This window comes from Mesorhizobium sp. WSM2240 (assembly GCF_040438645.1).
In the GTDB taxonomy this organism is placed as follows: Bacteria; Pseudomonadota; Alphaproteobacteria; order Rhizobiales; family Rhizobiaceae; genus Allomesorhizobium.
Map to the genome: position 1 here is coordinate 3160866 of NZ_CP159253.1, position 222701 is coordinate 3383566.

219 protein-coding genes, 1 tRNA gene, 1 other RNA gene and 4 pseudogenes (2 of these 225 cut by a window edge) are annotated in these 222701 nt (G+C 62.9%); 105 read left to right on the forward strand and 120 right to left on the reverse strand.

The genetic code is table 11. The features are described from left to right. A protein-coding gene (locus tag ABVK50_RS15735) for a helix-turn-helix domain-containing protein (RefSeq protein WP_353645695.1) crosses the window boundary here: on the forward strand, window positions 1-119 show its final stretch. 217 nt of this gene lie to the left of the window's left edge; the window shows 119 of its 336 coding nt (coding positions 218-336); its start codon lies off the left edge, out of view; it ends in the stop codon at window positions 117-119. Here ABVK50_RS15735 and ABVK50_RS15740 read toward each other — a convergent pair. Then, complete coding sequence (locus ABVK50_RS15740) at window positions 56-598, reverse strand: hypothetical protein (protein ID WP_353647055.1); 543 nt, start codon at window positions 596-598, stop codon at window positions 56-58. The genes ABVK50_RS15735 and ABVK50_RS15740 overlap by 64 nt on opposite strands. Between ABVK50_RS15740 and ABVK50_RS15745 the strand changes: the two genes are divergently transcribed. Further along, entirely contained in the window at window positions 503-1105 is a 603-nt protein-coding gene (locus ABVK50_RS15745) for a site-specific integrase (protein ID WP_353645923.1), read from the forward strand. The genes ABVK50_RS15740 and ABVK50_RS15745 overlap by 96 nt on opposite strands. A 1-nt stretch (window position 1106) precedes the next feature. Here the strand turns inward: ABVK50_RS15745 and ABVK50_RS15750 are convergent. Next, window positions 1107-1517: pseudogene (locus tag ABVK50_RS15750) on the reverse strand (AEC family transporter); the annotation flags it as partial. A gap of 125 nt (window positions 1518-1642) precedes the next feature. Here ABVK50_RS15750 and hspQ point away from each other — a divergent pair. Further along, the gene (gene hspQ, locus ABVK50_RS15755; protein ID WP_040586384.1) at window positions 1643-1966 is read left to right on the forward strand and encodes a heat shock protein HspQ; all 324 of its coding nucleotides are present in this window, start codon (window positions 1643-1645) and stop codon (window positions 1964-1966) included. 66 nt (window positions 1967-2032) lie between these two features. On the opposite strand, the gene ABVK50_RS15760 is transcribed toward hspQ, so the two are convergent. Further along, window positions 2033-2662: an invasion associated locus B family protein gene (locus tag ABVK50_RS15760; RefSeq protein WP_353645694.1), complete on the reverse strand. Its 630-nt coding sequence runs from the start codon at window positions 2660-2662 to the stop codon at window positions 2033-2035. A 237-nt stretch (window positions 2663-2899) separates the two neighbouring features. On the opposite strand from ABVK50_RS15760, the gene ABVK50_RS15765 reads away from it, so the two are divergent. Then, window positions 2900-4735 (forward strand): extracellular solute-binding protein, encoded by a 1836-nt coding sequence (locus ABVK50_RS15765; RefSeq protein WP_353645693.1) that lies wholly within the window; start codon window positions 2900-2902, stop codon window positions 4733-4735. A 21-nt stretch (window positions 4736-4756) separates the two neighbouring features. After that, window positions 4757-5436, forward strand: a pseudogene (locus ABVK50_RS15770) (DsbA family protein). 91 nt (window positions 5437-5527) lie between these two features. On the opposite strand, the gene phaP reads toward ABVK50_RS15770, so the two are convergent. After that, entirely contained in the window at window positions 5528-5959 is a 432-nt protein-coding gene (phaP, locus tag ABVK50_RS15775; protein WP_353645691.1) for a TIGR01841 family phasin, read from the reverse strand. 59 nt (window positions 5960-6018) lie between these two features. Further along, a complete protein-coding gene (locus ABVK50_RS15780; RefSeq protein WP_353645690.1) occupies window positions 6019-7323 on the reverse strand; it encodes a DUF445 domain-containing protein in 1305 nt (434 codons plus the stop codon). A gap of 262 nt (window positions 7324-7585) precedes the next feature. Here ABVK50_RS15780 and ABVK50_RS15785 point away from each other — a divergent pair, with 262 nt between their 5' ends. The 3 genes from ABVK50_RS15785 (at window position 7586) to ABVK50_RS15795 (ending at window position 10626) form a co-directional block, all read left to right on the forward strand. Beyond that, window positions 7586-8560: a tripartite tricarboxylate transporter substrate-binding protein gene (locus ABVK50_RS15785; protein ID WP_353645689.1), complete on the forward strand. Its 975-nt coding sequence runs from the start codon at window positions 7586-7588 to the stop codon at window positions 8558-8560. Between the two features lie 86 nt (window positions 8561-8646). Further along, window positions 8647-9111, forward strand: coding sequence for a tripartite tricarboxylate transporter TctB family protein (locus ABVK50_RS15790; protein ID WP_353645688.1), 465 nt, complete (start codon window positions 8647-8649; stop codon window positions 9109-9111). A 9-nt stretch (window positions 9112-9120) separates the two neighbouring features. After that, window positions 9121-10626 carry a tripartite tricarboxylate transporter permease gene (locus ABVK50_RS15795; protein WP_353645687.1) on the forward strand — a complete coding sequence of 502 codons (1506 nt, stop codon included), beginning with the start codon at window positions 9121-9123 and terminating at the stop codon, window positions 10624-10626. 20 nt (window positions 10627-10646) lie between these two features. Here the strand turns inward: ABVK50_RS15795 and ABVK50_RS15800 are convergent, their stop codons facing one another. Continuing rightward, on the reverse strand, window positions 10647-11192 hold the full coding sequence (locus ABVK50_RS15800) for a GNAT family N-acetyltransferase (RefSeq protein ID WP_353645686.1): 546 nt from the start codon (window positions 11190-11192) through the stop codon (window positions 10647-10649). 249 nt (window positions 11193-11441) lie between these two features. On the opposite strand from ABVK50_RS15800, the gene rirA reads away from it, so the two are divergent. Then, a complete protein-coding gene (gene rirA, locus ABVK50_RS15805; protein ID WP_353645685.1) occupies window positions 11442-11912 on the forward strand; it encodes an iron-responsive transcriptional regulator RirA in 471 nt (156 codons plus the stop codon). Between the two features lies 1 nt (window position 11913). On the opposite strand, the gene ABVK50_RS15810 is transcribed toward rirA, so the two are convergent. The 5 genes from ABVK50_RS15810 to hemP are packed head-to-tail and all read right to left on the reverse strand — an operon-like array spanning window position 11914 to window position 16016. Beyond that, window positions 11914-12705, reverse strand: coding sequence for a heme ABC transporter ATP-binding protein (locus ABVK50_RS15810; protein ID WP_353645684.1), 792 nt, complete (start codon window positions 12703-12705; stop codon window positions 11914-11916). A gap of 9 nt (window positions 12706-12714) precedes the next feature. Continuing rightward, complete coding sequence (locus tag ABVK50_RS15815) at window positions 12715-13785, reverse strand: iron ABC transporter permease (protein WP_353645922.1); 1071 nt, start codon at window positions 13783-13785, stop codon at window positions 12715-12717. A 47-nt stretch (window positions 13786-13832) separates the two neighbouring features. Next, on the reverse strand, window positions 13833-14726 hold the full coding sequence (locus ABVK50_RS15820; protein WP_353645683.1) for a hemin ABC transporter substrate-binding protein: 894 nt from the start codon (window positions 14724-14726) through the stop codon (window positions 13833-13835). 10 nt (window positions 14727-14736) lie between these two features. Further along, entirely contained in the window at window positions 14737-15795 is a 1059-nt protein-coding gene (locus tag ABVK50_RS15825; protein ID WP_353645682.1) for a hemin-degrading factor, read from the reverse strand. Between the two features lie 11 nt (window positions 15796-15806). Beyond that, window positions 15807-16016 carry a hemin uptake protein HemP gene (gene hemP, locus ABVK50_RS15830; protein WP_353645681.1) on the reverse strand — a complete coding sequence of 70 codons (210 nt, stop codon included), beginning with the start codon at window positions 16014-16016 and terminating at the stop codon, window positions 15807-15809. 198 nt (window positions 16017-16214) lie between these two features. On the opposite strand from hemP, the gene ABVK50_RS15835 reads away from it, so the two are divergent. Genes ABVK50_RS15835 through ABVK50_RS15855 form a run of 5 tightly spaced genes read left to right on the forward strand, consistent with a single transcriptional unit; the run spans window position 16215 to window position 20918 of the window. Further along, a complete protein-coding gene (locus ABVK50_RS15835; protein WP_353645680.1) occupies window positions 16215-18443 on the forward strand; it encodes a TonB-dependent hemoglobin/transferrin/lactoferrin family receptor in 2229 nt (742 codons plus the stop codon). A 6-nt stretch (window positions 18444-18449) separates the two neighbouring features. Further along, entirely contained in the window at window positions 18450-18902 is a 453-nt protein-coding gene (locus ABVK50_RS15840) for a hypothetical protein (protein ID WP_353645679.1), read from the forward strand. Window positions 18903-18912: 10 nt separating this feature from the next. Further along, the gene (locus ABVK50_RS15845; RefSeq protein WP_353645678.1) at window positions 18913-20304 is read left to right on the forward strand and encodes a TonB family protein; all 1392 of its coding nucleotides are present in this window, start codon (window positions 18913-18915) and stop codon (window positions 20302-20304) included. Window positions 20305-20325: 21 nt separating this feature from the next. After that, complete coding sequence (locus ABVK50_RS15850; RefSeq protein ID WP_353645677.1) at window positions 20326-20592, forward strand: hypothetical protein; 267 nt, start codon at window positions 20326-20328, stop codon at window positions 20590-20592. An 11-nt stretch (window positions 20593-20603) separates the two neighbouring features. After that, entirely contained in the window at window positions 20604-20918 is a 315-nt protein-coding gene (locus ABVK50_RS15855) for an antibiotic biosynthesis monooxygenase (RefSeq protein WP_353645676.1), read from the forward strand. Window positions 20919-20936: 18 nt separating this feature from the next. On the opposite strand, the gene putA is transcribed toward ABVK50_RS15855, so the two are convergent. Then, window positions 20937-24557, reverse strand: a complete 3621-nt coding sequence (gene putA, locus ABVK50_RS15860) for a bifunctional proline dehydrogenase/L-glutamate gamma-semialdehyde dehydrogenase PutA (RefSeq protein WP_353645675.1) — start codon at window positions 24555-24557, stop codon at window positions 20937-20939. A 148-nt stretch (window positions 24558-24705) separates the two neighbouring features. Between putA and ABVK50_RS15865 the strand changes: the two genes are divergently transcribed. After that, the gene (locus tag ABVK50_RS15865; protein ID WP_353645674.1) at window positions 24706-25158 is read left to right on the forward strand and encodes an Lrp/AsnC ligand binding domain-containing protein; all 453 of its coding nucleotides are present in this window, start codon (window positions 24706-24708) and stop codon (window positions 25156-25158) included. Between the two features lie 542 nt (window positions 25159-25700). Here ABVK50_RS15865 and ABVK50_RS15870 read toward each other — a convergent pair. The 3 genes and pseudogenes from ABVK50_RS15870 to ABVK50_RS15880 form a co-directional block, all read right to left on the reverse strand. Further along, window positions 25701-25986 (reverse strand): annotated as a pseudogene (locus ABVK50_RS15870) (GIY-YIG nuclease family protein). Between the two features lie 460 nt (window positions 25987-26446). After that, a complete protein-coding gene (locus ABVK50_RS15875; protein WP_353645673.1) occupies window positions 26447-27652 on the reverse strand; it encodes a cytochrome c peroxidase in 1206 nt (401 codons plus the stop codon). A gap of 6 nt (window positions 27653-27658) precedes the next feature. Next, window positions 27659-28102: a FixH family protein gene (locus ABVK50_RS15880; protein ID WP_353645672.1), complete on the reverse strand. Its 444-nt coding sequence runs from the start codon at window positions 28100-28102 to the stop codon at window positions 27659-27661. A gap of 160 nt (window positions 28103-28262) precedes the next feature. Between ABVK50_RS15880 and ABVK50_RS15885 the strand changes: the two genes are divergently transcribed. Continuing rightward, window positions 28263-29183 (forward strand): sugar kinase, encoded by a 921-nt coding sequence (locus ABVK50_RS15885; RefSeq protein WP_353645671.1) that lies wholly within the window; start codon window positions 28263-28265, stop codon window positions 29181-29183. A 10-nt stretch (window positions 29184-29193) separates the two neighbouring features. On the opposite strand, the gene ABVK50_RS15890 is transcribed toward ABVK50_RS15885, so the two are convergent. Both ABVK50_RS15890 and ABVK50_RS15895 read right to left on the reverse strand, forming a co-directional pair. After that, on the reverse strand, window positions 29194-30213 hold the full coding sequence (locus tag ABVK50_RS15890; RefSeq protein ID WP_353645670.1) for an aldose epimerase family protein: 1020 nt from the start codon (window positions 30211-30213) through the stop codon (window positions 29194-29196). Between the two features lie 38 nt (window positions 30214-30251). Continuing rightward, window positions 30252-31709: an NAD-dependent succinate-semialdehyde dehydrogenase gene (locus tag ABVK50_RS15895; protein WP_353645669.1), complete on the reverse strand. Its 1458-nt coding sequence runs from the start codon at window positions 31707-31709 to the stop codon at window positions 30252-30254. A 300-nt stretch (window positions 31710-32009) separates the two neighbouring features. On the opposite strand from ABVK50_RS15895, the gene ABVK50_RS15900 reads away from it, so the two are divergent. Beyond that, window positions 32010-32309 (forward strand): hypothetical protein, encoded by a 300-nt coding sequence (locus ABVK50_RS15900; RefSeq protein ID WP_353646953.1) that lies wholly within the window; start codon window positions 32010-32012, stop codon window positions 32307-32309. Window positions 32310-32324: 15 nt separating this feature from the next. Here ABVK50_RS15900 and ABVK50_RS15905 read toward each other — a convergent pair whose 3' ends face one another. After that, window positions 32325-33269 carry an AEC family transporter gene (locus tag ABVK50_RS15905; protein ID WP_353645667.1) on the reverse strand — a complete coding sequence of 315 codons (945 nt, stop codon included), beginning with the start codon at window positions 33267-33269 and terminating at the stop codon, window positions 32325-32327. Between the two features lie 103 nt (window positions 33270-33372). Here ABVK50_RS15905 and ABVK50_RS15910 point away from each other — a divergent pair, with 103 nt between their 5' ends. From ABVK50_RS15910 to ABVK50_RS15940, 7 genes are all read left to right on the forward strand, one after another. After that, window positions 33373-33927, forward strand: coding sequence for a histidine phosphatase family protein (locus tag ABVK50_RS15910; protein WP_353645666.1), 555 nt, complete (start codon window positions 33373-33375; stop codon window positions 33925-33927). Between the two features lie 110 nt (window positions 33928-34037). Next, on the forward strand, window positions 34038-34322 hold the full coding sequence (locus ABVK50_RS15915) for an acyl carrier protein (RefSeq protein WP_353645665.1): 285 nt from the start codon (window positions 34038-34040) through the stop codon (window positions 34320-34322). Window positions 34323-34365: 43 nt separating this feature from the next. Beyond that, entirely contained in the window at window positions 34366-35550 is a 1185-nt protein-coding gene (locus ABVK50_RS15920; RefSeq protein WP_353645664.1) for a beta-ketoacyl-ACP synthase, read from the forward strand. Between the two features lie 17 nt (window positions 35551-35567). Further along, window positions 35568-36839, forward strand: a complete 1272-nt coding sequence (locus ABVK50_RS15925; protein ID WP_353645663.1) for a beta-ketoacyl-ACP synthase — start codon at window positions 35568-35570, stop codon at window positions 36837-36839. Between the two features lie 150 nt (window positions 36840-36989). Beyond that, window positions 36990-38018, forward strand: a complete 1029-nt coding sequence (locus ABVK50_RS15930) for a zinc-binding dehydrogenase (protein ID WP_353645662.1) — start codon at window positions 36990-36992, stop codon at window positions 38016-38018. A gap of 6 nt (window positions 38019-38024) precedes the next feature. Continuing rightward, window positions 38025-38996 (forward strand): lipid A biosynthesis lauroyl acyltransferase, encoded by a 972-nt coding sequence (locus tag ABVK50_RS15935; RefSeq protein WP_353645661.1) that lies wholly within the window; start codon window positions 38025-38027, stop codon window positions 38994-38996. Window positions 38997-39096: 100 nt separating this feature from the next. After that, on the forward strand, window positions 39097-39285 hold the full coding sequence (locus tag ABVK50_RS15940; RefSeq protein ID WP_353645660.1) for a hypothetical protein: 189 nt from the start codon (window positions 39097-39099) through the stop codon (window positions 39283-39285). 4 nt (window positions 39286-39289) lie between these two features. Here the strand turns inward: ABVK50_RS15940 and ABVK50_RS15945 are convergent, their stop codons facing one another. The 4 genes from ABVK50_RS15945 to ABVK50_RS15960 form a co-directional block, all read right to left on the reverse strand. Then, window positions 39290-40216, reverse strand: coding sequence for a DmsC/YnfH family molybdoenzyme membrane anchor subunit (locus ABVK50_RS15945; RefSeq protein WP_353645659.1), 927 nt, complete (start codon window positions 40214-40216; stop codon window positions 39290-39292). Between the two features lie 3 nt (window positions 40217-40219). After that, the gene (locus ABVK50_RS15950) at window positions 40220-40984 is read right to left on the reverse strand and encodes a 4Fe-4S dicluster domain-containing protein (protein WP_353645658.1); all 765 of its coding nucleotides are present in this window, start codon (window positions 40982-40984) and stop codon (window positions 40220-40222) included. Then, window positions 40981-43830: a molybdopterin oxidoreductase family protein gene (locus ABVK50_RS15955; RefSeq protein ID WP_353645657.1), complete on the reverse strand. Its 2850-nt coding sequence runs from the start codon at window positions 43828-43830 to the stop codon at window positions 40981-40983. The genes ABVK50_RS15950 and ABVK50_RS15955 overlap by 4 nt, the downstream gene beginning before the upstream one ends. A gap of 136 nt (window positions 43831-43966) precedes the next feature. Beyond that, entirely contained in the window at window positions 43967-44398 is a 432-nt protein-coding gene (locus tag ABVK50_RS15960; RefSeq protein ID WP_353645656.1) for a L,D-transpeptidase, read from the reverse strand. Between the two features lie 274 nt (window positions 44399-44672). Here ABVK50_RS15960 and ABVK50_RS15965 point away from each other — a divergent pair, with 274 nt between their 5' ends. The 8 genes from ABVK50_RS15965 to ABVK50_RS16000 all read left to right on the forward strand — a co-directional run bounded on the left by ABVK50_RS15965 (window position 44673) and on the right by ABVK50_RS16000 (window position 53835). After that, the gene (locus ABVK50_RS15965; RefSeq protein WP_353645655.1) at window positions 44673-46274 is read left to right on the forward strand and encodes a flavin monoamine oxidase family protein; all 1602 of its coding nucleotides are present in this window, start codon (window positions 44673-44675) and stop codon (window positions 46272-46274) included. 46 nt (window positions 46275-46320) lie between these two features. Beyond that, window positions 46321-46773, forward strand: coding sequence for a cytochrome c (locus ABVK50_RS15970; protein ID WP_353645654.1), 453 nt, complete (start codon window positions 46321-46323; stop codon window positions 46771-46773). 74 nt (window positions 46774-46847) lie between these two features. Next, on the forward strand, window positions 46848-47345 hold the full coding sequence (locus tag ABVK50_RS15975; protein WP_353645653.1) for a RidA family protein: 498 nt from the start codon (window positions 46848-46850) through the stop codon (window positions 47343-47345). 115 nt (window positions 47346-47460) lie between these two features. After that, window positions 47461-48741, forward strand: a complete 1281-nt coding sequence (locus ABVK50_RS15980) for an acetylornithine deacetylase/succinyl-diaminopimelate desuccinylase family protein (protein ID WP_353645652.1) — start codon at window positions 47461-47463, stop codon at window positions 48739-48741. 127 nt (window positions 48742-48868) lie between these two features. Continuing rightward, complete coding sequence (locus ABVK50_RS15985; RefSeq protein ID WP_353645651.1) at window positions 48869-50347, forward strand: ABC transporter substrate-binding protein; 1479 nt, start codon at window positions 48869-48871, stop codon at window positions 50345-50347. A gap of 49 nt (window positions 50348-50396) precedes the next feature. After that, window positions 50397-51344, forward strand: coding sequence for an ABC transporter permease (locus ABVK50_RS15990; protein ID WP_353645650.1), 948 nt, complete (start codon window positions 50397-50399; stop codon window positions 51342-51344). After that, complete coding sequence (locus ABVK50_RS15995; protein ID WP_353645649.1) at window positions 51341-52213, forward strand: ABC transporter permease; 873 nt, start codon at window positions 51341-51343, stop codon at window positions 52211-52213. Before ABVK50_RS15990 ends, ABVK50_RS15995 begins: the two co-directional genes overlap by 4 nt. Continuing rightward, window positions 52210-53835 (forward strand): dipeptide ABC transporter ATP-binding protein, encoded by a 1626-nt coding sequence (locus ABVK50_RS16000; protein ID WP_353645648.1) that lies wholly within the window; start codon window positions 52210-52212, stop codon window positions 53833-53835. The genes ABVK50_RS15995 and ABVK50_RS16000 overlap by 4 nt, the downstream gene beginning before the upstream one ends. Here the strand turns inward: ABVK50_RS16000 and ABVK50_RS16005 are convergent. Next, window positions 53832-54263: a TerB family tellurite resistance protein gene (locus ABVK50_RS16005; RefSeq protein WP_353645647.1), complete on the reverse strand. Its 432-nt coding sequence runs from the start codon at window positions 54261-54263 to the stop codon at window positions 53832-53834. The two genes, ABVK50_RS16000 and ABVK50_RS16005, sit on opposite strands and share 4 nt — an antisense overlap. 124 nt (window positions 54264-54387) lie before the next feature. Here ABVK50_RS16005 and ABVK50_RS16010 point away from each other — a divergent pair, with 124 nt between their 5' ends. The 4 genes from ABVK50_RS16010 (at window position 54388) to ABVK50_RS16025 (ending at window position 56974) form a co-directional block, all read left to right on the forward strand. Then, window positions 54388-55173: a TSUP family transporter gene (locus ABVK50_RS16010; protein WP_353645646.1), complete on the forward strand. Its 786-nt coding sequence runs from the start codon at window positions 54388-54390 to the stop codon at window positions 55171-55173. Window positions 55174-55219: 46 nt separating this feature from the next. Then, a complete protein-coding gene (locus ABVK50_RS16015; RefSeq protein ID WP_353645645.1) occupies window positions 55220-56056 on the forward strand; it encodes an AraC family transcriptional regulator in 837 nt (278 codons plus the stop codon). A gap of 83 nt (window positions 56057-56139) precedes the next feature. Next, a complete protein-coding gene (locus ABVK50_RS16020) occupies window positions 56140-56565 on the forward strand; it encodes a VOC family protein (RefSeq protein WP_353645644.1) in 426 nt (141 codons plus the stop codon). A gap of 76 nt (window positions 56566-56641) precedes the next feature. Beyond that, entirely contained in the window at window positions 56642-56974 is a 333-nt protein-coding gene (locus tag ABVK50_RS16025) for a cupin domain-containing protein (protein WP_353645643.1), read from the forward strand. A 12-nt stretch (window positions 56975-56986) separates the two neighbouring features. Here ABVK50_RS16025 and ABVK50_RS16030 read toward each other — a convergent pair whose 3' ends face one another. Both ABVK50_RS16030 and ABVK50_RS16035 read right to left on the reverse strand, forming a co-directional pair. Then, window positions 56987-58459 (reverse strand): cobyric acid synthase, encoded by a 1473-nt coding sequence (locus tag ABVK50_RS16030; RefSeq protein WP_353645642.1) that lies wholly within the window; start codon window positions 58457-58459, stop codon window positions 56987-56989. Between the two features lie 2 nt (window positions 58460-58461). After that, window positions 58462-59076: a dimethylsulfonioproprionate lyase family protein gene (locus ABVK50_RS16035; RefSeq protein ID WP_353645641.1), complete on the reverse strand. Its 615-nt coding sequence runs from the start codon at window positions 59074-59076 to the stop codon at window positions 58462-58464. A 117-nt stretch (window positions 59077-59193) separates the two neighbouring features. Here ABVK50_RS16035 and ABVK50_RS16040 point away from each other — a divergent pair, with 117 nt between their 5' ends. Both ABVK50_RS16040 and mmsB read left to right on the forward strand, forming a co-directional pair. Next, window positions 59194-60372, forward strand: coding sequence for an isobutyryl-CoA dehydrogenase (locus tag ABVK50_RS16040; protein WP_353645640.1), 1179 nt, complete (start codon window positions 59194-59196; stop codon window positions 60370-60372). A 116-nt stretch (window positions 60373-60488) separates the two neighbouring features. After that, window positions 60489-61373 (forward strand): 3-hydroxyisobutyrate dehydrogenase, encoded by an 885-nt coding sequence (gene mmsB / locus ABVK50_RS16045; RefSeq protein ID WP_353645639.1) that lies wholly within the window; start codon window positions 60489-60491, stop codon window positions 61371-61373. 292 nt (window positions 61374-61665) lie between these two features. Here mmsB and ABVK50_RS16050 read toward each other — a convergent pair whose 3' ends face one another. The 7 genes from ABVK50_RS16050 to solA all read right to left on the reverse strand — a co-directional run bounded on the left by ABVK50_RS16050 (window position 61666) and on the right by solA (window position 67696). Further along, a complete protein-coding gene (locus ABVK50_RS16050) occupies window positions 61666-62310 on the reverse strand; it encodes a cytochrome c oxidase assembly factor Coa1 family protein (RefSeq protein WP_353645638.1) in 645 nt (214 codons plus the stop codon). Window positions 62311-62405: 95 nt separating this feature from the next. Beyond that, on the reverse strand, window positions 62406-62816 hold the full coding sequence (locus tag ABVK50_RS16055) for a carboxymuconolactone decarboxylase family protein (protein ID WP_353645637.1): 411 nt from the start codon (window positions 62814-62816) through the stop codon (window positions 62406-62408). A gap of 73 nt (window positions 62817-62889) precedes the next feature. Further along, a complete protein-coding gene (locus ABVK50_RS16060; protein WP_353645636.1) occupies window positions 62890-64272 on the reverse strand; it encodes an aspartate aminotransferase family protein in 1383 nt (460 codons plus the stop codon). Window positions 64273-64321: 49 nt separating this feature from the next. Continuing rightward, window positions 64322-64435, reverse strand: coding sequence for a capsid protein (locus tag ABVK50_RS16065; RefSeq protein WP_353645635.1), 114 nt, complete (start codon window positions 64433-64435; stop codon window positions 64322-64324). A gap of 44 nt (window positions 64436-64479) precedes the next feature. Continuing rightward, window positions 64480-65643 (reverse strand): MFS transporter, encoded by a 1164-nt coding sequence (locus tag ABVK50_RS16070; RefSeq protein WP_353645634.1) that lies wholly within the window; start codon window positions 65641-65643, stop codon window positions 64480-64482. Window positions 65644-65761: 118 nt separating this feature from the next. Next, window positions 65762-66526, reverse strand: coding sequence for a DUF72 domain-containing protein (locus ABVK50_RS16075; protein ID WP_353645633.1), 765 nt, complete (start codon window positions 66524-66526; stop codon window positions 65762-65764). Between the two features lie 39 nt (window positions 66527-66565). Continuing rightward, window positions 66566-67696 (reverse strand): N-methyl-L-tryptophan oxidase, encoded by a 1131-nt coding sequence (gene solA, locus ABVK50_RS16080; RefSeq protein ID WP_353645632.1) that lies wholly within the window; start codon window positions 67694-67696, stop codon window positions 66566-66568. Window positions 67697-67812: 116 nt separating this feature from the next. Between solA and ABVK50_RS16085 the strand changes: the two genes are divergently transcribed. Genes ABVK50_RS16085 through ABVK50_RS16100 form a run of 4 tightly spaced genes read left to right on the forward strand, consistent with a single transcriptional unit; the run spans window position 67813 to window position 73783 of the window. After that, window positions 67813-69387 carry a trimethylamine methyltransferase family protein gene (locus ABVK50_RS16085; protein ID WP_353645631.1) on the forward strand — a complete coding sequence of 525 codons (1575 nt, stop codon included), beginning with the start codon at window positions 67813-67815 and terminating at the stop codon, window positions 69385-69387. An 8-nt stretch (window positions 69388-69395) separates the two neighbouring features. Beyond that, the gene (locus ABVK50_RS16090) at window positions 69396-69779 is read left to right on the forward strand and encodes a RidA family protein (RefSeq protein WP_353645630.1); all 384 of its coding nucleotides are present in this window, start codon (window positions 69396-69398) and stop codon (window positions 69777-69779) included. A 47-nt stretch (window positions 69780-69826) separates the two neighbouring features. After that, window positions 69827-72403, forward strand: a complete 2577-nt coding sequence (locus ABVK50_RS16095) for an FAD-dependent oxidoreductase (RefSeq protein ID WP_353645629.1) — start codon at window positions 69827-69829, stop codon at window positions 72401-72403. Between the two features lie 9 nt (window positions 72404-72412). Continuing rightward, the gene (locus tag ABVK50_RS16100) at window positions 72413-73783 is read left to right on the forward strand and encodes a Xaa-Pro peptidase family protein (RefSeq protein ID WP_353645628.1); all 1371 of its coding nucleotides are present in this window, start codon (window positions 72413-72415) and stop codon (window positions 73781-73783) included. Here the strand turns inward: ABVK50_RS16100 and ABVK50_RS16105 are convergent. Beyond that, window positions 73750-74583 (reverse strand): PhnD/SsuA/transferrin family substrate-binding protein, encoded by an 834-nt coding sequence (locus ABVK50_RS16105; RefSeq protein WP_353645627.1) that lies wholly within the window; start codon window positions 74581-74583, stop codon window positions 73750-73752. The genes ABVK50_RS16100 and ABVK50_RS16105 overlap by 34 nt on opposite strands. 46 nt (window positions 74584-74629) lie before the next feature. Further along, a complete protein-coding gene (locus ABVK50_RS16110; protein ID WP_353645626.1) occupies window positions 74630-75643 on the reverse strand; it encodes a fatty acid desaturase in 1014 nt (337 codons plus the stop codon). Between the two features lie 221 nt (window positions 75644-75864). Here ABVK50_RS16110 and ABVK50_RS16115 point away from each other — a divergent pair, with 221 nt between their 5' ends. Together ABVK50_RS16115 and bmt are read left to right on the forward strand one after the other, a co-directional pair. Continuing rightward, entirely contained in the window at window positions 75865-76716 is an 852-nt protein-coding gene (locus ABVK50_RS16115) for a helix-turn-helix transcriptional regulator (RefSeq protein ID WP_353645625.1), read from the forward strand. Window positions 76717-76809: 93 nt separating this feature from the next. Further along, the gene (bmt, locus tag ABVK50_RS16120) at window positions 76810-77832 is read left to right on the forward strand and encodes a betaine--homocysteine S-methyltransferase (protein ID WP_353645624.1); all 1023 of its coding nucleotides are present in this window, start codon (window positions 76810-76812) and stop codon (window positions 77830-77832) included. Window positions 77833-77860: 28 nt separating this feature from the next. Here the strand turns inward: bmt and ABVK50_RS16125 are convergent, their stop codons facing one another. From ABVK50_RS16125 to ABVK50_RS16150, 6 genes are all read right to left on the reverse strand, one after another. Next, window positions 77861-78301, reverse strand: a complete 441-nt coding sequence (locus tag ABVK50_RS16125) for a hypothetical protein (RefSeq protein ID WP_353645623.1) — start codon at window positions 78299-78301, stop codon at window positions 77861-77863. Beyond that, on the reverse strand, window positions 78288-79037 hold the full coding sequence (locus ABVK50_RS16130; protein ID WP_353645622.1) for a glutamine amidotransferase: 750 nt from the start codon (window positions 79035-79037) through the stop codon (window positions 78288-78290). The genes ABVK50_RS16125 and ABVK50_RS16130 overlap by 14 nt, the downstream gene beginning before the upstream one ends. Window positions 79038-79198: 161 nt before the next feature. Continuing rightward, window positions 79199-81226, reverse strand: a complete 2028-nt coding sequence (locus tag ABVK50_RS16135; protein WP_353645621.1) for a VWA domain-containing protein — start codon at window positions 81224-81226, stop codon at window positions 79199-79201. A 2-nt stretch (window positions 81227-81228) separates the two neighbouring features. After that, window positions 81229-81792 carry an RNA polymerase sigma factor gene (locus ABVK50_RS16140; RefSeq protein ID WP_353645620.1) on the reverse strand — a complete coding sequence of 188 codons (564 nt, stop codon included), beginning with the start codon at window positions 81790-81792 and terminating at the stop codon, window positions 81229-81231. Window positions 81793-82493: 701 nt separating this feature from the next. Continuing rightward, window positions 82494-83183: a hypothetical protein gene (locus tag ABVK50_RS16145; protein WP_353645619.1), complete on the reverse strand. Its 690-nt coding sequence runs from the start codon at window positions 83181-83183 to the stop codon at window positions 82494-82496. A gap of 321 nt (window positions 83184-83504) precedes the next feature. Continuing rightward, window positions 83505-85079, reverse strand: coding sequence for a trimethylamine methyltransferase family protein (locus ABVK50_RS16150; protein ID WP_353645618.1), 1575 nt, complete (start codon window positions 85077-85079; stop codon window positions 83505-83507). Window positions 85080-85337: 258 nt separating this feature from the next. Here ABVK50_RS16150 and ABVK50_RS16155 point away from each other — a divergent pair, with 258 nt between their 5' ends. Then, window positions 85338-86033 carry a B12-binding domain-containing protein gene (locus ABVK50_RS16155; protein ID WP_353645617.1) on the forward strand — a complete coding sequence of 232 codons (696 nt, stop codon included), beginning with the start codon at window positions 85338-85340 and terminating at the stop codon, window positions 86031-86033. Between the two features lie 31 nt (window positions 86034-86064). On the opposite strand, the gene ABVK50_RS16160 is transcribed toward ABVK50_RS16155, so the two are convergent. After that, window positions 86065-86211 carry an EncA/B family entericidin gene (locus ABVK50_RS16160; protein ID WP_353645616.1) on the reverse strand — a complete coding sequence of 49 codons (147 nt, stop codon included), beginning with the start codon at window positions 86209-86211 and terminating at the stop codon, window positions 86065-86067. Between the two features lie 65 nt (window positions 86212-86276). Here ABVK50_RS16160 and ABVK50_RS16165 point away from each other — a divergent pair, with 65 nt between their 5' ends. The 12 genes from ABVK50_RS16165 (at window position 86277) to ABVK50_RS16220 (ending at window position 95816) form a co-directional block, all read left to right on the forward strand. Further along, the gene (locus ABVK50_RS16165) at window positions 86277-86918 is read left to right on the forward strand and encodes a DUF1638 domain-containing protein (protein ID WP_353645615.1); all 642 of its coding nucleotides are present in this window, start codon (window positions 86277-86279) and stop codon (window positions 86916-86918) included. Continuing rightward, a complete protein-coding gene (locus ABVK50_RS16170; RefSeq protein WP_353645614.1) occupies window positions 86915-87265 on the forward strand; it encodes a VOC family protein in 351 nt (116 codons plus the stop codon). Before ABVK50_RS16165 ends, ABVK50_RS16170 begins: the two co-directional genes overlap by 4 nt. A 61-nt stretch (window positions 87266-87326) precedes the next feature. Next, window positions 87327-87905 (forward strand): DUF4893 domain-containing protein, encoded by a 579-nt coding sequence (locus ABVK50_RS16175; protein WP_353645613.1) that lies wholly within the window; start codon window positions 87327-87329, stop codon window positions 87903-87905. A 151-nt stretch (window positions 87906-88056) separates the two neighbouring features. Next, window positions 88057-88704, forward strand: a complete 648-nt coding sequence (locus ABVK50_RS16180) for an exopolysaccharide biosynthesis protein (protein ID WP_353645612.1) — start codon at window positions 88057-88059, stop codon at window positions 88702-88704. 79 nt (window positions 88705-88783) lie between these two features. Continuing rightward, the gene (locus tag ABVK50_RS16185) at window positions 88784-89563 is read left to right on the forward strand and encodes a formyl transferase (RefSeq protein WP_353645611.1); all 780 of its coding nucleotides are present in this window, start codon (window positions 88784-88786) and stop codon (window positions 89561-89563) included. A gap of 232 nt (window positions 89564-89795) precedes the next feature. Continuing rightward, window positions 89796-90098, forward strand: a complete 303-nt coding sequence (locus ABVK50_RS16190) for a virulence factor (protein WP_353645610.1) — start codon at window positions 89796-89798, stop codon at window positions 90096-90098. Beyond that, complete coding sequence (locus ABVK50_RS16195; RefSeq protein ID WP_353645609.1) at window positions 90091-90741, forward strand: methylenetetrahydrofolate reductase C-terminal domain-containing protein; 651 nt, start codon at window positions 90091-90093, stop codon at window positions 90739-90741. The genes ABVK50_RS16190 and ABVK50_RS16195 overlap by 8 nt, the downstream gene beginning before the upstream one ends. Continuing rightward, window positions 90738-91829, forward strand: coding sequence for a methylenetetrahydrofolate reductase (locus ABVK50_RS16200; RefSeq protein ID WP_353645608.1), 1092 nt, complete (start codon window positions 90738-90740; stop codon window positions 91827-91829). The genes ABVK50_RS16195 and ABVK50_RS16200 overlap by 4 nt, the downstream gene beginning before the upstream one ends. An 80-nt stretch (window positions 91830-91909) precedes the next feature. After that, window positions 91910-92884: a methyltetrahydrofolate cobalamin methyltransferase gene (locus tag ABVK50_RS16205; RefSeq protein ID WP_353645607.1), complete on the forward strand. Its 975-nt coding sequence runs from the start codon at window positions 91910-91912 to the stop codon at window positions 92882-92884. Window positions 92885-92950: 66 nt separating this feature from the next. Further along, window positions 92951-95050 (forward strand): ASKHA domain-containing protein, encoded by a 2100-nt coding sequence (locus tag ABVK50_RS16210; RefSeq protein ID WP_353645606.1) that lies wholly within the window; start codon window positions 92951-92953, stop codon window positions 95048-95050. A 213-nt stretch (window positions 95051-95263) separates the two neighbouring features. After that, complete coding sequence (locus tag ABVK50_RS16215) at window positions 95264-95449, forward strand: DUF1127 domain-containing protein (protein WP_353645605.1); 186 nt, start codon at window positions 95264-95266, stop codon at window positions 95447-95449. Between the two features lie 181 nt (window positions 95450-95630). After that, window positions 95631-95816 carry a hypothetical protein gene (locus ABVK50_RS16220; protein ID WP_353645604.1) on the forward strand — a complete coding sequence of 62 codons (186 nt, stop codon included), beginning with the start codon at window positions 95631-95633 and terminating at the stop codon, window positions 95814-95816. 37 nt (window positions 95817-95853) lie between these two features. Here ABVK50_RS16220 and ABVK50_RS16225 read toward each other — a convergent pair whose 3' ends face one another. After that, complete coding sequence (locus ABVK50_RS16225) at window positions 95854-96753, reverse strand: LysR substrate-binding domain-containing protein (protein WP_353645603.1); 900 nt, start codon at window positions 96751-96753, stop codon at window positions 95854-95856. Between the two features lie 135 nt (window positions 96754-96888). Here ABVK50_RS16225 and ABVK50_RS16230 point away from each other — a divergent pair, with 135 nt between their 5' ends. The 3 genes from ABVK50_RS16230 (at window position 96889) to ABVK50_RS16240 (ending at window position 98818) form a co-directional block, all read left to right on the forward strand. Next, entirely contained in the window at window positions 96889-97074 is a 186-nt protein-coding gene (locus ABVK50_RS16230; RefSeq protein WP_353645602.1) for a hypothetical protein, read from the forward strand. A gap of 350 nt (window positions 97075-97424) precedes the next feature. Next, window positions 97425-97562, forward strand: coding sequence for a hypothetical protein (locus tag ABVK50_RS16235; protein WP_353645601.1), 138 nt, complete (start codon window positions 97425-97427; stop codon window positions 97560-97562). Between the two features lie 317 nt (window positions 97563-97879). Then, window positions 97880-98818 carry a GlxA family transcriptional regulator gene (locus tag ABVK50_RS16240; protein WP_353645921.1) on the forward strand — a complete coding sequence of 313 codons (939 nt, stop codon included), beginning with the start codon at window positions 97880-97882 and terminating at the stop codon, window positions 98816-98818. A 140-nt stretch (window positions 98819-98958) separates the two neighbouring features. Here the strand turns inward: ABVK50_RS16240 and ABVK50_RS16245 are convergent, their stop codons facing one another. The 5 genes from ABVK50_RS16245 to ABVK50_RS16265 all read right to left on the reverse strand — a co-directional run bounded on the left by ABVK50_RS16245 (window position 98959) and on the right by ABVK50_RS16265 (window position 105161). After that, a complete protein-coding gene (locus tag ABVK50_RS16245; RefSeq protein ID WP_353645600.1) occupies window positions 98959-99744 on the reverse strand; it encodes an ABC transporter ATP-binding protein in 786 nt (261 codons plus the stop codon). After that, window positions 99741-100517: an ABC transporter permease gene (locus ABVK50_RS16250; RefSeq protein WP_353645599.1), complete on the reverse strand. Its 777-nt coding sequence runs from the start codon at window positions 100515-100517 to the stop codon at window positions 99741-99743. Before ABVK50_RS16250 ends, ABVK50_RS16245 begins: the two co-directional genes overlap by 4 nt. Before the next feature lie 83 nt (window positions 100518-100600). Continuing rightward, window positions 100601-101554 carry an ABC transporter substrate-binding protein gene (locus tag ABVK50_RS16255; RefSeq protein ID WP_353645598.1) on the reverse strand — a complete coding sequence of 318 codons (954 nt, stop codon included), beginning with the start codon at window positions 101552-101554 and terminating at the stop codon, window positions 100601-100603. 104 nt (window positions 101555-101658) lie between these two features. Next, window positions 101659-102501 (reverse strand): DUF1194 domain-containing protein, encoded by an 843-nt coding sequence (locus tag ABVK50_RS16260; protein WP_353645597.1) that lies wholly within the window; start codon window positions 102499-102501, stop codon window positions 101659-101661. Between the two features lie 98 nt (window positions 102502-102599). Next, window positions 102600-105161, reverse strand: a complete 2562-nt coding sequence (locus ABVK50_RS16265) for an FAD-dependent oxidoreductase (protein ID WP_353645596.1) — start codon at window positions 105159-105161, stop codon at window positions 102600-102602. 208 nt (window positions 105162-105369) lie between these two features. Here ABVK50_RS16265 and ABVK50_RS16270 point away from each other — a divergent pair, with 208 nt between their 5' ends. Further along, window positions 105370-107103, forward strand: coding sequence for a hypothetical protein (locus tag ABVK50_RS16270; protein ID WP_353645595.1), 1734 nt, complete (start codon window positions 105370-105372; stop codon window positions 107101-107103). 102 nt (window positions 107104-107205) lie between these two features. Here the strand turns inward: ABVK50_RS16270 and ABVK50_RS16275 are convergent, their stop codons facing one another. The 7 genes from ABVK50_RS16275 to ABVK50_RS16305 form a co-directional block, all read right to left on the reverse strand. Next, complete coding sequence (locus ABVK50_RS16275) at window positions 107206-108678, reverse strand: aspartate aminotransferase family protein (protein WP_353645594.1); 1473 nt, start codon at window positions 108676-108678, stop codon at window positions 107206-107208. A 9-nt stretch (window positions 108679-108687) separates the two neighbouring features. Beyond that, window positions 108688-109695 (reverse strand): NAD(P)-dependent oxidoreductase, encoded by a 1008-nt coding sequence (locus tag ABVK50_RS16280; protein ID WP_353645593.1) that lies wholly within the window; start codon window positions 109693-109695, stop codon window positions 108688-108690. Next, complete coding sequence (locus ABVK50_RS16285) at window positions 109692-110123, reverse strand: transporter (protein WP_353645592.1); 432 nt, start codon at window positions 110121-110123, stop codon at window positions 109692-109694. The genes ABVK50_RS16280 and ABVK50_RS16285 overlap by 4 nt, the downstream gene beginning before the upstream one ends. A 68-nt stretch (window positions 110124-110191) precedes the next feature. Further along, a complete protein-coding gene (locus tag ABVK50_RS16290; protein WP_353645591.1) occupies window positions 110192-111547 on the reverse strand; it encodes an FAD-binding oxidoreductase in 1356 nt (451 codons plus the stop codon). Then, the gene (locus ABVK50_RS16295) at window positions 111544-112980 is read right to left on the reverse strand and encodes a UbiA family prenyltransferase (RefSeq protein WP_353645590.1); all 1437 of its coding nucleotides are present in this window, start codon (window positions 112978-112980) and stop codon (window positions 111544-111546) included. Before ABVK50_RS16295 ends, ABVK50_RS16290 begins: the two co-directional genes overlap by 4 nt. A 206-nt stretch (window positions 112981-113186) precedes the next feature. Then, window positions 113187-113450, reverse strand: a complete 264-nt coding sequence (locus ABVK50_RS16300) for a hypothetical protein (RefSeq protein ID WP_353645589.1) — start codon at window positions 113448-113450, stop codon at window positions 113187-113189. Between the two features lie 129 nt (window positions 113451-113579). After that, complete coding sequence (locus ABVK50_RS16305; RefSeq protein WP_353645588.1) at window positions 113580-116066, reverse strand: mechanosensitive ion channel family protein; 2487 nt, start codon at window positions 116064-116066, stop codon at window positions 113580-113582. 197 nt (window positions 116067-116263) lie between these two features. On the opposite strand from ABVK50_RS16305, the gene ABVK50_RS16310 reads away from it, so the two are divergent. The 5 genes from ABVK50_RS16310 to ABVK50_RS16330 all read left to right on the forward strand — a co-directional run bounded on the left by ABVK50_RS16310 (window position 116264) and on the right by ABVK50_RS16330 (window position 122109). After that, the gene (locus tag ABVK50_RS16310) at window positions 116264-117523 is read left to right on the forward strand and encodes a sarcosine oxidase subunit beta family protein (RefSeq protein ID WP_353645587.1); all 1260 of its coding nucleotides are present in this window, start codon (window positions 116264-116266) and stop codon (window positions 117521-117523) included. 12 nt (window positions 117524-117535) lie between these two features. Continuing rightward, the gene (locus tag ABVK50_RS16315; RefSeq protein WP_353645586.1) at window positions 117536-117838 is read left to right on the forward strand and encodes a sarcosine oxidase subunit delta family protein; all 303 of its coding nucleotides are present in this window, start codon (window positions 117536-117538) and stop codon (window positions 117836-117838) included. After that, complete coding sequence (locus ABVK50_RS16320) at window positions 117835-120828, forward strand: sarcosine oxidase subunit alpha family protein (RefSeq protein ID WP_353645585.1); 2994 nt, start codon at window positions 117835-117837, stop codon at window positions 120826-120828. The genes ABVK50_RS16315 and ABVK50_RS16320 overlap by 4 nt, the downstream gene beginning before the upstream one ends. Then, window positions 120821-121408, forward strand: coding sequence for a sarcosine oxidase subunit gamma (locus tag ABVK50_RS16325; RefSeq protein ID WP_353645584.1), 588 nt, complete (start codon window positions 120821-120823; stop codon window positions 121406-121408). Before ABVK50_RS16320 ends, ABVK50_RS16325 begins: the two co-directional genes overlap by 8 nt. 173 nt (window positions 121409-121581) lie before the next feature. Continuing rightward, window positions 121582-122109, forward strand: coding sequence for a DUF3280 domain-containing protein (locus tag ABVK50_RS16330; protein WP_353645583.1), 528 nt, complete (start codon window positions 121582-121584; stop codon window positions 122107-122109). Between the two features lie 31 nt (window positions 122110-122140). On the opposite strand, the gene ABVK50_RS16335 is transcribed toward ABVK50_RS16330, so the two are convergent. After that, window positions 122141-122851, reverse strand: coding sequence for a nitroreductase (locus ABVK50_RS16335; RefSeq protein WP_353645582.1), 711 nt, complete (start codon window positions 122849-122851; stop codon window positions 122141-122143). A 216-nt stretch (window positions 122852-123067) separates the two neighbouring features. Between ABVK50_RS16335 and ABVK50_RS16340 the strand changes: the two genes are divergently transcribed. The 5 genes from ABVK50_RS16340 to ABVK50_RS16360 are packed head-to-tail and all read left to right on the forward strand — an operon-like array spanning window position 123068 to window position 130599. Then, the gene (locus tag ABVK50_RS16340) at window positions 123068-123610 is read left to right on the forward strand and encodes an XRE family transcriptional regulator (protein WP_353645920.1); all 543 of its coding nucleotides are present in this window, start codon (window positions 123068-123070) and stop codon (window positions 123608-123610) included. A 21-nt stretch (window positions 123611-123631) separates the two neighbouring features. Beyond that, window positions 123632-126082: an FAD-dependent oxidoreductase gene (locus tag ABVK50_RS16345; protein WP_353645581.1), complete on the forward strand. Its 2451-nt coding sequence runs from the start codon at window positions 123632-123634 to the stop codon at window positions 126080-126082. Further along, window positions 126079-126984, forward strand: coding sequence for a homocysteine S-methyltransferase family protein (locus ABVK50_RS16350; protein ID WP_353645580.1), 906 nt, complete (start codon window positions 126079-126081; stop codon window positions 126982-126984). The genes ABVK50_RS16345 and ABVK50_RS16350 overlap by 4 nt, the downstream gene beginning before the upstream one ends. Continuing rightward, complete coding sequence (locus tag ABVK50_RS16355) at window positions 126977-128158, forward strand: pyridoxal phosphate-dependent aminotransferase (protein WP_353645579.1); 1182 nt, start codon at window positions 126977-126979, stop codon at window positions 128156-128158. Before ABVK50_RS16350 ends, ABVK50_RS16355 begins: the two co-directional genes overlap by 8 nt. After that, entirely contained in the window at window positions 128155-130599 is a 2445-nt protein-coding gene (locus ABVK50_RS16360) for an FAD-dependent oxidoreductase (protein WP_353645578.1), read from the forward strand. Before ABVK50_RS16355 ends, ABVK50_RS16360 begins: the two co-directional genes overlap by 4 nt. Window positions 130600-130635: 36 nt before the next feature. Here ABVK50_RS16360 and ABVK50_RS16365 read toward each other — a convergent pair whose 3' ends face one another. From ABVK50_RS16365 to ABVK50_RS16395, 7 genes are all read right to left on the reverse strand, one after another. Beyond that, window positions 130636-131223, reverse strand: coding sequence for an NAD(P)H-dependent oxidoreductase (locus tag ABVK50_RS16365; protein ID WP_353645577.1), 588 nt, complete (start codon window positions 131221-131223; stop codon window positions 130636-130638). Beyond that, the gene (locus ABVK50_RS16370) at window positions 131223-131804 is read right to left on the reverse strand and encodes an NAD(P)H-dependent oxidoreductase (RefSeq protein WP_353645576.1); all 582 of its coding nucleotides are present in this window, start codon (window positions 131802-131804) and stop codon (window positions 131223-131225) included. Before ABVK50_RS16370 ends, ABVK50_RS16365 begins: the two co-directional genes overlap by 1 nt. Window positions 131805-131807: 3 nt before the next feature. Beyond that, on the reverse strand, window positions 131808-133211 hold the full coding sequence (locus ABVK50_RS16375; RefSeq protein ID WP_353645575.1) for an FAD-binding oxidoreductase: 1404 nt from the start codon (window positions 133209-133211) through the stop codon (window positions 131808-131810). Next, window positions 133211-134521: a cytosine deaminase gene (locus tag ABVK50_RS16380; protein WP_353645574.1), complete on the reverse strand. Its 1311-nt coding sequence runs from the start codon at window positions 134519-134521 to the stop codon at window positions 133211-133213. The genes ABVK50_RS16375 and ABVK50_RS16380 overlap by 1 nt, the downstream gene beginning before the upstream one ends. Before the next feature lie 137 nt (window positions 134522-134658). Next, window positions 134659-135510, reverse strand: coding sequence for an ABC transporter permease (locus ABVK50_RS16385; RefSeq protein WP_353645573.1), 852 nt, complete (start codon window positions 135508-135510; stop codon window positions 134659-134661). Continuing rightward, window positions 135497-136315 carry an ABC transporter ATP-binding protein gene (locus ABVK50_RS16390; RefSeq protein ID WP_353645919.1) on the reverse strand — a complete coding sequence of 273 codons (819 nt, stop codon included), beginning with the start codon at window positions 136313-136315 and terminating at the stop codon, window positions 135497-135499. The genes ABVK50_RS16385 and ABVK50_RS16390 overlap by 14 nt, the downstream gene beginning before the upstream one ends. 14 nt (window positions 136316-136329) lie before the next feature. After that, entirely contained in the window at window positions 136330-137334 is a 1005-nt protein-coding gene (locus ABVK50_RS16395; protein WP_353645572.1) for an ABC transporter substrate-binding protein, read from the reverse strand. Between the two features lie 262 nt (window positions 137335-137596). Here ABVK50_RS16395 and ABVK50_RS16400 point away from each other — a divergent pair, with 262 nt between their 5' ends. Next, the gene (locus ABVK50_RS16400; RefSeq protein WP_353645571.1) at window positions 137597-137980 is read left to right on the forward strand and encodes a RidA family protein; all 384 of its coding nucleotides are present in this window, start codon (window positions 137597-137599) and stop codon (window positions 137978-137980) included. Here ABVK50_RS16400 and ABVK50_RS16405 read toward each other — a convergent pair. Continuing rightward, a complete protein-coding gene (locus ABVK50_RS16405) occupies window positions 137977-138210 on the reverse strand; it encodes a hypothetical protein (protein ID WP_353645570.1) in 234 nt (77 codons plus the stop codon). The genes ABVK50_RS16400 and ABVK50_RS16405 overlap by 4 nt on opposite strands. Before the next feature lie 144 nt (window positions 138211-138354). On the opposite strand from ABVK50_RS16405, the gene ABVK50_RS16410 reads away from it, so the two are divergent. After that, window positions 138355-139158: a creatininase family protein gene (locus ABVK50_RS16410; RefSeq protein WP_353645569.1), complete on the forward strand. Its 804-nt coding sequence runs from the start codon at window positions 138355-138357 to the stop codon at window positions 139156-139158. A gap of 15 nt (window positions 139159-139173) precedes the next feature. Here the strand turns inward: ABVK50_RS16410 and ABVK50_RS16415 are convergent, their stop codons facing one another. Both ABVK50_RS16415 and cobD read right to left on the reverse strand, forming a co-directional pair. Then, on the reverse strand, window positions 139174-139683 hold the full coding sequence (locus tag ABVK50_RS16415) for a tyrosine phosphatase family protein (RefSeq protein ID WP_353645568.1): 510 nt from the start codon (window positions 139681-139683) through the stop codon (window positions 139174-139176). Then, window positions 139680-140741, reverse strand: a complete 1062-nt coding sequence (cobD, locus tag ABVK50_RS16420) for a threonine-phosphate decarboxylase CobD (RefSeq protein WP_353645567.1) — start codon at window positions 140739-140741, stop codon at window positions 139680-139682. Before cobD ends, ABVK50_RS16415 begins: the two co-directional genes overlap by 4 nt. Here cobD and cbiB point away from each other — a divergent pair. The 3 genes from cbiB to ABVK50_RS16435 all read left to right on the forward strand — a co-directional run bounded on the left by cbiB (window position 140740) and on the right by ABVK50_RS16435 (window position 143727). Further along, entirely contained in the window at window positions 140740-141711 is a 972-nt protein-coding gene (gene cbiB, locus ABVK50_RS16425) for an adenosylcobinamide-phosphate synthase CbiB (RefSeq protein WP_353645566.1), read from the forward strand. The two genes, cobD and cbiB, sit on opposite strands and share 2 nt — an antisense overlap. 100 nt (window positions 141712-141811) lie before the next feature. Then, complete coding sequence (locus ABVK50_RS16430) at window positions 141812-142309, forward strand: class I SAM-dependent methyltransferase (protein WP_353645565.1); 498 nt, start codon at window positions 141812-141814, stop codon at window positions 142307-142309. A gap of 209 nt (window positions 142310-142518) precedes the next feature. Beyond that, the gene (locus ABVK50_RS16435) at window positions 142519-143727 is read left to right on the forward strand and encodes an MFS transporter (RefSeq protein ID WP_353645564.1); all 1209 of its coding nucleotides are present in this window, start codon (window positions 142519-142521) and stop codon (window positions 143725-143727) included. Between the two features lie 52 nt (window positions 143728-143779). Here ABVK50_RS16435 and ABVK50_RS16440 read toward each other — a convergent pair whose 3' ends face one another. The 6 genes from ABVK50_RS16440 to ABVK50_RS16465 all read right to left on the reverse strand — a co-directional run bounded on the left by ABVK50_RS16440 (window position 143780) and on the right by ABVK50_RS16465 (window position 152867). Then, window positions 143780-145153, reverse strand: coding sequence for an alpha-glucosidase/alpha-galactosidase (locus ABVK50_RS16440; protein WP_353645563.1), 1374 nt, complete (start codon window positions 145151-145153; stop codon window positions 143780-143782). Between the two features lie 22 nt (window positions 145154-145175). Then, complete coding sequence (locus ABVK50_RS16445) at window positions 145176-146846, reverse strand: ABC transporter ATP-binding protein (protein ID WP_353645562.1); 1671 nt, start codon at window positions 146844-146846, stop codon at window positions 145176-145178. A 13-nt stretch (window positions 146847-146859) separates the two neighbouring features. Next, entirely contained in the window at window positions 146860-147987 is a 1128-nt protein-coding gene (locus tag ABVK50_RS16450; protein WP_353645561.1) for an ABC transporter permease, read from the reverse strand. After that, window positions 147984-148997, reverse strand: a complete 1014-nt coding sequence (locus ABVK50_RS16455; RefSeq protein ID WP_353645560.1) for an ABC transporter permease — start codon at window positions 148995-148997, stop codon at window positions 147984-147986. The genes ABVK50_RS16450 and ABVK50_RS16455 overlap by 4 nt, the downstream gene beginning before the upstream one ends. Window positions 148998-149120: 123 nt before the next feature. Further along, complete coding sequence (locus tag ABVK50_RS16460; RefSeq protein ID WP_353645559.1) at window positions 149121-151205, reverse strand: ABC transporter substrate-binding protein; 2085 nt, start codon at window positions 151203-151205, stop codon at window positions 149121-149123. Between the two features lie 189 nt (window positions 151206-151394). Beyond that, complete coding sequence (locus ABVK50_RS16465) at window positions 151395-152867, reverse strand: alpha-glucosidase/alpha-galactosidase (RefSeq protein WP_353645558.1); 1473 nt, start codon at window positions 152865-152867, stop codon at window positions 151395-151397. Window positions 152868-153106: 239 nt separating this feature from the next. Between ABVK50_RS16465 and ABVK50_RS16470 the strand changes: the two genes are divergently transcribed. Next, a complete protein-coding gene (locus tag ABVK50_RS16470; protein ID WP_353645918.1) occupies window positions 153107-153955 on the forward strand; it encodes an AraC family transcriptional regulator in 849 nt (282 codons plus the stop codon). 69 nt (window positions 153956-154024) lie between these two features. On the opposite strand, the gene ABVK50_RS16475 is transcribed toward ABVK50_RS16470, so the two are convergent. Then, complete coding sequence (locus ABVK50_RS16475; protein WP_353645557.1) at window positions 154025-154891, reverse strand: helix-turn-helix domain-containing protein; 867 nt, start codon at window positions 154889-154891, stop codon at window positions 154025-154027. Between the two features lie 103 nt (window positions 154892-154994). Between ABVK50_RS16475 and ABVK50_RS16480 the strand changes: the two genes are divergently transcribed. From ABVK50_RS16480 to ABVK50_RS16500, 5 genes are all read left to right on the forward strand, one after another. Beyond that, the gene (locus tag ABVK50_RS16480; protein ID WP_353645556.1) at window positions 154995-156266 is read left to right on the forward strand and encodes an ABC transporter substrate-binding protein; all 1272 of its coding nucleotides are present in this window, start codon (window positions 154995-154997) and stop codon (window positions 156264-156266) included. 66 nt (window positions 156267-156332) lie between these two features. Beyond that, window positions 156333-157190, forward strand: a complete 858-nt coding sequence (locus tag ABVK50_RS16485; protein ID WP_353645555.1) for a sugar ABC transporter permease — start codon at window positions 156333-156335, stop codon at window positions 157188-157190. After that, window positions 157187-158023: a carbohydrate ABC transporter permease gene (locus ABVK50_RS16490; protein WP_353645554.1), complete on the forward strand. Its 837-nt coding sequence runs from the start codon at window positions 157187-157189 to the stop codon at window positions 158021-158023. Before ABVK50_RS16485 ends, ABVK50_RS16490 begins: the two co-directional genes overlap by 4 nt. A gap of 10 nt (window positions 158024-158033) precedes the next feature. Then, complete coding sequence (gene ugpC / locus ABVK50_RS16495; RefSeq protein ID WP_353645552.1) at window positions 158034-159113, forward strand: sn-glycerol-3-phosphate ABC transporter ATP-binding protein UgpC; 1080 nt, start codon at window positions 158034-158036, stop codon at window positions 159111-159113. A gap of 65 nt (window positions 159114-159178) precedes the next feature. Beyond that, window positions 159179-161203, forward strand: a complete 2025-nt coding sequence (locus tag ABVK50_RS16500) for an aldo/keto reductase (RefSeq protein ID WP_353645551.1) — start codon at window positions 159179-159181, stop codon at window positions 161201-161203. Between the two features lie 94 nt (window positions 161204-161297). Here the strand turns inward: ABVK50_RS16500 and ABVK50_RS16505 are convergent, their stop codons facing one another. From ABVK50_RS16505 to ABVK50_RS16530, 6 genes are all read right to left on the reverse strand, one after another. After that, complete coding sequence (locus tag ABVK50_RS16505) at window positions 161298-162149, reverse strand: NAD(P)-dependent oxidoreductase (protein WP_353645550.1); 852 nt, start codon at window positions 162147-162149, stop codon at window positions 161298-161300. An 89-nt stretch (window positions 162150-162238) separates the two neighbouring features. Further along, window positions 162239-162952 carry an ABC transporter ATP-binding protein gene (locus ABVK50_RS16510; RefSeq protein WP_353645549.1) on the reverse strand — a complete coding sequence of 238 codons (714 nt, stop codon included), beginning with the start codon at window positions 162950-162952 and terminating at the stop codon, window positions 162239-162241. After that, the gene (locus ABVK50_RS16515) at window positions 162945-163706 is read right to left on the reverse strand and encodes an ABC transporter ATP-binding protein (RefSeq protein ID WP_353645548.1); all 762 of its coding nucleotides are present in this window, start codon (window positions 163704-163706) and stop codon (window positions 162945-162947) included. The genes ABVK50_RS16510 and ABVK50_RS16515 overlap by 8 nt, the downstream gene beginning before the upstream one ends. After that, window positions 163706-164692: a branched-chain amino acid ABC transporter permease gene (locus tag ABVK50_RS16520; RefSeq protein WP_353645547.1), complete on the reverse strand. Its 987-nt coding sequence runs from the start codon at window positions 164690-164692 to the stop codon at window positions 163706-163708. Before ABVK50_RS16520 ends, ABVK50_RS16515 begins: the two co-directional genes overlap by 1 nt. A 7-nt stretch (window positions 164693-164699) precedes the next feature. Continuing rightward, complete coding sequence (locus ABVK50_RS16525; RefSeq protein ID WP_353645546.1) at window positions 164700-165563, reverse strand: branched-chain amino acid ABC transporter permease; 864 nt, start codon at window positions 165561-165563, stop codon at window positions 164700-164702. 24 nt (window positions 165564-165587) lie between these two features. Then, entirely contained in the window at window positions 165588-166766 is a 1179-nt protein-coding gene (locus tag ABVK50_RS16530; protein ID WP_353645545.1) for an ABC transporter substrate-binding protein, read from the reverse strand. A 425-nt stretch (window positions 166767-167191) separates the two neighbouring features. Here ABVK50_RS16530 and ABVK50_RS16535 point away from each other — a divergent pair, with 425 nt between their 5' ends. The 4 genes from ABVK50_RS16535 (at window position 167192) to ABVK50_RS16550 (ending at window position 171364) form a co-directional block, all read left to right on the forward strand. Next, window positions 167192-167959 carry a GntR family transcriptional regulator gene (locus ABVK50_RS16535; RefSeq protein ID WP_353645544.1) on the forward strand — a complete coding sequence of 256 codons (768 nt, stop codon included), beginning with the start codon at window positions 167192-167194 and terminating at the stop codon, window positions 167957-167959. A gap of 2 nt (window positions 167960-167961) precedes the next feature. After that, window positions 167962-168876: a methylenetetrahydrofolate reductase gene (locus ABVK50_RS16540; RefSeq protein WP_353645543.1), complete on the forward strand. Its 915-nt coding sequence runs from the start codon at window positions 167962-167964 to the stop codon at window positions 168874-168876. A gap of 22 nt (window positions 168877-168898) precedes the next feature. After that, window positions 168899-170302, forward strand: coding sequence for an aminomethyltransferase family protein (locus ABVK50_RS16545; protein ID WP_353645542.1), 1404 nt, complete (start codon window positions 168899-168901; stop codon window positions 170300-170302). Window positions 170303-170401: 99 nt separating this feature from the next. After that, entirely contained in the window at window positions 170402-171364 is a 963-nt protein-coding gene (locus ABVK50_RS16550; RefSeq protein WP_353645541.1) for a catechol 2,3-dioxygenase, read from the forward strand. A gap of 51 nt (window positions 171365-171415) precedes the next feature. Here ABVK50_RS16550 and ABVK50_RS16555 read toward each other — a convergent pair whose 3' ends face one another. From ABVK50_RS16555 to ABVK50_RS16575, 5 genes are read right to left on the reverse strand one after another with little or no spacing between them, the layout of a single operon-like run. Beyond that, a complete protein-coding gene (locus ABVK50_RS16555) occupies window positions 171416-172702 on the reverse strand; it encodes a TRAP transporter large permease (protein ID WP_353645540.1) in 1287 nt (428 codons plus the stop codon). Next, window positions 172699-173196, reverse strand: a complete 498-nt coding sequence (locus ABVK50_RS16560; protein ID WP_353645539.1) for a TRAP transporter small permease — start codon at window positions 173194-173196, stop codon at window positions 172699-172701. Before ABVK50_RS16560 ends, ABVK50_RS16555 begins: the two co-directional genes overlap by 4 nt. 51 nt (window positions 173197-173247) lie before the next feature. After that, window positions 173248-174240 carry a sialic acid TRAP transporter substrate-binding protein SiaP gene (locus ABVK50_RS16565; RefSeq protein ID WP_353645538.1) on the reverse strand — a complete coding sequence of 331 codons (993 nt, stop codon included), beginning with the start codon at window positions 174238-174240 and terminating at the stop codon, window positions 173248-173250. Between the two features lie 48 nt (window positions 174241-174288). Then, window positions 174289-174954, reverse strand: a complete 666-nt coding sequence (locus ABVK50_RS16570) for a GntR family transcriptional regulator (protein ID WP_353645537.1) — start codon at window positions 174952-174954, stop codon at window positions 174289-174291. Continuing rightward, entirely contained in the window at window positions 174951-175853 is a 903-nt protein-coding gene (locus ABVK50_RS16575) for a dihydrodipicolinate synthase family protein (RefSeq protein WP_353645536.1), read from the reverse strand. Before ABVK50_RS16575 ends, ABVK50_RS16570 begins: the two co-directional genes overlap by 4 nt. A 141-nt stretch (window positions 175854-175994) precedes the next feature. Between ABVK50_RS16575 and ABVK50_RS16580 the strand changes: the two are divergent. The 4 genes and pseudogenes from ABVK50_RS16580 to ABVK50_RS16595 form a co-directional block, all read left to right on the forward strand. Then, a pseudogene (locus tag ABVK50_RS16580) lies at window positions 175995-176435 on the forward strand (C4-dicarboxylate ABC transporter); the annotation flags it as partial. A 67-nt stretch (window positions 176436-176502) separates the two neighbouring features. Further along, window positions 176503-176994, forward strand: coding sequence for a TRAP transporter substrate-binding protein DctP (dctP, locus tag ABVK50_RS16585; RefSeq protein WP_353645535.1), 492 nt, complete (start codon window positions 176503-176505; stop codon window positions 176992-176994). Between the two features lie 15 nt (window positions 176995-177009). Next, window positions 177010-177510: a TRAP transporter small permease subunit gene (locus ABVK50_RS16590; protein WP_353645534.1), complete on the forward strand. Its 501-nt coding sequence runs from the start codon at window positions 177010-177012 to the stop codon at window positions 177508-177510. Beyond that, the gene (locus ABVK50_RS16595; RefSeq protein WP_353645533.1) at window positions 177507-178802 is read left to right on the forward strand and encodes a TRAP transporter large permease; all 1296 of its coding nucleotides are present in this window, start codon (window positions 177507-177509) and stop codon (window positions 178800-178802) included. The genes ABVK50_RS16590 and ABVK50_RS16595 overlap by 4 nt, the downstream gene beginning before the upstream one ends. A gap of 23 nt (window positions 178803-178825) precedes the next feature. On the opposite strand, the gene ABVK50_RS16600 is transcribed toward ABVK50_RS16595, so the two are convergent. The 4 genes from ABVK50_RS16600 to ABVK50_RS16615 are packed head-to-tail and all read right to left on the reverse strand — an operon-like array spanning window position 178826 to window position 182232. Beyond that, window positions 178826-179890: a 4-oxalomesaconate tautomerase gene (locus tag ABVK50_RS16600; RefSeq protein ID WP_353645532.1), complete on the reverse strand. Its 1065-nt coding sequence runs from the start codon at window positions 179888-179890 to the stop codon at window positions 178826-178828. A gap of 10 nt (window positions 179891-179900) precedes the next feature. Continuing rightward, a complete protein-coding gene (locus ABVK50_RS16605) occupies window positions 179901-180782 on the reverse strand; it encodes a DUF1932 domain-containing protein (RefSeq protein ID WP_353645531.1) in 882 nt (293 codons plus the stop codon). A 44-nt stretch (window positions 180783-180826) separates the two neighbouring features. After that, window positions 180827-181501: a 4-carboxy-4-hydroxy-2-oxoadipate aldolase/oxaloacetate decarboxylase gene (locus ABVK50_RS16610; protein WP_353645530.1), complete on the reverse strand. Its 675-nt coding sequence runs from the start codon at window positions 181499-181501 to the stop codon at window positions 180827-180829. Beyond that, on the reverse strand, window positions 181498-182232 hold the full coding sequence (locus ABVK50_RS16615) for a PIG-L deacetylase family protein (RefSeq protein WP_353645529.1): 735 nt from the start codon (window positions 182230-182232) through the stop codon (window positions 181498-181500). Before ABVK50_RS16615 ends, ABVK50_RS16610 begins: the two co-directional genes overlap by 4 nt. Window positions 182233-182345: 113 nt before the next feature. Here ABVK50_RS16615 and ABVK50_RS16620 point away from each other — a divergent pair, with 113 nt between their 5' ends. Next, window positions 182346-183578: a LysR family transcriptional regulator gene (locus tag ABVK50_RS16620; RefSeq protein ID WP_353645917.1), complete on the forward strand. Its 1233-nt coding sequence runs from the start codon at window positions 182346-182348 to the stop codon at window positions 183576-183578. 8 nt (window positions 183579-183586) lie between these two features. Here ABVK50_RS16620 and ABVK50_RS16625 read toward each other — a convergent pair whose 3' ends face one another. The 5 genes from ABVK50_RS16625 to ABVK50_RS16645 all read right to left on the reverse strand — a co-directional run bounded on the left by ABVK50_RS16625 (window position 183587) and on the right by ABVK50_RS16645 (window position 187541). Further along, window positions 183587-184321 carry a transporter substrate-binding domain-containing protein gene (locus tag ABVK50_RS16625; RefSeq protein ID WP_353645528.1) on the reverse strand — a complete coding sequence of 245 codons (735 nt, stop codon included), beginning with the start codon at window positions 184319-184321 and terminating at the stop codon, window positions 183587-183589. A gap of 100 nt (window positions 184322-184421) precedes the next feature. After that, window positions 184422-184497, reverse strand: a tRNA-Lys gene (locus ABVK50_RS16630). Window positions 184498-184599: 102 nt separating this feature from the next. After that, entirely contained in the window at window positions 184600-185508 is a 909-nt protein-coding gene (locus ABVK50_RS16635) for a PhzF family phenazine biosynthesis protein (RefSeq protein ID WP_353645527.1), read from the reverse strand. A 188-nt stretch (window positions 185509-185696) separates the two neighbouring features. Beyond that, entirely contained in the window at window positions 185697-186413 is a 717-nt protein-coding gene (locus tag ABVK50_RS16640) for a hypothetical protein (protein ID WP_353645526.1), read from the reverse strand. A 12-nt stretch (window positions 186414-186425) separates the two neighbouring features. Further along, window positions 186426-187541, reverse strand: a complete 1116-nt coding sequence (locus ABVK50_RS16645) for an endonuclease/exonuclease/phosphatase family protein (RefSeq protein WP_353645525.1) — start codon at window positions 187539-187541, stop codon at window positions 186426-186428. Between the two features lie 164 nt (window positions 187542-187705). On the opposite strand from ABVK50_RS16645, the gene ABVK50_RS16650 reads away from it, so the two are divergent. Next, entirely contained in the window at window positions 187706-188218 is a 513-nt protein-coding gene (locus ABVK50_RS16650) for a BA14K family protein (protein ID WP_353645524.1), read from the forward strand. A gap of 57 nt (window positions 188219-188275) precedes the next feature. Here ABVK50_RS16650 and ABVK50_RS16655 read toward each other — a convergent pair whose 3' ends face one another. From ABVK50_RS16655 to ABVK50_RS16675, 5 genes are all read right to left on the reverse strand, one after another. Continuing rightward, complete coding sequence (locus ABVK50_RS16655; protein WP_353645523.1) at window positions 188276-188566, reverse strand: PilZ domain-containing protein; 291 nt, start codon at window positions 188564-188566, stop codon at window positions 188276-188278. Between the two features lie 164 nt (window positions 188567-188730). Next, window positions 188731-189750 carry a ketol-acid reductoisomerase gene (ilvC, locus tag ABVK50_RS16660; protein ID WP_353645522.1) on the reverse strand — a complete coding sequence of 340 codons (1020 nt, stop codon included), beginning with the start codon at window positions 189748-189750 and terminating at the stop codon, window positions 188731-188733. Between the two features lie 23 nt (window positions 189751-189773). Then, complete coding sequence (locus ABVK50_RS16665) at window positions 189774-190430, reverse strand: TetR/AcrR family transcriptional regulator (RefSeq protein ID WP_353645521.1); 657 nt, start codon at window positions 190428-190430, stop codon at window positions 189774-189776. Window positions 190431-190522: 92 nt separating this feature from the next. Then, on the reverse strand, window positions 190523-190900 hold the full coding sequence (locus tag ABVK50_RS16670) for a VOC family protein (RefSeq protein ID WP_353645520.1): 378 nt from the start codon (window positions 190898-190900) through the stop codon (window positions 190523-190525). A 187-nt stretch (window positions 190901-191087) separates the two neighbouring features. After that, window positions 191088-191828 carry a pyridoxine 5'-phosphate synthase gene (locus tag ABVK50_RS16675; RefSeq protein WP_353645519.1) on the reverse strand — a complete coding sequence of 247 codons (741 nt, stop codon included), beginning with the start codon at window positions 191826-191828 and terminating at the stop codon, window positions 191088-191090. Window positions 191829-191933: 105 nt separating this feature from the next. Between ABVK50_RS16675 and ABVK50_RS16680 the strand changes: the two genes are divergently transcribed. Further along, window positions 191934-192338, forward strand: coding sequence for an STAS/SEC14 domain-containing protein (locus tag ABVK50_RS16680; RefSeq protein WP_353645518.1), 405 nt, complete (start codon window positions 191934-191936; stop codon window positions 192336-192338). On the opposite strand, the gene ABVK50_RS16685 is transcribed toward ABVK50_RS16680, so the two are convergent. The 10 genes from ABVK50_RS16685 to ABVK50_RS16730 all read right to left on the reverse strand — a co-directional run bounded on the left by ABVK50_RS16685 (window position 192339) and on the right by ABVK50_RS16730 (window position 200166). Further along, window positions 192339-193466: an ATP-dependent RecD-like DNA helicase gene (locus tag ABVK50_RS16685; protein WP_353645517.1), complete on the reverse strand. Its 1128-nt coding sequence runs from the start codon at window positions 193464-193466 to the stop codon at window positions 192339-192341. Window positions 193467-193540: 74 nt separating this feature from the next. Further along, a complete protein-coding gene (locus tag ABVK50_RS16690) occupies window positions 193541-193816 on the reverse strand; it encodes a nitrile hydratase accessory protein (protein ID WP_353645916.1) in 276 nt (91 codons plus the stop codon). A gap of 103 nt (window positions 193817-193919) precedes the next feature. After that, window positions 193920-194579, reverse strand: coding sequence for a nitrile hydratase subunit beta (gene nthB / locus ABVK50_RS16695; RefSeq protein WP_353646954.1), 660 nt, complete (start codon window positions 194577-194579; stop codon window positions 193920-193922). Next, window positions 194576-195193 carry a nitrile hydratase subunit alpha gene (gene nthA, locus ABVK50_RS16700; RefSeq protein ID WP_353645515.1) on the reverse strand — a complete coding sequence of 206 codons (618 nt, stop codon included), beginning with the start codon at window positions 195191-195193 and terminating at the stop codon, window positions 194576-194578. Before nthA ends, nthB begins: the two co-directional genes overlap by 4 nt. Before the next feature lie 47 nt (window positions 195194-195240). Then, on the reverse strand, window positions 195241-195837 hold the full coding sequence (locus tag ABVK50_RS16705; protein ID WP_353645514.1) for a LysE family translocator: 597 nt from the start codon (window positions 195835-195837) through the stop codon (window positions 195241-195243). Between the two features lie 73 nt (window positions 195838-195910). Beyond that, entirely contained in the window at window positions 195911-196249 is a 339-nt protein-coding gene (locus ABVK50_RS16710; RefSeq protein ID WP_353645513.1) for a type II toxin-antitoxin system PemK/MazF family toxin, read from the reverse strand. Then, window positions 196227-196535, reverse strand: coding sequence for an AbrB/MazE/SpoVT family DNA-binding domain-containing protein (locus ABVK50_RS16715; protein ID WP_353645512.1), 309 nt, complete (start codon window positions 196533-196535; stop codon window positions 196227-196229). The genes ABVK50_RS16710 and ABVK50_RS16715 overlap by 23 nt, the downstream gene beginning before the upstream one ends. Before the next feature lie 66 nt (window positions 196536-196601). Further along, the gene (gene ilvN / locus ABVK50_RS16720; RefSeq protein WP_353645511.1) at window positions 196602-197174 is read right to left on the reverse strand and encodes an acetolactate synthase small subunit; all 573 of its coding nucleotides are present in this window, start codon (window positions 197172-197174) and stop codon (window positions 196602-196604) included. A 67-nt stretch (window positions 197175-197241) separates the two neighbouring features. Continuing rightward, window positions 197242-199029, reverse strand: a complete 1788-nt coding sequence (locus tag ABVK50_RS16725; RefSeq protein WP_353645510.1) for an acetolactate synthase 3 large subunit — start codon at window positions 199027-199029, stop codon at window positions 197242-197244. A gap of 237 nt (window positions 199030-199266) precedes the next feature. After that, window positions 199267-200166 (reverse strand): alpha/beta hydrolase, encoded by a 900-nt coding sequence (locus tag ABVK50_RS16730; protein WP_353645509.1) that lies wholly within the window; start codon window positions 200164-200166, stop codon window positions 199267-199269. Window positions 200167-200258: 92 nt separating this feature from the next. Here ABVK50_RS16730 and ABVK50_RS16735 point away from each other — a divergent pair, with 92 nt between their 5' ends. Then, entirely contained in the window at window positions 200259-200417 is a 159-nt protein-coding gene (locus ABVK50_RS16735; protein ID WP_353645508.1) for a hypothetical protein, read from the forward strand. A 12-nt stretch (window positions 200418-200429) separates the two neighbouring features. On the opposite strand, the gene ABVK50_RS16740 is transcribed toward ABVK50_RS16735, so the two are convergent. Beyond that, a complete protein-coding gene (locus ABVK50_RS16740) occupies window positions 200430-200729 on the reverse strand; it encodes a hypothetical protein (RefSeq protein WP_353645507.1) in 300 nt (99 codons plus the stop codon). Further along, the gene (locus ABVK50_RS16745; RefSeq protein ID WP_353645506.1) at window positions 200726-201298 is read right to left on the reverse strand and encodes an XRE family transcriptional regulator; all 573 of its coding nucleotides are present in this window, start codon (window positions 201296-201298) and stop codon (window positions 200726-200728) included. The genes ABVK50_RS16740 and ABVK50_RS16745 overlap by 4 nt, the downstream gene beginning before the upstream one ends. Window positions 201299-201459: 161 nt before the next feature. On the opposite strand from ABVK50_RS16745, the gene ABVK50_RS16750 reads away from it, so the two are divergent. Next, the gene (locus ABVK50_RS16750) at window positions 201460-203295 is read left to right on the forward strand and encodes an ATP-binding protein (RefSeq protein WP_353645505.1); all 1836 of its coding nucleotides are present in this window, start codon (window positions 201460-201462) and stop codon (window positions 203293-203295) included. Between the two features lie 298 nt (window positions 203296-203593). Here ABVK50_RS16750 and ABVK50_RS16755 read toward each other — a convergent pair whose 3' ends face one another. Both ABVK50_RS16755 and miaA read right to left on the reverse strand, forming a co-directional pair. Next, window positions 203594-204385 (reverse strand): GGDEF domain-containing protein, encoded by a 792-nt coding sequence (locus ABVK50_RS16755; protein WP_353645504.1) that lies wholly within the window; start codon window positions 204383-204385, stop codon window positions 203594-203596. 146 nt (window positions 204386-204531) lie between these two features. Continuing rightward, window positions 204532-205464 (reverse strand): tRNA (adenosine(37)-N6)-dimethylallyltransferase MiaA, encoded by a 933-nt coding sequence (miaA, locus tag ABVK50_RS16760; RefSeq protein WP_353645503.1) that lies wholly within the window; start codon window positions 205462-205464, stop codon window positions 204532-204534. Between miaA and serB the strand changes: the two genes are divergently transcribed. Both serB and ABVK50_RS16770 read left to right on the forward strand, forming a co-directional pair. Continuing rightward, window positions 205442-206332 carry a phosphoserine phosphatase SerB gene (gene serB, locus ABVK50_RS16765; protein ID WP_353645502.1) on the forward strand — a complete coding sequence of 297 codons (891 nt, stop codon included), beginning with the start codon at window positions 205442-205444 and terminating at the stop codon, window positions 206330-206332. The two genes, miaA and serB, sit on opposite strands and share 23 nt — an antisense overlap. After that, window positions 206329-206898, forward strand: coding sequence for a GNAT family N-acetyltransferase (locus tag ABVK50_RS16770; protein ID WP_353645501.1), 570 nt, complete (start codon window positions 206329-206331; stop codon window positions 206896-206898). Before serB ends, ABVK50_RS16770 begins: the two co-directional genes overlap by 4 nt. Before the next feature lie 45 nt (window positions 206899-206943). Here the strand turns inward: ABVK50_RS16770 and ABVK50_RS16775 are convergent, their stop codons facing one another. From ABVK50_RS16775 to ABVK50_RS16800, 6 genes are all read right to left on the reverse strand, one after another. After that, the gene (locus tag ABVK50_RS16775; RefSeq protein WP_353645500.1) at window positions 206944-208524 is read right to left on the reverse strand and encodes a DegQ family serine endoprotease; all 1581 of its coding nucleotides are present in this window, start codon (window positions 208522-208524) and stop codon (window positions 206944-206946) included. Window positions 208525-208637: 113 nt separating this feature from the next. Next, complete coding sequence (locus ABVK50_RS16780) at window positions 208638-208823, reverse strand: DUF2065 family protein (protein WP_165033314.1); 186 nt, start codon at window positions 208821-208823, stop codon at window positions 208638-208640. A 6-nt stretch (window positions 208824-208829) separates the two neighbouring features. Beyond that, window positions 208830-209831: a protease modulator HflC gene (locus ABVK50_RS16785; protein ID WP_353645499.1), complete on the reverse strand. Its 1002-nt coding sequence runs from the start codon at window positions 209829-209831 to the stop codon at window positions 208830-208832. Continuing rightward, complete coding sequence (hflK, locus tag ABVK50_RS16790) at window positions 209831-210943, reverse strand: FtsH protease activity modulator HflK (RefSeq protein ID WP_353645498.1); 1113 nt, start codon at window positions 210941-210943, stop codon at window positions 209831-209833. Before hflK ends, ABVK50_RS16785 begins: the two co-directional genes overlap by 1 nt. A 146-nt stretch (window positions 210944-211089) precedes the next feature. Further along, window positions 211090-211611, reverse strand: coding sequence for a dihydrofolate reductase (locus tag ABVK50_RS16795; RefSeq protein ID WP_353645915.1), 522 nt, complete (start codon window positions 211609-211611; stop codon window positions 211090-211092). Between the two features lie 2 nt (window positions 211612-211613). Next, complete coding sequence (locus ABVK50_RS16800) at window positions 211614-212408, reverse strand: thymidylate synthase (RefSeq protein WP_353645497.1); 795 nt, start codon at window positions 212406-212408, stop codon at window positions 211614-211616. A gap of 85 nt (window positions 212409-212493) precedes the next feature. Between ABVK50_RS16800 and ssrA the strand changes: the two genes are divergently transcribed. Together ssrA and ABVK50_RS16810 are read left to right on the forward strand one after the other, a co-directional pair. Beyond that, window positions 212494-212850, forward strand: a transfer-messenger RNA (tmRNA) gene (gene ssrA / locus ABVK50_RS16805). 108 nt (window positions 212851-212958) lie between these two features. Then, window positions 212959-213516: an AAA family ATPase gene (locus ABVK50_RS16810; protein WP_353645495.1), complete on the forward strand. Its 558-nt coding sequence runs from the start codon at window positions 212959-212961 to the stop codon at window positions 213514-213516. Between the two features lie 53 nt (window positions 213517-213569). On the opposite strand, the gene ABVK50_RS16815 is transcribed toward ABVK50_RS16810, so the two are convergent. Further along, window positions 213570-214772 (reverse strand): multidrug effflux MFS transporter, encoded by a 1203-nt coding sequence (locus tag ABVK50_RS16815; RefSeq protein ID WP_353645494.1) that lies wholly within the window; start codon window positions 214770-214772, stop codon window positions 213570-213572. A 274-nt stretch (window positions 214773-215046) separates the two neighbouring features. On the opposite strand from ABVK50_RS16815, the gene ABVK50_RS16820 reads away from it, so the two are divergent. The 4 genes from ABVK50_RS16820 to ABVK50_RS16835 all read left to right on the forward strand — a co-directional run bounded on the left by ABVK50_RS16820 (window position 215047) and on the right by ABVK50_RS16835 (window position 216840). After that, a complete protein-coding gene (locus tag ABVK50_RS16820) occupies window positions 215047-215721 on the forward strand; it encodes a TetR/AcrR family transcriptional regulator (protein WP_353645493.1) in 675 nt (224 codons plus the stop codon). 128 nt (window positions 215722-215849) lie between these two features. Next, window positions 215850-216401, forward strand: coding sequence for an SspB family protein (locus ABVK50_RS16825; protein ID WP_353645492.1), 552 nt, complete (start codon window positions 215850-215852; stop codon window positions 216399-216401). A 2-nt stretch (window positions 216402-216403) separates the two neighbouring features. Continuing rightward, on the forward strand, window positions 216404-216601 hold the full coding sequence (locus tag ABVK50_RS16830) for a DUF4169 family protein (RefSeq protein ID WP_353645491.1): 198 nt from the start codon (window positions 216404-216406) through the stop codon (window positions 216599-216601). Then, window positions 216598-216840: a ribbon-helix-helix domain-containing protein gene (locus ABVK50_RS16835; protein ID WP_353645489.1), complete on the forward strand. Its 243-nt coding sequence runs from the start codon at window positions 216598-216600 to the stop codon at window positions 216838-216840. The genes ABVK50_RS16830 and ABVK50_RS16835 overlap by 4 nt, the downstream gene beginning before the upstream one ends. 72 nt (window positions 216841-216912) lie before the next feature. Here ABVK50_RS16835 and ABVK50_RS16840 read toward each other — a convergent pair whose 3' ends face one another. After that, entirely contained in the window at window positions 216913-217407 is a 495-nt protein-coding gene (locus ABVK50_RS16840; protein ID WP_353645488.1) for an Hsp20/alpha crystallin family protein, read from the reverse strand. A 137-nt stretch (window positions 217408-217544) separates the two neighbouring features. Continuing rightward, window positions 217545-221486, reverse strand: coding sequence for an AsmA-like C-terminal region-containing protein (locus ABVK50_RS16845; protein WP_353645914.1), 3942 nt, complete (start codon window positions 221484-221486; stop codon window positions 217545-217547). 230 nt (window positions 221487-221716) lie between these two features. On the opposite strand from ABVK50_RS16845, the gene ABVK50_RS16850 reads away from it, so the two are divergent. Continuing rightward, window positions 221717-222283 carry a hypothetical protein gene (locus tag ABVK50_RS16850; RefSeq protein ID WP_353645487.1) on the forward strand — a complete coding sequence of 189 codons (567 nt, stop codon included), beginning with the start codon at window positions 221717-221719 and terminating at the stop codon, window positions 222281-222283. A gap of 125 nt (window positions 222284-222408) precedes the next feature. Further along, a protein-coding gene (locus ABVK50_RS16855) for a DUF1326 domain-containing protein (protein WP_353645486.1) crosses the window boundary here: on the forward strand, window positions 222409-222701 show its beginning. 340 nt of this gene lie beyond the right edge of the window; the window shows 293 of its 633 coding nt (coding positions 1-293); the start codon lies at window positions 222409-222411; its stop codon lies beyond the right edge, outside the window.

The following is a 222701-nucleotide window of genomic DNA, read 5'->3' on the forward strand; positions in this document are numbered from 1 at the left end:
ACGATCAACCGTCTATCAAGCCCGCCTCAAAGTTGGCGGCGAAACCGTTAGAAGATCAACTGGACATCACTGTGCAACGGCTGCTCAAAAAGAGGCAGATGCGCTCGAAGAGCGCTTGAACAAGGAATTGTTGCTGGAGAGCGACATCCTTCTTCACGAAGGTGCCAAGCGGATGTTCAAGCAACCGCAACGACGCCGGCCGTTTTCCGAGAACACGATCAGGACGTACAGCTGCAGCCTGGTCAATCTCCTCGAAACCCTCGGCAATTTTCCGCTGCGGACCCTGGATGAAGCGATGGTCAAACGCTATATCAAGGAGAGGCTCCAGACGGGCAAAACTGTTCAGTTGCGGCGCGATCTCACATTCCTGTCCAGTCTCATGAGACATGCGCGGAACTGGGATTGTGGCGTGACTACCAATCCACTTCGGGAAATCGATAAGAGCTACATCCCGGATGCCGAAAAGCGAAAGGTCCACACCGAGTACCATGAGTTCGAGAAGGTGCTGGCAGCAGCCGGCGACAAACTCGAGCATCGCCGCTTCATCCTGCTGGCCGTCTTCACCGGCATGCGCCACCAGGAGATCATGAAGCTGCACTGGGATGAGGTCGACATGGACCGGAAGGTTATACAACTTTCAGGTGAGCGAACAAAAAACAACAGTCCTCGGAAAATTCCGATGCACGAGCTTGTGTTCGACACACTTTCAGACACACCCTCGACACACCGTGAGGGGTTCGTTTTCAAGACCAGAGTTCGGAAGAACAGGAAGGATGGTGAGGCACCAGCACAGTGGAATTTTACCAGGCGGTGGGAGAAGATCCGAGAGCGAGCAGGCATGCCAACCCTACGGATACATGACCTTCGCCATACGTTCGCGAGCTGGCTGAAGCAGTCGGACGTGGCAGAGAGCACGATCATGGAACTGATGGGTCACAAGACCCGGTCCATGACGGAACGCTACTCACACGACAGCACCAAGTCACTTCGTCGAGCCGTGGCCAAGATCGATCGGAACACACTCTCCGACACACTGCATGATGATTTTCGTGACCGATTGAAATGTGATAGGCTTTCCAGGCACTTAGCTGGATGCAAAATTTAGGCATGATGCTTTCGAAGCAGAAGATCAGTGCGACGGGAACCGCGGCCTCAGGCCCGAAGGCGAGCAGCGCCAGCCCCGGTCCCATATAGCCGATATTGCCGTAGGCGGCGGCCAGCCCTTTGATGGTGGATTGCGCGATCTCGCCGCGCGACAGCACCACCGACGCGACGAACATGACGGAAAAGACCGTATAGGTCGAAAACACCGCGCCGAAAATGTAGCTCCACTCGGTCAGCCGCTCGATCGGGGTCTTGGCGAGCAGTTGAAAGAAAAGGGCGGGCAGCGCGACGTAGATGACGAATGTGTTCATCCAGCCCAGCGCTTCGAGTGGCTGGCGCGTTATCCGCGCCACCAGAAAGCCCATGAAGATCAGACCGAAGAACGGCAGGACGAGGCCGATGACGTCAGACATATGCTCCCCGCCGCGAAACCGGCTTCCGCGCTAACGCGTTGTTCCTCAACGCGTCAAGGGCGTATAGGATTGAATTCGGCACGGCGTTGCGCCACATAGGCGGAAAAGACTTTCACGTGGAAGAAATGAAGACAGCTAAATTCGCGATTGGCCAGGTGGTGCGGCATCGGTTGTTTCCGTTCCGCGGCGTGATCTACGATGTGGATCCGCAATTCGCCAATACGGAAGAATGGTACGAAGCCATTCCCGCCGAGGTGCGGCCGCGCAAGGACCAGCCCTTCTATCACCTGCTCGCAGAAAACGCCGAGACCGAGTACATCGCCTATGTCTCGGAACAGAACCTGCTCGAGGACCAGTCCGGCGAGCCGGTGCGGCATCCGCAAATTGGCGAGATCTTTGACAAGACCGCCGACGGCCGGTACCGGCCGAAGAGCCATCTAAGCCATTGAAGCCGGCATTGCGGGCACAAAAAAAGCGGGGCTGAAACCCCGCTTTCTGTGTCTTGCTGGATGCGGTCAGTTGGCCGCCTTCGCCTTGTCCTGCTCTTCCTTGAGCTTCTTGGCGAAATCTTCATTGTTCTTGTTGACGAATTCCTGCAGCTTCTTCTGCCGGTCCTCGATATCAGCCTGCTGCAGCGGCGGTCCGTCGAAGGCGCCGGTGAAGCCCTTCAGCGAAACCTTGACCGGGTTCGGCTGGTTCTGGAAATTGACCGAGGTAAGGGTCAGTTCCTGGCCCTTCTTGAAGGACGATACGATCTGGTCGGAAAGCGCCACTTCGGCCACGCAGCGATCCGGGAAGCAGATCATGTAGTCCAGCTTCTGCGCCTTGCCGCCATCGATCTGCAGGCCGATGCCGGGAGGCACGAGACGGCCGGTCGGGACCGTGACCTGGAATACCTTGCGGTTGATCTTGCCCTTGAGCTCGATCAGGCTGATGCCGGTGACGAGCTGTCCGCTGGCTGCGGTGGTGATGTTCTGCACGTTGCAGATGTCCACGTCCTGCTGCTTGGAGCAGGCCTTGAACCAGCCCTGCGGAATCTGCGGCTGCTGTTGAGCCGCGGCCGGCGAAAGACCGGCGGCGAGCAGCCCGACCACGCCTGCGGCCAAGACCGAAAGGCGGGAGAAGTCGGTTTTCAGGCTCGTCATCTTGTCGATATCCTCTCAAACGATCTCGGATCGGCCACTTTCGGCCGAAAGTCACCGCGTACCTGTTGGCCAAATGAGGCAACAGCATGACTGTCGCGGGCGTGTTACACCGCGCGGCATCATGAATCCAGACGCCGCTTTCGATTATTTGGCCGGATGCCGAGCTAATCTCACAATGGCGCCATCGTGATAGGGTGAAACTCGAATCATCCGAAGAACCGACGACAGGACGTTCCAATGCGCCGCCTTCTTCTTGCCCTTTGCGCCGCGATGGCCTTGTCGCCGCTCGCGAGCAGAACGGCAAGCGCCGAACCGAGACACGCGATCGCCATGCAGGGCGAACCGGCGCTGCCTCCGGACTACCGGCATTTCACCTATGTCAATCCGGACGCGCCGAAGGGCGGCAGCATCACCTATTGCGTCATCGGCAGCTTCGACAATCTGAACCCGTTCATCGTCAAGAGCCTGCGCACGACGGCGCGCGGGGTGATCGACGTGATATTCGGCAATCTGGTGTTCGAATCGCTGATGACGCGCAACGCCGACGAGGCGTTTTCGCTCTATGGCCTGCTCGCCGAAACGATCGACATCACGCCGGACCGCAAGACCGTCGAGTTCAACCTCAATCCCAAGGCGAAATGGTCGGACGGCAAGCCGGTCACGCCGGAGGACGTGCTGTTTACCTACGAGGTTTATACCGAGAAAGGCCGCCCGCCCTACAGCGACCGCATGGCCAAGGTCGCAAAGCTGGAAAAGACCGGCGAACATTCCGTCCGCTTCACCTTCAACGAAAACGCCGACCGCGAGTTTCCGCTGATCATCGCCATGACGCCGATCCTGCCGAAGCACGCCTTCGACAAGGAAACGTTCGATCAGACGACGCTGAAGCCGGTGACCGGCAGCGGCCCGTACAGGATCGCAAAAGTCGAGCCCGGCGAGCGCGTCACCTTCGAGCGAAACCCCGACTATTGGGGCAAGGACCTTCCCGCCAAGCGCGGCTTCGACAATTACGATCGCATCACCATCGAATATTTCCTGAACGCCAATTCGCAGTTCGAGGCCTTCAAGAAGGGCATTTGCTCGGCCTATGCCGGACCGATCTACACGGGGCTCGACCCGAACCAGGTCGCGCGCGATTTCGACTTTCCCGCGTTCAAGGCCGGCGATGTGATCGTTGAATCCTTCGAACGAAATCTGCCGCCGGTCGTCACCGGATTCCTGTTCAACACGCGGCTGCCGAAATTTTCGGATGCAAGAGTGCGGCGAGCGCTTGCGATGCTCTACGATTTCGAATGGGCCAACAAGAATATATTCGACGGCAAATTCGAACGCACGGCGAGCTACTGGCAGAATTCCGAGCTCTCCGCCCTGGGCCGGCCGGCAAACGAAAAGGAGAAGGCGCTGCTGGCGCCCTTCCCCGGCTCGGTCCTTCCCGAGGTGATGGACGGCACCTGGCGGCCGGCGACGACGGACGGCTCGGGCCGCGACCGCTCCGCCCTGAGGTCGGCGTTCGAGCTTCTGAAGAGCGCAGGCTTTTCGATGAACGATGGCGCATTGATCGGGCCGGACGGCCAACCCTTTGGCTTCGAGATATTGACCGCTTCGCAGAGCGAAGAGCGCCTCGCCTCGATCTACCAGCGCACGCTGCAGAAACTCGGTATCGCAGTCTCCATCCGCAGCGTAGACGACGCGCAGATCCAGCAGCGCAAGCAGCGCTTCGATTTCGATGTGGTGATCGGCTCGACCGGCTTTTCAGGCACGCTTTCGCCGGGGATCGAACTGATCGGGCGCTGGGGCTCGGAAGCCCGCGATGCGGAGGGCTCTTTCAATCTGGCAGGCGTTGCCGATCCAGCGGTGGACGCGATGATCGACGCGATGCTCAACGCCCGCGACAAGGAAGACTACGTCGCCGCGGTGCGCGCGCTCGACCGGCTGCTGATATCCGGCGCCTATATGGTTCCGATGCAGCACAATACCGAGCAGTCCGTCGCCTACTGGGCTTATCTGGCACATCCGGACAAGACGCCTATATTCGGCGTTCAACTCCCGACCTGGTGGCGTAAGCCGCAATAGCCCGGCTCAAAGGAAAGACCCATGACTGAACGGACGGCAATCACCATAGACGTCGTGTCCGATGTCGTCTGTCCCTGGTGCTTCATCGGCCAGAAACGGCTCGGCAGGGCGCTGGAAGCGGTTCCCGAGATCGACGTCGACGTTCGGTGGCGGCCTTATCAGCTGGACCCGACCATTCCGCCCGAAGGCAAAGACCGCAAGGCGTACATGCTGGCGAAATTCGGCAGCGAGGAGCGGCTGCGCGAAATACACGCCCGCATCGAACCGCTGGGCGCGGACGAAGGCATCGCCTTCGATTTCGCCGCGATCAAGGTTTCCCCCAATACGCTCGACGCCCACCGCGTGCTGCGCTGGGCGGCGGCTGCCGGAGGCAATGTGCAGGACCGCTTGGCGAAGCGGCTGTTCCAGCTCTATTTCGAAGAAGGGGAAAACGTCGGCGACCATGCTGTTCTGATCGACGCTGCGCGAGAGGTCGGCATGGACGCGGCGGTCGTCGAAACCTTTTGCCGACCGACGCGGATCGCGACGCGGTGGCGACCGAAGTCGCAACCGCCTCCCGGATGGGCATAACCGGCGTTCCCTGCTTCCTGCTCGAAGGCAAATATGCGGTCATGGGCGCGCAGGATGCCGAAACGCTCGCCGACGCGATCAGGCAGGTAGCGGCCGCCAAGGCCCGCGGCGAATTGGAACAGGCGACCTGAAGCAGGGCGTTCGGGCTCCGCTGATGCCGGAAACGCAAATCTCCGTCTGGCGCGCGGCTCGTTCGCCGAAGTAGCAGCGATGCCCTGCCGGCTACCTGTTCTTCTCGTAGCCCTGGCGGATTTCTTCCATCGTCTCGCGGATACGCTCGCGCAGTATGTCGACCGATTCGGTTCCGGATTTCTTGATGATTTCCGCGGCTTCGCTGGCGTTCTTGACAGCGGTCTCGAAGGAACGCCGGGCGAATTCGGACTGCTTGGCCATCATCTCCTGCGGATTGCCCGGCGCGCGGTAGCTCTGCGCCATATCGGTGATTTCGCTCATCGTTTCCTGCAGGATCTGGCGCTGCTTGGCCATCAGATTCTGCGCGCCCGACGCCGACGCCGAGGCCGATTTCTGCAGCGCTTCCAGGTTCTTGCGGTGGTGGTTGAGGATGGCCTCGACATCCATGCTCGGCATCTTCAGGTCGCGGCCGAAATTGCTGAACATATCCATGAAGGATTCGGATTCGGACTTCTTGGCCATGGCTCTCTCCCTTGCCGCGCGGGCGTTACGAAACGAGAATAGAGCTTTGCCCTGCGGGGTCAATTCGCGAGGAAAAGCAGCTCGCCGACATAGAGCATCAGCCCGGCCATGCCGCCGATCAGCATGCCGTTGAAGCGGATATATTGCAGGTCGCGCCCGATATTCATTTCGATCAACCGCGTGAGCTGAGCCAGATCCCAGCGCTTGACCTGATCGGCGATGAAACCCGAAACGCCGCTCTTCTGGCTCTCGACGAAGGACGCCAGCGCCACGACAAAGCCCTGGTTCATGTCGGCGCGGATTTTTCGGTCGCTCGCCAGGTGCCGTCCCACCTCGACGAACATGCCGGCCAGATGTTCGCGGATCATCGATTTTGGCGCACGGGCATCATGCTCGATGATGGAGCGCAGGCTCTCCCACGTATCCTGCGCAAGCTCGCGGAATTCGGGCCGCGCCAGGAAATCGCGCTTCAGCTTCTCGGCGCGTTTAGCGTAGTCCTTTGAAGTGCGCAGCTTTTCGAGGAAATTGAGCACGAAACGGTCGAATTCCAGCCGCATCGGATGGTGCGGATCGGCCCGGACCTCCTCCAGCAGCGAGCCGGACGAAGCCACGATCTTCTTCAGGAGATAGGCATCGGCGCGAAACAGATTGAACACGGTAGGCAGTTCTTCGCGGATTTTCTCGCGCATTGCGGCGAGCGCCTCGTCGTCGGCGAGAAATCTTCCGACGACCTTGGTGAACTCGTCGAACAGTTTCTGATGGCGTCGGTCGTCGGTGAAGGCGGACAGCAGTTCCGCGGCCAGCGGCGCGACCGGCACCTTCTCTACTTGTTCGACAATTCTTTGCGTGACGAAATCGCGCAGGCCGGATCGTTCGACGGCCGACAGCGTCTGCGGGACCAGCCGCGCGACGAAGCGCGACAGGCCGGCCGCGCGCTCCCGATCTGACAGCCAGTCAGCCACGAGCGCCGCGAAATCGACCTCGTTCAGCTTTTCGCGGACCGGGCCGGGCGCCAGGAAATTGACCTCGATGAAGCGGCCGAGATTGTCGGCGATGCGGTTCTGGTTTTCCGGGATGATTGCCGTGTGCGGGATCGGCAGGCCGAGCGGCCGTTTGAACAGCGCCACGACGGCGTACCAATCCGCAAGGCCGCCGATTGTGGCTGCCTCGGCGAAGGCCGCGACGAAACCCAGCCAGGGCATGCGTGGTTCGAAGTATTTGGCGACCGCAAACACCGCGACGCAGAGCGCGAGTGCTGCGGTGGCGATGAACTTGGTGCGCCGTAGCGCGGCGAGCTTGGCGGCGTCGTCGGCGCTGAAGCCGATCGCCGCTTCGATGGGCGCATCATATCCGGTCGAAGACATCCGCTGAACTCTCCTGCTAAGCTCCACCGTCAACCTAGTGTTCTCGCCGGACATTTACACGCCGAGGTCGAGCAAGGAGATCGCGCAGAGGCTTGAGCAGCTTCTTCGGGCATCCGCGCGGATAAATGTCTCGGCCTTTCGTAGGGGATTGCGGCTTGGCCCGTTGCAATCTGCCGGGACGGCCTATTTTATGCAGCATTCATGTTCGGCGATGCGAGCAGATTCCCGCGCCGGGCGGAATGATAGTTTGGGAGGAGTTCCGATGAAAAAGCTCGTCACGACATTCGCGGCCGCCGCGGCTGTGCTGATGTTTCCACTCGCGGCAGGAGCGCAGACTTATCCTGACCGCGCCATCACCATTGTCGTCCCCTTCTCGGCCGGCGGGCCGACCGATACAGTGACGCGCTTGATCGCAGAGCCGATGGGCGCAGCGCTCGGCCAGCCGATCGTCGTCCAGAACGTAACCGGCGCCGGCGGCACGGTCGCGGCGGGCCAGGTCGCCCAGGCCGAACCCGACGGCTACACCGTGCTGATGCACCACATAGGCATGTCTACAGCGCCGACGCTTTACAAGAACCTGCCCTACAACCCGCTCGAGGATTTCGCGACCGTCGGTCTCGTCACGGAAGTCCCGATGACGATCATCGGACGTAAGGATTTCGAGCCCAATACGCTGCAGGAACTCGTCGATTACGCCAAGGCGAACAAGGACAAAGTGACCTATGCCAATGCCGGGATCGGCGCGGCGTCGCACCTTTGCGGCATGCTGTTCATGGAAGCGATCGACACCCAGTTGACCACGGTTCCCTATCAGGGCACGGGCCCTGCCCTGACCGATCTCGTCGGCGGCCAGGTCGATTTCATGTGCGACCAGACCACCAACACGACCGGCCAGATCAAAGGCGGCCAGGTGAAGGCCTATGCCGTCACCACCGGAGAGCGCCTGGCGAGCCTGCCTGACCTGCCGACGACCACGGAAGCCGGCCTCGACATGCAAGTCAGCGTCTGGCATGGCCTCTACGTGCCGGCCGGCACGCCCGACGACGTGGTTCAGAAGCTGACCGCGGCGCTTCAGACCGCCCTGAAAGACCAGAACGTCATCGACCGCTTCGCCGAACTCGGCACAACGCCCGTCGCGCAGGACCGGGCGACGCCCGAAGCGCATACCGAGACGCTGTCGTCGCAGATCGAATTGTGGAAACCCATCATCGAGGCAGCTGGCGTATCGGCCAACTGATCGGGACGGCATCGACGACATGGGACGGGACGGCGGATCGCCGTCCCGTCCTGCTCTCAATTGTCATCGTTCGGGACAGGCGCGCCATGACCAGTCAGAAATCCATGAAAGACCTGCTTGCAGGGTTGATCTTCATCGGCTTCGGCCTCGCCTTCGGCTATGCTTCGCTCACCTACGAAATTGGCACGGCACTGCGGATGGGACCTGGCTATTTCCCGCTGATCCTGTCGGGCGTGATTTTGCTGCTCGGTGTCGTCATCTTCGTGCAATCCCTCGCTGCCGGCCCCGACAAAATTCCGCTTGAGCGTGTTCCCTGGCTTGGCCTCATCCTTTTGACCGGCGGGCTGATCTTCTTCGGGGTCACAGTGCGCGGTCTCGGCCTTGCGCCATCGCTCTTCGTCGCCACTTTCATGAGCGCCTTCGCCAGCGAGCGCACCGGCGTTGTCGGCGCGTTCCTCCTCTCCGCAGCGCTGACGGCCGTCTGCATGCTGATCTTCGTCTGGGCGCTTGGCCTGCCGTTGGCCGTGATCGGTCCCTGGTTGAGATTCTGAGGATCGAACATGGATCTGCTTGCCAATCTCGGTCTCGGTTTCGACACCGCCTTCACCTTCACCAACGTTTTCTATTGCTTCGTCGGCGTTCTGCTCGGCACCCTGGTCGGCGTGCTGCCTGGCATCGGCCCGACCGGAGCCGTCGCCATCCTGCTGCCGATCACCTTCACCTTTGAACCGGTGACTGCGCTGATCATGCTGGCCGGCATCTATTACGGCGCGCAGTACGGCGGCTCCACGACGGCGATCCTGATCAATCTGCCCGGCGAATCGTCGTCCGCGGTCACCGCCATCGACGGCTACGAAATGGCGAAGCAAGGCCGCGCGGGGCCGGCGCTCGCCACCGCCGCAATCGGTTCGTTCTTCGCTGGATCGGTCGCCACGCTGCTGCTGGCGGTCGCCGCCCCGCCGCTGGTCAGCATCGCTCTCAAATTCGGCTCGGCGGAGTATTTCTCGCTGATTGTGCTCGGCCTCATTGCGTCGGTCGCGCTGGCGCACGGCTCGATCATCAAGGCGCTCGCCATGATCGTGCTCGGGCTCTTGCTGGGCATGGTCGGTCAGGACCTCTATTCCGGCCAGCCGCGCTTCACTTTCGGATTCTTCGAACTCTATAACGGCATCAACTTTGTCTCAGTGGCCGTCGGTGTCTTTGGCATCGCCGAGATCCTGCGCAATCTCGAAAGCGAATCCACCCGCACTGTCTTGGTCAGCAAGGTCAAGAATCTCTGGCTGACGAAGGACGATTTCCGGCGGATCACCAGTCCGATCCTGCGCGGTACGGGACTCGGCTCCATCCTCGGCGTGCTGCCGGGCGGCGGTCACGTGCTCGCCGCCTTCGCCTCCTACTCACTCGAAAAGAAGCTGTCGCGCAACGAAGCGGAATTCGGCAAGGGTGCGATCGAGGGTGTCGCCGGCCCCGAATCGGCCAATAATGCCGCCGCGCAGACGTCCTTCATCCCGCTTCTGACGTTGGGCATTCCGGCTCATCCGGTGATGGCGCTGATGATCGGAGCCTTCATCATCCACGGCATAACGCCTGGGCCGAATGTGCTGACCGATGAGCCGGCGCTGTTCTGGGGACTGATCGCGTCGATGTGGATCGGCAATTTCCTGCTGGTGGTGCTCAACCTGCCGCTGATCGGCATCTGGGTGAAGATGCTGACGATCCCCTATCGGATGCTGTTCCCGGCTATCGTCGCCTTCGCCTGCATCGGAACCTATTCCATTGGGCTGAACGCCTTCGATGTCTATGCGATCGTGGTGCTTGCGATCATCGGATACGTGCTGATCAAGCTCGACTGCGAGCCGGCGCCGCTGCTGCTCGGCTTTGTGCTCGGCCCGCTGCTCGAGGAGCATTTGCGGCGCGCCATGATCATTTCGCGCGGCGACCCGATGACATTTATAGAGCGGCCGATCAGCGCCGGCCTGCTTGCCGTCGCTGCCCTTGCGATCGTCCTGTCCCTCCTGCCATCGATCCGCAAGAAGCGCGAAGAGGTCTTCGTCGAGGAAGACTGATCGCGCCTGCCCCAGCAGGCTCAGGTGAACATGCGCTCGGCCCGAGGAACAGGGAATCCGAATCCGCCGGCAGCAGGCGGATCGAGGTCGATGACGCCGACGGTTTCGCCGTCCTCGAAGGACAGCGCGGCGTCAAAGCGGCGCGCCAGGGCCTTCATAGCTTCGTTATGCGGGTGCGTCGTGACCCTGAGCCTGGTGTAACCGAGGCCGCGGGCATTGCCGATCAACCGTTCGAACAGCCGCCGGCCGATGCCCATATGCTGCAACTCGCGTTCTACACTGAAGGCGATCTCACCGGTCGGTTCGGGCAATTCCGGGCGCTCGTGCAGTTCGGCGGCGCCCAAAACCTTGTCGCCTTCAACATAGCCGATGACGGTCGTGCCCTGGGCAAAACAGCGCTCAGCGTAGGACGCCACGTAGTTGTCGTCCGCCACGCCATTGAAGCGGTCGCGGCGGCTTTCCGAATCGAGCCTCAGCAGATGGTCGCGAAACCGCGGCAGGTCGGAGGGCCTGAGCTGCCGGATCGTGCCCGGCGGAAAAGCGATGAAGGATGTTATCGTTTGCATGTCGTGTTCCTCATGGGTCCTCCCAGAGTCGACGACGATCGACGCGGCACATATTGTGCGGCGCAACATAAATTGCAAGCTCGCGTCGGTTCCCTCCGAAAAGTCGAAAGTGGAAGGTTTTCCGGCCACCTCAGGTGTCGTGCGGCAATAACATGATCGATTTTGTCATGTTTGTGTTCACTCTTGTCTGGAATTATTCCAAACTATGGGCCATATTCCGCTGAAGCAGTGCTTCGTGAAGGAAAGACAATGCGGCTAACCCGCCAGACCAACTATGCCATGCGCATTCTGATGTATTGCGCGGCCAATGACGGCCGGCTGAGCCGGATTCCGGAAATCGCCAGCTCCTATTCAGTGTCGGAGCTCTTCCTGTTCAAGATCCTGCAGCCGCTCGTCGAGCATGGCCTTATCGAAACGGTGCGCGGCCGCAATGGCGGCGTAAGGCTCGGCCGGCCTGCCGAGACGATCAGCCTGTTCGACGTCGTGCGCGTGACCGAAGAAAATTTCGCCATGGCCGAGTGTTTCGAGACGGACGCCACCGAGTGCCCGCTGGTCGACAGTTGCGGGTTGAATGCAGCCCTGCGCGAGGCGCTGAACGCGTTTTTCGCGGTGCTGGCGCGCCATTCGATCGCCGACCTTGTCGCATCGAAGCAGGACATGCGCACGCGGCTCGGTATCGATTTCCTGCCGGAACGTCCCGCACCCGCTTCGGCAGCTTGAGCTAAAGCGCCGCCGACTGCGGCAACACGAACGGCGTGTTGCCGGCGGGCAGCGCCCCGACCTTCAACCGGCACTCGAACACTCTTGAGATCAGCTCGTCGCTGAGCACGGATTGCGGCGAACCGGCGGCCGCCAGGCCCCCGCGATGCATGACGAAGATGCGGTCGGCAAACATGGCTGCCAGATTGAGGTCGTGTAGGATCGCCACCACGCCCCCGCCCCGCCGCGCGAAATCGCGCGCGATGTTCATGATGATGAGCTGATGCTTGATATCCAGGCTGGAAACCGGCTCGTCGAGGAGCAGGTAGCGCGGGCTGCCGTCCAGCACCGGCGCCCACACCTGGCAGAGCACGCGCGCGAGCTGAACGCGCTGCTGCTCGCCGCCGGAGAGTTCCTGGTAAAAGCGGCCGGCGAAACCCTCGAGATCGACACGCGCCAGCGCACGATCGGGTAGCCTTTCGTCCTCCCCTGGAAGCACGCCCGAACGCCCGCCGGTCAGGCCGAGCTTTACGACCTCGCGGACGGTGAACGGGAAGGAAAGCGCGGTCGCCTGCGGCAGCACGGCGCGCATCGCCGCCGCCTGCCAGGGCTTCATCGCGTCGATGTCCCGGCCGTTGATGCTGATATTGCCCGCATAAGGCAGATCGCCCGAGACCGCCTTCAGGAAGGTGGTCTTGCCTGAGCCGTTGGGGCCGACAATGGCGGCCGTCTCGCCAGGCCGGATATCGAAATCGACGTTGGCGATGATCCGCTTGCGGCCGATCGATACCGAGACGTCGCGCGCTTCAATCATTTGCCGGCCTCAGAGATCGACGATGCCGCGCTTGCGCAGCAATATCCACAGGAAGAACGGACCGCCGACTGCGGCGGTGATGATGCCGATCGGCAGCTCGGCCGGCGCAACGATTGTGCGACTGACCGCGTCGGCCAGGAGCAGCAGCGAAGCTCCGAGAAGTGCCGAGGCCGGAAGCAGATAGCGATTGTCCGGCCCGATCATCAGGCGCAGCAGATGCGGCACGACGATGCCGACGAAACCGATGCCGCCGCTGACGGCGACCGATGCTCCGGTAGCCGCGGCAACCGCGACGATCGCCACATATTTGAGCCGCTGCACCGGGATGCCGAGATGGTTCGCCGTCGCTTCGCCCAGCGACAAGGCGTTCAACCCGCGCGCCAGGAATGGTGAGACGGCCAATCCCAGTGCGATGATCGGCCCCGCCGCCGCAATCTTGCCCCATGTGGCGCCGGCGAGCGAGCCGAGCTGCCAGAATGTCAGGTCGCGCAGCTGCCGGTCGTCGGCCATGAACACCAGCATGCCGGTAAACGCCATAGCCATGGCGCCCAGCGCGATGCCGGCAAGCAGCATTGTGGCGACCGAGGTCTGGCCGCGCCGCGTCGAAACGCGGTAGAGCACCAAGGTCACGACAAGTCCGCCCAGGAAAGCAGCCGACGGCAACGCATAGATGCCGAGCAATCCGGTCACTGGCGCGAACAACGTGCCGCCGAGCACGATCACCGAAACCGCTCCAAGGCTCGCCCCGCTGGACACGCCGACAATGCCTGGATCGGCGAGCGGATTGCGAAACAGGCCCTGCATGACCGCGCCCGACACCGCCAGCGCGGCGCCGATCAGAACGCCGAGAGCAACCCGCGGCAGGCGAATATCGTAGATAATGATGCGATCGCGCGCCGAAAGCGCGTCGGCCGGTGACGATGATGCAAACAGCCAGTCGCGCGCCACGGCGAATGCCGATGCGTCGGATGCGCCCGAGGCCAGGCTGAACAGCACCGTCAGAGCGAGCACGAGAGACAGAGCCGCGATCGTCAGCTTGGCGCGCCGCGAACGATCGCCGTCGGTCGTGCGGTTTCTCATAATGCCGAACTGGCCGGCGGCCGCATGGTCCGTCACATTCCGTCCGATCAGTCCTTGATCCGATCGCCGTAAAGCGCGACCGCAAGGTCGTGGATGGCGTTGGTCGTGCGCGGTCCGAAGCCTAGCAGATACTGTCCATCCATGCGGATAAGCGCTTTGGCTTGGCCCGCGGGCGTGGAAGCAATCGCGGGATGGGAAAACGGATCTACATTTGCCGAGGGATCTCCACCGCCGCGATCCATCATCAGGATGACATCTGGCCTGGCCGTCAGCGCGGCCTCGTCGGAAAGCTGCTTGTAGCCGGAGAAGCCTTCGATCGCGTTCACGCCGCCGGCGAGCGAGATGATGCCGTTAGCGGCCGTGTCGCTGCCTGATGCCAGGATCTTGCCGCCTTGAATGCTGAGGATGAAAAGCACCCGCTTGCGCTCAGTTATGCCGTCGGTGAGTTTTTCGGCAGCTTCGAGCTTCGCAGCGACCGAACCGGCCAACGCTTCGGCCTTAGCATCGGTACCGAGCGCTTTTCCGACGATCCGGATTTTTTCGAGAATGCCTTCGCTGTCGAACGTCTCCGGCACCTCGATGAACGGGACGCTGGCCTTTTTCAGCACGTCGACCGCCTCTTTCGGGCCGCTGCCGGCAAGCGCCAGGATTCCCGACGGATTGACGGACAGGACGCCTTCCGGCGAGAGGGCCCGCATGTAGCCGACATCGGGAAGCGTCAGCGCCGCTTCGGGATAGACGCTGGTCGAATCGCGCGCAATCAGCCGCCCTTCCTCGCCAAGCGCAAAGATTATCTCCGTGATCGAACCGCCGATCGAGACGATCCGGGACGTATCCGGAAAAACCGTTTGGCCTTCTTCGGCCTCTGCAGGCGCCGCAGACAAGACCGCCACCAAGGCAACGGCGCCAAGGCGCCGCATCAAAAGCTTGAAGCTGGTCATGGCTTGCTCCTCACGCCGCCGTGGAGCGCGGTATGCGTGGCAGGTTTTCGGCAAGGAAGCGCCAGTCGTCCCGCTCCCCCTCGCCCTCATGACGCTTGCCGAAGAACTGGATGATCATTTTGCCGTCAGCGCCATATACCTCGAGCGAGGTGACATGCCCGTCCTTCGTCGGCTTGCGCACGGTCCACGCCTCCGCGATGTGATCGGTTCTCAGATGCAGATGGAAGGTCTCGTCGAGAATATTGATCCACGGCCCCATAGCCTTGATGTTCCGCACCGGCCCCGAATGGATCTGGATGCAGCCGCGATTGCCGACAAAGCACATGATCGGGATCTCGTCCTGGGCAGCGTGATTAAGCATGGCCGTGACGGCGTCGTTGTCGATCTGCCATGCATAGTCCTGGCCGATCATGCGCACCGCTTGACGGCGGCTAAGCTTCAATGCGCGCAGCATCCCGAAGAACTGGTGCACATCGGTGAGCTTGCTCCAGCGCTCTCTCAAATCGTCGAACGTCTCTGAGGCCGGCTGAGTCTCCGCAGTTTCGTCGGCCATCGGTTCGATAGCCACGCTTTGGGACTGATCCGTCGAGGAAAGCTCCGCGACGAGTTTCTGATAGGCATAGAGGCTGGAGGCAGGGCGCAGGTGGATCTTGTGGACCGCCTCGCCCGACGCGTCGAAGAACTGCAGGCTGCGCCTGATCTCGTCGCCGTCGCGCTTCTCGACCGCGAAACCATGCGCCCAGACTTTCGGGAAGATGCGCAGGTCGATGTTTTCGCCTAGAACCATCGCATTGTGCGGACCGGTCACGACCTTGTCGTAGACGCCGATCTTTTCGTGGACCGCACTTTCGTTGCGGGTCAGCGCCATCACCTCTCCGACGGCTTCGAGACCGCTCAGGAGATCGTTGACGCGCGGCTCGATGCGCTGAACGCCGTCGCCGCAATGGGCCGCGACCAGTTCGGCTTCGGAGATGCCCAGCTGGCCGGCCAGGTCGCGCTCGCGCATTTTCGGATTATCGGCCCTCGCCAGACGGATTTCGTGCGGCGCGGGTTTGACGCGAGCGTCCATGGGAACGGCCCCTACTTGTTGAGAATTAGCTTGCCCCGGCGGGTGATCTTCAGGCGGTAGAGCGACCCGGCATGGCTGATGCCGATCTCGTGCTCACCCGAGAAAAGAGCCGAACTGGCGACCACCCGCGTGGGGCGGTGCATGGGCTCGACCTGCCTCGGCGCCTCGATCTGCGCCCTCCTGAAGCGATGGTGGAAATCGTCGTGACTGTGACTGTTCATGACCTTCGCGGCCCCTTTCCCGAACGGCTTTGGCCCGCTCGCCAGCCCCGGAAATATCTTGACTACAATCATCCGGTTTAATAGTCAGTGCAATACCGGAGTAATCAAGTCAAGATTTAAAAGCGCTTCGGGTTCAAACCAATGTGCCAGCAAGCCGCCGAGCCAGCCCGCATGAAAACATACCGGAGAATGAGGGCTATGGGGCTGGTGGGTAGCGAGACCGTTCCGTCGGACAGCGGAGCGGCGACTTTCGATGTGCGCAGGGCGCGCCCGACAATATTGTTGGCGAGTGTGGCCGCGCTGGCGCTCGGGGTTGGAACTGCATCCGCCCAAGATGCGGGCAATCAGGACACCGCTAATCAGGCGGCGCAAGATGCCGTCGATCCGGCCGCGGCGCAGAGTGCCGCGACTCCGCTCATTCCGGCAGGCGTAGCCACACTCCTGGACAGAATCACCGTGGTGAGCCGCACCGACGAGAGCGCTATCGACACGATGGCATCGGTGAGCCATGTCGGCCCCGAGCAGCTCGAGCGGCGCATGGCCACAACGCCCCAGGACGTCCTTTTCGGCGTGCCGGGCGTTGCGCTTCAGTCGGACGCGAACCGAACGGCGTCCAGCGTTAACATACGGGGCCTCCAGGATTTCGGGCGCGTCGCGGTCATCGTCGACGGCGCAAGGCAGAATTTTCAGCGTTCCGGGCACGGCACGCAATCGATGTTCTGGCTCGACCCGGAACTCATCCAGCAGGTCGATATCATCCGCGGTCCGGTGGCCAACACCTATGGCTCCGGCGCGATCGGCGGCGTCGTGTTCTACGAGACCAAGGACGCCGAGGACTTCCTGCGCGATGGAGAGACCTGGGCCGCATCGGCGACGGGCCGCTACGACACCAACGGTGAAGGCTGGACGACCAGCGGTACTGGCGCCTATCGCTTCAGTGATTCCTTCGATGTGCTTGGCAATATCGTCTGGCGCGACTTCGACGACTACACGGATGGTGCCGGCGACGAGGTCCCGGGAACCGGCTTCGACGTGCTCAGCGGCCTGCTCAAGGCCACCATTCGCCCGACAGAATTGAGCGAGTTGAAGCTCGGCTGGGTCGGCTCGGATGACAGCTGGACCGAAGGCCTCGATGCCTACGACATGGACGTGAAGCAGAACACCTTCACGGGACGCTACCACGTCACCGACGAGGACCAGAGCTGGCTCGACCTCCACATCAACGCGGCCGTCAACAATGCGGACCTCGACCAGACATATCTGCGCGACGTGACCCGATTCAGCTCGGTCACCGGAGACCTGATCACTATCCCGGCAGGCTCCCAGACGACCTACGATCTCAACACGACCGGCGTCGACATCTGGAACACGTCGCGCTTCGATACCGGCGCATTGGAACACGAACTCACCTATGGCGGCGACTGGGTGATGGACGACGTGAAGACGACAAGCCCCGAGGGCGGCAGCGATGTCTTCACTCCTTCGGGCAAGCGCCGCGTGTCCGGCGCCTACATCCAGGACAAGTTCACCTATGAGTGGCTCGAGGTGATCGGCGCGCTTCGCTACGACAGCTACAGCCTCGAAGGGGACGACACGGATGTGTCGGGCGACCGGCTCTCGCCGCGAATCACGGTGGGCGTTTCGCCGTTCGAGCAGGCCGGGCTGCAGTTCTACGGCACCTATGCGGAAGGCTACCGCTCGCCGTCACTGTCGGAAACCGTCATCAGCGGATTGCATCCCAACGGCGTGGTGTTCCCGTTCCTGCCCAATCCCGACCTGCAACCCGAGACCGCAAAGACCTGGGAGTTCGGTGTAAACTACAGCCAGGACGGGGTCATTCAAGGCGACGACAGGCTCCGGCTGAAGGCCGCCTATTTCGACAATGACATCGACGACTATATCGGCGGCGCAACGATCTCGAGGTTCGACGGGAATCCTGATTGCCCCTTCGTCTTCCCGATACCCATCCCGCCCATCTGCTTCCAGTACCAGAACTTCGCAAATGCGAATATCTCCGGCTTCGAGCTGGAAGGCGTCTACGAAGCCGGTTGGGGATTTGCCGGGCTGTCGGTTTCCGTCATCGACGGGCACACCATCTCCTACGACGGCGAGCGGGAGGACCTTCTGACAATCCCCTCCTCACAGGTCACTGGCCAGTTGGGCTTCCGGTTCCTGGAGGACAAGCTGACCGTCGGCGGCGAGGTCCAGTACAACGGCAAGCCCGAAGGCAACCCGATCGCCGACAACTATACGCTCGTCAACGCTTTCGCGAGCTATCAGGCGACGGAGGATTTCCGGGTCGACTTCCGCGCCGACAACATCTTCGACGTCAAGTACACCAACCCGCTGAACGCCTCGGCCACGGACATCGTCTATGAACCGGGCGTGACGCTGAAACTCGGCGCGACCATGCGCTTTGGAGGATAGCCTCGAATGTTTCAGATTGCTGCCCTTGTCCGCTCCCTGACGTACGCAATGGCCTTGCTACCTCTGGCTGCCTGGCCGGCGCTGGCCCAGACGGGCGATGCGATGCCCGCCCCTGCCCTCACGCTCGAACTCAATGGCGCGCAGACCTCAGACAAGGGCTGCCGTCTGACTTTCGTGGTGAACAACAATCTCGGGGCGGAGCTGACAAAGGCCGCCTTCGAGATCGCGCTGTTCAACGATTCCGGCGTGGTCGACCGCCTGACGGTGCTCGATTTCAAGGAACTGCCGGCAGGCAAGACGAAGGTGACGCGGTTCGACCTCACCGGCGTGGACTGCGCCGGGATCAGCCGCATCCTGGTCAACCACGCGACGGAATGCGCGGGCGAAGGCGTCGAGCCCGCAGCATGCCTGCGCAAGCTGAAGACCACCGCCAAGACCGACATCGCCTTCGGCATGTGACGAGGCTACCGTGGGACTTGAGCCAGCCTTCGCGCGCAACTCCGGCAACTGGCCCCTGGCCGGCATGCACATGCTGCCGCTGGAGCCGGACGACCCGCGCCTGGCCATCCCGCACAACGCGTTCCCCGCCCGCCAGGTCCGGGAAGAGCGCTATGTCCTGACCTCCGACGCGGCTCTGGACAAATCGCCGGCCGAACCGCTGGGCACTGGCAGCGCCGCCGGCAAACCGCCGAGAAGCAAGCGCTGGAAGGCCGCGATCGCCGGCTCCTGCGCCTTGCATGCCGTGATCGCGTTCTGCTTTCTCGCCGGCGTCGACGAGAGCGCGAAGATCGCCGGCGCGGATCAGGCCGGTATCGTGCAACTCGGCAATGCAAACGAAGATGCGGCCGCAGCGGGAGAAATTGATCCCGCGGTCGCCGACGTAAGCATCATAACCATGCTCGACGCCAAGCCGGTGGAAACCATAACCGCCGAGCCCGTCAACGACGCGAATGCGGCAGAGCCGGTGGAAACGGTGGAGCCCGCAGCGCCGGTAGCCGAGACGGTGGAACCGGTCGAGGCGGCGACGGTCGAGCCCGAAACGCCGGCCCAAACCGCGCCGGCCGCCGAGCCGGAAGCTGTGGAGCCCACCCAGCAGGAGACGGCGACCGTGGCCGAGCCGGCACCGGAAATCCTGGCGACTGATACGGTGCAGCCGGTCGACGACGAGAATATTGTGGCGCCATCGGCGCAGGCCGTCGAGCCGGCCCTCGAACCGACTGCGGAAGCAGCGCCCGCCGCGCCTGCCGGGCCCGTGACGGAGGCGCCCGCGGAGACCGTGGCCGAACCCCTCCCGGAAGAAACGTTCGAAACGCTGGCGGCGGTCGCGCCGATACCGGAGCCACGACCCGAAGCTCCCAAGCCCGAAAAGCCGGTCGAGAAGGTCGAGAAGAAGCGTGCGACGGAGAAGAAGGAACCGGCGAAGCCGCGCGAGCAGAAAACAGTGGAAAAGCGGGCCACCGGCTCCGGTGGGAACGCCAAGACCGACGCCCGGCGCGGGCAGACGGATGGTCAGGCGAAAGGAAACACCGCCAGCAATAGCCGCGGCGGCAGCCGGCAGTCTGCGACAGGAAATGCGGCCGTTTCCAACTATCCCGGCAAGATTGTTTCGAAACTGCGCCGAGCGCTTCGCTATCCGGCCGAAGCAAAGCGCAACAAGCTGCGCGGCGAAGTCCGGGTTGCCTTCACGGTCTCGGCCGGCGGCGGCGTCGGCGGGGTGCGCATCGTGCGCAGTTCTGGCTCGCCGGTCCTCGACAAGGCGGCGATCGAGACGGTCCGCCGCGCAGCCCCCTTCCCGGCCATCCCCGAAGGCGCCGGCCGTTCCAGCTGGCCTTTCACCGTGCCGCTGGCCTTCACACGCTGAGCCGGCAAACTGGAGACAAGAATGTTCCGCCTGAACGCACTTCACGCAATCGCTGCCACGCGCGGCGAGGGGCTACGTCCCGAGTTCCTGGCGCTGATCGACCGCATTGAAGCGGAGCGCGCCGTCGCCGATATTGCAGTGCATCGCGGCGATGCGCAGATCCAGGCTGGTCCGAATCCGACGGGCTTTGTTGGAGCGGAGCTGCCGGACGGCGTGGTGAAATTCCCGCAGGCCGCCTGCGAAACCGATTCATGGCTCGGAGCAACGCCGGCCAAACGCACGATCTGAAAGGAATGCCGATGTACATTGCGATGAACCGCTTCAAAGTCCAGACCGGTTCCGAGGAGGCTTTCGAAAATGTCTGGAAGGGCCGCGATTCCAAGCTTTCGGAGATGAAGGGCTTTCAGCAGTTTCATTTGCTGCGCGGCCCCGTCAACGAAGCCGAGGGCTACACGCTCTATGCTTCGCACACGGTCTGGTCGAGCTACGAGGATTTCGTCGCCTGGACCAAATCGGAAAATTTCCGCGCCGCCCACAAGAATGCCGGGGCGAACAAGCCGCTTTATATCGGCCATCCGCAATTCGAGGGATTTACCGTCGTCGAGGGAGCGTAGCCGCTCCCTCTCCTAGCTTTACGCAGCAGCCAGCAGGCTCGCATTGCCGCCGGCGGCGGTCGTGTCCACGCAGACAGCGCGCTCATGGGCGTAGGCTGCCGGGTAGAGGATTTCCGTCACCAATGGCACGATCGGCCCCTGCCGCTCGGCCAGCGCCTGCCTGATCGCGCGCGCCGGTTCTGCCGCCCCGGAAAATGCGACAACGTCGATGCCGAGCGTCTTCAACTGCGCCGGGTCCAAAATCCCGTCCAGCGCTGCAATCGGCAGCCCTTTTCCGGTCAGGACATTGAGTGCGGCCGGCGCGCCGGGCGCGACGGCGAGAACAGCGTTGCCGGCGGCCAGCGCCTGGATCGCCTGGGCAAGCAGCGTCTCGCTGTCCGGCCCGAGGCAAAGCACGCGTCCGCGCGGCAGCAGCGTCAGCGTATTGGCCTCGCCCGTCGGCCCTGGCAGATCGACCGGACCGAAGTCGGTAGCCGCTGCAGCGGCGATCGCCGAAGCGCCCTTGCCGCGCAGATGCTTTCTCAGAACCGCGATGCGATCTGCGGCAGCGTTCCAGCCGCCGGTGGATGGATCAGGCAGAACATCCGCCACCACTTTCGCAGAGAGCTCCTTGCCCTCGCCGACATTCGCGCCGGCGCTTTCCGAGCGCCGGAAGCGCCGCAGATAGTGCGGACCTCCAGCCTTTGGCCCCGTGCCCGACAATCCCTCGCCACCAAAGGGCTGGGAGCCGACGACTGCGCCGATCTGGTTGCGGTTGACGTAAATATTGCCGGCATGAATGCCGTCGAGAATGTACTGCACCCGCGCCTCGATGCGGGTGTGCAGGCCGAAGGTCAGGCCGTAGCCCTTGCGGTTGATGGCGGCTACGACCTTGTCGAGCTTGTTCGCGTCGAAGGTGGCGACATGCAAGACGGGACCGAACACTTCCCGATCCATCTCCTCGATGCCCGAAACGCGGAACACGTGCGGCGCAACGAAGCGGCCGTCGGCCGGCGCGTCGAGCTTCGCGATCAGCTTGCCCTTGGCCTCCATCGCCTCGCAATATTCGCGAATGGAGTTCTGCGCCTCTTCGTCGATGACCGGCCCGACATCGGTTGAAAGAAGCCAGGGGTCACCGACATTCAGCGCCTTCATCGCGCCTTCCAGCATTTCCAGCATCTTCTTCTCGACGTCCTTCTGGACATAAAGAATGCGCAGCGCCGAGCAGCGCTGGCCCGCGCTCTGGAAAGCAGAAGCGAGGATATCGCGCACCGCCTGCTCCGGCAGCGCGGTAGAATCGACGATCATCGCGTTCAACCCGCCGGTTTCGGCCAGCAGCATGGCGTCGGGCGCGGCGGTCTCAGCGAGCCGCTTTTCGATCAGTTTTGCTACCTCGGTCGAGCCGGTGAAGCAGACGCCGGCGATGCGCGGATCGGCGGTCAGCGGCGCGCCGACCGACGGCCCGTCGCCCGGCAAAAGCTGGATGACATCTTCCGGAATGCCGGCCTTGCGCATCAGCTCGACGGCGCGCGCTGCGATCAGTGGTGTCTGTTCGGCCGGCTTCGCGATGACGGCATTGCCGGTGACGAGCGCCGCCGCGATCTGCCCCGTGAAGATCGCCAGCGGAAAGTTCCATGGCGAGATGCAGGTGATGACGCCGCGCGCCTCGGTTCCGGCTTCGGCCTTCTCGGCTTCCGCCGCGTAGTAGCGCAGGAAATCGACCGCCTCGCGCACTTCGGCGACACCGTCGGCAAGCGACTTGCCGGCCTCGCGCGTGGCGAGCGCGAAGAATTCGATCGAATTGGCCTCGTAAAGGTCTGCCGTGCGGCGCAGCAAGCCGGCGCGTTCGGCGACCGGCCGCCTCGCCCAAGCCGGCTGTGCCTCCGCGGCGATGCGGACCGCGGTCGAAACCTGTTTCGCCGTCGCCTCACTGATAGAACCGACGACATCTCTGGGCTTGGCCGGGTCGAGTACCGGGCGTTGAGCGCCGTATCCCGCAGCGCGCGTCACCGGCTTGGCGGACCATTGCTGCTGGCCGGCGAAGGCGCTCTTGCCCCTGTCGATCGCGGCGAGAACCACCGGGTCTGTGATGTCCCAACCCTTCGAGTTGGAACGGGCCGCGCCGAAAATCGCGGCCGGCTTCGGGATAGCCGGATTGGCGGCCGGGCCCTGCATCTCGACCACCTCGAACGGATCGCGGGCTATGTCCTCGGCCTTCACATCCTCGTCGGTAAGCTGGTGGACAAAAGAGGAATTGGCGCCGTTTTCCAGCAGCCGGCGGACCAGATAGGCGAGCAGGTCCGAATGCGCGCCGACCGGCGCGTAGATGCGGCAGCCCGTGCCCTCGGCCCTGCGCACCGTCTCGTGCAGCTGTTCGCCCATGCCGTGCAGGCGCTGGAATTCGAAGCTGTCGCGGTCGGCGGTCATCGACAAAATTGCCGCGACGGTATGCGCATTATGGGTGGCGAATTGCGGATAGATGCGGTCGGTCATCGAGAGCAGCTTTTTTGCGCAGGCGATATAGGAAACGTCGGTGTTGGCCTTGCGCGTGAACACCGGATAGCTCTCGAGGCCGAACGCCTGCGCCCGCTTGATCTCTGTGTCCCAATAGGCGCCCTTGACCAGCCGGACCATGATGTTGCGGTCGAGGCGCCTGGCGAGAGCATAAAGCCAGTCGATGACGAAGGCGGCCCGCGGCCCATAAGCCTGCACCACCACGCCGAACCCGTTCCAGCCTTCGAGTTCCGGATCGGCCAGCACGCGCTCGATGACGTCGAGCGACAGATCGAGCCGGTCGGCCTCTTCCGCGTCGATGTTCAGGCCCATGCGGGCATGGCGGGCCGCAACAGCAAGCGACAGAAGGCGGTCGGCCATGACCGGCAGCATTTTTTCTTTCTGAGCCATCTCATAACGCGGATGCAGCGCCGAAAGCTTGACCGAGATGCCGGGGTTGGTGCGGATGTCCGGGCTGGTGGAGCCGCTGTTCAGCGATGAGATCGCATCGGCATACGCGCGGTGGTAGCGCAGCGCATCCGTCTCGGTCCGCGCCGCCTCGCCCAGCATGTCGTAGGAATAGAGATAGCCTTTCGCTATCATCGGGCGGCCGCGCTTGACCGCTTCGGCGATTGTGCGGCCGAGCACGAACTGCTCGCCCATTTCGCGCATCGCCGCGGCCACCGCCTTGCGAATAACCGGTTCGCCCAGACGGCGGACCATCGAGCGCAGCGTGCCCGCAATGCCTTCGTCGTCCTCGTCGTCGAGCACGCGGCCGGTGAGCATCAGCGCCCAGGTCGAGGCGTTGACGAAGATCGAGCTCGATTCGCCCGAATGCGCCGACCAGTCATGCGGCGCAATCTTGTCCTGGATCAGATCGTCCATCGTCTCGGTGTCCGGCACGCGCAGCAGCGCCTCGGCCAGGCACATCAGCGCCACACCTTCCTTTGTCGACAGTCCGTAGGCCGAGAGAAACACTTCCATCAGGCGCGGATCGGACGAGCCCCTCACCGCCTTGACCAGCTTGACCGCCCGCGCCGAAATGGCCTTGCGCTCATCGGCCGAAAGATCGGCGGCGGCGATGAGACGAGCCAGCGCCTCCCCCTCGTCCGGCAGATAATTGGCGCGGATGGCGTTGCGGATGGCGTCAAGCGGGTGCGCGGTCATGGCGGTCCTGTCGGAGCATTCAAGCGGATGGAGATGATCGGCTCAAGCTATCACAAACAGAAATTCGATTTGGACCGAAAAGCTGGACCATACAGGCCATTTGGCCTATTAATGAGCCCAGTAGAACCGCATCTGCGCCTGTCATTCCATGAACGAAGATCAATTGGACCGCATCGACCGCAACATCATGGCCGCGCTGTCGCGCGATGGCCGCCTGTCGATGGCGGAACTGGCGGCGAAGGTTGGCCTGTCGAAGACGCCGGTGCAGGCGCGCGTGCGGCGTCTGGAAGGCGCAGGCTTCATCCGCGGCTATTCGGCGGTCATCGACCGCGAGCGCATGGGCGAAGGCCATGTCGCTTTCGTCCAGGTCACGCTGTCGGACACCCGCTCCGCCGCGCTCGACGCCTTCAACCGGGCGGTCCAGGGCGTGCCCGAGATCGAGCAGTGCCACATGATGGCGGCGAGTTTCGACTATCTGCTGAAGGTACGCACCAAGGACATCGCCGCTTACCGCCGCGTTCTCGGCGAGCGCATTTCGGCGCTGCCGCACGTCTCGCAGACCTCGACCTTCGTGGCGATGGAGACTGTGAAGGACCGTTGAGACTTTGCCGAGCGCGTCCTTCGCGGCAATCGCCAACGCCGGCGATTGGCGGCGCCACCCCTCCTCTTCGTCATCCTAGGGCGGAGCAGGAGCGAAGCGACGTAGCAGAGACCCTAGGATCCATGCCGTACCCTCGCGGCAGTGCTCCGGCGGCGCAGAACGAGCGCTCTTTTCTCCACCGCCTCAGCCGTCCCGAAGGTCACGGCATGGATCCTCGGTCAGAGCCCGAGGATGACGAAGGCATGGCGGTTCATGGCCAATCGCCAACGCCGGCGATTGGCAGGACCGCCCCTCCTCTTCGTCATCCTAGGGCGGAGCAGGAGCGAAGCGACGTAGCGGAGACCCTAGGATCCATGCCGTACCATCTCGGCAGTGCTCGGCGGCGCAGAACGAGCGCTCTTTTCTGCACCGCCTCAGCTGCCCGAAAGGTCACGGCATGGATCCTCGGGTCAGAGCCCGAGGATGACGAAAGCAGGAGCGTTGGAAGCTAATCGCCAACGCCTGTGCTTCGCAGCAACGCTTTACGGCACTGACACACGACGTCACCAACCCGTTCCGCGAAACAGCTCGTGCCATTCCGGATTCGTCTTCTCGATCAGGTCGATCTTCCACTGCCGCGGCCAGCGCTTCAGCGACTTCTCGCGCTGGATCGCATCCCGTATGTCGAAGTGCTCCTCGTACCAGACCAGCCGCTGCACGCTATAGCGCGCGGTAAACCGCGAACCTGCACGCCCTATGCTCCGGCATGCGCCGGCCGAGCGAGTCGGTGACGCCGATGTAGATTGCGCCGCGCTTCTGGCTCGCGGTCATATAGACATAGCCGGTCATGCGGCGCCGCTAGGCGGCGCTGACGCCGCCGGCAATCGGTCCCAGCACCCTCACGCACCGCGCTGCCCTCCTGTCAGCATCTGTCAGGATTATTTTCTTAAGCCTCATCCACACCCCTCGCAGCGCTCTTATTCTGTGCTCACCTCCCGCGCGGGAACTCGGGTCATGAACCGGATGAGCGAGGCGGGAGGCGGCGTCCGGGCCGGCCGCGTGAATCGGTGACGCGGCTGGGTGATGAGCCCCCAGGTCCGGGCCCGACGGGAAGGACAGCGTGCTCCAATGCACCCTCCTTCCCAGGGCAAGAGCGCCGGCGGACGCGTGAGACCGCGCCGCATTTTCAATTGAGTGAGGCGCGGTCTCCGCGTCCGCTTCCCGGCCTTTTGGAACAAGGCGCGGGAACGATCCCGCACGCCCATGGACAAGGAGGAAACACGATGAAGAACGCAGCAACTTTGGACGTCTACTCCGCCAGCGTTTTCAGGAACGCGATGAGTGCGGCGCGCTCCCGTTCCGACAGGCCGAGCGGATGCAGTTCCGACGTGCCCTGCGGGCTTGCCGGCGCGGTGTTGTAGTGGTCCACGACATCTTCCAAGGTCGCGATCTGGCCCGAATGCATATAGGGCGGGCGGGTGGCGGCGCCGCGCAGGGACGGTGTCTTGTAGGCGCGCTTCAGCGCCTCGCCCGACTTGACCATGAAGCGCAACTCGCCGCAGGCGTCCTCGCCGCCGTCGCGAAATACGCCGAAGCAGTTGAACGGATCTGCGGAAACCTTGGCGACAGCCGTCTCGCGGCCGCGGTCTTCGGGCAGTCCCTTCGCCGCCGGAACGCCGGTATTGTGGAAATGATCATCGGTGAAGCGCGGGCCGTTGTGGCAGGTCACGCAATCGGCCTTGCCGATGAAGAGCTTCAGCCCATGGATTTCCTCGTCCGACAAAGCCGCCTCGCCTTCCGGTTCACGCCCGGCTGCCACCGCATCGGCGAATTTGTCGAAGCGCGTCGGCTCATGGACGATCGATCGCTCGAAGGCGGCGATCGCCTTGCCCAGATTGGCGAACACCTCGTCGATCCCGGCCCGCTGCTCCCCTGTCATCCCCTTCCAGGCCGCCTTTTCGGCCTCGGTGCCCAGCGGGCCTGCGTCGTCGGGCAACCCCGAAAGGTCCGGCAGCGGCCCGAAAATTCTCTCATAGCGGTCGCCGAACTCCCGGCTGACGAAATGCGCGTAGGCAGTGCGGTTGCCGGCATGTTCGCGCTCGTCTTCGAGCGGCCCGAGCGCCTGCGACCACAGGCTGTCCTTTCGCCCGTCCCAGAAGAACCAGGGGCTTCGCGCCACGCCGGCGAGCGGCATGGTGCGCCGGTTGGTGGTCCCAACCCCGACTGCGAGCGGCCGGTCGTCCTGGAACTGGCGATCGAGGAGATGACAGGTCGCGCACGACACATTGCCGTCGCGGCTGAGCCGCTGCTCGAAGAACAGCGTCGCCCCGAAGGCGGCCGCCGCCGGCAGATCGGCGTAGCGGTTCGTCGGGTCCGGCTGCAGCGGCGGCAGCGCCGAAAGCGACAGCGAGCCGATGACCGCCCTCTCCTGCTCTGTGAAATCAGACCCGCTACAGCCGTCGAGCGTCAGGACCGCTACAAGTCCAACCGCCAATATGACAGGCCGCGGCAGCATGGTCGATCAAAGCGTCAGGTTGAAGACGGCTTCGTCAGCCGCGTCAGAGGTCGAGATGGCAAACCGCAGGACCCACCAACCGCTCATGTTGAACTTCACGCCTTCGACGCGGTAGCGGCCATCGCCGAGATGGCCTGTAATCTGGGGGCTGGTGGGAAGGCCATGACCATGCTGCGGCATGCCGCCATCCACCGCGATGCTGGCGTCCTCCACAGGCGTTCCATCAGGCTGCTGGATAGTCAGCACCCACGAATGCATCTCGCCCTGCTCGAACGACCCGGCTTCCGGTTCGACGGAAGCGAGAAATACACCCTTTTCCGTGGCCTTAGATCGGGAGAGATCGAGGTCGGCCGGCGGCGCCATCATATGCATGGCCACCATGCCGCCGGCAACGACGACGACGGCGAGCGCAACAGCGGCCACAAGCAGGCTTTTCCGGGTGAGTTTCATGCACTTGTCCTCGCTGGCCGCCAAATTCCGTTGCAGGGCGTAAGGCTTACACCTGCTGGAAGGTCAAGGACAATTTTTGCGCGCGCTTGCATCGGCCAAATTGTTATCCGCAACCGGCATCATGCAGTATAGAGGGAATCGTCAGCGAAGGAGGAACTGTATGGCGCACGGCATTGCGGCAGTCGGCGAGTGCATGATCGAACTGTCGAGCCAGGGCAGCAGCCTGTGGCGAATGGCCTATGCCGGCGACACCTTCAACACGCTCTGGGCGATGCGCGCGCTGATGCCGGGCCATCATGTCGACTACGTCTCCGCCTTCGGCGACGATCCGTTCTCGAACGGCCAGATCGAATTCTTCAAATCCCATGATATCGGCATCGCGAACAGCCCGATCCTGCCGGGGGCGCGGCCGGGGCTCTATGCGATCACGCTCACCGGGGCCGAGCGCTCCTTCACTTATTGGCGCAACGACGCGGCCGCCCGCCGGCTCGCCGATGATCCCCTTGCCTTGTCGAAAAGCCTTGAAAACCGGGAGCTTATCTACTTTTCCGGAATCACTTTGGCAATTCTGGCGGAGCCGGCGCGGCGCGTCTTTCTCGATGCTGTGGCCAAGGCGCGCGAGCACGGCGCCCACATAGCCTTCGATCCCAATTACCGGCCAAAACTGTGGCCGGATGCTACCGTCGCGCGCGCTGCGATCGACGAGGCGCTGGCCGTCACCGATATTGCGCTGCCGACATTCCCGGACGAGGAGGTGCTGTTCGGCGATCCGTCCCTGGAGGCAACGGCAAGACGGCTGGAGCATGCCGGCGCAGCCGAAGTCGTGGTCAAGAACGGCGAGCAGCCGGCGCTGATCCTCCATTACGGCGACACGTTCGAATCGCCTGCCATTCATGTGGCGAGCCCGGTCGACACGACCGGAGCGGGAGACAGCTTCAACGGCGCCTATCTCGCGGCCCGCCTGCTCGGGCTCGCACCCGCCGAAGCCGCCAAGCGCGCTCACCGCGTCGCAGCGACCGTTGTGCAGGTGCGCGGCGCGCTGGCGCCGTTCGAACTTCTCAAGCTGGCCTTCGACCGGTAGCCTTAGCCGGTCAGACTCGCCTGAACCGATATTCCGTCGTCTGGCGATAGGTTTCGCCCGGCAGCAGAGTCGCCTGCGGAAAATACGGCCGGTTGGGCGAATCCGGCCAGGTCTGCGGCTCCAGGCAAAAGCCTGAAAACTTTCCGTAGCGCCGGCCGCCGAGTCCTGCCGCGTCGGGGTTCAGGTGCTGGCCGATGTAAAATTGCAGGCCGGGCTCGGTGGTCCAGACTTCCATCTCGACGCCGGACGAAGCGCCTTGCATCCAGGCGGCTTGCCTGAGGGGGCCGCGTGCGGCCGCAAGGCAGAAATTATGGTCGTACTCGAGTTGCTCGCCCTCGCTTTCCATGCGGATGGTGCGGGCCAGGCGAAAATCGAACGGCGTCGCGTCGACAGGCCGGACCACCCCTGTCGGGATCAAGGAATCGTCGACCGGAAGGTAGGCTGAGGCGTTGACCGTCATCCGATGGTCGAGAATGTCGCCGCTGCCGCCGTCGTCGAGATTGAAGTAGGAGTGATGAGCGAGATTGCACAAAGTCGGCGCGTCCGACGTCGCAGTGAGTTCGATGGACAACACACCGGGGTTCTGAAGCTTGTAGGTGCAGCGGACGTCGAGCGCGCCCGGAAATCCCATCGCCCCATCGGGGTCGCGCAGGAAAAGCGTCACGAAATCTTCGCCCGCTTCGTCGATCTCCCATATGCGCCTGAAATAGCCGTTGGAGCCGCCATGCAGGCCGTGCTTTTCGGGATGCTCGGCATCGATCTGGCAATGCTGGCCGGCGATGATGAAGCGACCGTTGCGGATGCGGTTGGCATGGCGGCCCACAATCGCGCCAAAATAGGGCGAGAGCGCCGGATAGTCGTCAAACCGGTCGAAGCCGAGAACCAGAGGCGCATCGTGGCCGGCGAGCCGCAGATCCTGCACCACCGCGCCCCAGCCAAGGATTTTAGCCGACAGGCCGCCGCCGGCGATCGAAACCCGCCGCACGGCCTCGCCCTCACCCGTCGTCCCGAAGACTTCGTCGTCCGCCATTGCGCCCACCCATCGGATTGCGTTGAAGTCGAGCAGCCTCAGAGGCCGAGGCCGCCGATGCAGACATATTTGGTGTCGAGATAATCTTCGATGCCCTGATGGCCGCCTTCCTTGCCGAGGCCCGACTCCTTCACGCCGCCGAACGGCGCCTCGACAGTAGTGATCAGGCCTTCATTGACGCCGACCATGCCATATTTCAGCCCTTCCATGACGCGGAATGCCCGACCGAGATCGCCGGTGTAGAAATAGCAGGCAAGGCCGAATTCGGTGTCGTTGGCGAGCCGGACGGCCTCTTCTTCGGTGTCAAACCTGAAGACAGGCGCGACAGGTCCGAAGATCTCTTCCTTCATGAAGCGCATCTTCGGCGTCGCACCGGAGATCACCGTCGGCTCGAAAAACGAGCCACCCAACGCATGCCGCTTGCCGCCGGCGACCACCTTGCCGCCATTGGCTTTGGCGTCGTCGATGAATTCCTCGACCTTGGCGACTGCCTTGTCGTCGATCAGCGGCCCTTGCGTGGTGCCTTGGTCAAGGCCGGGGCCGACTTTGAGTTTCGCCGTCGCGGCGGCGAATTTCTCCACAAACGCATCATAGATGCCTGCCTGCACGAAGAAGCGGTTTGTGCAGACGCAGGTCTGGCCGGAATTCCGGTATTTGGCGACGATTGCCCCCTCGACCGCACGGTCGATATCGGCGTCGTCGAAAACGAGAAACGGCGCATTGCCGCCGAGCTCCATCGACACCTTCTTGACCGTCGAGGCGCATTTCTGGATCAGAATCTTGCCGATCTCCGTGGAGCCGGTGAAGGTCAGCTTGCGCACCAGCGGATTGGCGCAGATTTCGTCGCCGATCTCGCCGGCCGAACCGGTGACGATATTGACGACGCCCTCGGGGAAGCCGACCTCTTCGCAGAGCGCGCCCCAGGCAAGGCCCGAATACGGCGTCTGCGAAGCAGGCTTGACGACGGCGGTGCAGCCGGCAGCCAAAGCCGGTCCGATCTTTCGCGCCAGCATCGAGGATGGAAAATTCCACGGCGTGATCGCAGCTATGACGCCGACCGGCTGCTTGGTGACGATGATGCGGCGGTCGGCCCATGGCGACGGAACGACGTCGCCGTAAGTGCGGCGGCCCTCCTCGGCGAACCAAAGAATATAGGCGGCCGAAATCGCGACTTCGCCCTTGGCCTCGAACAGCGCCTTGCCCTGCTCCATGGTCAGCAGTTCGGCCAGCGAATCCTGATTGTCCATGATCGCGTCGTGCAGCTTGCGCAGCAGTTTCGAGCGCTCCAGCGCCGAAGTCTTGCGCCAGCCCTGGAATGCCTGGTCAGCCGCCTCGATGGCGCGGCGGGTCTCGGCGGCGCCGGATTTCGGCACGGTGCCAAGCTTCTGGCCGTTGGCCGGATTGATCACGTCGATCGTCGCGCCGGAATCGGCCTGAACCCATTTGCCGCCGATGAGGTTTGCCTGGCGCATGTAGTGGCTGGTTTTCTGGAGCATTGGTCGCCTCTCATCAGCGCGCTGTGGCGCTGTTCCGGAATTGTTGGACGAATGGCGGCTCCTGCGGCCGCGACCGTTTTTCAGAACCGACCATCCGCCATTCGCGTTGCCGGGCAATCTCTTACTCCAGCGCCCGCCGCGCGATCAATCGCAATGATCCGCCGCTTGCTGGTCCAGTCCTAGCCGAAAACCGCCTACGCGACGGTCAGGCAAAACGCGGTGGTGACGACGGCGTAGGCGGTGCCTTGATTTCAAGCTTTCGGCTCGCAAATCCAATCTCCGTGTGGGATACAAACAGGCTTGCCGGCCACAGAGTTCGACAGAATGGCTTTCGTTGTTTGTGCCTTGGGCGTCGCCGCCATCTATTTCGTTGTCTACCGCATCTCGAAGCGGCTGGGCATGTCGAATAATACGACCGTGTTGGTCGATACGACATACGAATCTTTCAAGGAAAGACGTTTCAAAGTTCCGGTCAGGCAAATCACAATCGGCAGTTTCCGCAACGTTCTCTATGGCTGCGCAATCTTGGCGATATTGATGGGCTGCATGCTATTGGTATTTCTGGTCATTCTTATTTTGCAGCAAACGGGAGCGGCGTAGTCGGTTCAGTATCCCCTAGCCGAAAACCGCCTGCGCGACGGTCAGCCAGAAAGCCGTGGTCACGACCGCACAGGCCGTGGCGATCGTCAACTGGTTGGAGGCCAGCCCCTGCCCCGTGCCGAATTGCATCGCAATGAGGTAGGAATTGACGCCGGACGGCAGCGCAGCGGCCGCGACGGCGACCTTGGCCGAAAGCGGCGGCAGGCCGAGCAGCATCGCCATGCCCAGCGCCACCGCCGGCATCAGGAAGAGCTTGAGCGCGGTGAGCGTGAGCGCCGGCCGGATGTTTCCCGACAATCCGAATTTCCGCAGGCCGAATCCCATCGCAAACAGCGCCACGGGGCCGGCGATGTCGGCAAGCGCATCGACCAGCCGGGCAGCGAGCCCGGGCAGCGCCATACCCGTCGCACGCCATATCAGGCCGGCGAGGATGCCGATGACCAACGGATTGACGAAGATCTTGCGGAGGAACTCCCTGACGATCTGGAGAGGATGGACGCCGCCGCCGCGCCCGAAAATCTCGAAAAGAATGATAGACGCCATCAGCATCGTCGGCAGATGCACTGAGAGGATGAGCGAGAGGATCTCGAAACCTTCCTGCCCGAAGATGCCGAGCATGAAGGGAGCACCGAGCAGCAGAAGGTTCGAGAACGAGGCCGCGACGCCGCCGACGACCCCCGCCTGCGCCTCTCGTCCAAAAACACGGGTGGTTACGAGATGACCGCAGGTCCAGACGACAGCCACTGAGACAAAATAGGTCGCCCAGAGCGACCACGGGGCCGCACCATGGAAGTCTGCCTTTACCATCGTGCGGAACAGCAGCAACGGCAGCGCCACGCCGACGGCAAATTGCGACAGCGCGTCTCCAGTTTCGGCTTTGAGATAGCCGGTCAGCCCGGCAAGGTAGCCGAGCGCGACGAGCGCGAAGACGAACAGCACGGTTTCGGTGAGCGGAGACATGCCGCCTGATAGGCGAGCGGAGAAAGCGGCGCAACCACCTGTCAAAGCTTGTCTTTCAATCGACTTTCGCGTCCCTATATCATCCTAGCGCTAAGGATCCTGAATGCGTCGAGCCTTGATTGTCCTTCTTTCGCTGCTCGCCTTTGCCCCGGCCGAAGCCACCGAGGCCGGCTGGGCGCTGCTGCGCGAAGGCGAGCAGGTGGTGCTGCTGAGCCATGCCATGTCGCCAGGAGCTGCCGAACCGGCACGCTTCAAGATCGACGATTGCAGTACGCAACGAAGGCTGTCGGATCGCGGCCAGCAGCAGGCGCGCAAGATCGGCGCGCTGTTCCTGGCGCGCGCGGCGCCGACCGAGCGGGTGCTTTCGAGCCGCTACTGCCGTGCGCTCGAGACCGCCCGCCTTGCATTCAGCGACAACGATCCGGAGCCCATGGAAGCGCTCGACCTTCTGAGCACAGACGAGAAGACGGTCGAGGCGCAGAACAAAGCCGTGATCGACGAGATTCGCGCCTATTCCGGCTCGGGCAATCTCATCCTCATCACCCATCGGGAGAACATCAAGGCGCTGACCGGCGTCACCGCCCGGGAGGGCGAGGCGATAATCGTAAGGGCCAACGACCAAGGCCTGGACGTCATCGGCCGCATCATTTTCAATTGAGACCTGCGGGGACGCACGGAGGATAGGGTCTTTTCCTGCCGGGAAAAACCGATTAGAGAGCCGGACCAAACATACGCGGAGTCTCCCGCCCGCAAATCGAAGGAAAAATCGTGTCAACGACATTCGACAAAGTCGCAAACATCATCGCCGAAACGAGCGAGATTGATCGCGACACAATCACACCCGACAGCCACACCATCGACGATCTAGGCATAGACAGCCTCGATTTCCTCGACATCGTCTTTGCGATCGACAAGGAATTCGGCATCAAAGTGCCGCTCGAAAAGTGGACGCAGGACGTGAATGACGGCAAGGCGTCCACAGACGAATATTTCCTGATGAAGAACCTGTGCGCGAAGATCGACGGCCTCGTCGCGGCGAAGACCGCCGCCTGATTCCTCCAACGGGACAGAGCGCCTTAACCCGAAACGACCGCCCATGAGTCCCAACGACGTCGTCATTACCGGCATCGGCCTCGTTTCGTCGCTGGGCGAAGGCGCCGACGCGCACTGGCAAAAGCTGACGGGACAGCCCGAACCGGTCATCGATGCCGAGCGCTATCCGCCCTACGTCATCCATCCCTTGCCTGAGATCGATTGGGGCTTGCAGATCGCCAAGCGCGGCGACCAGCGCCAGATGGAGACCTGGCAGCGTCTCGGCACCTACACCGCCGGGCTGGCGCTCGACGATGCCGGCATCAAGGGCGACGAAGCCCTCTGCGCGACCATGGACATGGTGGTTGCAGCCGGCGGCGGCGAGCGCGACGAGGCGGTGGATTCAGGCATTCTCGCGGCATCCGAAAGCCGCACCGACCGCGACGTGCTGCTCAACGAGAAGCTGACGACGGAGCTTCGCCCTACCCTCTTCCTGGCGCAACTGTCCAACCTGCTCGCCGGCAACATCTCGATCGTGCACAAGGTCACCGGCTCCTCGCGCACCTTCATGGGCGAGGAAGGCGCCGGCGTTTCGGCCGTGGAGACCGCCGCAGCGCGCATCCGCTCGGGCCAGGCTACGCATGTCCTGGTCGGCGGAGCTTTCCAGACCGAGCATCCCGACATGCTCCTGGGCTACGAACTCGGCGGCTATTTGCATCGTGGGCCGTGGAAGCCGGTCTGGCAGAGGCAGGGGGCGGAAGGCGGCGGCGTGATCACCGGATCGGGCGCGGCCTTTCTTGTGCTGGAATCGCGCGAGCACGCTGCAGCACGCGGCCGGCATATTTATGCGCAACTGGAGGCGGTCGTCTCGGGCCGCTCGCGGCGCGGCAATGAGGATCTCGAACAATCGGTAGCCAGCCTGCTCGGCAAGGCTGCTACAGCCAACGGCCCGTTGCTGACAATCTCTGGCGCATCCGGCGCGCATGCCGCGACCAAGGCCGAAAAATCGGCGCTGGACAAAAATCCCTCGATCGCATCGCGCGGCTTCGGAACGCTGACCGGCCATATGAAGGAAGCGCAGTTTCCCTTCGCCGTTGCACTGGCGGCGCTCGCTGTCGACAGGAAAGCCGGCTATCCGCCCTTCGACGAAGCTTCTGAAAAGCCGTTCGAGGGAATTCCGCAATCGGTGCTGGCGACCGCGGTCGGCTACCACTATTTCGAAGGCACGGCGCTCATCGCGGCCGACTAAATTGCCGGAGAACTAATATGACTAGTTATACGGACCATCTCGGCAGGCCGGTCGTGGCCGTCACCGGCATCGGCGTGGTGACCTCGCTTGGTGTCGGCAAGGCCGACAACTGGGCCGCACTGACATCGGGCAAATCGGGCATCCACCCGATCGTGCGCTTTCCCGTCGATCACCTGAACACACGCATTGCCGGTACGGTGGATTTCCTGGCCTCCAGCCAAAAGGGCGCCAGCGCACTAACCTACGAGCTCGCGGAAACGGCCGCGCAGGAGGCGGTTGCCGAGGCGGGTGTCGATGCCGGAGATTTCGGCGGTCCGCTCTTCCTTGCATCGCCGCCGATGGAACTAGACTGGAGCGAGCGATTTTCGCTTTACAATACCGGCAGGGAAGGCAGCGCCGCGGACCGGCTTTTGGCCGTTGCGCGCAGCTTGAATTCGCTCAACGTCTTTGAAACCTCGCAATTCGGCTCGATTGCCGACCGCCTGGCCGACCGTTTCGGCACGCGCGGACTGCCGATCACGCTTTCGACCGCCTGCGCCTCGGGCGCCACGGCGATCCAGCTCGGCGTCGAGGCGATCAGGCGCGGCGAATGCGAGCGCGCTCTGTCGATCGGCGCCGACGGTTCGGCGACCGCCGAGGCGCTGATCCGCTTCTCGCTGCTCTCCGCCCTTTCGACCCATAACGACATCCCCGAAAAGGCTTCGAAGCCTTTCTCCAAGGACCGTGACGGCTTCGTGCTTGCTGAAGGCTCGGCGGCGTTGGTGCTGGAATCGCTGGAAAGCGCGCTTGCGCGCGGTGCGAAGGTGCTCGGCATAGTGCGCGGCTGCGGCGAAAAGGCCGACGACTTCCACCGCACGCGCTCCAAACCGGACGGATCGCCGGCCATCGCTGCCGTCAAAGCCGCGCTGGATGACGCGGGGCTGGGCGTCGACGGCATCGCCTATGTCAACGCCCACGGCACCTCGACACCCGAAAACGACAAGATGGAGCACATGTCGCTCTCGACCGTGTTCGGCGAGCGGATGCGTTCGATGCCGATATCGTCGAACAAGTCGATGATCGGCCACACGCTTTCGGCAGCAGGCGCGATCGAAGCCGCCTTTTCGCTGATGACCATGTCCGAAAGCGTCATTCCGCCGACGATCAACTATGACAATCCCGATCCGGCGATCGAGCTCGACGTCGTGCCGAACGCCAAGCGCAGCGCCGAAGTCGCAACCGTATTGTCCAATTCCTTCGGCTTCGGCGGACAGAACACCTGCCTTGTCATGGCTCGTGAACCCGTCTAGTAGCGGCCACCGACCCTTTTAGCATTGTGCGTCCTTCGAGGCTCGCTTCGCTCGCACCTCAGGATGAGGACCGCAGGGCGCAAGCCTCTATTATCCTAGTCGAGCGAGCCTCGAAGGACGCACCATTCTAGTTCCTAATCACAGGCACCTATGCGCGCATTGCAACTCATCGAAGACCGAAAGCTCGAAACGGTCGAGATCGCGCCGCCGCCGGCTCCTGCGCTCGGCGAAGTAACGCTACGTATCAAGGCGGTCGCGCTGAACCACATCGACGTCTGGGGCTGGCGCGGCATGGCCTTTGCCAAGCGCAAGCTGCCGCTGGTCGTCGGCGCCGAGGCTTCCGGCGAGGTGGAGGCTGTGGGGCCGGGCGTCGCCGGGCTTCTGCCGGGGCAACTCGTTTCCATCTACGGAGCACGCACCTGTGGCCTTTGCCGCGCTTGCCGCGAAGGCCGCGACAATCTTTGCGACCATGTTTCAGGCGTGCACGGCTTCCACCTCGACGGCTTCGCGCAGGAGAAGATCAACCTGCCGGCGCGGCTTCTGGTCCCCGCCCCTCCCGGCGTTACCGACATCGGCGCAGCCGTTGCGCCCGTGACGTTCGGCACCGTCGAGCACATGCTGTTCGACAATGCCAGGCTCGAGCCCGGTGAGACGATCCTCGTCCAGGCCGGCGGCTCCGGCATCGGCACCGCTGCGATCCAACTCGCCAAGAAGATGGGCTGTACCGTCATTACTACGGTTGGTTCCAACGACAAGATCGACAAGGCCAAAGCGCTCGGGGCAGACCATGTCATCAACTATCGCGAGGACCGGTTCGAGGGCGTCGTGCGCAAGCTGACCAAGAAGAAGGGCGTCGACGTGGTGTTCGAGCATGTCGGCGCCGACACCTGGGCGGGCTCCATGCTGTCGATGAAGCGCGGCGGACGCCTCGTGACTTGCGGCTCGACCTCCGGCGTCTCGACGCAGATGAACCTGATGCAGCTCTTCCAGCAGCAACTGAAGATCCTCGGCTCCTTCGGCTGCCGCATGGAGAATATGGCCGACGCCATGCAGAAGATGGCGGCCGGCATCGTTGCTCCTGTTATCGACACCGAGGTCGACTTCGGCTCGATCGACGCGGCGCTGATGCGCATGGAAGGCCGCGACGTGTTCGGCAAGATCATTCTCCGCGTGAGTTAAGTCGCGGTGAAGGCCTTTATTTACCGCCTGACCCAGGCCTTGAAGCAGGCCAATTACTGGCTGACCGCGCAGATCGCGCTTTCGGTCCTGCGCGTGCTGCGGCTGCTCCCAACTGACAGGGCGCTGGACTTCGCCGATCGCGCGGCGAGGCGCATCGGGCCATGGTTCGGACGTCATCGCGTCGCGCTCCATAATCTGCGCAAGGCCTATCCGGAAAAGAGCGAAGCCGAGATACAGGCCATCGCCTCTGACATGTGGGGCAATATGGCGCGCCTCGGGGCCGAGTACATTTTCCTCGACCAACTGTTCGATTACGATCCCCAGGCAGAAACTCCCGGACGCGTGGAAGTCCGCGGCGAAAGGCTTTTCGAACGAATTGCAGCGGAAGCCAAGCCGACCATCATCTTCACCGGCCATCTCGGCAATTTCGAACTTCTACCGATTGGCGGCGCCGCCTACGGCATGAAGGTCACGGCTTTGTTCCGCCCGCCCAACAATCCCTACATCGCCGACTACATCCTTTCGACGCGGCGTTCGTCGATGGGCGAATTGCTCGCCTCGAGAACCGGCGCGGCCTTCACCTTGGCGCGGATACTGGAAGCGAACGGTACGATCGGCGTTCTGGTCGACCAGAAGTTCCGTTATGGGATCAGAACGCAGTTTTTCGGTCGGGAGTGCGAAACCAGCCCTCTTTTGCCGAAGCTTGCACGCCAGTATGATTGCGATGTCTATCCGGCTCGCTGCGTGCGGTTGCCCGGCAACCGGTTTCGGCTCGAAATCGAGGAGAAGATCGACCTGCCGCGGGATGCCGAGGGCAGGGTCGATGTGACAGCTACGGCACAATTGCTCAATGATGTTGTCGAGCGGTGGGTCCGTGAGGACCCGGGCCAGTGGATGTGGTTCCACAAGCGCTGGGGCCTATCCAAGCGCGAGCGAAGGCGGCGCAAAAAACTTAAGACCAATTCCAGACGGCCCTGACTATCGTTTTCTCAAACATTTGATTGGCTGCCGCAACAAAAACAGATTTCACTCGTTTACTTATCGTGATCATACATCGTGATTCACACGAGGCGAGTGCATGACCGAAAACATGGAAATTAAGCCGAGGGGCGCCAGCGCGCCACTTTGGACACCTTGGGGCATCCAGCGTCGCTCCGAGCGCGACGCACAAAAGATTGCGATCCACAGGCTGATCAGGCAGGTCGAGGAAATTCACTCCGAGCGGCCGGCCGACGATACCGCTAAAGTCGAGCTGCAGAAACGCTGAACGGTCAACCGCCGTAATAATTCATCACCGAGTGGCGCGCTTCGGCAAAAAACAACCAGCGCTCCACAAACACGCCCGCGGCATAGCAGCATCCGGCCAGCAATGCGATCAACGAAGCTGACAGGCCAGCGCCCGCCCCGGCCAGGAGCAGCACAAGGAGCAGCAGGACAGGCGCTGCCCCGCCGAGCAGGAAGGCGATCACCGACAGCTTGGCCGCGTGCTTGCGGGCGATCTTGAAGCCCATTTCACGGGTCAGGTAGTTTTCATTGACATGAGGCCGCTCAAGCAGCCTTACGCGACCGATCGGGCCAAGCCCGGTGGCCGTTTCCGGCGTGGAGATCGGCCGCAGCGTTCGCATGCGGTGCCGCCAGAACAGTTTTGCGGTCCATGCCGCCACTATGACCGGCACGGCGAGCGCCGGTACGAGCACCGCCGAACCCGCGCCGGCAAAGCCGAAGAAGCTCGTCAGTACAAGCCCGCCTGCTGCCGAAAACATGAGGTAACAAAGCGGCGTCAGCGGCGTGTGCCACGCCTGCACCGATCTGATCGAGGCGTAGATCATCGCCGTGCAATATACGGTCATCGCGCAGAACACTGCACCGATCAGGCCGGGCGCTGCCAGGTAGCGGCCTTCGAACAGCGACGCCCATGCCGACCAGACCAGCGGCACGAAGGTGATCAGCGCCATCACGCCTTCCCGGGACAGCCAGCTCGAGCGCCACTGCGACAATGCCCGCCAAGCGCGCTGCGGATTGCCGAGATGCAGCGTCGACGACAAAAGCCCCGTGGCGATCAGCGCCAGCCCTAATAGATGCGCGACTTTCGTCGCCGTAGCGGCGGGATCGAGCAGGCCCAGCCCAAGCACTGCCGCCAAGCCGTAACCGAGGCCCGAAAAGGTGGTGAAGACGATGATAGAGAAAGCCGGGTGCATGTATCAGATGCGGTCCAGCACGCCGTCGAGCCAGGCAAAGAAGCCTTTTGCTCCGTCGGTATTTTCCGCGAGCGGCAGCGAATGCGCGCTGTCAGCTAGCGGCTTGCGCGGGCGCGGCGGCAAATATTTGTTGACGGGCCGTGTCCCCTGCTCCGGCATCAGGTCCATGCCGCGTTCCGCGACCATGACCGACACGGCTGAAGTCGGGTCCGCCAAATCGCCATAATGCCGGGCATTGGCCGGGCAGGTCCGGACGCAGGACGGAATCCGGTCAACCTCCGCGATTGTCTCGTTGTAGATGCGGTCGATGCAGAGCGTGCATTTCTTCATCACACCGGCCGCCAGATCCATCTCGCGCGCCCCATATGGGCAAGCCCACGCGCAGAGTCCGCAACCGATGCACATATTCTCGTCGACCAGCACGATGCCGTCCTCTGCCCGCTTGTAGGATGCGCCAGTCGGGCAGACGGTGACGCACGGCGCGTCCTCGCAGTGCAGGCAGGATTTCGGGAAATGCACGATCCGCGCTTCGCCGGCCTCGCCGACGACCTCGCCCCCTTCGGGTACCACTTCGAATGTATGCACGCGGTTCAGCCAGGCGCCGGAAACGCCCGCGCCGTAAGGATGCTGGTCCGACAGGGCTGAGCCATAACCGCCGGTGTTCCATTCCTTGCAGCTGACGACACAGGCATGGCAGCCGACGCAGACATCGAGATCTATGACCAGTCCGAGCTTTTTTGGCGTTGGCTGAGCGGGAAGAAGCGTCACTTCGCCCACTCCTGCCCGTAGCGCAGTTCGGACGGCCGTTCATGCGGCTCCCGAGGCAGGGCGACAGGCGCAAAGCGCGGCTCGCTCAACTCGGCGGGTTCCGCCTTCTCGATGCGCACGCGAAGGTCATACCAGGCCGCCTGCCCAGTGATCGGGTCGGAGTTCGACCAGCGCATGCCGTCGCCTTTCGGCGGCAGAAGTTCGTTGATCAAGTGATTCATCAGAAAGCCTTTTCTGGCTTCCGGCGCGTCGCGATCCAAGGCCCAGGCCCCTTCCCGCTTGCCGATCGCGTTCCAGGTCCATATCGTCGAGGAGTTTACAGCCTCCATACGAGCGATCTCCACTTTGATCCGGCCATGGTGCGAGGTCAGGAACACCCAGTCGCCATCAGCCAAGCCAATTTCGTCGCAGATCGGTCCCGGCACATAAAGCGGGTTCTTCGTGTGGATCTGGCGCAGCCAGGCATTCATCGAGCCCCAGGAGTGATACATCGCCGCCGGCCGCTGCGTGATTGCGTGATAGGGATAGATCTGGCGATCGACGATTTCCTCCTCGAAAGGCCGGTACCAGAACGGCAGCGGATCGAACGTATCTAGGATGCGCCGGCGATGGGTTTCGGGCGCGAACGGCTCGCGCAGTCCTTCCGCCGATAGCCGGAATTTTTGCAGCGACTCCTGGTAAAGCTGGAAAATCACCGGCTGGGGCGTATCGAAAAAGCCCATCCGCACAGCGAGATCCTGATACGCCCTGTTGGCGTGTTTGAAGAATTGCGCTTCGAGCGGGATGTGCGCCGAGAAGAAGGAACCATTCTCGATATAGCGCTTGATCTGATCGGGATTGGCGGCCCCGCGGCCGACGCGATCGCCGTTCGGCCCGCGAAATCCGGCCAGCGGCCCGATGCCCGGCCGGCGCTCATGGCGCACGATGTAGTCGGCGTAATCGCTGTAGAGCGCGCGACCGCGATGATCGACGAACCCCGGCAGCCTCAACCGCGCCCCGAGATCGAGAAGCACCGTCTGGAAACCGCGCACGTCCCGGTCAGGCTCGATCACCGGCCAGCGGATCGCATCCTGCACGGCGTCCGGCTCGGAGATCGGCCGGTCGAGCATGGAGATACAGTCGTGGCGCTCCAGATAAGTCGTGTCCGGCAGCACCAGATCGGCATAGGCGACCATTTCCGACGCATAGGCGTCCGAATAAATGATTTTCGGAATTTTGTATTCAACGGTTGCGGGATCCTTGTCCTCCAGCATTTTTATCACGCCGGCGGTGTTCATCGACGAGTTCCAAGCCATGTTGGCCATGTAGAGGAACAGCACGTCGATCGGATAAGGGTCGCCGGCATGCGCGTTGGAAATGACCATGTGCATCAGGCCATGGACCGAGATCGGCGCATCCCACGAGAAAGCCTTGTCGAGGCGCGTCGGCTTGCCGTTGGCATCGATGAGCAGGTCTTCGGGCCCTCGCGGAAAGCCGAGATGCGGGCCCGACAGCGGTTTGTTCGAGCCGAAATGTTCCGCTCTCCCATGCGGCGTCGGATGCGCTTCGACGGGCTTCGGATAGGGCGGCTCGAAACGGAACGCGCCCGGGCAGTCGACCGCGCCGATCAGCACCTGCAGCATGTGTAGCGCGCGCGCCGTCTGGAAACCGTTGGAATGGGCCGAGAGGCCGCGCATGGCATGGAAGGACACCGGCCGGCCGACGAAGCTGTCGTGGCGCTCGCCGTTCATGTCGGTCCAGGGCTGGTCGATGGAGATGGCTTCGTCGAAGGCGACGCGGGCGATCTCGGCGGCCAAGCCGCGAATGACCTCGACGGCAACGCCCGTCTCGCCAGCCACGGCCTCGGGCGCGTATTTCGGGTCGAGGTACTTTTCCGCCAGAAGCTGGAAGGAAGGCACGGCGAAGCGCCCGTCCTCGAGCATATAGCGCCCGGACAGCGCTGGCCTTGCGCCGGTAGTGCCTTGCGGAACGATGCGCTCGGTGACCGTTTCGAATACCGCCGCCCTGCCGTCGGCATCGCGGGCGAACAGCCCGTGTTCCGCCGTTCCCGGAGCATCGATGACAAGCCACGGCGCGTTGGAATAGCGCATGAGGTAGTCGACATCGATTTTCCGCGCCTTCAGCAGCTCGTGCACCACAGCCAGGATCAGCAGCCCGTCCGTACCGGGACGGATGCCGATCCAGTTATCGGCGACCGCCGAATAGCCGGTCCGCACGGGATTGACCGAGACGAAACGCGCGCCGTTCTTCTTGACCTTGGCGATGCCCATCTTGAGCGGGTTGGAATCGTGGTCCTCGGCGACCCCGAACATGACGAACAGCTTTGTCCGGTCCCAGTCCGGCGCGCCGAATTCCCAGAACGCGCCGCCGATGGTCATGATGCCCGCCGCCGCCATGTTGACCGAGCAGAAGCCGCCATGAGCTGCATAGTTGGGCGTGCCGAATTGCTGCGCCCAAAAGCCGGTCAGCGACTGCGACTGGTCGCGGCCGGTGAAGAAGGCGAGCTTTTTCGGATCGGACTGGCGCACGCCGTCGAGCCAACCGGTTGCGATGCCGAGGGCTTCTTCCCACGAGATTTCCTGGAATTCGCCCGAGCCGCGCGGCCCTACCCGCTTCAGCGGCGCCCTTAGCCGCGCCGGCGCATAGTGCTGCATGATGCCGGCCGAGCCCTTGGCGCAGAGCACGCCGCGATTGACCGGATGATCGCGATTGCCTTCGATGTAGCGGATCTTGCCGTCCTTGATGTGGACATTGATGCCGCACCGGCACGCGCACATGTAGCATGTCGTCTTGCGCACTTCGTCGCCGACGGGCTCGGACAGCGCGACACGCGGAGTGGAATTCATCGGCGGAGCTCCTCCGCCAATGTCTACAGACGCCCTACCCCAAATGAAATGCCCGAAAACGGCATTTTAGGGGGAAATTTGTATAGACATAACCGCCATAACAGAATCGTTTCGGCGGCTGTCGCCTCGACGCCGCTCAGTTCCTGACGACGATGCGCGTGTTGCCCGGTCCGATCTGCTTCACCAGCGCGTAGAACTTGGCGGCGTTGGCGGTCGCGAGCCTCACGCAGCCATGCGAGGCAGGCCGTCCGAGGCTCTTGACATAGTTGGTGCCGTGGATGGCGTAGCCGCCATGGTAAAACACCGAATACGGCATGGGCGACATATCGTATTTGCGCGAATGCCACATTCTATGCATGCGTTTCGGCCGCCAGGTACCGCGTGGCGTGATGTAGCCCTTGCGCGCCGTCGAGACCTTCCAGGTGTGGATGACGCGGCCGTGCTTCACCACGGTCATGGTCTGATCGGACACGTTGATGTTCGCCACCAAGCTGGCCGCATGGCCCTGCGCCGAAGCGCCAAGCAGCAGCCCCGCAAATGCAAGCGCGAGAAGAATTCTGTTTCTCATTTGCTCGATCCCCCAAATACCAAAAAACCTAGCGTCCCCTTCACATTCGGTATGTGAAGAAGCTTACACCCAGTTCCTAAAAATTTGCCAAACTGTGCGACCGTCGGTCCTTACAATTTCCCGTGAAGGTTGCGCCACAGCAAGCCGACGATTGCACCATGGGACCGGTTTCGTTGACTTCAATCTATAAGGGCATAGTTTTGTTTCGGGCGGTGCGAACTGAGTTGGCGATGGCGCGGCGGTGTTTAAACACCACGCGTCCGGAGGGACTAAGATGCAGCGCAATCAATCATTTAACGGTTTAAGCCGGCGCGAACTGCTATCGCTGATCGGAATGACTGCGGGCAGCGCCGTGATGTATCAAGCGATGACCAGCCTGGGTCTTGCCGAGGAGTCGGGTTACAAGGGTCCGCTCAAGCTCGACGGCGATCCGAAGGGTGCTTCGGTTCTCATCCTGGGCGCCGGGCTGGCCGGGATGACCGCGGCGCTCGAAATGCGTCAGGCCGGCTACAAGGTTCAGATCCTCGAATTCAACGACCGCGCTGGAGGCCGCAACTGGACGCTGCGCGGCGGCGACACCTACACCGAGCTTGGCGGCGAGACGCAAACCTGCGAGTTTGACGAAGGGATGTATCTCAATCCGGGACCGTGGCGCATTCCCTATCACCACAACGGCCTGCTTGCTTACTGCAAGCGCCTGGGCGTTACGCTCGAGCCCTTCCAGCAACTCAACCACAACGCGTTCCTGCATTCATCGAAAGCGTTCGGCGGCAAACCGCAGCGCGTTCGCCACATCAAGACTGACTTCCGCGGCCACGTCTCGGAACTGCTGGCCAAGGTGACGCAGAAGAGCCAATTGGAGAGCAGCGTCACCAAAGAGGACCAGGAGGTCTTGCTGGAAGCACTGAAATCCTGGGGCGCGCTAGACGCTGACTATGGTTACCGGGCCAGCCTCCACACGTCGGAGTTCCGCGGCTTCGAAAAGGATCCGGGCGGCGGTCTCGGCGCGGCACCGGTCGCTGGCGAACCGATCGGCCTCTCCGATATCCTGAACTCCCGCCTATGGGGTAATCTGGCCAACTATGCCCTCTACGAGTTCCAGACCACCATGTTCCAGCCGGTCGGCGGCATCGACATGATCGCCAAGGCCTTCGCCAGAGAGGTCGGCGACCTCATCAAATACAACGCCAAGGTCAGCAAAATCGAACAGAACGACACCGGCGTCACAGTCACCTATGAAGACACGAACAATCCAGGGACGCCGCAACAGGCGTCTGCCGACTGGTGCATCTGCACCATCCCGCTGACGATTCTCAGCCAGATCGAGATCAATGTCGGCGCGCCAATGCAAGCCGCGATTGAGGCGGTGCCCTACGCCTCATCGGTCAAGGTCGGCCTGCAGTTCAAGCGCCGCTTCTGGGAGGAGGACGATCTGATCTTCGGCGGGGTCAGCTACACCGACTTGCCGATCGCCCAGATTTCCTATCCGAGCACGGATTTCAACAAAACGGGCAAGGGCGTCCTGCTCGGCTGCTACACCTGGAACGGACCGAACTCCTACGAATTCACCTCGATGTCGCCCGCCGAACGCGTAAGGCTGGCTGTCGAATACGGCTCCCAGATTCACCCGCAATACAAAGACGAATTCGAAACCGGCATTGCGGTCGCGTGGCACCGTGTTCCGTTCACGTTGGGCTGCGCGGGCGACTGGACAGAAGAGGCGAGGAAGGAACACTACGACAATCTGTGCCAGATAGACGGGCGCATCGTGCTCGCCGGCGAACACGCCTCCTATATCCCGGCGTGGATGGAAGGCGCGATCCTCTCATCGCTGGACGCGGTGTCGCGGCTGCACCAGCGCGTTCTCGCTGGGTGACCGTCATGCCGGCTCATCCCCATCTCAGCCTCGCGAGGATATCACCATGATGACACGGTCGTTTCGGGCCTTCTGCCTCGTCGGCGCCTCGGCGCTGATTGCCTTCGCCCTGGCCACGTCGGGAACGCTCGCCCAGGAATCGGAAGCCGTCGCTGAAGACCAGCCGCTGGATTCGGCCGAACCGACACTCAGCGACACGTCGAACTTCGCGGAACAGACCGGCGCGGCGCTGTACGCCAGCGTCTGTCAGGCCTGCCATATGAGCGAGGGCCAGGGCGCGGTCGGCGCGGGCAAATATCCTGCTCTCGCCAAGAACGAAAATCTGGAAGCCGGCGGCTACCCTGTCTTCGTCGTGGTGAAAGGCCTGAAAGGCATGCCGCCGGTCGGCCAGATGATGAGCAACGAGCAGGTTGCCGCCGTCGTCAATTATGTGCGCACCCACTTTGGCAACAACTACAAGGACCCGGTGTCGGCCCAGGATGTCGCCGACGTCAGATAAGGCCCGGCCTCGTCCCGACCACAATCGTGATGAGGCTGGTCGGCTCGCCACCCCGCGGATAGAAGGAGAAAGAAATGAACGGATTGCGGATCGCCGCCACCCTTGCGGCTGGAATGATGATGACGGCAAGCGCCTTGGCGCAGGACATCGTACGCCACAAGATTCCTGATTCCGATTTCCCGATCGCGCAGGCCGTCGAGGTGCCAGCCGGCAAGACCACTGTCTATGTCAGCGGCGCCGTCCCGTCGGTAACGGACGAAGCGGCCGACAAGAACACGGTTGCGGCCTATGGCGATACCAAGGCCCAGACCGAATCGGTGTTCAAGTCAATCGAGACGACGCTGACGAGGCTTAATCTCAAGATGAGCGACGTGGTGAAGATGCAGGTGTTCCTGGTCGGCGATCCGGCCAACGACGGCAAAATGGATTTTGGCGGCTTCATGGAAGGCTATACACAATTCTTCGGCACGAAGGCCCAGCCAAATCTGCCGGCCCGGTCGGTGGTGCAGGTCGCGGGCCTTGCCAATCCAGGCTTTCTGGTCGAAATCGAGGTTACGGCGGTGCGGCCTTAGGGTCGCACTGACACAGGCGCTGCGCAGTGGAATGGCGGGCGGCTTCCCTCGACTTCGTGGCGAGGATACTTAAACTGGCTCCTCTTTCCACAAGTTCCGGGTCCGCGTCGCATACATGTATAAAAGGCTTCTTGAAACGATCGACGAGCGGGTCGACGACCTGGTCGCGTTGACTGCCGACCTGATCAGGTTTCCGACGATCAATCCGCCCGGCGACGCATACCGGCCCTGCACCGAATATATCGGCACGCGCTTGAAGAAACGCAGCTTCGGCGTTGAATACATACGTGCCGAAGGCACGCCGGGCGACACCGACCGCTTTCCGCGGATGAACGTCGTCGCCCGCTTCGACGGCCGCACTCAGGGGCCGACCGTCCATTTCAATTCGCACATCGATGTCGTCGAGGCTGGCGAAGGCTGGACGGTCGACCCGTTCGCCGGCGTAGTGAAGGACGGCAGGGTCTATGGCCGCGGCGCCTGCGATATGAAGGGCGGGCTGGCGGCGTCCATCATCGCCGCCGAGGCGTTCATGGATGTCTATCCGGATTTTCCCGGCGCGATCGAGATTTCCGGCACTGCCGACGAGGAATCGGGCGGCTTTGGCGGCGTCGCCTATCTGGCTGCCAAAGGCTACTTTTCCAAGCCGAAGGTCGATCACGTCATCATTCCCGAACCGCTGAACAAGGATCGCATCTGCCTCGGCCATCGAGGCGTCTGGTGGGCCGAGATCGAAACCAAAGGCGAGATCGCGCATGGCTCGATGCCGTTCCTCGGCGACTGCGCCGTGCGCCACATGGGCGCCGTGCTGGAGGCTTTCGAGAAGGACCTCTTTCCCGCGCTCGACCGCAAGCAGACGCGCATGCCCGTGGTACCCGAGGGGGCGCGGCGTTCCACGATGAATATCAACTCCATCCATGGCGGCCAGACCGACGATTTCCGTCCCGGCCTACCATCGCCCAACGTGCCCGATTGGTGCCGGCTGACGATCGACCGGCGTTTCCTGTTGGAAGAGAAGATCGGCGACGTCAAAGGCGAAGTGACGGCCATTCTCGACCGGCTGAAACGCGACCGGCCGAGGTTCGACTACGACATCCGCGACATCATGGAGGTGCAGCCGCTGATGACCGAGCGCGATGCGCCGGTTGTCTCGGCGGTGGCTCAAGGCATTCGCGAGGTCTTCGACCGGGAGCCCGACTACGTCATTTCGCCCGGCACCTACGACCAGAAGCACGTCTCGCGTATCGGCCATCTGCATGACTGTATCGCCTATGGGCCGGGCATCCTCGACCTTGCTCATCGGCCGGACGAATGGGTCGGCATCGCCGACATGGTTGAATCGGCCAAGGTCATGGCGATCGGCCTGAACCTCTTGCTGCGCGGGCCGTCGGCGGGGTGATCACTCCAGCCGTTCGGCTGTGCGGAAAAGATTCCGCTTCAGCTAGGCCGATCGCAACAAACGCGATTTACTCTGGCGGTAAATAACGCTTCTATCCAGCCGGAATTCGGGAACGGGAGTTGGTTCAATGAAAGTTTGGAAATCGATCATTGCGGCAAGCGTGCTGGCGCTGGTGTCGAGCGGCGCGGCGCAGGCAGCCAGGACCGACCTAGTGCTGGGCATCCCGCTTGAGCCGCCGCATCTCGACCCGACCGCAGGAGCGGCGGCGGCAATCGACGAGGTTCTTTACGCCAACGTCTTCGAAGGATTGACCCGCATCGGGCCGAATGGCGAAGTGCTGCCGGCGCTGGCCGAGAGCTGGACCGTTTCCGACGACGGCAAGATCTACACCTTCAAGCTGCGTACCGGCGTGAAATACCATGACGGCAGCGACTTCAATGCCGACGACGTGAAATTCTCGCTGGACCGTGCACGCGCCGAAGATTCCACGAATGCGCAGAAGGCGCTGTTTGCTGCGATCGACACCGTGGAGGCAGTCGACCCGGGTACGGTGAGGGTCACGCTGAAGAACCCGCAGGGCTCTTTCCTCTACAATATGGGCTGGGGCGACGCAGTGATCGTCGCGCCGGAATCGGCCGAGACCAACAAGGAAAAGCCGATCGGCACCGGCCCGTTCAAATTCGAGAACTGGGCCAAGGGTTCGGCCATTACGCTGGTCAAGGCCGATGGCTGGGGCGATCCGATCGCGCTCGACAAGGCCGAGTTCCGCATCATTCCGGATGCCGCCGCAGCCATTCCGGCGCTGCTGTCGGGCGACGTGCAGGCGCTGCCGAACTATCAGCTCGGCGATGCGCTGCCGCAGATCCAGGCCGATCCGCGCTTCAAGGTGGTGATCGGCTCGACTGAAGGCGAGACGGTGCTGTCGACCAACAACAAGAAGCCGCCCTTCGACAATCTGAAGGTGCGGCAAGCCATCGCCCACGCGATCGACCGCAAGGCGATCATCGACGGCGCTTCCGGCGGCTTCGGCGTGCCGATCGGCTCGCATTTCGCCCCGCACAATCCGGCCTACATCGACCTGACCGGCACCTATCCGCATGATGTCGAAAAGGCTAAAGCGCTCCTCAAGGAAGCGGGCTTCGAGAACGGCTTCAAGGCGACCCTGAAACTGCCGCCGGTCGGCTACGCGCGCGACGGCGGCCAGATCGTCGCCTCGCAGCTGCGCGAAGTCGGCATCGATCTCGAAATCATTCCCGTAGAATGGGCCGACTGGCTGAAGCAGGTGTTCACGGAAAAGAACTACGATCTGTCGATCGTCTCGCACACCGAACCGAACGACATCGATATCTATTCGCGCGACGACTATTATTTCCAGTACGACAATCCGGCCTTCGACAAGATCATCGAGGAGCTGAACCTCACCTCCGACGAAGCCAAGCGCAAGGAACTCTATGGCCAGGCGCAAAAAATCCTCGCCGAGGATGCGGTCGTGGGCTTCCTGTTCGAGCTGCCGAAGATCGGCATCTGGGACGCCAAGGTCGAGGGCCTCTGGACAAACTCGCCCATCCAGGCGAACGACCTGACCAAGGTGAAATGGGTGGATTGACGATGCGGTCACCCTCCCCTCGAGGGGAGGGTGACGCCGCGCCACAGCCATGACCGCTTACCTCCTCAAACGTCTGCTCGTCGGCGCGCTGACTCTCGTCTTCGCGTCGATCGTGGTGTTTTCGGTGCTGGAGGTGCTGCCAGGCGACCCGGCGCGGCTGATGCTCGGCATGAACGCCTCGGAAGAAACGGTTCAAGTGCTGCGCGAGCAGATGGGTCTCAACCAGCCGCTATTTTTGCGTTATCTCGACTGGGCCGGTGGGCTGCTGACGCTCGATTTCGGAAAGTCCTACACCTATTCGGTTCCAGTGGCCGACTTGGTCGCCGAGCGCGTCGTCGTCTCGTTGCCGCTCGCAATCATGGCGCTCGTGCTCTCGACCGTCATCGCCATTCCGGTCGGCGTATTTTCCGCCCAGCGGCGCGGCAGCGCAGCCGATACATTATCGATGGGTGCGGCGCAGATCGGCGTCGCGATACCCAATTTCTGGTTCGCGCTAATCCTCATCTATATTTTCGCCGTCTGGCTGCGGCTCGTGCCGGCAGGCGGCTTCCCCGGCTGGAACGCGGGCTTATGGCCGGCCTTCAAGGCATTGATCCTGCCTGCGGTGGCGCTCGCTCTGCCGCAAGCTGCGATCCTTGCACGCGTCACCCGCTCGGCGCTGCTCGAAGTGCTCGGCGAAGACTATATCCGTACCGCCCGCGCCAAGGGCATGCCGCGCAGCCATGTGCTCTGGCGCCATGCGCTTCGCAACGCGATGATCCCGGTGTTGACCATCCTCGGCCTGCAATTCGCTTTCCTGCTAGCCGGCACGATCATCATCGAGAACGTCTTCTATCTGCCCGGTCTCGGACGGCTGATCTTCCAGGCGATCACCCAGCGCGACCTTATCGTCGTCGAGAGCGTCATCATGCTCCTGGTCGCGACGGTCATCGTCGTCAATCTCCTGGTCGACCTGTCCTACGCAATCGTCGATCCTCGGCTGAGGATCCGGCAATGACCCTGCCCGTCTCCGAATTCGAGCGCGAGACCTTCGTCAGCTTCGTCGCGAAGGCGTTTGCCAACCGTTCCTTCGTCACCGGTTTCGCCATCACTTCGCTGATCGCCGGCATGGCGCTACTGTCATTCTTCTGGACGCCCTATGACGTGACGAAGCTTGTCGTGGCCGATCGCATGCAGCCGCCTTCGGCCACGCATCTCTTCGGCACCGACCAGTTCGGCCGCGACGTGCTGTCGATGATCATGGTGGGCTCGCGCAACTCGATCGCGGTGGCGCTGGTGGCGGTCGGCATCGGAATGGGACTCGGCGTGCCGCTCGGCTGCTGGGCGGCGGCGCGGGGCGGTTTCGTCGACGAGACCGTCATGCGATTCAACGATCTGGTCTTCGCCTTCCCAGCTTTGCTCTCGGCGGTGATGATCACAGCGATCTTCGGTCCCGGCGCTATCAACGCCATCATCGCCATTGGGATATTCAACATACCGGTCTTTGCCCGCGTCGCCCGCGCCGGCGCGCTGGCGATCTGGCCGCGCGAATTCATCCTGGCCGCCCGCGCCGCCGGCAAGGGCAAGGCCCTGATCACTGTCGAGCACATCCTGCCTAACATAGCCAATTTGCTGCTGGTGCAGGGCACTATCCAGTTCGCGCTCGGCATTCTGGCCGAAGCCGGCCTGTCCTATCTTGGCCTCGGCGCGCAACCGCCAATGCCGAGTTGGGGGCGCATGCTGTTCGAAGCCCAGACGCTGATGATGGTCGCGCCTTATCTGGCGCTGTTCCCCGGTTTCGCCATCGTCATCACCGTGCTCGGTCTCAACCTGCTCGGCGACGGCGTCAGCGACGTACTCGATCCGAAATTGCGGCGGCAACGATGAGCCTGCTCGAGATCGAGAACCTGTCGCTCAAGATCGGCGAGACGCCGATCCTGAAAGACGTCGACCTGATAATCGACCGTGGCGAGGTCATGGGTCTGGTCGGCGAATCCGGCTCGGGCAAATCGATGACGGCGCTGACGGTCATGCAGCTTCTGCCAAACGCCGCGCACGCCGAAGGCCGCGTCAGCTTCGACGGCATGGACATTCTCGCCGCCACCGAGGACCGGATGTGCCAACTGCGCGGCGACGACATCGGCATGGTATTCCAGGAGCCGATGACCGCGCTGAACCCGGTCAAGACAATCGGCGAGCAGGTCGCGGAAGGCATTCGCTGGCACACCGGAGCCAGCCGCGCCGATGCCGAGGCGCGCGCGCGGCAAATACTGGATCGGGTCGGACTGCCCGAGAAGAAATTCCCGCTGTCGCGCTATCCGCATCAATTGTCGGGTGGCCAGCGCCAGCGGGTGGTGATCGCCATCGCCTGCGCGCTGAAACCGAAACTGCTGATCGCCGACGAGCCGACGACGGCGCTCGACGTTGTGCTGCAGGCGCAGATTTTGGAACTGCTGCGCGATCTGGTCGACGAAAACCGGATGGGACTGCTTTTGATCTCGCATGATCTCGCTGTCGTGACGCAGATGGCCGACCGCATCACCATCCTGCGCCATGGCGAGGTGATGGAGGCGGGCGAAACCGCGCTCACCCTTTCAAAGCAGGCGCACTCCTATACGCGGCAACTCGCGCTCGCTTCCACGCACGTGCCGGCGCGGCGCGCTCTCTCCGACTTTGAGGGGGAGAGAGCGCCGCTCCTCGAAGTCCAAAACATCTCTCGCACCTATCCAGGCCAGCGCCTGTCGATGTTCCGCAAGGCAGAGCCATTTCGCGCCGTGGACGAGGTTTCATTCTCGATCTTGCCCGGCCAATCGACCGCCCTTGTCGGACGTTCGGGCTGCGGGAAATCGACGCTCGCGCGCATGATCCTTGCCCTCGACAGACCGACCGGCGGCGCGATCCGCTTCATGGGCGAGACGCTGACCGGCAAGGACGAGGCAGCGCTTAGGCCGGCGCGGCACAACATGCAGGTGGTGTTCCAGGATCCCTACGGCTCGTTCAATCCACGCCACAAGGTCGAGCGGCTGGTTTCCGAACCCCTACATCTCATGGAAAAGCAGCCCAGCGCAGCCGAGCGGCGCGAGATGGTAGCCGGAGCACTGCACGAAGTCGGCCTTCGCACCGAAGACATGGACAAATACCCGCACGAATTTTCAGGCGGCCAGCGCCAGCGCCTGTCCATTGCGCGCGCCATCATCACACGGCCGAAACTGGTCGTGGCGGACGAGCCGGTCTCCGCGCTCGACGTTTCGATCCGCGCACAGATCCTCGATCTGTTCGCTGATTTGAACAGCCGCCTCGGCGTCGCCTATCTGTTCATCACCCACGATCTGACGGTCGCCCGCGCCATCACCGACGACGTGATGATCATGCATGAGGGAAAGATCGTCGAGCGAGGCCCGACTGGCGAGGTGCTCGACCATCCGCAATCCGAGGCGGCCAAGGCGTTGGTCGCTGCAGCGCCCGATCTGCACCGCGCGATCGCCCGGCGATTGCAGGAACAGGGCTAGGCTGGCGGCTTAACCACATCCACCGGGCTTATGCCCAGAATGTCGAGCGTGCGGCGCAGCAGCCGCACCTCCTTTTCGGCAAGCTCAGAGTCAGCCTTGGCGATCTCGGCCATGTGGCGCGCCAGCAGCTTGCGGCGTTCGACATCGAGTTCGCTGAACAGCGCGAGGGCCTGCGCGCCGCTGGTCTCGTAGCCGAAATCATTCAGATATTCGACGACACCGTCCAAGCTCTCGTCGCTGATCCCGAACGCTTCTCGGCAGATGCGCCTGAACATCGCCATCTCGCTGTCGCTAACCGTGCCGTCGGCCAGGATCATGCGGAACAACAGCAGGAGCTCGGCCGACAAGACTGGATCGTCCGCCACCTTGCGAACGCCGGGATCGCCATCAAACAGCGTCCGTAAGCGGGCCAGCACTCCTTTCGCCATCGAATTTTCCTTCTCGCGCGCCATGCAGATTACGTAGCGTGAAACGCGGCTTGCGCAAACTGGCCGCGTGTGGTCGAACGCAGCATATTTTTCACGGCCCCCGGCCAGGCGTTCCCTGCACAACATGTTCGATCTGGCCACCGAGACCATTGCCCTGCTCGCCTTTGCGGCCTTCCTCGCCGGCTTCATCGATTCGATCGCCGGGGGCGGCGGCCTGATAGCCGTCCCGGCGCTCCTGCTCGCCGGCCTTTCGCCGGTCGAGGCGCTCGGCACCAACAAGCTGCAAGGATTGTTCGGCTCCGGCTCAGCAACAATCGCCTATGCCTCTAAAGGGCATGTCGACCTGCGCAAGCAATTGCCCTCCGCACTGCTCTCCCTTGTCGGCGGCGTTGCCGGCGCTCTTTTGGCGACAGTTTTGCCAGGCGAGTTCCTGCGCTTTATCCTGCCTTTCGTGCTTGTCGCGATTGCGTTCTATTTCGCCGTGAAGCCCAATATGGATGACGTCGACCGCGCAGAGCGCCTGTCGCCGTTTCTGTTCGGGCTCGTGGTCGTGCCGGTGATCGGCTTTTACGACGGTGTGTTCGGCCCTGGCACCGGCTCGTTCTTCATGCTCGCCTTCGTATCGCTCGCCGGCTACGGCGTGCTCAAGGCGACCGCCCATACCAAGCTTCTCAATTTCGCCTCCAATATCGGCGGTTTCGCCGCCTTCGCCTTTGTGGGCGTGATCTACTGGAAGATCGGGCTGATGATGGGAGTAGCGCAGTTTCTCGGCGCCCGCGTCGGCGCCTGGCTGGCGATCAGGAACGGCGCCAAGCTGATCAAGCCGCTACTGGTGATCACGTGCCTGGCGCTTGCCGTTAGATTGATGATGGATCCCGCGCATCCGCTGCGCACGATGCTCGGCTTTTGACGGACATTCCAGGCCTTGCTAGGCTCCGCGGCAGTGGAGCCTCCATATGATCGCCGAGCCTGATGTCCCGCCGACACCTGTTCCACCGCCGATTGGCCAGTTCGAGATGGTGCAGCGTTCGCCGAACCCGAGGCTGGACGGCATTGTCTCGCGCCTGACCGGTTATCGTGAAGTGTCGGTCGGCCATTTCCGCCAAATCGAAGCCGCTTCATTGGTGATCCCTCTTGTCGTCAATTTCAGCGGTTCCTTTGCGATCGGCCTCGGTCGCGCTCCCGGCGCCAACGACCATTTCGGCAGCTTTGCGGCCGGCCTTTATGCCGGGCCGGTGGTGATCGATTCGTTCGGGACCGCAAGCTGCATCCAGATCGACTTCACACCGCTTGGGGCGCGCCGGTTCTTCCGGATGCCTATGACCGAACTCACCGACCGAATGGTGACGCTCGACGACGTGCTCGGCGCGGACGGGCTGGCGTTGCGCGAAAGGCTGGCGAATGAGCCGGACTGGCATCGGCGCCTCGATCTTGCGGAGCGTTTCGTCGAATCCCGAATCTCCGCCGCCCCGCCAACCAAGGCGGAAGTGGCTTGGGCGTACGGCAAGGTTCTGGCCAGCGGCGGCCGTATGCCGGTGTCTGCTTTGGCCAGGAACATCGGCTGGAGCCGCAAGCACCTTGCTGGACGGTTCACCGCAGAGACCGGCGTCGGACCGAAGACCTTCGCCCGCATCGTCCGCTTCAACCGCGCGATGACGTTGAGCCAGGCAGGAGCCGACGGTTGGGCCGGCATCGCCGCCGAATGCGGCTATTCCGACCAGGCGCATCTGGCGCGGGAATTTCGCGAGATGGCGGGCGCGACGCCGGGCACATGGCAGGCCAACATCACCTGATGCGGTAACATTTCTTCAAGACCGCCGGCCGGCCGGCTGACAATCTGGGCCCATCGCAACCAATCCCCAAGAAGGATGTCACGATGCCCGAAAATATCGAAGCACCCCGCATCTATGCGACTTTCCGCTACCAGGACGCAGCCAGGATGATCGACTGGCTGGTAAACGCCTTTGGCTTCACAGTGCACGCCAGATATGCCGATCCGGACGGCGTTATCCAGCATGCGCAACTGGCCCTTGGCTCCTCGATGATCATGGTCGGCAATGTGCGCGACGACGACTACGGCAGGATGGTCGGCGGACCCGGCTCCCAGTGCGGCAAGTCGATCTATGTGGCCGTCGACGATACCGATACCGCCTACGAACACGCCAAGGCCGCGGGCGCAAAAATCCTTGAGGAGCCTACCAACCGCGATTATGGCAGCCGCGACTTCGTCTGCGCCGATCCGGAGGGCAATGTCTGGTCGTTCGGCACCTATTGGCCGAAAGCCAACGAACCGGCGCTGTGAGATGCGCGACCAGCACCAGGCGCGACCTCCCATAATTTTACTCCCGGGCGAAGGCCGCATTTACCGGATGCCAACGATGCGCGCCGTCTTCAAGGCCGACGGCGAAGAGACCGCGAACCGCTATTCAATCTCGGAATGGTGGCTGCAACCGGGCGGCGACGGTCCAGGCGCCCATTCTCACGAAACGAATGACGAGATCTTCTGGGTAATCGAGGGGACGCCGTCGCTATTGGTCGACGAGGAGTGGATCGATGCGCCGGCCGGAAGCTGCATCGTGATCCCGGCCGGCGTCACGCACGATTTCGCCAACAGGACGCAAGCCCTTGCAGGCCTGTTCAACGTGTTCATCCCCGGCGGCTTCGAGCCGAAAATGCCGGCGATCGTAAAATGGTTCGAAGAGAATAGTTGAGGTCGCCGCCAATCAGCGTGCCGCAGCGAAGATCGCGTCGCAGTCGAGATGGGTTTCAAGCTGGACGGCTATTTCGTCCAGCGCCCGCTCGACTTCGGCGCGGTGGTCGACGCCGCCCCCCTTGACGCCAAGGCTTTCAAGAAAGCGGGCGCGAAACCGGTCGGCGCCGAACAGCCCGTGCATATAGGTGCCGAACACCTTGCCGTCCGCCGATGTCGCGCCGTCGTCGACGCCGTTGATGACGGCCGCCGGGCGCAGGCAGTCCGGACCCGTAGTCCTGCCGAGATGGATCTCATAACCTTCCAGCGGCACGCCGAAATGCGTCGAATGCGCGATAACGTTGCGCACCGTCTTTTCCGGTTCCATAACCGTCTCGATATCGAGCAGGCCGAGCCCTTCCGCCTCTCTCACGCTGCCTTCGATGCCGTCCGGGTCGCGCACCGTCCCGCCCAGCATCTGGTAGCCGCCGCACAGGCCCACGACATGGCCGCCGCGCCGCCTGTGCTCGACGAGATCGCGGTCCCAGCCGTTCTCGCGGAATTTGATGAGATCGCCGATCGTCGATTTCGAGCCAGGAATGACGACCAGTCCCGCGTCCGGCGGCAGCCTCTCGCCGGGCTTCACGAATACCACATCCACCTGTGGTTCAGCGCGCAGCGGGTCGAGATCGTCGAAATTCGAAATCCGCCCGAGCACCGGCACCGCAATTTTGAGCGCGCGGCTCTCGCCCGCCACCAGCCGCTCCAGAACGACCGAATCTTCGGAGGGCAGCATTGCCGCCGCCTTCAGCCACGGCACCACGCCGAAACAGCGCCAGCCGGTGAACTTCTCGATCGCGCCAATGCCGTCGTCGAACAGCGTCACGTCGCCGCGAAACTTGTTGATGAGGTAGCCGACGATCATCCGCCGGTCCTCCTCGGGCAGGATCAAATGCGTCCCCGCGACCGAAGCGATGACGCCGCCGCGGTCTATGTCTCCGACCAGCACGACCGGGACGTCCGCCCGCGTTGCAAAGCCCATATTGGCGATGTCGCGCGGCCTGAGGTTGATTTCGGCCGGAGACCCCGCTCCTTCGACGATCACCAGGTCGGCGCCCTCCCCGATCTTCTTCCAGGAATCGAGCACGGCTTCGAACAGTCGCGGCTTCAGCGTCTGATAGTCGCGCGCCCGCGCCTCGCCGAACACCTTGCCCTGGACGATGACCTGCGCACCGACATCGCTTTGCGGCTTGAGCAGCACGGGGTTCATATGGATCGACGGCGCGACGCCGCAGGCGATCGCCTGCAGCCATTGCGCGCGGCCGATCTCGCCGCCGCCGCCCGGTTCGCCCGGAATATCGGCCACGGCGGCGTTGTTCGACATGTTCTGCGGTTTGAACGGCCGCACCTTCAGGCCGCGATTTCTGGCGGCGCGGCACAGGCCCGCGACAAGCACAGTCTTGCCGACATCCGAACCAGTGCCTTGCAGCATGATCGCCTGGGCCATGGTCAGCACCCGCTCGCTTCGACTGCGCCGGTCACCGTCGAGCGCGCGGCCAGCGGCCCGCCGCGCCAGAGATACAGCGCCAGCAACGGCTCGCCCCCGGTTCTCATCGCATGATTGACGTTGGACGCGTGATGAACGACTTCGCCCGCCTCGCGCCGCCTGAACGGCTGGTCGGCCATGCGCCATTCCGCGCCGCCCGTCAGCGGAATATAGATCTCCTCGGCGACGTGGTGATGATCGGGATAGAGAATATCCGGGCCGAGGATCAGGAAACCGCCCGCCGCGGCATTATTGGCGAAATGCCCGCGCGTGCCGAACACTTCCAGCCAGCCGTAATTGTCTATGAAGCGCTTGCCGAAATCGGCGGCAGTGTAGGTTTGGCCCCAATGGAACGCATCTCGATACGCGGCCAGCAGCCCAGCTAGCCCTCGCGCCTGGGGAGCCGCAAGTTCCGCCGCCCGGTCGAGATGGGCCAGGCACGCCAGCCGATTCGATTCGAGCGGACGCGCAGGCATCGACCAGTCAATGCCTGCGGCGAAGCCACGAAGCGTCTCGTTGTCAAACCCGGCCAGATAGTCGCGAAAGCTCCTGAGCAGTTCATCGAAAATTCTCGTCACACGGAGACTCCGGAAGCGTTTTCATGCACATCGGCTCCGCATGGGAGCGGGTTGCGCGGGCGCATCATTGGTCTAGATTGAGCCTCACGCATAGCCAAAAACGTCAGGGAGGACGCCATGGACGCCGCTGTGGGCCCGACCGCCAACCAGTTCGACTTGAACGATGATCAGCGCGCCATCCAGGAAATGGCGGAGGCTTTCGCCGCCGACCGCGTCGCTCCCAATGCGCTCGAATGGGACCGGCAGCACCACTTTCCGAGCGATGTGATCCGCGAGACCGGCCCGCTCGGCCTGGGCGGCATCTATATCAGCGAAGATGTGGGCGGCTCCGGCCTCGGCCGCCTCGACGCGGTGCTCATCTTCGAATCCCTGTCGCGCGCCTGCCCCGGCTTCGCCTCGTTCATCTCGATCCATAACATGGCGTCGTGGATGATCGACAAGTTCGGCAGCGAGGAACAACGCCAGCGGCTTCTGCCGAAACTGACCTCGATGGAATGGCTGGGCAGCTATTGCCTGACCGAACCCGGTTCAGGCTCGGATGCGGCGGCCCTTAAGACCAGGGCGGTGCGCAGCGCCGGCAATGGCGGCGACTATGTCGTGAATGGCGCGAAGCAGTTCATTTCAGGGGCCGGCGACAGCGACGTCTACGTGACCATGGTGCGCACCGGCGAGGAGGGTCCGAAGGGCATCTCGACGCTGGTCATCCCGAAGGATGCGCCGGGCCTGTCGTTCGGCGCGCTCGAAAACAAGATGGGCTGGCATATGCAGTCGACCCGCCAGGTGATCTTCGAGGACTGCAAGGTTCCGGCCGAGAACCTTTTGTCGGGCGAAGGCGCGGGGTTCGGCATCGCCATGGCGGGCCTCGACGGCGGGCGGCTGAACATTGCCGCGTGCTCGCTGGGCGGCGCGCAATCCGCCCTCGACAAGGCCATCGCCTACACCGCGGAGCGCAAGGCCTTCGGCAAGCCGATCAACCAGTTCCAGGCGCTGCAATTCAAGCTGGCCGACATGGAAACCGAACTGCAGGCGGCACGGATCTTTCTTTATGCAGCCGCGTCAAAGCTCGACCGCAAGGCGCCAGATGCCGGCAAATGGTCGGCAATGGCCAAGCGCCTTGTCACCGACACCGGCTTCAACGTCGCCAACGACGCGCTGCAACTGCATGGCGGCTATGGCTATCTGCACGACTACGGCATCGAGAAGCTGGTGCGCGATCTGCGCGTCCACCAGATTCTCGAAGGCACCAACGAGATCATGCGCGTCATCATCGCGCGCTCGCTGATTGGAAGGGAGTAGGGGAATAAGGAAGTATGTTTGGGTTTGAGAATTAGAGGAACGGCTGCGATCGCTCGTTCGCCCTACTCCCATGCTGCCCTACTCCCATTTCCCACTCCCCAACGGAGAACGACGACATGACCACGATCGGCTTCATAGGCCTCGGCAATATGGGCAACCCGATGGCCGCAAATCTGGTGAAGGCCGGGTACACGGTGCATGGTTTCGACCTTGTCCCGGAGAATCTTAAAACGGCGCGGGATAATGGCGTCGTGGTCATGGCCAACGGCATCGCCGCAGCCAAGGACGCCGAGGTCGTCATCACGATGCTGCCGGCCGGCAAGCATGTGCTGTCGGTCTATGAGGACATCGCGCCCAAGGCTGCCGAGGGAACCCTGTTCATCGACAGTTCGACCATAGACGTGGATTCGGCGCGCAAGGCGCATGCGCTTGCCGGCAAACACGGGCTGCTGTCGATCGACGCGCCGGTTTCGGGCGGCACCGGCGGAGCCGCCGCAGGCACCCTCACGTTCATGGCCGGCGGCTCGAAGGAAGCTTTCGTCAAGGCCGAGCCGGTTCTGCAACCGATGGCCGGACGCATCGTCCATTGCGGCGACGCCGGCGCCGGACAGGCGGCGAAGATCTGCAATAACATGATCCTCGGCGTCTCGATGATCGGCGTTTCCGAAGCCTTCGTGCTGGCGGAGAAACTCGGCCTGTCCCACCAGGCGCTGTTCGATGTGGCCTCGACCTCGTCCGGTCAGTGCTGGTCGCTGACCACCTATTGCCCGGTGCCCGGCCCCGTGCCTGCTTCTCCGGCGAATCGTGACTACCAGGCGGGTTTCGCCGCGGCTCTGATGCTGAAGGACCTGAAGCTCGCGCAGGAGGCCGCGCAGCAATCCGGCGCGGTAACGCCGCTCGGCGCCGAAGCGGCCCAGCTATACGCGCTGTTCAACGCGCAGGGCCATGGCGGGGCCGATTTTTCCGGCATCATAAAATTCCTGCGCGGCGATTCCGCCTGATCTTCGCCGGCTGCACGTTTCTTCAGTCAACCCGCCAAAATCGTTGCAAATTTAGGTTTGCTTAAGCTCTCGATAACCACGCAGTAACAATGTCCGGATAGAACGGATGCAAGGGCGGTCATCCGCAGCCGCCCCACCGCTCCGGATCAGGTCTCGCGTACCGGAGCCGTTACTTTCGCAGCGTTACTGTCGCGAAAGGCCATGCGTTCGTTGGCAAAGCCGTGTTCCTCCTTAACGGGACGAGCGCGGTCTTTGCCGTAGGCATTTCATCAGCCCGAAATCCATCCCGGCCTCATATTCCGACAGAGGCATTGGGGATCGGGACATTATCCTTGTTGACGAGAACGATCGGCGCATCGGAACCATCGACCCTGACGACCAGCAGGCGCATGTCCCATTGACCATCGTTGCGGACGGCAAGGGAGATTGCCGAGCCGGTTCCTTTGTCACCATGGATCGGAATGTCGAGCTTCGCTTCGCCGGTGCCATCCGCATTGACGCTGACATTGCCGCTAATCCAGTAGCTGTCCGCCAAATCGGCGCCAATGGCTGCCTTGACGCGATCGTCGGCGCGAATCGTATCCATAGTCATCTGATAGGCATCGTTGCTCTTCATGATGTACGGTATGCCGCCGATCAGGCCGGCAGCGCCGCCGATCACCACGATCCAGATGAGCAGCCCGGCGATCGCCCAGTTGCGCTGGGTCCTGCGGAAATGCTCCGCGTCGTGCCAGTAGCGGTTCCGCCACGCCCAGCGGCTGCCGCGCGCGCCGAGCACGAAGATCATGATGATATTGACGAACGGTATAAGCGCCAGCAGCGCAATGTACGTGCTGTTTCCAATCCCCCAGATCCAGTTCAGGAAGAAAGCGCCCCAATTCCAGCGGTCGAGTTCCGGCGGGATTTCGGCCGGTTGATTGAGCGGTTGATCGGCCATTCTGGTCCCATCCCCATCATTACCCGGCGAATACTAGGCATGATCCAGAAAGCAGCAGCCAAGAACGCCTTGAAGGCAAGCACCGCCCGATATTGTCAGGGTCGCGGCTCGAATTGCACATCGACCGGCGGACGCAGCGCATTCGCGAGGCGGTTCGTCTGGTTGGCCATGCCGACCACGGCCAGGATTTCCATCATTTGCGCTTCGCTCATGCCCAGCTTGCGCGCCGACGCCGTATGCGAATAGGTGCAGTATTCACAGCCATTCGTCGCCGAAACAGCGATGTAGATCATTTCCTTGACCAGAGGATCGAGCGCGCCCGGCGCCATCACCTGTTTGAGCGCTTCCCATGTGCGCTTGAGCAGGGCTGGATCGTGCGCCAGCACCTTCCAGAAATTATTGACCCAGTCGACCTGGCGTGTCTCCATTATGTCGTCGTAGACGGCACGGACGACCTCGTCGGCCATTTCATATTCGATCAGGGGAACGAGCGGCTTTCCGGTCATCGACAAACCCTCTTCTGATGCGGGCAGAACCGCCGCCCCTGCCTAAACGGGCTGGAAGCGGCGTCCTTCGGCTTCAGTGTGCCCTGCGAAGATCGGCCTCGGCAAGATCGAGCGCTTTCAGAATGCGCTCGCCGGCCATATCGATCGTCGCGTGGGTCCAGATCAGCGGCGGTGACAGTATCATCGTGTCGCCGGTCGCCCGCATCATCATGCCTTGGGCAATCGCGTGGTCGCGTACGGCGACGGCGGCGCTGCCGGCCGGCTGGAACCGCTCGCGCGTCGCCTTGTCCTTGACGATCTCGATAGCCCCCATCAGGCCGACGCTGCGGACCTGGCCGACCAGTCCATGGCCGGAAATCCGCTCGCTCAGCATCTGCGCGAAATAAGGCCCGGTGTCGGTCTTGACCCGTTCTATCAGCCCTTCCCGCTCGATGATTTCAAGATTCTTGAGAGCGACCGCACAGGCCACCGGATGACCGGAATAGGTATAGCCGTGATAGAACTCGCCGCCCTTCTCGACCAGCGTGGAGGCGATCCTGTCGCCGACCAGCAGCGCCGAAAGCGGCTGGTAACCCGAGGTCAGCGCCTTGGCGGTGGTGATCGTATCCGGCTCGATGCCGAAGGTCTGGGCGGCGAACCATTCGCCCGTCCGGCCATAACCGGTGATGACCTCGTCGAGCATCAGCAGCACGTCATATTTGCGGCAGATACGCTGGATTTCCGGCCAATAGCTCGCCGGCGGGATCTTTACGCCGCCCGCTCCCATGATCGGCTCGCCGATGAAGGCGGCGACATTATCTGCTCCGGCTTCCAGGATGGCGTCCTCGACGGCTTTGGCCGCGCGCACGCCGAAATCGTGGTCGCTTTCGCCCGGCAGCACGAGCTCATACGCGTAGGGCATCATCACATGGACGATGTTGGGAACCGCCCCGCCAAGCTGGCTGTGCATGCCGTCCATGCCACCGAGCGACGTTCCCGCCACTGTGGAGCCGTGATAGGCCATGGTCCGCGAGATGATGCGGTTCTTCTGGGGCTTGCCTTCGAGCACCCAGTAGTGGCGGACCAGCCGCAGCGCCGTGTCGTTGGCCTCCGATCCGGACGAGCCGTAAAACACCTGATTGATGTTCGTCGGCGCGATCTCGGCAAGCTTCCTTGCAAGCAGAACCGGCGTCGGCGTCGAGCATTTGAAGAAGGAATTGTAATAGGGAAGCTCCTTCATCTGCGCATAGGCGGCCTCAGCGAGTTCGTTGCGGCCGTAGCCGATGTTCACGCACCAAAGGCCGGCCATGCCGTCGAGCAGCTCATTGCCCTCCGAATCATAGATGAACGGCCCGTCGGCACGGGTGATCATGCGGCTGCCAGCGCCGCGCAATTCCTTGTGGTCCGTGAACGGGTGAATGTGATGGGCGGAGTCGATCGCCTGCAGCTGCGACAGCGAATAATTCTGGTAAGTCATGGAGTTGTTCCTTCCAGTTGAATCGATCCGGCAACAGCCGGGATGGAATTCAACGGAAGGCGGGCGGCGAATAGCCGATGCGGGCGCAAAGCCGCAGCAGCTCGGCATGCAGCGTCCGCCGCGAGGGCGTCACGGCGCTGGTCGGCCTTGCAGGATAAGCCATGGAAGCGAGCATCACGGCAGTCTAGTCGACGTTTCAGTCCGCGTTCAAGCCGGACCGCGACGGACGCTGCTGGCGATCGCCAGGGCGAGGCACAGCACGCCAAGCAAAATCGGCAGTCCGCGCGTACCCAGAACATCCATTGCAGCGCCCGTTGCGGGCGGCACCGTGATGCCGCCAATGCCCCACATCAGCGAAAACGCCGCATTGCCCGCGACCAGCATCGCGCCTGAGAATTTCTCGCCGAGTTCGATGATCGTCATTGTGTAGATGCCGTAGGAGACGGCGCCCCAGACAAACACGAACGGCCAGACAAGCGGCGTCTCGATGAGGAAGGGCAGCGCGGCGCATCCGAGTGCCGCCGCCCAGGTGCAGGCGAGCCGCACGCTTCGCGCCGTCAGCCGCTCCGCAAGCAGGCCTAGCGGCACCTGCAGGGCGATGTTGCCGGCGATCATCACTGAAAGCAGCGCAGCCATCGTGGCTTCGGCGATGCCGTATTCAATCCCGTACACAGGCAGCAGCGCAAGCACGCCCTGTTCGAAGCCCGCGGCCACAACGACGGCAAACAGGAGCAGCCAGGCGAGCGGCACAAAACCGAGTACGGAAACCTGATGGCCGGTCTCGTCGAACTTCGGCAACCGCTTGAGCACCAAAGCCAGGCAGGCGCCGCAAACGACAAAAGCGACGATCCCGACGAGAAACGGCGGCCAGCCATACGAGCCAACGGCGAGCAGGCACAGCGGACCGGCCGCGAACCCAGCCGAGATGATGGTCGTATAGACGCCCATGACACGGCCGCGCCGTGCCGGCGGCGCAAGCGCAATCATCCAGACTTCGCTCAGGACGTAGAGCGGATTGGTCACCAGACCGAGCAGGAAACGGAGAAGGAACCAGGCATAGACGTCCTGCGTCCACCCGATCAAAGCAAGCGTCACGGCCGAGAGGACCGCGCAGCTCAGCGCCGTCCGCCCCGCGCCGAAACGCCGGGCAAGCCAGGGAACGAGCGGCGAGGAAACGATGAACCCTATCGGCGTCATCGCTGCCGACAGGCCGATCAGGCTCGGCGAAATGCCTTGGCGCTGCAGGATGAAGCTCAGCAGTGGATATGTCAGGCCCTGTGCGATGGCGAACACCGAAACCGTCGCGATGACGCCGGCAATGGCGGCCCAGTCCGCCCTGGCTTCGCTGCCGCTGGATTCCGTCGCGACCATGGTTGTTTTCCACTAAAAAGCCGGGCGTGCGCCAGCGGCCGGACGGTCCTGCTACCGGTTTCGAAACGGGAACGGAAGTGCCGGACCGGAAAACCCTTTGCACCAGCGCGTCGAGGGATCAGTCCTTGCCCAGAAGCGCCAGCAGCTTTTCCGCATCGGCGGGCGCTGCGCTCTTCACGTCATTGTCGAAGAAGCACCACACGTCGCGGCCCTCTCGAAACCACTTCCGGATGTGCTTCGCCCAGCCCTTGAGCGCGGCATCGGAATAGCTGCCATGGTAGCGGCCGCTCGGCCCATGGTTGCGGACATAGACCCAGTCCGCCGTCACCTCCAGGGGCGCGGGAGCAGACGCATGATCGGAGAGACAGAGCGAGATATTGTGGTCGCGCAACAGATCGAAAACCGACGCCTCATACCAACTCGCATGACGAAACTCGAAGCAGTAGCGGCGCGACCGCTTCAGCCTCTTCAGGAATGTCGCCAGGCGTTCGCGGTCGGCGCGCATCTGCGGCGGAAGCTGGAAGAGAACGGGTCCGGCCTTATGCCGAAGCAGGTCGATTCGGTCATCAAGCAGCTTCAACGAATTGTCATCCACCAGAAGCCGCTTGAAATGGGTGAGGAAGCGCGACGCCTTCCAGGTGAAGCGGAACTCGTCCGGCGTGGTGTCGAACCAGCCCTGCACTGCCTTCGGCGTCGGCGTTCGGTAGAACGGCGCATTCAACTCGGTGGCGCCGAAGCGCGAGGCATAGTAGCTGAGCGCATCCTTCTTCCGCACTCCCTGCGGATAGAACGGACCCCACCAATCGGCGTAGTGCCAGCCGGAGGTGCCGATGCGCAGTTCGCCGGCGCGATTACCCGTCGCTTTCTTCCTAGCTTTGTCCATTGACGATGAACGCGGCAACCACCGATTGGTGGCAGCCGTTCAGCCAGCAAACCGCCCGATCGCAAACCGGCTAATGTCGTGCCGCGTCCGGCCGTCGATCGCCAGATCGGCCAGCACCTCGCCGATGACGCTCGCGAACTTGTAGCCATGGCCCGAGCAGGGCGACGCGATGACGATGCGCGGGTCGGCTGGCGAAAGATCGATGACGAAATCCTCGTCCGGCGTCTTCGTATAGATGCATGTGCGCATCTTCTTGAGCGAGCCGGCGGCCGCCGGCAGATAGTCTTCGAGGAAATCGTGCATCCGCTTCTCGTCGGCCGGGCCCGCGTCCTGTCTGGCGTCGCCAGCCTGCGTCCAAGTTCCGCTGCCATGGTGCGAGGCGCATTTGAAGCCGCTGCCCGAGAAATCCGGAAAGCCGTAGGCGATGTCGTGTTCGCCATCGATTATGAATACCGGCAATTTGCCCAGGCGCACCGCGTCGGGTTCGCGCGGCTCGAACCAGCACAGCACCTGCCGGCTGAGCGTCAGGTGCGGCTTCAATTCGGGAACGAGTTCCGCGATCCATGGGCCGGCGGCGATCACCGCGCTTGCGGCTTCGATCACGCGATCCTGCAGCACGATCCGCACGCCGCTAGAGGTCGGTTCGACGCCAAGCACAGGCGTGTTCACGAGCATTTCCGCGCCCGCCGCCCTTGCCAGCTTCAGATGCAACGAATTGGCGAGTTCCGGCTGCAGGAAACCGCCATCAGGCTGCCACACGGCAGAATAGTCGTTCGGCAGCGTGAATTGCGGATGACGCTTTGCGATCTCGCCTGCGGCGAGCACTTCATGCTCCAGGCCATGCATCTGGCTTGCTGCCAGCGACCCCTCGACGATGACGCTGCCCGGTTTGCCGATTTCGAGGACGCCGGTGACGGTCAGCACCTTTTCTTCGGCGAGCCGTTCCAGTTCTCGCCAGTTCTCATAGGCGCGCCGGGCGAGCGGCACGTAACTGGGATGCTCGAAATAGCCGAGCCGTATCGCGCGGGACTCGCCATGCGACGAGCCGCGGTCATGGCCGGGCTCGAATTGCTCAATTCCCAGAACCCGCTTTCCCCGTCGCGAAAGATGGAACAGCGATGCACTTCCCATCGCGCCCAGGCCGATGACAACAACATCATAGGCGGTCAATCCGCTTCCCCTCCGGCATGTCGCTTCCCTCGCGCTAGTGGTCGCCGCCTCCGCAATGATGGCGAGACCGCCGGTCCATTATGCCGTCGAAATCCCGCATTGCCACGAGGAAGTCCATGACCGCTGCCCTTCATCCCGCCGAACAGGCGCCCGCCGGCCGCGCCCGCCACGGCGGACGTGCCGGCAAGCGCGCAGGCGGCGGATCGGCCTTCGAGCAGCCGCCCTTCCGCCAGCTGAAGATTCCGTTCGCCCCGACGAAGATCATTTCCGACGATCAGCTCGAATCGATCCACCTCGCATCGCTGCGAGTGCTCAAGGAGATCGGCGTCGACGTGCTGCACGATGAGGCGCGCCGCATCATGAAGGCTCATGGCGCAGATGTGCGCGAGGGCAGCGAGCGCGTTCGCTTCGACAGCGACATGATCCTGGAACTAATCGCGCATTGCCCGTCCGAATTCACGCTGCATGCCCGCAATCCCGAGCACAATGTCCGTTTTGGGGGCAACAATCTCGTCCTGTCACAGATGGCGTCGGCGCCGAATTGCTCCGACCTCGACCGCGGCCGCCGGCCAGGCAATCAGGAGGATTTCCGCAACTTCCTGAAACTGGCGCAGATCCACAACATCCTGAATACCACCGGCGGCTATCCCGTCGAGCCGGTGGATATCCATCCGTCGGTGCGCCATCTCGAATGCATCCGCGATCTGGCGACGCTGACCGACAAGGTGTTTCACATCTATTCGCTAGGCAAGGAGCGCAATGTCGACGGCATCGAGATCGCCCGCATCGCTCGCGGCATTTCCCGCGAGCAGCTGCAGGATGAGCCGTCGGTCTACACCATCATCAACACCAATTCGCCGCTAAAGCTCGACATTCCTATGCTGGAAGGCATCATCCAGATGTCGGGCAATGGCCAGGTCGTCATCGTCACGCCCTTCACACTGTCGGGCGCCATGGCTCCGGTCACCATCGCCGGCGCACTTGTGCAGCAGAATGCCGAAGCGCTGTCCGGTATCGCCTTCGCTCAGATGGTGAAAAAGGGCGCGCCTGTCGGCTACGGTGGCTTTACCTCCAATGTCGACATGAAGTCGGGCGCGCCGGCTTTCGGCACGCCGGAATACATGAAGGCGCAACTGGTCGGCGGCCAACTGGCGCGCCGCTACAATATCCCCTACCGCACTTCCAATACATGCGCCGCCAATGCAGTCGACGCGCAGGCTGCCTATGAGAGCGTGTTCTCGCTATGGGGCGCGATTCAGGCGGGCGCCAACTTCATGCTGCATGGCGCAGGCTGGCTCGAAGGTGGGCTTCGCTGCTCCTACGAAAAGACGATCCTCGACATCGATCTCCTGCAGATGGTGGCGGAGTTCCTGACGCCGCTCGACCTGTCGGAGAACGCGCTGGCGGTCGATGCCATCCGCGATGTCGGGCCAGGCGGGCATTTCTTCGGTACCCAACATACGCAGGACCGCTACAAGACCGCTTTCTATTCGCCGATCATTTCGGACTGGCGCAACTTCGAGACCTGGGCGGAAGCCGGTTCGCCCACGGCCGCGGAAAAAGCCAATCGCATCTGGAAAGAGCGGTTGGCGACCTACGAAAAGCCCTACATGGACCCGGCAATCGCCGAGGAGTTGGATGCCTTTGTCGAAAAGCGCCGGCTCGAAGGCGGCGCGCCGACGGATTTTTGAGGTTTGAAATGAAGATGAAGCCAATCAACGCCCCGGACGCCCCGCAACCGCTGGGCGGCTATGTCCAGGCGATGGAAGTCACCGGCGCGACGCGAATTCTCTATATCAGCGGCCAGATTCCGGAGACGATCGACGGCAAGGTGCCCGAACGCTTCGAGGATCAGGCGCGCCTGGTCTGGCGGAACGTCATTGCGCAGTTGCACGCCGCCGACATGACGCTCGACAACCTGGTCAAGGTGACCATCTTCCTGTCCGACCGGCAGTATACCGCCGACTACCGCAAAGTCCAGCAGGAGGTGCTCCAAGGCCGGCTGATCGGGCTGACGACGATCATCACCGGCATTTTCGACGAAAAATGGCTGCTGGAGATCGAAGCCATCGCCGCCGCCTGACCGGCCTCATTTCCTGAATCGATTTACGCACAAACGGACGCAATTTCATGAAATCCCACGCAAAAGCGGTTGTCATCGGCGGCGGCGTCGTCGGCGCTTCGGTTCTCTTCCACCTTGCCAGGGCCGGCTGGACCGACGTCATGTTGATCGAGCGCTCGGAACTGACCTCGGGCTCATCCTGGCATGCAGCAGGCGGCTTCCATACCCTGAACGGCGATCCCAATGTCGCCAAGCTCCAGGCCTACACCGTGCAACTGTACAAGGAACTGGAGGAGATTTCCGGACAGTCCTGTGGCCTGCATCTCACCGGCGGTGTGATGATGGCCGACACGCCGGAGCGTATGGATTTCCTGCGCCTGACCCATGCCAAGGGCCGCTATCTCGGCATGGAGACCGAGTTGATCACGCCATCCGAGGCCAAGGCGATGTTCCCGCTGATGGACGAGACGAATTTCGTCGGCGCCATGTGGGATCCTGTCGAGGGCCATCTCGATCCGTCGGGCACCACACATGCTTACGCCAAGGCGGCGAAGAAGCTCGGCGCCGAAATCGTGCTGCGCAACCGGGTCGTAGAGCTTACGCAAGAGGTCGACGGCACCTGGAACGTCATCACCGAGCAAGGCACGGTGAAGGCCGAGCATGTCGTGAATTGCGGCGGCCTGTGGGCGCGCGAGATCGGCCGCATGGCCGGGCTGGAACTGCCGGTGCTCGCGATGGAGCACATGTATCTGCTGACAGAGCCGATGCCGGAGGTCGAGGAATTCAACCGCTCGACCGGCCGCGAGATGATCGGCGTCATCGACTTCAAGGGCGAGATCTATACCCGGCAGGAGCGCAACGGAGTTTTGCTCGGCACCTACGAGAAAGCGGCCAAGCCGTGGTCGCCGGTGGAAACGCCGTGGAGCTTCGGCCATGAATTGCTGGCGCCCGATCTCGATCGCATTGCGCCGTCGCTGGAAGTCGGCTTCCGCCATTTTCCGGGCATCGAGAAAGCTGGCATCAAGCAGATCATCAACGGCCCCTTCACCTTCGCGCCTGATGGCAACCCGCTGGTCGGCCCGGTGCAGGGCCTGACCAATTACTGGACCGCCTGCGCCGTCATGGCGGGTTTTTCGCAGGGCGGCGGCGTCGGCCTGGCGCTGTCCAACTGGATGGTGCACGGCGATCCCGGCTTCGACGTCTGGGGCATGGACGTTGCCCGCTTCGGTGAATGGGCGACGCTGCGCTACACCAACGCCAAGGTGCGCGAAAACTATTCTCGCCGCTTCTCGATCCGCTTTCCTAATGAGGAGCTGCCGGCGGCCAGGCCGGCGCAGACGACGCCACTCTACGATACGATGGTGGCAAACAACGCGATCATGGGTGATAGCTGGGGTCTCGAAACTCCGCTCTGGTTCGCGCCGAAGGGCACGGAACCCAAGGACATTGTGTCTTTCCATCGCTCCAACGATTTCGAGCATGTCGGCAATGAAGTGCGCGCGACGCGTGAGCGCGTCGGCGTCACCGAAATCGCCAATTTCGCGAAATACGAAGTCGCCGGACCGGGCGCGGAGGATTTCCTCAACCGGCTGATGACCAACCGTATGCCGAAGGCCGGACGCATCGTGCTTACGCCGATGCTGAACGAGTTCGGCAGGCTGATCGGCGACTTCACGATCGCCAAAGCGGCGGAAGAGCGCTTCATGATCTTTGGTTCTTCCGCCGCGCAGAAATACCATATGCGCTGGTTCGAACGGCACCTGCCCAAGGACGGCTCGGTCCGGCTGCACCGCTTCGACCAGACGCTGGTGGGGCTGTCTATCGCCGGCCCACGCGCTCGCGATGTGCTAGCCAAGCTGGTCGATGCCGATGTCTCGAACAAGGCGTTCCGTTTCATGGACTTCCGCGAGATGGCGGTCGGCGGCGCGCCCTGCATGGTTAACCGCGTCACCTATACCGGCGATCTCGGTTACGAAATCTGGATGGCGCCGGCCTATCAGCGGCTGGTCTATGCGGCGATCAAGCAGGCCGGTGAGGAATTCGGCATCGTCGATTTTGGCATGCGCGCGCTGCTGTCGATGCGGCTCGAGAAGAACTTTCCGACATGGTTCCGCGAGTTGCGGCCGATCTACGGCGTGTTCGAAGGTTCGATGGACCGCTTCATCAAGCTGGACAAGAACGATTTCATCGGCCGCGAGCAGGCGGCCAAGGAGCAGGCGGAAGGCCCGAAACTGCGCCGCGTTTCCTTCGTGGTCGATGCCGTCGATGCCGATGTGATGGGCGATGAGCCAATCTGGGCGAAGATTTCGACCGACTATGGCACGGTCGAGAAGCCGCACGGCTTCGGCGCGCCGCGGTTCGACACCGGCGGCAAAGAGGTACGCGGGTCGGTAGCGGCCAACGGCAATGATTCCTCCGGCATCCGCGGCATTGTCGATGGAGATTGGCGGGTGGTCGGCTGGGTCACGTCCGGCGGCTACGCGCACTACGTCCAGAAATCCATGGCGCAGGGCTATGTCCCGGCAGCCCTTGCCGAAAACGAGAGCGAGGGCATGTTCGAGATCGAGATTCTCGGGCGCCGGCGGCCGGCCCGCATCAACATTGCCCCGCCCTTCGACCCGAGCGGCGAAAAGATGCGAAGCTGAGATATTGCGATGGCCGAACGAAGCACAGCGGGAGGGTTCGGCCGCCACCGCAAGATCATGCCGTTCGAACACGGCGACGGCACCGGCGGGATTTCCGACCTCCACCGCCAGTCCCGCGAGAAGGCGGCCTCGCTCAACCAGCATGCTCTCGGCTATGGCGAAACCGCCGAAGCCGAGTGGCGCGCGGCCGGCATTGCCGACCCCGACCTGCCGGCCATGCGCAAATACCGACTGGAACGCATCCGTGCTGAACTGAAGCGCCGCGACTATGCCGGCGCGCTCCTCTATGATCCCGTCAACATCCGCTACGCCACCGATAGCACCAACATGCAGCTCTGGGTCGCGCACAATCCGACCCGCCATTGCTTCGTCGCCACCTACGGACCGGTGGTGCTGTTCGATTATTTTTCCTGCGAGCATCTCTCGGATCATTCGGGGGTGGTGGACGAGGTGCGTCCTGCCGTTTCGTGGATTTATCTCTACGGCGGCGAACTGTCGGTCAAGCGCGTGCAGCGATGGGCGGCCGGCATCGCCGATCTGATCCGGGAGCATGGCGGCGGAAACAAGCACATTGCTGTCGACCATATCGATCATGAGGGCGTCGCGGAGCTTGCCCGGCTCGGAGTGTCGGTCGGCAATGGTGAGGCCGTTATGGAGAATGCGCGGTTGATAAAATCACCCGACGAGATTCTCTGCATGCGCCGCGCCATCGTCTCCTGCGAGGCCGCGATGGCCGAGATGGAGGCTGCGCTGAAACCGAGCATTTCGGAAAACGAGCTGTGGGCGGAACTGCATCGCGGCAACATCGCCCGCGGCGGCGAATGGATCGAGACGCGGCTGCTGTCGTCCGGTCCGCGCACCAATCCGTGGTTCCAGGAGTGCTCGTCGCGGATGATCGAAGCCGGCGACCTCGTCGCCTTCGACACGGACCTGATCGGCCCCCACGGCTTCTGCGCCGATCTGTCTCGCACCTGGTTGTGCGGCGACGTCAAACCGACCGACGAACAGCGCGACCTGTTCCGCATCGCCGCCGACCAGATCGCGTTCAACATCGATCTGATGCGCCCCGGCACATCGTTTCGCGACCTCGTCGAATGCTCAAAGATTCCGCCAGCGGACTGTTTTCCGGCGCGCTACGGCGTGCTTTATCATGGCGTCGGGCTGGCCGACGAATACCCGACCCTGCCGCATGCCGGTGACTGGACCGATGACACGCCGGACGGCGTGCTCGAACCAGGGATGGTGCTGTGCGTCGAAAGCTATATCGGCCGGCTCGGCGGGCGCGAAGGCGTCAAGATCGAGGAGCAGGTGCTGATCACCGAAACCGGACCCGAGCAGCTTTCGCGCTACCCGCTCGATGCGGGGCTCATCGCCGGCTGATCGATTTTTGCCAGCGTGGCCCTCAGCCTTGCCAGGAGACTATCGGACGTGCTTGCCGAGGCGATATAGGGCAAGCCCTTGCGCCGCGTCGTCCAGCCGACGACCTGCACTTCTGAAGCCGCCCGCTCGAAGCGCAGCGCCATGGCCCAGCTTCGGCAATCGACAGTGCAGAGATCGGCCCGACCTTCGGCAACGGCGACAATCGAAGCACGATGGGCGCCGGTCTCGACCCGTTCGGAAAAGATTTCGAGATTTTCCCCCATCGCCTGCAGATCGCGCGTTAGCGCAATGATGCCCGACATGGAGTCGCTGCTGTTGAAGGCGAAGCGCCGGTTGCGCACGAGATCGAACGGAATGACGGCGCATCCGTTGGATGGAGGCGATGCTTGCGGCTGCCCTTCACTCCGCCGCATCAGTATCGCGCTCGAATAAAACTCCCCCTGCCCGCCTTCGAACCCGTCATAACTCGGTTGGCCGATCACCTTAACATGCCGTGACAGCCCCTGCTCCATCGGCCCCCAGCAGGTCTGGGCGAAGAGCAACTGCGGATGCAGCCAGAGCGCGCGAAAGTCGAGTTCGTCGGGTGGCAGACTTGCCGGGTCCGGCGTCAGGATTGCACCGTCCAGGCTCCGAATGCCGCCCGGCACAGGCAGCAGATCCGCGTTGCGCCGAACCAGACTTTCCCGCGTGTTCACGCCTGCGGCGCGAAACGCCTCGCGCAGCCGCGTCCATTCGGCATCGGTCTCGGCCCGGCTTTCGGGCCAGTCATACATCGGCAAGGCGGCTATGAATTCGCTCATGCGCTCATATCGACTGCTGAATGGGGCAGATGCAAGCCGCTGCAGCTCATTCCTTCGGCGGCTCGGCCGGCACGGGAACGGTGCCGAGGCCATGCACGGACCGGCCGCGAACACGCGGCTTGAAGGCACGGCCGGCCTCCGGCGCGCGGCGCAGCACCGGATGCACCACCGGCTCCTTGGCGCGGAAGGCATATGCCTTCAACAGCGCGAAATAGCTTGGGAACACATAGCCCCTGTTCATCGCAATCCACTCCTCGCGCCGCTCGGCAAACAGCTTCGGCAGGCGGTACCATGCCACTGTCGGGCTCTTGTGGTGCACGAGATGTAGATTGTTGTTCAGGAACAGGAAGGCGAGTGGTGAATTTTCGACGATGATCGTGCGCCCGTCCGGCCGCTCCGACCATTGGTGCTCGGCAAAGGTGCGCAGCGAAATCAGGGACTGCCCCAGCCAGACCGGCACCAGGATGTAGAGCCAGAGCGGTATCCCAAAGACGACAATGACGATCGGCAGCACGATCGCGAGACCCGCCGCATGCAGCAGCCATGCCTTGCGCACAGCGCGGTCGCCCGCGGCGATCAGTTTCGCTTCGGCGAGCAGGAAACCTGCCGTGCCAAGCACCGGTCCGAGCACGAACCGGCCGATCATCGTATTGTTCACGGCAAGCAGCGTCTTCAGCGCCGCCGGCAGCTCCCGGTGCTGCCAGAGAGCCTGATAATAGCTTTCCGGATCGTCGAACGGATCGGTTAGGCTCTCGTCGGCATGATGGCGCAGATGCAGCGCCCGGAAACGCCGGAACGGATAGACCAGCCCGATCGGCAGGCCGACCAGCGCTTCATTGATCCAGAGTTTTCGGGTCGGGTGGCCGTGCGCGGCTTCATGCATCAAGGACGACTGCATCGCCAGAAGCACGCCAAGCACGAAAAGGGAGACGACTGGATAGGCCGGCCACAAGAAGAATGCCGCCCCCGCCCAGGAGGCATAGGTCGCGGCGATCAGCCCCACCGTCGGCCATTCAATAGCCGGTGCCCCGCTTCGCCGCTTGCCTGCAATTCTCGCCATGCGCTCGACCACTACCCCAGTCGCCGGAGTGCAAATCACTCCTGACATGAGATTGTCAGCAGGGCCGGCCAACTTCAACGAGACAACGCGCACAGTGTGTTGATATTGCGCATCTTCAGCAGCAGATGTTATGAATTGTAAACAAACGTGCGAATTTTTGTTCCGCCGCGGGCGGGATGTATGGCCTTCAAAGAAATTTTTGACCCGATCGGGAGGTGAAATTGGACAAGCGTGATTTGTCAGGAGTATTCCGCCAGCGCCTCAAAACACTTGTTCAGCGCGCGGGGATCAATCAGTCGGCCTTCGCGGAGTCGGTCGGCATCGACCGCTCGGCGCTGTCGCAACTGCTTTCCGGCGCCACCACCCGCCTTCCCCGCGCCGAGACGCTGCTGACGATTGCTGCCGAGCACCGCGTTTCGCTCGACTGGCTGATGGGGCTCAGCCAGGATGAAGCGCTCACCGGCGAGATCCGCGCCAGCCTCGAAATAGAGGAGGCCCATGGCGGCTTCGACCGAACCTTGCTGGCCAAATGGCATGGCGAGGCTGTGGGCACAAAAATCCGCTATGTGCCGGCCGGCATCCCCGACCTTCTGCGCACTGAGGCGTTGATCGACTACGAGTCGGACATCTCCAATAGAAACCGGGAAACCCAGGCCGACGAAACGCAGTACCGCATCGATTACAACCGCCGGCCTGAGACCGACATGGAGGTCTGCATGCCACGGCATACTCTGGAAATATTCGCACTCGGACTCGGCGTGTGGGACGGATTTCCCGATACGGCGCGGCGTGAGCAGCTCGAGCACATGGCGACGCTGCTCGACGACCTCTACCCGACTTTCCGCCTGTTCCTTTACGACGGGCGCATGCGCTATTCTGTGCCCTATACGATCTTCGGACCTTACCGCGCAGCGATCTATGCAGGCGATATGTATATCGTGCTGAACGCCACTCAGCCGATCCGGGCGCTGACCCGGCATTTTGACGATTTAATCCGGGCCGCCGAAATCAATGCGCACGAGGCAGCGGCGTTCGCCCGGAACCTCTCGAAAACGGCGCTTTCAGCAGCATAGGGATGGTCTTCGGCAAGCACGCTCTCCATTGACTGGACATAAAGACTTGTTTATATCGTTATCCTTCTGGAAGTACTCAAAGGCGATTTTACCATGACCAATCCGATCGACGCGCTGCTGGCCGAAAAGGGCGTCCTGCTCGCGGACGGCGCGACGGGCACCAATCTGTTCGGCATGGGCCTGGAAGCCGGCGAAGCGCCGGAACTCTGGAACGAAACCGCTCCGGAAAAGATCACAGCGCTGCACCAGAATTTCGTCGACGCCGGCGCCGACATCATCCTCACCAATTCTTTCGGCGGCACCCGTCACCGGCTGAAGCTGCATCATGCGCAGGACCGGGTGCACGAGTTGAACAAGCGCGCGGCCGAGATTGCACGAAGCGTCGCCGACAAGGCCGGGCGCAAGGTCATCGTCGCGGGCTCCGTCGGCCCGACCGGCGAACTGCTCCAGCCGCTCGGCGCGATGACCTATGACGAGGCGGTCGACGCCTTTTCCGAGCAGATAAGAGGCCTGAAGGAAGGCGGCGCCGAAATCGCCTGGATCGAGACAATGTCCGCGCCTGACGAAGCCAAGGCCGCCGCGCAGGCGGCGATCGACGCGGGCATGCCTTACACCTACACGGTTTCGTTCGACACCGCCGGCCGCTCGATGATGGGCCTTGCGCCGAAAGACATTCACGGCGTCGCCGAAGGGCTTCCCGAAAAGCCGGTCGCGGTCGGCGCCAATTGCGGCGTCGGCGCGTCCGACATCCTGTCGTCGCTGCTGGATATGACCGGCGCCAAGCCGGAGGCGACGGTGATCGTCAAGGGAAATTGCGGCATCCCGGAGTTTCGCGGCACGGAAATCCATTATTCCGGCACGCCGGAACTGATGGCCGACTACGTCAGGCTGGCGGTTGATGGCGGCGCAAAGATCGTCGGCGGCTGCTGCGGCACCTCGTTCCAGCATCTTGCGGCGATGCGCCATGCGCTCGACGCGCACCGGAAGTCGGCCCGCCCGACGGTCGAAACGATCGTCGAGCGCATCGGCCCGCTGCGCAACAAGACCGCCGACAAGAGCGGCGGCACCGGGGAAACCGCGGACGCGCGACGCGAGCGCCGCCGCGCACGGGCCTGATACCGGTCCGGACTCCGGTCCCTCCTCGCTAGCCATCGCGCATCGCTTCGGTGAGCACGCGGTGGTAGTGCTGTTCGCGTTCTTCCAGCCATGTGTAAGCCTGCGGCCAGCTTGCAGGATCGGTGATGGGGAGCGGCCAGTTGGTCAGATAGCAGCAGCCCTCATAGCCGCGCAGGCTCGCGCCCAGAGCCTGGCCGAGATCGGGTTCATAGGCGGACAGGCGGTTCGCCGTGGTCGCGAAGCGTTCTCCCCGCTGACCTCGGACGAAAAGGCCGACGCTTCGATTCGTTAGGTACAGCGAGAGGACAAGATCGTCCGACACTCGCCGCCAACGCGAATAAAGACTGCCATGTTCGATCCGGACGTCCTTCCGGTGGGCGATGTAGCCGTTCCAGAAGGTCTTGATCTCGGCAGCGGATATCGAGCGCAGCCCGGTCCGCGCGATATCCCATTCGTCAAGATGCGCCATGGCTAATCCGCGATTGTTCAGCGGACTCGATCATCCGCGTGCTTTGTGCCGTCGTGAAGAGCGTTTCGAGGAAGCGAACGAACCAGGCGGCCTGATGCTCGTCATGTAGCTGCTGCAGCCGCAACTGCTCTTCCTTCGACTGAACACCCGGCAGACCGTAGCGGGACGATCCGTTCTGCATCCGTGCAAAACCAGAAGGCGTCATCTCAGCGTGGAACTGAAAGCCGTAGACATTTTCGCCGAACCTGAAGGCCTGGTTCGGAAAAAGGTCGCTGGATGCCAGAAGCGTCGCGCCCGACGGAAGGTCGAGGCCGTGCCAGTGCGATTGTGCGACATGCAGCGGCCTCGTTAGGAAATCGTTCGCCCCAGGTGACGGCCTGATTTCATAATAACCGAACTCGTGCACATTGCTTTCCGGCGGGCCGACATGGGCGCCAAGATGATGGGCGATCTGCTGCGCGCCGAGGCATAGCCCTAACATCGGGACGTTCCATTTGAGGCATCGATCGACGAACGCATACTGATCGCCAAGGAAGGCATGCACATCGGTATCGAAGGCGTTGAAGAGGCCGCCGAAGATCACGCAGCCTGCCACGTCCGACCGATCCGACGGCAGCGACTCGCCCGCGAACGGCCGCACGCTCCTCGCCGCAATCCCATTACTGTTCATGAACGTTGCCACCCGGTCGTCCTCCGGCCCATCGTCGTGGCGCAGCAGAATCACGTTGGCGGACATCGGCTTTCTCCCATTCGGATCGAAAGGATATCACGGCCAAACTCGACGCAATCAAAAAAGGCCGGCGGGGACAAACGCCCTCGCCGGCCCGCCTCACCCGCCCATCGGCCATGCCCCAGCTTAGATCGGCCGCCCGATCGAAAGGCACGCCGTCATCGCCGCTACCGCTTGCCGCTGTCCAGCGCCGAGGCAAGGCGCACCAGCGAGAGGAATTCCGACCTGTAGCCGTAAGGATCGGCTCCACGTGCGGCGGCGGCGATTTCGATGATCCTGTCGTAGGAGAGCTTTTCCGTCTGGTCGGCGTTGCGCAGCTTCTGGCCGAACGCAGCAACTGCAACCGAGAAGCGCTGGTCCTCGCTGGCGGCCGCAAGCGACGGCGCCTCGTTGGCTGTCGTCACCGGCGTGGTGATCAGCTTCGACACGTCGCCGTCCGGTAGCTTGTAGCGGATCTTCACGAAGGCATATTCCCCGGCATTGCCGACGCGTGACGGATGGCTGGCAGTGGCCGAACCGTAGCGCAGATCATCGATCATCACCGCCGGGCTACCCTTCGGCGTGATCTCGTAGATCGCGGTCACAGAATGACCGGAGCCGATCTCGCCGGCATCCACTCGGTCGTTGTTGAAATCTTCGCGCTTCAAGGCACGGGTTTCGTAGCCGATCAGGCGATACTCCGAGACCTTCGCGGGATTGAACTCGACCTGGATTTTAACGTCTTTGGCGATCGGAAACAGCGTCGAGGAGGCATCCTGCACCAGGACCTTCTCGGCTTCGGCGAGCGTGTCGATATAGGCCGCGGTGCCGTTGCCGTTCTGGGCGATGGTCTGCATCATCTGGTCGTTGAGGTTGCCGCGGCCGAAGCCGAACACCGACAGGAACACGCCGCTTTCGCGCTTTTCCTCAATCAGCCGCTTCAGTTCGTCGTCGTCGCTTTGGCCGACATTGAAGTCGCCGTCGGTGGCGAGCATGACCCGGTTGACCCCGCCTTCGACGAAGGATTTTTCAGCGAGCCGGTATGCCTCGCGGATGCCGGCCTCGCCGGCCGTGGAGCCTCCGGGTGTTAGGGTGTCGATCGCCTGAAGGATTTTATCGCGTTCGGATACCCTGGTCGGCTCGAGCACGGTTCCGGCCGCACCCGCATAGGTGACGATCGAGACGGTATCGTCGGGCTTGAGTTTGCCGACCAGAAGCCGGAAGGCCGAGCGCAGCAGCGGCAGCTTGTCCTGTTCGTTCATCGAGCCGGAAACGTCGATGAGGAAGACAAGATTGGCCTTGGGCTGCTCGGCCGGCTTCACGTCGAAACCCTTGATCGCAACATGCATCAGCCTGGTGTGATCATTCCACGGCGTCGGCATGACGGTCACCGTCGGGTTGAACGGGGTTTCGGCGGTTTCCGGGCCTTTCCAGTTGTAGGGGAAATAGTTGATCATCTCCTCGACACGCACCGTGTCGGGCTGCGGCAGGATGCCTTCCTTCAGCGAACGCCGAACGAAGGAATAGGACGCGGTGTCGACGTCGACGGAAAAGGTCGAGACTGGGGTTTCCAGCGCGGACCGGACCGGATTGGTCTCGAATTGCTGGACGCGGTCATTGGATTCCTCCATCGGCGGCAAATACTGGTCGGAAGGCGTCGACGCCATGCGGTCGGGCATCGAGCCCGAATTGCCGGCAAAACCGACCGCGCCGAGCGGTGCTGCGCTTTCGGCCGCCGGCGCAGGTATTGCCGTAGCACCCTTGTTCTGCCGTTGGGTGACAGCCGGCGCAGGCTTCGGGGCCGATTGCGGTTCGGCGGACAAGCGAGCGACTTCCCTCTCGGCGTCGGCCTCGCGCCTTTCGCGCTGCATTGCCGGGCGCGTCGCCGGCGTTTCGGCGACCTCGCGATCCGCGCCGAACACGAAAGGCGATTCGGGGCGGTCAATCAGATAAAACGTGGCGTAGCCGGCGATCGGCAAAGCAAGCAAAGTCGCAAGCGCCGGTGTTGCATAAAGCTTCTTCCGCATCATCCCGTTCCAGAGTTGTTGTATCCGGTCGGTGAGACGAAGACCCGGCCGCGATCCTTGGGCCGGGGCGGAAGAATTTTCGAGGTCGTAAGCGGCGAGCGCCGCCTGCAGCGCGCACAACTTCGCGTCACGGCCAGGAGGCGGCGCGGAGATCGTCCGCAGCATGTCGAGTTCGTCGTTGTTCGCCATGGTCACACTTCCCCGGCCGAGCGCGTGAGCAGCTTCAGCCGTTTCTTCGCTTCATGGATGTGCCAGGAAACCGTCGCCTCCGCGCAGGCCATCGCGTCGGCCGCCGCCGCGTGGCTGAGCCCCTCGCCATAGACCAGAAGCACCGCATCGCGCTGCTTGTCGGGCAGTTCGCGCACCGCCGCCCAGAGCCGCTCGGCCTGGCCGTCGGGCTCCGGGATCGCTTCGCCGCCGATCAGCATATGGACGCCGAAGGCCTGCACCTTCACCGCCTCGCGGGCGCTCTTGCGCATCATGTCGCGACCAGCGTTCAGCGTCAGGGCGTAGAGCCATGTCGTGAACGCGGCCCCGCCGCGGTAGGAGCGGATCGTCCGGCCGAGACGCGCACAGACTTCCTGCGCAATGTCTTCGGCGTCGGCCCTGCGGCCGCACCAGCGGTAGGCGACGCGATAGACGAAATCATAGTGCCTTTCGACCAGTTGGCCGAAAGCCGCCCTGTCGCCGTCCCCCGCCCGCCCGATCAGTTCCTGGTCGGAGGCTTCTTCGCTTTGTTCCAGCATCATCGCCATCATCGCATGGTGGACGAAACGATTGCGGCGTTCCTTGGGGTGGCGGGAAGAATTATTTTTGGCGGGGGCTTTGTCTCCCCCTTGCGGATGAGATTGGCGCGCGCTTCATCATCGCCGTGCCGGTTTTCAGCAGGGGACAGTTTACTTTTTTCCGCACGCGCGAACCTCTCGGCTGCCGCGCCTTTCCGCGGAAAGAAAGTAAACTGTCCCCGGCACATACCTCTCCGTTGCCACGCTGCGTTTCCGCCCCTGGCCATTGACCCTTCGACAAGCTCAGGGTGAGGTAGTCGGGAAGACGGGCGGGCAAGAAAGCACCGCACGAATTCGTAAAAAGAACAGGCACTCCCATGCCCGCCCGTCCGGTGTCTGTCGCCACATCGACCGGCCACGCGCCCCGCTCCATGTTCTTTCCATGGACAATGACGCGCGGATGATCCGCCTTCCTTGCACGAAGCATTGACGCTTCGCATCGGGAATGCCGGCCCGTCGGACGCCCTCGGAGCCATGGGTTCCGATCCCATGGCGGGAGGTCACCGCCGCCCTTCCTGATACCCGGTGCGCACCAGGTCCCGCCAGAACGGTCAGGAGATTATGCGCGACGGATAGGGGGTGAGGCATAAATTTCGCGTATTTTTCTCGTCAGCCATTGAAATGACAGCATTATTTCCGCTGCCGCCGGGTGGTTTATCCACGAAGCCGATCTAAAGGCCAACGAACGCGGCCATGTGGAAGGCCTGCTCGTCGGCCGGATAGCGGTATTCCGTCCCATACGGGCAGGCGTTGCGGTTGAGGCAGCCACCGTCACGGCACAGCGCACCATCCGGCCTGCGGACATGCGACAGGCAGGCCTCGTGGGCGAATCCGGCCTCCGAATGAGCTCCGACCGGACAGGCTTTCAGGCAAGGTTTTCCAACACATAGATCGCAAAGATGAATCGGAATCTCAGGCGGAGGAATGGCGAGATCGGTCTCGAACAGCAGCGCGCCGCGATAGGCGTGCCAGAGGCCGTATTGCGGGTGCATCAGGATGCCGAGCGGCGACGGCTTCAGGCCCTCGGCGCGCATCGCCCATTGCTGGAACGGCAGGTAAGGCTTGTCGGACGGTGAAGCGGCTCGCGCGCCGAATTCTTCCGCAACCTCGCCGATGATCTGGCGCGACCATGTGTCGAGCGGGTTTTTCAGGCCGGCCGGCTGGCTTTCACGCCAGCGCAGGAAGTGCGGCCATGGCGCCGACCCCGCCTGGCCAATGAGGAGAACGGATCTGGCGGGGGCTCCTAAGGGGCCGAGCGGGGCGGATTCATCGTCGTTGAAATTGAAACCGCCGCGCAGGATGAGACCGTGCGCGGAAAGAGCGGTAGAAATCTGACCCGCAATATCTTGAGGCGTTTCCACTGCCCCTCATCCCCCTGCCGGGACCTTCTCCCCGTAAAGTGACGGGGAGAAGGAGGCGGGCCGCAACGTGACCGCTTCCCCTTCTCCCCGTTCACGGGGAGAAGGTCCGGGCAGGGGGATGAGGGGCGACGCGACAATGAAAGCCCTATGTTGCATCACTCGGAGAGTACCCCACCCTCGCTTCGCTCGTCACTCGCCCCCTCAAAAGGGGCAACCAGCCGCACGACATTACCCCTTCTCGTCTGGATTGCGGAATGCCGATCTCCAGACTTCCTTGTGAATGATGTTAGCGACTTTAGCCCCGCCTGCATCGGGCTCCTTTCAAGTGAAGGCGTCGGGCATGGACTCCTTCTTCTTCGCGATGAAGTCCTTCAAGCCGTCTTCGATGTCCTGGTCGAGCGGCGGCGCTTCGTAGGTCTCGAGCCAGCGCCGAGCGAGCTCGTTGGCGCGCTGCGGCGCGGTCTTCTGGCCCTCGGCAAGCCACTGCTCGTAGGAATTGTTGTCGGCGATCGACGAGCGGTAGAAGGCGGTCTGGAAATTGGCCTGCGTATGGTCGCAGCCGAGATAGTGGCTGCCGGGGCCGACCTGGCGGATGGCGTCCATCGCCTGGCCGTTTTCCGAAAGATCGACACCCTCGGCGAATTTCTGCGTCATGCCGAGCTGGTCGATGTCCATCATGAACTTTTCGTAGCAGGAGGCCAGTCCGCCTTCGAGCCAGCCGGCCGAATGCAAGACGAAGTTGGTGCCCGCCAGAATGGTCGAGTTCAGAGTATTGGCGCTTTCATAGGCCGCTTGCGCGTCCGGCACCTTGGAAGCGCAGAGCGAACCGCCGGTGCGGAACGGCAGGCCAACACGGCGGGCGAGCTGGGCCGCACCATAGGAGACAAGCGACGGCTCCGGCGTACCGAAAGTCGGCGCGCCCGACTGCATGGAGATCGACGAAGCAAAAGTGCCGAACAGCACCGGCGCGCCGGGCCGGATAAGCTGCGTAAGCGACGCGCCGGCAAGCACTTCAGCCAGGACCTGCGTCAGCGTGCCGGCGACCGTCACCGGGCTCATCGCGCCGGCCAGGATGAAGGGCGTGACGATGCAGGCCTGGTTGTTGCGGGCATAGACTTTCAGCGCGCCAAGCATCGTCTCGTCGAACACCATCGGCGAATTGGCGTTGATCAGGCTGGTCAAAACCGTGTTGTCGCCGACGAACTGGTCGCCGAACAGGATCTTGGCCATCGCGACCGTGTCCTCGGCGCGCTCAGGCGCGGTGACAGAGCCCATGAACGGCTTGTCCGAATATTTGATGTGCGAATAGATCATGTCGAGGTGGCGTTTGTTCACCGGCACGTCGACCGGCTCGCACACGGTGCCGCCCGAATGATGGATGGACGGCGCCATATAGGCGAGTTTCACGAAATTGCGGAAATCCTCGATCGTGGCGTAGCGGCGGTTGCCGTCGAGGTCGCGCACGAAGGGCGGCCCGTAGACCGGCGCGAAAACCGTGCCCTTGCCGCCGATCTCGACCGAACGGGCGGGATTGCGGGCATGCTGGGTGTAGCTGGAAGGCGCGGTCTTGAGCAGTGCGCGGCACAGGCCCTTCGGGAAATGCACGCGCTCGCCCCTGATATCGGCGCCGGCTTGCCTGAACAGCGCAAGCGCCTCGGCGTCGTCGCGGAACTCGATGCCGATCTCTTCGAGCACGGTGTCGGCATTGGCCTCGATGAGCGCCAGGCCTTCCTCGTCGAGCACTTCATAGACGTTGATCTTGCGCTTTATGTAGGTGAGCTGCGTGCCGGGACCGCCGCCCGAACGGGCCGCCCGCCTGGCCGCGGCGCCGCCGCTCGCGGCGCGCCCTCGCCGTGAATTGGAGGCTTCCTGCTCGGACAAGCGGTTCTCTTCCATCGAAATCATCCTTAGAAATCAAGCAATCCGCGCCTGATGGCGCCTTTGCCCGGATCGTAGCCATGCCCCTTTAGCGAAACGGCCCGCCAGCGCCAAGCACTGTCGCAAAATCGACAAGAAATACGCCCTAAACCCCGGTCGCTTTCTTTTTGCAGGAAGTCGCAAATCAGCTATGGATTTGCCGTGCTTGCACGATAGGTATTGGTGCGAATTTCTGGGCCGCCGGGAATGATTGCCCGCGGACGCGAGGAGCCTGACATGTCCGATGACGAGATCATCCTTTCCGAACTCACCGATGACGAACTCGTGCAGCAGATGCACGACGACCTTTATGACGGTCTAAAGGAAGAGATCGAGGAAGGCACCAACATCCTTCTGGAGCGCGGCTGGGCGCCCTACAAGGTGCTGACCGAAGCGCTCGTCGAAGGCATGCGCATCGTCGGCGAGGACTTTCGCGACGGCATTCTGTTCGTTCCCGAAGTGCTGCTTTCGGCCAATGCGATGAAGGCCGGCATGGCGATCCTTCGCCCGCTGCTTGCCGCCACCGGCGCGCCCAAGCAGGGCAAGATGGTGATCGGCACGGTCAAAGGCGACATCCACGACATCGGCAAGAACCTCGTCGGCATGATGATGGAGGGCGCGGGCTTCGACGTCATCGACCTCGGCATCAACAACCCGGTCGAGAAATATCTCGACGCGATCGAAGAGCACAAGCCGGACATCATCGGCATGTCGGCGCTTCTGACCACCACCATGCCCTACATGAAGGTCGTGATCGACACGATGAAGGAAAAGGGCATTCGCGACGACTATGTCGTGCTGGTCGGCGGCGCTCCGCTCAACGAGGAATTCGGCAAGGCCGTGGGCGCAGACGCCTATTGCCGCGATGCGGCTGTGGCGGTGGAGACCGCCAAGGACTTCATGAAGCGCAAGCACAACGTGCGCGCCGCCTGATACGCGGATATATCTTAAGACGGTCAGCCGATCAGTTGGCGACGTCTTCGACCGCCTGCTCCGTGGCGTTGACGGTGTTGGAAGCATCCCTCCCAACGCCGCGGATCGTATTGGCGCAGGCCGCAACCACCAAGGCGCATGCCAGGATGGCGGCAATCGGTGCAAAGCGCGGTTTCATGGACTGTGGCTCCCTCGTTGACTAGATAAGGCCGACAGGAACGAATTCGAAACAGAAGTGGTTCCATGACGACCACGCGCAAAGGCAGACAAAACAAGGACGAAAAGCTGCTGGTCATCGCCTGCGGCATGCTCGCGCGTGAGGTGCTCGCCGTGAAGGAGCAGTTGGCGCTCAACCATCTCGAACTGACCTGCCTGCCGGCCGAGTTCCACTACTATCCCGACAGAATTCCGCCTGCCATGGACAAGGCGATCACCGAGGCGAAGGCGGAAGGCTACAGCCGCATCTTCGTCGGATACGCCGATTGCGGAACCGGCGGGATGCTCGATGCAGTTTGCGAGAAACACGGCGTCGAGCGCATGGCCGGCGCGCATTGCTTTGCCTTTTATCAGGGCAACGCCGCCTTCGAGGCAGCCGGCGACCGCGACATGCTGGCCTTCTACATGACCGATTTTCTGTGCCGGCAGTTCGAGGCGTTCTTCATCAAGCCGCTCGGCCTCGATCGCCATCCCGAACTCGCCGCGGACTATTTCGGAAATTACGAGAAGCTCGTCTATCTCGCGCAGACGGACAATCCCGAACTGGACAAGGTCGCCGAAGAAGCAGCCGAAATGCTCGGCCTCGCCTATGAAAAGCGCTTCACCGGCTACGGCGATTTGCCCCCGGCGTTGGAGAAGGCGGCATCGACATCCGGGAGAGCAGTATGACGGTCAAGCGAATCGTAGCCAACATCGCTACCGACGATATCGGACGCGCCAACGCCTTTTACGAAGAGTTGCTCGGCCTGCGTCTGGTCATGGATCTTGGATTCATTGCGACCTTTGCCGCCGACGGGAAGATGACTCCACAAATCGGCATCGCGACCGAAGGCGGGTCAGGCACGCTCGTGCCCGACCTGTCGATCGAGGTGGACGATGTCGACGAGGTGCACCGGCGAGCCGTCGAGAAAGGTCTGACGATCGAATACGGCCCGGTGAACGAGCCTTGGAATGTGCGGCGCTTCTACACCCGTGATCCCTTTGGCCGGCTCGTCAACATTCTCATGCACCTGTAGGCCAACACGAAAACAGCCGGATTCCTCAGGCGAGGTCGCGGCAAATCCGGAGCATTCATCCATGAAAATCCGCGTGTGGCTTCTCGCCGCCCTCCTCGCTCTTCCGGGCACCCATGTCCATGCCGACGGCGTGGTGCAGAAGCTGATCACGCCGGCCGACAAGACGCGGCTGGAGAACTATGAGGCGACGCGCAAGGAGGCGCTGGAGGAAGCGAAGGCCGGCGCGCCGGCTGACGTGGCCGAACTGGACAGGATTCTCGCCGACCCGCCGCTCCCGTTTGCGGATTTCGACATGGTGGGCGACTGGCAATGCCGCACGATCAAGGCCGGCGGGCTCGCCGAGCTGGTAGTCTATGGCTGGTTCAAATGCCGCGTTTCCGACGACGGCTCGGGCTGGATGCTGGAGAAGGTGAGCGGTTCGCAACGCACCAAGGGCCGCTTCTACACGGAGAGCGACACCCGCCTGATCTATCTCGGCTCGTTCCATATCGCCGGAGACCCGGCCAAGCCCTACGGCAGCGGCCCCGAAAGCGATCAGGTCGGCTACGCCTTTCGCACTGGACCGCTGGCCTGGCGGATCGAATTTCCGGCGCCATACTACGAATCCAAGCTCGATGTCCTCGAATTCCGCCGCCAATAAGCGCCTTGCTGTTGCAATTGCATCGCAGCGACCGCAAATTTGACTTGTTATTGGTCATGTCATCAAGGTTTAACCCCCGCACGGCAGAATGGGGTCGGGTACCGCATGGGCTTGCGGCTTTTCGGGTTGAGACGGGCGTATGAGAGCTGAAATGAAGGGATTCGAGGCGGGCCAGATCGAAGGGGCCCCCATGCGGCGCAGGCCGCGCCGACTATCCCAGCTTTTCGCACAGCTTTCCCGCGACGCCGACGGCCGGGTGACGCTGGGCTCGATACGCGACGCGCTCGGCGACCGCAGCTTCGCCGCCCTCCTGGTTCTCTTCGCCGCCTTCAACCTTCTGCCCCTGCCGCCCGGCGCCTCCGCCATTCTCGGCCTGCCGCTGCTGATCATCTCGGCGCAGATGATGTATGGCAGCAAACGCGTCTGGCTACCGCGCTTCGTCGCCGAAAAGTCGCTGACGGCCGAGCAGTTCCGCTCGATCATGGAGCGGGTGGTGCCGCGTCTCGTCAGCCTGGAAAAATACGTCACACCACGCTACTGGCCGTTCTGGCGCAAGCGCGGCGACCGCATCATCGGCACCATCGCCTTTCTGCTGGCGGTCATCGTGACTTTGCCCATTCCACTCGGCAACTGGCTGCCGGCCTTCGCCACCGCACTGCTCGGACTGGCTCTGTCGGAGCGCGACGGCATCTTGTTTGCGATCGGCAGCGTCGTCGCCATAGTGTCTGTAGCCGTCATCGTCTTCGTCATCGGCGCGGCCGGCGCAGCCACCCAGGCCGTCTGGGGATGGATGGTTTAAGCGTGCGGTAAGGCTGCGGTGCGATAGTTCGGATCGTCCCCGGCAGCGGGCTGACCCGAAACCATCGCGATCTGCAGTGATGATATCCGACCTAAAACGCGAACAGATTGTCATGGTGACCGAAGGCGGCCCGCATATATGGGCGATCGTCAATGCGGTTTCCGACCGGTTTGGGCCGGTGACAGTCATTCTCGAAACGCCGGAATCGAAGTCGCAACTTTTGCGACGGCGGGCCCGCAGACAGGGCTGGATTTCGGTCGCGGGGCAGGTCGGCACCATGCTTTTGACCAAGCTCGGCAAGCGCCTGTTCGCCAGGCGTGCTGACGCGATCGCCGCCGAAGGTGGGCTGGAAACCGCGCCGCGCGCCGGTCAGGCGATCGTCCAGGTGCCTTCCGCCAATTCGCCTGAATTCCTGCAGGCAATCGAGATAGCCGCGCCGAAAGTCGTGTTCCTCGCCGGCTGCCGGATGCTGTCCAGGCAAACGCTGGCGGCGATGCCCTGCCCGGTTCTCAATTACCATGCCGGCATCACTCCGAAATATCGCGGCATGAATGGCGGCTACTGGGCGCTGGCAAAAGGCGACGCGGAGAATTTTGGAGCGACGGTTCATCTGGTCGATGCCGGCGTCGATACCGGAGCCGTTTTGCACCAGGTGCGCGGCAGCCCCAAACCCGGCGACAATCTGATGCTCTACCCGCTGCGGCTTGCGGCCCTCTCCCGCGAAATCTGCATTTCGGCTATCGAGGAAACGCTCGCCGGAAGGCTCGATCCAATCGAAACCGGCCTGCCCTCCAGCCAGTGGTATCACCCGCCGATCTGGAGCTATTTGTGGACCGGGCTGCGCCGCGGCATCTGGTAGAATTTCCGCGATATTCCCGTTGTGTTTTTGCGACGCGATCGCGCGTCGCATTTGAATGCGCGCGCGTCGTCTCATAACAAGCAGGCCGACGGTGCTTGCGGCAATGCTCCAGACACCTAGAGCCCGGTTCATTCCGAAGGATCGGAATGGGCTCCAGGCAATTACTAGGCCGCATGATCGGCCCGTAAAGTCCGCAACTTTTCGGGATCATGCTCTAAATCGAGTGAGTTGAATGGCCGACCTGATCATCGTCTACTGGCGCGACATTCCCGCGCAGGTCATCGTCAAGAAGGGCCGGCAGAACGCCAAGCGCGAACTGCCGCTGCGCTTCACCGAGGCGATCGACATGGCGGCGATGCGGTCTGGCGCGGCCGAAACGGACGCCTATCTGGCCGAATGGCGCAAGGCCGATCCGGTGCCGGTCGGCGACGATCTCGAAGCGGAAGCCGAAAAGGCGGCGGCCGACCTCGATGCGCAATATGACCGGGAGCGACTGGTCGCTCTCGCCAAGGCAGGCGGCAAGGCAGATGTCTGATACCCAGCCGATTTCCACTACGGCCGCGGGGCCGGCCAACGGCGTACAAGTCGTGCCGCCGGCAGCTTCCGGCGGCGTGACCCAGGCCACAGTGGTCAGCCGTACGGCGCCCAAGACGGCCTACAGGCCGGCCGACGTGTCGCCGCAGCGGCGCGTGCAACGCTCCTATTCAGTGCGGCTGTGGGCGGTGCGCCACAGCAGAGCGCTGGAATGGTTTTACGCCCGCTTCGCCGACATGTTCCTGATGCTGCATCCGCTTTGGAAGAGCATCGGCTACAGCCGCGTCGAAGCCCCCATCACATTCGTGGAAAAGCGCGTTAAGGGCTTCATGTTCGACTGCCGCATGTGCGGCCAGTGCATTCTTTCCTCGACCGGCATGTCGTGCCCGATGAACTGCCCCAAGCAGTTGCGCAATGGCCCTTGCGGCGGCGTGCGCGCCAACGGCAATTGCGAGGTCGAGCCGGACATGCCCTGCGTCTGGGTCAAGGCCTGGGAAGGCTCGCGCAACATGGTTCACAGCGACGCGATCCTGAATGTGCAGAAGCCGGTCGACCAGTCGCTTCGCGAAACATCCGCGTGGCTCCGCGTCACCGCGCAGGCGGCAGCAGCGCGCGAAGCCGCCAAGGCAAAGGTGTCGGCATGATCGACCGTCAGCTCGACGAGAACCCCGCCGGCATAGATCTGCCGCTCGATCCCCTGCCCGGCCACTCCTCGCGCGGCAGGCTGGAGCGGGTGCTGAGGCGCGGCGAATTCGCGGTGACGACGGAACTCAATCCGCCGGACAGCGCCGATCCCGAAGACGTTTACAACCGCGCCAAGGTCTTCGACGGCTGGGTGGACGCCATCAACGCCGTCGACGCCTCCGGCGCCAATTGCCACATGTCGTCGGTCGGCATCTGCGCGCTCCTGACACGCATGGGCTATGCGCCGATCATGCAGATTGCCTGCCGCGACAAGAACCGCATCGCGATACAGGGCGACGTGCTCGGCGGTGCGGCGATGGGCGTCGCCAACATGCTCTGCCTAACCGGCGACGGCGTGCAGGCCGGCGACCAGCCGGGCGCCAAGCCGGTGTTCGACCTCGACTGCATGTCGCTGCTCGAAACCATCCGCATCATGCGCGACAACGGCAAGTTCCTTTCGGGGCGCAAGCTGACGACGCCGCCACAGGTCTTCCTTGGCGCCGCGATCAATCCGTTTGCGCCGCCCTATGATTTCCGTCCCTACCGGCTGGGCAAGAAGATCGCCGCCGGTGCGCAGTTCGTGCAGAGCCAGTACTGCTTCGACGTGCCGATGTTCCGCACCTACATGCAGCGTGTTCGCGATCTCGGCTACACCGAGCAGTGCTTCATCCTGTGCGGGGTCGGGCCACTGGCCTCGGCCAAGACCGCCAAATGGATCCGCTCCAACGTGCCGGGCATCCATATCCCCGATGCGATCATCAAGCGGCTGGAGGGCGCTCAGGACCAGAAGAAGGAAGGCAAGCGTCTCGCCATCGACATCATCAACGAAGTCAAGGAGATACCGGGTGTCTCGGGCATTCATGTGATGGCCTACCGACAGGAAGAGTACGTTGCCGAGATCGTGGACGAATCGGGCGTGCTGAAGGGCCGCCGGCCGTGGAGGCGCGAAATCCGCCGCGACGATCAGATGGTGGCGGACCGCCTCGACCACATCCTGCACGACGAAATCGTCGAGACGCAATCTGACCTGGTGAAGACCGCGCATTGAACGCGGAACGATCACCATTGGCTTGAATCGAAATAGATAACGATATAAAGAAGTCTTTATATCTTTTGGAGAGAGATCACATGACCCGCACAATCGTCGCCTCGGCGACCCGAGAGATCATCATCGGCTTCGATCAGCCCTTCTGCGTGATCGGCGAGCGCATCAATCCGACCGGCAGGAAGAAGCTCGCGGCGGAAATGGTCGTGGGTAATTTCGAGACCGTCATCAAGGACGCGCTGGAGCAGGCCGCCTGCGGCGCGACGATGCTCGACGTCAACGCCGGCGTGACCGCGGTCGACCCCAATGCGACGGAGCCGGCGCTTTTGGTGCAGACGCTGGAGATCGTGCAGAACCTGGTCGACCTGCCGCTCTCGATCGACAGCTCGGTCTCAGCGGCGATCGAGGCGGCGCTGAAGGTGGCCAAAGGCCGCCCGCTGGTCAATTCGGTGACCGGCGAAGAGGAGAAGCTGGAAGCCATCCTGCCGCTGATCAAGAAATACAATGTTCCGGTCGTCGCCATCTCCAACGACGAGACCGGTATCTCCATGGATCCGGATGTACGCTTCGCAGTGGCGAAGAAGATCGTCGAGCGCTGCGCCGATTTCGGCATTCCGTCGCATGACGTAGTCGTCGACCCGCTGGTCATGCCGATCGGCGCGCTGGGCGACGCCGGCCGCCAGGTGTTCGCGCTGCTGCGCCGCCTTCGCGAGGAACTCAAGGTCAACACGACCTGCGGCCTGTCGAATATCTCTTTCGGCCTGCCGCACCGCCACGGCATCAATGCCGGCTTTATCCCGATGGTGATCGGCGCAGGCATGACCTCGGCGATCATGAACCCGGTTCGCCCGCAGGAAATGGAAGCCGTGCGCGCCGCCAACGTGCTCAACGGCACCGACGCCAACTGCACGACCTGGATCAAGACCTACAAGGACTACAAGCCGGCCGAAGGCGGCCACCCGGTCGCAGCGCCGGTTGCGGTCAATGCGCCGGGCGAAGGCGCTTCCAATGGCGGACGCCGCCGCGGCGGCCGCGAGGCGCGGATGGCGCGGGGGTGATCAGATAGGATTGCGCCCTACGTTGCGGAAGAGCGCAGCGTACGAACTCCGGAAAATCGGCATGCAATGAACCCGCCCCCGAACATAACCGACCCTCTGGTCCTGTTCATGCCGTCCGGCAAGCGCGGGCGGTTCCCGGTCGGCACGCCGATCCTCGATGCCGCGCGCTCGCTGGGCGTCTATGTGGAAAGCGTGTGCGGTGGGCGCGCGACGTGCGGGCGCTGTCAGGTCGAGGTTCAGCAAGGCAATTTCGCCAAGCACAAGATCGTCTCTTCCAACGACCACATCTCGCCGAAGGGCGCCAAGGAAGAGCGCTATGAGCGCGTTCGCGGCCTGGCCGACGGACGCCGCCTCTCCTGCTCCTCGATGATCCTCGGCGATCTGGTGATCGACGTCCCGCAGGACACGGTCATCAACGCGCAAACCATCCGCAAGGCCGCGACCGATCGTGTCATCGAACGCAATGCCGCGGTGCAGCTCTGCTATGTCGAAGTCGACGAGCCCGATATGCATAAGCCGCTTGGCGATCTCGATCGCCTGAAAGCGGCGCTGGAGAAGGACTGGGGCTGGAAGGACCTGCTGATCTCGCCGCACCTGATCCCGCGGGTCCAGAAAATCCTGCGGACCAAGCTGCCGAACCAGCCGGAGCTGAGCGAAGGCAAATGGGGCGTCACGGCGGTCGTCCACCGCGACATGGACTCGTCGCGGCCCTTCATCATCGATCTGTTCCCGGGGCTGAAAAACGAAGCCTACGGCATTGCCTGCGACATCGGCTCGACGACGATCGCAATGCACCTGGTTTCGCTGCTGTCGGGCCGCATCGCCGCTTCCTCCGGCACATCGAACCCACAGATCCGCTTCGGCGAGGATCTGATGAGCCGCGTCTCCTACGTGATGATGAACCCGGACGGCCGCGAGGCGATGACGCAGGCCGTGCGCGAGGCGGTCAACGGGCTGATCGGCAAGGTCTGCAAGGAAGGCAATGTCGACCGCCACGACATTTTCGACTGCGTCTTCGTCGGCAATCCGATCATGCACCATCTGTTCCTCGGCATCGATCCGACCGAACTCGGGCAGGCCCCCTTCGCACTGGCGGTCTCCGGCGCGCTGCAATACTGGGCGCACGAGATCGACATCGACGTCAATCGCGGCGCGCGGCTCTATCTGTTGCCCTGCATCGCCGGCCATGTCGGGGCGGATGCCGCCGGCGCGACGCTGTCGGAAGGCCCTTATCGTCAGGACAGCATGATGCTTCTGGTCGATGTCGGCACCAATGCCGAGATCGTGCTCGGCAACCGGGACCGTGTAGTCGCCGCCTCCTCTCCGACCGGGCCGGCCTTCGAAGGCGCCGAGATCTCGTCCGGCCAGCGCGCGGCGCCCGGCGCGATCGAACGCGTGCGCATCGATCCGGAAACGCTGGAGCCCAAATACCGCGTCATCGGTTCGGAACTCTGGTCGGACGAAGCCGGATTCGAAGAAGCCGTCCGGGCAACGGGCGTCACCGGCATCTGCGGCTCGGCGATCATCGAAGTGGTCGCGGAAATGTATCTTTCCGGTATCATTTCGGAAGACGGCGTCATCGACGGTGCGCTGGCCGGGAGAAGCCCGCGCATCATCCAGAACGGGCGGACTTTCTCCTATCTGCTGCGTGACGGCGAGCCCCGGCTGACTGTGATGCAGAACGACGTGCGCGCCATCCAGCTCGCCAAAGCCGCGCTCTATGCTGGCGTCAAGCTTTTGATGGAAAAGCAGGGCATCGACCATGTCGACACGATCCGCTTTGCCGGCGCCTTCGGCTCATTCATCGACCCGAAATACGCGATGGTGCTGGGCCTGATCCCCGATTGCGACCTGGCCGAGGTCAAGGCTGTCGGCAACGCCGCCGGTACAGGCGCGCTGATGGCGCTCCTGAACCGTAACCACCGCCGCGAGATCGAACAGGCAGTGAACCGGATCGAAAAGATCGAGACCGCGCTCGAGCCGAATTTCCAGCAGATCTTCATCAACGCCATGGCGCTGCCCAACAAGGTCGATCCGTTCCCGAAGCTCGGCAGCCAGGTCAAGCTGCCGCCGCGAAAGACCGTCGGCGAGAGCGGCGTGGCCGGCGACGCGACACCGCGCCGGCGCTCGCGCGAGGATCGCGACGCACGGCGCTCCAGAGGATAGCAGCGGTCAGAGGCTGAGGGCCTCGTTCAACTCGTTTGCACATGAATGTGTCCGCCGCGCATACGCGCTGCGACGCCAGCGTGAAACCGCTCACATTCAAATTTTTTCCGTTCGGCTACCGAGGGACCTGCTTCGCCAAGCTAGCGAAGCAGAGACTGCGGTTTCCCGCGCCCCGGGGGAACTGCGCACCACAAAAGGTCATCGGAGGCCAATATGTTGATACTCGACGAGATCGCCCGGTTAGGCGAGGCATTGAAAAGAGCCCGCCGCTACCGACAGACCATCCGGGAAATGAACGCCCTGCCGCCGGAAATCCAGAAGGATATCGGCTGGCCGGCTCGCCGCGCATCGCAGGGCGGCAGCCATTTCCAGTCGGCTTACTGGAAGTCGCTGCGCTGAGCGCCTGGCGCATCCTGGATCGGCCTAGATCGGCGCGACTGGAACTCATTTGCATGCAAATGTTTCAGTCTTGAAACCAAAAGGCTTTTCGCTGAAATCATTCTGAAACATAGGCGGCGCATTGATCCGCCGCCATCACGCGGAAAGCTCCGTGCCGGTGGACATTCGAGGGAGATTTGCCATGTCCATATTCGACGAAATCGGACGCTTCGGCGCGGCGCTCAGGAAAGCCCGCCGCAACAGCCAGGCGATCCGCGAGATGAACGCGCTGCCGCCGGAACTGCAAAAGGATATCGGCTGGCCGGCGACCCAGGGCTCGCGAAGCGGAGCGCATTTCAGCTCGGCCTACTGGAAGTCGCTGCGCTGAGTCCCGGGAGCCGGAAGCGCCCAGAGACTGCGTCGCGTCAGAACTTGCCGGTCTCGCGAAACACTTCGAAGGCGGCGCGGATATGGTCGGCGGCGGCTTTCACCGGCGCCGACGCGTCCGGCGAAACGAACATGGCCAGGCTGTAGCTGCCGATCTCCGGCAGGCCGTCCTTCGGGCCGAGTTCCACCATATCGCAGCCGATAAAGGACTTCGGCAGTGGCGCGACCGCGAGATCGGCCAGGATGGCCGAACGCTGGCCGGTGGTGTGGGCGCTCATATAGGCGACGCGGTAGTTGCGCCCTTCCCGCCCCAGCGCCTCGAGTGCGCCGGCCCGCCATGCGCAGCCTTCTTCCCACATCGAAACCGGCAGCGGCTCGCGCATGTGTGCGCAACCGCCCTTGGCGCCGGCCCAGACGATCGGCTCGGTGAGCAGCACTTCGGCCCCGGACATGGAAGTCTTGTAGGAATTGGTGACCAGCGTGATGTCGAGCGCGCGGTCGTCCATGCGCCGGCGCAGATTGACGCTCTGGTCGATGGTGACGTCGACGGCGATCGAAGGATGGGTCTGCGCAAAGCGCTTCAGGACGTGCGGCAGCACACGCTCGCCATAATCGTCAGGCGAGCCGAGCCGCACAACGCCGGTAATGTCCGGCACGATGAACTTGGAGACCGCCTCGCGATTGACCGCGAGCAGCCGCCTCGCGTAGCCGAGCAGCATTTCGCCGTCGGTGGTGAGCGCCACCGAGCGCGCATCGCGCGAAAACATCGAGCGGCCGAGAATGTCCTCGAGTTTCTTGATCTGCATGGATACGGCCGACGGCGTGCGGAACACCGCATTGGCGGCGGTCGTGAAGCTGCCGGTCTCGGCGATGGCGACAAAGGTGCGCAACACGTCGAGATCGAGCAGTGGCAGGGGGTGATTGAGCGGGGCGTTCATCGCGTCCGGTTCCTTCAAATTTTCTGATCGAAACCATCATTTCATTTCGATTGATTGAACATCAATTCGGGCAGATAGTCAACAGCGTGAAAAGGGTCCTGGAGCAGATCGGGACCCGAACCAAAGGAGACTAATATGTCCATCCTCTCGACGATCGGCCGCATTGCCGCCGAATACAGCGCCGCCCGCAGCCGTTATCTGACCGAACGGCAGGTTCGCTCGCTGCCCGCGGAAATCCAGAAGGACATCGGTTGGCCCGACGCCTATGCGACGCCGCGCACGCCGCGCTTTCAGTCCGGCTCATGGGCCGGAGACAAGTAAATATGTGTGACCAAGACACGCCTGCCGGACTCTCCCAAGTGAATCCGGCAGGCTTTTTCTTTTGTCGGCTTTCCTCGCAAGACCAGCGGCGGAGCCATGCGCCGCGCGCATGACGCATCTGAACAAGTCGCATAGCTGGTTAAGTTCCTTAATAGAACATTGTTTTTGTTCATTTTTCAGGCGAAACACTGGCCCCGATGTCGCAATAGATGTCGCATTTCATATCAAACGCTTCGCTTTCGCCGCTTAATTTTACTGCAATTGCCAACTATATCAGCGCTGTCAAAACGAGTTGCCCCACTCCATCAAGCGAAGGCACCCCGTGTAACCAGAATGCATGGAGAAGTGTCGTGAAATTCCTGTCCCGCATGTTCGGCAAGCACCGCGAAATGAACCTGACCACCGCGCTCGAGCGCCAGCGCCTCGACCGCACGATGCCCGGCCAGTCCGGCGCAGTCGCGGCAGCGCGCCTCGGCTTCATAGCCTGAGCGATCTAAAGATGAATAAACACCGCCGTCTTGGCCCCGCTGGTCAGGGTGGCGGTTTTGTTTTGCGCGAAGTGCTTTCCGCCGCTGCAACCACCGCATACATGATCGGCCTCTAATTAGCCGGAATGCGACCTATGTCGCAAATAAATTTGCGCTGTGGCCGCGTAGCCGATTGACAGCGCTAGGTTTTCCTGATGACGCTAGTCCGATCGCGACATCCTGTTCGCGTCATCCGGGTTTTGCGTGAGGCTGCCGTGAACGCAACAAAGCATCCCATCAAGCGCTCGCTTGTGTTCTTCCTTGTTCCCGATTTCACCATGATCGCCTTCGCGACGGCGCTCGATCCGCTGCGGTCGGCCAACCGCATGCTGGGCTATGAGGCCTATCGCTGGCGGCTTGCGAGTATCGACGGCAAGCCGGTCCGCGCCTCGAACTATGTCGAATGCGCTGTCGACACCTCCCTGGAGGACGAACGCAGGAAGATGTCGGGTCCTGACCGTCCGTCCATGGTGGTGGTGTGCAGCGGCGTCAATGTCGAGAAATATCAGAACCGGTCGGCCTTCGCCTGGCTGCGCGAGGAATACAATCGCGGCGTGGCGATCGGCGGGCTTTGCACCGGCGCACATATATTGGCGTCCGCCGGGCTCCTGTCGAACAAGCGCTGCGCCATCCATTGGGAAAACCTGCCGGGCTTTTCCGAAGCTTTCCCGAAGGCCAACGTCTTTGCCGACCTGTTCGAGGTCGACCAGAACATCTACACCTGCGCCGGCGGCACCGCCGCGCTCGACATGATGCTGAAGCTGATCGGCGACGATTTCGACGACAACCTCGTCAACCGCGTTTGCGAGCAGGTGCTGACCGACCGCGTCCGCAGCCCGACCGATCGCCAGCGGCTGCCGCTCAGGGCGCGGCTGGGCGTGCAGAACTCCAAGGTGCTGACCATCATCGAACTGATGGAGGCGCACTTGTCGGAGCCGCTGTCGCTGATCGAGATCGCCGACCATGTCGACCTGTCGCGACGCCAGATCGAACGCCTGTTCCGCACCGAGATGGGCCGCTCGCCGGCGCGCTACTATCTCGAGATTCGCCTCGATCGGGCGCGTCACCTGCTGATCCAGTCTTCCATGCCGGTGGTGGAGGTGGCGGTGGCCTGCGGGTTCGTCTCGGCCTCGCATTTCTCCAAATGCTACCGCGAGCTTTATGCGCGCTCACCGCAGCAGGAGCGGATTGATCGCAAGCAATTGCTGGCAGCTTAGAGACCTTTGATAATTCTACTCCGGCGGCCACCTGACGCAGTTTTCTCCGCTTCCGGTGCTCACGGACCCAAACGTCCGCTCCGGTTCTCGAAAACCACGCCATCTGGCTCGCCGGAGCGAAATTCTAAAAGGTCTCTTGGCTACTTCCCTTCCACGCTGCGCATTGCCTCCACGCGGATCTCCTCGGTCAGCCGCGCCTTCAGCGCCGAAAATTCCGGGCTCGTCTTGATCGTGTAGTGGCGCGGATGCGGAAGGTCGACCGCCACGTCCGACTTGATCCGGCCCGGCCGGGCGCTCATCACCAGAACGCGCGACGCCATGAAGATCGCCTCCTCAATGTCGTGGGTGACGAAGACGACAGTCTTTCGCTCGCGCTCCCAGATGCCGAGCAATAATTCCTGCATCAGCCCTCGCGTCTGGTTGTCGAGCGCGCCGAAGGGCTCGTCGAGCAGGAGGATTTCGGGTTCGTTGGCCAGCGCGCGGGCGATTGCCGTGCGTTGCTGCATGCCGCCCGACAATTGCTTCGGCCAGTGGTTTTCGAAGCCTTTCAGACCGACCTTGTCGATATAGGAGGCGACGATCTCGTCCTGCTGTCTGCGCGGCAGGCCTTTTTCGCGCAGTCCGAAGGCGATGTTCTGGGCGACGGTGAGCCATGGGAAGAGCGTGTAGGACTGGAACACCATGCCGCGATCGCGGCCTGGGCGTGTCACCACCCGCCCGTCTAGCTTGACCTGGCCGGTGCTGGGCTGGTCGAGACCGGCGACGATCCTGAGCAAGGTCGACTTTCCGCACCCTGACGGACCGAGGATGGTGATGAAATCATTGGCGGCGACCCGAAGATCAGCCGGTTCGAGCGCCCGCACCGGCGCACCCCCGTGCACCCCCGGAAAGGTGCGGGAGAGGTTTTCGACGACGAGCTTGCTCATGCCAGCCTCCAGGGGAAAAGCCAGCGGTTGAGCGCCTTGAAGGCGAAATCCGAGATCAGGCCGATGATGCCGATGACGATGATGCCGAAGATGATCTGCCCCGTAGCCAGCAACGCCTGGCTGTTGATGATCATGTAGCCGATGCCGGAGGAGGCGCCGATAAGCTCGGCGACGATGACGTAAGTCCAGGCCCAGCCGAGCACGAGGCGCAGTATCTCGGCGATCTCAGGCGCGTTTGCCGGCATCATAACCCGCCTGACAATGCCGGAATCGGTGGAACCCAGCGTATAGGCGGCTTCGACAAGCTCGCGCCTGGTGTTTCCGACCGCGACCGCGACCATCAGGATGATCTGGAACAGCGAGCCTATGATGATGACGAGCAGTTTTTGGGTTTCGCCAATGCCCGCCCACAGAATGAGAAGCGGAATGAACGCAGACGCGGGCAGATAGCGGGCAAAGGAGACGAAGGGTTCGAAGAATGCCTCGACGGGCTTGTAGGCGCCCATCATTATGCCGAGCGGCACGGCGACGACCGCCGCCAGGACGAAGCCGCCGACCACGCGCCAGATCGTCATGCCGATGTCGAACAGAAAACCCTGCTCGGCGAGCAGGTTCCAGCCGTCGGCGAGCATGGTCAGCGGATCGGCGAGAAAGGTCTGCGAGACATAACCCCCGAGCGTAGCCACCGACCACCCGGCGATGAAGAGGACAAAGAACGAGATGCCGAGCGCGAACCGGGCCGCTTGTCCGACGGGTTGCAGTGGACGGAACATCGATCGCTCACTTTATTGGCTCGTGAAAACCCGAAGGCCGCGCTACGGGCGCGGCCTTCGAGCAGGATGAGGTGATAGCGGCGTCAGTTTGCTCCGACAACGCTCTTGTCGACTATGCTGTTGATATCCGGCACTTCCTTGATAATGCCGATCTCTTTCAGGAGCGCCCCGGCTTCCTTGGAAAACGCCTGCAGTTCGCCCGAGAAAAACTCCTTGTTCTCCTCCGGTCCCTGCCAGCGCAGATATTGCGCCGATTTGCCGAACTGTTCGCCCGACTGCTTCACGTCCGCGCCCATGATCTCATATGCCTCGTCCTGCCTGGTCGCGATGAATTCCAGCGCCTCGAAATAGCTGGCGGCAAGCGCCTTGGCGGCATCCGGGTTGGCTTCCAGAAAAGCCGGCGTGCAGCCGACCGTGTCCATGATCATCGGATAGTCGAGCGTAGTGGCGATGATCTTGCCGGCTTCGGGTTTCTCGCGCACGCTCGACAGATATGGCTCGTAGGTCATCGCCGCGTCGGTCTGGCCGGCGAGGAAGGCCTGCGCCGCCGGTCCCGGCTCAAGATTGACGACGTTCACGTCCTTCACCGAAAGACCGTTCTTACTGAGGAACCAGGCGAGCGTGAAATAGGGCGCGGTGCCGGGCGCGGAAGCGGCGACGGACTTGCCCTTCAGTTCGGCGATCGAGTTGATATCGTTGCGAACGACCATGCCGTCGGCGCCATAGGATTTGTCGAGCTGAAAAATCTGCTTGGCGGGCACGCCATTGGCGTTCCACACGATCCAGGTCTCGACCGTCGTGGCGGCGCACTGAATGTCGCCAGACGCCATTGCGAGGTGGCGGCTGGCCTGCGGAATCTTCTTCAACGTAACGTCGAGCCCGTGCTTCTCGAAAATGCCGGCTTCCTTCGCCAGCGTCAGCGGCGCGAAGCCGGTCCAGCCGCTCAGGCCAAGTGTAAGCGCCGTATCGGCCATGGCCGGCAGCGGAATGCAGATCGCAAGCGCCATTGCGGCGCCGAAAATTGCGCTCTTCTTCATGGAGTTCCCCTTTGATTGGTTCTCTTGCGATTTGTCAGGATGGCCGCATGGTTGTCAACGCGTTCGCGGGAGCATCCTGATCTCGGCCAGGGAGCCGGAGGCGCTCACCTGTCCTCCCACATCCACGAGCGGTCGCGCCAGAGCTTTTCGCCGATCATGCAGTCATAGCCGGGCGCTGCCTGCGCCAATCGTACCGGCGGATGCGCGGCCTCCTCGCGCATTCGCTCCGAGGAGCCGCCGGCCAGTTCCAGCACCAGCTTGCGGCGCACCGCCTCGGGGAACTGCGACCAGTCGTTGACCGGGATCATGAAGGCGCCCGGCCCGCCGATCACGCAGTCCTGGTAGTAAAGATCGAGATTTTCGACGTCATAGGCGCTGGACAAGCCGGCATTGGTCATCAGCGGCAGGCCGTTGATGGTGATGCCTTGCGCGATCAGCGCGTCGCGCGCGCCGGTCACCGGCGAGCCCTGATTGTTGGGTCCGTCGCCGGAAATGTCGATGACGCGCTTCATGCCCTGAAAGCCGCTCTCGGCGAAGAGATCGCCGCCGAATTCCAGCGCGCCCGAAATCGAGGTGCGCCGCGCGCTGCTCGGCGGCTTGGCCGAAAGCTGGCGAACGAAGCGCTCGGCGTCTGACCGGGTCGCGATCGCCGTCCACGGCACAACGATCTGCTGCGTGGTCCAGCCTGCCCATTCGACGTAGGTGACGGCGATCCGGCCATGCACGCCCGCGGCGATCGCCTCGATAACGCGGTCATGGGTTAGCGCCGCGGCGTAGCCTTGGCGCTGGATCTCCAACTCGTCGGGCGACATGGAGAGCGAGACGTCGACGGCCAGAACAAGCTCGACGTCGACCTGCTCGGCGCTTTGTGCCTGGGGCGCAAGAAGAAGGCTCAGCGCAAAAGCCGCGCTGCCGAAAAGGCGCCGTCCTCGTGCCAGCCGAGACATGGCGCGAGGTTACGCGAAAAACGCCGGATGAAAAAGCTGCCTGGCGGAATTTGCCGGCTGGGCCTTTCACGATTTTGCGAGCGCTTGTGGCCGTCCCATCAGGTCCGCGGTTTCAGACTCTCCGGGTCGTAGAGCGGCTTGTAGCCGACCGCAGCGACCTCGACCGGATAGGTCTCGCCGAAATATTCGACAGCCAACCTGCGGCCCTCTTGGCAGTACGCCCATGGAAGGTAGGCGAGCGCGATGTTCTTGCCGATGGTCGGGCCGTAGGCGACCGAGGTGGTGAAGGAGCGGCGGCCGAGTTCGTCGACCAGCGCCTCACCGGTTTCGGGGTCCATCACCGGCATCGTGCCGACAGGATAGCGGGCGATGCCCTTGGAATCCCGATTGTCCGTCATGACCAGTGTGCAGAGCATGGCCGGCTGATGTTCGCGGGCGCGGTACTCCAGATGCTTTTCTTTGCCGCGGAAATCGGCCTCCTTGACCTTCGGGCGTGCAAGATCGGCCTCCAGCAGATTGTACTCGGTCAGCAGGTCAGCATTCTGCAGGCGCAGGCTCTTTTCCATGCGGCGCGAGTTGGCGTAGGTCTCGACGCCGAACGCCATTACGCCGGTCGACCGCAGCGCGTCCCAGACGGCAAGCCCGTCCTCGTAGCGCATGTGCAGTTCCCAGCCCTGCTCTCCGACATAGGAGATGCGGAAGGCCGTCACATCCTTGCCTGCGATCCTGATCGGCTTGATAGCGGCGAAGGCAAAATTCTCCGGCGAGAGCCCGTCCGGGTTCTCGACGACCTTCTGCAGCGTCGTACGTGCGTTCGGTCCCCAGATGCCGATGGTGACGTATTTTTCGGTCACATCGGTGACCGTAACGTTGAAACCTTTGTCTTCCGCCACCCTGCGGATGTAGTGGAAGTCGCGCGGCCCGGCGTCCGCGCCGTCAATCACGCGGCAGCGGTCGGCCATGCGGATCACGGTGAGATCCGCGCGCACCATGCCCTCGTCATCGAGGAAATGCGTGTAGATGCCCTTGCCGATATTTGCGTCGCCGCCGATCTTCGCTGCGCACAGCCACTCCATCAGCGCGACATGGTCCGGGCCTTCGACATCGATGATGGCGAAATGCGACAGGTTCACGATGCCGCAATCCTCGCTCATGGCGAGATGCTCGGCATTGGAGACGCGCCAAAAATGGCGGTTGTCCCACTCGTTTTCGCGCACCGGCACGCGGTTGCCGTACTTTTCCAGCAGATGCTCGTTGGCGGCATAGCCATGGGCGCGCTCCCAGCCGCCCAGTTCCATGAAGTATCCGCCGAGTTCCTTCTCGCGCTCGAAGAATGGCGAGCGGCGAATGCTACGGCCCTTGGAGAAGGGCTCGCGCGGATGCACCGCCGGATTGTAGACTTTCTGCGCCGTCTCCGTGCAGCGGTCCCAGATGAACTGCTCCGTCGTCTGATGCGGATAGAAGCGGGCGTAATCGATCTGGTGGTGGTCGATTTCGGTGCGCCCATCCGTCATCCAGTCGGCAATGAGCTTGCCCATGGCGGGACCGTCCTTGACCCAGATCGCGACGGCGTACCAGAGCCCCCTCACCTTCTGGCTCTCGCCCATGGAGGGGCCGCCATCCGTTGTCACCTGCAGCAGCCCGTTGAAGGAATGGCTCTCATTGTAGCCCAGTTCGGCCAGGATCGGCGTCAGCTCCATGGCGCGTTCGAGCGGCTCGATGATCTGCTCCATGTCAAGGTCGCGCTGCGAGGGCGAAAGGCGAGCCTGGTTCTTCTCCAGAATGTCGCGCGGATGGCAGAGGCGCGGGTTGGTCTCTTCGTAATAGCCCCACTCGATCTGCCCGCCTTCAGCGGTCTTGGGATCGCCGGTGTCGCGCATATAGGCCGAGTTGCCCTGGTCGCGCAGCAGCGGCCAGCCGATCTCCTTGCCGGTACCGGCGAACTCGGTATAGGGGCCGAAGAAGGTGAGCGGGTGGTCGATCGGCATCACCGGCAGGTCCTCGCCCGCCATTTCCGCGATTAGCCGGCCCCAGATACCGGCGCAGACCACCACATAATCCGCTTCGATTGTGCCACGGTCGGTCACCACGCCCTTGATGCGGCCGTTCTCGATGACGAGCGACCTGGCGGACGTGTTTGCGAAGGCCTTGAGCTTTCCGGAGGCCTCCGCCTGGTCGACCAGCTTGCCTGCAACCGTCTGCGAACGCGGGATGACGAGACCGGCATCGGGATCCCACAGGCCGCCCTGCACCATCTGTTCTTCGATCAGCGGGAATTTTTCCTTGATCTCGGCCGGCTCGATCAGGCGCGCACGAGTACCGAAGGCCTTCGCCGAGGCCACCTTCCGTTTGATCTCCTCCATGCGATCATCGTCGCCGACGCGCGCGACCTCGAGCCCACCGATGCGCGCGTAGTGACCCATCTTCTCGTAGAAATCGATGGAATAGAGCGTCGTCCAGCAGGACAGGAAGTCGTGGCTGGTCGTGTAGCAGAAGTCGGAGGCATGCGCTGTCGAGCCTATGTCGGTCGGGATGCCGGACTTGTCGATACCGACGATATCGTCCCAGCCGCGCTCGATCAGATGATGGGCGACGGATGCGCCGACAATACCGCCCAGCCCGATGACGACGACTTTCGCTCTTGACGGAAACTCTGCCATTTGCCCGCGACTCCGAGGTGTTTTGCGGCCGGACTATAGGGCGATGCGGCGGCAGGGTTGAAGCCTGTTTGCGACATTCGCAAAACGCCGCGCGACGACACGCCCGGCGTTTGCCGCGCGGGGTTAATCTTAACGGAACCTCAACGGCTCCGGTTAACTCTTTACCGGGCTTTCGGTGGTAGGAACGGTCCGGGCGGGAGGCGAAGACATGAGCATGGCAGCGCAGCAGGGAAAGATTGCCGGACGGGCGGCGTGGACCGCATCGCCGCTGATCATCATGGGGCTGGCGCTCGCGCTCGTGCCGGTCCTGCTCCTGTTTCCGCTGCGTGTCCCCATTGGGCCGATGTATTGGGACGTCTTCATCTACTACGACGCCGCCAACCGCATCTTCGAAGGCCAGGTTCCGGTCAACGACTTCTTCACGCCGGTCGGGCCGCTCGGTTACTACCTCTTCGCGGGCTGGCTCGCGCTGTTCCCCAACGGCGCGCCGACGCTGTTGGCGCACTGGTCGCTGCTTGCCGTAACCGCGCCGCTGATGGCGTTGGTGATCCGGCAGGTCGACGCGCGATCCCGCACGACCGCCTACGCCTTGCTGATTCCATTCCTGATCTTCGCGCTGCTGCCGTTCAACAGCCGTGAGTTCTACCCGTTCCCGGGTTCCGACGGCTTCGGCATCTACAACCGACAGATCTGTCAGATGCTCTACGTGCTGGTTGCGGCGCTGATGTTCGTGCGCAGCCCTCGCCTCCTTGCGCTGATCGTCGCCTTGGCGATGACGGCACTGTTCTTCCTGAAGATCACCGGCTTCGTGTCGGGTGCGATCATCTGCCTGTTCGCTTTCATGGCGGGCCGCGTTCCGCTCCGCCTTGCGCTTGCAGCCGCAGGCTCGTTTGTCGCGATGCTGGCGGCGCTGGAAGTCACCTCCGGGCTGGTCAGCCACTATATCCACGACATTCTGGCGCTGGTGGAGATGAACAGCGGCAGCCTGGCGCCGCGTTTTCTGCAGGCGATGTCGCATACGTTCGGCGTTCTTCTGCCCGGAGGAGCGCTGATCCTGCTTCTGATCTGGTCGGGCCGGGAAAAGCTCGCCACCCGCCTCGTCGCGATCCGCGCCGAGCGCAGCGCTGCCTCGATCGCAAAATTCCTCGACAACGACGCCTTCTGGCTCGCCGTCGTGCTTTTCGCCGGCATCACCTTCGAGACGCAGAACACCGGCAGCCAGGCGATGATCTTCGTCTGGCCGGTGATCCTTTCGATTGTGATGCGATCGGGCTCGCTGATGGCCAAGCCGAAACTTTTGATCGTGACTTTCGTGCTTGCGGCGGCTGTGGCGCTGCCGCCGGCCATCAACACGATCGAGCGCGCGGCGCGCGCCTATGCCGGGTCGGTCAAGAACTTCCCGCTGGAGCACACCCATTTGAAATCGCTCGGTGCGGTCTCTATGCGCGGCGATGTGCTTGCGCGTTCAGGAAACATGATCGACTTCTATCCGGCCCACCGCGCCGTCTATGAAGAAATCGTCCGGATGGGCGAACTGCCGAGCTTCATCCTCTATTCCGATTTCGACTTCCAGATCACGCATCTGAAGGCGATCGACCGCGCTGTCGACAGCATCAGGGCGCTGGAGGCCGAGAAGGGCGTGCGCTTCGAGACGGTCATGGCGCTCAACTTCGTCAATCCGTTCCCGTGGCTGATGGACAGGAGCGCGCCGAAGCACGTCGCCATCGGCGCCGACCCGACGCGCGCGGTGCCGCCGCCCGGCCCGCTGGAGGCGGATTCCATCCGCGAAACGGATCTGATCCTGCACCCGAAATGCCCGCCGACTACGGCGAATGCAGCGCTTCTGGAGCTCTACGCGCCAATGATGGCCGAGCACCCCAAGATCGCGCTCGATGCCTGCTACGACGCGTATGTGCATCCGAAGTTTGCGGGGAAGCTGTAGCGGGAAAATAGCACTCGGCAACCAGATCGTCCACGGTACCGGCCCAAAAGCAAACGGCCGGAGCATAGCCCCGGCCGTTCTCGCAACAGGTGAAATCCCGCCCTACTTCACCTGGCTTTTGACGAAATCCTTCACGATCGAGACGATACCGCGCGACAATAGGCTGTCGAGCGCGTCGACAAAGCGGTCGACATGTTCGGACTGGCAGATCAGCGGCGGCTCCAGCCTGATTACGTTGCGGTTGTATTCGGTAAAGGCAACGAGCACGTCGTAATCACGCAGCAGCAGCGCTCCGACGAACCCGGAAAGCGAGCCTTTCAGCTTGTCGTCGAGCACGCTGACGATCGGCCGCAGCACCATGGGCAGTGTCTGCGAGAAATCGTGGAACTCAAGCCCGACCATTAACCCCTTGCCGCGCACATCCTTGATGATCTTAGGATATTTCGCTTGCAGCGCCTGCAGCCTGTCCAGCAGATAGGCGCCGGTTGCGGCCGCGTTGTCGATCAATCCCTCGTCGTAAAGCACGTTGAGGGCCTCGATTGCGGTGATCGAAGCTTCACCGATGCCGCCGAAGGTAGCCGCCGCATGGATCATGGCGGTCTTCGGCGTGCCGTAGGCTTTCATATAGACCTCACGGCTGGCGATCATGGCGCCGACGGCCGACTTGCCGCCGCCCAGCGACTTCGCCAGCGCGGTGACGTCCGGCACGACGCCGTAATGCTCAAAGGCGTAGAAGCGGCCGGAGCGGCCGAGACCGCACTGCACTTCGTCTGCGACCCAGAGCACGCCGTACTGGTCGCAGAGCGCGCGCAGCTTCTGCCAGTATTCAGCCGGCGCCTGGACGATGCCGCCGCCGCCCTGGATGGTTTCAAGGACGATGACGCCGATCGCCGGATCGGATTTGAATGCCGCCTCGACCGCATCTATGTCGGCGAAGGGCACGCGCACCGTGTTGTCGGTCAGCTTGAAGTCGCCGCGGTAAAGCTGGCCGTCGGTGATCGAGAGCACGCCCTTGGTCTTGCCGTGGAAGGAATTCTCCGCATAGACGATCTTCGAGCGCTTCGGGCCGGCGGCGCGCTCGGCGACCTTGATCGCCGCTTCCATGGCTTCCGAGCCCGACGAGCCGAGGAATACCATGTCGAGGTTGCCGGGCGAGCACTGTGCGAGGTTATGCGCGAGTGCGGCTGCATATTGCGACATGAAGGCGATCGCAATCTCGTGGCGCTTCTCGTCCTGGAATTTCTTGCGCGCTTCGAGAATGCGCGGATGGTTATGCCCGAAGGCAAGCGAACCGAAACCGCCGAAAAAGTCGAGAATCTTGCGACCGTTCTGGTCGACATAGAACATGCCTTCGGCGCTCTCGACCTTCACCTTGTGAAAGCCGAGCAGCTTCATGAAATGCAGCTGCCCCGGATTGAGATGCGTCTTGAACAGCTCCGTCGTCGTGGCGAGGTCCATCGCCTTCGCGGCCTCGACGCTGATCAGGTCCGGCTTTGCGATAGCATCGGGCGAAAGCGAAGGTGCGTTCACCACCGCGCGGGGATAGCTCGTCTCAGGCTTGGTCATGATGTTCATCAGGCTCTCCTATTCGGCCGGAACTTGGGATGCGACCACTGCATGGCCGTCTTTCTTGGCGCGGTATTCCTTGTAGGCGGCGATCAGCATGTCCTCGTCGCGGTATTGCGGCACCCAGCCGAGATCGCGCTTGCCCTTCGACACGTCGAGCACGCACTCCTCGTCGGCGATGAGGTACTGCTCCGGATCCATCAGCGGCATGTTCATCAAGTCGAGCAGGTCGAGCGTGCGCTTGACCGCCCAGCCCGGTGTCGGAATGAGGATCGACTTCGAGCCTGCGTGCTTGACGAGATCGCCGAGCAACCTCTTCACCGGCGGCGGATTGAGCGAGCCGAGATTGTAGGCCTCGTTCGGCACACCGGCCTTCCAGGCGAGTCGAGCGGCCTCGGCACAATCGAACACAGAGATGAACTGGTATGGATTTTTGCCCGAGCCGATCATCGGCACCGGAAGGTTCCAGTCGATCAGCTTGAACAGCTTCTCCAGAATGCCGAGACGGCCAGGGCCGATGATCAGGCGCGGCCGGAACAGCGAGATGCTCATACCCTTCTCGCGCCACTCGGCGGCGAGTTCCTCTGTCTTCAGCTTCGACAGGCCATACTCGCCCAGCGGCGCGACCGGATGATCCTCAGTCATCGGAAAGGTGACCGTGTGGCCGTAGATCATGTCCGTGGTGAAGTGGACGAGGCGCGGTGCCCCGGCCTTGGACATGGCCTGGATGATGTTTTCCGTGCCGTGATAGTTCACCGGGAAGAAGAAGTCGTGCCGCTTGGCCCGCACCTGGATCGGCGACAGCATCTTGGCCGACAGGTTGTAGACCATGTCATCGGCACGGATGCCGACATTGGCCACGGAATCCGGATCAGTGACATCGCAGGTGACGAAACGGGCATGGCGGTAATGCGCCACATCGCTCTTGACGATGTCGGCGACGATGACCTCCTGGCCGTCGGCAAGAAGTTTCGGCGCCAGATGACGGCCGACGAAGCCGTCGCCTCCAAAAATGATGTGTCTCATTGCGCAAGCTCACTGGTTTGAAGGGGGGTTGAAGGGGCGGCGGCAAGCTCCTCATGGCCGCGCCCGCTCTGGGCGATCAGCACCGTGCCGACGCAGATGAAGCCGATGCCGGCGATGCGCCAGGCGTTGAGATCCTCACGGAAGACGAAATAGGCGAAGACCGCGACCGCCACATAGGCGAGGCTGAGGAAGGGATAGGCGAAGGAAAGCTCGACCTTGGACAGCACGTAGAGGTGCGACGCCATCGAGATGACGAAGGTCGCGAGGCCAAGGAACACCCAGGGGCTGAACACGATCTGCAACAGCTTGATCACCGGGTTGACCCCGGCGAACGAGATCGGACCGAGCGTCATCATGCCGTGCTTCAGCATCAGCTGCGCCGCGGCGTTGGTCATCACCGTGAAAAGTATGAACGCAATGTACTTCATGTCTTCATCAACCCTCGCCTTTGATGATTTTTGGAACAGCGCCTGACTGGAGGATGATCCAAAACGGGTCACTCGGCCGCATGCGCGAGCGCCTCACCCCTATCCAGCAAAACCCGTGCCGTCCTTGCCCAGAGGTCGGACATGAACGCCGGATCGCGAACCGCCTCGAGTTCGCGCCAGTCTGGAAACGATGCGGCGAAAACCTCCGCGCCCATGCGCGCGTCCTTGTAGGGATTGACCGCGCCGCCCGCGTCGACCGTGATGGCGTCGAGCTCCTTCAACAGAGCGAGCGTCGCGGCGCCGCGATCGGGAAAGTCGAGCGTCAGCGTGTAACCGGGACGCGCAAACGAAAGCAGGCCAGGCGAGCGTGCCGCGCCGAAACGCTTCAGCACCGTAAGGAATGAACCCTGCCCGGCCGCGCGAGCCGCGGCGAGCAGCGCCGGGATAACTGTCCGCGCCGCCTCGTCGGGCACGACGCTCTGATGCTGGAACAGCCCCCGCGGACCGTAGAGCCTGTTCCAGTTCGAGACGCCGTCGAGCGGAAAGAAGAAGCCTTGGTGACCCGTCTGCCACACGCCGCGGGCGCTCCCTTTGCGCCAGCGATAGGCTGCGTTGAATGCCGTAAGGAACGGACGGTTGAGCACGGTGAAGGGCGGCTGGAACGGCACCGAAAGCCTGGCCTGCGCCGTTTTCGCCTCGCGCGCGCCATATCTGGCGTGATTGCCGGTGATCATCAGCCCCCTGCCCGCCCCTGCTCCGCCTGCAAGCTGGTCGATCCAGGCGACCGCATATTCATTGTCGCGGTCTGCCGCTTCGGCGAGATCGAAATATTCGGCGAGGCCGCCGAATGACTTTATCTCCTCCATCACGTCGAGCGAGGGAACTGGCATCAGCCGGAGCCTAGCCGAGAGAATGATGCCGGTAAGGCCCATCCCGCCGATCGTGGCCGCGAACAGGCGCGGATTGGCGGACGCCGAGCACTCATAAGTTCTGCCGTCAGAACGCAGCAGCGTGAACGAGACGACATGGCAGCCGAAACTGCCGCGGCGGTGATGGTTCTTGCCGTGCACGTCGTTGGCGATGGCCCCGCCCAGCGTCACGAACTGCGTGCCGGGCACGACCGCGGGGAAATAGCCATGCGGCGCGGCGTAAGCGATGATCTCGCTGAGCAGCGTACCGGCTTCCGCTTCGATCACGCCGGTCTGCGGGTCGAAGCCAAGAATGCGGTTCAGCGACCGCATGTCGGCGACGCTCCCGGCACCGTTCTGGCAGGAATCGCCATAGGAGCGGCCATTGCCGTAGGGCAGTATCGCGCCCTCGCCCGCGCCGCCGCTTTTCAGGAGCGCAATGGCTTGCGCCGCCGACACAGCGCGCCGCGCCGGCGGGTTCGTCCGGCCGAAGCTATGGTAGGCTACGGCGCTCATGCCAAGCCCGCGATCAGGAGCATGGCGCCGCCGGCAGTGGCGACAAGTTGGCTGCGCCAGTCACGGATGATGAACACGACCGGATCGTCATGCATTTCGTCGCGCCGCGCCAGAATCCAGATGCGCATGGTGAGATAGAGAACGATCGGCGCCAGCGGCCACACCATCCACGGATGCGGATAGAGTTCGCGTACGGCGGCGCTGTCGATATAAAGCGCCAGAACCAGCGCCGACGAGAACGCCGAGGCCATGCCGGCCTGGGCGACTACGTCCTGGTCCTCGGCACGATAACCGCGCCCAGCGATCCGCTCTCCCTGCACAAGGTCGGAAGCGCGAAGCTCGACGAAGCGCTTCACCAGCGCCAGCGACAGGAAGAAGAAGGTCGAGAAAGCGAGCAGCCAGAACGACACATCGACACCGGTCGCCGCCGCTCCGGCGAGGAGCCGCATTGTATAAAGGAACGCGAGCATCAGGACGTCGAGCAGCAGCATGCGCTTGACCGACAGCGAATAGGCGGTGGTGGCGACGAGATACGCTGCCAGCACCGCCATGAACAGCGCCGGCAGGAACGCCGCGGTAGCAAAGCTTATGCACAAGAGCACGGCGACGGACGCCATTCCGAACGGCATCGACAAGACACCACTGGCGAAGGGGCGGTTGCGTTTGGTCGGGTGCTTGCGGTCGAGCGTCAGGTCGAAGAAGTCGTTGACGATGTAGATCGCCGATGCGGCGGTGCTGAACGACACGAAGGCCAGCGCGCAGGCGAGCAGCATCGGAATGTTGAAATATTCGTGCGACAGCACCATCGGCACCGCGATCAGTGCGTTCTTCAGCCATTGATGGACGCGCAGCATTTTAAGCACGGTCTTGAAGCTCGGCTTCTGGACGTCGATCTTCTCCGACCCGTGCGCGGCCTGCCAGCGGGCCGCATGCCGGTCCGGTGCGACGACGATCGCCGCGCGGGCGGCGTCGAAGACCTTCAGATCGTGACGGCTGTTGCCGGCATAGTCGAAGCCGCCGTCGCCATAGGCCTCCACGAGAGCCGCGCGCTTGCGTCCGGAAGTCAGATTGTGCAGGCCGTCGGTTGCCATCACGGCATCGAAGAGGCCGAGATGCGCGGCGATGGCGTCGGCAAATTTGCGCGGTGTGCCGGTGCACAGGATTATCATGCGGCCGGCGGCACGCTCGTCGCGAAGCCTTGAAAGCACGGTGTCGCGGTAGGGCAGAGAGGCCGGGTCGATGTCGACGCGGGCGGCGATCGCCTGTTTCAGCACCGCCGGGCCGCGCGCCGCCCAGAACGGCACCAGGAAGAGAAACAGCGGGTTCTTCCTGATGAGCAGGAACAACCCTTCCCAGAGCAAATCGCCGGCAATAAGCGTCCCGTCCAGGTCGACCGCAAGCGGCGCCGCATTCTTATCCGACCGCGCATCCATGTCAGAAAGCCCCGTTTGTTTCCCGCCGCGCCGTTTGCCGGCGTCTTGTGCGGGTATAGCGGCAACAGGGCTATGGAAGGTTAAACGGGCGGCGGTAAACCATTGCGTGCGCCGGTATTTCGGGCGTCGTGCTTAAGGTCGGGTTATCGGAAACGATAAAAAGGCCGGACAAAATTGTCCGGCCTCGAATTGAATGTCGGTGAGCATTACTTGACGCGGGCAACGCCGCCCGAAATCTCGATCGTCTCCGAGCCGGTCAGCGCCTGGCGGTCACCATTGGGCATGGTGACAAAGCAGCCGCCCTGGCAAAATTCGACCGTTTCGCCGCCGCCGAGCGCAAGCTCGGTCTTGTTGCCGCCCTCGGTGACGATCAGCGTGCGCGGCTCGGAGTCCAGATTGACCGCGCTGGCGCCGAAGGCCGTGGTGCCCAGGCAAAGAAGGGCGGCAGTTGCGATCACAGACTTCATCATCTCATTATCGGTGTTGCCACCGCCTCTGGTTGCATTGAGCAAGGCATTCCCGCTCTTGCAGCGACCTTATAGGAGTTCGAAGCTGAACCGCAACTGAATGCCGCATTCATGCCATGATTGCTGGCCGACCTAATTCGGGTCCGGCTTGCGGCGTTTGCGTCTCGACGCCGGCGGCGGCATTGCCTTCTCCTCGAGCGCCTTGGCCAGTTCGAAATGCTCAGCTTCCAGCTTGTCATCGTCGATCGGCCATTTCTCCGCCGGTGGTTCCCGTTTCAGGTGGACATCGCGCTGCGGGAATGGGATTTCGATGTTCTCGCGCGCGAAAGCTTCGAGAATCGCGAACCGGACATCGTTCTGCACGATGATGCCGTTGCTTACGTCAGCCAGGAAAACTCTGATCTCGAAGTCCAGCGATGAGTCACCGAAGGCCGAAAAGAGAACGAAGGGCTCCGGATTTTTCAGCACAAGCGGATGGTTGCTTGCAATGTCGAGCAAGATCTCATGGACCCGCTTCGCATCCGACCCATAGCCCACACCTACCGGAATCTCGATGCGTCCGAGCTTGTTGCGGTGCGTCCAGTTGCCGACAGCGCTATTGATCAGTTCCGAATTCGGCAGGATGACGGTCTGGCGCTGAAACGTCTCGATCTCGGTGGCGCGCACGCTGATCTTCTTGACCGTGCCGGAAACGGGGCCGGCCACGATCCAGTCGCCGGCCTTGAACGGACGCTCGGCGAGCAGGATCAGGCCCGACACGAAATTGGAGACGACGTTCTGCAGGCCGAAGCCGATGCCGAGCGACAGGCCGCCGGCGATCAGGGCGAAGTTGGAAAGATCGATGCCGGCAGCAGAGACGCCCATCAGGGCGGCGATTGCCAGACCGGCATAGCCGACCACTGTCCTTATCGAATTGCGAACGCCGGCATCCACCTTGCCGCGCGCCATGACCGAGCCGTCGAGCCATCCCTGGAACCAGCGGGTCAGGAAATAGCCTAGTATGAAAACCAGGATGCCCCAGAAAATTCCGGTGAACGAGAGGGTGAAGGAGCCAATCCGGATGCCGGTCACGGCCTTGTAGACCCAGGCCTGGATGTCGCCGGGCTGGAACCCCCAGAGGAACAGGATGAGCGGCACGCCAACGACAAGGATGAGAATGTTGATGGCGATGCTGACCACCAGCGCAAGCTGGTCCAGCGTCGCTGGGTCGAGGCTAAACCTGCTCTCGAAGCGCCGGCCAAGCGTGGTGCTGGCGAAAGCGCCCTCCTCCGCCACCGCCCCGGCGGACAGGAAGCCGATATACATGGTGGCGAGCACCGCGCCGGTGACCACGATCTGCGCCGAAAGAAAGCGGGCAAAGCCGATATAGCCTAGCAGGGCAGCCACGATGGTGACGCCGCCGAGCAGGAACAGGACGGCGCTCAGCAACGGATGCCAGCGCCTCGGCCGGCCGTCCTCGCCGGTGAAAGGCCGCACCAGCCCTATGAGCACGACCAGAATCCCGGTAAGCACCGTCGCGATCAGGCTTTCGCCGACGGTAAGCGACAGCGGCGAATCCAGAACGGAATAGACCGTGCTCAGGAACACGTCGATACCGGTGAAGATTGCGGTCGCCGAAACCAGCCACAGCAACAGCCTGGCGGCGTGGGTGTCGACCGCGATGAGCCGCCAGTTGGGCAGACGCGGCGAAAGCACCGAACTTCCGAGCCTGTAAACGAAGAAGACCAGCCCGATGACGATGAAGAGCGATGTCATCATCGTGCCGATGTCGCCCCACAGCACACCGAAATAGTCGTAGAGCAGATAGGTCGCGGCGAGGAAGACGGCCAAGGCTGCCGTCGGCACCAGCGTCGACCAGAACGCCACCGACAGACGACTGAGATAGGACGGCGTTTCGATGTCGCCGTCCGCCACGAACAGGCGGCCGAACAGCCTCCTGCCGCCGATCAAAAGGATCGCGGCCGCAAGCAGCGCGAAAAATGTGGCGAAGAGAACCGAACGCAGCTTGAACTGGACGACGAAGCGAAGCCAGGACGATACGGTGCGGTAAAGCTCCGTGATCTCGCCTCGCGCGGCCTCGGCCACCTCGCCCGCCAGCGCCGTACCTATGTCGTAGCGCCGAGTCAGCAGCCTTGAGAAGAGCTCTCGACGCATCTCCGTGATACGCGTGATCAGCGCGTTTATCCGGATCGACTGATCCTCGGCAACGCCGAGCGCTGCATTGATCTCTGCCTTTTCCGCCATCAGAGCCTGGCGCTCGCGGGCGACGAGATCCGGCTCAGGCGGCTGGCCCTCGGCCGGAGCCGGTCCCAACTGATCAAGACGGGCGTTGATCTCGGCCAGCCGCGGCCTGAACGCGACGCTGCTCTGGAGCAACTGGTGCTCCGCCTCTTCGAGCTGCAGGCGCGTATCGACGAGGCGCGCATCGTCTTCGGAATTTGCGGCGATCTGCTTTTCGAGCAGATCGGTTCGCTGACGCAGGCTGTCCATGACCGCCCGCTGTTTCGTGACGATCGCCGAGCCGTTCTGCGCCAGACTCTGCGAGCCAGTCGGAAACGCCAGCGCCGAAAGCGCCAGCAAAATCAGCGCGAGAAGGGATCGGGAAAGGAAAACCGGCATCATCTCCATGCGACTCAAGTGGGCCCGACAGTGATAGAGACGGCTGGCAAGCGCGGCAAGCGCGGCATCACGGCGATGGCAGGACAGCAATCGGGCGAAAGGAGTCGGCCTTATGAAAAGCCATGGCGCAATATTGGCTTTGACACACAAGCCGTGCCACTAGTGTGCGCCATCGCCCGAACCGGAAGACATGATCCATGGCGGAATATTCGGCCCTTTCGCTTCTCAAAAACGCGCTGACGGGAAACCGCGACTGGAAGCCGGCCTGGCGAAAGCCGGACCCGAAACCTTCCTATGACGTGATTGTCGTCGGAGGCGGCGGTCACGGCCTCTCGACAGCCTATTACCTGGCCAAGGAACACGGCATCACCAATGTCGCCGTCGTGGAAAAGGGATGGCTGGGGTCCGGCAATGTCGGCCGCAACACAACAATCGTGCGCTCCAACTACCTGTATCCGCAGAGCATCCGCTTCTACGAGCACTCGATGCGGCTGTGGGAGAACCTGTCGCACGACCTCAACTACAATGTGATGTTCTCGCAGCGCGGCATCCTCAACCTCGCCCATACGCCGGCCCAGTTCGACGACTACGCGCGCCGCGGCAACGCTATGCGTCACGGCGGCGGCGACGCCGAACTGCTCAATCCCGACCAGATCGCCAGGCTCTATCCCGGTCTCGACGTCTCGGCTTCGGCGAGGTTCCCGGTGGTAGGTGGGCTGCTGCAGCCCAAGGCCGGCACGGCGCGCCATGACGCCGTGGCCTGGGGCTATGCCCGCGGCGCGGACCGGCGGGGCGTCGACATCATCGAGAATTGCGAGGTCACTGGCTTCCTGCGCGACGGCGACCGCATCACCGGCGTAACTACGAGCCGGGGTGAAATCCGCGCCGCCAAGGTGGCGGTGGCAGTGGCGGGCAGTACTGGCCACGTCATGAAGCTAGCCGGGATCGACAAGCTGCCGATCGAAAGCCATCTGCTGCAGGCGTTCGTGTCGGAATCGCTGAAGCCGATCCTGCCCGGCGTCATCACCTGGGGCGGCGGACATCTTTACGTCTCGCAGTCCGACAAGGGCGGGCTGGTCTTCGGCGGCGACCTCGACGGCTACAATAGCTATGCGCAGCGCGGAAACCTGCCGCTGGTCGAGGAGGTGATGAGCGAATTGCTCGCCATGTTCCCGGCCTTTGCTCGGGTAAGGCTGCTGCGCTCCTGGGGCGGCGTCATGGACATGTCGATGGACGGCTCGCCGATCATCACCACCGGCCCCCTGCCCGGCATGTATCTGAATTGCGGCTGGTGCTACGGCGGCTTCAAGGCGACGCCGGCTTCCGGCTGGTGCTTTGCCCACACCATAGCCCGCGACGAACCGCACGAGATCAATGCGCCGTTCACGCTCGACCGTTTCCATCGCGGCATACTCATCGACGAAAAAGGCCAGGGCCCGACGCCCAAGCTTCATTAGGCACATCAGCAGATGCTCATAAATTGTCCTTATTGCGGCCCGCGCGACCTTTCAGAATTCAGCTATCAGGGCGACGGCTACCGCACCCGTCCCGATCCGGCCTCGACCGACCAGGCCGAGTGGAACGCCTATGTCTACGACCGGGTCAACGTGGCAGGCGACCACAACGAGATCTGGCAGCATGCAGGCGGCTGCCGGGCGCATCTGCGGGTCACGCGCAACACGCTGACCCACAAGATCACCAGCGTCGGTTTTGCCCGCGACGAACGCCACAAAAAGCCGCACGGCCACCGCCGGACGGGAGCGCATTCATGAGTCCGCGCCGCAGCCAGACCGGCGGTCGCGTCGACCGGATGCGCACGATCCGCTTCACCTTCGACGGCCGGCCGTTTACCGGGCACGCCGGCGATACGCTGGCCTCGGCGCTGCTCGCCAATGGTGTCACGCTGTTCGGGCGCTCGTTCAAATATCACCGCCCGCGCGGCGTGCTGACGGCCGGCGTCGACGAGCCGAACGCCTTGGTGACGGTGCTTCACGGCGAAGTGCGCGAGCCGAACATTCCGGCGACCATGCTGGAGATCTATGACGGGCTGACAGCAGTCAGCCAGAACCGCTTTCCCACGCTGGCCTTCGACCTCGGCGCGGCCAACCAGCTCGGCGGCAAGGTTCTCGGCGCCGGCTTCTACTACAAGACTTTCATGGGACCGGTGTTCGGACCGCTGAAGGGCACCCGCTTCTGGATGTTCTGCGAATATTTCATCCGCCGCGCGGCGGGCCTCGGCCGCGCCGGCATCGCCCGGGACCCCGCGCGCTACGAGCGCATGAATGCCTTCTGCGACGTCCTGGTGGTCGGCTCCGGCCCGGCCGGGTTGATGGCCGCGAAGGCCGCGGCCGACAGCGGCGCCCGGGTCATCCTGGCCGAACTCGAGCCGAAATTCGGCGGCGCCGCCAACTGGTCGGACGAGACGATCGACGGCATGGCCGCGGCGGAATGGGCAGCGACCATGGTGCGCGACCTGAAGGCGCGCGACAATGTCCGGCTGCTGCCGCGCACCACCGTCTGGGGCTATTACGACGACAACAACATGGCCGCGCTGGAGCGCGTCACCGACCACAAGAGCGCGCCCGGCAAAGGCGAGCCGCGCCACCGCCACTGGGCGATCCGCGCCGGATCGGTGGTGCTGGCGACTGGCGCGTTCGAGCGGCCGCTGGTTTTCCCGGGCAATGACCGCCCCGGCGTCATGCTTGCGGGCGCCGCCGAGCGCTACGCTAACGAATTCGGCATCCTGCCCGGCCAGAAGGTGGCGCTGTTCGTAAACAATGACGCCGCCTATCGCGCCGCTTCGACGCTGAGGAAGGCCGGCGCGGAAATCGCAGCGATCGTCGACGTACGCGATGAAATTTCGGCCGCGGCGCAGGAGATCGCCGAGAAAGCCGGCTGCGAATTGCTGCGCGGCCATGCCGTTGTCGCGACCGAAGGCGGCAGGCATGTCTCGGGCATCAAGGTGCAGAAATTCGATCTCTCGAACGGAGCGCTGTCGGGCGACGCGCGCCATCTCGATGCTGACTGCCTGCTGGTCTCGGGCGGCTGGTCGCCGGTCATCCATCTGGCGAGCCAGGCCGGCCTGAAGCCGGAATGGAACGAAGACCTGCAGGCTTTCCTGCCGCCGAAGCCGACGCAAAACTGGGTCGGAGCGGGCGCGTTCAACGGACGCTTCACCACCGCCGAGACGCTTGCCGAAGGCCTTGCCGCCGGCCTGTCGGCCGCCGGTTCGCCTGGCCGGATCGAATCCATACCCGAAGTCGAAGCGCCGGCGTTAGACCCGCAGCCGGCTCCGGTGTTCGAGATCAGGGCCAAGGGCAAGGCCTTCGTCGACTTGCAGCACGACGTGACCGCCGACGACGTCCGGCTCGCCTACAAGGAAGGCTTCGTCTCGGTCGAGCACCTGAAGCGCTACACGACGCTCGGCATGGCGACCGACCAGGGCAAGACATCCAACGTGCCCGGCATCGCCATCATGGCCGATGCGCAGGGCAAGCCCATCTCGGATGTCGGTACGACGCGGTTCCGCCCGCCCTTCGCGCCGGTATCGCTCGGCGCTCTGGCCGCCGAACGATACGGCGAGGTGAAGCCCGAACGGCTCACCCCGATGCATGACTGGCATGTCGAGAACGGGGCGTCCATGTATGCCGCCGGCCTCTGGCATCGGCCGGCGATCTATGGCCTCGCTGGCGAAATGATCGAGCAGGCCTATGTGCGCGAAGCGAAGACGACGCGCGAGGCGGCAGGCATCGTCGATGTCTCGACGCTCGGCAAGATCGCCGTGCAGGGTCCGGACGCCGCCGATTTCCTCGACCGCGTCTACACCAACGTGTTTTCCACGCTTGCCGTCGGCAAGGCGCGCTACGGCCTGATGCTGCGCGAGGACGGCATCGCGCTCGACGACGGCACGACCTGGCGGCTCGGCAACGACGACTTCCTGATGACGACCACGACCGCCAACGCTGGCAAGGTTATGCAGCACCTCGAATATCTGCTTGATGTGGTCTGGCCCGAACTCAGGGTGCAGCTTACGTCGGTCACAGATCAATGGGCGGGCGCGGCGATCGGCGGGCCCAGGGCGCGGGAAATCCTGGCGTCATGTGTCACCGGGACGGCGGTCGACAATGAGGCGCTGCCCTTCATGGGCATCGTGCATGGCGAGATTGACGGCGCGCCGGTGATGATCTGCCGGCTCTCCTTCTCCGGTGAGATGGCCTTCGAGGTCTATTCCGGCGCCGGTCACGGCATGCATGTCTGGGAAGCGCTGATCAAGGCCGGCAAGCCTTTCGGCATGGTTTGCTACGGGCTGGAGGCTCTCGGCACGATGCGCATCGAGAAGGGCCATGTCACCGGCGCGGAGATCGACGGCCGCACCACCGCGCGCGACCTCGGCCTCGACTGGATGCTGTCGAAGAAAAAACCGTTCGTGGGCTCGATGATGATGGACCGCGAAGGCCTCGCCGACGAGGACCGGATGCGTCTGGTCGGCGTCATCGCGCTCGACAACCGGCCGCTCAATGGCGGTGCGCATATCGTCGAGGAGGCCAACGAGGCCGAGCCGAGGAATTCGATCGGCCACATCACCGCGGTCTGCTATTCGCCGGCTCTTGGCAAGTATATCGGCCTGGCGCTGGTCAGGGGCGGCAAAAAGCGGATCGGCGCCCGCGCCTTTGTCTCCGACCCGCTGAGAAAACGCTTCGGCCCGGTCGAGATCGTCAGCAACCACTTCTTCGATCCCGAAGGGAAACGCATGCATGGTTGACCAGCTTTCACCGCTTGAGCCGGTCTGGCGGCCGGGCTCGCACGGCAATTTCGCCGCGGGCGTCGGCGTGATCCTGAGCGAAACCCAGCCGGGTTCTATCGTGCAGGTCGCCGCCTGGCCGGGCGAGGAAAAGGGTTTGATGGCTGCTATCCGGACCGTCGCCGGCCTGGCGCTGCCCGATGGCGCGGGCGGCGGCGTCTTCACCGAGGAGAAGGCGGCGTTCGGCTTCGCGCCCGGCAAATTCCTGGTCGTCGATCAGGCCGAGGGGCTCTTCGCAACGCTCAGCGCCGCGATCACCAGCGAAGTAGGAACCGTCACCGACCTGTCGCATGGGCGTACCGCGATCCGCATTGCCGGCCCGAAAGCCGAATGGGTGCTGGCCAAATTCTTCGCCATCGATTTTTCGCTGACCGCATTCCCGGTTGGCGCCGGCCGCTCCACCGTGCATCACGACATCTTCGCGCAGATCCAACGGACCGGCGCGAGCCAGTTCGACCTTTATGTCTTCCGCTCCTTCGCGCGGGCGCTCTGGAACGCTCTGTGCCACGCGAGCGAGGAAGTCGGCTACGAAGTGAGGTAGGATTTTTCCGCGTGCCGGCGGTCGTGGAGGCGAACCTGCACGGCTCGGATCATGCGGAAGATTTGACAAAGGTACTTCGAGAGGTCGCCGCTGATTGGCACCGATACCAGGTAGTGCTAGCATGGATTTTTCTTGCTTGAGGTGCAACCCACGAGATTAGTCGGACAAAAACGATGGCCAAGAGAAATGGATTTCCAACCTGTTTTCTCATGAGCATTGCCTTATTGACCATGCCGGAGATGGCCGCCGCCGAGCCAACCAAGGATATCGTCGTCTTCGATTTTGAGATGATGGATTCGAGTGCGGCATCCGGAATTATTCCTCAGGATGAACGCGATACAAAATACCTGGCCGAGTCTACGCAAGTCGCAAAGAATCATCTGCTGTCGACGGGAATATACAAGATTGTCGATGCAAAACCGGCTGCAGCGGAAATTGCCAAGGCCGGTGAGCTGAGGCGCTGTAGCGGCTGCGAAGCGGCGATTGCATCGAAGCTCGGCGGTGAACTGGCCATGACCGGTATCGTTAACAGGATCAGCCGGACCGAGTATGAGATGCTGATAAAGGTGGTGGACGCCGCCACGGGATCGCCTGTGGCCGTCGGCTATACGGGATTACGTATGGGGGCAAACTACGCATGGCCGCGCGGCGCCAAATGGCTGATGGAAAAGCGCGTTGTGGCCAGCCTGACCAACAAATAGAACTGCGCAGTTCGATCTGAGTGTTGGAGATCTATCCCGCGAACTTCACCCACTCTTCCTGCGGGGCGCGTTCCGTGCGCAGGTCGTTCTCGGGTTTGGTCGCGTCTTCGTAGCCTAGCGCCATGCCGCAGACGACGATCTCCTCGTCGGGAATGTTCAGCACCGGGCGGATCTGCCGATGATAAGGCGCGAAGGCAGCCTGCGGACAAGTGTGCAGGCCCCTGCCCCGCGCGGCGACCATGATGTTCTGCAGGAACATGCCGTAGTCGATCCACGATCCCTGGTTGAGGCGGCGGTCGATGGTGAAGATCATGCCGACCGGCGCGTCGAAGAAGACAAAGTTGCGGTCATGCTGCGCGCGCATCTGGTCGACATCGCGCTTGCCGATGCCGAGATGGCCGTAGAGCGCGAAACCGACGGCGCGACGCCTGGTCAGATAGGGTTCGAAGAACTGGTCGGGATAGTAGCGGTACTCGTCCCACTTTGCCTTTTCGGCGCGGATGCCGGAATTGAGGACTGCGTCGGCGATGCGCGCCTTCGTCTCGCCGGTTGTCACATAGACTTTCCAGGGCTGCATGTTGGTGCCCGAGGGCGCGCGGGCGGCGACCTCGAGGATGGCGCGGATTGTCGCCTCGTCGACCGGGTCCGGCAGGAAGGCGCGCACCGATCGGCGCGAGGTGATCGCTTCGTCAACGATCGCCGTCTCGTCCAGGTCCAGGGTTCTGTTTTCCGGCGCCAGCATGGATTGTCCCTTCGCAATGCGGCTCACATAGGAATTGAGCGCCGGATTTGCACCAGACCCGCGAGTCTCGCAAGCATTACCTGCATTGCGTGAAATAAAGCTTGAAAATTTCATTGTCCTATGGCTCATGAAATTTCGGCAGAAATTTTCATGGGCGCTCTGATGGAAGCCGACTGGCTGGAGACGGATGAACGAAGAATAGCGCGCTCCGACAGGATGCTTGCGGCCGACATCCGGGCGCTGCGCAAGGCGCGTGGCCTGACGCTCGCCGAGATCGGGCTGAAGCTCCGCCGCTCGGTGGGCTGGCTGAGCCAGGTGGAGCGCGGCCTCTCCGCGCCCTCGCTGGCCGACCTCCGCGCCTTTGCCGAATTGTTCGGCGTCCCCGTCAGTCTGTTCTTCGCTCATGACGCTCCCGACGACCGCGAGCGCGGCGTGATCGTGCGCGCCGGCCGCCGCCGTTCCCTTGGCACAGCCGAATCCGGCCTGGTGGAGGAACTTCTGTCGCCCGATCTCGGCGGTAGTTTCGAAGTGCTGCGCTCGGTGTTCGCGCCGGGCGCGGAGATGAAGGCCGCCGCCAACAGGCCGACCGAGGAGGCGGGATACGTGGTTTCGGGCACTTTCGACTTGGAGATCGCCGGAACATGGCACCGGCTTGGCGAAGGCGACAGCTTCCGCTTCGCCAACAAGCCGTTCCGCTGGCGCAATCCGGACGCTGAGCCGGCGGTCGTGATCTGGGTGGTTTCGCCGCCTGTCTATTGATTAAAGCGTTGGGAGAGAGAAATGGCCGAAATTCCATCGACGGCGCGCGTGGTGATCATCGGCGGCGGCGCGGTCGGCGTTTCGTCGCTCTACCATCTGGCCAAGGCCGGCTGGACCGACTGCGTGCTTCTTGAGAAGAACGAGCTGACCTCCGGCTCGACCTGGCATGCCGCCGGCAATGTGCCGACTTTCTCGTCGTCCTGGTCGCTGATGAACATGCAGCGCTATTCGGCCGGGCTTTATCGCGGGCTGGCGGCGGAAGTCGACTATCCGATGAATTATCACGTCACCGGCTCGCTGCGGCTGGCGCACTCGAAGGAACGCATGCGCGAATTTCAGCGCGTGAAGGGCATGGGCCGCTACCAGGGGATGGATATCGACGTGGTCGGCGTCGACGACATCAAGGGCCGTTATCCCTTCATCGAGACGCATGAACTCCAGGGCGCCCTATACGATCCGAGCGACGGCGACATAGACCCGGCACAGTTGACGCAGGCGCTGGCGAAGGGCGCACGCGACATGGGCGCTAAGATCGTCCGCTTCTGTCCGGTCGGCGGCGTGCGGCGCGAAAACGGCGAATGGGTCATCGAAACGCCGAAGGGCGAAATTCGTTGCGAGTATGTCGTTAACGCCGCTGGTTACCGCGCACGCGAAGTCGGAAAAATGTTCGGGCGCGACGTGCCGATGATGGTGATGAGCCATCAGTATATTCTCTTCGACGAAATTCCCGAACTGGCGGCACGGTCGAAGGAGCACGGCAAAAAACTGCCGCTGCTGCGCGACGTCGATACGTCATACTATCTGCGCCAGGAAAAGAACGGCATGAATCTCGGCCCCTACGAGAAGAACTGCCGGGCGCACTGGGCGACCCACAACGACCCGATGCCGGAGGATTTTTCCTTCCAGCTTTTCCCGGACGATCTGGAACGGCTGGAATGGTACCTGAACGACGCCATCGCCCGCGTGCCGATCCTTGGCACAGCGGGTCTCTCCAAGGTCATCAACGGGCCGATCCCCTATGCGCCGGACGGCAATCCGCTGATCGGGCCGATGCCCGGCGTGCCCAACGCCTTCGAGGCCTGTGTCTTCACTTTCGGCATCGCGCAGGCCGGCGGCGCGGGAAAAGTGCTGGCCGAATGGGTGACGGAGGGCCAGACCGAGTGGGACATGTGGTCTTGCGACCCGCGCCGCTTCACTGCCTTCGCATCCGACCTGGACTACTGCGTGGCCAAGGGCATGGAAGTCTACGGCCACGAATATGCAATCCATTTTCCGCACCACGCCTGGCCGGCCGGGCGCGGCAAGAAGCTGTCGCCGATCCATGATCGCATCGCCGCGCTCGGCGCGCAGTTCAACGCCTATAATGGCTGGGAGCGGGCTACATGGTTCGCAAAACCTGGCGACGATACGTCGGAGGAATCCACCCAGACATTCACGCGCGATGGGCCATGGCAGAAGCGCATTCGCGAAGAATGCCTGGCGGTACGCGACGACGCCGGAATTCTCGACCTGCCCGGCTTCTCCCGTTACCGGCTGCAAGGCCCCGGCGCGCGCGAGTGGCTGTCGTCGCTGATCACGGGCGTCGTCCCGAAACCCGGCAAGATCGGGCTCGGCTATTTCGCCGACGACAAGGGCCGCATCGTCACCGAAATGTCGATCATGGCGCTCGACGAGGATTTCTTCTTCCTCATCACCGCCTCGGTTGCGGAGTTGCACGATTTCGAGTGGCTTCAGAAGCATTTGCCGCAAGAGACTCAAATCACGCTGCAAAACTCGACCGACGCCTTCGCCTGCCAGATCCTGTCCGGGCCGAATGCACGAAAAATCCTGGCCGAAGTGACCGATGCCGACCTCTCGCTGCCATGGCTGTCGCACCAGTCCTGCCAGATAGAAGGCCGGTGGCTTCAGCTCGTCCGCGTCTCGTTCGCGGGCGAACTCGGCTGGGAACTCCACACCAAGATCGACGACACGGCGGCGGTTTTCGATGCCGTCTGGGCGGCCGGCCAGAAGCACGGACTAAAGCCGTTCGGCATGTTCGCGCTGGATTCGCTCCGGCTGGAGAAGGGTTATCGCGCCTGGAAGCAGGATCTTTCGACCGACTACACCATCCTGCAGGGCGGGCTGGAACGCTTTGTCAAATGGGACAAGCCGGACTTCATAGGCAAGGCGGCGCTGCAGAACGAGAAGCAGCAGGGCGTGAAAAAGCGGTTCGTCACGCTGGTGGTGGCAGCAGGCGATTGCGACGCGCCCTATATGTCGACGCTCTGGCATGATGGAAAAATCGTGGGCGAGACGACGTCAGGAGGATTTGGCCACATAGTGGACAAATCGATTGCGCTCGGCATGATCCGCGCCGATCTGGCCGTACCAGGGACGAGGGTCGAGGTGGAGATTTTCGGCGAGAATTTCCCTGCGGTCGTGCAGGAAGACCAGCCGCTCTGGGATCCGAGAAATGAAAGGCTGCGTGCATGACCAAAATAGTACTGACGGATGGCGGCATGGGCCAGGAGCTGTTGCGCCGGTCCAAAACACCGCCGACGCCGCTATGGTCGGCCAGGGTGCTGATGGACGAGCCGGACATCGTGCGTGACCTTCATGCCGAGTTCATTCGCGCCGGAGCCCGCGTCATCACGCTCAACACCTATTCGGCGACGCCCGAACGGCTGGCCCGCGAAGGCGTTGCCGACATGTTCAAGCCGCTGCAGAAGCGCGGGATCGATCTGGCAAAGGCTGCCCGCGACGAGGCGGGCGACGCGGCAATCGCAGGCTGCCTGCCGCCACTTTTCGGCAGCTATCATCCGGAACTGACGATCTCATTCGATGAAACCCTCGACATCTATCGCCGGATCGTCGCCGAGGAAGTCGACCACGTGGACCTGTTCCTGTGCGAAACCATGGCTTCCGCCGAGGAAGCGCGCGCCGCGGTCACCGCAGCCGTCGAAAGCGGCAAGCCTGTCTGGGTGTCATGGACGCTCGCCGACCATGGCGCGCCGCGGCTGCGGAGCGGCGAGACGCTTGCAGCGGCCTCGGCTGCCCTCCGCGACTTGCCGGTAGCCGCGCGGCTGATCAATTGCTGCCGGCCCGAAGTCGTGGATGCCGCGCTGTCCGATCTCGCCTCACTTGGCGGAAGGGTCGGCGCCTACGCCAACGGATTCACCTCCGTCGATGCCCTGAAGCATGGCGGGACGGTCGAGGTACTTCATGCGCGCCATGATCTCGACGGGCCTGCCTACGCGGAATTCGCTGTCGGTTGGGCGAAGGCCGGAGCCGCCATCGTTGGCGGTTGCTGCGAAGTCGGTCCCGAGCATATCGCCGCCCTGCGCGACAGCCTGCAAAACAACAATATCGAGATCGTCGGAGCATTCGATGCCTAAACCTTCGGAACGCATTTCCGGCATCACCCCCTCCGGCAAGGACGGCTGGGAGGTCCATTTCGCCGCCATGAATCGCAAGCAGGCCGGCGAGGACATCATCATGCTGTCGGTCGGTGATCATGATTTCGACACGCCCGCTGAGACCGTCGAGGCCTGCGTGACGGCGGTACGCGGTGGTCATCACCATTACACGCAGTTGCCCGGTATCCCGCGGCTGCGTGAGGCCATGGCGAAGATCTCGACTCAATGCACAGGGGTTGCCACCACTTCGGACCAGATCATCGCGACGCCGGGCGGACAGGCGGCCCTCTACGCGGCGGTTCAGGCCGTGCTCGACCCCGGCCAGCACGCGATCGTCGTCGCGCCCTACTACGCGACCTATCCCGGCACATTCCGGGCGGCGGGCGGGGATTTCACCGTCGTCGAGACCCGCGCCGAGGATGGGTTTCAGCCGCGCGCCGAGGACATCCTGAAGGCGCTGCGGCCCAACACGCGCGCCATCCTCATCAACACGCCGAACAATCCGACCGGCGCCGTCTATTCGCGCCAATGCCTCGAGGACATCGCGGAAATCTGCCGCGAGCATGATCTGTGGCTGCTGTCCGACGAGGTCTACTGGACGCTCGGCGGCGGCGAGCATCTCTCCCCGCGCGCCCTGCCCGGCATGGCCGAGCGCACGCTGGTCATCAACTCCATGTCGAAAAGCCACGGCATGACCGGATGGCGCATCGGCTGGCTGACGGCGCCCGCCGACCTCATTACGCTGCTCATCAGCCTCAACCTGGTCACCACTTACGGCCTGCCGGACTTCGTCAGCCGCGCCGCGGTCGAGGCATTCGAGAACGCCTATGGCGTGAAGGAGATCGCCGGGCGCTATGCAGCGCGCCGGAAGCTCTTCCTGGAGGAGGTGCGCGGCCTCAACAACGTCACGGTGCGTGGCTCGGAGGGCGGCATGTATGTCATGCTCGACATTCGTGCGATCGAGCCGGACTGCGAGAAATTCGCCTGGGCATTGCTCGAGGCCGAGAAGCTGGCGGTGATGCCCGGATCGAGTTTCGGCGACGCCGCCGCCGGCCATATTCGCGTCAGCCTCTGCCAACCAGAAGAAATCCTCAAGGACGCCGCAGGCCGGCTGCGCCGCTTCGTCGGCGCCTATGAAAGCAAAGCCGCATGAGCGAACTGCCCAGCAAAGCCCGCGCCGTTATCATCGGCGGCGGCGTCTCCGGCTGCTCGGTCGCCTACCATCTGGCCAAGCTCGGCTGGACCGACATCGTGCTGCTCGAGCGCAAACAGCTGACCTGCGGCACGACGTGGCACGCGGCAGGGCTGATCGGTCAGTTGCGCGGCTCCCAGAACATGACGCGACTGGCGAAATATTCGGCCGACCTCTACGTCAAGCTGGAGGCAGAAACCGGCGTCGCCACCGGCATGCGCCAGGTCGGCTCGATCACCGTCGCGCTGACCGAGGAGCGCAAGCACGAGATTTATCGGCAGGCGTCGCTGGCGCGCGCCTTCGATGTCGATGTCCGCGAAATTTCGCCGAGCGAAGTCAAGGAGATGTACCCACATCTCAATGTGTCGGACCTGGTCGGCGCGGTGCACCTGCCGCTCGACGGGCAATGCGACCCGGCCAACATCGCCATGGCGCTGGCAAAGGGCGCAAGGCAGCGCGGCGCGAAGATCGTCGAAGGCGTCAAAGTCACCGCCGTCCACCAGAAAGGCGGCCGCGTGACCGGCGTTTCCTGGGCCAAGGGCGAAGAACAGGGAACGATCGAAGCCGAGGTCGTGGTGAACTGCGCCGGCATGTGGGCCCGCGAACTCGGCCAAATGTCGGGCGTGACCATCCCGCTGCACGCCTGCGAGCATTTTTACCTCGTCACCGAGGCCATCCCGGGCCTTTCCCGCCTGCCCGTGCTGCGCGTGCCGGACGAATGCGCCTACTACAAGGAGGACGCCGGCAAGATGATGCTAGGCGCCTTCGAGCCGGTGGCAAAGCCGTGGGGCATGGAAGGCATAAGCGAGGATTTCTGCTTCGACCAGTTGCCCGAGGACATGGATCATTTCGAGCCGATCCTGGAGATGGGAGTGAACCGCATGCCGATGCTGGCCAGCGCCGGCATCCACACCTTCTTCAACGGCCCGGAAAGCTTCACGCCGGACGACCGCTACTATCTCGGCGAGGCACCGGAGCTTTCCGGCTACTGGGTGGCTGCGGGCTACAATTCGATCGGCATCGTCTCGTCGGGCGGCGCCGGCATGGCGCTGGCGCAATGGATCAACGACGGCGAGGCGCCGTTCGACCTCTGGGAGGTCGACATACGCCGCGTTCAGCCCTTCCAGAAGAACCGCCGCTATCTGAAGGAGCGCGTGTCGGAAACGCTCGGCCTGCTCTATGCAGACCATTTTCCCTACCGACAGGTCGTCACCGCGCGCGGCGTGCGCCGCTCGCCGCTGCACGAGCATCTGAAGGCGCGCGGCGCGGTGTTCGGCGAAGTCGCCGGCTGGGACCGCGCCAACTGGTTCGCTCGCGAGGGCCAGGAGCGTGAGTACCGCTATTCGTGGAAACGGCAGAACTGGTTCGATAACCAGCGCGACGAACACCTGGCGGTTCGCAACCAGGTCGGCCTGTTCGACATGACCTCGTTCGGCAAGATCAGGATCGAGGGGCGCGACGCGTTGGCCTTCCTGCAAAAGCTATGCGCGAACAATCTCGACGTGGAGCCGGGCAGGATCGTCTATACGCAGATGCTGAACCGCCGCGGCGGCATCGAGAGCGACCTAACCGTATCGCGGCTCTCCCCAACGGCCTTCCTGGCCGTTGTTCCCGGCGCGACGCTGCAACGTGACCTGGCCTGGTTGCGCAAGCATCTCGCAGATGAGTTCGTGGTTATCACCGATGTAACGGCGGCCGAAAGTGTCCTTTGCCTCATGGGACCTTACGCGAGAAACCTGATTCAAAAGGTGAGCCCGAACGATTTCTCCAATGAGAAAAATCCGTTCGGAACGTTCCAGGAAATCGAGATCGGCATGGGGCTCGCCCGCGCCCACCGCGTCACCTATGTCGGCGAACTCGGCTGGGAGCTTTATGTCACCACAGACCAGGCTGCCCATGTCTTCGAGGCGATCGAGGAGGCCGGCACGGAATTCGGGCTGAAGCTCTGCGGGCTGCACACGCTGGATTCCTGCCGCATCGAGAAGGCGTTCCGCCATTTCGGCCACGACATCACCGACGAGGATCACGTGCTGGAAGCGGGCCTCGGCTTCGCGGTGAAGACGGGCAAGGGCGATTTCATCGGCCGCGACGCGGTATTGCGCAAAAAGGAAGCCGGTTTGGACCGCCGGCTGGTGCAGCTCAGGCTGAGCGATCCGGATCCCCTGCTCTTCCACAATGAGGCGATCGTCCGTGACGGCAGGATTGTCGGCACCGTCACCTCGGGCAATTACGGCCACCATCTCGGCGGCGCGATCGGGCTGGGCTATGTGCCGTGCGGGGGCGAGAGCGAGGCGGATGTGCTTGGCTCGACATATCAGATCGAGATCGCCGGCGAACGGTTCGCGGCCGAGGCCTCGCTAAAGCCCATGTATGATCCGAAAGCGGAGAGGGTAAGGGTCTAATCCTCTTTCTCCGCACAAGCGGATAAGGACAGGCCCTCAAAACCGGGCTACCTTCCTCCTCACCTTTTTCAGAAAAGCCGCGCGCGATTCCGGCGTAGAGCGGTCCATGTCGTAATGCGCGACGTAGAGCGTGCGACTGCGCGGGGCGCAGAGCGCGCGCATGCCGCGCAGGATGGTCTTGCGGCCCGGCTGGCCCATGAGGAAGGAGATCAGCCAAGTCGCGCCGCAGGTGGTGACGACGCCGATGCGCGTGATATGCGGCACGAGCGAGATAATGCGTCCACCGTCGGGCGGCAGCTTGAACGCGACATCGGTCGCCCAGACGCGATCGAGCCAGCCCTTCAGCATCGCCGGCAGCCCGTACCACCAGGTGGGGTAGACGAACAGGATGGCCTCCGCCCATTTGAGGTTCTCGATATGCGGCGCGAGCGCCGGGTCGGTTGGTGCGCGGTCGTGGTAGTGCCGGCGTTCATCGGTACCCAGCACCGGGTCAAACTCTTCCGCATAAAGATCGACCAGCCGCACGTCCCAGCCGCGTGCGGTCAGCGTCCCAACCGCTGTGTCACGCACGGCTGCGCAAAAACTGTCCGGGACCGGATGGCAATAGACTACCAGCACCCGCATCAGAACGCGTCCATCTTGGCGGCGACTTTCGCCATAAAGCCTTTTCGCGATTCCTCAGTCGAGAGGTTCATCGAGTAATGCGCCAGGTAGGAAACCGGCGCGAAAGGCTTGATCGTCGAGCGCAGCAGCCGTGTGACCAGCTTTCGCGACGGATCGCCCATCAGGAAAGCCCGGAACCGGCTGCCACCATAAGTGGTTACGGCAGCGACTTTTCTGATATTGTGCAGCGAAGGGACGGCCTCGCCGTCGATCATCTTAAAGGAAACCCCGGGCAGGAAGACGCGGTCGAAAAACCCTTTCAGTATGGCCGGATAACCAAAATTCCAGACCGGAAAGGCGAGCACCAGCGCTTCCGCGCGGCGCAGCCGCTCGACATAGCGGCCGACCTCCTCGTTCGGCGCACCGCCGTCATGATAGGCGAGGCGCTCGGCGCGGCTCATGCGCGGTTCGAAATCCTCCGCGTAAAGATCGCAATCGTCAACGTTGTGGCCGGCGGCAGTCAGCCGCTCGACGATCAGCCGGTGCAGCGCCGCGTGGAAGCTGGTTTCCACCGGATGCGCGTAAAGCACGAGAACGTTCATGGGCTATCCCGCTTTCTGCAGCCCCTTGAACAGAAAAGTCTTCTCCGAACGGTAATCGTAGTCCGGGTTTTCCCAGGCGATCATCTTGCCGGGATTGAGCAGTCCCCGCGGATCGGCCTCGCGTTTGAAGGCGAGTTGGATCGCATCCGTCTGCTTCATGCCGCCCTCCTCCAGCGTATAGCGGTGCGGATTGAAGATCGGGCAGCCATTCTCCTCATGCAGCCAGATGATCTCTTCGAGCCGCTCTTCCGTGGTGAATTTCACCAGCGGCAGGCCGAAGCAGGTGATGTTGCCGTCGAAGCGCACGAATTCCAGATGCGAGAACACCTCGCCCGGAAACATCTTGTCCATTTTCTCGACAAGAGCGAGCTGATTCGGGAACGGGTAGAGCGACTGCAGATATGTCATCGCCGGATCGACACGCAGCGCCCTCAGCGTCGTGTGGTTCCAGGCAAGCTCGTAGGCCGGCGGCAGGCCCTTTTTGTCCTCCGGCGTGGCCGTCGCGGCGCTGTAGACGACCTCGCCGCCCTCGCGGCGGGTGAACGCCAGGAACGCGTCGAGCGCATGCGGCGCGACCATGACCACGCAGATGCTCTGCCCCTCTCTGAGGAATTTCTGGTGGCGCTTGAAATAGGCGAACGGGACGGGCGCCGCGATCGGCGTGATCAGCTTCGTCAATATGCCGTCCTGGCAGGCAAGCGCGTTGCCGTAGTGCGCCGACGCCATGAAGCTGTCGAAGCCGACAATGACGTCCACCCAATCATACGACGCCGTCAAAGGCATCTCGACTTCGGTGATGATGCCGTTGGTGCCGTAGGCGTGGGTGACCTTGTGCAGATCCTCGCCGGCAAGCTCCAGCACTCGCGGCTCGGCCTCCATGGTCACGACACGAAGGCTGAGGACATTGCCGAAATCGCGCAGGCCGCCGAAATTGATCGAGCCGACGCCGCCGGATCCGCCGGCGATGAAGCCGCCTATCGACGCCGTGTTGTAGGTCGACGGGTGAAGCCGCAGTTCCTGGCCTGAATGCACGCGCGTCGCCCGGTCTATGTCTGCAATGACTGCGCCCGGCCCGCAGACGACACGGCCGGGCGCGATTGACTTCACCTCGTTCATCTCGGCCAACGACAGCACGACGCCGCCAGACAGAGGCATGGCCTGGCCGTAATTGCCGGTGCCGGTGCCGCGCGGCGTCACAGGAATGCCGAGCCGGTGGCAGACGGCGAGCACGCGGATCACCTCCGCCTCGTTTTTCGGCGAGACGATCAGGTCGCCGGTCACATGCTCCAGTTCGCGCTTGAGCACAGGGCTATACCAGTAGAAGTCGCGGCTCTTCTGCTGCACGATCTTCTCATTATCCTCGACTTTCAGACCGTCGAGGTCGCGCTTCAGCGCCGCAATATCCATTATTCCACCATCAGATCGTCGAGTTCGGCATAGTCCGGGATGTCACGTGCGATCGCCCTGCCCGCGCGGATCACGATGCGATCCGATTCGGGCCGCGACAGCAATTCCGTCCAGTTCCTGCCCTTGAATACAATGAAATCCGCCACGCCACCTTGAGCCAGAATTCCGGCCCCATGTAACCGCATGATGTCGGCGGGAGTCGACGTCACTGTCTTCGGCCAATCCCCGACCGGATGGTCGAAATGCAGGATGCGCGTCGCCATGCGGTAGACTTCGAGCATGTCGAGATCACCATAGGCGTAGAACGGGTCGCGCGTATTGTCGGAGGCGACCGCGACCGGAATACCCCACGCGCGCATCTCGTGCAGCAGCGTCACGCCCCGCCAGCGCGGCGTCGTGCCGTTGTGGCGGCGGTCCTGCAGATAGAGGTTGCACATGGGCAGCGACACGACGGCGATGCCGGCCCGCGCGACTTTGTCCAGCGTGTCCAGCACATCGGCGTCGGGCTGACGCGCCAGGGAACAGCAATGGCCGACGAGAATTCGACCCTCGAAGCGATGCCTCAGGGCGGCTTCGGCGATCTTCTTCAGCGAGATGGCGGAGGCGTCAACGGTTTCGTCGGCATGGAAATCGAGGTCCAGGCCATGCTCGATCGCCGCCGCGAAAATGCGGTCGAGCAGCTCCTCGAGATCGGGAACCATGTAGGTGACCGTGCCGAGCACTCCTCCGGCCGCGACGACCCGTTTGGCGAGGCCGGCGAACCATTTCGCGTCGCGCGCGCCCTCTATGCCGAACAGGCAGACGCCCTGCAGCTCAATTCGTCCACGCCAGCGCTCGCGCATCTTTTCGAACACCGGCCAGGATATCTCCTCCTGTGGCGGCACGGAGTCGATGTGCGTCCGGAGGGCCTTCGTGCCGTGGGCATAGGAACAGCGCAGCGAGAAATCCATGCGCCGGGCCACATCGTCGGCGCTCCAGCGCGCGGCGCGATCCTCCGCGGTGGCGTTGAGCGCGCCAAGGAAAGAACCGTCGGGATTGGGCATGCGCGGCCAGATATGGCCCTTGTCGATGTGGGTGTGGCAATCGACGAAGCAGGGCAGGACTATGCGGCCCGCGAGATCGATGGCGTCGGCCGCCGGGGTGGGATCGTGCGCCGAAATGGCGGCGATCTTCCCGCCGGAGACGGCAATTTTGGTGAGGACGAAGCCCTCCGGGTCCGGTGGCGCGGCGAGGCCGGGCCTCAGCGAAGTGTGCAGGCGGGCGTTGGCGAGCGTGTAAGGGCCGGTCGAAGGCAACTGGATTTGCGTCATAGCCGCCCCTCACTCTTACCCTCTCCCCGTAAGGACGGGGAGAGGGAGGCGTCGGCATTGCGGCCAGCCCCCGTTCTTAACGGGGAGAAGGTCCCAGCAGGGGGATGAGGGGCAGCACCGACGATCCCGGAAGGTCATCACCGCTCCTGTTTCAGCGCGCTTTCGTGCCAGCGCCGCAGGATGAGATGCGAGACCAGCGTCAGCACCAGGAAAATCAGGATGCCAGTCAGCGAAATCAGGATCAGCGCCGCAAAGAGCCGCGGCGCGTTGAGCCGGTAGCCGGCCTCGATGATGCGCGAGGCAAGGCCCGACGACTGCCCCGACGAGCCGGCGACGAATTCGGCGACCACCGCGCCGATCAGCGACAGGCCGCCGGCTATCTTCAGGCCGCCGAGGAAGTAGGGCATCGCCGCCGGCAGGCGCAGATGCCAGAGTTCCTGCCAGCGCGTCGCGCCGTTGAGCCGGAACAGGTCCCGAAGATTGCGGTCGACGGAATTCAGCCCGAGCGTGGTGTTGGACAGGATCGGAAAGAAGGCGACGATCCAGGAGCAGAGCAGGAGCTTGGAGGTCTGGTTGTCGACATAGATGTTGATGAGCGGGAAGATCGCCACGATGGGCGTCACCTGCAGCACGATGGCGAAGGGAAACAGCGACATCTCCACCCATTTCGACTGGGTGAACAGCACTGCGAGCCCGACGCCGCCGACCACCGCAAGCAGCAGGCTGAGGAAGGTGATCTTCAGCGTCACCAGAAGCGATCCGAACAGCAGCGCAGCATCCGTGTGGAGCGTCTGCGCCACCACATGAGGCCGCGGCAGGATGTATTGTGGTATCGCGTTCCAGACGCAGATGCGGTCCCATAGCCATATGGCCAGAATCATTATGGCGAGCGGCAGGAGCCAGCTGCCGATGCGCTCCAGCCTTTCCTGGCGCACGCGCTTTGCTTCTTCCGGGTCAAGCCTCGCAGGCGCGGTTTCAATGGCCGTCATGGGACTCACTTGCCGAGTTTATCGCCGAGTTGAGCGCCTCCGACGCGCGCAGGCAGAACGCCGCATATTCGGACGATATGCGGAACTTCTCGTCCCTCGGATAGGCCGCGTCTACCATCATTTCGCCGGAGACGCGACCTGGACGCGCGGCCATGACGACGATGCGGTTCGACAGGAATACGCTTTCGAACACGCTGTGGGTGACGAAGACGACGGTGAAACGCTGGTCCTGCCATAGGTCGAGCAGGTCGTTGTTAAGCCTGAAGCGGGTGATCTCGTCGAGCGCGGCGAAGGGCTCGTCCATCAGGAGCAGGCGCGGCTTGGTCACCAGTGCGCGGGCGATCGAAACGCGCATCTTCATGCCGCCCGAAAGCTCGCGCGGCACGGCGTTTTCAAAGCCGGTCAGGTGAACGCGCTCGAGCAGTTCCGTAATTGTGGGTGCGGCCTTGGCCCGCGAGACGCCTTTCAACCTGAGCGGCAGCCAGACATTGTCGAAGACGCTCGCCCAAGGCAGCAGGGTCGGCTCCTGGAAGACGAAGCCGGTGCAATCGTCGGCCAGCGCCTTGTGCCAGTCGAGCGCGCCGGTGGTCGGCGTCGACAGGCCGGCAATCAGCCTGAGCGCCGTCGACTTGCCGCAGCCCGACGGTCCGAGAAGGCTAAGGAAATCGCCTTCCCGGATAGTCAGATTGACCTCGCGCAATGCCGCGACCCCGTTGGAGAAGGTCTTGCCTACATTGCGCAAGTTCAGAAGCGGCGACCCGCTTCCGTCCAGATCCGGCATTTGCGCGCCTGTCTTTTGAAGCATCGTCCGGGCGACGGTCACTTCTTGAGATCGAGGCCGACGCCCTTGTTGACGAAGTCGAGCGTATAGGCCTTCTTGATGTCGATGCCTTCCGGCATGACCTTGGCCTTCACCATCTTGTCGTAGAAACTCTGCATGCGCGCGTCGGTCATCGCGCCGATGCCGTGTTTTTCGCTGTCGCCGGAATCGACGATGCCGAACTTCTTCATCTGGGCGATGGAGAAGGCAATCTGCTCGTCGGTAATGTCGGGATTGTCCTTCTTGATCAACTCGTTGGCGGCTTTGTTGTCGCCGTAGAGGTAGTTGTACCAGCCCTTGGCCGAGCCATCGACGAAGCATTGGACAACCTCCGGACGCTTGTCGATCGTTTCTTGCATCGTCTCGATCGTAGTCGCGTAGGTATCGTAGCCATAATCGGCGAGCAGGAACTGGTTCGGCACGAAGCCGCCTTCCTTCTCGATCGCATAAGGTTCGGAAGTGACATAGCCCTGCTGGATCGACTTCGGATTGGCGATGAACGGCGCCGGGTTGAAGGTGTAGGGCACGCGCTTCGAGACATCGAAGCCGTACTCCGTGGCCATCCACAGCAGGAAGCTCTGGGCTCCCTCGTCGGCGATAATGTACTGCTCGGCCTTGGGCAGGTCCTCCCATTTGTCGAGCCCCTGGCCGGGATGCGACATGACAACCTGCGGTTCCTTCTGGAAGGAAGCGGCGACGACGCGCAGCGGAATATTCTGCGCAACCGCGTCAAACGCCTGCTGCATGTTGCCGCCCATGTAGAAGTCGATCTTGCCGGCGAGCAGCAGCGGACGGCCTGCAACCTGCGGGCCGCCTTGCTGGATAGTGACATCGAGGCCGCAGGCGGCATAGGTCCCATCGGCGACGGCCTGATAGTAGCCGCCGTGCTCTGCCTGGGCCAGCCAGTTGGTGCCGAAGGTGACGGCCTCGGCGGCGAAGGCTGCCGGCGCGCCGGCTAAAAGAAGCGCGGCCGCAGCTGCGGAAAACACGAAATTTCTCGTCATGAACACCACCCCTGTTTGCCCAGTGCGTTTAGCGCCTGGCTATGACATCAACGGATCGATAAGCAAGCTGCGTGCCATTGGTTTTGCGCCACAGCCGTCGCATCAGGCGGCTGCATTGGGCGGGACCGGGCGTCGAGCTTGCTGATCTCGGCTGCATCGTGCCTATTTTTTAAACCGCTGTCCATCTTGCGCACGAAGCCTGCACAGGCAACTTGAAGCTATGTCCGGTCGAACTCTAAGCTATGATTTTCAGGAGTGTTTGATGTTCAACTTTCTGACGCCCAAGACGATCAGGCCGCCCTTCGCGCGCTACAGCCACGGCGTCGAGATACCGGCGGGAAAACGGCTGGTCCTGTGCTCAGGGCAGCTAGGCATCAGGCCGGATGATCTGGTGCCCGACGATGCGGGCGAGCAGGCGAATCTGTGTTTCGCAAACATCGCCGCCATCCTCGGCGAAGCGGGCCTGACGCTCTTCGACATCGTCCGCATCAACGCCTACGTCACCGACCGCGCCTATCTCCGGGCCTATATGGATGTGCGCGACAAGCTGTTTGCCGATCCGGCCCCGGCCTCGACGCTGATGATCGTCTCCGGCTTCGCGCGGCCTGAGTTCAAGGTTGAGATCGAGGTTGTCGCCGCTGGCTAGAAATAGCCGCCGACGAGCAGCAGGATCGCGCCGGCCACAAAGAGGAGAATACCCGGCCAGTTCGTCCCGAAACCCATGAAGCGCATGCCGCGATGCGCGGGCTCGAGTGTGTTGCGCGAACCCAGCCCCGCCGGCCCCGGTTCGCTCATGCGCCCGCGGTAAATAGCCTGCCCCGCGAGAAGGACGACACCCGCGACGACGAGCAGCACGCCGAGCCAGATGACCAGCATTCTTGTCTCCTGATGCAAGGACCCTGCCTGGATAAATAGGGCGGCGCGTCAATTCGGAAATGCCGGCGCAAAAAAATGTACCCTTACAAAAAGTGCCCCGCTGAAATATTCAGGCTAGGCAATTCCGGTTCGAAGAGGTCCGACGTGGCGAAACAGAACAGAAGGATCTGGTGGGGCGATTTCCCGACGACCGAATACGCCTCCATCGATCCGGAAGTAACGATCGCGGTGCTGCCCGTGGCCGCGATCGAGCAGCACGGCCCGCATCTGCCGGTTTCGACCGACACGGCGATCATGCAGGGCATGCTTGAAGCGGTCATCGAAAGGCTGCCGGCCGACCTCGACGCGAGGATTTTGCCGATCCAGGCGGCCGGCAAATCAAACGAGCACCTGCACGCGCCCGGTACGCTGACCCTGCCAGCGGCGACGTTGATCGAGGCCTGGACCGAACTCGGCGCATCCGTCGCCCGCGCCGGGGTTAAAAAGCTGGTCGTGGTCAATTCGCATGGCGGCAATGAGGAGATCATGGGCATCGTCACGCGCGAATTGCGCGTGCGCTTCAGCATGCTCGCGGTGAAAACGAGTTGGCAGCGCTTCGGCCGGCCCGACGGCATGTATACCGAACTGGAGGACCGCCACGGCATCCATGGCGGCGATGTCGAGACTTCGCTGATGCTGCATTTCCGGCCGGATCTGGTTGATATGGCCAAAGCGGAGAATTTTGTCTCCGGCATCGCCCGCGCCGAGCAGGAATTCGAACTGCTGCGCCAAACCGGCACGCACGCCTTCGCATGGATCGCCAGCGACCTGAACTCGCACGGCGTGGTCGGCAATGCCGCCATCGCCACGGCGGAAAAGGGCCGCTTGACCGCGGCGCATCAGGCCGACGGATTTGTCCGACTCCTGCAGGATGTGCGCAAGGCAAAGCTCGCCGACTGGCTGGCGTGAAGCGCGGCTGCGGCTCTAGCCGTCGATCCTGAGCACGAACGGCGTGCCTTCGAAGGCGTCCGCGCCGCGCCCGATCGCCGCGATCGCCGCGACCATGCGGCCCTCGCGACCGAGCATCTGGTCGGCCAACGCTACCAAACGTGGGTTCGGCGTGGCCGACGGCGACAAGGCACGCAAGGTCTTGGCGAGTTCAGCTTCGTCGCGCTTGGGCGAAAGAGCCGCGGCAATGATGTAAGCTGACGCCGTCGAGCGGCTTATGCCGGCATAGCAATTGACCACCAGCGGGCGCGTACGGTCCCATTTGCCGGCGAAATCGAGCAGGCTCTGAACATGGGCTTCGCCGGGCGGTGTCATGCCATCCCTCGCTTCGGCGATGTCGTGCATCGACAGGATGAGATGGTCCTGCTCCAGAATGGCGGCCGGACGTTTCATTTCGGTTCCGGCGGCAAGCAGCGAAAGGAGCCGCGCCGCACCCGAGGTGGCGACGGTTTCCTCCACTTTCGATAGCGGACAGACATGGATCATGATGCGATGACCTTTTTCGTGTGACTGTCGCGTGCGGCCCAGCCTTGCAACGCCCGCTCCAGCCGCAGCCATTCCGCTTCGCTGCCTGGGAGCCCGAAGCGTAAGGCGGTGCTGCTCCAGCTGAAATTCCGGACTAGTATGCCATAGCCGCCGAGCCAGGCGAACAGGTCGGCTGCGTCCGCGATTTCGGCATAGCGAAACAGCGTCGTGCCGCCGGCCACCGATATATGGAAGCGCTGCAGCAGCACATCCAGCCGCGCCGCCTCGTTTCGCAGCCGTTCGCGCATTTTATTCTGCCAGACTTGATCGCTGAGCGCTCTGACGCCGTATTCCAGCGCCAGACCCGCTACCGCCCAGGGCCCGAGTTCCGCTTCCAGGCGCTGCGCGACAGGTTCCGCCGCGATAGCGAAACCGAGCCGCAGCCCGGCGAGCCCGAAGAACTTGCCGAAGGATCTGAGCACGACAAGACCGTCCTGCCCGACGTCACCGGCCAAACTGTGCTCGCGCGGCCCGACATCCATGAAGGCTTCGTCGACGACCAGCAGCCCGCCTTTGGCATGCAGCGTGCTTGCCAAGCCGCGCAGCTTTTCGCGCTCCACCACTCGCCCGTCGGGGTTGTTCGGGTTGACGACGATGGCGAGGTCCGCGCCCGCGAGCGCGCCGAAATCCTTCACCTCCTCCACCGAATGGCCGGCGAGCGCGGCGGCGCGGGCATGTTCGGCATAGGTCGGCCCGAGCACGAACGCCCTGCCCGTCGCGACCAATCCCGCCACGCGCGGCAGCAAAATCTGCGTGCCCGGCGCGGCGGCGATATTGATGGCCGATGGCGCGCCGTAGGCCGCCGCTGCGATCGCGTTGAGTTCGCGGACATGCGCCGGTTCGGGCAACCGCGACAAGGCGGTGGCGGGCAGCTCCAAAAGCGGATAGGAGTGCGGATTGATCCCGGTCGAAAGATCCACCCAAGGCTCCGGCGCCTGCGGAAAAAGCGCCCGCGCCCGGCCAAGGCTTCCGCCGTGATCGGTAACCGCCGCCCCTTTTTCCCTTTCCAGAAGCGCCATGTTCGTTCTTACCGCTTTCCTGTCGCTTCTCGTCGAACTCGCTATCGGTTACCCCGACCGTCTCGTGCGCGCAATCGGCCATCCGGTGATCTGGATCGGCAATCTCATCTCTTTCCTGGAACGCAAACTGAACCGCTCTGCTGCCTCCGACAGTTTCCGCCGCTTTTCGGGTGGCGTCGCGCTGGTGGTGCTGGTCTGCGTTCCGGCGGGCATCGCCTATTCCGTTGAAGCGGCTTTTGGAGCCGGGCTGCTCGGCGTCGCCGCGACCGCCATCCTGGCCAGCAGCCTCATTGCGCAAAGGAGCCTTGCCAGCCACGTCAAGGCAGTGGCGGATGCACTGGATCAGGGCGGGCTTTTAGCCGGGCGAACCGCAGTGTCGCGCATCGTCGGCCGCGACCCCGAGCGCCTCACTGAGGCAGGCGTCAGCCGCGCTGCGATCGAGAGTCTGGCCGAGAACTTTTCCGACGGCATCGTCGCGCCGGCGTTCTGGCTCGCTGTGGGCGGGCTGGCGGGCGGCGTCGGCTACAAGGCGGCCAATACCGCCGATTCGATGATCGGCCACCGCACGCCTCGCCACGAGGCGTTCGGCTGGGCGGCGGCGCGCTTCGACGATCTCGTCAATCTGCCGGCCTCGCGCCTCACGGCGCTGCTGGTCGTCGCCGCGGCAGTTTTCGTGTCCGGAGCCAGTGCTGCATCCGCATGGCGGGCTGTGTGGCGCGATGCGAAAAAGCACCGCTCGCCCAATGCCGGCTGGCCGGAAGCGGCGATGGCCGGCGCGCTCGGCCTCGCACTCGCCGGCCCACGCGTCTATGGCGGCGTCACCGTCGACGACGCGGCAATGGGTGAAGGCGGACGCCGCGACGCCAGTGCCTCCGACATTCGCATGGCGTTGAGGCTGTACTGGGCCGCCGACCTCATCCTGGTCGCGCTATTCGGCCTGATCGGCCTCGCGATTTTCATGGCTCGATAGAGCTGGCGGCGTTGCTAACCGACAACTCAGCTTTGCGCTTGAGCGGAACCGAATCTCGTGATCATGGTTCCGGCTGGACCACCTCAAACCCGGAAGCATCATGAACCAGTTGACGCGGCTCGACAAATTGCTGTTCAGGCTCGAAGCGCAATATGCCTGCCTCGGCTGGGCATTTGGCGAAATCACCGGCCTTCCAGGAATCGTGTTCGAGATGGGGCTCGGCCACGGCCGTACCTACGATCATCTGCGCACCCACCTGCCGGACCGTGACATCTACGTGCTCGACCGCGAAATCGACTGCTTCGACGACTGTATTCCGCCCGACGACCGGCTGATTCTCGGCGACATAGGCGACACGCTGGCGGCCTCGGCGCACCGCTTCCCCGGACAGGTCATACTCGCTCATGCCGACATGGGCACCTATGACGAGGAGCGCAATATAGCCATGCGTGCGGTGCTCAGCCGGCGGCTGCCGGCAGTGCTCGCCCCGCGCGCCATCGTGCTCTCGGATATGCCGCTGGAATTGGAAGGAACGCAGCCGCTGCCGCTTCCATTAGGCGCGCGCGACGGCCGTTATTTTCTATATCGCAACGGGTGACGGGCACGATTCAAGGCCCCGTCCGGTAACGGTGCGCTCGGGGAGAGCGCTGAGTTCCGTGTGATCTCCCGAACGCAGCAGCCGTAAGAAAAATTCCAGGCACAGTTGTAGAATTCGACGCGTCCCAAACGTCTACAGAGCATAGACGGCGCAAAGTGCGGGAAGCCGGCGCCGAACGATCATCTCTGGGCCGTGAGGAGCAAGCTGATATGGGTCTTTCCTACCGTTGGGTGATTGTCGCGGCAGGCGGCCTTCTGGGCTGCGTCGCTATAGGCGCGATGTTTTCACTGCCCGTTTTTCTCCTCCCGATCTCGCGCGACACCGGTTGGTCCGTTACCGGCGTGTCCAGCGCAATGACCATCGGGTTTGTAGCGATGGCGTTAGGGAGCATGGCCTGGGGCAGCCTGTCGGATCGCTGGGGACCTCGCGCCGTCGTGTTGATCGGATCGGCCGCCCTGGCGGCGGCACTGGCTCTGGCGAGCCAGGCGACATCGCTTATCGGGTTTCAACTCGTCTTCGGGCTGCTGGTCGGCGGTTCGGCCGCCGCGATCTTCGCACCGATGATGGCCTGCGTGACCGGCTGGTTCGACACGCGCCGCAGCCTGGCCGTGTCTCTCGTATCCGCCGGCATGGGAATGGCGCCGATGACCATGTCTCCCCTGGCGGCGTGGCTGGTCACCGTCTACGATTGGAGAACGTCGCTCCTGATCATCGCCGGCATCACGGCGGTTGTGATGATCCCCACCGCGTTTCTGGTGCGCCGCCCTCCGGCTCTGGAAGCCCGCAATGCCGTCGCTTCCGCGGATCGTGAACCGCAATCGGAAATGTCCGTGGGGCAGGCGATCAAATCACCGCAATTTATCATACTGCTGCTGACCAACTTCTTCTGCTGCGCCACGCATTCCGGCCCGATCTTCCATACGGTGAGCTACGCCATCACCTGCGGCATCCCGATGGTTGCAGCGGTCTCGATCTACAGCGTGGAAGGACTGGCGGGCCTGGGCGGCCGTGTCGCCTTCGGCCTGTTCGGCGACCGGTTCGGCGCAAAGCGCACGCTGGTCTGGGGACTGTTCCTGCAGTCGTTCGCCGTGCTGGGATATGTCTTCGTCAGCCAGCTTGGCCCATTCTACGCTGTGGCGGCGCTGGTCGGCTTCATCTATGCCGGCGTCATGCCGCTTTACGCCGTGATCGCCCGCGAGAATTTCCCATTGCGGATGATGGGAACCGTCATCGGCGGCACGGCCATGGCCGGCAGCCTGGGCATGGCGACCGGCCCACTGACCGGTGGCCTGATCTACGACGCGTTCGACAGTTACGCGTGGCTCTATATCGGCGCCTGGGGCATCGGTATCGGCGCTTTCCTGATTGCTCTGACCTTCAAGCCCTTCCCTAAAACTCAGCTGGCGCTCGCCGGCTGAGCACCGACCTGCGCCCGAAGACGCGCACCGCAACGACGAGTAGCCATACAGCTCACGCGGCCTGAACTTTTTTCGGGACCCGCGCCCATTCCGGAATCCAGTCGCGGTGGGCGGCGAGCAAGTCATCGACGAGCGACCAGATCTGGTCGAGATCGAGCTCGGCGGCGGTATGCGGATCCATCATCGCCGCGTGATAGAGATGCTCGCGGTTCTCCGTCATCAGGGCCTGGACGGTCAGTTCCTGCACATTCACGTTGGTGCGGATGAGCGCCGTCAGTTGCGGCGGCAAGGCGCCGATGAAGGTCGGCTGGATTCCGGACGCATCTACCAGGCACGGCACTTCGGCAGCGCAATTCTCCGGCAGCGAGGTGATGCATCCATTGTTGCGGACGTTGCCGTAAATGACCGAAGGCTCGCCGGTCCAGACCGAGTTCATGATCGAGGAAGCATATTCATCGCTCTCCTCGACCTCGATGGTCTCGGCGCTCCGGTAGGCCGCCGCCTGCCCTTTCCAACGCTCGATCTGCTCGATGCAGCGCTTGGGATATTCGTCGAGCGGAATGCCGAATTTCTCGATGAGGTCGGGCCTGCCGTCTTTGATGAAATAGGGCGTGTATTCGGCGAAATGCTCCGAGCTCTCGGTGACGAAGTAGCCGAGCCGGGTCAGCATCTCGTAGCGAACTTTGTTCGGGCAGCGCGGATTCCAGTGGCTGGGCTTCGGGAAGCGCCCTTCGCGGTAGCCGCGTACGAGATCCGGATAGAGATCGCGATAGCTGCCATCGGCCTGCCGGTGCTCGAATTTCAGGTAGAAAGCCATGTGGTTGATGCCGGCGGCGCGGTAGCGGATTTCCTCGAGGGGAATTTCGAGATCGCGGGCGAGCTCGAAGGCCGTTCCCTGCACCGAATGGCAGAGACCAACCTGCCTGATGAGCGGATATTTTTCTGCGATCGCCCAGGTGTTGATCGCCATCGGGTTGACGTATTGCAGGAGGATGGCTTCGGGGCAGATAGCCATCATGTCTTCGCAGATTTTCCAGAGATGCGGAACCGTGCGCAAGCCCCGCATGATGCCGCCGACGCCGAGCGTGTCGGCGATCGTCTGGCGTAGGCCGTATTTCTTCGGCACTTCGAAATCGGTTACCGTGCAAGGTTCGTAGCCGCCGATCTGGAAAGCGACGACGACAAAATCCGCGCCCTCGAGGGCCTTGCGCTGGCTGGAATGCGTCTCGATCGTCGCCGCCACGCCAAGCGTCTTCACCAGCTTTCCAGCAACGATCTCGCTTTCCTCGAGACGCTGCGGGTTCAGGTCCATCAGCGCGATCGTCGCGGCCGAAAGAGACGGCCTCTGCAGCACGTCGCCGATGATGTTCTTCATGAAGACGGTGGAACCGGCCCCGATGAACGTGATTTTGGGTTGTCTCGTCATGTGTTGCGCCTCTTGTCTGCGATTAAGCGGCCACGTCGAACGCGGCCTTGACGAGCCGTTCGGTGTAGGCAGTCCTGGGATGGGAAAGAACTTCGTCGACCGGCCCTTCCTCGACTATTTTGCCGTGCTGCATCACCACCACCCGGTGGCAGAGGGCGCGAACGACCTTCAGATCATGGGAGATGAAGAGGTAGCTCAGCCCGCGCTCGTCCTGCAGCTTGCGCAGGAGGTCGATGATCTGGGCCTGCACGGACAGGTCGAGCGCCGAGGTCGGCTCGTCGAGCAGGATGAATTCCGGCTCAAGCGCGATTGCCCGGGCAATCGCGATGCGCTGGCGCTGACCGCCGGAAAACTCGTGCGGGAAGCGCGACAGGATATTGTGCGGCAGTCCGGCGCTCACAAGCGCCTGCTCCACGCGCTGCAACCGATCGCCTTTGTTTTCGCCGAGCCTGTTGACGATCAGCCCCTCCTCGATGATCTGGCCGACCGACATGCGCGGATTGAGCGAGGAAAACGGGTCCTGGAACACGATCTGCATGCGCGATCTGAGCGGCCGCATCTGGTCTCGCGTCCTGGCGTGGATCGGTTCGCCATCGAAGAAGATTTCGCCGCCGTCTGCCGTCAGGAGCTTCACCAGCGCCTGCCCGAACGTTGTCTTGCCGGACCCGGATTCGCCGACCAGCCCCAGCGTTTCGTGCCGGTGAAGCTTCAGGCTGAGGCTGTCGACGGCGACCAGTTCCTTGAGCCGCGACTTGAAGAACCCGCCATGCTTCAGCATGAACGACACCCGCACATTGCTGCCTTCGAGAATGACGGCGGAGTCGACCGGCGGCGGGTTGGCCATACCCCTGGGTTCGGACGCCAGAAGATGGCGCGTATAGGGATGCTGCGGGTTTTCGAAAAGCGCGGCGGTGGTGTTGTGCTCCACCACTTCGCCCTGGCTCATGACATAGATGTAGTCAGAAAACTGGCGAACGACGGTCAAATCGTGGGTGATCAGGATCACGGCCATGCCGAGCTTCTGCTGCAGGTCGCGGATCAGGTTGAGGATCTGCGCCTGCACAGTGACGTCGAGCGCCGTCGTCGGTTCGTCGGCGATCAGCACGTCCGGATTGTTGGCAAGCGCCATGGCGATCATGACGCGTTGGCGCTGGCCGCCGGAAAGCTGGTGCGGATATTGGTTGAAGCGGCTTTCGGGGTCCGGAATCTGAACCTGCCGCAACAGTTCCAGCGTCCGCTCGGCGGCTTGCCTGCGGCTCATCTTCTGATGCACCCGGATTGCCTCGATGATCTGCGAGCCGACCGTGTAGACCGGATTGAGCGAACTCATCGGCTCCTGGAAAATCATAGAAATGCGGTCACCGCGCAACGCCCGGCGTTGCCGGTCGGAGAACTTCAGCACGTTCTTGCCGTCGTACTCGATCCGCGAATGCCCGGCCACCATGGCCCGCTTGGTAAGCAGGCCCATGACCGTGCGCGCCGTCACCGACTTGCCGGAGCCGGACTCTCCGACCACCGCAATGGTCTCGCCGCGATAGAGCTGAAACGAGACGTCCTTGACCGCATCGACCGTGCCGCCCTCCACCTTGAAGGTCACCGCAACGTTGCGGGCATCGATGATTGGGCTGCCGGTTCTCGCCGCATGATCGTGGCGTTCGTCGGGCGCCATCGAGGTCTTTTCCGTCAGAGCCATGATCCTGGCCTCCTCAATAGGGATCGACGGCATCGCGAAGGCCATCGCCCAGCGCATTGAACGCAAAGACGGTGACCAGCACGAAGCCAACGGGGGCGAGGATCCAGGGATAGGACCCGATGACGGAGTATGTCGCGGTGTCCTGCAGCATCAGCCCCCAGGAGATCAGCGGCGGCTTCACCGCGAAACCGAGGAAGCCAAGGAAGGATTCAAGCAGCACGACATTGGGAATGGCCAGGGTCACAGCAACGATGACATGGCTCATGACGTTCGGGAAAATGTGCTGGAAGATGATCCGCCGGTCGGTCGCGCCGATCGCCATCGCCGCCCGCACATAGTCGATCCGCGCCAACGCCAGCGTCTTGCCTCGGACCTCGCGCGACATCTGCGCCCAGCCAAGCGCAGACATGACGAAAATGACGAAGGCCAGGAAGACGTTGGTCGGCGCCGTCACCGGGATCAGCGAGGCGAGCGCCAGATAAAGCGGCAGTTGCGGAAAGGCGAGCACCAGTTCGACGAAACGCTGCACCCAAGCGTCGAGCCTTCCGCCGAAATATCCCGACACCATCCCGACCGTCGTGCCGACGACCGTGACGATGAAGACCACAGTGAGCGCGATCATCAGCGAGATGCGCGAGCCGTAGATGATGCGCGACAGCACATCGCGGCCGAATTTGTCGGTGCCGAGGAAATTGACCGGGCTTCCATCGGTGGCGCCGAAGAAATGCCGCTGCGCCGGGATCAGGCCGAAAAGCCTGTACTCGAACCCTTTGACGAAAAAGCCCAGCGTCTGCGGGTTTTCGTAGTCGGGACCGACGATCGGCTGGAATGTGACCGGATCCAATTCGTCCGTTTCGCGGATCGGATAGGTACGCGGCGGAAAGACGAAGTTCCCGTCCCGGTCCGTCATGCTGATTGTCTGCGGCGGCGCAAACCCGACACCGGTCAGCTTCGGATCGACGGGGGCGAAGAACTCCGCGAATATCGTCATGATCATCAGGAGGCAGACAAGGATCAGACCTGTCATGCCGGTCCAGGATCGTTTCAGGCGGCGCCAGACAAGCGCGGTATAGGTCTCGTTTCCACGGCCTTTGGCCGGCGGCATGGAGGCGGAGACTACGGGTTGGACGTCGGCTTTCATGCGTCGGCCCCTCCCCCAAGGCGAACACGCGGATCGAGTGCGGCAAGCAGCATGTCGGCGATGATGTTGCCGACGATCAGGGTGACCGACAGAACCAGCATGAAGGTAGCCGTGACATAGACGTCGCCGACCCACATCGAACCGACGATGGCCGGGCCGACCGTCGGCAGGGCAAAGATGATCGCCGTCTCGATCTCGCCGGTCAGCATGTAAGGCATCACGACGCCCTGATACATGACGAGCGGATGCAGAGCGTTCGGCACTGCGTGGCGCATGACCACCGCGCGCTCGCTCAAGCCCTTTGCCCGGGCCGTTTCGACATACTGGGCGTTCAGCGTATCGAGAAGATTGCCCCGCATGACGCGCATGTTGTAGGCGAGCCCGCCCAAAGTGGCGATCGCGATCACCGGCCAGACATGCTTGACCAGATCGACGAACTTGCCCCACGACCAGGGCGCTCCGCCATAGCGGGCGGAATGGAAGCTGTTGATTTCCGTGACGTTGAAGTGGAACACCAGGATGTAGACGATGATCAGCGCCATCAGGAAGCGCGGCACCGTCATCCCGAGAAACGAGATGCCTGACAGCAGGCTGTCCACCCAGGAATATTGCCGGGTTGCCGCCAGAACGCCGAAGGTGATGCCGATAACCGACGCCAGGATGTGGCAGACCAGCGCCAGCGCCAGCGTTCGCGGCAATCGCTCGCCGACTACGTCGGCGACAGGCTTGTTATAGAAGAGGCTGTGGCCAAAATCGCCGCGGGTGATGATACCGGTGACCCAGTTGACGTATTGGACCGGCAAAGGCTTATCGAGCCCATGGGCGACCTTGTAGGCCTGCGCTTGGGCGTCGGCCTCCTCGAAGGACGCGCCGCCCTGATTGATCAGCTGCGAACGGATATAGTCGCTGTAGTCGCCCGGCGGCGCCTGGATGATCGCGAACGTCACGACGCTCAGGACGAAGAGAACCGGAATCGCCGACGCGATACGCACAAGCAGAAATCTCAACATGATCGTGTTTGCTTCTCTTGTGGCTCGTGGCTTTGCCGCTTCTTCACGAGGCGCGGTATCTCCACGGTTCAATTCGGAGCCTCTCCTCCAGCGGATGCCCACCGGAGGAGAAACAGACTACAGTCAGTTGATAGGGCCGCTTTCGCCGGGCTTGCCGGGAAGCTGCTCGGGGAACAGCTCGTAATCGCCCTGCTTGTCGGCCGCGACGAAGACTCGTTCGCGGATGATCGTGTCCTCGGCCCAGTTGAACATGAAGATCGGCGCGCCCTCGGGAATGTTCGAGAAGCGCTTGTTGATGATGAGCGCGCCCGGATATTCCGTCAGGCCAATGGTGTCGAGGTTGGTCGTCGAGACCTTCTGGAATTGCTTCATCAGTTCAGCGCGTTCGCCATTGTCATTGCTCGCGATGAACTTGTTGACGACATCCACCATCTCCTGCTCGAAGGGCATCAGATCGACCGTACCGTCCGTTCCCGCCCGGTGATGCCAGCTCGTGCGCGGGCCAGTCGGGGCAAGCTGCGTCGTATTCTGCACCACCGATGTCAGTTCCTGGTCGTTGCGGCGGACGAGCCAGTCGAAACGCCCGGCATACTGCGTTGCGTCACGCTTCACCCCGTCGACGGAGTTGAGCACGACCTTGAGACCAACCTGCTCCATCTGGCCGATTAGACCTTCCGCGAGATTGCGATCGGTGCTGTAGTCGGAATTCACTAGGAGCACGATCTGTACGTCCGAGCCACCCGCTGTCCCAGCAGGGAAGTTGACGACGCCATTGCCGTCCGTGTCCTTTAACCCGACCTTCTCCAGCAGCGCCTTGGCGCCTTGCAGATCGAACGGGTAGTACACCGTCGAGGCGCGGTCATAGAAGCTCGTGCCCGAGGAAATGCCGCCAGGATAGATTGCGGTGAAGGGCCCCTTGACCAGCGATTCGCCGAGCCTCTTGCGATCGATTGCCATGGTCACGGCCTTGCGGAAATCGACTTTGCGGTTGAGCTCGCGCACGGCCTGTGCCCGCTCGTCCGGCTCGCCCCAGCCATTGGCCGAAAAGTTCATACGTAGATTGTAGCCGATCAGACGGGCGCCGAAGGCCAGCCGCGCGGGAGCGGTTTCCTGTGCAGCGCGCTTCAGGGATTCGACGAAGTTTTCCGGCTGCTCCAGGTTGGAGAAATCGCCGGAGCCGGCGATCGCCTGCACGTCGCGGTCGGCCCAGGTCGACAGCTTGTAATGCAGTTCATTGAGATAGGGCAGCTGATTGCCTTCTTCGTCGACCTTCCAATAGTAAGGATTGCGGCGAAGTACGATGACGTCGTCCGAGCGGTATTCGACAGGCACCCAGGCGCCCATGACCGGCGTATTCAGATATTCCGGCGGAAACCCGTTCTTGTACTCGTTGTAGGTGGTGCCGGCATATTTCGGATGCTTGGTCTTCAGAATATGCGACGGGCCGGGGCAGAAGGTACCGTAGGCCATCGTATAGAGATGCTGGCGCGGGAACGCGTCCTTGAAGGTCCATTCGATCGTATATTTGTCGATCGCCTTCAAGGTAGTGCCTTCTCCAAACGTTTCCGGCGTCGCCCCGTTCAGCGGAGAAACGTTCGGATCAACGACGTTGTCGTCCCAGTAGAACATCACGTCATCGGCGTCGAACGGGTCGCCATCAGACCATTTTGCCCCTTCGATCAATTTCATCGTCAGGGTGTGGCCGTCTTCCGACCACTCCCAGCTCCTGGCGAGGTTCGGCAGCGGCTCGACGTCCTCGGCCTCCACCTGGAAGAGCGGCGCGGTACGCGTCAGGCATTCGAACATGCCGATATCGATGCCGCCCCAGCCTTGAGTCTGGCCGGCGCTGTAGTTCCAGCCCTCGGGCCGGCCGCCGATCACATGGCGCATTGTATCGCCATAGACGCCGATACCGTCGGGCATGTTGCCCGTCTTGAAGACCATCGGCTCCTTCGGCAGGCGCTCTGCCACCGGAGGCAGCTTTCCGGTCTTGACGAACTTTTCGGTGACCCATTCGGGCTCGCGATATTCCGGCAGCGCCTTGAACTCGAGGATCGAGTCACGCGCCACATATGCGATCTTGCCCTGCGCCGGAAACGGCGGCGGTTCGGGTACAACGGTCGGCTCGGAGGCCGAGGCATGGATGGTGAATGCCGAGACGCCAAGCAGAAGCGCGGCGGCGGCTTTCATTCGGCAAGAAATGTTCATTGTCCTGGTTTCTCCCTTATGCTTCAGGCCTGCCGCTATGGCATGGCCCTCCTCCAACAAGCATCGAACGAAGCGGTATTCCGCTTTCTTAAATGGCAGTGCGTTCGCCGCCGGGCGGCACATTCACTGAGGCGAGACTTCACCCGGTCCCTCCCCAGAGCATGGGCTTTAGTCATTGCAGCCACCGATTCAGCCAGCCGCGCGCAACTGTATGGCTTCCTTTTCGGCCCTGATCTCCTCGATGGACCGAATCTCGCGGCGGGCGGCGCCCTTCCATTCCCGCGTCTTCACTGTCGCGCGGCTCAGCCGTTCCTTGGCTCCCTCGATCGCATGGGCGTATTGCGGCAGCCACTCAGCCTGCGCCACGACCATCTCGTCGACCATCTGCCAGACCTCTTCCGGCGTGCAGATGGCGCCAACCAGCGGATCGTGCAGCACTGCCAGTTTCAGGAGGTCGATGTCTCCGGAGATCGCCGCGTGCACCGACATGCGCTGGACATTGATGGAGGAAATGCAAGTCGCGGCACAGGCTTCCGGAAGCGTGATGCCCGCGACCATGTTGATGCCGAAGCGGTCGACGAAACCGGGCGATTCAATGATGGCGTCGGACGGCAAGTTGGTGATGACGCCGTTGTTCTTGACATTGAAGTGCCCGCGATAGACCCGGCCGGTCTCGAGCGCCTCCAGTATGTGGCTGGCGTGCTCGTTCGAACGGCGCGCCGGATCGATGGGTTTTCCCGCGTCTTCAAGGAATTTCCGGAACTCGGTTTCGAACCAGTTCCGGGTTTCGGTCGAATGGCGCAGGTAGCCGCCCGTTTCGCCATGGATCCAGTCCGACATGTCGATCCACTTGGTGATCTCCTCCGGCCGCTTGCGGTACCAGGGTAGATATTCGGACAAGTGGCCGTTGCTTTCGGTCGAATAGACGCCGAAGCGCTTCAGCACGTCGATCCTGAGCTTCTCCTGCTGGGAAAAGACAGGGTGGGACTCGAAGGCGGCGACAAGTTCATCCCTGCCGACCTTGCGGCCCTTGACGCGAACGTCGACGAACCAGGTCTGGTGGTTGATGCCGGAGCAAACGTAGTCGAGTTCGCCTTCCCCGGCGCCGAGGACCTCGGCGATCTGCTCGGCTCCGTGCTGGACGCCGTGGCACAGACCGACGGTGTCGGCCTTCCCGTATTCGATCGCCGCCCAGGTGTTCATCGCCATCGGGTTGGCATAGTTCAGGAACTTCGCGCCCGGCTCGGCGAGTTCGCGGATATCCCTGCAGAAATCGAGGATGACCGGGATGTTACGCTGGCCGTAGAGAATGCCGCCGGCGCAGATCGTATCGCCGACGCACTGATCGACGCCGTATTTGAGCGGAATGCGGATATCGTCGGCGTAGGCGCCGAGACCGCCGACGCGCACGCAGCTGATGATGTAGCGCGCGCCCTCGATCGCCTTGCGGCGGTCAGTTGTGGCCGTCACCCTGGTGGGCAGCCTGTTTGCCTCCACGATCTTGTCGAGGATCGTCTTGATCATACCGAGATTGTGCTCGCTGATGTCGGTCAGCGCGAATTCGACGTCCGCGAATTCCGGCACGCATAAAATGTCGGTAAAGAGCTTCTTGGTGAAGCCGACACTGCCGGCGCCTATAATGGCTATCTTGAAGCTGCTCATGCCGTCCTCGTGTCTGCTCATCGGGTCGAAGTGGAGGACAGGGTAAAATCAAAGCACCGAAACCAGCGGCTACATGAGCAACCGCGATTATGTGCTTTCCTCCCTGTCAATGCCGTTTCGCCCGGCCATCTTGTCTTGTTGGGGATTAGTATGCGCATAATGCGAGGCCTAGCCTAGAGAGGTATTATGCTTTCACGGGTAATTCTGTGCTCACCAAATTGATCGACAACGGACCCGGCATGCGCACGGTTTCACTGCCGCGCGGCCGACACAGCCTTCACACGATGCCGACCAGCACGGGTTATGAAATCCGCACGGACGCCAGCTACAGCTGGGACGGCCGCAAGCGCGGGCAAACGCCGTTTACGGTGTTGCAGCACACGATCGCCGGCGCCGGCAATCTGCAATACGAAAGCCGCAACTACCGGGTTCGCGGGGGCGAAACGCTTCTGGTCCTCGTCCCGCACAACCATCGATACTGGCTGGAAGAGAACGGGCGATGGGAGTTCTTCTGGATTTCCATGAACGGCGACGAGGCCCTGCGCATTCACAAGGCGATCCTCGCCACGACAGGTCCAATCCTGAAACTGAAGCCGGAAACCGTAGAACATCTCGCGGATTGCAGCCTGCGCCTGATATCAGGCGGCGCTGACGCTCCAGGCAGCGCCTCGGCGATAGCCTATGAAGCGGCGATGGCGCTTTTCGACGACGTGTTCGGCTCGCATCCTGTCCTCAGCCTGGAATACCGCACGATGCAGCACGTGATCGATCACATTGCGGCCAATCTGGACCAGCCCCTCCCCGTCGGGGAACTGGCCAAGGTCTCCGGTCTCAGCCGCGCCCATTTCTCGCGCGTCTTTGCCGCCAGCGAGGGCATGCCGCCGGCGGAATTCGTTCTGCGCAAGCGGCTGCAAAGAGCGACCAAGCTTTTGACCAAGACGGCGGATCTCTCCGTCAAGGAAGTCGCCATCATGTCCGGCTTCGAGGATCCCAATTATTTCGCAAAGGTGTTCCGCCGCTTCTTTGGCGCCAGCCCAACTGAATTCCGCACAACCGGAATGTATGCGAGCGTTGCGACAGCCTCATAAAACCAGTGTTGGTTGGCCAATTAAACTGAAGGATGCCTATCGCTTGCCGCGCAGAGTTCTGGTGGTCTCCTACCTGACCGCCACCCGCCGGAAATCGGACGGCGACATTCCGGCCAGCTTGCGGAAGGATTTGTTGAAAGCGCTCAGTGAACCGAAGCCGCTCTCCATGGCGACCCGCAGCACATTGGCGTCTTCCTTCATCAGCAGGGCCTGCGCATAGCTGAGACGCAGCAGGTTGACATATTCGTTCAGCGTCATGCCGGTGGATTTCTTGAAGACGTTCATCGCATATTTCGGATGGATGTCGGCCGCCTCCGCAATATCGACGGAGTCGATCTCGTAGAGAAAATTCTCGGCGATGAAGTCGCACATGCGCCCGACATTGCGCGACGACTGCTGGTCGAACGGGCCGGCGGCGTCCTCGCCCGTCGAAGCTTCGGGTACAAGCTGATAGGGCTCGAACCGCACCCGTTCCAGCCGCAGCAGGAGTTCGTTGACAGCGTGCTGGGCTTTGACGGGATCGCCCGAACGCGCATAGCGATTCCAGCGCTCGAAATTGTGATCGTCGGATGGGTCGGTGGCGCTGGTCACAAGCGCTGCGCCGGTCATCAGGCGGTGCCGGATATCGGCAGGCAGGTGCAGCCGGAAGAAGTGCACCAGCGGCAGATGCGCACCGGCGTAGATGGCATCGTCCGATGCCTCGTCCATCTGGTGCGGCAGGCCGCCCCAGAACAGGCACATGTCGCCCGCCGAAAGTGAAATCTCGTGATCGTTCATGCGGTAGTGCACCCTGCCGCGCACAATGAAATTGACCTCGACTTGCGCATGCCAATGCGGCTTGAGCATCACCAGCGGATGATTGTGGAACATCTGCAGTGCCAGCGGCCAGCCTTCCACGCTGCTGGCGCCAGGCTGGTAGAACGGCCTTTCCGACATCTTACTTTCCGCCCACTCCACTTTCCCTTTGTCGAGGACAGCCCCGCTTTTCCGCCTAGTCTAGTCACGCTCACGCTGAGAGCAAACGAAATGGGAGGACTTCATGCGTATCAAACTGGCATGCGCCACGCTTATGCTTGCCCTGGGCTCCGGTCCGGTCTTCGCGCAATCGGGGGAAATCACCATCTGGAGCTGGAACATCGCCGCTTCGTCGCTGAAGGCCACGGTTGCTGGTTTCAACAAACAGTTCCCAGACGTGAAGGTCACGGTCGAAGACCTCGGAAACCAGCAGACTTTCGACAAGACGCTTGCAGGATGTGCCGCCGGCGGCGCAGGACTCCCGGACATCCTTTCTATCGAGAACCACGAATCGGAAATCTTCTGGAGCCAGTTTCCCGATTGCTTCGTCGACCTGACGACACTGGGCTACATCGACGAGATTGCCGCGAAATTTCCCGACTTCAAGCGGACGGAACTCGAGGTCGACGGCAAGCGCTACGCGATGCCGTGGGATTCCGGCCCGGTCGCCATGTTCTACCGCCGCGACTACTATGAAAAGGCCGGCATCGACCCGGCAACGATCGAGACCTGGGACGACTTCATCGCCGCCGGCAAGAAAATCCAGGAAGCCAATCCCGGCGTGACCATGACCCAGGCCGACATAAACGGCGATGCGGAATTCTTCCGGATGATCGCCAACGAGCAGGGCTGCGGCTATTACAGCAACGACGCCCAGTCGATCACCGTCAATCAGCCGGGCTGCGTGACGGCCCTGGAAAAGGTGAAGGCGCTGAAAGATGCCGGCGAGTTGATAGCCGGAACCTGGGACGAGAAGATCCAGGCCAGCAAGGCCGGCACGGTGGCCACCCACATGTACGGCGGCTGGTATGAGGGAACCATCCGCTCGACAGCGCCGGATCTCGCCGGCAAATGGGGCGTGTATCTGATGCCGTCCGCCAGCGCCGACGGGCCGCGTGCCGCCAATCTCGGCGGCTCCTCGCTCGCCATCACTTCCGCCTCCGAGAACAAGGAAGCCGCCTGGGCGTACCTCAACTACACGCTGGGGACCAATGAGGGCCAGGTGACTATGCTGAAGGAGTTCGGCCTGGTGCCTTCGCTGCTCAGCGCGCTGGAAGACCCGTATGTGAAAGCGGAGCAGCCCTATTGGGGCGGCCAGAAGGTGTGGGTAGACATTCTGTCCACACTGCCCAAGGTCAAGCCCAGCCGCGGCACGCCGTTCTTCCAGGATGCCGACAAGATCATGGTCGCCACACAGCTCAAATACCTGAACGGCGAGTATGCTGACGCGAAGGCAGCGCTCGACGACGCGGCCAACCAGATCGCGGGCGCCACTGGCCTGCCGATCGCCGAATAGAAGCGACGGCGCGATCGGGCGGGCTGCCAGCCCGCCCGGCCATCCAACTGCATCTGGAACCCGACCATGCGGCTGCGCACGCGGACGGCCTATGCCTTCCTGACACCTTATCTGCTCGTTTTCCTGGCGTTTTGGATATGGCCGATCGTCAACTCCTTCTGGCTGTCCTTCCTGAACACCCGGTCCGCCAACTGGACGTTCAATCCCCGCATGACCTGGGGCCGACTGCTTGTCGATCCGGCTTTCGCCAACGCGCTCTGGAACACCCTGCTGATACTCGTGATCCAGGTGCCGGTCATGATCGCGCTGGCGACAGTGCTGGCCGTCCTTCTGGATTCGCCGATCCTGAAAGCGCGGGGCCTGTTCCGCTTCGCCTTCTTCGCGCCGGTGGTGGTCGGCGAGGTCGCCTATGCCGCGATGTTCCGCCTGCTGTTCAACGAGTTCGGCATCATCAACAAGATGATAGCAGCCGCCGGCCTTACCACCATTCCATGGCTTTCCGATCCGAATGCGGCAATGGCGGTGATCATCATCGCACTCACCTGGCGCTGGGCGGGTTACAACGCCATCATCATCCTCGCCGGGCTGCAATCAATACCGGAGGACGTTTACGAGGCCGCGACGCTCGACGGCGTCTCGAAGATTAGGCAATTCTTCTACATCACCCTGCCGCTGCTGAAGCCCGTCATCCTGCTCTGCGTGGTGATCTCGGTCATCGGCACGATGCAGCTCTTCTCCGAGCCGTTCCTGATCACCAACCGGGGCGGCCCCGGCCAGGCGACGGAGACGCTCGGCCTCTTCCTCTACCGGCAAGGCTTCGGCGCCTTCAATTTCGGCTACGCCTCGGCGATCGCCTACACCATCGCCGCGCTCGCCGTCGCCATCTCGCTCCTCAATCTCTGGCTTGGAAGGGAACGCGAATGAGAAGCAAATCCTCTGCCGAATTCAGGCGCAGGATCGCGCTACACGCGGCGCTCTTTCCGCTTGCGCTGATCTGGCTCTTCCCGCTGTGGATGATGTTCGTCTTCTCGACTATGCCGGAAAACGGCATCTTCAGCCGTGACATCGTGCTCACCCCGTCCGACCAGTTCTTCGGGAATTTCAATCTTCTGGAAAGCGACACCGGCTTTATCCGGGCGACCACGATCTCGATCCTGGTGGCCGCGGCCTACACTTTCCTGTCCGTCGCCCTGACCTCGATGGCGGGCTGGTCGCTCGCTTGTTACCGGTTTGCGGGCAAGGGCGTCGTGCTGGCGACCATCCTCGGCACGCTGACGCTGCCTTACTTCGTCGTCGTCATTCCGCAATTCATTATGGTGGCGCGCGACTTCGGGCTTCACAACACCTTGTTCGCGCTGATCGTGCCGCCGCTGTTCAATTCCCTCGGCGTCCTGTTCATGCGCCAGACCTTCTCGATGATGCCGCACGAGCTGTTCGACGCCGCCCGGGTCGAAGGCGTCAAGGAATGGCGCATCTTCCTTTTCATCGGCCTGCCGTTGGCGCGGCCGGCGCTCGCCGCGCTGTCGATCATCCTCTTCCTGCATAGCTGGAATAATTATCTGTGGCCGCTGCTGATCAACAGTAAGCCGGCGATGATGACTGCGCCGGTGGCACTCGGCAGCCTGATCGGACTGACCAAGGTTTCCTGGGGCGGCATCATGACCGGCGCGGTGATGCTGACTGCGCCGATGCTGGTCCTGTTCGTCGCTCTGCAGCGCCATTTCGTCGCCGGCATCTCGGCCGGCGCGGTCAAATAGGAGGGGCCGCGTGGCCGCCGTTTCACTCAACAACGTCGTCAAGAAATTCGGTACGCTGAGCGTCGTCCACGGCGCCAGTCTGGAGGTTGCCGACGGCGAGTTCGTTGTCTTCGTCGGCCCCTCGGGTTGCGGCAAGTCCACCCTTCTGCGCATGATCGCCGGGCTCGAGGATATTACGGACGGCGAGATCGTGATCGGCGGCAAGACCGTCAACGACGTCGAGCCGGCCGAACGCGGCATCGCCATGGTGTTCCAGTCCTACGCGCTCTATCCGCACATGACGGTCCAGCAGAACCTCTCCTTCGGGCTGCGCATGACCGGCAACGACAAGGCGGACACGGAACGCCGGGTCAGCCGCGCCGCCGATATCCTGCGCATTTCCGAACTCATGCACCGCCGGCCGCGTCAATTGTCCGGCGGCCAGCGCCAGCGCGTCGCCATCGGCCGCGCCATCGTGCGCAACCCGCAGGTTTTTCTCTTCGACGAGCCTCTCTCCAACCTCGATGCCGAATTGCGGGTGCAGATGCGGGTCGAGATCGCGCGCCTGCACAAGGAACTCGGCGTCACCATGATCTATGTGACGCATGACCAGACCGAGGCAATGACGCTGGCTGACAAGATCGTCGTGCTGCGCGCCGGCAACATCGAACAGGTGGGCAGGCCGCTGGATCTTTATGACAATCCCGATAACCAGTTTGTCGCCGGTTTCGTCGGCTCACCGAAGATGAACTTCCTTCCCGCCCATGTCGTCGAGCGCGACACAAGCGGCGTCACGGTTGAGTTCGTCGGAGAGAAGCGGACCCGCCTCACCCAGCCGCTTTCGGGGCCGGCGCCGGAACCGGGAAGCCGCGTCGTGGTCGGCGTGCGGCCTGAGCATTTCGGAGATGCCGGAAAGGGCAACGCCGACTTGCCCGTGAGTGTTGACATGGTCGAGCACCTGGGCGGCACGAGCTTCATCTACGCCAGCACGGCAGGGGACCACGAGCTTGTCATCCAGCGTGACGCGGACCGGGTCGCCGACGCCGGCGAGATCACCGTCTCGATACGCAAGTCCTACTTGTTCGACGAAAGCGGATTGCGGCTGCGCTGATCGAATCTTCATCCAGCACACAAGGCTCGATGGGCGCCATGCCCGGAGCCCTCAAGGAGAATGAAATGAGTTCCAATGCATCTGTCCGCTGGGGCATTCTCGGACCCGGCAACATCGCCAGAGCGTTTGCCGGCGGCGTCGCCCATTCGCGAACCGGCAGATTGGCGGCCATAGCCACCCGCGATCCACGTAGGCCCGGCCTTGCCGAGGCTTTTCCGGGCGCGCGCATCGTCGAGGGTTACGAGGCGCTGCTTGGCGATCCCGACATCGACGCCGTCTATATCGCGACGCCGCATCCTAGCCATGCCCAATGGGCGATCAGGGCCGCCGAAGCCGGCAAGCACGTGCTTTGCGAAAAGCCGATGGGGCTGACCGCCTTTGAGGCCGATGCGATGATCCATGCCGCGCGCAAGGCCAGCACTTTCCTCGGCGAAGCCTTCATGTACCGCCTTCATCCGCAGACATTGAAGCTGGTGGAACTGGTCAAGTCCGGCGTCATCGGCGATATCAGAATGATCAAGTCGAGCTTCGGCTTCGCCATGCCGGGTTTCATGCCCGAACACCGGCTCTATTCCAACGATCTCGCGGGCGGCGGCATTCTGGATGTCGGCGGCTATCCCGTCTCGATGGCGCGGCTGATCGCCGGCGCCGCCGCCGGGCAACCTTTCCTGGAGCCGGACAAGGTTCGCGGCGCAGCGCATCTCGGCAAGTCCGGCGTCGACGAATGGGCGTCCGCGGTGCTGCGTTTCCCGAACGGGATCGTCGCGGAAGTCTCCTGCAGCATCTCCCTGACCCAGGACAATGTGCTCCGGATCTTCGGCTCAACGGGCCGCATCGAAGTCGCTGATTTCTGGTACGCCGGCGGCAAGGAAGGCGGCACTGGAAAAATCAACATCATCCAGCCGGGTAACGGCAGCGAGGTCGTCGAGGTGGCCGAAAGCCGTTGGCTCTACGCCTTCGAAGTCGATGCCGCGGGCGAGGCCATCTTGGCCGGAAAGCAGGAATTCGCCTGGCCTGGCATGGGCTGGACCGACAGCATCGGCAATCTACGCGTACTCGACAAATGGCGCGCCGCCGTTCGCCTCGAATATGACGTCGAGAAGGCCGAACGGCGGGTCAACACGATCTCTGGGCGAAAGCTCGGCGCCAATGGAACCGCTATTCCCAAACGCCAAATCCCTGGCCTTGCCCGACCCGCATCGGTGCTGGCGCTCGGCTTCGAGGATTTCCGCACCTTTTCGTCGGGATCGATCCTGCTCGACGCCTTCTACGAGGCCGGCGGCAATCTCTTCGATACCGCCTTCGTCTATGGCGTGGGCAAGACCGAGGCGTTGCTGGGCGACTGGCTGAAGAACCGCGGCGTGCGCGAACAGTCCGTCGTCATCGGCAAAGGCGCGCATACGCCCGTCTGCTATCCCGACGTGATCGGCAAGCAGCTCACCCAGTCGCTCGACAGGCTGCGGACCGACTATGTCGACATCTACTTCATGCACCGCGACAATCCGGACGTGCCAGTCGGCGAATTCGTCGACGCAATGGATGCCGAGGTGAAGGCCGGCCGGATCCGCGGACCGTTCGGCGGCTCGAACTGGACGCGCGAGCGCATGGACGAGGCGATCGCCTATGCGGACCGGAACGGCAAGCAGCGGCCCGGCGCGCTCTCCAACAATTTCTCGCTCGCCGAGATGCTTGAGCCGATCTGGCCCGGCTGCATCACGTGCTCCAGCGACGAATGGAAGGCCTGGCTGACTGCCCGGCAGATGCCTAACTTTGCCTGGTCGAGCCAGGGCCGCGGCTTTTTCACCGAACGCGCCGGGCGCGACAAGCGCAAAAACGAGGAACTGGTGCGCGTCTGGTACTCCGAGAAGAACTTCGGCCGTCGCGACCGCGCGATCGAGCTGGCAGCCAGGCTGGGCAAGAGCCCGATTCATGTGGCGCTTGCATATGTACTGGCGCAGCCGTTCCCGTCCATCCCGCTCATAGGCCCGCGCACGCTCGGCGAAATGGACGACAGCCTTCAGGCGCTCGACATCGCGCTTTCGCCGGACGACCTCGCATGGCTGGATGGAGACTCACATCGGCGCAAATGACTCCGGAACGTGAGTTGCCTGTAGCGGAGCCTCGACCTGCGTTCGGCGGCAAAGATCAGACGAGCTGCCGAAACGCTGACGTTTCGTCCAAAGCTCAGCCTCCACGCCAGCTATATTGTGGCTGGTAGCCGAGGAGCCGCCTCGCCTTTTCGATCGAGAGCAGCGTCTCGTTGCCGCTTGCGCCTTGCGCCAGCGGCACGCCGGGATAGACCTCCGCCATCAGTTCCGCATTGGGCCGCGACATGACTGTGTCGGCGTTGGCGATGACGAAGATTTCCGCGCCCCTAATCGGCGCTTCGAGCGCCCTTCGGATAGCCTGCGAGGCGTCGCGTGCATCGATATAGCCCCAGAGGTTCCACTTCCTGAGAAGTGCGTCGGCGTCAAATGAAGGAAATCGCGCGTAATCTCCAGGCTCCATGACATTGGAAAAGCGCAGCCCGATGATCTTCAGCTCGGGATCCCAGCGGCAGAATTGCTTCGCCATTTCCTCGCCGAGCAGCTTGGAAAGCGAATAGGCGGTCTCGGGCCGGCCTGCGTAATCCTCGTCCACCGGGGCATAGGGCGGCGGGTTGTCGAATGGCAGACCGAGCACGGTTTCGCTCGACGCCCAGATGACATTGCGGATCTTGAGGCGTCGGGCGGCATCGAAGACGTTGTAAGTGCTGAGCGTGTTGACCTTGAAGGTTACGGCGTTCGGCTGTTTGCCGGGCGCCGGGATCGCTGCCAGATGCACGAGCGCTTCGATCTCGCCGAGCCGGTCGTCCACCCCCGCCAGAACTTCGAGTGCCTGGCCGAAATCGGTCAGGTCCGCCTGTACGAAGGGGCAATTTTCCCTGACGGGCGGCACGGTGTCCACGTTCAGAACCTCGTAGCCGTGGCTCAGCAGGTCCTCCACGCATGCTCGGCCGAGCTTACCGCTACCGCCTGTTACGACCACACGCGTCATTTGCCATCTCCTGCGTTTGAAACTGCCATCGGGTGTAGTGATAATGATTAAGGTTTATGGCCATTGTTGCGGCAGGCCCTGCAGGGTGCCTACCCCTCTTGCAGGCGCAAACCGAGATAGCGATCCAGAATGTCGGGATGGTCGAGAAGGTCCGACGACTGTGCGCAGTGGGCAATGATCCCACGCTCGATCATCACCGCCTCTTTTGTGAGCCTGAGCGCCACCTCGGCATGCTGCTCAATCAGGACAAGCGCAATTCCCTCCTCGGCCATCTGGCGGATCGCAACGGTGAGTTCCTCAATAATGATGGGCGCGAGCCCTTCCAGCGGTTCGTCCAACAATAGGACAGCGGGATTTGTCATCAGCGTGCGCGCGATCGTCAGCATCTGCTGTTCACCGCCGGAAAGCTGATTGCCCATATTGGCGCGCCGTTCCTTCAGCCGGGGGAAGAGCCCATATACTGCTTCGAGATTCCATCGACCGGGCCGCCCCGCCACCGTCAGGTTCTCTTCGACTGTAAGCGAAGGAAAGATTTCGCGCTCCTGCGGCACCCAGCCCAGGCCCATCAACGCGCGCTTGTTCGGCGGAACGTGCGAAATGTCCCTGCCCTTGAACAGGACCGAACCGCGCACCAGAGCGACGAAGCCCATGGCGGTCAGAAGCAGCGTCGTCTTGCCGACGCCGTTGCGGCCGAGTACGGCGAGGCTGCCATGCGCCGGCAGCGTGAAGGACACGCCGTCCAGCACGACGGCCTCGCCATAACCGGAGCGCACATGGCGGAATTCTAGCAGCGGCTCAGACATGTGCCGCCTTGCCGAGATAGACTTCGCGAACCCTCGGATCGCTGCGCACGATTGCGGGCTCGGCCTCGAGCAATACGCTGCCCGAAACCATAACGATGATGCGCGAGGCGAAGCTGAAGACGATGTCCATGTCGTGCTCGATGAAAAGCACCGAGATGTCATCCGGCAGCGCGGCGATGACGCTGAAGAGCGCCGCACTCTCGCCCTTCGGTACGCCCGCAGCGGGTTCGTCGAGGAGCAGCACCTTGGGTCTGGTGGCAAGCGCCAGCGCGATCTCCAGCAACCGCTGCTGGCCGTAAGGCAGCGCGCGTGTCGGCCGGGTCGCGACCTCGGCCAGCCGCAACTGGCGCAGGATCTCGAAGCCTTCGTCGATTGCCTCACGATGAGTGGTCAGGCTTTTCCAGAACTGCCCCGCCAGCCGCTCGCGTTCGCAGATCGCCAGCGTGACCGCCTCGATCGGCGCCAGGTCGGGAAAGAGCGTGTTGATCTGGAAAGTACGCGTCAGCCCGTGGCGCACCCTCGCCATCGTTGGAACGTGAGTGATGTCCTTGCCGTCAAGCAATATCCGCCCGGAATCGGCGCGCATCTCGCCGGTGATAAGGTTGATCAGCGTGGTCTTGCCGGCTCCGTTCGGGCCGATCAGCGCATGGCGCGCGCCGCGCGGCAGCTCGAACGTGACGTCACGCGCCACTTTGAGCGAGCCGAAGCTCTTGCACAGCGCTTCCGTGCGCAGAACGGGCTGCCGCGTCTCCATCAATCGCGCCTGCCCACGAGTTGCGCCAACCCGCCAAGTATACCTTTCGGCATGACCAGGACGACAACCATCAGCAGCAACCCGATCCAGAAATACCAATATTGCGGGTTCATACCGGCGAGTTGGTCGCGCGCAACCATGAAAATGATGGCGCCGATCACAGCACCGTAAAGACGCCCGGTGCCGCCGAGGATCAGCATCACCACCACATCGGCGGAGCGCTGGAAGCTCAGCGTGTCGAGCGATACGGTGTCGGTGGTCTGGGTGAGCAACGCCCCGGCGCAGCCGGCTATGGCGGCCGAGATCGTATAGATCTTCTGCAGGTGGCCGCGGTAGTCCGCACCGATCGCCGGCATGCGTCTCATGTTCTCGCGAATGCCGCGAAGCGAAAGACCGAAGGAGGAATGGACAATCCGTCGGCTGAGCACGAGCCCGAGGAATAGTGCGGCAAGTGCATAGCCATAGGCGGCGTAGCCCCACAGATCGAAGCGGAAGGTGCCGAGGATCGGCCAGGTGTCGACGCCCTGGAGACCATCCGTGCCGCCGGTCAGCCAACTCATCGAATTGGCCAGTTCGTAGGTCAGGAAGCAGAGGCCGAGCGTGATCATTATCAGCGCCAGATGCTGGACGCGCACGATGATGAAGCTCGCGATGTAACCGACCAGCCCGGCGAAGGCCCCGGCAAAAATGAGGCCCGTCAGCGGTTCGCCCCAGCCGGCCTTGCTGATCAGGCCGGCCGCGTAGGCGCCGAGCCCGAAAAACATTGCGTGGCCGAGCGTGATGATGCCGGCATAACCAAGCACCAGATCGACGGAGATTGCGAAAAGCGCGGTGATGGCGATCTGGCTGGCCAGCGGCAGATAGGTCTGGAACAGAAAGAACGGCAGCAGGGACGCGGCCCAAAAGGCTATCTCGAAAACCGACCAGCGGCTCTTGCGCCTCAGCCAGTCATGCGGATCAGCGAGAGTGGACGCCTCGACCGTCATTGCGCAGCTACCGCCTCCCGAACAGGCCAAGCGGCCGCACGAACAGGATGCCCACCAGCAGCAGGTAGATCAGGAACGAGCCGATCTCCGGCACGAAATATTTGCCAGCCACGTCGCAGATTCCCAACAAGGCAGCGCCGAAGAATGACCCCGCTACCGAGCCGAGACCGCCGACGGATACCACGATCAGCACATAAACGAGATAATGGAATCCGAAGGACGGATCGAGACCTACGATCTCGATCGCCAGCGCCCCGCCGAGGCCGGCCAGCCCGCTGCCGAGCGCGAAGGTGACGGCGAATATCTTCTCGACGTCGAGGCCAAGCCCTTGGGCGACGCGCTGATTGTCGACCGCGGCGCGTATGCGAGCGCCGAGCCGGGTGCGTTCCAGCCCGAACACGAGAAGGGCTGTGACGGCCAGCGCCACGGCGATGATGAATATCCTGTAGGTTCCGAGCCGCAGCCCTGCTACTTCGACCGAGCCGCGCAGCCAGCCGGGAATCTGGATCACCTGCTGGACGGTGCCGAAGGCATAGGTCGCCATTGCAGTGGCGACGAAGACCACGCCGATGGTGAACAGCACCTGGTTGAGTTCGCCGGCCCTGTAGAGCCGGCGAAAAAGCGTCCGCTCGAGCAGGACGCTGATTGCCGCCGCCGCGACGAAGGCGGCCGGCAGGGCGGCAAGGAAGGGCAGGCCGAGCCCGCGCATGGCCGTCACGGCGACATAGCCGCCCAGCATTCCGAACGCACCGTGGGCAAGATTGATGAAGTTCATCAGCCCGAGCGTAACGGAGAGGCCTACGGACAGGACAAACAACAGCATCCCGAAGGCGAACCCGTCGAAGAGAACGATGGCAAGCTGGCTGATCACGATCCGTCCTTGGACCCGGTCGTGCTATTTCGCCCCGTGCAGCGGATCCTTCACGTTCGGGATTTCGTGGATGATGACGTTCTGGAGCTCCCCGTCAACCTCCTTTACCTCGCGGATGTAGACGGTCTGCACGACGTCGCGCGTCTCGGGGTCGATGGACATCGGCCCGCGTGGGCTGTCCCACGACATGCCCTTGGCAGCCTCGACCAGGGCGTCGCCACTGGTGTCGCCATTGGTCTTCTTCAGCGCCTCGTAGATGAGGTGCATGCCGTCATAACCGCCGATCGAGAACAGGTCGGGGCTGCGCCCGTTATTGGCCTCGCGATAGGCCTTCACATATTCGTTGTTCAGCGGATCGTCGCGCTCCAGCGTGTAGTGGAACGTCGTGATGATGCCCTTCGCCGTCTCGCCCATGCTTTCAAGCGCTTCGGGGTGCGTCAGCTCGCCCTGGCCGAAAAGCTTCACGTCGGGCGGCGTCAGACCGCGGTCGGCGAGCGCCTTGCCGAGGGCCGCCGGCTGCGCGCCGCCGGGAATGAACACGTAGACGGCTTCAGGATTGGCATCCTTCACGCGCTGGACGAAGGCCGAGAAATCCGGATTGGCGACCGGAGTCTTATCGGAGCCGATGATCTTGCCGCCGGCCTCGGTGAAGCCCTTCGAGAAGGAGCTTTCGGCGTCATGGCCAGGCCCGTAGTCGGAGACTAGCGTGTAGGCTTCCTTGATGCCCCCCTCCTCCGCAGCCCATTTGCCGAAGACATAGTTGACCTGCGGGATCGTTACCGATGTGCGGACGATATAGGGTGACTTCTCGGTGACGACCGACGTGGCGGCGTTCATCACCACCATCAGTTTCTGCGCCTCGGCGGAAACGTCTGCCGCGCCGAGCGCTTCCGGCGTCAAGGCAAAACCGGCCAGAATATCGACTTGGTCGCGCACCACCAGCTCCTGGGCGACGCGCTTGGCGACGTCAGGCGCCGGGCCGCCGGTATCCTTGCGGACGATCTCGATCTTCTTGCCGGCGACTTCGTCGCCATTCTGCTGCATATAGAGCTTGATGCCGGCTTCGAGCTGGTTCGCGGCGTCGGCGAACGGACCAGAATAAGGCAGGATGACGCCGATCTTGACGGTCTCCTGCGCGAATGCTCCCGAGGACAAGCTCAGGCCGAGCCCTAGGGCCACTGCGGCTGCTGTTCTTATCGACATGCCAAAATCCTCCCTTACTTCGCGAGCCGTGAGCGTTTCATGGCTGCCAGCTGAATGTATACAGGTGTTACCTCATAAGCCAAGAGGCGCAGGCAGGGGGACCGTCATCACCTTGCGCCGGCAAGAGCCGCCCTGCGTCCATTGGGCCGGAGCGCAACAGCTCGGCCTCGGGGAACGCGAAAAAGAGCGTTTTGTGCCTGACAACCATGGAGCGTACCCTCTTTCGCGGCCCAACACCGCTTTGCTTCGGCTGGTGGCAATCACGGCCATGTCGCCCATATCTGATAGGAATCGGCGACAGGCCTTTGCGAGTAAGGCGTCGACCGGCGGGACGCTGTTGACACTCTGGAGGCGGCAGAACAGTATACAGACTGTATTCATTGAGCGGCCAGTCTCATAAATGACAATCTGGAGCGTCGAGAAAAATGAGCCAGGTAGCGGAGTTTGCTTCGGCATCGGAAACCGACAAGGGCCAGTCGCGGACCGTAAAGGTCCTGCTCATCATTCGCGAACTGATCCTTGAGGGCGTGCTCCCGCCAGGGAAACGCATCTCCGAGCTTTCGGTCGCGGAGCGAACCGGGATTTCCCGCACCCCGATACGCGCTGCGCTGCAGCGGCTCGAAGAGGAAGGTCTCGTGGAAACCATTCCTTCCGGTGGTTTTGCGGTGAAATCCTTCTCGCAACAGGATGTATTCGATTCCATCGAGATCCGCGGAACGCTGGAGGGCCTGGCCGCGCGACTTGCGGCGGAGCGCGGCTCGATGGCGCGACTTGGGCCGCTCAATGCCTGCCTGCAGGAGCTCGACGAGGTGGTCGAATCCGCCATTGCCACCGAGGAAGGGTTTTCCCGCTACGTGGCCGCAAACGCACGCCTTCACGCGCTCATCGTCGATATGGCTGAGAGCCCGACGCTGGAACGGCAGATCGAAAGGGCGGTTTCGCTGCCGTTCGCCTCTCCCAGCGGCTTCGTCATGGCCCAGGCGTTGATGCCGGAATCGCACAGGGTCCTTTTTGTCGCCCAGGACCAGCATCGCTGCGTGGTCGAGGCCATAACCAACCGCGAGGGCGCTCGGGCCGAAGCGATCATGCAGGAACACGCTCGGCTCGCCGGCCGGAACCTGAGGCTTGCGCTGCGCCACGAGAAGGCGCTCGAACGCGTGCCTGGCGGCGCTCTCATCCGCAAGGTCAGGTAGCAATGAGCTGGTCGCCCGCCCGCGCTGATGCGAACCGAACTGCCCGTATTCCGGACCGTGAAGCGCTGGCGCAGTTGCTGCGGAGCTATTCAGTCGAAGTCACGGCGCGCGACGCCGACGCAGTGGCGCATAGCTTGCCGCCGGGCGCGGAGGTTTTCATCGCCAATCTGCCGAAGGATAGCCATAATATGCTGGTGACCGCCGCCGCCCGATTGCGCCGGGCGAGACTGGTCCCCGTCCCTCATATCGTCGCACGCAAGATTCGCGACCGCCGGGAATTCGACGATCTCATCGGACAATTGGCTGGCGAAGCGGGAGTGGACAGGGTGCTGGCGATCGGCGGCGACCGCGACCGGCCCGCCGGCGCATTCGACGCAAGCCTGCAATTGATCCGGACCGGATCGTTTGAGCGGCATGGCGTCCGGCAGATCGCGATCGCCTGCTATCCCGAAGGGCATCCGCGCATTGCAAGCCAGGCGCTGCAGGAAGCTTTGGCGGCAAAGCTCGCCGCCATCGCCGAACGAGGCCTTGCAGCGCGCCTTGTGAGCCAGTTCGCTTTCAGCCCGGAACCGGTGCTGGACTTCGCGCGCAAGCTTCGTTCAGCGGGCATTTCGGCGCCCTTGCGGGTGGGCGTGGCCGGCCCTGCCCCGCGCGCCAAACTGGTGAAATACGCCATGCGCTGCGGCGTCGGCGCTTCCTTGCGCGCCTTTACCGAGCGCAGGCACTTGGTCGGCAGCCTTTTCGGCGCCGAAAGGCCCGAAAAATTGCTGACGGCAATCGCCCTTGCCCATGGCGAAGATCCGTCGCTTCGCATTGAAGGCGTCCACTTCTTCACATTCGGCGCGCCGGAAAAATCCGTCGAATGGGCGCAGGAACGAGCTAATGACCGCGAAGGCTTTGCTGCGGCGAAATATTGAAACATCAGGGAGGCCTTGAGCCATGACGAAGAAGAATCTTGAGCAACTGCTGCGCGAAACAGACAACACCGTCGACATGCTCCGCAATTCCCAGATCGGGGCCTACATCTATCCGGTGGTTCCCAACGAGTTCACCAGCTGGCGTGACGAGCAGTGGGCCTGGCGCAACACCGCAGTGCTCTTCGATCAAACACATCACATGGCCGAGTTGATGATCGAAGGGCCGGACGCTCTGAAGCTCGTCTCGCATCTCGGCATCAACAGCTTCGCCAATTTCCCGGTGAACCGCGCCAAGCAGTTCGTGCCGACGAGCTACAGCGGTCACGTCATCGGCGACGTCATCCTGTTCCATCTCGCCCAGAACCAGCTGCTGATCGTCGGCCGCGTGCCGACCATCAACTGGGTCGAGTTCCACGGCAAGACCGGCGGCTACAATGTCCAGATGGAGCGGGACGACCGTTCGCCTGCGCGGCCCGGACCGAAAGCCGTGTTCCGCAAGCGCTACCGCTATCAGGTGCAGGGGCCGAACGCCTGGAAGATCCTGGAGAAGGTGAACGGCGGTCCGATTCCGGACGTCAAGTTCTTCACAATGGATGCGATCAACATCGGAGGCCGCAAGGTGCGCTGCCTGCGCCACGGCATGTCCGGTGCGCCCGGGCTCGAAGTCTGGGGTCCGTATGAGGAGGCGGAAGAAATCCGAGATACGATTTTCGAAGCGGGCAAGGAGTTCGGGATGCGGCTGTGCGGCTCGCGCGCCTACGCCACCAACACGTTGGAATCGGGCTGGATCCCCTCGCCTCTGCCGGCCGTCTACACCGACGAGCGGATGAAATCCTATCGCGAATACCTGCCCGCCGAGGGCTATGAAGGAGGCGGCTCGATCGGCGGCAGCTTCGCCTCGAAGAACATCGAGGACTACTATGTCACGCCTTACGACCTTGGCTATGGCCCATTCGTCAAGTTCGACCACGACTTCATCGGGCGGGAGGCGCTCGAAAAAATGGCCGGCAAGCCGCACCGCAAGAAGGTCACTTTCGCGTGGAACGCAGACGACGTGGCGAAGGTGTTCCGCTCGTTTTTCGAGCCGGGCATCGAGAACTACAAATATATCGATGTGCCGAACGCCAATTACGCGTCCGCCAATTACGACATGATCCTGAACGGCAGCAAGATGGTCGGTTTCTCGATGTTTGCCGGCTATTCCTACAACGAGCGTTCATACCTGTCGCTTGGCATCGTCGATCCCGATATCCAGATCGGCGATGTGCTGACGCTCGTCTGGGGCGAGGAAAACGGCGGCACGAAGAAGACGACGGTCGAGCCGCACAAGCAGACGGAAATCCGGGTGAAGGTCTCGCCGGCCCCCTACTCGCGCGAAGTGCGCGAGAATTATGCCGACAGCTGGCGCAAGCACCAGGCGGTTTAGCGTCATCGAGGCGCGTCCTCGGACGCGCCGTGTCGTCGCCGGCGGACTAATGTATACAGAAGTTTGCGCTCGGAAGGCGTCTATGAAGAGAGCAATCAATTGACAGAAGAGCGCTGCTTCGACGTAGCACATCTCGGCCATCTCGAACTGCTGACGAACAGGCCCGAGGAAAGCCTCGACTTCTTCGTCAATGTCTACGGCCTGACGGAAAGCGGCCGGGAAGGAGATTCCGTCTATCTGCGCGGCTGGGACGACTATGAATTCCACACATTGAAGCTGACGGCATCGAACACGACCGGGATGGCCCATGTCGGGTACCGGACCTCGTCGCAGGCGGCGCTGGAGCGCAGGGTAGTCGCCATCGAGGCAATGGGCTGCGGCATCGGCTGGAGCGAAGGCGATCTCGGCCACGGCCACGCCTTTCGTTTCAGAAGCCCCGACGGCCACGTCTTCGAGCTCTACTACGATACTCGCAAATACGAGCCGCCAGAGAGCGAACGGCCGGCGCTGAAGAACGTCGCCCAACGCTTTCACGGCCGCGGCGTGGCAGTGCGCCGGCTCGATCATTTCAACCTGCTCGCGACCGACGTTTCGCAGATGCGCGACTTCATGATCGGCGCGCTCGGCAGCCGCGTGACCGAGCAGATCCGGCTCGACAATGGCCGCCTCGGCGGCTGCTGGTTCACCGTCAACAACAAGAGCTACGACATGGCCGTGACCGAGGATCACTCCGGCGCGCATGGCCGATTCCACCACATCACCTATGCCGTCGACCAGCGCGACGACGTGCTGCGCGCCGCCGACATCTTCCTCGAGAACGGCGTCTTCATCGAGACCGGCCCGCACAAGCACGCGATCCAGGGCACTTTCTTCCTTTACGTCTACGAGCCTGCCGGCAACCGGGTCGAGGTGGCGAATGCCGGCGCCCGGCTGATCCTGCAGCCGGATTGGCAGCCGATCACCTGGACCGAGACCGAACGGAAGAAGGGTCAGGCGTGGGGGCTGAAGACGATCCCGAGCTTCCATTCCCACGGCACGCCTCCGGTGGAAACGCAGGAATAGACGTCAGAGCTATTGGCGGGCTCGGCCGAACTGGCCGGGTTTTACGAGGAATCATCTTCCCAGGAAGTAGTTCGGCAGAAAGGTGGTCAGAGGCGGCCAAAGCGATGCCACGACAAGCACTGCCAGGAGCGGGATCAGCCACGGCACGATAGCGCGCGACATCGCTTCGAAGCTGATGCCAGCGATCTTCGATGTGATGAACAGCACCACACCCACCGGCGGGGTTATCGTTCCGAGCATCAGGTTGAGCACGAAAATCAGGCCGAACTGGATCGGGTCGATGCCGAGTTGCGCCGCAACCGGCGTCAGGATCGGGATGAGGATGAGCATCGCCGCCAGTGCTTCCATGAAGCAGCCGATGAACAAGAGCAGGACATTGACCATCAGCAGGAACAGAAGCGGGTGGCCGATCGAATCGACGATCAGCGGCGTCGCCATTTGCGGGATGCGGGCGATGGAAAGGCACCAGGCAAGCGCCGCCGCCGTCATCACCAAGGCCAGCACCAGTCCGGTCGTTTCCACCGTATCGACCACCAGTTTCGGCAGTTCCCGGATATCGAATTCTCGGTAGATGAAGAGCCCCAGAAACAGCGCATAGACGGTCGCGATCGCCGCGGCCTCCGTCGGGGTCATGATGCCTGCCATCATCCCGCCAAACAGAATGACGGGCGTCATCAGCGCCCAATGCGCCCGGCGATAGGCGCGCCACAGATCGCCAAAGCCGGGGAACGGATGCCGCGCCATGCCGCGGCGGGTTGCGACGACGGTCACCAGCGCCGAAAGCGCGCCCGCCATCAGCAGGCCCGGAACGATGCCGGCCAGAAACAGGCCGCCGATAGAGACGTCGGCGCTGACGCCGTAGATGACCATGGGCAGGGATGGCGGGATGATGGGGCCGATCGTGGCCGACGCCGCGGTGATTGCCGCGGCGGTCTCCGGGTCGTAGCCTTCCTTCTTCATCGCGCGGATCTCGAGCGACCCGACGCCGCCCGCATCGGCCACGGCCGAACCGGACATGCCCGCAAAGATGACGCTGGCCATGATGTTGGCATGGCAGAGACCGCCCCGAACCCAGCCGACACAGGCGGTGGCGAAGGTGAAGATGCGGTCGGTAATGCCGGCCGAGTTCATGATGTTGCCCATCAGTATGAACAACGGCGCGGCCAGCAGCGGGAAGGAGTTGACGGACTGCGCGATCTTCTGCGGCACGATGTCGATGGGCATGCCGTTCAAGGCGACGAAAGCGAAGGCCGCAAGACCCATTGAGGCGAACATCGGCACGCCGAGCATCAGCGCGGCGAACCAGACCGCCAGTATCTGCAGCATCGAGGCGGTCAAAGCAGCAATTCCTGGCTGGCATCCGCATCGGCTTTGCCGCGCAACGCCTCGATGGCTTGCAGCGCCGCCTGCAGGATGACGGCCAAGCCCGCTATCGGCATCGGTATGTAGACCAGCGCGACCGACAGCGGCAGGCTTACCCATTCCACGTCGGCATTACGTCCGATCAGGCCGAAGCTCTTGATCAGCAGAACGACGCCAAGCGTGGCGACCAGCATCTGGATCGCCACCTCCACCAGCCGCCGCGGCAAGCCTTTCAGGCGGTCGACGATCAGGCCGATCCGAATGTGCGAGCGTCGGCGCGACGCGATAATCCAGCCCGTAAAAGCAGTCCAGACGAGCAGATACTGCGCCAGTTCGTCCGACCAGGCGAGCGGCTCGCCGGCGAGGCGGAAAGCCACGCCGAGAGAGACGGTCGCCAGCATGGTCAGCAGCAGCACGACGGCTGCGGCTTCGACAAGTCGGTCCGATATTCTGCCGGCGGTCTTAAGCATCAAATCTCTCGATCATGGAGCCGCGCTGCGCTCGCGGCCCCATGCGCGGCCTCAGAGCGCTGCCAGGGCATCCCAGGTGCCCTTGCCCCATTTCTCTTCGAACAGGGGCGGCACTTTTTCGAGCACCGGCTTGCGGAAGCTTTCCAGGTCGGGCTCGATCACCGTCATCCCGGCTCCCTTCAGCGTGCCAAGGAGTTCCGCCTCCTGCCTCGCCAGCTCCGCGTCCTGCCAGGTTATCGCCTCGGCGATGGCCTCGTCGAGAATGGCGCGGTCGGCCGAATCGATCGCCTGGAGCGCCGCCTCGTTGGCGATGATCAGGCGCGGCGTGATGATGTGGCCGGTCAGGATCAGATATTTCTGCACTTCCTGCAGCTTTGCGCTGGCGATCGTCGGCAGCGGATTCTCCTGGCCGTCGACGGCTCCCTGGCTCAATGCGAGATAGAGTTCGTTGAAATTGATGGGCGTCGCTTTGGCGCCCCATGCCTCGGCCATGGCGCGGAAGGTGTCGACCGGCGGGACGCGCAGCTTGAAGCCCGCCATGTCCGCGGCGCTCTTCACTTCCTTCGCGCCGGTGGTGAGGTGACGTATGCCGTAATAGGTCACGCCCAGCATGCGCAGGCCTCGTTTGGCGACGAGGTCGTCGTTCATCGCGGCGAATTGCGGGGACGCCCCGACCTTCGACATGTGCGCGGCATCCCTCCACAGATACGGCGCCTCGATAACCGAGAGCTGCGGCAGGAGTGAGCCGAGTGCGGCAGCCCCGTCGGTGGTGAAGGTCAGCGCACCGGAAACGACGGAATCCATCATGTCCTTGCCCGAGCCGAGTTGGCCATTGGGGAAGCTTTGGATATCGATGCGGCCGCCCGACTTTTCCCTGGCTGTGTTGGCGATGCGGTCGACCATCTGCACCTGCGGATGGGTCGTGGCCAGCATCTCGCCCCAGCGGATGGTGGTTGCCTGCGCGCGCAGCACGGTCGGCATGAATACACCGGCGACTGCTGTGGCGCTGCCGGCAACGAAGTGGCGTCTGGTCAAGCTGCTCATGGACTTCTCCTCCCTGGTTGTCTCATGCGGCGGCGTGGGCGGTGTTCCTCAAATGTTGACCGCTCTGCGCCGGGCAATTCCTATGTGGTCGGCAATGGCGCGCGCCGCCTCGTCCTCGTCGCGGCGCTCGATGGCTTCGATGATCCTCATATGCTCGCCCATAACCGACGGGATCATCGGCACGTAGAGCCGCGTCTCGGCGAGGCGGATCAGCTTGATCTTGATCCAGTTCACCCGGTACGCATTGCTGATGATCTCGTTGCCGAGGTGATCGATGATCGCCTCGTGGAGCATGAGGTCGGCGGCCTCCGCCTCCTCCATCAGATCCTTATCGTCTCCGGAAATGTGGCGGGCGATGACGCGCTCATGTCTCTGCCGCAACTCGGCGACCAGCTCCGGCGGGGCGGTGCGCGCAAAGATGCGGGCGGCCGGCTCCTCCAGAAAGAGCCGGAACTGGAAAGCATTGCGCACCAGATTGATATCAACCTGCGGAACCTGCATGCCGCGATGCGGCGCGGTGCGGATCAGGCCCTCCGCTTCCAGCCGCGGCACGAGTTCACGGATTGCGCCGAGCGGCAATCCGGTGATGGCCACCAACTGGCGCTGCGTGATGAACTGGCCGGGCTTGATCTCCCGCGCGAACAGGCTGCGCGTATAGCCTTCATAGGCCTGCTCGCGCAGTTTTAGCGGTTCCGTGTTCGCGTCTTCGCTCATGCGAATTTCCGGATGGCTCCACCTGCAAGAATGGCGTCGAAAGCGGAGGCGAGTTCTACCCGTCGGGCGCATGGAAGGTCGGTCAGAGGCGGACGCATCGCCACGAAACCCTCGTCGCCGTGAATGTGCGCGACCAGCGCCTTGACGGCGGGAAGCACCGGATAGGAGACGATCAGGTTCACCAGCGGCGTCAGGCGCGGATCTTCCGTGCCGTCATGGATCAGCGTGCGCAGCATCTCCGGCTGGAGATTCGCAAGGCCGCAGATCGAGCCTTCGGCGCCCTTGGACATGGCGCGTGCAAGCTGCCGCTCGTCGCCCACCAGAATCGAGAGTTCGCCATGGGCGGCCAGGAAAGCTTCCGTCGTCGCCCAGTCGCCCGAGGAGTCCTTGACGCCTCTGATGACGCCCGGAAACGCCCGCTTTAGTCGATCGACGAGATTGACCGAGAGCGGCACCGCCGTCTGGCCCGGAATGTGATAAAGGATGACGCCGCGTACTGATGCGCCGATGCCCTCGATGGTTCTGCAGAACCAGGCGTATAGACCGTCTTCGTCGGGATCCTTGAAATAGTAGGGCGGCGCCAGAAGCAGGCCCCGTGCGCCGTGATCGAGCGCAAGACGCGACTGTTCGACCGCTTCATCGACGGCGGTGGCGGAAACCCCGGCATAGATGCGGGCGGCCTCCACGCCGCCGGCCGACACTGCGTCCAGCATGGACGCGCGGTCGCGCATTCCGATCGAGAAGCCTTCGCCGGTGGTCCCGAACAGCGTGATGGTGTCGCATCCGCATGCGAGCACATGCCGGGCATGGCCGGTCAGGCGTTTGAGGTCAACCGCGCCGTCGGCCCCGAAAGGCGTCACCATAGCGGCCGAAAGGCCGAAAATCGTCTTCTTAGTCATGGGTGTCCACGCAGCCGCATCTGACTAACATGTTGCTGAGTTTTTGCCATGCGTCAAGGCTTGAGTCGGCGTTTGACTTGTGTAACTTTGATGTGGTGCACGCCGGCAAAGGGACCGGGCGGGATTACCAGGGAGGAAAAGATGAACAGCAGCAATATCACCCGCCGTGGCGCATTGGGCGCGGTCGCGCTCGGATTGGCCGGCGCCACACTCGGCCTGGACCTCGGCAGCGCTTTCGCGCAGAACAAGATCAAGCTGCGGCTCTCGTCGCCGGCGACCCCGACCGACCAGCGCGCCGTTTCGCTGACCGAAGTCTTCGGACCGGCGGTCGCCGGTTTTGCCGATTTCGAGCCGCACTGGAACGCTTCGCTGTTCAAGCAGGGTACGGAACTCGAGGCGATCGCCCGCGGCAATCTCGAAATGTCGATCGCCTCTGCGCAGGAACTCGCGACGATCTACCCGGAATGGTCGATTTTCGCGGCCGGCTACCTGCATCGCGACGCCGAGCACCAGAAGAAGGTGTTCGCCGCGGATTTCATGAACGACATGAAGAAGAAGGTCGAGGACGAGCTGGGCGTCAAGCTCCTGACCGTGATGTATCTCGGTCGCCGCCAGCTCAATCTTCGCGTCGACAAGGAGATCAAGAGACATGGCCGGCATCAAGCTTCGCATGCCGGGCACCGATGCCTGGCAGTTCCTCGGCTCGGCGATCGGCGCCAACCCGGTGCCGATCGCGTTCACCGAGATCTACACGGCGTTGCAGACAGGCGCGGTCGACGGCCAGGACAACCCCTTGCCCTCGACGAAGGATTCCAAGTTCTACGAGGTAACCAAGCAGATCGTGCTGACCAGTCATCTCGTCGATCTGAACTACCTGGCTTTTTCCAAGAAGGTCTGGGACGAATTGACCCCGGAGCAGCAGGCGACAGTGCAGAAGGCGGCCGACGACGCGGCCGAACTTGGCCGCCAGCGGCAACTCAAACTCGAAGGCGAGCTCGAACAGTTCTTCAAGGACCAAGGCCTGAAGGTCTATACGCCGGACGTCGACGCGTTCCGCGCGCATGTGCAGAAGGCCTACCTGGAGTCGGATATCTCCAAATCCTGGCCGGAAGGCATGGTCGACAAGATCAACGCGCTCTGACCGGAGGCCTCCTCGATGCGAGCAGCCGTCCGCTGGCTGCGGTCGCGGGCTGACAATGTGGCGGCGGGCCTGCTCGCCGCCATGTTCTGCGCCTTCATACTGCAGATCGTGACACGGTACGTGTTCAACAACCCGTTGAGCTGGACGCAGGAAGTCTGCGTCACCACATGGCTATGGCTCGTGTTCTGGGGCAGCGCCTTCACGCTGGGCGAGCGCGATCAAGTCCGCTTCGATCTGATCTACCACTGGGTCGGGTACCGGACCCGGCGTTGGTTTGCGATTGTATCCGCCGCAGCGCTGTTTGCGGGGTTTCTGGCGTCCTTCCCGGCAAGTGTGGACTACATCACCTTCTATCGGATCAAGCGCAGTCCCACGCTCGGCATCCGGCTCGACGTTGTCTTTAGCGTCTATGCGCTTTTCGCAATTGCGGTGATCGTGCGCAGCGGCTGGGAAGTCTGGCGGCTCCTCCGTGGCGGAAAATTGCCCGAGGAACAGCCCGAGGTTCCCACCATATGAGTTTCCCTTTCCTCCTCTGCCTCGTGACTTTGTTCGCGCTGGCCGGCATCGGCGCGCCGATCGCTCACTCGATGATCGTCGCTGCGGTCGTCTACCTCGCTGTCGCCGGACAGGATCTCGGGCTCGCCGCCGAGCAGATCATCCAGGGCATCTACGACAGCTTTATCATTCTGGCGGTGCCGCTGTTCATCGTCGCGGCCAACATCATGAACGAGGGCGCGATCAGCGACCGCCTGCTCGCCTTCTGCAAGGCCGTGGTCGGCCGCTTCCGCGGCGGGCTGGCGCAGGTCGACATCATGGTCAGCCTGATCTTCTCCGGCATGTCGGGCTCGGCGGTCGCCGACGCCGCTGGCATCGGAAAAATCACCATCAATATGATGGTCAAGAGCGGGCATTATTCGCCCGGCCTTGCCGCTGCGGTTGTCGCTGCCTCGGCGACGATCGGGCCGATCATCCCGCCGTCGATCCCGATGGTCATGTATGCGCTCGTTTCGGATGCCTCGATAGGCTACCTCTTCCTTGGCGGCGTCGTTCCCGGCCTCATCATGACCATCGTGATGATGGCGATAACAACATGGATCGCCCACAAGCGCGATATTCCCCCGGAGACGAAGGTCCCGGTACGGAAATTGCCCGGGATCACCTTCCGGGCGATGCCCGCCCTTTTGATGCCGATCATCCTCCTGGCAGGAATCTACGGCGGCGCCACGACGCCTACCGAAGCCGCCGCTGTCGCCGCGGCCTATGCGCTGCTGATCGCGGCCTTCCTCTACCGCTCGGTGACGTGGGCGTCCCTTTACAACGTGTTCTCCGAAAGCGCCCGGTCCTCCGCCTCAGTCGGTCTGGTCATCGGCAGCGCGCTCATCTTCAACTACATCGTCGCGGCCGAGAACGTTCCGGCCTCGATCGCATCCATGCTGGACTATTTGGACCTGCAGCCATTGGCGTTCATGCTGTTCGCCAATCTGCTGTTCCTGTTGCTAGGCTGCATCCTCGACGCGACGACTATCATCCTGGTGATCGTCCCGCTGTTTATCCCCGCCTGTAGGGTGCTGGGGATCGATCTGGTCTATTTCGGCGTGGTGATGGTGGTGAACGTCATGATCGGGCTGATCACCCCGCCTTACGGCATGCTGCTCTTTGTCATCAACGGAGCCACTGGGATACCGGTCCGCGACATCGTGCGCGAGATCATGCCCTACATGCTTTCCCTGTTTTTGGCGCTGCTGGTCCTGATCCTGGTGCCTGATCTCACGCTCTGGCTTCCACGGCAATTCGGATATCAGGGATGACCTGATCCGAACCAAAATATCCGTTACGCAAATACCCGTCCGTCGAACAATTTGCGCGCCGTGCGCACGAACGATGCCTGACCGAGGCCGTAGGGCTGCGTTGCGTCAAGCCGGAGCAATATCTCCATCTGGCCGGTCGGATGCTCGACCGCGACGGTTTTCTCTTCGCCGTCCGGAAGCGTTGCCAAGGCAGCGGCCGGGCTTTCGGGAAACAGGCACGCCGTCGCGACACTCAAAGCGCCGAACACGCCGATCGACGCATGCACGCGATGCGGGATGAAGCTCCGCGTCATGATGGCTCCGCCGTCTCGTGGCGGCGCGACCAGCGTCATCTTGGGAACGGATTTCTGCGACACGTCGCCAAGATTCATGAGCGGTCCGGCTGCCAGCCGGATCATCTCGATCCGCGCCTTGACCTCGTCCGCGGCCTCCAGTTCGGCCCGGCTTTCATAACCCGTCAGCCCGAAATCGGAAGCCCGCATCACGACGACGGGCATGCCGTTATCGATCAAGGTACAGGCCACACCATCGATTACCGTGAGCGCAGTGCCGGTCGGCAGGAGCGCGCCGCAGCTGGAACCGGCCGCGTCCGCAAAGCTCAGAAACACGGGAGCAGCCGAGTTTGGCACGCCATCTATACGGACATCGCCGTCATAGAAGGGCCATCCATTCTCCGTACGGATTGTCGCGACGGCCGTTTGTGCCGTGTTCTCCATGTAGATGCGCACCGGCGTTTCGCCTTCGGCGGGCTTGACCAGTCCGCGCTCGATGGCGAAGGCGCCGATGCCGGCGAGGATGTTGCCGCAATTCTGGCTGTCCGACACCAGCGCCTGATCGACGAACACCTGCAGGAAAAGATAGTCGACGTCGATCCCGGGCCGCTCGGACTTGCGAACCACCGCCACCTTGCTGGTCAGCGGATCGGCGCCGCCGATCCCGTCGATCTGGCGCGGATCGGGCGAGCCCATGATGCGCAGCAACAGCGCGTCTCGCTGGGCTTTGTCGGCCGGCAGGTCGTCGGCGAGGAAGTAGGCGCCTTTCGAGGTGCCGCCCCTCATCATCATGCAGACAATGCCGTCAGGGTTCATGTCCCAATACCTATTTGCCCAAGGCGCGTGAAAGCACCGGCACAAAGCCGCGATAGCCGTCCCCGACGTTCAGGCCCTTGTCCTTCATGGCGGTGTGGGCGGCTCCGATCGTCCGGCACGCCGCCCGCGACATATGCGGCTCCAGGCCGAGCGAGGCGATCGTGTCGGCGGCCTCGGTCATCTCGGTGACGCGCCGCGCGCCGTGCTCGAAGGTGCGAGAAAGATAGTAGTCGGCAACCTCGCGCCAGTTCAGGCCGGGGAAAGTCTCGTGTACCGAGTCCAGAATGCGCTCGGTCACGCCGGCGCGTTCGGCCGAGGCCAGCGCCTCGATCAAGAGGGCCTCGATCCCCTTGATCATCACGGAGCGGATCATCTTGAGCGCCGAGGCCTGGCCCGGCTTGGTGCCTACCGCTTCAAAATTCATCCCAAGACTGTTGAGGCGTTCGGCGATCTCGCCTGAGCGCTCTCCGGCTACCAGGACCGGCACCTTCTCGGCATAGGGAGGCACGCGCGCCATCACCGCGCCTTCGACAAAACTTCCCCTGCCCCGCGCGATTTCCTTCGCCGCAAGCGCCTTGGTTTCGGGGCCGACCGAGTTCAGATCGACATAGATAGCGCCGTCCGACAGATGCGATGCGGCCGAAGCGGCGACACTGCACGTCGCCGCGCCGACGACCAGCGACATCACCACGTCGGCCGAGGCGATCCCCGAAATATCCTCCAGAAGTGTTACGCCGCGCTCGGCTGCGGCGCGTACAAGCGAATCGGCTGCGGCCGGATCCGAGAAGCGCAGGTCGAACGCCTTCATCTGCAATCCCGCCCGCCCATTCAGGCCGCCGGCGATCGACTGCGCCGCTTCGCCAAATCCGATAAAAGCAATAGTGGTGGTCATGTATCCTCCCGGGCGCTGACGGACTCCTCAACCCGGCCCATGCATCAATCGATGTATTTCAGGCCCTTCGCAGCGAGCGCATCGCGCATTCCGTAGATGTCGAGCCCCAATTCTCCGGCAGCGAGACGTGCACGCGTGCGCGCCTCCTTCTCCAGCCGCGCGCGCGAAGCGGACAAGGCCTCGCCGGCCTGTTCACGCGGCACCACCATGACGCCGTCCTCGTCGGCGATGATCACATCGCCCGGGTTCACTTGCGCTCCCGCGCAGACGATCGGCACGTTCACCGAACCGAGCGTCGCCTTCACCGTTCCCTGCGCAGATATCGAACGGGACCAGGCCGGAAAGCCCATATCCTCGAGCTCGATCACGTCGCGCACGCCCGCGTCTATGACCAGACCGCGGACGCCGCGCGTCTTCAGGGAGGTCGCCAGAAGTTCGCCGAAATAGCCGGCGTCGCTCGGCGAGGTCGGCGCAACGACCAGGACATCGCCGTCCCGGCACTGCTCCACCGCGACATGGATCATCCAGTTGTCGGCCGGCGGTATCGAAACCGTGACGGCGCTGCCCGCAATGCGAGCGCCGCGCCAGATCGGGCGCATATGCGACCGCATTAGGCCGATGCGGCCCATGGCTTCGTGAACGGTCGCGACGCCGCACTCGGCGAGCGCATCGACGATTGCAGGCTCGGCTCGGGCAATGTTGCGGCGAACGACGTTCATGCCAGCGCTCTATGGCCAAGCGTGCCGGTGACATGCGGGAAGACCGCCTCATACCCCTCGCCATAGCTGATCTTGTAGTCCGAGTTGCGGGAGGCCTGCGCGCCGCGCTGCAGCGCCACGCGGGTATAATATTCCCAAAGGTGCTCCTGCCCTTCCATGCATTTGATGGCGGCCAGCTTCTTCTCCCAGACCGCCGTGATATCGAGCAGGAAATCTGGCTTCCAGTTGCATTGTTCGGGTTGGTGCGGCTCGAAAAGATAGACCGGAGGCGCGCCAAGAACTTTTTGCTCGGGCTTATGCCCGTGAGCCTGGGCGATTACCCGCGCGTGCTGCGCAAACTCGGTCGCCATCGGATGATCGAAATTGTAGGGGTCCTGCCGCGAATGCGTCAGCACAAATTCCGGCCGGACTTCCCGGTAGAGATCGACCAGTTTGTCGAATGCATCCGGCGTGATCTGCATCGGGTAATCGCCAAGATCGTAGAAGCGGATATCGTGCACGCCGAGCGCTGTCGCGGCATTCTCGGCCTCGCGGCGGCGATCCGCTTTGACCGTGTCGAGCGTCATTCCGGCTTTGCGCCATAGCTTGGCGGACTCGCCGCGCTCGCCAAATGACAGGCACACGACCGTGACCGCATAACCCTGCTCGGAATGGGCGGCGATCGCTCCGCCGGCCCGCCATACGAAATCCGCCGAATGCGCGCTGACCACCAGCGCAGTCTTCTGGGGCATTTCCGCTCCTCCTCCAAACTTTCGGCGCGAGAACTGGCACGGATCGAGTGACCGGTGCTAATACGAAAGGCGCGCCAGGCTATAGATTTGTTTGAATCGATCTTTGGTTGACGATGGAAGAAGCGGATCTCAATCTACGCCATCTGCGTCTATTTTCCCGGATTTGCGAACTGGGCAGCCTCAACCGTGTAGCCGCCCAGCTCAATATCTCGCAGCCTTCGATCTCTGTGGCGATTGCCGGCATCGAGGCGCAGTTCGGCGCAAAGCTTCTGTCGCGGCACGCGACGGGCAGCCAGCCGACGCCTGCAGGCGAAGTCCTCCGGCGCCGATTTGACCGCATGGACAACCAATTCGCCGCCGCCCTCGGCCAGGCTCTCGGCACGGCAGCGCAACGCGACGCGACGCTGGTGGCGAGATGTCTCGACCGGATAACCATGAGGCACATCAAGGCCCTGATCGCGCTTGCCAATGCCGGATCGATCACGGAGGCTGCCCGCCGCAACGACATCTCTCCCGGAGGGCTGCACCGGCTCGTGCAAGGTTTGCAGGCGAATGTCGGGCGGGCGATCTTGGCTCGCGGACCGACCGGCGTGACCCCCAATGCGATCGGCCGGAATTTGGCGCTCCGTTGGCAGGTGGCGCTGACGGAGATCGACCAGGCACGGGACGAATTGCACGAACTCGAAGGACGACTGGAAGGCCGCATCAAGGTCGCAAGCCTGCCGCTGGCGCGCACGCTGCTTCTGGCGCGAGCGATCAACCCGCTGCTTGCGGCGCATCCCAACGCCAGGATAGAGGTCGTAGACGGCTCCTACGAGTTGCTTTCGCAACAATTGCGGGCGGGCGCCACCGACATATTGATCGGCGCCCTGCGTTCGGGCGGCGATCTTCAGGGCCTGCACGCCGAGCCGCTGTTTAATGATCCCTACGCCATCGTCGGCCGTCCGGGCCATGCGTTGCTTGGACTCGGCCGGGGGGCGGAGCTCGATGAACTTGCCTCGATGGACTGGGTGGCTCAGCGGCCCGGCACGCCCATCCGCGCCGCCTTCGACGTGTTGTTCGAAGAGTACCCGGCGCCGCCAAGGGCAAATGTCGAAACCAGCTCGCTGGTCCTGACACGCGCAATCCTCATGGAGAGCGACCGCCTGGCAATGCTATCGCGGCGGCAGATCGCCATCGAAGACAGGGAAGGAATCCTTCGTTGCATTCCGGTCTCGCCAGACGTCGAGCGCCTGCTCGGCGCCCGTACCATCGGCGTCACAATGCGCGAGGATTGGCTCCCGAGCCGCCTGCAACGCACATTTCTCAAGCACTTGCGCGCGGCCGGCGACGCGATCGCGAAATAGTGCAAAGTTCAGGGTATCTGCAGCTCGCCATGGCCGCTGCGCGCAAGCGCCTCGCCCATGAAGCCATTTGCCTTCAACTCAGCGACAAAGGCATTGAGGTATTCGAGCGCCCGCGGTTTGCCGACCTTGATGCCGATGGCCTGCCGGATGGACATGAACGATGAATCGATCAGCCGGAAACCTGCATGGCCTGCGCGAAACGCCTCCATTGCCTGCCGCACGCCCGCGAGCGCGTCGGCCTCGCCGCTCAGCATCGCGGTCGCCGCGTCTTTCACGGTCTTGAATTCGAGGATCGTGGCGCCCTTCGATTCCCGAAGCAGGTGGAGTGAGTAGGCGCTTCCCGAGGTCAGAGCCACCCTCAACCGGAGCCGATCGATATCGGCGGGTTCCATCGCCGGCGATGACGACGGCACCACGAAATTACCGTCGATCGCCACATACGGGTCGGTGAAGGCGATTTCACGAGCGCGGAGCGGGTCGATCGCGAGGAAACAGATATCCCACTCATCCGAGCCGGTCCCGTTGGCCACATCGCCGGCCTTTTCATAGTGAACGAAGCTTGCCGCCACGCCGAGGCGGCGCGAAAGCTCATGGGCGAGGTCCACGCTTATCCCTTGGACGGCGGCCCCGTCCGGCCCTCGTTGAACCAGCAACGCATTGCCATGGTTGAGCGCAAAGCGTAGCGAGCCGCCAACAGTCAGCTCCGCCCTTACGCGCGCTAAATTTTCGGTAGACTGTATCATGGTCGAGCCTGCCGTTCCGAACGGAACAAGAAGATGCCGATCACTTGTCCGCGCGATCTTGCAGCCTTTTCGGCCACGTGGTCGACTAACTCGCGGAAAGTGGTGGGTGCGACAGGGATCGAACCTGTGACCCGCTGATTAAGAGTCAGCTGCTCTACCAACTGAGCTACGCACCCACACCATCGGACGACCGATGCAGGCGCGATATAGCCATAGCTCCGGGGCTGTCCAGCCCCGGGACGTTCATTTGCGGCAAATCGTCAGCCTGTGCCATTCGGTCACGCGTAGAGTACGCCTTCGGCGACCATTACCGCATTGCCGCCGATGCGGGCGGCGGCAATCACGCTGTTCTCCACGTCGATCTCCAGCCTTATGCGCGAGGGACGCCCCATTTCGACGCCCTGCTCGATCCAGAATCGCGACGGCCCGTCGGTCGGTGCGTCGAACTGCATGATCACGCCGGCGAAGGCCGCCGCCGCCGAGCCGGTCGCGGGATCCTCGTAGGAAGGGTTGCCCGGCACGAACATGCGCGCATGGAACGAGTTTTCGCGGCTGACGGTCTCGCGGCAATAGATATAGGCGCTGGCCCTTTTGCCGTCGCCGCGTTCGGGCGAAAGCTCCTGCCACGCCTGATTGTCGAGCCGCGCCCGCCGCGCTGCGTCGAGGCCGGAAACCGGGATGGTGATATAGGGAACGCCGGCCGACCACAGGCCGACGCGGTGGTTCTCGAAACCGATCTCGTGCGGCGCAAGGCCGACCGCCGCGCCGATCGCTGCTGCATCCGCCGAAAGCGCCAGCTTTTCAGGCAGTTGCGGCAGGTCGAATTCAGCGAAGGTGGCCGGCTTGCCGTCGGTGACGGCGCAGCGCACCGGGCCGATATTTTCTTCCAGCACGAAGATTGCGGCGCCCTCGCCCGCTTCAGATTCATGGAGCGCGATCGCGGTGCCCACCGTCGGATGGCCGGCGAACGGCATCTCGTAGACCGGCGTGAAGATGCGCACGCGGGCGCGGTGCGAGCCGTCCTGCGGCGGCGTCACGAAGCTCGTCTCGGACAGGTTGAACTCGCCGGCTATGCGCTGCAAGGCGGCGGTGTCGAGCCCCTCGGCCTCGAGCACGACGGCGAGCGGATTACCGGCCAGCCGCTGTCCGGTGAACACGTCGTAGATAACGTATTTGCGTCCCTGCATCGTAATCGTGCCTCACGAGGTGAGAGAATTCTTGCAATCCCCCCTTGTCGACCTACCGAGAGGGATTTCGTAAACGCATGAGGGTCCCGCAAGGACCAACTTGTCAACGGGCCAGCAGCCGAAACCCCGCGTTTCATCGAGCGAAGGTTGGCGCTCGGTTCGACCGGCGTGCTGCGGCATGAGTAGCATCAACGCTGCGCATAAAAATGCCATTCGACGAGCGGCTTCATGTGCGGCATCAGCCCGTCCGGCAGGTCGTCGCTTCCGCGTATGATCACCGGCCCGCTGATCTCAGGGTCCGGTTCGCCGGCCACGAATGTCTCGATGCGCCGGGCGATCTCGTCGGCATCCTCGGCCAGAAAGTAGCGGCGGAAGAGCACGGTGCCGCGCTCGGTCGACAGCGCATAACAGCGCTCGCCGCGCGGAACGGACGAGATATCCAGGCCGGTTTCCTCGGCCACTTCGCGGATCATGTTGAAGTCGACATCGGCCGCGCCGTCGGCGAAATCCACCGGCTCGAACGATCCGGCAGCGAAATAGACGCGGCCGGCATTGACGGTGTTGGCGGCCATCCTGATGGCGACCAGCGCATTGTCGCGCGATACCAGCATGGCGTGTGCAAACACATGTCCCGCCGCGGTGTTGGCGCGTTCGCGCCGCCAATGCATGAAGGTTGCATAGCGAACGGCGTGGCAGCGCCCCTCGAAGCGCCCATCGTCATAGGCGAGGCGCGACAGAAGCACGACGGTGCCGTCGAACAAAGACGGGTTGGCCAGCGTCTCCGCGCGCCAGTTCTCCTCGATCGCCGCCGCGTTGGCTGTCTCGAAGGGATGTGGCTCTGGATCGAGCCTGACGTCGACCACGTCGACCGGTACGATAAGGTTGCTCGGAATATCGAAAGTCACGGCCCGCTCCGCTCAGGCGATATTCAAGGTCACGACGACCGGGCAATGGTCGGATGCCTTGGGCCGGTCCCAGCCGGTGCGCGGGTAACGGCCGGTCTCCTGGCCGGGCGGGAAGATGGTCCGGTAAGGCTGGCCGCCGCGAATGATTTCAGGAATTGCGCGTGAATTGCGGCGCGCCAGCGCCGGCGACAGCAGGATGTAGTCGAGCTGGCACAGATGCCGCTCCTCCGGCCCGCGCGTGTGATAGAGCGTCCAGCGGTCGAGTTCGGGCCGCCTTTCGACGACGTTCTCGGCAAAGCCGTCGGCGAGCAGTGCGTCCAGGCTGGACTGGGCCTCGTCGACGACCTCGAATTCATAGCCGCCGCCATGGTCGCTGCCGCCGATCACCACGCGCTGGCGGTAGTCGTTCATGTCGCCGCAGATCGCCCAGTGGCGATTGCCGGCATGATTCTTGCCGAAGCGTTTTTCGATGATCCGCCGCACCGCCGTGGCTTCAGCCACGCGGATCGGCATCGAGGAATCGCGGCCGGGAACGCCGTTGCGCGCCGAACCCATCGACTTGAAATGCACGGAATAGATCGTCAGCGGCCTTCCGCCGACCTTGACGTCGATCTCCAGGCAGTCACGCCGGAATATCCTTTCATGCGCCTCGTTGCCGAGCTCCGAAAGCTGCGGATTGTGCAAACCGAATTCCTCGAAGGTGATGTGGGCGTGGCTGGTCATGCGCACGAACTCGATCGGTTGCCCGTCTTCCGTTTCCTCCCGCATCATCACCGCCACGTCGATGCCGCGGGAATCGTTGCCGGTGCTGGTGTATTTGTGGCGATAGCCGTGCCCGACCATCTTGAACAGATAACCGTATTCGAAGGCCTTCAGCGCTTCGATATTGTCGACCTCCTGCATGCACAGAATATCGGCACGGGTTTCGGCTATCGCCAATGCGGTCAGCTGGCGCATGTCGTCGGCATGCGCGATCGCGCGGCCCTGTTCGAGCAGCCGGTATTCGGCCTCGTCCTTGATATGGAACAGAGACAGCGTCCGATCCTGATGCAACTGGTTGCGGAAGCCTGAATAGTCGAACCTGTTCATCAGGTTCTCGACGTTGAAGGTGGCAAGGCGCAGCGACATGGCGCGAGCTTTGCCCGCTCGGCGGGCCGATGACAAGGCCCGGCGGCGGAGAGCGTGACCGGAACCATCCCGTTCATCCCCCGTTCATCCGTCCAACGGCAATCTGTGCCTACTCCTCGAACAATGGGGCATGGGGCCAACCGTTTCGTTTCTGGAGACAGGCAATGACACCAAAACTTTCGTCCTTGCTTCGCTCGGGCCTGATCGCGCTCGGCGTCGCAGCAGGCGTTTCAGCAACACCGGCCTACGCGGTTCCGATCGCCGCTGGGCTCAATCCGGCGGTACAGCCAGCGCTGCAGACTGACGCGGGAATAACATTGATACAGGATGGCCGGGCCTGGCGGCGTCATCGCGGTGACCGCGACCGCTGGCGTCACCGGCGTCACTGGAGGGACGGCGACCGCTGGCGCGACCGCCGCCATTTCAGGCGGGACTGGCGCCGCTACGACCGGCGGCCGAGCATCTATCTCGACTTCTCCATTCCGGCCTACCGCTACTATGAGCCGCGCTACTATGCTCCGCGCTACTACGCGCCGCGCCGGGTGTACCGGTCCGGCCGTCTGTCGAGCGCCCATGTGCAATGGTGCTACGACCGCTATCGGTCCTACAGAGCCTATGACAACACCTTCCAGCCCTACAACGGGCCGCGCCGGCAATGCTGGTCGCCCTATAGCTGAGACGGCCTGACATCCGGCAGATATCAAAACGGCGCCTTCGCAGGCGCCGTTTTGATTCTATTCGAATTTCATGCCTATCGCGGTCATCGACCGCCAGCGCACCCGCGCCCTTCGCAACGTGTCCTCGCCTGAGATCAGCAAGTCGAATTGCGCCGGAAGCGAAAATGTCTCGGCAAGGGACAGCAGCGCGCCCTCCGCCGACTGGTTGCGCAGAACGCATTCAAAGGCGCTGAAGCCCCTGTTGAAGGTCAGCGTCGCGCCCTTCAGCACGCGGCGGCGCAGTGCCGCTCGGCGTTCGGAGAAGACTTGCCCGTCAACGCCAATGGATTTCTCGGTGATCGGATTCATCGTACACCTCCTCAAATTATAAGGCATACGATGCAAAAGGCGCGCCAGCCGGCCGTCCTGGAATGGGACAAGGAGCGGCGGCAGGCAAAGGACGCGAATTCCTGCCCGCCGTCTCGGCCTCCGCGCGGCCCCATCGGGATACGCGGAGGCAGAATTGCCGGTCGTCAGTTCTTGGCTTTGTCGACCAGCTTGTTCTTGGAGATCCAGGGCATCATGGCGCGCAGCTTCTCACCAACCTCTTCGATCTGGTGGTTGTCGTTCATGCGGCGTATGCCCTTGAAGCGGGCCGCGCCCGAACGGTATTCCTGCATCCATTCCGAGGTGAACTTGCCGGTCTGGATGTCCTTCAGCACCCGCTTCATCTCGGCCTTCGTCTCGGCGGTGATGATGCGCGGGCCGGAGACGTACTCGCCCCATTCGGCGGTGTTGGAGATCGAGTAGTTCATGTTGGCGATGCCGCCCTCGTAGATCAGGTCGACGATCAGCTTCACCTCGTGCAGGCACTCGAAATAAGCCATTTCCGGCGCATAACCGGCTTCCACCAGCGTCTCGAACCCGGCGCGGATGAGCTCGACCAGACCGCCGCACAGCACCACCTGTTCGCCGAACAGGTCAGTCTCGCACTCTTCCTTGAAGTTGGTCTCGATAATACCGGAGCGGCCGCCGCCGACGCCGCAGGCGTAGCTGAGGCCGAGCTCCAGCGCATTGCCCGAAGCGTCCTGATGCACGGCGACGAGGCACGGCACGCCGCCGCCCTTCTGGTATTCGCCGCGCACCGTATGGCCGGGGCCCTTCGGCGCGACCATCAGCACGTCGACGGTCTTCTTCGGCTCGATCAAGCCAAAATGCACGTTGAGGCCGTGCGCGAAGGCGATTGCAGCGCCGTCGCGGATATTCGGAGCGATCTCGTCGCGATAGATGTCGGCCTGCAGCTCATCGGGCGTCGCCATCATCATCAGGTCGGCCCATTTCGCGGCCTCGGCAACGCTCATCACCTTCAGGCCATCGGCCTCGACCTTCTTGGCCGTCGCCGAGCCTGCCTTCAGGCCGACCGCAAGTTCCTTGGCGCCCGAATCCTTGAGGTTGAGCGCATGCGCCCTGCCCTGGCTGCCATAGCCGATGATGGCGACCTTCTTGCCTTTGATCAGATTGAGATCGGCGTCACGATCGTAATAAACGCGCATGTCTTCTTCCTTCCCGTTTAAAATCAGGAGCTGGCCTTGCCCGCCCCGGTTTGAGCTCCGTAAAGAGCGAGAAACTGCTGCGTAGCCAAGGCCGCATCCCGGCCAATCTCCGCCTCAGTCAATTTGAGCCTGTCGCCGAGCAGCAGTCTGATCTGCACGTCGCGAGCGACCAGCCCGAAGAAAGTCCGGAACGCCGTTTCGGCGTCGTCGAATGCAAGCAAGCCCTTGTGGAACGCCGCTTCCAGCACCGGCTTCAGCCGCCGCGCGAGCGCCAGCCTGCCATTTTCGAGAACGATCGCGCCAAGCCCGTGGCCGTCCGATCCGGCGCGGGCGATCGCCACCCTATTGAGGGCGATCGAGGTTTCCGACGAAATCACTTTCAGCCAGTCGGAGGCGAAACCCTCCAGACTTGCCGTCAGCGACGGCAGGTCGATGCGAGCGCGATCGACTGGCGCGACTCGCACCTTCGACGCCTGCCATTGCACCGTCGCGGTGAGCAGCCCGTCGCGGTCGCCGAACCATTTGTAGAGCGTTTCCTTCGAGCAGCTGGCGCGCCGTGCAACAGCGGTCATGGTCAGCCGGTCGCCTTCCTCGACGAGCAGGCGCAGAGCCGCGTTCAGAACGTCCTTTTGGCGTTCCGTCAGCTCGCCGCCGCCATCGACTTCCAGGCTTGCTTCCATGTCCTGCCCGTGTTCGGCAAATTGCCGTACCGTACGTTACGGTTCGGCTCTATGCAGCATATTTTGCCGCGGCGCAAGCACCGTTCGGACGTTCAGCGCCGCGCCGGCTCGAAAAGCTCGATCGCGTTGCCGGAGGGATCGTCGAGCAGGATCTGCTTGCCGCCGTTCCCAATGATGATGTCGCCGCGGAACCGGCATCCCTTCGCGCGCAAGTCGGCGACCATCGCTTCCAGATCGGCGCATTCGACCTGAAAACGGTTCCAGCCGCCCGGCGCAGGCGTCGCACCTTCAGGCATGGATTGCCCGGCTCCGCCAGCTCCCGGCCGGTTCAGAAGCAGCCTGAGGTCTCCGCGTGAAAGCGCTGCAAAACCGGGCGCCGGATGAAAATCGACGTTGAAGCCGAGCATATCCCTGTAGAAGCCGATCGCTTGGTCGACATCGTGCACGATATAGCGGATCGAAACAGCCATGGCCTTCCTCCTTGTACACACCCCGTGAATAGCGGCGTTGCACTGCAACCTGCGTGCCGATCGCGACCACGCGCCCGGTCGGGATCTGGAATACTCGGTGGCATCGGCCGCGGTGCGCGCCAGGCCGATGAAGAGCCGGTCCTGCCATGGCGGCATGCCGGAATTCGGCGAGGTCTTCAAACAAGCCCTACCAGCCGCAGGCCTTCAAAAATCTCCGTACGGTTTCCGCCATTCCGTGCTCCAGCGCATCCGCCGTCAGGCCGTGGCCGATAGACACTTCGGCCAGTTGCGGGACGCGCTTGGCCAGCGCCGGCAGATTGCTGACCACCAGATCGTGCCCCGCATTCACCGCGAGCCCGGCGGCAAGTGCAGCATCCGCGGCTTTGCCCAACCTTTCCAGCTCCTTGCGGGCTTTTTCCGAATCCGAATGACAGTTGCCATAGGGGCCGGTGTAAAGTTCGATGCGATCGGCCCCGATGTCACGCGCAACGTCGAAGCCGACCGGGTCTGGATTGGCGAATAGCGACACCCGGAAGCCGCCCTTCTTCAATCTTTTGACTATCGGCGTCAGGAAGATGGCGTTCGCAGCAAAATCCCAGCCATGGTCGGACGTCGCCTGCGCCGGATCGTCCGGCACAAGCGTCACCTGCTCCGGCTGGTTTTTTTCTACCAGGTCCAGGAACTCTTCCGTCGGGTAGCCTTCGATGTTGAACTCCGCTTGCGGAAATTCGTCATCGATCAGCGCGCGCAGTTCCGGCAAATCGGAATAGCGCGTGTGGCGCTGGTCGGGCCGCGGGTGCACCGTCAGCCCGTGCGCGCCGGCGGCGAGGGCGATGCGCCCCAGTCCACTGACGCTCGGCCATGGCAGGTCGCGCCGGTTGCGCAGCATGGCGACGGCATTCAGATTCACGGAAAGCTTTGCAGGCATGGGGGTTCTCGATATTTGTTGTTGCGCCTCTATAGCCGCTCCGGCGGGAACTGACACGGCCATTCATGTGTTCCAGTGGAAGACTTCCCCTCGAAAGGACGCCTCATGCATCCGCTCGACCCTGTGCCGGCCATCCGCCGCATCGACACCACCCGCGAGGATTTGTGCGCGCTGGAAATTGTCGGACGTTTCACCGCAGCCGATCTGGAAAACGCCTACGGCCTGCTCGAGGGCGCCTACGCAGTGCACGACAAGGTCGATCTTCTGGTGAGCGTCGCGCGCTATGAGGGCTTCGACTGGAGCGCGGCATTCACCGATGCCACGATCCGCGGCAAGACGCGCGCGCTGCGCCACATCCGCAAATATGCGGTGGTCGGCGGGCCTGCATGGTTGCGCACCGTGATCGGCATATTCGGCCCGCTCACCTCCATCGAAACCCGCTATTTCGACGCTGACGAAGAAGCGGCGGCCTGGGAGTGGCTGGATGCAAGGCCCGTCGCTTCGGCCTGATCAGCGGACGATCGTCAGCGTCTGCGCTGCCCGGGTGATGGCCGTATAAAGCCAGCGCTGGCGGGTTTCCTTGAACGCAAAACTCTCATCGAACAGCACGATGTCGTTCCACTGCGAACCCTGCGCCTTGTGCACGGTCAGCGCATAGCCGTAGTCGAAATCGTCGAAGCGCTTCTTCTGTGTCCACGGAATGTCGGCGTCGGGATCTTCGAAGGCCGCCTTGAGCAGCTTGATCTTGGCGACGCCGCGATCGGGATCGTCCTCCTCCGGCGAAACCAAAAGGTTGATGCCCGGCTTCACCGTCTCGCGAGACGAGGTCATCACCTTCCACAGCGAGCCGTTGAGCAGGCCTTTCGCCGGATCGTTGCGCAGGCAGACGAGCTTGTCGCCGGCCTGCGGGTAATTCGCCGTAAAGCCCTTCAGTTCGCGCAGGCGGGCATTGTAGCGGCGCCGTGTGCGATTGGTGCCGACCAGCACCTGATCCGCGGCAAGCACCAGTTCCTGCGTTACCTCCTCCTTGCCGATCACCTTTGCCGTGCCGTAGTCGCCGCGCATGAATTCGCGGCCCTCGCGCACGTCGAGCGCCAGCCGGATAATCGGATTGTCGCGCGCCTGCCGGTGGATTTCGGTCAGGAGGATGTCGGACTCGTGTTCGGTGAAGAAGCCGCCGCCCGAGATCGGCGGAAGCTGCGCCGGATCGCCGAGCACCAGCACCGGCGTGCCGAACGACAGCAGGTCGCGGCCGAGCTGTTCGTCGACCATCGAGCATTCGTCGATGATGACGAGCGCCGCCTTGGAAATCGGGCTTTGCCGATTGAGCGCGAAGGTCGGCGACATCGACGTCTTGCCTGTCGCCTCGTCGGCCACCGCCTCCTCGCCGCGCGGCCGATAGATCAGCGAATGGATGGTGCGGGCGTTGACCGCGCCCTTGGAGCGCAGCACCTGCGCCGCCTTGCCGGTGAAGGCAGCGAACTGCACCTGCCCGTCGACATGCTCGGCGAAATAGCGCGCCAGCGTGGTCTTGCCGGTACCGGCATAGCCGAACAGCCGGAAGACCTGCGGCCTGCCCGACTTTAGCCAACGCGCCACCGCCTTCAGGGCATCGTCCTGCTGGGGAGAAAAATCCATCCGGTTGACTGACAGGATTCGGCGGCTAAGGGCAAGGGATTTGGGTTGACGCTACCTGTGCGAAATCACCTCGCTCACCTTGCAAGGCGACGCTCCGGATCATTCTCCAGCAGTATCGGCCTGCCGTGCGGCGTCGCATGCGCGGCCCGTTCCCATGCCGCGGCGAGCGCATCAATTTCGCTTCGGCCGGCCACGTCCTTTGCCGCAAGCAGCTTTTCCAGCGCCCGAAGCCAGCAATCGTAGTAATCGCTGCCGTCCTGCGCAGCGCCCGGCCCTTTCACCTCGTCCGAAAGCGCATCCGCCCACTCGCTCCACGAAAACAGCCCGCATTCATGGAGCGCCACCACCATGGCGAAGGCTTCGGCCTGCCAGGGTTCGGAAAATGTCGAGCTGTCCTTCGGAAGCGCACCATTGGCGGACTCGCCTGGCGTCTTCGACGGCCCCGAGCCGGCGTCATGCCGGCTCAAGATAGCTCTCCCACGCGTCGATCGAAACAGTCAGCGTCGGGTCGGCGCCCTCACCCCATAACTCGGCGGCCGAAAACGCGACCGTATAGACCCGTTGCGGGCTTTCGCCTCCGCCATGGGCGTTGGTATCGGGAAAGACAAACCCGTCCCGCACCGCCTCGACCACGCCGTTCTTGCCGCGCGCGTAGCGGGGCAGCCGCGTGTGGCCGCTCGGGTGAAAATTCTTCGTCCGCACCCGGTCGCCCGGCGCGACCCGCGCCGGCGAATCGACAGGCCTGTCGCATGGCCCGCCTTTGGCGAGCACGGCCGCGACGTTCTCCGCCTTCAGCACCCGCTTCGGCGTCGCTCCTGCGTCCAGCGCCGTACCCGCGGCCAGTTCCTCGGCCGTGACGAAGCCATGGCGCTTGAGCAGCGTCTCCAGCGCTTTGATCCAGATCTCGTAATAGCTCGATGAATAATAATCGGCCGGATGCAGGTTCTCGCGTGCGTGGCGGCTCTCGTCGATGGTCCAGTGGCCCATGGCGCCGGCCGTCAGCGTAACGCCGAGCGCCCGCTTCTCCCATTCCGCATGGAAATACGGCTCATCCTTCTCCGGCGCGACCAGCCCGAATCCCATCTGCCCGCCAAGATCGTGCGGCCCGTTCATGAGGCTTGCGGCTCCAGCGCCAGTCCCGTGCCGATCATCGCATCGCGCGTCACCAGTTCGGCCAATCCTTCTTCGCTCCAGCCTTCAGTCCCCTTCGGCCGCAGCGGCACCACGAGATAGCGGAGTTCGGCGGTCGAATCCCATACGCGGATCTTAGTCTCCACCGGCAGGCTGACGCCGAATTCGGCCAAAACGCCGCGCGGATCGATCACAGCCTTCGCACGATAGGGCGGCGATTTGTACCAGACCGGCGGCAGGCCGAGCACCGACCACGGATAGCAGGAGCACAGCGTACAGACGACGAGGTTATGCGTATCGGCCGTGTTGAACACCGCCTGCATGTGTTCGCCCTGCCGCCCTGTGAAGCCGAGCGAGGCGATCGCCGCGGTTGCATCCGTCTTCAGCCATTCGGCGTAAGCGGGATCGCTCCATGCCTTGGCGACCACCTTGGAGCCGTTGCGCGGACCGATCTTCGTCTCGTAGGTCTCGACAATGGCATCGATCGCCGCCGGGTCGATCAGCCCTTTCTGCGTAAGGATCGTCTCCAGCGCCCTGACCCGCGCGGCCATGGGGTCGAGTTCATTATCGTGATGATGATCGTGATCGTGGGACATGGCCGGAAACTAGTCCCAGCCGCCGAGGCGCGCAAGCAGGCCAGGACTCATCGGAGCATCGGCCACAGCGTTGCTGCGAGCAGAACGCCCATGGCGATGTTGAACCATTTCAGCCGGGCCGGGTCGGCCAGAAAGCCGCGCAACGCCATACCGAAGCCGGCCCAGACCGACACCGACGGCAGATTGACCACGGTGAACGCGAATGTGACCAGCAGCATGGACAGGAACGGCGCCTGCGGGTTTGTGTAGACGGCCATCGCCGTCACCGCCATTACCCAGGCCTTGGGATTGACCCATTGGAATGCGGCGGCTTGCAGGAACGTCATCGGCACGGCCTTCACCTCGCCCTTCGCCGCCATCGACCGCGACATCGCAATTTTCCAGGCGAGATAGAGCAGATAGGCGCCGCCGGCTATTTTCAGCGCCAAGTCAAGCGCCGGATAGGCCTTGAGCACCGCGCCCAGGCCCAGGCCGACTCTGAAAAGCAGCGTGGCGAATCCGGCCGCAATGCCGAACATATGCGGCACTGTGCGCCAGAACCCGAAATTCACGCCGGACGCCAGCAGCATGAAATTGTTCGGCCCCGGCGTCACCGAGGTCACGAAAGCGAAGACCAGCAGGGCTAAGAAAGCTTCGGGAGACATGGAGTTCGCGTCAATACGTCAATAATATTGACCTATAAACGAAATCCCGGCGGCTACGCTCCGGCCATGGCCGTCAGCCGCTTATGCCAAGAATTGAACCGACAATCGCGCGGACGTCGGCGAGAACCTCGTCCGGTGCGTGTTCGATAAAGCGGAAACCTCGTTCGGAGCGATGAAGGGTTCTGATCTGGTCGGCGAGAACAAAACCCTGTGTCTTCATCGTTTCAGGCAACCGGATTTTCGTTGGCCAAAGCCCCGGATTGCGTGTGACAGGACAAACCACAGCCTTGGCGGAAACCTGATGAAACTCCAAAGCGGTGAGCACGATTGCCGGGCGGACGCCACCCTGCTCGCTTCCTCTAATTGGATCAAAATCCGCCCATACGACGTCACCGGCGCTTAAAGATGTCATCGAGCGTTATCTCGCCACGCGAATACTCGTCATCGATCCGTTCTCCCGGCCTATCAGGTCCCCAATCGACAAGCTCGGGCTCGTTTTCAGGCCCTAGCCGATCCATCTCGGAGATGATCCACTCGAGCGTGATCTTCTTCGGCTTTGCCGGTTCGATGATCGCCTTGCCGTCCTTGACGGTCAGTTGCACGCTGTCGCCCTGCTTGATGCCGAGTTCATCGAGCACTGCCTTTGAAAGGCGTATTCCGGAACTGTTGCCCCATTTGCCAACCTGTAGCACGGTCATGGCCAAATTCCTGCTGATGTATATCCCATGTATATACATCAGCCGGCGCTGATCTTCAACCGGTTCCTACATCCCCTGCGGGCCGCGGTTCATCGCGGCGACACCGGTGCGGCAGACCTCGACTAGGCCGAGCGGCTGCATGATGGCGATGAACTGCTCGATCTTCGACACCTTGCCGGTGATCTCGAAGATGAAATGTTCGGTGTTGGCGTCGATGACATTGGCGCGGAACGCCTCGGCAAGGCGAAGCGCCTCCACCCGGTGATCACCCGTGCCCGAAACCTTGACCAGCGCCAGTTCGCGCGCCAGTGGCTTGTCCTGGCCGAGTTCCGCGGCGCGCACCGACAGGTCGACCACGCGGTGCACAGGCACGATCCGCTCCAGCTGATGCTTGATCTGCTCCAGCACATGCGGAGTGCCGCGTGTCACGATGGTGATGCGCGACAGGTGCTTCTCGTGCTCGGTTTCCGAAACCGTCAGGCTTTCGATGTTGTAGCCCCGGCCTGAAAACAGGCCGATGACCCGAGCCAACACGCCCGGCTCATTGTCGACCAGCACCGACAGCGTGTGGATTTCGGGCTTTTCCGTCTCCTTGGCGATGAAGTAGGCGGAGCCGGTCGGTTGAAGGTGGGCGCTCATGGGATTCTCGATCTTCAAAAATTGCTACGCTGACGCTCTGATTTAAGCGGCTCTGATTAAAGTCGCGTCACACCAGTTCCCTGCCCCTCGCGTCGATCGCATTCGCCACCACTTCGTCCGTCGCCTCGTCGGGCAGCAACATCTCGTTATGCGCCTTGCCCGACGGGATCATCGGGAAGCAGTTGGCGAGCGCGGCGACCCGGCAGTCGAAGATCACCGGCTTCTTCACCGAGATCATCTCCTTGATCGCGTCGTCGAGATCGCCCGGTTTCTCGCAGCGTATGCCGTGGCCGCCATAGGCTTCCGCCAGCTTGACGAAATCCGGCATCGCCTCGGTATAGGAATGCGACAGCCGGTTGCCGTGCAGCAGCTGCTGCCACTGCCGCACCATGCCCATATACTGGTTGTTCAGGATGAAGATTTTTATCGGCGCTTCGTATTGAACCGCGCAGCTCATCTCCTGGATCGTCATCTGCACCGAGGCGTCGCCGGCAATGTCGATGACCAGCGAGTCCGGATGGGCAATCTGCACGCCGAGCGCCGCCGGCAGGCCATAGCCCATCGTGCCGAGACCGCCCGAAGTCATCCAGCGGTTCGGCTTCTCGAAATGGAAATGCTGCGCCGCCCACATCTGGTGCTGGCCGACCTCGGTGGTGATATAGGTGTCGAGATGCTTGGTCAGTTCGTAGAGCCGCTGCACCGCATATTGCGGCATGATCACCTCGTCGTTCGGCCGGTAGGCGAGTGAATCGCGGGCGCGCCAGCGGGCGATCTGCTCCCACCAGGGATGGAGCGCCTTCTTGTCGGCTTTCGCGGTCGCGCGCCACAGCCGCACCATGTCCTCCAGCACGCGGCCGACATCGCCGATGATCGGCACGTCGGCGGGGACGTTCTTGTTGATCGAGGACGGATCGATATCGATGTGGATCTTCTTGGAGTTCGGCGAAAACGCGTTGAGCCGGCCGGTGATGCGGTCGTCGAAGCGCGCGCCGATGCAGATCATCACGTCGCAGTCGTGCATCGCCATATTGGCTTCGTAGGTGCCGTGCATGCCGAGCATGCCCATCCAGTTCTTGCCGCTCGCCGGATAGGCGCCGAGCCCCATCAGCGTCGAGGTGATCGGAAAGCCGGTCAGGTCGACCAGTTCGCGCAAAAGGTGGCTGGCTTCCGGACCGGAATTGATGACGCCGCCGCCCGAATAGATGATCGGCTTCTTTGCGTCGGCCATCAGCGCGACCGCCGCCTTGATCTTGTCGAGGTCGCCCTGGACCTTGGGCTGATAGCTGGTGCGCGGCGCGGTCTGCGGTGGCGTATAGATGCCCTTCGCGAACTGGACGTCCTTCGGAACGTCGACAACGACCGGGCCCGGCCTCCCCGTCGTGGCGACATGAAACGCCTCGTGCAGAATGCCTGCCAGTTGATTCACGTCCTTCACCAGCCAATTATGCTTCGTGCAGGGACGCGTAATGCCGATCGTATCGCATTCCTGAAAGGCGTCGGAGCCGATCAGTGAAGTCGGTACCTGGCCGGTGATGCAGACCAGCGGGATCGAATCCATCAGCGCGTCCTGCAGGGGGGTCACCGCATTCGTGGCGCCGGGGCCGGAAGTCACCAGCAGAACGCCCGGCTTCCCCGTCGAGCGGGCATAGCCCTCGGCGGCGTGTCCTGCGCCCTGCTCGTGCCGCACCAGGATGTGCTGCACCTCGTCCTGCTGAAAGAGTTCGTCGTAGATCGGCAGGACCGCGCCGCCGGGATAGCCGAAGAGATGCTTGACGCCATTGTCCTTCAGCGCCTGCACGACCATTTCGGCGCCCGTCATTTCGCGCCGTCCGGTCTCGTCCTGTCGGTTGCTCATCGATCTGTCCCGTTTTTTGCCGCCCGCGGGGGCGATTGCTGGTCGTTTAGTCTTGTTTCGGCCAATAAAAAAGGCCCCCGAGGGAGCCTATGTCTTAGCGCATGGGAGGTTTCCGCCCGGCGGTTACACCGCCTTGCCCACGCGCCTTCCTACTACGAGAATGCCTGTCATCTTCATGGGCGCGGAGACTAATTGCCGCAAAGGCATGGTGTCAATGGGCAAATTCAACACCTCTGCTTATCGGCCTGGATTGCCAAGGAAGCGGCCGAGAACGTCGGCCGTCTGTTCGGGAATCTCTTCCGGGAAAAAGTGGCCGCCTTCAAGCTTCTTCCCTTGAACGTCATCCGCCCAGGCCTGCCACAGCGCGATCGGTCCGGACTCTGCGGCATACCAGGTGTCGATTGGTCCGTTGGCACTCCAAATGGCGAGCAGTGGACAGAGTATCCGGCGCCCACTGGCCCGATCCGCTCTGTCGTGCTCGCGGTCAATCGTCGCTGCCGCTCGATATTCCTCGCAAATTGCGTGGATGTGGTCGGGATCGCCAAGGGCGTCGCCATAGGCTGCTCGGACCTCAGCGGAAAATGCGTCGGGCGACGAGCCCCATTCTCCGAATGCATTGTCAATGATGGCATTGGCGGCTGCCGAGAGAATGCGCTCGGGCAACGGCTCGGGCTGTGCCAGCAGCGACCATGGCCAGAAGGCCAATGCAAGCCTTGCATCGGCTCGCTCCCATGTCGTCTCCGTCGGCAGGATGTCGAGTACGGCGAGCCGGTCGATACGGTCAGGATGGTCGAGCGCCATGCGATAGGCGACGCGTCCGCCGCGATCGTGTCCGGCGACCGAGAAGCGCTGGAATCCGAGTTGCTCCATGACGGTCACCATGTCCCGCGCCATGGCGCGCTTGGAATACGGCGCATGGTCCGGCGCGGAAGCCGGGCAGCCGCTCTGCCCGTAGCCGCGAAGATCGGCGCATACGACCGTGAAATCCCGGGCAAGCAGCAGCGCGACCCCGCGCCACATCAAATGCGTCTGCGGAAAGCCGTGCAGCAAAAGCACTGGAGGCCCTGAGCCTCGCCAGCGCACGAAAATTGTCGTTTCGCCGGTGTCGATTTCAGCGGCTGTGAAGTCATCCATCATTTCCGCCGTCTCGTGACAGTCCGTATGCGGGGTTCTCCGGGAACTAGTCGACAACCGTCTGTTTTCCAGTCGCCCGTTGGAGGCTGAAGAGCATGTTGTCAACGGACCGGTCGCGCCACGGGTTGCGCTCTGCTGTATGGTCCAGCGGCAAGCCCTTCTTCGCGCGCGGCCTGTCGCTCAACCTCGAGCCACTCGGCACGGAGCGGCTGCCGCAGGATGTGATCCTGCTGCGCTATGCGCCCGCCGGCTGATCCGGCTGCCTCTCAGCTTCGCCGCCTGCGCTTGGGCTTTGCCTTGATCTTGGCAATGCGCCCTGCATCCTCCTCGCTGAGGTGCCGGCCGCGCTCCAGGATCTCCAGCGTGTATTCCTCGTAGGTAAGGCCGAGCTTCTCCGCCTTGCCGAGGCGGAACAAGGCGACATCGCGGCTTGCGGGCTTCCATGCCGCGCGGTGAGCGTTGCGCCAATGCAAAAACCGATGCGGATCGCCCTTGCCCCAGGGTGGTCCCTCGTAATCGTCAAGCGGCGGGCCGCCATTGTCGTTGCGCCGGATACGCCGCGTCATTGGGCGCCCCGCATCAGTGCGACGAGATAGGTCGCGGCAGCAGGTCCGGGAGCGTGAAAGGTACAGTCGCTGGGTGGGCCGAGCGCCAGGCAGTCGCCCTGCTCCATGAGGTGGACGACATCGCCTTCCGTGAATTCCAGGCGCCCTTCCATCAGCCATATCTGTTGCCTGATGAAGGCGTAGGACTCCGCCGGCAAGCTGACCTTCGCGCCGGCGGGCATTTCGACCCTGATCAATTCGAGCGGCATGTCGGATGCGGGCGAAAGGTGGCGGCGGATATAGCCTGTATCGGGATCCCGCCAGACCGGCTGGTCCCTCTCCCGCAGGAGGCCCCCTCCGCGCAGTTCGGCTCGCGCGATGAGCGAAGACAAGGTCATTCCGAACGCCGAAGCCACACGCACCAGAAGGGCGGCGGTCGGGCTGGTCTCGCCGCGCTCGATGGCGCTCAGCATGGCCTTGGAAACGCCGGAGCGTTCGGAAAGGCTGGCCAGCGACCATTCCCTTTGGCTGCGCTCCGCTCGTATCCGGTTCGCGATCCCTCGCGAAAGGTCGTCTTCTATATAGGTCATTTGGCCAACATAGCGGAACAACCAACGGTGTAAATATGCGTTTCATCGAATTGCGGCAGTTTCCTTAACCGCGCCTATACCATCCGCTATCACGCGGCCTTAACCCCAACGCGGTTACGGTCCTGCGGCAGAGGGATTGTCGGGGGCGAGGGTCCATTCAGATGTTCGTAGAGCGGGAAAAATCCGCCGGTGAAGCAACGTCGCAGGAACGCCGCGACGCCGCGCAGAACGATGCGCGAATTCTCGGCCATGTCGTGCAGTGCGATGGCGCGCGCGCCACCATCAGCGCGTTCGCCGATACCGGCGAAGGCGCGGTGACGGGCTTGTGGACCGTCGGCAAGATGATCTCGATCAATCTTGGCTCCTCGCGCACGGTCGGCCTCGTCTACGCCATCGGCAAGGCCGACGGTACCTGGCACAGCCACGAACAGAACGCCATCGAGGTTAGCGTCGAGCTGATCGGCGAGGTCCGCGACAGCGTCGCGCCGGCCAAACCGGTCTTCGATCGCGGCATTACCACCTATCCCCATATCGGCGCGGTCGCGCACCGCATCCGCAACCGCGACCTTCAGGCGGTCTACGATCTGGCGGGACGCCATTCGGTGACCATCGGGACGCTGTCGCAGGACGAGACGATCGACGCCTGCATCGCCATCGACGACACGTTGGCCCGCCACTTCGCCGTGGTCGGCACCACGGGCGTCGGCAAGTCGACTGCCGTATCGTTGCTGCTGCGCAAATCGATCGAGGCGAGGCCGGATCTCAGGGTCCTCATCCTGGACCCGCACAACGAGTTCGCCGCCGCCCTGCCCGACAATAGCGTCAAGGTCGACACCTCGACGCTCGACCTGCCCTTCTGGCTTTTCCGGCTGGAGGAATTCGCCGAGGTGCTGTTTCGCGGCCGCGAGATCGTGCCGGAGGAATTGGACGTGCTGCGCGACCTGATCCCCGCCGCCAAGAACCTCTACCGCAATCCGGGCGCCGGAAGCTTCGTCCGCCGCGGCGGCGATTCGATGACCGCCGACACGCCGGTTCCCTACAGGATCGCCGACCTCATCAAGCAGATCGACGAGCGCATGGGTCGGCTCGAGAGCAAGGACTACCGTCCCACTTACCGTTCGCTCAAGACGCGCATCGAATCGGCCATCAACGACCCGCGCTACCGCTTCATGTTCGCCTCGCGGCTCATCGAGGACACGCTGCACCAGACCATCGGCAACATCTTCCGCATTCCGCATGGCGGCCGGCCTATCACCTGTTTCGAAATGGCCGGCATGCCGTCTGAAGTGGTCAATTCGGTCTGTTCGGTGCTGGCCCGGCTGGCCTTCGATCTGGCGCTGTGGAGCGAAGGCAAGCTAAAGCTTCTGGTGCTGTGCGAGGAAGCGCATCGCTACATGCCTTCCGATCCGCGGCTCGGCTTCGCGCCTACCCGGCACGCTCTGTCACGCATCGCCAAGGAAGGCCGCAAATATGGCTGCTATCTCGGCGTCGTCACCCAGCGGCCGGGCGAACTCGACCCAACCATCCTGTCGCAATGCTCGACCGTGTTCGCCATGCGGCTTGCCAACGAACAGGATCAGGCGATCATCCGTTCCGCTATAGCCGACTCGTCGGCTTCCACCCTGTCGTTCCTCTCCTCGATGGGACAGCGCGAGGCCATCGCCTTCGGCGAAGGCGTGGCGACGACCATGCGGCTGAAATTCGAGCGACTTGCCTCGAACCTCATACCCGGCGCAGGCAAGCGCCACGCGACGGACGCACCGGTCGGCAATGGCGAGAATGTCGATCTGGTCTCCATCGTAGAGCGTCTGAGAAATGTGCCGAAGCCGCAGCAGAATCTCGGGTTCGCCGAACCCGTGGACATGCAGCGCCAGGCCGGCGATTCCGGCTATCGCAAACCGGTAATCGAGGCCGCGCCGCCGCCCGCTCCCGAGGATCTCGACGTCAGCTTCGGCCTGAAGCCCACCACATTCGGCCTGCGCCCGCGGTCGGACTAAACTCAGGCCGTCGCTTCGGGTTGGTCGCTACTGCGCATCCATGAGGAGCTTGGGAAGAATTCTGGCTGGAATTCGTCAGGCTGAGACTTGTGGCGCAGGTTTCGAGAACCGGAGCGGAGCGGACATTCAAGTCCGCGAGCACCGGAAGCGCAGAAGGCTGCGTCAGAAGGCCAGCATCACGAATTCACGCTGAATTCTTAGAGCATGGTCCCGAAAAGTTGCAGACTTTTCGGACAAGATCATGCGGCAAACAAAAGGTTAGAGCCCCATTCCGATTCTATCGGAACGGATCAGGCTCTCAGGCGCTGACGCGATTGCGTCCCTGCCGCTTTGCCTCGTAGAGCTGCTTGTCGGCGCGCCGGAAGAACTCCTCGGCGCTTTCCTTGCGGTCCCACACGGCAAGCCCGACGCTGGCCGTGATCTTCAACCGCACATTGCCCGACAGGATTGGCATGGCGGCGATGCCCTTGCGGATGCGCTCGGCGAGCTTGACCAAGAGGTCGTGATCCATGTTCGGGGCCACCACCGCGAATTCCTCGCCGCCCAGCCGCGCCACCACGTCGTGGTAGCGCGTCATGTCCTTGAGGCAACCGGCGACGGCGCGCAGCACCTCGTCGCCGACATCGTGGCCATGCGTGTCGTTGACCTGCTTGAAGTGGTCGAGGTCGAAGATCATCAGCCCGACCGGCTTGTCGATGCGGCGGAACTCGTCGAGATATTCCTTCAGCGCATCGTCGAAATAGCGCCGGTTCTGCATGCCGGTCAGGCCGTCGGTCAACGCCGCGTGCTCCAGTGTCTCTGAGCGCGCGCTGAGCGAGGCGGTCATTGCCCTGAGCTTGCCCTCTTCCTTCACCTGCGTTCGGATCAACGGAAAGATGAAGAAAATTCCGAAGAACAGCGCGGTGGCAAGCAGCACGCCCGTTGCGAACAGGAGCTTTGCCAGATAGGCGACGCCTTCGATCCGCTCGGGCTGGTACAGTGAATTGGCATCGTCGCGAAGCACATCATAGGCGTGGAAGGTCACGAGTCCGGCCGCAAGTATGACTGCGATGAACACGAAAAACGCAGATTCGGACTTGTGGAACCGCATTTGCTCCCCGTTGAGCGGCCGTCGTCTTCCCTTATGGCATGGGCGGCCTTACGGAGGGTTAACGAAAGCAACTTCGGCGCGAAACTAACGTTAACGTGAAGTTGCGAATTTGCTAATAAACGTCCGTCGGCGCGTGGTTTTTGACGTCAATTGCTGTCGATCCGCCGCCATTCCGGGCCGAGCTGATGGCGGAACCAGGTTGACTGCCGCTTGGCGTATTGCCTGGTTGCAATCTTGGCGCGCGCGATCGCCTCGGGAAACGACAACTCGCCGGCATCGGCGGCAGCCAGTTCGCGCACGCCGATCGCCTTCATGGCCGGCAGCGCCGGATCGAGCTTAAGCGCCAGCAGAGCGCGCACTTCGTCCAGCGCGCCGGCTTCCAGCATTCGGTCGAAGCGGCTGTCGATGCGCGCCACCAGCGCCGCCCGCTCCGGCTCGATCACCAGGAATTCGGCGCTGTCGCGATCGATCAGCGGCTTCCCCTTTTCGGCCTGCCACTTCAGGATCGAGCGGCCCGAGGCCTCGAGCACCTCCAGCGCCCGAGCGATCCGCTGTCCGTCGCTCGGTCGCAGGAGTTGCGCTGCTTCCGGGTCTTCTCGCCAGAGGATCCGGTGCAGCCGCTCCGGCCCGTCCTCGTTGAGATGGTAGCGCCAGCGGTCGCGCACGGATTTCGGAATATCCGGCATCTCGGAGAGCCCTTCGACCAGCGCCCGGAAGTAAAGCCCGGTGCCGCCGACGAACACAGGGATCTTGTCCTTGAACGCATCTTCGGCCATCAGCCGCTTCACGTCGCGCAGCCAGGCGCCGGTCGAATAGGCCGTCTCCGGATGGATGTGGCCGTAGAGGTGGTGTGGCGCCCGCGCCATTTCTTCGGCGGTCGGCCGAGCCGTCAACACGTTGAGGATCGAATATCCCTGCATGGAATCGGTGTTGACGATGGCGCCTCCCCTGCGCTCGGCTACATCTAGCGCCAGAGCCGACTTGCCGCTGGCCGTCGGCCCGGCTATCAGGACGGCATTCTTCAGCCGCCCTTCGCCGCCGCCACCGGATTTTTCCATGCCGCTCGTCGCCACGCTCATATCCCATCCGGCCAGGCGTTCCATCTCGCAGCCGCTGGCGAAGCTGGCTTCGCAAGCTGTCGCTGCGACCGCGGCCGACTGGCTCGCCGATCAAGTCGCCTGCGACCTTGCTCTGCCCGCCGGCCTTGACACTCCGGAAGCCCTCGCCGCCCTCCGCGAAGCGGTCGCGTCCGAGCCGGTCGATGTCGTTGTGCAGCAGCGCGAGGGACGCGCCAAGAAAATTCTGATCGCCGATATGGATTCCACCATGATCGACCAGGAATGCATCGACGAACTCGCCGACGAGATAGGCGTCAAGGACCATGTCGCCGCCATCACCGCGCGTTCCATGAACGGCGAGATCGCCTTCGAGCCGGCGCTGCGCGAACGCGTGGCGCTGCTGAAAGGACTGGATGCCGAAGTGATCGACCGCATCATATCCAGCCGCCTGACGCTTGCCTCGGGCGGCCGCGAACTGGTGGCGACCATGAGAAAGCACGGCGCCTGGACCGCTCTGGTTTCGGGCGGCTTCGACGTGTTCACCTCGCGCATCGGCAACATGCTCGGCTTTCACGAAAACCGCGCCAATCGCCTTGTCGTCGAGGCCGGCGGGCTGCTCGCCGGAACGGTCGTCGAACCAATCCTGGGGCGCGCCGCGAAAGCTCAGGCGCTGCTGGAAATCTCCGCGCGGCTGGGCCTGACGCCAGCCGACGCCATTGCAGTCGGCGACGGCGCGAACGATCTCGACATGATCCGGCTGGCCGGCACGGGTGTCGCCTTGCATGCCAAACGGGCGGTTGCTGCCGAGGCCGGTTTCCGGATCGACCACAGCGATTTGACGGCGCTGCTCTACATCCAGGGATATCGACGCTCGGAATTCGCGTCATGATAATTCGCACCGGACGCCTGATCCTGCGCAACTGGGAGGATCGCGACCGCGATCTGTTCTTCCGTATCAATTCCGATGATCGCGTGATGGAGTTCTTCCCGTTCCGCCGCGACCGCGCACAGGCAGACGCCGTGATGGATCAGATGCGCGATGAGATCGTGCAGAATGGCTATGGCTGGACTGCGGCCGAGATCGCCGCCACCGGCGAGTGCATCGGCTTTATCGGGCTGCATGCCACGGAGGTCATGTCAGTGCTGCCGGCCGGTGTCATGGAGATCGGCTGGCGTCTCGCGCCCGAATTCTGGGGGCGCGGCTATGTCACGGAGGCCGCGAGGGCGCTGGTCGATTTCGGCTTCGAAAAGCTCGGACGCGACGAGATCGTTTCCTTCGCCGTCTGGAACAACTTCCGCTCGACAGCAGTCATGGAGCGCCTCGGCATGAAGCGCGATCCGTCAGGCGACTTCGACCACCCGAACGTCCCCGACACGCATCCGCATCTCAGGCGTCATGTGCTTTACCGGCTGACAAGCGCGGAATGGAAGAAACAGAAAAGAGCGGCCCTGTAGCCGCTCTTTTCGTTTGCGATCAGCGATTTGCGGCGGTTTTCGGATTCAATCCATCCGAATGGTCACGAAGCGCAGTTCGCCCGTCTTCGAGGCCAGCATCAAAAGCGCATTTTTGCGGCCCTGTTCCTTCAGCCCAGCAATGCGGTCCATCACGTCCTTGGGTGAGGAAACCGATTCCTGCGCGATTTCGGTAATGACCTCGCCAGCGAGAATGCCGCGCTCGGCGGCAGCGGAGTCGGGCGCCACTTCGTTGACAACCACGCCCGAGATGTCCGCACCGATGCCGAACTTGGTCCGCGCCTCGTCATTCAGCTCGCCAATGGTCATGCCGAGCACGGTCGCCGAGGCGACGGCCACGCCTTCCTCTTCGGGCTGGCCCTCGGCGTTTTCGGCGAGCTTTTCGCCATCCTCGAGCCGGCCGAGCGTGACCTTAACCGTCTGCTCCTTGCCTTTGCGCACGATCACCACGTCGACCGCCTTGCCGACCGGGCTTTCGGCGACCACGCGCGGCAGGTCGCGCATTTCGTCAACGTCCTTGCCGTCGAATTTTATGATCACGTCGCCGGGCAGGATGGTGCCATTGTCGACCGGGCCACCCTTGATGATGCCGGCCACCAGCGCGCCCTTGGCGATCTTCATGTCGAGCGTTTCAGCTATGTCGTTGGTGACCGGCTGAATGCGCACGCCGAGCCAGCCACGGCGGGTCTCGCCGAATTCGGTCAACTGGCTGATCACGCCAATGGCCAATTCCGACGGGATGGAGAATCCGATGCCGATCGAACCGCCCGACGGCGAGATGATGGCGGTGTTGATGCCGACTACCTCGCCCTGCATGTTGAACAGCGGTCCGCCGGAATTACCGCGATTGATCGCGGCGTCGGTCTGGATGAAATCGTCGTAGGGCCCGGAATTGATGTCGCGGTTGCGCGCCGAAATGATGCCGACCGTCACCGTTCCGCCGAGTCCGAACGGATTGCCGATCGCCATCACCCAGTCGCCGATCCGCATCTTGTTGGAATCGCCGAACTTGACCGCCGTCAGCTTCTTCAAAGACGGATCGATCTTGAGCACGGCTATGTCGGTCTTGGTGTCGGTGCCGACGAGTTCGGCCTTAAGCGTCGAGCCGTCGGAGAAATTGACCTCGATCTCGTCGGCGTCGGAGATCACGTGATTGTTGGTAATGACGATGCCTTTTTCGGCATCGAGGACGAAGCCCGAACCGAGCGACTGCACCCTTTGCGGGCCGCCCGGACCGCCGCGGTCCTTGAAGAAATCATCGAAGAAATCCTGGAACGGCGAGCCCTCCGGCAGTTCGGGCATGGGTACTGCGTCCCGGCCTTCCGCGCCCTTCACGTTTTGCGAGGTGGAGATGTTCACGACGGCGCCGAGCAGCCCTTCGGCCAGGTCAGCGACCGAATTGGGACCCTGGCCCTGCCGCAACGGTTGTAGCTGTGGATGCGGCTGCTGCAATTGCAGCGGCGGCTCTGCTTGAGTCTGCGGTTGCGGTTGCGTTTGCGCCAGGGCCGGCGCGACGGAGGACGGTGCAGCCACTGCGGCGGCAAGGATGGCAGCGGTCGCCGCCGGCAATATCCTTCGCACCGCGGGCAGGATGATCTTGGTCGCCATGGAAATGCCTCCGGTGTTTGGAATGACGTGCCGCCTGGTCGGGGTTCACGCCATGTTCTGAAGAAATAAGGCGTGTTTGCGACCTTGCCTACAGGCATGGCCACAAACTTGCGTTACCCGCGCACCAGCCAGACGATGCCGACCCCGATGGCGATCGCAGCAAGGCCGGCAGTCCGAAGCGCGCTTTCCGGCGTAGACAGCACCTCCGACGCTAGCCGCTTGGCCAGCGTCGGAAAGCCGCCATAGACCAGGCCTTCCACGACCAGCACCAGACCCAGCGCGGCCAGGAAGTCGGCCACCGGCGCTTACTGGCCGGCGTCCGGCTGCGTAGCGCCCGTGGTCGTGCCGTTGGGGGCTGGCGCCGCCTCGGGCGCGCTGGCCGCCGGACCTGCATTCGGCGCCGTCCCGGGAGCGCCATCCCTCGCCGAGGCGGCGTTCGGACTGCGGAAATACCGGAAGAATTCAGAATCCGGCGACAGCACCATCGTCGTGCCGGTGGGATCGAGTGCTGCGGCGTAGGCGATCATCGAACGGTAGAATTCGAAGAAGTCCGGATCGCGCTGGAAGGCGTCGGCGAACACCGCGTTGCGCTGGGCTTCGCCCTCGCCTCGCAGGATTTCCGACTCCTTGCGCGCCTCGGCGATCGTTTCGACCACCTCGCGGTCAGCCCGCGCCCGGATACGCGCTGCCGCTTCCCGGCCGCGCGCGCGCAGCCTTTCGGCTTCCGCGAGGCGTTCCGCCTTCATCCGGTCATAGGTCTGCTGCGAGACTTCGGCCGTCAGATCGGTCCGGCGGATGCGGACATCCTCGATCTCCAGCCCGAGCGAAGTCGCGTCGGGACGCAGCTGGTCGCGGACTTCGGTCATCATGGAGGCGCGTTCTTCCGACAACGCCGCCTCGAAACCGCGTACGCCGTAGACCCGGCGCAGCGCCGCGTCGAGACGAGTCCTGAGCCGCTGCTCGGCCAGCTGTATGCTGCCGGACACCGTCTGGCGGAACCTGCGCGGATCGGCGATGCGATAGGCGACGAATGCATCCACCTCGTAGAACTTGCCGCCCGAGACCTGGACGCGGATGTCGTCGAGATCGAAACGCAGCACGCGGTCCTCGATGATCTGGACGTTGTCGGCCTCAAACATGCCGAACGGCGCCTTGAAATAGATGCCCGGTTCGGACTTCACGTCGACGATTTCGCCGAAGCGCAGAACGATCGCCTGCTCTCGCTCGTTGACCACGAAGATCGACGAGTAGACGAGCAGCAGGATGACGGCGACGATGACGCCGATAATTGGGAGACGGTTGGCCATCAGTTGCTTACTCCTTCCGCGGCGGCCGCGGGAGCCGGGGCGCGTTTTTGCAGTTCCGGCAGCGGGAGATAGGGGATAACGCCCTGCCCGTTTGCGCCCTGCTCGACGATGACCTTGTTGGAATCCTTCAGCACCTTCTCCATGGTTTCGATGAACAGCCGCTGGCGCGTTACGTCGGGCGCCTTGGCGTATTCCTCGTAGACCGAGATGAAGCGTTGCGCCTCACCCTCGGCTTCCTGCACTACCCGGTTCTTGTAGGCTGCCGCTTCTTCGCGCACGCGCGCCGCTTCGCCGCGCGCCTGGCCCAGCTTCTGGTTGGAATATTGGTTCGATTCCTCAACGAAGCGGTCTTCGTCCTGTTCGGCGCGCTGCACCTCGTCGAAGGCATCCGCCACTTCGCGCGGCGGCGCTGCGTCCTCGATCGAGATTGCATTGATCGTCAGCCCGGCGCCGTAAGCGTCGAGCGTGCCCTGGATGATCTCGCGCACCGCATCGGCTATGCCTTGGCGGTCGTCGCGGAAGATGTCTTGCGCCGGCCGGCGCCCGACAGCTTCGCGCATGGCGCTTTCGCCAATCTGGCGCACCATTTCGTCGGGATTGGAGACATTGAACAGATAGGCCTTGGGGTCGGATACCTGATAGGCGATCGAGAATTTGACGTCGACGATGTTCTGGTCGCCCGACAGCATCAGCCCCGACGAGGTGCTGCCGCGGACTTCGCCGAGGTCGACCAGCTTTTCCGCCGTGTTGGCGATCTCGACCGTTTCGATCGGCCACCAATGGAAGTGCAGGCCCGGACCGGAAAGCTCTTCCTTCGGCTTGCCGAAGCGCAGTTCCACAGCCAGTTCATCGGGCTGCACGGTATAGACCGACTGGAACACCCAGAACGCCAGCAGGGCGAGCGCAATCAGCCCGAACAGGGCCGGGCTTGCCGCGCCACCGCCAGGCAGTGCGTTCTTCAGCCGATCCTGGCCACGGCGAATGATGTCTTCCAGGTCGGGCGGCGATCCTTGCGGGCCACTCGGGCGCGGCCCCTGGCCCCACGGCCCCCCGCTATTGCCGCCGCCGCCCCACGGGCCGCCGCCGCCACCGCTCTGATTGTTCCAGGGCATGAAAGTCCTTTCGATTACGAAGTCGGTGCGCCAGGGCTTACCGGCGCGTGTTGCCTGACCTCTTCTATAAGGATGCCAGAGCGCGCTTTCAACGCGACGGCTGCGCAGAAGGCCGATTTCGAGGAGGAAGCGGCCCTAACCTATCCTCAATGCACGCTGCCGCGCCTTTCGTAAACGGTATAACGCGTCGCATGACTATCCTTCTCGCCCGCAGGCACGTCAACGACCCGGACAGCCTGCCAAACATCGCTGTCGATGTCGGGAAATCGCGTATCGCCCTCCACCTCGGCCAGCACATGCGTCACGTGCAGGCGGTCGGCCAGCGGCAGCGCCTGCCGGTAGATCTCGCCGCCGCCGATCACGCAGATTTCATCCGCCCCGGCCATGCAGCGACCGCGCGCCCTGGCCAGCGCGATCGCCTCGTCAAGCGAATGCACTGTCTCGGCGCCTTCGGCGCGAAACGTCGGATCGCGCGTAACCACGATGTTCAGCCGCCCCGGCAATGGCCGCTTCGGGAAGCTCTCCCAGGTCTTGCGGCCCATGACGATCGGCTTGCCCATCGTGTCGGCCTTGAAGCGCTTCAAATCGCTCGACAATCTCCACGGCAGCCCGCCCTTGCGCCCGATCACGCCGTTTTCGGCGATGGCGACATAGATTGCGATATCCATCGTCATACCGCGATCGGCGCGCGGATGGTCGCGTCGGCGACGTAGTTCTCGAGCCGGAAATCCTCGTAGCGGAAGGCGAACAGATCCTTCACCTCAGGATTGATCCACATCGTCGGCAGCGGTTTCGGCGTGCGCCGAAGTTGTTCGCGCGCCTGCTCGAAATGGTTCGAGTAGAGATGCGCGTCGCCCAGCGTATGGACGAAGTCGCCGGGCTTCAGCCCGACCACCTGCGCCACCATCAGCGTCAGCAGCGCATAGGAGGCGATGTTGAACGGCACGCCCAGAAAGATGTCGGCCGAGCGCTGGTAGAGCTGGCAGGAAAGTTTCCCGTCCGAGACGTAGAACTGGAACAGGCAGTGACAGGGCGGCAGCGCCATCGCATCGACCTCGGCCGGGTTCCACGCCGAAACGATCAGCCGCCGCGAATGAGGATTTTTTTGCAACTGGTTCAGAAGATTGGCGATCTGGTCGATCTCGCCGCCGTCCTGCGCCGGCCACGAGCGCCACTGTTTGCCGTAGACCGGGCCGAGATCGCCATTCTCGTCGGCCCATTCATCCCAGATCGTCACGCCGCGATCGTTGAGGTATTTTATGTTGGTGTCGCAGGCCAGGAACCACAGAAGTTCATGGATGATCGACTTCAAATGCAGCTTCTTGGTCGTGGTGACGGGAAAGCCCTGCGCGAGGTCGAAGCGCATCTGGTAGCCGAACACCGAGCGCGTACCCGTGCCGGTGCGGTCGCTGCGGTCCGAGCCGTTTTCAAGGACATGGTTTAACAAGTCGAGATATTGACGCATCGCTGCCGCTTCGATTCGAGGTTTTGGCGATCATAGCCGAGGCCAAATCCGGCGCATACGGCATATCGCCGATTGAGGCCATTGCGGCCTTCCATTTTCGCCCGGGGCTTCCTATATTCATCGAGCCGGCTTGTCCGGCTATGGCGATAAACAGGCGATGCAATAAGCCGTTCGGACCCGGGGGCGGTACCCGGCGCCTCCACCAAAAGCCGCTTTTCGAGAGCGGTTTCTGATGGGGGCGAAATAGGATCGACGAAGGTGTAAAGATCGTGCTTTCGCCCGGCATTGTACCACCGTTATCGGGCTAACCTAGTAGTTGCAAACGACAACTATGCGGAAGCACGTCTCGCCGCTTAATGCGGTGCGATAGCTTCAAATCAAGTCCTAGGGGTTCGCACTTCTAGGCGAGGTTCGGAGGTACCTGGCAACAGAAACCTCCACTTCTCTCTCCCCATTCCATCTCTATTTGGCCGACACGGCGCAATGTGCAGCATTTGCTGCGTGCGCCTGCCTGTCGACCTGCGCCTCCCTTCATATTCCGGAGACAAGCATGCCTGGCGATTCCGATCGATTCTTCGTCCTGACCGGCGGCCCCGGGTCGGGCAAGACTACTCTTATCGAAGCGCTGAAGGCGCGCGGATATGCTACCACCGAAGAGGCCGGCCGCAGTATTATCTGCGAAGAAATGCGCGATAGTGGTGGCGGATTGCCTTGGGCCGACCGCTCGCGTTTCGCCGAACTCATGTTCGATTGGGAGTTGAGGTCATACCGCGACGCGGAGCGGCAGGACGGCCCGGTAGTGTTCGACCGGGGCCTCCCCGACACGATCGGCTATCTGCGGTTGGAGGGCCTGGAGGTGCCGGCCTGGATGGAGGAAGAGGCTTGGCGCCTCCGGTACAACAAGCGCGCGTTAATCGCGCCGCCGTGGCGGGAGATCTTCGGCAATGACAAAGAGCGTAGGCAGAGTTGGAGCGTGGCTGTCCGGACATACGAGATCATGGTCGAGACCTACACGGAAATGGACTACGAACTGCTTGAAGTCCCCCATGCGCCTGTCGCGGAGCGGGTCGAATTCGTGATCCGCAAAATCCGGCGTTCCGAAAAATGATGAAAAGGCCAGGGTCTTCCCGGCCTTTTCAGTCAGAGTTGACGGATCTAAGATTACTCCGCCGGCGCTTCCGCCGCCGTCCGGCGTCCGAGCGTCACCTGCGTCAGGCCGAAGGCGATCACCGCACAGGCTGCGATGCCGATCACCATGGGCAGCGGAGAGCCGTCGAAGAAGACGCCGGCCACCGCCATGGCGACCGCGCCGGTGGCGAAATGCAGCGTTCCCATCAGCGCCGAGGCGGTGCCCGCGATCTCGCCATGGTCGTCCATCGCCAGCACCGAGGTCGACGGGATGACCAGGCCCAGAAAGCCGTAGCCGACGAAGAGCAGCGGCGCCATCACGGCGAGTTGGTCCAACCCGGAGGCCATCACCGCGAGCAGGATGACCATCACGGTGGCGTAGCTTGAAACCGCCACGCGCACGACGCGTCTCAGCCCGAAACGCTCCGCAAGCATGCCCGTCATCTGCGACATCGCGAAGAAGGCGACCGCGTTGATCGAGAAGAACACGCTGTAGACCGAGGGCGACAGGCCGTAATGGTCGATCAGCACGAAGGACGAACTCGCCAGATAGACGAAGAAGCTCGATATGCCGAAGCCGCCGATTAAGGCCAGCCCGAGGAAGTTGCGGTCTCCCAAGAGGAATTTGTAGCCGGCCAGCGCACTGCCGAACGAACTTCCGACACGATGGCCGGCCGGACGCGTTTCCTTCAGGCCGAACGCCAGAAGCGCAACTGCGATCAGCGCGGCGATGGTCACCGCCCAGAACACGGCGCGCCAGCCGAACCCCTCAATGATGAAGCTGCCGGTCAACGGCGCCAGGATGGGCGAGATCGAGAAGACCAGCATCAGGAGCGACATCAGCCGCGCCGCTTCCGTGCCGGTGTGGAGGTCGCGCACCACGGCACGCGGCACCACCATGCCCGCGCAGGCGCCCAGGCCCTGGATGAACCGGAATGCGATCAGCCAGCCGATATCCGGCGCCAGCGCGGAGCCGATGCTGCCGGCGACGAACAGCGCCAAGCCGAAATAGAGCGGCGCCTTGCGGCCTACTATGTCGGAAATCGGCCCTACCACGATCTGGCCTAAACCCATGGAGAGAAAGAACACCAGAAGACTCATCTGCACGGCGACGGTGCCGGCGGCAAGGTCCTGCCCGATGGTCGGCAGCGCGGGTAGATACATGTCGATGGCGAAGGGGCCGATGGCGGACAACAGGCCGAGAATGACCGCCGTGCGGAGGAAGTTCGTCGTCATGACTTGATTCTCTTGGCTCGAGTGATTGTTGGAGCCGCGCTTCGTCTAGGACGCGCGAAAGACGCTCTAAAACTTTGAATCTGCGCATGATCCTTTCCGAAACCGATCCGGGATCATGCGCCAGAGCCGAGCGCCGGGGGCTGCCCTCGACCTTCCCTCGCGGATCGGCCGGCTCCTCCAAACCACCCGCTCCCACAAGGAACTGTCCAGAAAATTAGACAGTCTTGTCTAAATTGTCAATCACGACTATCTTCTTTTCATGCCAGCACCTGACATGACGCTCCTCGAGCCGGCCGCCCAGCGCGGCCATATCGCCAAGCGCGTTTCGATCCTCGACGCGGCCGCCAACGTGTTTTGCCGCGAGGGCTATGGCGGCGCCAATATCGACATGATCGCCGCCGAGGCAGGCGTATCGCGGCAGACTGTCTACAATCACCACGGCGACAAGACCAATCTGTTCGTCGCCGTCGTCCGCGAGATCACCGAGCGCACCAATGCCGGCGTCTTCGCCACACTCGCCACCTTCCCGGACCAGCCGCGCGACCTCGAAGCCGACCTGATCGACTTCGCCATGCGCCTGAACCGGAACTGCGTCTGCAATCGCGATGGTAAATTCTTGCGCAAGCTGATCCAGACCGAGGGCGAGCGCTATCCGGAACTGTTCGAAACGTGGCGCACCGACGGTCCGGGCAAGACCTGGGCAGCGCTTGCCGCCCGCTTCGCCCGCCTCGCCCATGCCGGTTTTCTCGAAATCGACGACCCGGACGTCGCAGCTCGCCAGTTCCTGGCGCTGGTCAACGCCGACCTGCAGACGTCCTTCATGCTGGGCATCACACCCTCGGAAGAGGAACTGCGCATTGCCGCCACCAACGCGGTGCGAACTTTCCTGCGCGCCTACGGCAAACCAGGCCGGCAGCGTACCGAAAACGCTCCCTCCCCGCCTGCCTGACAGCCGCATTGCGCTTATGCGGAGGCTTGCCGCGTTGGCAGGTCAGTGCGGTTGTTCTATATCCGGTTTACGGCGGCGCGAAGCTTGATTAGAGGTAGGGCTGACGATTCACCGGAACTGCTTACAATATGGCCGAGGACCACATCCGCTACGACATTCTTGCCCAGGAGGCATTGCGCGGGGTGATGCGCAAGGTCCTGGCGGAAGTCGCGCGCACCGGCCTCCCCGGCAGCCACCATTTCTTCATCACTTTCCTGACCGGAGCGCCCGGCGTACGCATCTCCAGCCGCCTGCGCGAGCGCTACCCGGAACAGATGACGATTGTCGTGCAGTTCCAGTACTGGGACCTGAAGGTCTCCGAAACCGGCTTCGAAATCGGTCTGTCCTTCTCCGACGTTCCGGAAAAGCTGGAAATCCCCTTCTCGGCCGTGCGCGGCTTCTATGATCCTTCCGTCAATTTCGAGCTCGAATTCGACGTCAAGTCCGAAGGTCCGGCGGAGATCGCCGACCAGGCGCTGCCGCCGAAGCCCGAAGCCGCGCCTGCCCCGGCAGCGGGCGGCAAGAAGGCAGAGCCGAAGAAAAAGCCGGCCGAAGCGGCGAAAGATGCGGCGGCAGCCGCTGAAGCCGGTTCGGCCAAGGGCGCCGAAGTCGTTTCGCTCGACGCTTTCCGCAAGAAATAGCCATGGCCGACATCGTCAGCCTCCGGCAGGCGCGCAAGCGGAAGGCGCGGGCCGACAAGGAGCACGCGGCCGAGCAGAATCGCGCGCTCCATGGCCGCAGCAAAACCGAGAAGGCTCGCGACACTGAGGCTGCAAGGAAATCCCATAGCTTTCTCGAAGGCCATCGCCGCGAACGCCCGGCCGGAGACAGCGACGCGTGAACCTGGTGCGCAAGCGTTCGGTTTCGATCCGGGGCCATCGCACCAGCTATTCGCTCGAACAGCCCTTCTTCGATGAACTCGTCGCCATCGCGGCCGGGCGGCAGATCGCGCTCGCCGCACTGATCGCCGAGATCGACGCATCGCGGCCGCGCGAGGCGAACCTGTCCTCGGCGCTTCGGCTGTTCGTGCTGGACGAGGTAAAACGCAAATCGGTCGAGGCGTTGATGTCGGCGAGATAAATCGAGCCAGCCGCCGCGACGGATTTCGCGGCGGCTGTAAGGACAACTGCCCGGCCGAAGCGCGGGCGTCTGTTACGATTTCACCTCGATGCGGCGCGTCTTGTCACGACCGGCAGGGTTCTTCGGCAATTCGACCGACAGAACGCCGTTCTTGAAATTCGCCTGAACCTTGTCGGCATCGACTTCTGCGTCCAGCGGGAGGGAACGCATGAACCGGCCGTAGCTGCGTTCGGCATAAGTCCGGCCGCCATTTTCTTCCTTGTGCTCCCGCCGCTTTTCACCGCTGATGATCAGGGAGTTGTCACGCAGGGTGACTTCGACATCCTTCTGCTCGAGCCCCGGCAGTTCGGCGGTCACTTTATAGGCCTTGTCGGTCTCCTCGACATCGACGCTCGGCCATACACCGCCGCTATCCTGCTCGGGTGCGAGGCCGCGGGTGCTATCGAACGGCGTCAGAAAATCGTCGAACAGCCGATCGATCTGCTGGCGGAAAGAGGTGAATGGATCGCGCGCGAAAGGAGCGATTCCGCGGGACCGCGTCCAAGGCGCAAGGTCACGATTTGGCATGACTTTTCTCCTTGTCTTTTTGGGTTGGACGGGTCGCCGCCCTGGTGGTTCGGCGACGCAATTTAACGTTTTTGTTCGACTGATGTTCCGCAAAAACGGCAGGAAAGCCGGCGTGCAAAAGGCGGGCGATGGGAGTTCTATTCCGCGTTCTGCAGCGACCTGATGAAGCTCTCGATCGTATTCGGCGCGGGCCTTTTCGGCTCAGGCGGAATTATTGCCGCCGGACCGTCGGCTCTTGGCTCCGGCAACGGCGTACGCTCGATCTCCGCAGGCGGTGGCGTCACTGCCTCGCGACGCGCTTTTTCATCCGCTGCCCGTTTCGCCGCCTGTTCCGCCCTTTCCTCGGCCTCGGCTTTCAGCCGCGCTTCTTCCTCGGCGCGCGCTCTGGCTTCAGCTTCGAGCCTGGCCCTTTCCTCGGCCTCGGCTTTCAGCCGCGCCTCTTCCTCGGCGCGCGCTTTGGCTTCGGCTTCGAGCCTGGCCTTTTCCTCGGCCTCGGCTTTCAGCCGCGCTTCTTCCTCGGCCCTTGCCGCCTCGGTCAGAGCGCGCAGGCGTGCTTCCTCCGCAATCCGCGCCTGTTCGGCCGCGCGCTCGCGCTCTGCCTGCAGCGCAGCAAAGTAGCGCACCTCGCGCCGCAGCCTCTGCTTTTCCAGAAGCTCTGCCTGCATTGCTTCCACCCGCGCCTGCTCCCGTTCCAGCGCCCGCTGCGTCAGGAATTGAGCCAGCGGCTCGCTGTCGAAAACGCGCTCCGCCTCGCCTGGCCTGCCTTGCAGGTGAAACCGCAGCAACGGCTCGGAACCGGCCAAGGCTTCGTCGCCGGGTTTGTAGGCGATCGTGCCCTCCACCGCGACTTCCCTTGTGTTGAGGTCGGCGCGGATATCCGCCGTCACCGCCGCGTCTTGGTTTTCGAGGCTGACCGGCGGCGCCCGGAGCACACCTCCGGCGACGGTGAAGGCGATCTCCGCCCCTTCCGCCGAAAAGCTGCCGCCGGCCGCGATCTCCGGCGCGAAGCCTGCCGTCTGCGCCGCGTCTATGTCGCGGCCGATCGCGTCTGCCCTGGCGATGAAAGCCGGGAACGCCTGGCTGTTGAGCCCGGCGATGGTCAGGTCCTTGAGCGCGGCGGTGCCTGAGCCCGACAGCGCCGCAACCATGCCGCCGACCGACTTGCCACTTGCCGAAAGCGCGGCCGAGAAGTCGCCGGCTCCCGAAAGCCCGACGCCCGGCAGCGCCGTTTCGAGATCGGCGCCGGTGAGCGACAACTGGCCTGAAAACAGCCCGGTGCCGCCATTGTTCTTGAGTTCGAGCAGGCCTGCGAGATCGCCGCCGAACAGCTTTCCCTGCAGGTCCGATACCCGCATGCCTTCCGCGTCGAGCCGGAAGGCCATCGTCGCATCATAGGCGCTGGCCGCCGCGCCCGCCGAAAGCGTTCCGGCGGATATGTCCATTTCGGCGGTGAACGGCGCCGCCGATTTCGGCTGGAAGGGCACGGATGGCCATCCGCCTTCCGCCGCGGGCGCCATCGAGTTTTCGCCGAGCAGCATCGCCGCCACCGGTTCGAGGTCGAGTGCGTCGAGCGCCAGCGCGCCGGTCAGGTGCGGCGCCCCCTCGCGGATCTCGGCGTTGACGTCGCCCGACACCGCGTTTTCGTTCACCGTGCCGTTGAGGCCGGCAAGCACCAGCAGGCCATCGGCATAGTCGGCTTCAGCCGCGAGCGCGACCGGCATGCCCAGTCCCATTCCGGGCAGCGACACGCCGCCGGTCATCAGCCATGGCTCCAGATCCGCGCTTTCGAGTTGGGACTTGCCCTTCGCAGCCAATCCCTGATCGCCGAAGCTGGACGTGCCTTCAAAACTGGCGAGAAAATCGTCCCCCGAAAGCGCGAACGCCGTTTCCATGCCCTCGGCTGGTTCGCCCTTGGCCGAAAGCGTCATTTCGCCCGGCCCTACCGCGCCCAGCGGCAGCACCGGCAGGCCCGCTAGCGCCATCAGCGACGTCGCATCATCGTTGCGCGCGGAAAGCGACAGCGACATTTCACCCTCGCCAATCGCTCCGGCCTTGGCCGAGCCAGACAGCGCCGCCGAAATCGCCGATCCGCCGGCGTCGCCCTGTAGGCTGAGCGCCAGGCCCGTCGTGCGATTATCGTTGGCTGCGGCGCTGGCGATCAGGTCGATGCGGGTGTCGGCCAGCAAGCCGGAATAGGCAGCCGCGCGCCTGTCCAGCCCCGCGAGCAGCGGGTTGTCCGGGTGGCGCGCCGCCGCCAGCGAAACCAGCGGCGCCAAGTCGACAGCCACCACCGAGGCGTCGAGATTGCCTGTGGGGTTCTCGGGAAAACCCTTGATGGTCCCGGTCGCGCTGACCGACGCGCCGGCAAGCCCCCCGATCGCCAGCCGGTCTATCTCCAGCACGCCGCTGCGCAGCCGCAGCGCGGTGTCGACGGTCTCCGCCGTCAGCCCGCCGGCGCTCACTGGTCCTGCCGTGATCTGGAAATCGAGATCGCGGTCGGCGAAGCGGTTGGCCCCCTCGTCGCTGACGAACAGCGACGCGAACGCCGTCAGCCCGTCCACATCGAGCGCCTCGCCGTCGAGCTTGAGCAATACCGAAGGCCGCAGGTCAGCCGGCTGGCGGCTGTCGATGGCTCCGTGGAAGACCGCATCGCCGAGCACCAGCTCCAGATCGCTGAAAAGCTGGCGCTGCTTCGTCATCTCCACTTCGGCCTTGAACCCTGCCGCAGGCAGCCGCCGGATCGCGTCGTCCACGTCCTTTGCCACCCAAGCCGCGAAGCCCGAAGGCTGGTTGATGGCGAGCAGCAGCGATCCGTCGAAGCCGAATTCTCCTTCGGTGCGCAAAAACCCATCGGCTTCCAGCGTCGTGCGTCCCGGCAGCGTCGCGCCGAGCGAATTCAGGTTCCAGCCGCCGTCGGCCGGCTCGGCGGAAAGGCGCACATTGCGGATTGTCGTGTCGCCGACCACGACCGCCGGCAGGTTGACCTTGACCGCACCCGGTATCGCCGGCCTCGGCAGGCCGGTCAGCGCCGTCTCCAGTGCCGCGATTCGCTGCGACAGCGACAGTTTCGCGCCCTCCTCCGCCCCGACCGCCTCGTCGAAGCGAACCTGTGCGCCGCTGGTCTCCACCAGGAAGCGCGGCTCAGCGCCGATCTCCACGAAGGCCGTCCCATCGGCCGTATAGGGATTGTCCAGCGGACCGGTCTCGAACCGGAATTCGTCTATGCCGAGCCGCTCGTGGTCCAAGGTGAATCGTCCGTTGATCCGGTATCCGGGATCGTCCTCCAGCGCACCGACCTTCACCGGCTGGCCGTCGCTGCCGCGCAGGCTCTCGGCCTCGCGTTTGCCGCCCGCGATCTTGAACACGCCGGTATAGACCGCCGCGCCTTCCTCTATGCGGACATTCCCATCGGTTTCTATAGCGATTCCATATTGTTGCGGCTCAGCCTTGATTCTAAGCCGCATCTGGCCGGCATCGTCGGCGACACCGGTCGAGACAGCCAGCGCGACCGGCATGCCGTCCATTCTCACCGTGCCGTCGGCCCGCCACGGACCGGCAAACGAACGCGCAGAAATTTCAGCGTTGATTTCCGACAGCGCATGCGTCCGACCGCTCGCCGCATGCCGCACTATCACCTGGCCATCGGTGACGGTCAGCCTTTCGAGCGATATCTGACTCGCCTTGAACGGCGTCGATGGCCGCACCGTCCAGTCGACGGTTCCATCGGCGGCCACGTCGACCGTCGCCTTCGGCCGCACCATGCGCATGTCGAAGATCAGGAACTCGCCGCGCAGGAACGGCGCCAGTTCGGCATCCATCGAAAATGTCTCGATGGTCATGGCCGGCGCGGCTGACGATCCACCGCCCACCGAAACGTCCGAGAACGTCACCGACGGAAACGGCAGCAGCCGCGCACTCGCGTCCCCCTCCACCGTCACCTTGCGGCCGAGGATGGCGCTAGCCTCGCGCTCGAAATCGGCGCGGTAGGATGTCCAGTCGACGAAATACGGCCCGACCAGCGCCGCCGTCAGCACCACTACGATCAATCCGCCGATAATGACAAAAAGCCGCGCCAGAATCAGTTCCTCACGATGGATTGGAAACGGGTTTGCACTCTACCGTCATCAGTCCTGGCATAAAGTGGCAATTTTGCCGAAGAGTTCCGATACGTGTCCGCTGGGGCTTCGGCTCGCAGCCCAAGCGGACAGTGCAGCAGCCCAGGGATCGGTCAGGTGCCATTGTCCGCTCGCTGGTCGCCCATGCTAAGCTGAGACGCCGCTCATGCACGGAGGAAGCAATGGCAGAAAGCTTGGAAAATGGCGGCGGACGCGCAAACCGTTGGAGGATAGCCGGCTGGAGCGCCGCGGCGCTCGTCCTGCTGCTGCCCTTTGTTGCGATGCAGTTCACCGATGAAGTGGTCTGGGACAGGACCGATTTCATTATCTTCGGCGCCATGATGGTCGCCGCTGGCGGCAGCTTCGAGCTGGCAGCAAGGATGACGGGCAATAGCGCGTACCGCGCCGCCGTCGGCGTCGCGGTCGCCGCAGCATTCCTCCTCGTCTGGATGAACCTCGCCGTCGGCATTATCGGAAATGAAGACAACCCCGCCAACCTGATGTACGGTGGAGTGCTCGCTGTCGGGATCATCGGCGCCGTCGTCGTGCGTTTCCAGCCGCATGGAATGGCGCGCGCGTTGGTCGCGACAGCGTTAGCTCAGGCGTTGGTCGCCGTGATCGCCCTGATTGCTGGCGAGCACCAGTCGCCGGTTAGCTCCGTGACGGAGATCCTTGGGCTGAATGGGTTCTTCGTCGCGCTGTGGCTCGGATCGGCCTGGCTGTTTCGGAAAGCGGCGCGGGAGCAAACTCCCTCCGATTGACCGATAACGTCCACCCATAGCCGAAATTCAAACCGAAACACTATCGGTTCCCGGTCGATATTCATGGGCGCCCTTTCGTGCTATTCTTTCGGGTCCGGTTTTTCGATCGGTCAAGGGAGGAAATCATGGCATCCGCGGACTGGAGATTGGAAGGCGAGTGGCTCAAGAATTGTAACTGCGCGTTCGGCTGTCCCTGCGATTTCAATGCGAGGCCGACCAACGGCGAATGCGAAGGCCTCGTGGCCATGCGCATCACGAAAGGCCATTTCAACGACGTAAGCCTGGACGGACTGCATTTCGCCGTCACGGTCCATTTTCCCGGACCGCTCCATGAGGGCAATGGCGACGCCCAACCGATCCTGGACGAACGCGCCAGTCCCGAGCAGCGCAACGCGCTGGCCGCTATACTGTCGGGCGA

What these genes read in the sequence shown, in the direction of transcription:
- ABVK50_RS16245 (WP_353645600.1), bottom strand. Translation starts at nt 99,744, where the DNA reads ATGAGCAAGCTCGTCGTCGAAAACCTCTCCCGCACCTTTCCGGGGGTG.
- ABVK50_RS16215 (WP_353645605.1), top strand. Translation starts at nt 95,264, where the DNA reads ATGTTGATACTCGACGAGATCGCCCGGTTAGGCGAGGCATTGAAAAGA.
- ABVK50_RS16105 (WP_353645627.1), bottom strand. Translation starts at nt 74,583, where the DNA reads ATGAGCGAATTCATAGCCGCCTTGCCGATGTATGACTGGCCCGAAAGC.
- ABVK50_RS16545 (WP_353645542.1), top strand. Translation starts at nt 168,899, where the DNA reads ATGACGAAGAAGAATCTTGAGCAACTGCTGCGCGAAACAGACAACACC.
- ABVK50_RS16800 (WP_353645497.1), bottom strand. Translation starts at nt 212,408, where the DNA reads ATGCGTCAATATCTCGACTTGTTAAACCATGTCCTTGAAAACGGCTCG.
- ABVK50_RS16100 (WP_353645628.1), top strand. Translation starts at nt 72,413, where the DNA reads ATGGCCGAACGAAGCACAGCGGGAGGGTTCGGCCGCCACCGCAAGATC.
- ABVK50_RS15835 (WP_353645680.1), top strand. Translation starts at nt 16,215, where the DNA reads ATGGGGCTGGTGGGTAGCGAGACCGTTCCGTCGGACAGCGGAGCGGCG.
- ABVK50_RS16085 (WP_353645631.1), top strand. Translation starts at nt 67,813, where the DNA reads ATGACCGCTGCCCTTCATCCCGCCGAACAGGCGCCCGCCGGCCGCGCC.
- ABVK50_RS16005 (WP_353645647.1), bottom strand. Translation starts at nt 54,263, where the DNA reads ATGGCGAAAGGAGTGCTGGCCCGCTTACGGACGCTGTTTGATGGCGAT.
- ABVK50_RS16175 (WP_353645613.1), top strand. Translation starts at nt 87,327, where the DNA reads ATGAAAATCCGCGTGTGGCTTCTCGCCGCCCTCCTCGCTCTTCCGGGC.
- ABVK50_RS16150 (WP_353645618.1), bottom strand. Translation starts at nt 85,079, where the DNA reads ATGGAAGAGAACCGCTTGTCCGAGCAGGAAGCCTCCAATTCACGGCGA.
- ABVK50_RS15875 (WP_353645673.1), bottom strand. Translation starts at nt 27,652, where the DNA reads ATGCTGCCGCGGCCTGTCATATTGGCGGTTGGACTTGTAGCGGTCCTG.
- nthA (WP_353645515.1), bottom strand. Translation starts at nt 195,193, where the DNA reads ATGTCCCACGATCACGATCATCATCACGATAATGAACTCGACCCCATG.
- ABVK50_RS16255 (WP_353645598.1), bottom strand. Translation starts at nt 101,554, where the DNA reads ATGAAGAAGAGCGCAATTTTCGGCGCCGCAATGGCGCTTGCGATCTGC.
- ABVK50_RS16390 (WP_353645919.1), bottom strand. Translation starts at nt 136,315, where the DNA reads ATGCTTCAAAAGACAGGCGCGCAAATGCCGGATCTGGACGGAAGCGGG.
- ABVK50_RS16755 (WP_353645504.1), bottom strand. Translation starts at nt 204,385, where the DNA reads ATGCGGTTCCACAAGTCCGAATCTGCGTTTTTCGTGTTCATCGCAGTC.
- ABVK50_RS16605 (WP_353645531.1), bottom strand. Translation starts at nt 180,782, where the DNA reads ATGACCACCACTATTGCTTTTATCGGATTTGGCGAAGCGGCGCAGTCG.
- ABVK50_RS16595 (WP_353645533.1), top strand. Translation starts at nt 177,507, where the DNA reads ATGAGTTTCCCTTTCCTCCTCTGCCTCGTGACTTTGTTCGCGCTGGCC.
- ABVK50_RS15825 (WP_353645682.1), bottom strand. Translation starts at nt 15,795, where the DNA reads ATGGACGCTCGCGTCAAACCCGCGCCGCACGAAATCCGTCTGGCGAGG.
- ABVK50_RS15820 (WP_353645683.1), bottom strand. Translation starts at nt 14,726, where the DNA reads ATGACCAGCTTCAAGCTTTTGATGCGGCGCCTTGGCGCCGTTGCCTTG.
- putA (WP_353645675.1), bottom strand. Translation starts at nt 24,557, where the DNA reads ATGACCGCGCACCCGCTTGACGCCATCCGCAACGCCATCCGCGCCAAT.
- ABVK50_RS15850 (WP_353645677.1), top strand. Translation starts at nt 20,326, where the DNA reads ATGTTCCGCCTGAACGCACTTCACGCAATCGCTGCCACGCGCGGCGAG.
- serB (WP_353645502.1), top strand. Translation starts at nt 205,442, where the DNA reads ATGCCGCTCGTCGCCACGCTCATATCCCATCCGGCCAGGCGTTCCATC.
- ABVK50_RS15785 (WP_353645689.1), top strand. Translation starts at nt 7,586, where the DNA reads ATGAAAAAGCTCGTCACGACATTCGCGGCCGCCGCGGCTGTGCTGATG.
- ABVK50_RS15815 (WP_353645922.1), bottom strand. Translation starts at nt 13,785, where the DNA reads ATGAGAAACCGCACGACCGACGGCGATCGTTCGCGGCGCGCCAAGCTG.
- cobD (WP_353645567.1), bottom strand. Translation starts at nt 140,741, where the DNA reads ATGGCGCTTCTGGAAAGGGAAAAAGGGGCGGCGGTTACCGATCACGGC.
- ABVK50_RS15960 (WP_353645656.1), bottom strand. Translation starts at nt 44,398, where the DNA reads ATGAGAAACAGAATTCTTCTCGCGCTTGCATTTGCGGGGCTGCTGCTT.
- ABVK50_RS16270 (WP_353645595.1), top strand. Translation starts at nt 105,370, where the DNA reads ATGAGCATGGCAGCGCAGCAGGGAAAGATTGCCGGACGGGCGGCGTGG.
- ABVK50_RS16190 (WP_353645610.1), top strand. Translation starts at nt 89,796, where the DNA reads ATGGCCGACCTGATCATCGTCTACTGGCGCGACATTCCCGCGCAGGTC.
- ABVK50_RS15980 (WP_353645652.1), top strand. Translation starts at nt 47,461, where the DNA reads ATGTATAAAAGGCTTCTTGAAACGATCGACGAGCGGGTCGACGACCTG.
- ABVK50_RS16715 (WP_353645512.1), bottom strand. Translation starts at nt 196,535, where the DNA reads ATGACCGTGCTACAGGTTGGCAAATGGGGCAACAGTTCCGGAATACGC.
- ABVK50_RS15985 (WP_353645651.1), top strand. Translation starts at nt 48,869, where the DNA reads ATGAAAGTTTGGAAATCGATCATTGCGGCAAGCGTGCTGGCGCTGGTG.
- ABVK50_RS16320 (WP_353645585.1), top strand. Translation starts at nt 117,835, where the DNA reads ATGAGTCCGCGCCGCAGCCAGACCGGCGGTCGCGTCGACCGGATGCGC.
- ABVK50_RS15810 (WP_353645684.1), bottom strand. Translation starts at nt 12,705, where the DNA reads ATGATTGAAGCGCGCGACGTCTCGGTATCGATCGGCCGCAAGCGGATC.
- ABVK50_RS16345 (WP_353645581.1), top strand. Translation starts at nt 123,632, where the DNA reads ATGGCCGAAATTCCATCGACGGCGCGCGTGGTGATCATCGGCGGCGGC.
- ABVK50_RS16195 (WP_353645609.1), top strand. Translation starts at nt 90,091, where the DNA reads ATGTCTGATACCCAGCCGATTTCCACTACGGCCGCGGGGCCGGCCAAC.
- ABVK50_RS16435 (WP_353645564.1), top strand. Translation starts at nt 142,519, where the DNA reads ATGGGTCTTTCCTACCGTTGGGTGATTGTCGCGGCAGGCGGCCTTCTG.
- ABVK50_RS16430 (WP_353645565.1), top strand. Translation starts at nt 141,812, where the DNA reads ATGAACCAGTTGACGCGGCTCGACAAATTGCTGTTCAGGCTCGAAGCG.
- ABVK50_RS16310 (WP_353645587.1), top strand. Translation starts at nt 116,264, where the DNA reads ATGGCGGAATATTCGGCCCTTTCGCTTCTCAAAAACGCGCTGACGGGA.
- ABVK50_RS16335 (WP_353645582.1), bottom strand. Translation starts at nt 122,851, where the DNA reads ATGCTGGCGCCGGAAAACAGAACCCTGGACCTGGACGAGACGGCGATC.
- ABVK50_RS16455 (WP_353645560.1), bottom strand. Translation starts at nt 148,997, where the DNA reads ATGTTGAGATTTCTGCTTGTGCGTATCGCGTCGGCGATTCCGGTTCTC.
- ABVK50_RS16725 (WP_353645510.1), bottom strand. Translation starts at nt 199,029, where the DNA reads ATGAGCAACCGACAGGACGAGACCGGACGGCGCGAAATGACGGGCGCC.
- ABVK50_RS15930 (WP_353645662.1), top strand. Translation starts at nt 36,990, where the DNA reads ATGCGCGCATTGCAACTCATCGAAGACCGAAAGCTCGAAACGGTCGAG.
- ABVK50_RS16710 (WP_353645513.1), bottom strand. Translation starts at nt 196,249, where the DNA reads ATGACATCTTTAAGCGCCGGTGACGTCGTATGGGCGGATTTTGATCCA.
- ABVK50_RS15840 (WP_353645679.1), top strand. Translation starts at nt 18,450, where the DNA reads ATGTTTCAGATTGCTGCCCTTGTCCGCTCCCTGACGTACGCAATGGCC.
- ABVK50_RS16575 (WP_353645536.1), bottom strand. Translation starts at nt 175,853, where the DNA reads ATGACTAAGAAGACGATTTTCGGCCTTTCGGCCGCTATGGTGACGCCT.
- ABVK50_RS16315 (WP_353645586.1), top strand. Translation starts at nt 117,536, where the DNA reads ATGCTCATAAATTGTCCTTATTGCGGCCCGCGCGACCTTTCAGAATTC.
- ABVK50_RS16610 (WP_353645530.1), bottom strand. Translation starts at nt 181,501, where the DNA reads ATGAACGTCGTTCGCCGCAACATTGCCCGAGCCGAGCCTGCAATCGTC.
- ABVK50_RS16510 (WP_353645549.1), bottom strand. Translation starts at nt 162,952, where the DNA reads ATGTCTGAGCCGCTGCTAGAATTCCGCCATGTGCGCTCCGGTTATGGC.
- ABVK50_RS15990 (WP_353645650.1), top strand. Translation starts at nt 50,397, where the DNA reads ATGACCGCTTACCTCCTCAAACGTCTGCTCGTCGGCGCGCTGACTCTC.
- ABVK50_RS16730 (WP_353645509.1), bottom strand. Translation starts at nt 200,166, where the DNA reads ATGATGGATGACTTCACAGCCGCTGAAATCGACACCGGCGAAACGACA.
- cbiB (WP_353645566.1), top strand. Translation starts at nt 140,740, where the DNA reads ATGTTCGTTCTTACCGCTTTCCTGTCGCTTCTCGTCGAACTCGCTATC.
- ABVK50_RS16535 (WP_353645544.1), top strand. Translation starts at nt 167,192, where the DNA reads ATGAGCCAGGTAGCGGAGTTTGCTTCGGCATCGGAAACCGACAAGGGC.
- ABVK50_RS15995 (WP_353645649.1), top strand. Translation starts at nt 51,341, where the DNA reads ATGACCCTGCCCGTCTCCGAATTCGAGCGCGAGACCTTCGTCAGCTTC.
- ABVK50_RS16810 (WP_353645495.1), top strand. Translation starts at nt 212,959, where the DNA reads ATGCCTGGCGATTCCGATCGATTCTTCGTCCTGACCGGCGGCCCCGGG.
- ABVK50_RS16290 (WP_353645591.1), bottom strand. Translation starts at nt 111,547, where the DNA reads ATGAGCGCCGTAGCCTACCATAGCTTCGGCCGGACGAACCCGCCGGCG.
- ABVK50_RS16450 (WP_353645561.1), bottom strand. Translation starts at nt 147,987, where the DNA reads ATGAAAGCCGACGTCCAACCCGTAGTCTCCGCCTCCATGCCGCCGGCC.
- ABVK50_RS16690 (WP_353645916.1), bottom strand. Translation starts at nt 193,816, where the DNA reads ATGGTGGTGGCGCTCCATGAATGCGGGCTGTTTTCGTGGAGCGAGTGG.
- ABVK50_RS15895 (WP_353645669.1), bottom strand. Translation starts at nt 31,709, where the DNA reads ATGCTCCAGAAAACCAGCCACTACATGCGCCAGGCAAACCTCATCGGC.
- hflK (WP_353645498.1), bottom strand. Translation starts at nt 210,943, where the DNA reads ATGCCCTGGAACAATCAGAGCGGTGGCGGCGGCGGCCCGTGGGGCGGC.
- ABVK50_RS16540 (WP_353645543.1), top strand. Translation starts at nt 167,962, where the DNA reads ATGAGCTGGTCGCCCGCCCGCGCTGATGCGAACCGAACTGCCCGTATT.
- ABVK50_RS16055 (WP_353645637.1), bottom strand. Translation starts at nt 62,816, where the DNA reads ATGACCGGAAAGCCGCTCGTTCCCCTGATCGAATATGAAATGGCCGAC.
- ABVK50_RS16770 (WP_353645501.1), top strand. Translation starts at nt 206,329, where the DNA reads ATGATAATTCGCACCGGACGCCTGATCCTGCGCAACTGGGAGGATCGC.
- ABVK50_RS16530 (WP_353645545.1), bottom strand. Translation starts at nt 166,766, where the DNA reads ATGTCGATAAGAACAGCAGCCGCAGTGGCCCTAGGGCTCGGCCTGAGC.
- ABVK50_RS15760 (WP_353645694.1), bottom strand. Translation starts at nt 2,662, where the DNA reads ATGACGAGCCTGAAAACCGACTTCTCCCGCCTTTCGGTCTTGGCCGCA.
- ABVK50_RS16240 (WP_353645921.1), top strand. Translation starts at nt 97,880, where the DNA reads ATGATCGCCTTCGCGACGGCGCTCGATCCGCTGCGGTCGGCCAACCGC.
- ABVK50_RS15965 (WP_353645655.1), top strand. Translation starts at nt 44,673, where the DNA reads ATGCAGCGCAATCAATCATTTAACGGTTTAAGCCGGCGCGAACTGCTA.
- ABVK50_RS16130 (WP_353645622.1), bottom strand. Translation starts at nt 79,037, where the DNA reads ATGTCCGCCAACGTGATTCTGCTGCGCCACGACGATGGGCCGGAGGAC.
- ABVK50_RS15940 (WP_353645660.1), top strand. Translation starts at nt 39,097, where the DNA reads ATGACCGAAAACATGGAAATTAAGCCGAGGGGCGCCAGCGCGCCACTT.
- ABVK50_RS15955 (WP_353645657.1), bottom strand. Translation starts at nt 43,830, where the DNA reads ATGAATTCCACTCCGCGTGTCGCGCTGTCCGAGCCCGTCGGCGACGAA.
- dctP (WP_353645535.1), top strand. Translation starts at nt 176,503, where the DNA reads ATGGCCGGCATCAAGCTTCGCATGCCGGGCACCGATGCCTGGCAGTTC.
- ABVK50_RS16155 (WP_353645617.1), top strand. Translation starts at nt 85,338, where the DNA reads ATGTCCGATGACGAGATCATCCTTTCCGAACTCACCGATGACGAACTC.
- ABVK50_RS15925 (WP_353645663.1), top strand. Translation starts at nt 35,568, where the DNA reads ATGACTAGTTATACGGACCATCTCGGCAGGCCGGTCGTGGCCGTCACC.
- ABVK50_RS16340 (WP_353645920.1), top strand. Translation starts at nt 123,068, where the DNA reads ATGCTTGCGGCCGACATCCGGGCGCTGCGCAAGGCGCGTGGCCTGACG.
- ABVK50_RS16000 (WP_353645648.1), top strand. Translation starts at nt 52,210, where the DNA reads ATGAGCCTGCTCGAGATCGAGAACCTGTCGCTCAAGATCGGCGAGACG.
- ilvC (WP_353645522.1), bottom strand. Translation starts at nt 189,750, where the DNA reads ATGCGCGTTTATTACGATCGTGACGCCGATCTCAATCTGATCAAAGGC.
- phaP (WP_353645691.1), bottom strand. Translation starts at nt 5,959, where the DNA reads ATGGCCAAGAAGTCCGAATCCGAATCCTTCATGGATATGTTCAGCAAT.
- hspQ (WP_040586384.1), top strand. Translation starts at nt 1,643, where the DNA reads ATGAAGACAGCTAAATTCGCGATTGGCCAGGTGGTGCGGCATCGGTTG.
- ABVK50_RS16250 (WP_353645599.1), bottom strand. Translation starts at nt 100,517, where the DNA reads ATGTTCCGTCCACTGCAACCCGTCGGACAAGCGGCCCGGTTCGCGCTC.
- ABVK50_RS16705 (WP_353645514.1), bottom strand. Translation starts at nt 195,837, where the DNA reads ATGTCTCCCGAAGCTTTCTTAGCCCTGCTGGTCTTCGCTTTCGTGACC.
- ABVK50_RS16305 (WP_353645588.1), bottom strand. Translation starts at nt 116,066, where the DNA reads ATGCCGGTTTTCCTTTCCCGATCCCTTCTCGCGCTGATTTTGCTGGCG.
- ABVK50_RS16600 (WP_353645532.1), bottom strand. Translation starts at nt 179,890, where the DNA reads ATGAACCCTGACGGCATTGTCTGCATGATGATGAGGGGCGGCACCTCG.
- ABVK50_RS16370 (WP_353645576.1), bottom strand. Translation starts at nt 131,804, where the DNA reads ATGAACGTTCTCGTGCTTTACGCGCATCCGGTGGAAACCAGCTTCCAC.
- ABVK50_RS15890 (WP_353645670.1), bottom strand. Translation starts at nt 30,213, where the DNA reads ATGGCGGACGACGAAGTCTTCGGGACGACGGGTGAGGGCGAGGCCGTG.
- ABVK50_RS15800 (WP_353645686.1), bottom strand. Translation starts at nt 11,192, where the DNA reads ATGCAAACGATAACATCCTTCATCGCTTTTCCGCCGGGCACGATCCGG.
- ABVK50_RS16475 (WP_353645557.1), bottom strand. Translation starts at nt 154,891, where the DNA reads ATGTCGGAAAGGCCGTTCTACCAGCCTGGCGCCAGCAGCGTGGAAGGC.
- ABVK50_RS16360 (WP_353645578.1), top strand. Translation starts at nt 128,155, where the DNA reads ATGAGCGAACTGCCCAGCAAAGCCCGCGCCGTTATCATCGGCGGCGGC.
- ABVK50_RS16015 (WP_353645645.1), top strand. Translation starts at nt 55,220, where the DNA reads ATGATCGCCGAGCCTGATGTCCCGCCGACACCTGTTCCACCGCCGATT.
- ABVK50_RS16840 (WP_353645488.1), bottom strand. Translation starts at nt 217,407, where the DNA reads ATGCCAAATCGTGACCTTGCGCCTTGGACGCGGTCCCGCGGAATCGCT.
- ABVK50_RS15790 (WP_353645688.1), top strand. Translation starts at nt 8,647, where the DNA reads ATGACCAGTCAGAAATCCATGAAAGACCTGCTTGCAGGGTTGATCTTC.
- ABVK50_RS16750 (WP_353645505.1), top strand. Translation starts at nt 201,460, where the DNA reads ATGTTCGTAGAGCGGGAAAAATCCGCCGGTGAAGCAACGTCGCAGGAA.
- ABVK50_RS16265 (WP_353645596.1), bottom strand. Translation starts at nt 105,161, where the DNA reads ATGGCAGAGTTTCCGTCAAGAGCGAAAGTCGTCGTCATCGGGCTGGGC.
- ABVK50_RS15765 (WP_353645693.1), top strand. Translation starts at nt 2,900, where the DNA reads ATGCGCCGCCTTCTTCTTGCCCTTTGCGCCGCGATGGCCTTGTCGCCG.
- ABVK50_RS16490 (WP_353645554.1), top strand. Translation starts at nt 157,187, where the DNA reads ATGAGAAGCAAATCCTCTGCCGAATTCAGGCGCAGGATCGCGCTACAC.
- ABVK50_RS16185 (WP_353645611.1), top strand. Translation starts at nt 88,784, where the DNA reads ATGATATCCGACCTAAAACGCGAACAGATTGTCATGGTGACCGAAGGC.
- ABVK50_RS15905 (WP_353645667.1), bottom strand. Translation starts at nt 33,269, where the DNA reads ATGTCTCCGCTCACCGAAACCGTGCTGTTCGTCTTCGCGCTCGTCGCG.
- ABVK50_RS16040 (WP_353645640.1), top strand. Translation starts at nt 59,194, where the DNA reads ATGGACGCCGCTGTGGGCCCGACCGCCAACCAGTTCGACTTGAACGAT.
- ABVK50_RS15780 (WP_353645690.1), bottom strand. Translation starts at nt 7,323, where the DNA reads ATGTCTTCGACCGGATATGATGCGCCCATCGAAGCGGCGATCGGCTTC.
- ABVK50_RS16300 (WP_353645589.1), bottom strand. Translation starts at nt 113,450, where the DNA reads ATGATGAAGTCTGTGATCGCAACTGCCGCCCTTCTTTGCCTGGGCACC.
- ABVK50_RS16735 (WP_353645508.1), top strand. Translation starts at nt 200,259, where the DNA reads ATGTTGTCAACGGACCGGTCGCGCCACGGGTTGCGCTCTGCTGTATGG.
- ABVK50_RS16210 (WP_353645606.1), top strand. Translation starts at nt 92,951, where the DNA reads ATGAACCCGCCCCCGAACATAACCGACCCTCTGGTCCTGTTCATGCCG.
- ABVK50_RS15910 (WP_353645666.1), top strand. Translation starts at nt 33,373, where the DNA reads ATGCGTCGAGCCTTGATTGTCCTTCTTTCGCTGCTCGCCTTTGCCCCG.
- ABVK50_RS16050 (WP_353645638.1), bottom strand. Translation starts at nt 62,310, where the DNA reads ATGGCCGATCAACCGCTCAATCAACCGGCCGAAATCCCGCCGGAACTC.
- ABVK50_RS16275 (WP_353645594.1), bottom strand. Translation starts at nt 108,678, where the DNA reads ATGAACATCATGACCAAGCCTGAGACGAGCTATCCCCGCGCGGTGGTG.
- ABVK50_RS16675 (WP_353645519.1), bottom strand. Translation starts at nt 191,828, where the DNA reads ATGCCTGCAAAGCTTTCCGTGAATCTGAATGCCGTCGCCATGCTGCGC.
- ABVK50_RS16775 (WP_353645500.1), bottom strand. Translation starts at nt 208,524, where the DNA reads ATGGCGACCAAGATCATCCTGCCCGCGGTGCGAAGGATATTGCCGGCG.
- ABVK50_RS16680 (WP_353645518.1), top strand. Translation starts at nt 191,934, where the DNA reads ATGCATCCGCTCGACCCTGTGCCGGCCATCCGCCGCATCGACACCACC.
- ABVK50_RS16355 (WP_353645579.1), top strand. Translation starts at nt 126,977, where the DNA reads ATGCCTAAACCTTCGGAACGCATTTCCGGCATCACCCCCTCCGGCAAG.
- ABVK50_RS16825 (WP_353645492.1), top strand. Translation starts at nt 215,850, where the DNA reads ATGGCCGAGGACCACATCCGCTACGACATTCTTGCCCAGGAGGCATTG.
- ABVK50_RS16740 (WP_353645507.1), bottom strand. Translation starts at nt 200,729, where the DNA reads ATGACGCGGCGTATCCGGCGCAACGACAATGGCGGCCCGCCGCTTGAC.
- ABVK50_RS16350 (WP_353645580.1), top strand. Translation starts at nt 126,079, where the DNA reads ATGACCAAAATAGTACTGACGGATGGCGGCATGGGCCAGGAGCTGTTG.
- ABVK50_RS16650 (WP_353645524.1), top strand. Translation starts at nt 187,706, where the DNA reads ATGACACCAAAACTTTCGTCCTTGCTTCGCTCGGGCCTGATCGCGCTC.
- ABVK50_RS16365 (WP_353645577.1), bottom strand. Translation starts at nt 131,223, where the DNA reads ATGCGGGTGCTGGTAGTCTATTGCCATCCGGTCCCGGACAGTTTTTGC.
- ABVK50_RS16480 (WP_353645556.1), top strand. Translation starts at nt 154,995, where the DNA reads ATGCGTATCAAACTGGCATGCGCCACGCTTATGCTTGCCCTGGGCTCC.
- ABVK50_RS15970 (WP_353645654.1), top strand. Translation starts at nt 46,321, where the DNA reads ATGATGACACGGTCGTTTCGGGCCTTCTGCCTCGTCGGCGCCTCGGCG.
- ABVK50_RS16615 (WP_353645529.1), bottom strand. Translation starts at nt 182,232, where the DNA reads ATGCCCCAGAAGACTGCGCTGGTGGTCAGCGCGCATTCGGCGGATTTC.
- ABVK50_RS16445 (WP_353645562.1), bottom strand. Translation starts at nt 146,846, where the DNA reads ATGGCTCTGACGGAAAAGACCTCGATGGCGCCCGACGAACGCCACGAT.
- ABVK50_RS16330 (WP_353645583.1), top strand. Translation starts at nt 121,582, where the DNA reads ATGGCCAAGAGAAATGGATTTCCAACCTGTTTTCTCATGAGCATTGCC.
- ABVK50_RS16385 (WP_353645573.1), bottom strand. Translation starts at nt 135,510, where the DNA reads ATGACGGCCATTGAAACCGCGCCTGCGAGGCTTGACCCGGAAGAAGCA.
- ABVK50_RS16625 (WP_353645528.1), bottom strand. Translation starts at nt 184,321, where the DNA reads ATGATACAGTCTACCGAAAATTTAGCGCGCGTAAGGGCGGAGCTGACT.
- ABVK50_RS16620 (WP_353645917.1), top strand. Translation starts at nt 182,346, where the DNA reads ATGGAAGAAGCGGATCTCAATCTACGCCATCTGCGTCTATTTTCCCGG.
- ABVK50_RS16570 (WP_353645537.1), bottom strand. Translation starts at nt 174,954, where the DNA reads ATGAGCGAAGACGCGAACACGGAACCGCTAAAACTGCGCGAGCAGGCC.
- ABVK50_RS16200 (WP_353645608.1), top strand. Translation starts at nt 90,738, where the DNA reads ATGATCGACCGTCAGCTCGACGAGAACCCCGCCGGCATAGATCTGCCG.
- ABVK50_RS16665 (WP_353645521.1), bottom strand. Translation starts at nt 190,430, where the DNA reads ATGGAAGCAAGCCTGGAAGTCGATGGCGGCGGCGAGCTGACGGAACGC.
- ABVK50_RS16645 (WP_353645525.1), bottom strand. Translation starts at nt 187,541, where the DNA reads ATGTCGCTGCGCCTTGCCACCTTCAACGTCGAGAACCTGATGAACAGG.
- rirA (WP_353645685.1), top strand. Translation starts at nt 11,442, where the DNA reads ATGCGGCTAACCCGCCAGACCAACTATGCCATGCGCATTCTGATGTAT.
- ABVK50_RS16295 (WP_353645590.1), bottom strand. Translation starts at nt 112,980, where the DNA reads ATGGATGCGCGGTCGGATAAGAATGCGGCGCCGCTTGCGGTCGACCTG.
- ABVK50_RS15975 (WP_353645653.1), top strand. Translation starts at nt 46,848, where the DNA reads ATGAACGGATTGCGGATCGCCGCCACCCTTGCGGCTGGAATGATGATG.
- ABVK50_RS16285 (WP_353645592.1), bottom strand. Translation starts at nt 110,123, where the DNA reads ATGAAGTACATTGCGTTCATACTTTTCACGGTGATGACCAACGCCGCG.
- ABVK50_RS16685 (WP_353645517.1), bottom strand. Translation starts at nt 193,466, where the DNA reads ATGGATTTTTCTCCCCAGCAGGACGATGCCCTGAAGGCGGTGGCGCGT.
- ABVK50_RS16590 (WP_353645534.1), top strand. Translation starts at nt 177,010, where the DNA reads ATGCGAGCAGCCGTCCGCTGGCTGCGGTCGCGGGCTGACAATGTGGCG.
- ABVK50_RS16830 (WP_353645491.1), top strand. Translation starts at nt 216,404, where the DNA reads ATGGCCGACATCGTCAGCCTCCGGCAGGCGCGCAAGCGGAAGGCGCGG.
- nthB (WP_353646954.1), bottom strand. Translation starts at nt 194,579, where the DNA reads ATGAACGGGCCGCACGATCTTGGCGGGCAGATGGGATTCGGGCTGGTC.
- ABVK50_RS16670 (WP_353645520.1), bottom strand. Translation starts at nt 190,900, where the DNA reads ATGGCTGTTTCGATCCGCTATATCGTGCACGATGTCGACCAAGCGATC.
- ABVK50_RS16020 (WP_353645644.1), top strand. Translation starts at nt 56,140, where the DNA reads ATGCCCGAAAATATCGAAGCACCCCGCATCTATGCGACTTTCCGCTAC.
- mmsB (WP_353645639.1), top strand. Translation starts at nt 60,489, where the DNA reads ATGACCACGATCGGCTTCATAGGCCTCGGCAATATGGGCAACCCGATG.
- ABVK50_RS15880 (WP_353645672.1), bottom strand. Translation starts at nt 28,102, where the DNA reads ATGAAACTCACCCGGAAAAGCCTGCTTGTGGCCGCTGTTGCGCTCGCC.
- ABVK50_RS16470 (WP_353645918.1), top strand. Translation starts at nt 153,107, where the DNA reads ATGCGCACGGTTTCACTGCCGCGCGGCCGACACAGCCTTCACACGATG.
- ABVK50_RS16460 (WP_353645559.1), bottom strand. Translation starts at nt 151,205, where the DNA reads ATGAACATTTCTTGCCGAATGAAAGCCGCCGCCGCGCTTCTGCTTGGC.
- ABVK50_RS16260 (WP_353645597.1), bottom strand. Translation starts at nt 102,501, where the DNA reads ATGTCTCGGCTGGCACGAGGACGGCGCCTTTTCGGCAGCGCGGCTTTT.
- ABVK50_RS16400 (WP_353645571.1), top strand. Translation starts at nt 137,597, where the DNA reads ATGTTCAACTTTCTGACGCCCAAGACGATCAGGCCGCCCTTCGCGCGC.
- bmt (WP_353645624.1), top strand. Translation starts at nt 76,810, where the DNA reads ATGACCAATCCGATCGACGCGCTGCTGGCCGAAAAGGGCGTCCTGCTC.
- ABVK50_RS16065 (WP_353645635.1), bottom strand. Translation starts at nt 64,435, where the DNA reads ATGGCTTATCCTGCAAGGCCGACCAGCGCCGTGACGCCCTCGCGGCGG.
- ABVK50_RS15945 (WP_353645659.1), bottom strand. Translation starts at nt 40,216, where the DNA reads ATGCACCCGGCTTTCTCTATCATCGTCTTCACCACCTTTTCGGGCCTC.
- ABVK50_RS16280 (WP_353645593.1), bottom strand. Translation starts at nt 109,695, where the DNA reads ATGAGACACATCATTTTTGGAGGCGACGGCTTCGTCGGCCGTCATCTG.
- ABVK50_RS16815 (WP_353645494.1), bottom strand. Translation starts at nt 214,772, where the DNA reads ATGACGACGAACTTCCTCCGCACGGCGGTCATTCTCGGCCTGTTGTCC.
- ABVK50_RS16140 (WP_353645620.1), bottom strand. Translation starts at nt 81,792, where the DNA reads ATGGCGATGATGCTGGAACAAAGCGAAGAAGCCTCCGACCAGGAACTG.
- ABVK50_RS15795 (WP_353645687.1), top strand. Translation starts at nt 9,121, where the DNA reads ATGGATCTGCTTGCCAATCTCGGTCTCGGTTTCGACACCGCCTTCACC.
- ABVK50_RS16070 (WP_353645634.1), bottom strand. Translation starts at nt 65,643, where the DNA reads ATGGTCGCGACGGAATCCAGCGGCAGCGAAGCCAGGGCGGACTGGGCC.
- ABVK50_RS16520 (WP_353645547.1), bottom strand. Translation starts at nt 164,692, where the DNA reads ATGACGGTCGAGGCGTCCACTCTCGCTGATCCGCATGACTGGCTGAGG.
- ilvN (WP_353645511.1), bottom strand. Translation starts at nt 197,174, where the DNA reads ATGAGCGCCCACCTTCAACCGACCGGCTCCGCCTACTTCATCGCCAAG.
- ABVK50_RS16325 (WP_353645584.1), top strand. Translation starts at nt 120,821, where the DNA reads ATGGTTGACCAGCTTTCACCGCTTGAGCCGGTCTGGCGGCCGGGCTCG.
- ABVK50_RS16135 (WP_353645621.1), bottom strand. Translation starts at nt 81,226, where the DNA reads ATGGCGAACAACGACGAACTCGACATGCTGCGGACGATCTCCGCGCCG.
- ABVK50_RS16165 (WP_353645615.1), top strand. Translation starts at nt 86,277, where the DNA reads ATGACGACCACGCGCAAAGGCAGACAAAACAAGGACGAAAAGCTGCTG.
- ABVK50_RS16820 (WP_353645493.1), top strand. Translation starts at nt 215,047, where the DNA reads ATGACGCTCCTCGAGCCGGCCGCCCAGCGCGGCCATATCGCCAAGCGC.
- ABVK50_RS16010 (WP_353645646.1), top strand. Translation starts at nt 54,388, where the DNA reads ATGTTCGATCTGGCCACCGAGACCATTGCCCTGCTCGCCTTTGCGGCC.
- ABVK50_RS16565 (WP_353645538.1), bottom strand. Translation starts at nt 174,240, where the DNA reads ATGAGCAGCTTGACCAGACGCCACTTCGTTGCCGGCAGCGCCACAGCA.
- ABVK50_RS16180 (WP_353645612.1), top strand. Translation starts at nt 88,057, where the DNA reads ATGAAGGGATTCGAGGCGGGCCAGATCGAAGGGGCCCCCATGCGGCGC.
- ABVK50_RS16110 (WP_353645626.1), bottom strand. Translation starts at nt 75,643, where the DNA reads ATGGCGAGAATTGCAGGCAAGCGGCGAAGCGGGGCACCGGCTATTGAA.
- ABVK50_RS16745 (WP_353645506.1), bottom strand. Translation starts at nt 201,298, where the DNA reads ATGACCTATATAGAAGACGACCTTTCGCGAGGGATCGCGAACCGGATA.
- ABVK50_RS15885 (WP_353645671.1), top strand. Translation starts at nt 28,263, where the DNA reads ATGGCGCACGGCATTGCGGCAGTCGGCGAGTGCATGATCGAACTGTCG.
- ABVK50_RS16440 (WP_353645563.1), bottom strand. Translation starts at nt 145,153, where the DNA reads ATGACGAGACAACCCAAAATCACGTTCATCGGGGCCGGTTCCACCGTC.
- hemP (WP_353645681.1), bottom strand. Translation starts at nt 16,016, where the DNA reads ATGAACAGTCACAGTCACGACGATTTCCACCATCGCTTCAGGAGGGCG.
- ABVK50_RS16785 (WP_353645499.1), bottom strand. Translation starts at nt 209,831, where the DNA reads ATGGCCAACCGTCTCCCAATTATCGGCGTCATCGTCGCCGTCATCCTG.
- ABVK50_RS16395 (WP_353645572.1), bottom strand. Translation starts at nt 137,334, where the DNA reads ATGACGAGAAATTTCGTGTTTTCCGCAGCTGCGGCCGCGCTTCTTTTA.
- ABVK50_RS16515 (WP_353645548.1), bottom strand. Translation starts at nt 163,706, where the DNA reads ATGGAGACGCGGCAGCCCGTTCTGCGCACGGAAGCGCTGTGCAAGAGC.
- ABVK50_RS16560 (WP_353645539.1), bottom strand. Translation starts at nt 173,196, where the DNA reads ATGCTTAAGACCGCCGGCAGAATATCGGACCGACTTGTCGAAGCCGCA.
- ABVK50_RS16375 (WP_353645575.1), bottom strand. Translation starts at nt 133,211, where the DNA reads ATGGATATTGCGGCGCTGAAGCGCGACCTCGACGGTCTGAAAGTCGAG.
- ABVK50_RS15920 (WP_353645664.1), top strand. Translation starts at nt 34,366, where the DNA reads ATGAGTCCCAACGACGTCGTCATTACCGGCATCGGCCTCGTTTCGTCG.
- ABVK50_RS16205 (WP_353645607.1), top strand. Translation starts at nt 91,910, where the DNA reads ATGACCCGCACAATCGTCGCCTCGGCGACCCGAGAGATCATCATCGGC.
- ABVK50_RS16125 (WP_353645623.1), bottom strand. Translation starts at nt 78,301, where the DNA reads ATGGCGCATCTTGACGAATGGGATATCGCGCGGACCGGGCTGCGCTCG.
- ABVK50_RS16465 (WP_353645558.1), bottom strand. Translation starts at nt 152,867, where the DNA reads ATGAGCAGCTTCAAGATAGCCATTATAGGCGCCGGCAGTGTCGGCTTC.
- ABVK50_RS16485 (WP_353645555.1), top strand. Translation starts at nt 156,333, where the DNA reads ATGCGGCTGCGCACGCGGACGGCCTATGCCTTCCTGACACCTTATCTG.
- ABVK50_RS16415 (WP_353645568.1), bottom strand. Translation starts at nt 139,683, where the DNA reads ATGATCCATGTCTGTCCGCTATCGAAAGTGGAGGAAACCGTCGCCACC.
- ABVK50_RS16220 (WP_353645604.1), top strand. Translation starts at nt 95,631, where the DNA reads ATGTCCATATTCGACGAAATCGGACGCTTCGGCGCGGCGCTCAGGAAA.
- ABVK50_RS16090 (WP_353645630.1), top strand. Translation starts at nt 69,396, where the DNA reads ATGAAGATGAAGCCAATCAACGCCCCGGACGCCCCGCAACCGCTGGGC.
- ABVK50_RS16025 (WP_353645643.1), top strand. Translation starts at nt 56,642, where the DNA reads ATGCGCGCCGTCTTCAAGGCCGACGGCGAAGAGACCGCGAACCGCTAT.
- ABVK50_RS16795 (WP_353645915.1), bottom strand. Translation starts at nt 211,611, where the DNA reads ATGGATATCGCAATCTATGTCGCCATCGCCGAAAACGGCGTGATCGGG.
- ABVK50_RS16505 (WP_353645550.1), bottom strand. Translation starts at nt 162,149, where the DNA reads ATGACGCGTGTGGTCGTAACAGGCGGTAGCGGTAAGCTCGGCCGAGCA.
- ABVK50_RS16170 (WP_353645614.1), top strand. Translation starts at nt 86,915, where the DNA reads ATGACGGTCAAGCGAATCGTAGCCAACATCGCTACCGACGATATCGGA.
- ABVK50_RS15855 (WP_353645676.1), top strand. Translation starts at nt 20,604, where the DNA reads ATGTACATTGCGATGAACCGCTTCAAAGTCCAGACCGGTTCCGAGGAG.
- miaA (WP_353645503.1), bottom strand. Translation starts at nt 205,464, where the DNA reads ATGAGCGTGGCGACGAGCGGCATGGAAAAATCCGGTGGCGGCGGCGAA.
- ABVK50_RS16075 (WP_353645633.1), bottom strand. Translation starts at nt 66,526, where the DNA reads ATGGACAAAGCTAGGAAGAAAGCGACGGGTAATCGCGCCGGCGAACTG.
- ABVK50_RS16060 (WP_353645636.1), bottom strand. Translation starts at nt 64,272, where the DNA reads ATGACTTACCAGAATTATTCGCTGTCGCAGCTGCAGGCGATCGACTCC.
- ABVK50_RS16230 (WP_353645602.1), top strand. Translation starts at nt 96,889, where the DNA reads ATGTCCATCCTCTCGACGATCGGCCGCATTGCCGCCGAATACAGCGCC.
- ABVK50_RS16655 (WP_353645523.1), bottom strand. Translation starts at nt 188,566, where the DNA reads ATGAATCCGATCACCGAGAAATCCATTGGCGTTGACGGGCAAGTCTTC.
- ABVK50_RS16225 (WP_353645603.1), bottom strand. Translation starts at nt 96,753, where the DNA reads ATGAACGCCCCGCTCAATCACCCCCTGCCACTGCTCGATCTCGACGTG.
- ABVK50_RS16500 (WP_353645551.1), top strand. Translation starts at nt 159,179, where the DNA reads ATGAGTTCCAATGCATCTGTCCGCTGGGGCATTCTCGGACCCGGCAAC.
- ABVK50_RS16030 (WP_353645642.1), bottom strand. Translation starts at nt 58,459, where the DNA reads ATGGCCCAGGCGATCATGCTGCAAGGCACTGGTTCGGATGTCGGCAAG.
- ABVK50_RS16635 (WP_353645527.1), bottom strand. Translation starts at nt 185,508, where the DNA reads ATGCAGGGACGCAAATACGTTATCTACGACGTGTTCACCGGACAGCGG.
- ABVK50_RS16095 (WP_353645629.1), top strand. Translation starts at nt 69,827, where the DNA reads ATGAAATCCCACGCAAAAGCGGTTGTCATCGGCGGCGGCGTCGTCGGC.
- ABVK50_RS16380 (WP_353645574.1), bottom strand. Translation starts at nt 134,521, where the DNA reads ATGACGCAAATCCAGTTGCCTTCGACCGGCCCTTACACGCTCGCCAAC.
- ABVK50_RS16160 (WP_353645616.1), bottom strand. Translation starts at nt 86,211, where the DNA reads ATGAAACCGCGCTTTGCACCGATTGCCGCCATCCTGGCATGCGCCTTG.
- ABVK50_RS15865 (WP_353645674.1), top strand. Translation starts at nt 24,706, where the DNA reads ATGAACGAAGATCAATTGGACCGCATCGACCGCAACATCATGGCCGCG.
- ABVK50_RS16405 (WP_353645570.1), bottom strand. Translation starts at nt 138,210, where the DNA reads ATGCTGGTCATCTGGCTCGGCGTGCTGCTCGTCGTCGCGGGTGTCGTC.